At 72.0% G+C, this 218106-nt stretch carries 237 protein-coding genes, 3 tRNA genes and 1 riboswitch (2 of these 241 running past the window's edge); of the genes, 115 read left to right on the forward strand and 125 right to left on the reverse strand.

The window, feature by feature from the left end:
- The 9 genes from AC1RSJ_RS03535 to AC1RSJ_RS03575 all read left to right on the forward strand — a co-directional run.
- Nucleotides 1-3367: the 3' portion of a S8 family serine peptidase gene (locus AC1RSJ_RS03535; protein WP_493116956.1), read on the forward strand. It extends 308 nt beyond the left edge of the window; only the last 3367 of its 3675 coding nucleotides appear in the window; its start codon lies off the left edge, out of view; its stop codon occupies nucleotides 3365-3367.
- Between the two features lie 166 nt (nucleotides 3368-3533).
- A complete protein-coding gene (locus tag AC1RSJ_RS03540) occupies nucleotides 3534-4697 on the forward strand; it encodes an ROK family transcriptional regulator (protein WP_493116957.1) in 1164 nt (387 codons plus the stop codon).
- 66 nt (nucleotides 4698-4763) lie between these two features.
- Entirely contained in the window at nucleotides 4764-6044 is a 1281-nt protein-coding gene (locus AC1RSJ_RS03545) for an extracellular solute-binding protein (RefSeq protein WP_493116958.1), read from the forward strand.
- Nucleotides 6045-6314: 270 nt separating this feature from the next.
- Nucleotides 6315-7163 carry a carbohydrate ABC transporter permease gene (locus tag AC1RSJ_RS03550; protein ID WP_493116959.1) on the forward strand — a complete coding sequence of 283 codons (849 nt, stop codon included), beginning with the start codon at nucleotides 6315-6317 and terminating at the stop codon, nucleotides 7161-7163.
- The gene (locus AC1RSJ_RS03555; protein WP_493116960.1) at nucleotides 7160-8083 is read left to right on the forward strand and encodes a carbohydrate ABC transporter permease; all 924 of its coding nucleotides are present in this window, start codon (nucleotides 7160-7162) and stop codon (nucleotides 8081-8083) included. The genes AC1RSJ_RS03550 and AC1RSJ_RS03555 overlap by 4 nt, the downstream gene beginning before the upstream one ends.
- Nucleotides 8080-9522 carry a glycoside hydrolase family 3 N-terminal domain-containing protein gene (locus AC1RSJ_RS03560; protein WP_493116961.1) on the forward strand — a complete coding sequence of 481 codons (1443 nt, stop codon included), beginning with the start codon at nucleotides 8080-8082 and terminating at the stop codon, nucleotides 9520-9522. Before AC1RSJ_RS03555 ends, AC1RSJ_RS03560 begins: the two co-directional genes overlap by 4 nt.
- Nucleotides 9519-10424 (forward strand): ROK family protein, encoded by a 906-nt coding sequence (locus AC1RSJ_RS03565; protein WP_493116962.1) that lies wholly within the window; start codon nucleotides 9519-9521, stop codon nucleotides 10422-10424. Before AC1RSJ_RS03560 ends, AC1RSJ_RS03565 begins: the two co-directional genes overlap by 4 nt.
- Nucleotides 10409-11179: a glucosamine-6-phosphate deaminase gene (locus AC1RSJ_RS03570; protein WP_493116963.1), complete on the forward strand. Its 771-nt coding sequence runs from the start codon at nucleotides 10409-10411 to the stop codon at nucleotides 11177-11179. The genes AC1RSJ_RS03565 and AC1RSJ_RS03570 overlap by 16 nt, the downstream gene beginning before the upstream one ends.
- Before the next feature lie 3 nt (nucleotides 11180-11182).
- A complete protein-coding gene (locus AC1RSJ_RS03575; RefSeq protein WP_493116964.1) occupies nucleotides 11183-12043 on the forward strand; it encodes an N-acetylmuramic acid 6-phosphate etherase in 861 nt (286 codons plus the stop codon).
- 34 nt (nucleotides 12044-12077) lie between these two features.
- Here AC1RSJ_RS03575 and nagA read toward each other — a convergent pair whose 3' ends face one another.
- Nucleotides 12078-13214 carry an N-acetylglucosamine-6-phosphate deacetylase gene (gene nagA / locus AC1RSJ_RS03580; RefSeq protein WP_493116965.1) on the reverse strand — a complete coding sequence of 379 codons (1137 nt, stop codon included), beginning with the start codon at nucleotides 13212-13214 and terminating at the stop codon, nucleotides 12078-12080.
- 92 nt (nucleotides 13215-13306) lie between these two features.
- Here nagA and AC1RSJ_RS03585 point away from each other — a divergent pair, with 92 nt between their 5' ends.
- From AC1RSJ_RS03585 to AC1RSJ_RS03600, 4 genes are all read left to right on the forward strand, one after another.
- On the forward strand, nucleotides 13307-14554 hold the full coding sequence (locus AC1RSJ_RS03585) for an ROK family transcriptional regulator (protein ID WP_493116966.1): 1248 nt from the start codon (nucleotides 13307-13309) through the stop codon (nucleotides 14552-14554).
- A gap of 186 nt (nucleotides 14555-14740) precedes the next feature.
- Nucleotides 14741-17740: an alpha-mannosidase gene (locus AC1RSJ_RS03590; RefSeq protein ID WP_493116967.1), complete on the forward strand. Its 3000-nt coding sequence runs from the start codon at nucleotides 14741-14743 to the stop codon at nucleotides 17738-17740.
- 105 nt (nucleotides 17741-17845) lie between these two features.
- Nucleotides 17846-19720, forward strand: coding sequence for a glycoside hydrolase family 2 protein (locus AC1RSJ_RS03595; RefSeq protein WP_493116968.1), 1875 nt, complete (start codon nucleotides 17846-17848; stop codon nucleotides 19718-19720).
- Between the two features lie 16 nt (nucleotides 19721-19736).
- Entirely contained in the window at nucleotides 19737-20357 is a 621-nt protein-coding gene (locus AC1RSJ_RS03600; RefSeq protein WP_493116969.1) for a GDSL-type esterase/lipase family protein, read from the forward strand.
- Here AC1RSJ_RS03600 and purU read toward each other — a convergent pair.
- On the reverse strand, nucleotides 20354-21208 hold the full coding sequence (gene purU, locus AC1RSJ_RS03605; RefSeq protein WP_493116970.1) for a formyltetrahydrofolate deformylase: 855 nt from the start codon (nucleotides 21206-21208) through the stop codon (nucleotides 20354-20356). The two genes, AC1RSJ_RS03600 and purU, sit on opposite strands and share 4 nt — an antisense overlap.
- Nucleotides 21209-21243: 35 nt before the next feature.
- Nucleotides 21244-22602, reverse strand: a complete 1359-nt coding sequence (locus AC1RSJ_RS03610; protein ID WP_493116971.1) for a glycoside hydrolase family 125 protein — start codon at nucleotides 22600-22602, stop codon at nucleotides 21244-21246.
- A 165-nt stretch (nucleotides 22603-22767) separates the two neighbouring features.
- Between AC1RSJ_RS03610 and AC1RSJ_RS03615 the strand changes: the two genes are divergently transcribed.
- From AC1RSJ_RS03615 to AC1RSJ_RS03640, 6 genes are all read left to right on the forward strand, one after another.
- Nucleotides 22768-23733 (forward strand): carbohydrate ABC transporter permease, encoded by a 966-nt coding sequence (locus AC1RSJ_RS03615; protein WP_493116972.1) that lies wholly within the window; start codon nucleotides 22768-22770, stop codon nucleotides 23731-23733.
- The gene (locus tag AC1RSJ_RS03620) at nucleotides 23717-24679 is read left to right on the forward strand and encodes a carbohydrate ABC transporter permease (protein ID WP_493116973.1); all 963 of its coding nucleotides are present in this window, start codon (nucleotides 23717-23719) and stop codon (nucleotides 24677-24679) included. Before AC1RSJ_RS03615 ends, AC1RSJ_RS03620 begins: the two co-directional genes overlap by 17 nt.
- A gap of 74 nt (nucleotides 24680-24753) precedes the next feature.
- On the forward strand, nucleotides 24754-26028 hold the full coding sequence (locus AC1RSJ_RS03625) for an extracellular solute-binding protein (protein ID WP_493116974.1): 1275 nt from the start codon (nucleotides 24754-24756) through the stop codon (nucleotides 26026-26028).
- Nucleotides 26029-26242: 214 nt separating this feature from the next.
- Nucleotides 26243-27235 carry a LacI family DNA-binding transcriptional regulator gene (locus AC1RSJ_RS03630; protein WP_493116975.1) on the forward strand — a complete coding sequence of 331 codons (993 nt, stop codon included), beginning with the start codon at nucleotides 26243-26245 and terminating at the stop codon, nucleotides 27233-27235.
- A gap of 123 nt (nucleotides 27236-27358) precedes the next feature.
- Nucleotides 27359-28819, forward strand: a complete 1461-nt coding sequence (locus tag AC1RSJ_RS03635) for a purine-cytosine permease family protein (RefSeq protein ID WP_493116976.1) — start codon at nucleotides 27359-27361, stop codon at nucleotides 28817-28819.
- Nucleotides 28819-29370 (forward strand): cysteine hydrolase family protein, encoded by a 552-nt coding sequence (locus tag AC1RSJ_RS03640; protein WP_493116977.1) that lies wholly within the window; start codon nucleotides 28819-28821, stop codon nucleotides 29368-29370. Before AC1RSJ_RS03635 ends, AC1RSJ_RS03640 begins: the two co-directional genes overlap by 1 nt.
- 120 nt (nucleotides 29371-29490) lie before the next feature.
- Here AC1RSJ_RS03640 and AC1RSJ_RS03645 read toward each other — a convergent pair whose 3' ends face one another.
- Nucleotides 29491-29955 (reverse strand): hypothetical protein, encoded by a 465-nt coding sequence (locus tag AC1RSJ_RS03645; protein ID WP_493116978.1) that lies wholly within the window; start codon nucleotides 29953-29955, stop codon nucleotides 29491-29493.
- A 120-nt stretch (nucleotides 29956-30075) separates the two neighbouring features.
- On the opposite strand from AC1RSJ_RS03645, the gene AC1RSJ_RS03650 reads away from it, so the two are divergent.
- A complete protein-coding gene (locus AC1RSJ_RS03650; RefSeq protein ID WP_493116979.1) occupies nucleotides 30076-31059 on the forward strand; it encodes a hypothetical protein in 984 nt (327 codons plus the stop codon).
- Here the strand turns inward: AC1RSJ_RS03650 and AC1RSJ_RS03655 are convergent.
- Nucleotides 30981-31862 (reverse strand): DeoR/GlpR family DNA-binding transcription regulator, encoded by an 882-nt coding sequence (locus tag AC1RSJ_RS03655; RefSeq protein WP_493116980.1) that lies wholly within the window; start codon nucleotides 31860-31862, stop codon nucleotides 30981-30983. The genes AC1RSJ_RS03650 and AC1RSJ_RS03655 overlap by 79 nt on opposite strands.
- 148 nt (nucleotides 31863-32010) lie before the next feature.
- Here AC1RSJ_RS03655 and melA point away from each other — a divergent pair, with 148 nt between their 5' ends.
- Both melA and AC1RSJ_RS03665 read left to right on the forward strand, forming a co-directional pair.
- Nucleotides 32011-33327 (forward strand): alpha-galactosidase, encoded by a 1317-nt coding sequence (melA, locus tag AC1RSJ_RS03660; protein ID WP_493116981.1) that lies wholly within the window; start codon nucleotides 32011-32013, stop codon nucleotides 33325-33327.
- The gene (locus tag AC1RSJ_RS03665; protein WP_493116982.1) at nucleotides 33324-34169 is read left to right on the forward strand and encodes a class II fructose-bisphosphate aldolase; all 846 of its coding nucleotides are present in this window, start codon (nucleotides 33324-33326) and stop codon (nucleotides 34167-34169) included. Before melA ends, AC1RSJ_RS03665 begins: the two co-directional genes overlap by 4 nt.
- A 32-nt stretch (nucleotides 34170-34201) precedes the next feature.
- Here the strand turns inward: AC1RSJ_RS03665 and AC1RSJ_RS03670 are convergent, their stop codons facing one another.
- Together AC1RSJ_RS03670 and AC1RSJ_RS03675 are read right to left on the reverse strand one after the other, a co-directional pair.
- Complete coding sequence (locus AC1RSJ_RS03670; RefSeq protein WP_493116983.1) at nucleotides 34202-35128, reverse strand: 5'-3' exonuclease; 927 nt, start codon at nucleotides 35126-35128, stop codon at nucleotides 34202-34204.
- A gap of 40 nt (nucleotides 35129-35168) precedes the next feature.
- On the reverse strand, nucleotides 35169-36305 hold the full coding sequence (locus tag AC1RSJ_RS03675; protein WP_493116984.1) for an amidohydrolase family protein: 1137 nt from the start codon (nucleotides 36303-36305) through the stop codon (nucleotides 35169-35171).
- Between the two features lie 161 nt (nucleotides 36306-36466).
- On the opposite strand from AC1RSJ_RS03675, the gene AC1RSJ_RS03680 reads away from it, so the two are divergent.
- The 9 genes from AC1RSJ_RS03680 (at nucleotide 36467) to AC1RSJ_RS03720 (ending at nucleotide 46647) form a co-directional block, all read left to right on the forward strand.
- Nucleotides 36467-37777, forward strand: a complete 1311-nt coding sequence (locus AC1RSJ_RS03680; RefSeq protein WP_493116985.1) for an ABC transporter substrate-binding protein — start codon at nucleotides 36467-36469, stop codon at nucleotides 37775-37777.
- A gap of 44 nt (nucleotides 37778-37821) precedes the next feature.
- Complete coding sequence (locus AC1RSJ_RS03685) at nucleotides 37822-38730, forward strand: carbohydrate ABC transporter permease (protein ID WP_493116986.1); 909 nt, start codon at nucleotides 37822-37824, stop codon at nucleotides 38728-38730.
- The gene (locus AC1RSJ_RS03690) at nucleotides 38723-39595 is read left to right on the forward strand and encodes a carbohydrate ABC transporter permease (protein ID WP_493116987.1); all 873 of its coding nucleotides are present in this window, start codon (nucleotides 38723-38725) and stop codon (nucleotides 39593-39595) included. Before AC1RSJ_RS03685 ends, AC1RSJ_RS03690 begins: the two co-directional genes overlap by 8 nt.
- Before the next feature lie 139 nt (nucleotides 39596-39734).
- Nucleotides 39735-40613 (forward strand): SIS domain-containing protein, encoded by an 879-nt coding sequence (locus AC1RSJ_RS03695; RefSeq protein WP_493116988.1) that lies wholly within the window; start codon nucleotides 39735-39737, stop codon nucleotides 40611-40613.
- A gap of 109 nt (nucleotides 40614-40722) precedes the next feature.
- Entirely contained in the window at nucleotides 40723-42048 is a 1326-nt protein-coding gene (locus AC1RSJ_RS03700) for an ABC transporter substrate-binding protein (protein ID WP_493116989.1), read from the forward strand.
- A 4-nt stretch (nucleotides 42049-42052) separates the two neighbouring features.
- A complete protein-coding gene (locus AC1RSJ_RS03705) occupies nucleotides 42053-43015 on the forward strand; it encodes a carbohydrate ABC transporter permease (RefSeq protein WP_493116990.1) in 963 nt (320 codons plus the stop codon).
- A gap of 29 nt (nucleotides 43016-43044) precedes the next feature.
- Nucleotides 43045-43953 (forward strand): carbohydrate ABC transporter permease, encoded by a 909-nt coding sequence (locus AC1RSJ_RS03710; RefSeq protein WP_493116991.1) that lies wholly within the window; start codon nucleotides 43045-43047, stop codon nucleotides 43951-43953.
- A gap of 10 nt (nucleotides 43954-43963) precedes the next feature.
- On the forward strand, nucleotides 43964-44890 hold the full coding sequence (locus AC1RSJ_RS03715) for a 1-phosphofructokinase family hexose kinase (protein WP_493116992.1): 927 nt from the start codon (nucleotides 43964-43966) through the stop codon (nucleotides 44888-44890).
- Nucleotides 44887-46647 (forward strand): hypothetical protein, encoded by a 1761-nt coding sequence (locus AC1RSJ_RS03720; RefSeq protein WP_493116993.1) that lies wholly within the window; start codon nucleotides 44887-44889, stop codon nucleotides 46645-46647. Before AC1RSJ_RS03715 ends, AC1RSJ_RS03720 begins: the two co-directional genes overlap by 4 nt.
- A gap of 100 nt (nucleotides 46648-46747) precedes the next feature.
- Here the strand turns inward: AC1RSJ_RS03720 and AC1RSJ_RS03725 are convergent, their stop codons facing one another.
- Nucleotides 46748-48319 carry a helix-turn-helix domain-containing protein gene (locus AC1RSJ_RS03725; RefSeq protein ID WP_493116994.1) on the reverse strand — a complete coding sequence of 524 codons (1572 nt, stop codon included), beginning with the start codon at nucleotides 48317-48319 and terminating at the stop codon, nucleotides 46748-46750.
- Nucleotides 48320-48488: 169 nt separating this feature from the next.
- Nucleotides 48489-48573: riboswitch (ZMP/ZTP riboswitch) on the forward strand.
- A gap of 30 nt (nucleotides 48574-48603) precedes the next feature.
- Here AC1RSJ_RS03725 and glyA point away from each other — a divergent pair.
- The 3 genes from glyA to AC1RSJ_RS03740 all read left to right on the forward strand — a co-directional run bounded on the left by glyA (nucleotide 48604) and on the right by AC1RSJ_RS03740 (nucleotide 53556).
- Nucleotides 48604-49914 (forward strand): serine hydroxymethyltransferase, encoded by a 1311-nt coding sequence (gene glyA, locus AC1RSJ_RS03730; RefSeq protein WP_493116995.1) that lies wholly within the window; start codon nucleotides 48604-48606, stop codon nucleotides 49912-49914.
- A gap of 11 nt (nucleotides 49915-49925) precedes the next feature.
- Nucleotides 49926-50813 carry a bifunctional methylenetetrahydrofolate dehydrogenase/methenyltetrahydrofolate cyclohydrolase gene (locus AC1RSJ_RS03735; RefSeq protein WP_493116996.1) on the forward strand — a complete coding sequence of 296 codons (888 nt, stop codon included), beginning with the start codon at nucleotides 49926-49928 and terminating at the stop codon, nucleotides 50811-50813.
- A 121-nt stretch (nucleotides 50814-50934) separates the two neighbouring features.
- Complete coding sequence (locus AC1RSJ_RS03740; protein ID WP_493116997.1) at nucleotides 50935-53556, forward strand: alpha-L-rhamnosidase; 2622 nt, start codon at nucleotides 50935-50937, stop codon at nucleotides 53554-53556.
- A gap of 45 nt (nucleotides 53557-53601) precedes the next feature.
- On the opposite strand, the gene AC1RSJ_RS03745 is transcribed toward AC1RSJ_RS03740, so the two are convergent.
- From AC1RSJ_RS03745 to galT, 5 genes are read right to left on the reverse strand one after another with little or no spacing between them, the layout of a single operon-like run.
- Nucleotides 53602-54471, reverse strand: coding sequence for a 5-oxoprolinase subunit C family protein (locus AC1RSJ_RS03745; RefSeq protein WP_493116998.1), 870 nt, complete (start codon nucleotides 54469-54471; stop codon nucleotides 53602-53604).
- Nucleotides 54468-55097 carry a 5-oxoprolinase subunit B family protein gene (locus AC1RSJ_RS03750; RefSeq protein WP_493116999.1) on the reverse strand — a complete coding sequence of 210 codons (630 nt, stop codon included), beginning with the start codon at nucleotides 55095-55097 and terminating at the stop codon, nucleotides 54468-54470. Before AC1RSJ_RS03750 ends, AC1RSJ_RS03745 begins: the two co-directional genes overlap by 4 nt.
- Nucleotides 55098-55108: 11 nt before the next feature.
- A complete protein-coding gene (locus tag AC1RSJ_RS03755) occupies nucleotides 55109-55873 on the reverse strand; it encodes a LamB/YcsF family protein (protein WP_493117000.1) in 765 nt (254 codons plus the stop codon).
- Between the two features lie 13 nt (nucleotides 55874-55886).
- On the reverse strand, nucleotides 55887-57044 hold the full coding sequence (gene galK, locus AC1RSJ_RS03760) for a galactokinase (protein WP_493117001.1): 1158 nt from the start codon (nucleotides 57042-57044) through the stop codon (nucleotides 55887-55889).
- The gene (galT, locus tag AC1RSJ_RS03765; RefSeq protein ID WP_493117002.1) at nucleotides 57041-58159 is read right to left on the reverse strand and encodes a galactose-1-phosphate uridylyltransferase; all 1119 of its coding nucleotides are present in this window, start codon (nucleotides 58157-58159) and stop codon (nucleotides 57041-57043) included. Before galT ends, galK begins: the two co-directional genes overlap by 4 nt.
- 54 nt (nucleotides 58160-58213) lie before the next feature.
- On the opposite strand from galT, the gene AC1RSJ_RS03770 reads away from it, so the two are divergent.
- The 5 genes from AC1RSJ_RS03770 (at nucleotide 58214) to AC1RSJ_RS03790 (ending at nucleotide 62816) form a co-directional block, all read left to right on the forward strand.
- Nucleotides 58214-59149: an aldose 1-epimerase family protein gene (locus tag AC1RSJ_RS03770; protein WP_493117003.1), complete on the forward strand. Its 936-nt coding sequence runs from the start codon at nucleotides 58214-58216 to the stop codon at nucleotides 59147-59149.
- On the forward strand, nucleotides 59146-60063 hold the full coding sequence (locus AC1RSJ_RS03775; protein ID WP_493117004.1) for an aldose 1-epimerase family protein: 918 nt from the start codon (nucleotides 59146-59148) through the stop codon (nucleotides 60061-60063). Before AC1RSJ_RS03770 ends, AC1RSJ_RS03775 begins: the two co-directional genes overlap by 4 nt.
- The gene (locus AC1RSJ_RS03780; protein ID WP_493117005.1) at nucleotides 60063-61166 is read left to right on the forward strand and encodes a VIT1/CCC1 transporter family protein; all 1104 of its coding nucleotides are present in this window, start codon (nucleotides 60063-60065) and stop codon (nucleotides 61164-61166) included. Before AC1RSJ_RS03775 ends, AC1RSJ_RS03780 begins: the two co-directional genes overlap by 1 nt.
- Nucleotides 61167-61304: 138 nt before the next feature.
- Nucleotides 61305-61526 carry a hypothetical protein gene (locus tag AC1RSJ_RS03785; RefSeq protein WP_493117006.1) on the forward strand — a complete coding sequence of 74 codons (222 nt, stop codon included), beginning with the start codon at nucleotides 61305-61307 and terminating at the stop codon, nucleotides 61524-61526.
- A 48-nt stretch (nucleotides 61527-61574) separates the two neighbouring features.
- Nucleotides 61575-62816, forward strand: a complete 1242-nt coding sequence (locus AC1RSJ_RS03790) for a heparan-alpha-glucosaminide N-acetyltransferase domain-containing protein (protein WP_493117007.1) — start codon at nucleotides 61575-61577, stop codon at nucleotides 62814-62816.
- Here AC1RSJ_RS03790 and AC1RSJ_RS03795 read toward each other — a convergent pair.
- Complete coding sequence (locus tag AC1RSJ_RS03795; protein WP_493117008.1) at nucleotides 62798-63409, reverse strand: flavodoxin family protein; 612 nt, start codon at nucleotides 63407-63409, stop codon at nucleotides 62798-62800. The two genes, AC1RSJ_RS03790 and AC1RSJ_RS03795, sit on opposite strands and share 19 nt — an antisense overlap.
- A gap of 87 nt (nucleotides 63410-63496) precedes the next feature.
- On the opposite strand from AC1RSJ_RS03795, the gene AC1RSJ_RS03800 reads away from it, so the two are divergent.
- From AC1RSJ_RS03800 to AC1RSJ_RS03810, 3 genes are all read left to right on the forward strand, one after another.
- Nucleotides 63497-64342 (forward strand): amidohydrolase family protein, encoded by an 846-nt coding sequence (locus tag AC1RSJ_RS03800; RefSeq protein ID WP_493117009.1) that lies wholly within the window; start codon nucleotides 63497-63499, stop codon nucleotides 64340-64342.
- Nucleotides 64343-64412: 70 nt separating this feature from the next.
- Nucleotides 64413-65171, forward strand: a complete 759-nt coding sequence (locus AC1RSJ_RS03805; protein WP_493117010.1) for an SDR family NAD(P)-dependent oxidoreductase — start codon at nucleotides 64413-64415, stop codon at nucleotides 65169-65171.
- Nucleotides 65171-65884, forward strand: a complete 714-nt coding sequence (locus AC1RSJ_RS03810; protein ID WP_493117011.1) for a FadR/GntR family transcriptional regulator — start codon at nucleotides 65171-65173, stop codon at nucleotides 65882-65884. Before AC1RSJ_RS03805 ends, AC1RSJ_RS03810 begins: the two co-directional genes overlap by 1 nt.
- Nucleotides 65885-65935: 51 nt before the next feature.
- On the opposite strand, the gene AC1RSJ_RS03815 is transcribed toward AC1RSJ_RS03810, so the two are convergent.
- Genes AC1RSJ_RS03815 through AC1RSJ_RS03830 form a run of 4 tightly spaced genes read right to left on the reverse strand, consistent with a single transcriptional unit; the run spans nucleotide 65936 to nucleotide 69814 of the window.
- Complete coding sequence (locus AC1RSJ_RS03815; protein ID WP_493117012.1) at nucleotides 65936-66901, reverse strand: aldo/keto reductase; 966 nt, start codon at nucleotides 66899-66901, stop codon at nucleotides 65936-65938.
- Nucleotides 66898-67212, reverse strand: a complete 315-nt coding sequence (locus tag AC1RSJ_RS03820) for an L-rhamnose mutarotase (RefSeq protein ID WP_493117013.1) — start codon at nucleotides 67210-67212, stop codon at nucleotides 66898-66900. Before AC1RSJ_RS03820 ends, AC1RSJ_RS03815 begins: the two co-directional genes overlap by 4 nt.
- Nucleotides 67209-68489: an alpha-L-fucosidase gene (locus tag AC1RSJ_RS03825; protein ID WP_493117014.1), complete on the reverse strand. Its 1281-nt coding sequence runs from the start codon at nucleotides 68487-68489 to the stop codon at nucleotides 67209-67211. Before AC1RSJ_RS03825 ends, AC1RSJ_RS03820 begins: the two co-directional genes overlap by 4 nt.
- Nucleotides 68486-69814, reverse strand: a complete 1329-nt coding sequence (locus AC1RSJ_RS03830) for an enolase C-terminal domain-like protein (RefSeq protein ID WP_493117015.1) — start codon at nucleotides 69812-69814, stop codon at nucleotides 68486-68488. Before AC1RSJ_RS03830 ends, AC1RSJ_RS03825 begins: the two co-directional genes overlap by 4 nt.
- 186 nt (nucleotides 69815-70000) lie before the next feature.
- On the opposite strand from AC1RSJ_RS03830, the gene AC1RSJ_RS03835 reads away from it, so the two are divergent.
- Nucleotides 70001-70486: a hypothetical protein gene (locus AC1RSJ_RS03835; protein ID WP_493117016.1), complete on the forward strand. Its 486-nt coding sequence runs from the start codon at nucleotides 70001-70003 to the stop codon at nucleotides 70484-70486.
- Between the two features lie 6 nt (nucleotides 70487-70492).
- Here AC1RSJ_RS03835 and AC1RSJ_RS03840 read toward each other — a convergent pair whose 3' ends face one another.
- From AC1RSJ_RS03840 to AC1RSJ_RS03855, 4 genes are all read right to left on the reverse strand, one after another.
- Nucleotides 70493-70648, reverse strand: a complete 156-nt coding sequence (locus AC1RSJ_RS03840; protein ID WP_493117017.1) for a hypothetical protein — start codon at nucleotides 70646-70648, stop codon at nucleotides 70493-70495.
- A gap of 98 nt (nucleotides 70649-70746) precedes the next feature.
- Nucleotides 70747-71031: a DUF8108 domain-containing protein gene (locus AC1RSJ_RS03845; RefSeq protein WP_493117018.1), complete on the reverse strand. Its 285-nt coding sequence runs from the start codon at nucleotides 71029-71031 to the stop codon at nucleotides 70747-70749.
- Between the two features lie 154 nt (nucleotides 71032-71185).
- A complete protein-coding gene (locus tag AC1RSJ_RS03850) occupies nucleotides 71186-71671 on the reverse strand; it encodes a hypothetical protein (RefSeq protein ID WP_493117019.1) in 486 nt (161 codons plus the stop codon).
- A gap of 45 nt (nucleotides 71672-71716) precedes the next feature.
- Nucleotides 71717-71789: transfer RNA gene (locus AC1RSJ_RS03855), tRNA-Lys, on the reverse strand.
- Nucleotides 71790-72044: 255 nt separating this feature from the next.
- Here AC1RSJ_RS03855 and AC1RSJ_RS03860 point away from each other — a divergent pair.
- Both AC1RSJ_RS03860 and AC1RSJ_RS03865 read left to right on the forward strand, forming a co-directional pair.
- Complete coding sequence (locus tag AC1RSJ_RS03860; protein ID WP_493117020.1) at nucleotides 72045-72671, forward strand: DNA-directed RNA polymerase subunit beta; 627 nt, start codon at nucleotides 72045-72047, stop codon at nucleotides 72669-72671.
- Nucleotides 72672-72922: 251 nt separating this feature from the next.
- On the forward strand, nucleotides 72923-74170 hold the full coding sequence (locus AC1RSJ_RS03865) for an aminotransferase class I/II-fold pyridoxal phosphate-dependent enzyme (protein WP_493117021.1): 1248 nt from the start codon (nucleotides 72923-72925) through the stop codon (nucleotides 74168-74170).
- 188 nt (nucleotides 74171-74358) lie between these two features.
- On the opposite strand, the gene pstB is transcribed toward AC1RSJ_RS03865, so the two are convergent.
- The 7 genes from pstB to AC1RSJ_RS03900 all read right to left on the reverse strand — a co-directional run bounded on the left by pstB (nucleotide 74359) and on the right by AC1RSJ_RS03900 (nucleotide 82593).
- Entirely contained in the window at nucleotides 74359-75138 is a 780-nt protein-coding gene (gene pstB / locus AC1RSJ_RS03870; protein WP_493117022.1) for a phosphate ABC transporter ATP-binding protein PstB, read from the reverse strand.
- 29 nt (nucleotides 75139-75167) lie between these two features.
- Complete coding sequence (gene pstA, locus AC1RSJ_RS03875; protein WP_493117023.1) at nucleotides 75168-76274, reverse strand: phosphate ABC transporter permease PstA; 1107 nt, start codon at nucleotides 76272-76274, stop codon at nucleotides 75168-75170.
- A complete protein-coding gene (pstC, locus tag AC1RSJ_RS03880) occupies nucleotides 76271-77335 on the reverse strand; it encodes a phosphate ABC transporter permease subunit PstC (RefSeq protein WP_493117024.1) in 1065 nt (354 codons plus the stop codon). Before pstC ends, pstA begins: the two co-directional genes overlap by 4 nt.
- Before the next feature lie 54 nt (nucleotides 77336-77389).
- A complete protein-coding gene (locus AC1RSJ_RS03885; protein WP_493117025.1) occupies nucleotides 77390-78520 on the reverse strand; it encodes a phosphate ABC transporter substrate-binding protein PstS in 1131 nt (376 codons plus the stop codon).
- A gap of 161 nt (nucleotides 78521-78681) precedes the next feature.
- On the reverse strand, nucleotides 78682-79632 hold the full coding sequence (locus tag AC1RSJ_RS03890) for an NUDIX hydrolase (protein WP_493117026.1): 951 nt from the start codon (nucleotides 79630-79632) through the stop codon (nucleotides 78682-78684).
- Nucleotides 79629-81803: an RNA degradosome polyphosphate kinase gene (locus tag AC1RSJ_RS03895; RefSeq protein ID WP_493117027.1), complete on the reverse strand. Its 2175-nt coding sequence runs from the start codon at nucleotides 81801-81803 to the stop codon at nucleotides 79629-79631. The genes AC1RSJ_RS03890 and AC1RSJ_RS03895 overlap by 4 nt, the downstream gene beginning before the upstream one ends.
- A gap of 103 nt (nucleotides 81804-81906) precedes the next feature.
- On the reverse strand, nucleotides 81907-82593 hold the full coding sequence (locus tag AC1RSJ_RS03900; protein ID WP_493117028.1) for a response regulator transcription factor: 687 nt from the start codon (nucleotides 82591-82593) through the stop codon (nucleotides 81907-81909).
- A 49-nt stretch (nucleotides 82594-82642) separates the two neighbouring features.
- On the opposite strand from AC1RSJ_RS03900, the gene AC1RSJ_RS03905 reads away from it, so the two are divergent.
- The 4 genes from AC1RSJ_RS03905 to AC1RSJ_RS03920 all read left to right on the forward strand — a co-directional run bounded on the left by AC1RSJ_RS03905 (nucleotide 82643) and on the right by AC1RSJ_RS03920 (nucleotide 85897).
- Complete coding sequence (locus AC1RSJ_RS03905; protein ID WP_493117029.1) at nucleotides 82643-82951, forward strand: hypothetical protein; 309 nt, start codon at nucleotides 82643-82645, stop codon at nucleotides 82949-82951.
- Between the two features lie 129 nt (nucleotides 82952-83080).
- Nucleotides 83081-83698 carry a nitrobindin family protein gene (locus tag AC1RSJ_RS03910; RefSeq protein WP_493117030.1) on the forward strand — a complete coding sequence of 206 codons (618 nt, stop codon included), beginning with the start codon at nucleotides 83081-83083 and terminating at the stop codon, nucleotides 83696-83698.
- Entirely contained in the window at nucleotides 83685-84785 is a 1101-nt protein-coding gene (gene ygfZ, locus AC1RSJ_RS03915) for a CAF17-like 4Fe-4S cluster assembly/insertion protein YgfZ (RefSeq protein ID WP_493117031.1), read from the forward strand. Before AC1RSJ_RS03910 ends, ygfZ begins: the two co-directional genes overlap by 14 nt.
- Nucleotides 84786-84796: 11 nt before the next feature.
- Nucleotides 84797-85897 (forward strand): FUSC family protein, encoded by a 1101-nt coding sequence (locus AC1RSJ_RS03920; RefSeq protein WP_493117032.1) that lies wholly within the window; start codon nucleotides 84797-84799, stop codon nucleotides 85895-85897.
- A gap of 17 nt (nucleotides 85898-85914) precedes the next feature.
- On the opposite strand, the gene AC1RSJ_RS03925 is transcribed toward AC1RSJ_RS03920, so the two are convergent.
- Nucleotides 85915-86733 carry a DNA/RNA non-specific endonuclease gene (locus AC1RSJ_RS03925; RefSeq protein WP_493117033.1) on the reverse strand — a complete coding sequence of 273 codons (819 nt, stop codon included), beginning with the start codon at nucleotides 86731-86733 and terminating at the stop codon, nucleotides 85915-85917.
- A gap of 13 nt (nucleotides 86734-86746) precedes the next feature.
- Nucleotides 86747-87535, reverse strand: coding sequence for a class I SAM-dependent methyltransferase (locus AC1RSJ_RS03930; protein WP_493117034.1), 789 nt, complete (start codon nucleotides 87533-87535; stop codon nucleotides 86747-86749).
- 53 nt (nucleotides 87536-87588) lie between these two features.
- On the opposite strand from AC1RSJ_RS03930, the gene AC1RSJ_RS03935 reads away from it, so the two are divergent.
- Together AC1RSJ_RS03935 and AC1RSJ_RS03940 are read left to right on the forward strand one after the other, a co-directional pair.
- Entirely contained in the window at nucleotides 87589-88332 is a 744-nt protein-coding gene (locus tag AC1RSJ_RS03935) for a phosphoglyceromutase (RefSeq protein WP_493117035.1), read from the forward strand.
- 11 nt (nucleotides 88333-88343) lie between these two features.
- Nucleotides 88344-88826, forward strand: a complete 483-nt coding sequence (locus AC1RSJ_RS03940; RefSeq protein WP_493117036.1) for a 2'-5' RNA ligase family protein — start codon at nucleotides 88344-88346, stop codon at nucleotides 88824-88826.
- Between the two features lie 48 nt (nucleotides 88827-88874).
- Here the strand turns inward: AC1RSJ_RS03940 and phoU are convergent, their stop codons facing one another.
- Complete coding sequence (phoU, locus tag AC1RSJ_RS03945; protein ID WP_493117037.1) at nucleotides 88875-89528, reverse strand: phosphate signaling complex protein PhoU; 654 nt, start codon at nucleotides 89526-89528, stop codon at nucleotides 88875-88877.
- Between the two features lie 172 nt (nucleotides 89529-89700).
- On the opposite strand from phoU, the gene AC1RSJ_RS03950 reads away from it, so the two are divergent.
- Nucleotides 89701-90858, forward strand: coding sequence for a sensor histidine kinase (locus AC1RSJ_RS03950; RefSeq protein ID WP_493117038.1), 1158 nt, complete (start codon nucleotides 89701-89703; stop codon nucleotides 90856-90858).
- Nucleotides 90855-91535 (forward strand): response regulator, encoded by a 681-nt coding sequence (locus AC1RSJ_RS03955; protein WP_493117039.1) that lies wholly within the window; start codon nucleotides 90855-90857, stop codon nucleotides 91533-91535. Before AC1RSJ_RS03950 ends, AC1RSJ_RS03955 begins: the two co-directional genes overlap by 4 nt.
- A 127-nt stretch (nucleotides 91536-91662) precedes the next feature.
- Here the strand turns inward: AC1RSJ_RS03955 and AC1RSJ_RS03960 are convergent, their stop codons facing one another.
- Nucleotides 91663-92229: a hypothetical protein gene (locus tag AC1RSJ_RS03960; RefSeq protein WP_493117040.1), complete on the reverse strand. Its 567-nt coding sequence runs from the start codon at nucleotides 92227-92229 to the stop codon at nucleotides 91663-91665.
- A gap of 129 nt (nucleotides 92230-92358) precedes the next feature.
- On the opposite strand from AC1RSJ_RS03960, the gene AC1RSJ_RS03965 reads away from it, so the two are divergent.
- From AC1RSJ_RS03965 to AC1RSJ_RS03985, 5 genes are all read left to right on the forward strand, one after another.
- Nucleotides 92359-92841, forward strand: a complete 483-nt coding sequence (locus AC1RSJ_RS03965; RefSeq protein WP_493117041.1) for a CarD family transcriptional regulator — start codon at nucleotides 92359-92361, stop codon at nucleotides 92839-92841.
- A complete protein-coding gene (ispD, locus tag AC1RSJ_RS03970; protein ID WP_493117217.1) occupies nucleotides 92838-93992 on the forward strand; it encodes a 2-C-methyl-D-erythritol 4-phosphate cytidylyltransferase in 1155 nt (384 codons plus the stop codon). The genes AC1RSJ_RS03965 and ispD overlap by 4 nt, the downstream gene beginning before the upstream one ends.
- A gap of 30 nt (nucleotides 93993-94022) precedes the next feature.
- Nucleotides 94023-95441 carry a cysteine--tRNA ligase gene (cysS, locus tag AC1RSJ_RS03975; RefSeq protein ID WP_493117042.1) on the forward strand — a complete coding sequence of 473 codons (1419 nt, stop codon included), beginning with the start codon at nucleotides 94023-94025 and terminating at the stop codon, nucleotides 95439-95441.
- Nucleotides 95438-96436: a 23S rRNA (guanosine(2251)-2'-O)-methyltransferase RlmB gene (gene rlmB, locus AC1RSJ_RS03980; protein ID WP_493117043.1), complete on the forward strand. Its 999-nt coding sequence runs from the start codon at nucleotides 95438-95440 to the stop codon at nucleotides 96434-96436. Before cysS ends, rlmB begins: the two co-directional genes overlap by 4 nt.
- 151 nt (nucleotides 96437-96587) lie before the next feature.
- Nucleotides 96588-100100 (forward strand): TM0106 family RecB-like putative nuclease, encoded by a 3513-nt coding sequence (locus tag AC1RSJ_RS03985; RefSeq protein ID WP_493117044.1) that lies wholly within the window; start codon nucleotides 96588-96590, stop codon nucleotides 100098-100100.
- Nucleotides 100101-100106: 6 nt separating this feature from the next.
- Here AC1RSJ_RS03985 and AC1RSJ_RS03990 read toward each other — a convergent pair whose 3' ends face one another.
- The 3 genes from AC1RSJ_RS03990 to AC1RSJ_RS04000 all read right to left on the reverse strand — a co-directional run bounded on the left by AC1RSJ_RS03990 (nucleotide 100107) and on the right by AC1RSJ_RS04000 (nucleotide 104052).
- A complete protein-coding gene (locus AC1RSJ_RS03990; RefSeq protein WP_493117045.1) occupies nucleotides 100107-101360 on the reverse strand; it encodes a nuclease-related domain-containing protein in 1254 nt (417 codons plus the stop codon).
- Nucleotides 101361-101433: 73 nt separating this feature from the next.
- Complete coding sequence (locus tag AC1RSJ_RS03995; RefSeq protein WP_493117046.1) at nucleotides 101434-102744, reverse strand: DUF4032 domain-containing protein; 1311 nt, start codon at nucleotides 102742-102744, stop codon at nucleotides 101434-101436.
- Between the two features lie 198 nt (nucleotides 102745-102942).
- A complete protein-coding gene (locus AC1RSJ_RS04000; RefSeq protein WP_493117047.1) occupies nucleotides 102943-104052 on the reverse strand; it encodes an ABC transporter ATP-binding protein in 1110 nt (369 codons plus the stop codon).
- Nucleotides 104053-104314: 262 nt separating this feature from the next.
- Between AC1RSJ_RS04000 and AC1RSJ_RS04005 the strand changes: the two genes are divergently transcribed.
- Nucleotides 104315-105244: a DsbA family protein gene (locus AC1RSJ_RS04005; RefSeq protein WP_493117048.1), complete on the forward strand. Its 930-nt coding sequence runs from the start codon at nucleotides 104315-104317 to the stop codon at nucleotides 105242-105244.
- Between the two features lie 15 nt (nucleotides 105245-105259).
- Here AC1RSJ_RS04005 and AC1RSJ_RS04010 read toward each other — a convergent pair whose 3' ends face one another.
- Nucleotides 105260-105781 (reverse strand): GNAT family N-acetyltransferase, encoded by a 522-nt coding sequence (locus tag AC1RSJ_RS04010; RefSeq protein WP_493117049.1) that lies wholly within the window; start codon nucleotides 105779-105781, stop codon nucleotides 105260-105262.
- 84 nt (nucleotides 105782-105865) lie between these two features.
- Between AC1RSJ_RS04010 and AC1RSJ_RS04015 the strand changes: the two genes are divergently transcribed.
- Nucleotides 105866-105938: transfer RNA gene (locus tag AC1RSJ_RS04015), tRNA-Thr, on the forward strand.
- 73 nt (nucleotides 105939-106011) lie between these two features.
- Here AC1RSJ_RS04015 and AC1RSJ_RS04020 read toward each other — a convergent pair.
- Nucleotides 106012-106251, reverse strand: coding sequence for a DUF3263 domain-containing protein (locus tag AC1RSJ_RS04020; RefSeq protein ID WP_493117050.1), 240 nt, complete (start codon nucleotides 106249-106251; stop codon nucleotides 106012-106014).
- 89 nt (nucleotides 106252-106340) lie between these two features.
- Between AC1RSJ_RS04020 and AC1RSJ_RS04025 the strand changes: the two genes are divergently transcribed.
- Complete coding sequence (locus tag AC1RSJ_RS04025; protein WP_493117051.1) at nucleotides 106341-106847, forward strand: SHOCT domain-containing protein; 507 nt, start codon at nucleotides 106341-106343, stop codon at nucleotides 106845-106847.
- 1391 nt (nucleotides 106848-108238) lie between these two features.
- Here the strand turns inward: AC1RSJ_RS04025 and AC1RSJ_RS04030 are convergent.
- Nucleotides 108239-108442, reverse strand: coding sequence for a three-helix bundle dimerization domain-containing protein (locus AC1RSJ_RS04030; protein ID WP_493117052.1), 204 nt, complete (start codon nucleotides 108440-108442; stop codon nucleotides 108239-108241).
- Nucleotides 108443-108618: 176 nt separating this feature from the next.
- Here AC1RSJ_RS04030 and AC1RSJ_RS04035 point away from each other — a divergent pair, with 176 nt between their 5' ends.
- From AC1RSJ_RS04035 to AC1RSJ_RS04050, 4 genes are read left to right on the forward strand one after another with little or no spacing between them, the layout of a single operon-like run.
- Nucleotides 108619-108855, forward strand: a complete 237-nt coding sequence (locus tag AC1RSJ_RS04035) for a hypothetical protein (RefSeq protein ID WP_493117053.1) — start codon at nucleotides 108619-108621, stop codon at nucleotides 108853-108855.
- A 2-nt stretch (nucleotides 108856-108857) separates the two neighbouring features.
- Nucleotides 108858-109160 (forward strand): hypothetical protein, encoded by a 303-nt coding sequence (locus AC1RSJ_RS04040; RefSeq protein WP_493117054.1) that lies wholly within the window; start codon nucleotides 108858-108860, stop codon nucleotides 109158-109160.
- 19 nt (nucleotides 109161-109179) lie between these two features.
- Nucleotides 109180-109578, forward strand: coding sequence for a DUF7718 family protein (locus AC1RSJ_RS04045; RefSeq protein WP_493117055.1), 399 nt, complete (start codon nucleotides 109180-109182; stop codon nucleotides 109576-109578).
- A 44-nt stretch (nucleotides 109579-109622) separates the two neighbouring features.
- Nucleotides 109623-109988, forward strand: coding sequence for a hypothetical protein (locus AC1RSJ_RS04050; RefSeq protein ID WP_493117056.1), 366 nt, complete (start codon nucleotides 109623-109625; stop codon nucleotides 109986-109988).
- Between the two features lie 195 nt (nucleotides 109989-110183).
- Here the strand turns inward: AC1RSJ_RS04050 and AC1RSJ_RS04055 are convergent, their stop codons facing one another.
- The gene (locus AC1RSJ_RS04055) at nucleotides 110184-110549 is read right to left on the reverse strand and encodes a hypothetical protein (RefSeq protein ID WP_493117057.1); all 366 of its coding nucleotides are present in this window, start codon (nucleotides 110547-110549) and stop codon (nucleotides 110184-110186) included.
- Nucleotides 110550-110776: 227 nt separating this feature from the next.
- Between AC1RSJ_RS04055 and AC1RSJ_RS04060 the strand changes: the two genes are divergently transcribed.
- On the forward strand, nucleotides 110777-111490 hold the full coding sequence (locus AC1RSJ_RS04060) for a hypothetical protein (RefSeq protein WP_493117058.1): 714 nt from the start codon (nucleotides 110777-110779) through the stop codon (nucleotides 111488-111490).
- A gap of 294 nt (nucleotides 111491-111784) precedes the next feature.
- On the opposite strand, the gene AC1RSJ_RS04065 is transcribed toward AC1RSJ_RS04060, so the two are convergent.
- The 7 genes from AC1RSJ_RS04065 to AC1RSJ_RS04095 all read right to left on the reverse strand — a co-directional run bounded on the left by AC1RSJ_RS04065 (nucleotide 111785) and on the right by AC1RSJ_RS04095 (nucleotide 116104).
- A complete protein-coding gene (locus AC1RSJ_RS04065; protein ID WP_493117059.1) occupies nucleotides 111785-112063 on the reverse strand; it encodes a hypothetical protein in 279 nt (92 codons plus the stop codon).
- 4 nt (nucleotides 112064-112067) lie between these two features.
- A complete protein-coding gene (locus AC1RSJ_RS04070) occupies nucleotides 112068-113522 on the reverse strand; it encodes a hypothetical protein (RefSeq protein WP_493117060.1) in 1455 nt (484 codons plus the stop codon).
- 29 nt (nucleotides 113523-113551) lie between these two features.
- The gene (locus AC1RSJ_RS04075; RefSeq protein WP_493117061.1) at nucleotides 113552-113938 is read right to left on the reverse strand and encodes a hypothetical protein; all 387 of its coding nucleotides are present in this window, start codon (nucleotides 113936-113938) and stop codon (nucleotides 113552-113554) included.
- A 91-nt stretch (nucleotides 113939-114029) separates the two neighbouring features.
- Nucleotides 114030-114449, reverse strand: coding sequence for a hypothetical protein (locus AC1RSJ_RS04080; protein WP_493117062.1), 420 nt, complete (start codon nucleotides 114447-114449; stop codon nucleotides 114030-114032).
- Nucleotides 114450-114514: 65 nt separating this feature from the next.
- The gene (locus tag AC1RSJ_RS04085) at nucleotides 114515-115162 is read right to left on the reverse strand and encodes a GIY-YIG nuclease family protein (RefSeq protein WP_493117063.1); all 648 of its coding nucleotides are present in this window, start codon (nucleotides 115160-115162) and stop codon (nucleotides 114515-114517) included.
- Nucleotides 115163-115172: 10 nt separating this feature from the next.
- Nucleotides 115173-115769: a hypothetical protein gene (locus AC1RSJ_RS04090; protein WP_493117064.1), complete on the reverse strand. Its 597-nt coding sequence runs from the start codon at nucleotides 115767-115769 to the stop codon at nucleotides 115173-115175.
- 35 nt (nucleotides 115770-115804) lie between these two features.
- Nucleotides 115805-116104: a hypothetical protein gene (locus tag AC1RSJ_RS04095; protein WP_493117065.1), complete on the reverse strand. Its 300-nt coding sequence runs from the start codon at nucleotides 116102-116104 to the stop codon at nucleotides 115805-115807.
- A gap of 56 nt (nucleotides 116105-116160) precedes the next feature.
- On the opposite strand from AC1RSJ_RS04095, the gene AC1RSJ_RS04100 reads away from it, so the two are divergent.
- Together AC1RSJ_RS04100 and AC1RSJ_RS04105 are read left to right on the forward strand one after the other, a co-directional pair.
- Nucleotides 116161-116346 (forward strand): hypothetical protein, encoded by a 186-nt coding sequence (locus AC1RSJ_RS04100; protein ID WP_493117066.1) that lies wholly within the window; start codon nucleotides 116161-116163, stop codon nucleotides 116344-116346.
- Nucleotides 116347-116356: 10 nt separating this feature from the next.
- Nucleotides 116357-116833, forward strand: a complete 477-nt coding sequence (locus AC1RSJ_RS04105; RefSeq protein WP_493117067.1) for a hypothetical protein — start codon at nucleotides 116357-116359, stop codon at nucleotides 116831-116833.
- Here the strand turns inward: AC1RSJ_RS04105 and AC1RSJ_RS04110 are convergent.
- From AC1RSJ_RS04110 to AC1RSJ_RS04230, 25 genes are all read right to left on the reverse strand, one after another.
- The gene (locus tag AC1RSJ_RS04110) at nucleotides 116830-117540 is read right to left on the reverse strand and encodes a hypothetical protein (RefSeq protein ID WP_493117068.1); all 711 of its coding nucleotides are present in this window, start codon (nucleotides 117538-117540) and stop codon (nucleotides 116830-116832) included. The genes AC1RSJ_RS04105 and AC1RSJ_RS04110 overlap by 4 nt on opposite strands.
- Entirely contained in the window at nucleotides 117540-118721 is a 1182-nt protein-coding gene (locus AC1RSJ_RS04115; protein ID WP_493117069.1) for a hypothetical protein, read from the reverse strand. The genes AC1RSJ_RS04110 and AC1RSJ_RS04115 overlap by 1 nt, the downstream gene beginning before the upstream one ends.
- Nucleotides 118721-119641: a M15 family metallopeptidase domain-containing protein gene (locus tag AC1RSJ_RS04120; protein ID WP_493117070.1), complete on the reverse strand. Its 921-nt coding sequence runs from the start codon at nucleotides 119639-119641 to the stop codon at nucleotides 118721-118723. The genes AC1RSJ_RS04115 and AC1RSJ_RS04120 overlap by 1 nt, the downstream gene beginning before the upstream one ends.
- Nucleotides 119641-120675 carry a hypothetical protein gene (locus AC1RSJ_RS04125; protein WP_493117071.1) on the reverse strand — a complete coding sequence of 345 codons (1035 nt, stop codon included), beginning with the start codon at nucleotides 120673-120675 and terminating at the stop codon, nucleotides 119641-119643. Before AC1RSJ_RS04125 ends, AC1RSJ_RS04120 begins: the two co-directional genes overlap by 1 nt.
- Before the next feature lie 8 nt (nucleotides 120676-120683).
- A complete protein-coding gene (locus tag AC1RSJ_RS04130; protein ID WP_493117072.1) occupies nucleotides 120684-121538 on the reverse strand; it encodes a phage tail family protein in 855 nt (284 codons plus the stop codon).
- Nucleotide 121539: 1 nt separating this feature from the next.
- Entirely contained in the window at nucleotides 121540-124050 is a 2511-nt protein-coding gene (locus AC1RSJ_RS04135; protein ID WP_493117073.1) for a phage tail protein, read from the reverse strand.
- 9 nt (nucleotides 124051-124059) lie between these two features.
- Entirely contained in the window at nucleotides 124060-124383 is a 324-nt protein-coding gene (locus AC1RSJ_RS04140) for a hypothetical protein (protein ID WP_493117074.1), read from the reverse strand.
- Between the two features lie 50 nt (nucleotides 124384-124433).
- The gene (locus tag AC1RSJ_RS04145; protein ID WP_493117075.1) at nucleotides 124434-124844 is read right to left on the reverse strand and encodes a hypothetical protein; all 411 of its coding nucleotides are present in this window, start codon (nucleotides 124842-124844) and stop codon (nucleotides 124434-124436) included.
- A gap of 95 nt (nucleotides 124845-124939) precedes the next feature.
- The gene (locus AC1RSJ_RS04150; protein ID WP_493117076.1) at nucleotides 124940-125782 is read right to left on the reverse strand and encodes an IPT/TIG domain-containing protein; all 843 of its coding nucleotides are present in this window, start codon (nucleotides 125780-125782) and stop codon (nucleotides 124940-124942) included.
- A gap of 53 nt (nucleotides 125783-125835) precedes the next feature.
- Nucleotides 125836-126270 carry a hypothetical protein gene (locus tag AC1RSJ_RS04155; RefSeq protein ID WP_493117077.1) on the reverse strand — a complete coding sequence of 145 codons (435 nt, stop codon included), beginning with the start codon at nucleotides 126268-126270 and terminating at the stop codon, nucleotides 125836-125838.
- The gene (locus tag AC1RSJ_RS04160; protein WP_493117078.1) at nucleotides 126267-126593 is read right to left on the reverse strand and encodes a hypothetical protein; all 327 of its coding nucleotides are present in this window, start codon (nucleotides 126591-126593) and stop codon (nucleotides 126267-126269) included. The genes AC1RSJ_RS04155 and AC1RSJ_RS04160 overlap by 4 nt, the downstream gene beginning before the upstream one ends.
- 5 nt (nucleotides 126594-126598) lie before the next feature.
- Nucleotides 126599-126916: a hypothetical protein gene (locus tag AC1RSJ_RS04165; protein WP_493117079.1), complete on the reverse strand. Its 318-nt coding sequence runs from the start codon at nucleotides 126914-126916 to the stop codon at nucleotides 126599-126601.
- Nucleotides 126913-127320: a hypothetical protein gene (locus AC1RSJ_RS04170; protein ID WP_493117080.1), complete on the reverse strand. Its 408-nt coding sequence runs from the start codon at nucleotides 127318-127320 to the stop codon at nucleotides 126913-126915. The genes AC1RSJ_RS04165 and AC1RSJ_RS04170 overlap by 4 nt, the downstream gene beginning before the upstream one ends.
- 8 nt (nucleotides 127321-127328) lie before the next feature.
- Nucleotides 127329-127697 carry an SAP domain-containing protein gene (locus tag AC1RSJ_RS04175; protein ID WP_493117081.1) on the reverse strand — a complete coding sequence of 123 codons (369 nt, stop codon included), beginning with the start codon at nucleotides 127695-127697 and terminating at the stop codon, nucleotides 127329-127331.
- Complete coding sequence (locus tag AC1RSJ_RS04180) at nucleotides 127697-128728, reverse strand: major capsid protein (protein WP_493117082.1); 1032 nt, start codon at nucleotides 128726-128728, stop codon at nucleotides 127697-127699. Before AC1RSJ_RS04180 ends, AC1RSJ_RS04175 begins: the two co-directional genes overlap by 1 nt.
- Nucleotides 128729-128741: 13 nt before the next feature.
- On the reverse strand, nucleotides 128742-129170 hold the full coding sequence (locus AC1RSJ_RS04185) for a hypothetical protein (RefSeq protein ID WP_493117083.1): 429 nt from the start codon (nucleotides 129168-129170) through the stop codon (nucleotides 128742-128744).
- Nucleotides 129171-129203: 33 nt separating this feature from the next.
- Complete coding sequence (locus AC1RSJ_RS04190; RefSeq protein WP_493117084.1) at nucleotides 129204-129902, reverse strand: hypothetical protein; 699 nt, start codon at nucleotides 129900-129902, stop codon at nucleotides 129204-129206.
- 64 nt (nucleotides 129903-129966) lie between these two features.
- Nucleotides 129967-131004, reverse strand: a complete 1038-nt coding sequence (locus AC1RSJ_RS04195; protein ID WP_493117085.1) for a hypothetical protein — start codon at nucleotides 131002-131004, stop codon at nucleotides 129967-129969.
- Nucleotides 131005-131014: 10 nt separating this feature from the next.
- The gene (locus AC1RSJ_RS04200; protein WP_493117086.1) at nucleotides 131015-132415 is read right to left on the reverse strand and encodes a hypothetical protein; all 1401 of its coding nucleotides are present in this window, start codon (nucleotides 132413-132415) and stop codon (nucleotides 131015-131017) included.
- 6 nt (nucleotides 132416-132421) lie between these two features.
- Nucleotides 132422-134137: a terminase large subunit domain-containing protein gene (locus tag AC1RSJ_RS04205; protein WP_493117087.1), complete on the reverse strand. Its 1716-nt coding sequence runs from the start codon at nucleotides 134135-134137 to the stop codon at nucleotides 132422-132424.
- Nucleotides 134137-134589, reverse strand: a complete 453-nt coding sequence (locus AC1RSJ_RS04210; RefSeq protein ID WP_493117088.1) for a phage terminase small subunit — start codon at nucleotides 134587-134589, stop codon at nucleotides 134137-134139. The genes AC1RSJ_RS04205 and AC1RSJ_RS04210 overlap by 1 nt, the downstream gene beginning before the upstream one ends.
- Before the next feature lie 65 nt (nucleotides 134590-134654).
- Nucleotides 134655-134831: a hypothetical protein gene (locus tag AC1RSJ_RS04215; RefSeq protein WP_493117089.1), complete on the reverse strand. Its 177-nt coding sequence runs from the start codon at nucleotides 134829-134831 to the stop codon at nucleotides 134655-134657.
- 115 nt (nucleotides 134832-134946) lie between these two features.
- Nucleotides 134947-135357, reverse strand: a complete 411-nt coding sequence (locus AC1RSJ_RS04220; protein ID WP_493117090.1) for a hypothetical protein — start codon at nucleotides 135355-135357, stop codon at nucleotides 134947-134949.
- Nucleotides 135358-135744: 387 nt separating this feature from the next.
- Nucleotides 135745-136050 (reverse strand): hypothetical protein, encoded by a 306-nt coding sequence (locus AC1RSJ_RS04225; RefSeq protein WP_493117091.1) that lies wholly within the window; start codon nucleotides 136048-136050, stop codon nucleotides 135745-135747.
- A gap of 79 nt (nucleotides 136051-136129) precedes the next feature.
- Entirely contained in the window at nucleotides 136130-136387 is a 258-nt protein-coding gene (locus AC1RSJ_RS04230; RefSeq protein ID WP_493117092.1) for a hypothetical protein, read from the reverse strand.
- A 134-nt stretch (nucleotides 136388-136521) separates the two neighbouring features.
- On the opposite strand from AC1RSJ_RS04230, the gene AC1RSJ_RS04235 reads away from it, so the two are divergent.
- The 3 genes from AC1RSJ_RS04235 (at nucleotide 136522) to AC1RSJ_RS04245 (ending at nucleotide 138422) form a co-directional block, all read left to right on the forward strand.
- Nucleotides 136522-136818 (forward strand): hypothetical protein, encoded by a 297-nt coding sequence (locus AC1RSJ_RS04235; RefSeq protein ID WP_493117093.1) that lies wholly within the window; start codon nucleotides 136522-136524, stop codon nucleotides 136816-136818.
- 240 nt (nucleotides 136819-137058) lie between these two features.
- On the forward strand, nucleotides 137059-137934 hold the full coding sequence (locus AC1RSJ_RS04240) for a hypothetical protein (protein WP_493117094.1): 876 nt from the start codon (nucleotides 137059-137061) through the stop codon (nucleotides 137932-137934).
- Nucleotides 137935-137987: 53 nt separating this feature from the next.
- Nucleotides 137988-138422 (forward strand): hypothetical protein, encoded by a 435-nt coding sequence (locus tag AC1RSJ_RS04245; RefSeq protein WP_493117095.1) that lies wholly within the window; start codon nucleotides 137988-137990, stop codon nucleotides 138420-138422.
- A gap of 62 nt (nucleotides 138423-138484) precedes the next feature.
- Here AC1RSJ_RS04245 and AC1RSJ_RS04250 read toward each other — a convergent pair whose 3' ends face one another.
- The 7 genes from AC1RSJ_RS04250 to AC1RSJ_RS04280 all read right to left on the reverse strand — a co-directional run bounded on the left by AC1RSJ_RS04250 (nucleotide 138485) and on the right by AC1RSJ_RS04280 (nucleotide 142757).
- Nucleotides 138485-138922, reverse strand: a complete 438-nt coding sequence (locus tag AC1RSJ_RS04250) for a DUF4190 domain-containing protein (protein ID WP_493117096.1) — start codon at nucleotides 138920-138922, stop codon at nucleotides 138485-138487.
- Between the two features lie 256 nt (nucleotides 138923-139178).
- Nucleotides 139179-139568 (reverse strand): hypothetical protein, encoded by a 390-nt coding sequence (locus AC1RSJ_RS04255; RefSeq protein ID WP_493117097.1) that lies wholly within the window; start codon nucleotides 139566-139568, stop codon nucleotides 139179-139181.
- Nucleotides 139569-139592: 24 nt separating this feature from the next.
- Entirely contained in the window at nucleotides 139593-140336 is a 744-nt protein-coding gene (locus tag AC1RSJ_RS04260; RefSeq protein WP_493117098.1) for a hypothetical protein, read from the reverse strand.
- Nucleotides 140337-140349: 13 nt separating this feature from the next.
- The gene (locus tag AC1RSJ_RS04265) at nucleotides 140350-141600 is read right to left on the reverse strand and encodes an AAA family ATPase (RefSeq protein WP_493117099.1); all 1251 of its coding nucleotides are present in this window, start codon (nucleotides 141598-141600) and stop codon (nucleotides 140350-140352) included.
- A gap of 58 nt (nucleotides 141601-141658) precedes the next feature.
- Nucleotides 141659-141841: a hypothetical protein gene (locus tag AC1RSJ_RS04270; protein WP_493117100.1), complete on the reverse strand. Its 183-nt coding sequence runs from the start codon at nucleotides 141839-141841 to the stop codon at nucleotides 141659-141661.
- The gene (locus AC1RSJ_RS04275) at nucleotides 141838-142539 is read right to left on the reverse strand and encodes a hypothetical protein (protein WP_493117101.1); all 702 of its coding nucleotides are present in this window, start codon (nucleotides 142537-142539) and stop codon (nucleotides 141838-141840) included. Before AC1RSJ_RS04275 ends, AC1RSJ_RS04270 begins: the two co-directional genes overlap by 4 nt.
- Nucleotides 142536-142757: a hypothetical protein gene (locus AC1RSJ_RS04280; protein ID WP_493117102.1), complete on the reverse strand. Its 222-nt coding sequence runs from the start codon at nucleotides 142755-142757 to the stop codon at nucleotides 142536-142538. The genes AC1RSJ_RS04275 and AC1RSJ_RS04280 overlap by 4 nt, the downstream gene beginning before the upstream one ends.
- 24 nt (nucleotides 142758-142781) lie before the next feature.
- On the opposite strand from AC1RSJ_RS04280, the gene AC1RSJ_RS04285 reads away from it, so the two are divergent.
- Nucleotides 142782-143267: a hypothetical protein gene (locus AC1RSJ_RS04285; RefSeq protein WP_493117103.1), complete on the forward strand. Its 486-nt coding sequence runs from the start codon at nucleotides 142782-142784 to the stop codon at nucleotides 143265-143267.
- Here the strand turns inward: AC1RSJ_RS04285 and AC1RSJ_RS04290 are convergent.
- Nucleotides 143212-143577: an HNH endonuclease gene (locus AC1RSJ_RS04290; RefSeq protein ID WP_493117104.1), complete on the reverse strand. Its 366-nt coding sequence runs from the start codon at nucleotides 143575-143577 to the stop codon at nucleotides 143212-143214. The two genes, AC1RSJ_RS04285 and AC1RSJ_RS04290, sit on opposite strands and share 56 nt — an antisense overlap.
- A 47-nt stretch (nucleotides 143578-143624) precedes the next feature.
- On the opposite strand from AC1RSJ_RS04290, the gene AC1RSJ_RS04295 reads away from it, so the two are divergent.
- A complete protein-coding gene (locus AC1RSJ_RS04295; protein WP_493117105.1) occupies nucleotides 143625-143873 on the forward strand; it encodes a hypothetical protein in 249 nt (82 codons plus the stop codon).
- Nucleotides 143874-143941: 68 nt separating this feature from the next.
- Here AC1RSJ_RS04295 and AC1RSJ_RS04300 read toward each other — a convergent pair whose 3' ends face one another.
- The 14 genes from AC1RSJ_RS04300 to AC1RSJ_RS04365 form a co-directional block, all read right to left on the reverse strand.
- Nucleotides 143942-144127, reverse strand: a complete 186-nt coding sequence (locus tag AC1RSJ_RS04300) for a hypothetical protein (RefSeq protein WP_493117106.1) — start codon at nucleotides 144125-144127, stop codon at nucleotides 143942-143944.
- The gene (locus tag AC1RSJ_RS04305; RefSeq protein WP_493117107.1) at nucleotides 144124-144762 is read right to left on the reverse strand and encodes a hypothetical protein; all 639 of its coding nucleotides are present in this window, start codon (nucleotides 144760-144762) and stop codon (nucleotides 144124-144126) included. Before AC1RSJ_RS04305 ends, AC1RSJ_RS04300 begins: the two co-directional genes overlap by 4 nt.
- Nucleotides 144759-145283: a hypothetical protein gene (locus tag AC1RSJ_RS04310; RefSeq protein ID WP_493117108.1), complete on the reverse strand. Its 525-nt coding sequence runs from the start codon at nucleotides 145281-145283 to the stop codon at nucleotides 144759-144761. The genes AC1RSJ_RS04305 and AC1RSJ_RS04310 overlap by 4 nt, the downstream gene beginning before the upstream one ends.
- On the reverse strand, nucleotides 145283-146104 hold the full coding sequence (gene bet / locus AC1RSJ_RS04315; protein WP_493117109.1) for a phage recombination protein Bet: 822 nt from the start codon (nucleotides 146102-146104) through the stop codon (nucleotides 145283-145285). The genes AC1RSJ_RS04310 and bet overlap by 1 nt, the downstream gene beginning before the upstream one ends.
- On the reverse strand, nucleotides 146104-146895 hold the full coding sequence (locus AC1RSJ_RS04320; RefSeq protein WP_493117110.1) for a hypothetical protein: 792 nt from the start codon (nucleotides 146893-146895) through the stop codon (nucleotides 146104-146106). Before AC1RSJ_RS04320 ends, bet begins: the two co-directional genes overlap by 1 nt.
- A gap of 35 nt (nucleotides 146896-146930) precedes the next feature.
- On the reverse strand, nucleotides 146931-147254 hold the full coding sequence (locus AC1RSJ_RS04325; RefSeq protein WP_493117111.1) for a hypothetical protein: 324 nt from the start codon (nucleotides 147252-147254) through the stop codon (nucleotides 146931-146933).
- Nucleotides 147254-147565: a hypothetical protein gene (locus AC1RSJ_RS04330; protein WP_493117112.1), complete on the reverse strand. Its 312-nt coding sequence runs from the start codon at nucleotides 147563-147565 to the stop codon at nucleotides 147254-147256. Before AC1RSJ_RS04330 ends, AC1RSJ_RS04325 begins: the two co-directional genes overlap by 1 nt.
- An 18-nt stretch (nucleotides 147566-147583) precedes the next feature.
- Nucleotides 147584-148009, reverse strand: a complete 426-nt coding sequence (locus AC1RSJ_RS04335; protein ID WP_493117113.1) for a RusA family crossover junction endodeoxyribonuclease — start codon at nucleotides 148007-148009, stop codon at nucleotides 147584-147586.
- Nucleotides 147987-148151, reverse strand: coding sequence for a hypothetical protein (locus AC1RSJ_RS04340; protein ID WP_493117114.1), 165 nt, complete (start codon nucleotides 148149-148151; stop codon nucleotides 147987-147989). Before AC1RSJ_RS04340 ends, AC1RSJ_RS04335 begins: the two co-directional genes overlap by 23 nt.
- A complete protein-coding gene (locus AC1RSJ_RS04345; RefSeq protein WP_493117115.1) occupies nucleotides 148148-148291 on the reverse strand; it encodes a hypothetical protein in 144 nt (47 codons plus the stop codon). Before AC1RSJ_RS04345 ends, AC1RSJ_RS04340 begins: the two co-directional genes overlap by 4 nt.
- Nucleotides 148288-148494 carry a hypothetical protein gene (locus AC1RSJ_RS04350; protein ID WP_493117116.1) on the reverse strand — a complete coding sequence of 69 codons (207 nt, stop codon included), beginning with the start codon at nucleotides 148492-148494 and terminating at the stop codon, nucleotides 148288-148290. Before AC1RSJ_RS04350 ends, AC1RSJ_RS04345 begins: the two co-directional genes overlap by 4 nt.
- Entirely contained in the window at nucleotides 148491-148943 is a 453-nt protein-coding gene (locus AC1RSJ_RS04355; protein ID WP_493117117.1) for a hypothetical protein, read from the reverse strand. The genes AC1RSJ_RS04350 and AC1RSJ_RS04355 overlap by 4 nt, the downstream gene beginning before the upstream one ends.
- 151 nt (nucleotides 148944-149094) lie before the next feature.
- The gene (locus tag AC1RSJ_RS04360) at nucleotides 149095-149298 is read right to left on the reverse strand and encodes a hypothetical protein (RefSeq protein WP_493117118.1); all 204 of its coding nucleotides are present in this window, start codon (nucleotides 149296-149298) and stop codon (nucleotides 149095-149097) included.
- A gap of 8 nt (nucleotides 149299-149306) precedes the next feature.
- Nucleotides 149307-149588, reverse strand: a complete 282-nt coding sequence (locus AC1RSJ_RS04365; protein ID WP_493117119.1) for a helix-turn-helix transcriptional regulator — start codon at nucleotides 149586-149588, stop codon at nucleotides 149307-149309.
- Between the two features lie 146 nt (nucleotides 149589-149734).
- Here AC1RSJ_RS04365 and AC1RSJ_RS04370 point away from each other — a divergent pair, with 146 nt between their 5' ends.
- The 5 genes from AC1RSJ_RS04370 to AC1RSJ_RS04390 all read left to right on the forward strand — a co-directional run bounded on the left by AC1RSJ_RS04370 (nucleotide 149735) and on the right by AC1RSJ_RS04390 (nucleotide 153847).
- Nucleotides 149735-150331, forward strand: coding sequence for a helix-turn-helix domain-containing protein (locus tag AC1RSJ_RS04370; RefSeq protein ID WP_493117120.1), 597 nt, complete (start codon nucleotides 149735-149737; stop codon nucleotides 150329-150331).
- Nucleotides 150328-150780 carry an ImmA/IrrE family metallo-endopeptidase gene (locus AC1RSJ_RS04375; RefSeq protein ID WP_493117121.1) on the forward strand — a complete coding sequence of 151 codons (453 nt, stop codon included), beginning with the start codon at nucleotides 150328-150330 and terminating at the stop codon, nucleotides 150778-150780. Before AC1RSJ_RS04370 ends, AC1RSJ_RS04375 begins: the two co-directional genes overlap by 4 nt.
- Nucleotides 150767-151924: a tyrosine-type recombinase/integrase gene (locus AC1RSJ_RS04380; protein WP_493117122.1), complete on the forward strand. Its 1158-nt coding sequence runs from the start codon at nucleotides 150767-150769 to the stop codon at nucleotides 151922-151924. The genes AC1RSJ_RS04375 and AC1RSJ_RS04380 overlap by 14 nt, the downstream gene beginning before the upstream one ends.
- Nucleotides 151925-152065: 141 nt before the next feature.
- A complete protein-coding gene (locus AC1RSJ_RS04385; RefSeq protein ID WP_493117123.1) occupies nucleotides 152066-152833 on the forward strand; it encodes a DUF2510 domain-containing protein in 768 nt (255 codons plus the stop codon).
- 39 nt (nucleotides 152834-152872) lie between these two features.
- Nucleotides 152873-153847: a DMT family transporter gene (locus tag AC1RSJ_RS04390; protein ID WP_493117124.1), complete on the forward strand. Its 975-nt coding sequence runs from the start codon at nucleotides 152873-152875 to the stop codon at nucleotides 153845-153847.
- A gap of 9 nt (nucleotides 153848-153856) precedes the next feature.
- Here AC1RSJ_RS04390 and AC1RSJ_RS04395 read toward each other — a convergent pair whose 3' ends face one another.
- Together AC1RSJ_RS04395 and msrB are read right to left on the reverse strand one after the other, a co-directional pair.
- A complete protein-coding gene (locus AC1RSJ_RS04395; protein ID WP_493117125.1) occupies nucleotides 153857-154384 on the reverse strand; it encodes a nitroreductase family protein in 528 nt (175 codons plus the stop codon).
- A 26-nt stretch (nucleotides 154385-154410) separates the two neighbouring features.
- Nucleotides 154411-154809, reverse strand: coding sequence for a peptide-methionine (R)-S-oxide reductase MsrB (gene msrB / locus AC1RSJ_RS04400; RefSeq protein WP_493117126.1), 399 nt, complete (start codon nucleotides 154807-154809; stop codon nucleotides 154411-154413).
- A gap of 82 nt (nucleotides 154810-154891) precedes the next feature.
- On the opposite strand from msrB, the gene AC1RSJ_RS04405 reads away from it, so the two are divergent.
- From AC1RSJ_RS04405 to groL, 5 genes are all read left to right on the forward strand, one after another.
- A complete protein-coding gene (locus tag AC1RSJ_RS04405) occupies nucleotides 154892-155974 on the forward strand; it encodes a DUF2332 family protein (RefSeq protein ID WP_493117127.1) in 1083 nt (360 codons plus the stop codon).
- 9 nt (nucleotides 155975-155983) lie between these two features.
- Nucleotides 155984-156307, forward strand: a complete 324-nt coding sequence (locus AC1RSJ_RS04410) for a DUF3263 domain-containing protein (RefSeq protein ID WP_493117128.1) — start codon at nucleotides 155984-155986, stop codon at nucleotides 156305-156307.
- 72 nt (nucleotides 156308-156379) lie between these two features.
- On the forward strand, nucleotides 156380-156934 hold the full coding sequence (locus AC1RSJ_RS04415; protein WP_493117129.1) for a LytR C-terminal domain-containing protein: 555 nt from the start codon (nucleotides 156380-156382) through the stop codon (nucleotides 156932-156934).
- Between the two features lie 211 nt (nucleotides 156935-157145).
- Nucleotides 157146-157349, forward strand: coding sequence for a cold-shock protein (locus AC1RSJ_RS04420; RefSeq protein ID WP_171703748.1), 204 nt, complete (start codon nucleotides 157146-157148; stop codon nucleotides 157347-157349).
- A gap of 186 nt (nucleotides 157350-157535) precedes the next feature.
- Entirely contained in the window at nucleotides 157536-159155 is a 1620-nt protein-coding gene (gene groL / locus AC1RSJ_RS04425; protein WP_493117130.1) for a chaperonin GroEL, read from the forward strand.
- A gap of 120 nt (nucleotides 159156-159275) precedes the next feature.
- On the opposite strand, the gene AC1RSJ_RS04430 is transcribed toward groL, so the two are convergent.
- The 8 genes from AC1RSJ_RS04430 to AC1RSJ_RS04465 form a co-directional block, all read right to left on the reverse strand.
- The gene (locus AC1RSJ_RS04430; RefSeq protein WP_493117131.1) at nucleotides 159276-160352 is read right to left on the reverse strand and encodes a phosphotransferase; all 1077 of its coding nucleotides are present in this window, start codon (nucleotides 160350-160352) and stop codon (nucleotides 159276-159278) included.
- A gap of 182 nt (nucleotides 160353-160534) precedes the next feature.
- Nucleotides 160535-160825 carry a WXG100 family type VII secretion target gene (locus AC1RSJ_RS04435; protein WP_493117132.1) on the reverse strand — a complete coding sequence of 97 codons (291 nt, stop codon included), beginning with the start codon at nucleotides 160823-160825 and terminating at the stop codon, nucleotides 160535-160537.
- 10 nt (nucleotides 160826-160835) lie between these two features.
- Nucleotides 160836-162599, reverse strand: coding sequence for a sensor histidine kinase (locus tag AC1RSJ_RS04440; RefSeq protein ID WP_493117133.1), 1764 nt, complete (start codon nucleotides 162597-162599; stop codon nucleotides 160836-160838).
- A 54-nt stretch (nucleotides 162600-162653) separates the two neighbouring features.
- Nucleotides 162654-163346, reverse strand: coding sequence for a response regulator transcription factor (locus tag AC1RSJ_RS04445; RefSeq protein WP_493117134.1), 693 nt, complete (start codon nucleotides 163344-163346; stop codon nucleotides 162654-162656).
- Nucleotides 163347-163416: 70 nt separating this feature from the next.
- A complete protein-coding gene (locus AC1RSJ_RS04450; RefSeq protein ID WP_493117135.1) occupies nucleotides 163417-164559 on the reverse strand; it encodes a serine hydrolase domain-containing protein in 1143 nt (380 codons plus the stop codon).
- Nucleotides 164560-164680: 121 nt separating this feature from the next.
- Complete coding sequence (locus tag AC1RSJ_RS04455) at nucleotides 164681-166324, reverse strand: DNA repair helicase XPB (protein ID WP_493117136.1); 1644 nt, start codon at nucleotides 166322-166324, stop codon at nucleotides 164681-164683.
- A gap of 57 nt (nucleotides 166325-166381) precedes the next feature.
- On the reverse strand, nucleotides 166382-168277 hold the full coding sequence (locus AC1RSJ_RS04460) for a helicase-associated domain-containing protein (RefSeq protein WP_493117137.1): 1896 nt from the start codon (nucleotides 168275-168277) through the stop codon (nucleotides 166382-166384).
- On the reverse strand, nucleotides 168264-168527 hold the full coding sequence (locus tag AC1RSJ_RS04465) for a hypothetical protein (RefSeq protein ID WP_493117138.1): 264 nt from the start codon (nucleotides 168525-168527) through the stop codon (nucleotides 168264-168266). The genes AC1RSJ_RS04460 and AC1RSJ_RS04465 overlap by 14 nt, the downstream gene beginning before the upstream one ends.
- Nucleotides 168528-168589: 62 nt before the next feature.
- On the opposite strand from AC1RSJ_RS04465, the gene AC1RSJ_RS04470 reads away from it, so the two are divergent.
- Nucleotides 168590-168973, forward strand: coding sequence for a cold-shock protein (locus AC1RSJ_RS04470; RefSeq protein WP_493117139.1), 384 nt, complete (start codon nucleotides 168590-168592; stop codon nucleotides 168971-168973).
- Nucleotides 168970-169632 carry a DUF3027 domain-containing protein gene (locus AC1RSJ_RS04475; RefSeq protein ID WP_493117140.1) on the forward strand — a complete coding sequence of 221 codons (663 nt, stop codon included), beginning with the start codon at nucleotides 168970-168972 and terminating at the stop codon, nucleotides 169630-169632. Before AC1RSJ_RS04470 ends, AC1RSJ_RS04475 begins: the two co-directional genes overlap by 4 nt.
- Nucleotides 169633-169646: 14 nt before the next feature.
- On the opposite strand, the gene AC1RSJ_RS04480 is transcribed toward AC1RSJ_RS04475, so the two are convergent.
- Together AC1RSJ_RS04480 and serC are read right to left on the reverse strand one after the other, a co-directional pair.
- On the reverse strand, nucleotides 169647-169889 hold the full coding sequence (locus tag AC1RSJ_RS04480) for a DUF2530 domain-containing protein (protein WP_493117141.1): 243 nt from the start codon (nucleotides 169887-169889) through the stop codon (nucleotides 169647-169649).
- Nucleotides 169890-169912: 23 nt separating this feature from the next.
- Entirely contained in the window at nucleotides 169913-171025 is a 1113-nt protein-coding gene (serC, locus tag AC1RSJ_RS04485; protein WP_493117142.1) for a phosphoserine transaminase, read from the reverse strand.
- 114 nt (nucleotides 171026-171139) lie between these two features.
- Between serC and AC1RSJ_RS04490 the strand changes: the two genes are divergently transcribed.
- From AC1RSJ_RS04490 to AC1RSJ_RS04500, 3 genes are all read left to right on the forward strand, one after another.
- On the forward strand, nucleotides 171140-171832 hold the full coding sequence (locus tag AC1RSJ_RS04490; RefSeq protein WP_493117143.1) for an iron-dependent transcriptional repressor DtxR: 693 nt from the start codon (nucleotides 171140-171142) through the stop codon (nucleotides 171830-171832).
- A gap of 333 nt (nucleotides 171833-172165) precedes the next feature.
- Nucleotides 172166-172663, forward strand: coding sequence for an HNH endonuclease (locus AC1RSJ_RS04495; RefSeq protein ID WP_493117144.1), 498 nt, complete (start codon nucleotides 172166-172168; stop codon nucleotides 172661-172663).
- A gap of 454 nt (nucleotides 172664-173117) precedes the next feature.
- A complete protein-coding gene (locus tag AC1RSJ_RS04500; protein ID WP_493117145.1) occupies nucleotides 173118-174092 on the forward strand; it encodes a CHAP domain-containing protein in 975 nt (324 codons plus the stop codon).
- 3 nt (nucleotides 174093-174095) lie between these two features.
- Here AC1RSJ_RS04500 and AC1RSJ_RS04505 read toward each other — a convergent pair whose 3' ends face one another.
- Nucleotides 174096-174626: a hypothetical protein gene (locus AC1RSJ_RS04505; protein ID WP_493117146.1), complete on the reverse strand. Its 531-nt coding sequence runs from the start codon at nucleotides 174624-174626 to the stop codon at nucleotides 174096-174098.
- Nucleotides 174627-174711: 85 nt separating this feature from the next.
- On the opposite strand from AC1RSJ_RS04505, the gene AC1RSJ_RS04510 reads away from it, so the two are divergent.
- Both AC1RSJ_RS04510 and AC1RSJ_RS04515 read left to right on the forward strand, forming a co-directional pair.
- A complete protein-coding gene (locus tag AC1RSJ_RS04510) occupies nucleotides 174712-175323 on the forward strand; it encodes a GNAT family N-acetyltransferase (protein WP_493117147.1) in 612 nt (203 codons plus the stop codon).
- A gap of 4 nt (nucleotides 175324-175327) precedes the next feature.
- Nucleotides 175328-176638, forward strand: a complete 1311-nt coding sequence (locus tag AC1RSJ_RS04515; RefSeq protein ID WP_493117148.1) for an AAA family ATPase — start codon at nucleotides 175328-175330, stop codon at nucleotides 176636-176638.
- Here AC1RSJ_RS04515 and AC1RSJ_RS04520 read toward each other — a convergent pair.
- Nucleotides 176628-177650 carry an NADPH:quinone reductase gene (locus tag AC1RSJ_RS04520; protein WP_493117149.1) on the reverse strand — a complete coding sequence of 341 codons (1023 nt, stop codon included), beginning with the start codon at nucleotides 177648-177650 and terminating at the stop codon, nucleotides 176628-176630. The two genes, AC1RSJ_RS04515 and AC1RSJ_RS04520, sit on opposite strands and share 11 nt — an antisense overlap.
- Nucleotides 177651-177841: 191 nt before the next feature.
- On the opposite strand from AC1RSJ_RS04520, the gene AC1RSJ_RS04525 reads away from it, so the two are divergent.
- Nucleotides 177842-177913 (forward strand) — tRNA-Arg (locus AC1RSJ_RS04525).
- 44 nt (nucleotides 177914-177957) lie between these two features.
- Here AC1RSJ_RS04525 and AC1RSJ_RS04530 read toward each other — a convergent pair.
- The gene (locus AC1RSJ_RS04530) at nucleotides 177958-178284 is read right to left on the reverse strand and encodes a HepT-like ribonuclease domain-containing protein (RefSeq protein WP_493117150.1); all 327 of its coding nucleotides are present in this window, start codon (nucleotides 178282-178284) and stop codon (nucleotides 177958-177960) included.
- On the reverse strand, nucleotides 178281-178766 hold the full coding sequence (locus AC1RSJ_RS04535; protein WP_493117151.1) for a nucleotidyltransferase domain-containing protein: 486 nt from the start codon (nucleotides 178764-178766) through the stop codon (nucleotides 178281-178283). Before AC1RSJ_RS04535 ends, AC1RSJ_RS04530 begins: the two co-directional genes overlap by 4 nt.
- A gap of 421 nt (nucleotides 178767-179187) precedes the next feature.
- Between AC1RSJ_RS04535 and AC1RSJ_RS04540 the strand changes: the two genes are divergently transcribed.
- From AC1RSJ_RS04540 to AC1RSJ_RS04560, 5 genes are all read left to right on the forward strand, one after another.
- Entirely contained in the window at nucleotides 179188-179532 is a 345-nt protein-coding gene (locus AC1RSJ_RS04540) for a hypothetical protein (protein ID WP_493117152.1), read from the forward strand.
- Nucleotides 179529-180266: a hypothetical protein gene (locus AC1RSJ_RS04545; protein WP_493117153.1), complete on the forward strand. Its 738-nt coding sequence runs from the start codon at nucleotides 179529-179531 to the stop codon at nucleotides 180264-180266. Before AC1RSJ_RS04540 ends, AC1RSJ_RS04545 begins: the two co-directional genes overlap by 4 nt.
- Nucleotides 180267-180535: 269 nt before the next feature.
- Nucleotides 180536-181396, forward strand: a complete 861-nt coding sequence (locus AC1RSJ_RS04550; RefSeq protein ID WP_493117154.1) for a TetR/AcrR family transcriptional regulator — start codon at nucleotides 180536-180538, stop codon at nucleotides 181394-181396.
- A complete protein-coding gene (locus AC1RSJ_RS04555; protein WP_493117155.1) occupies nucleotides 181393-181995 on the forward strand; it encodes a hypothetical protein in 603 nt (200 codons plus the stop codon). Before AC1RSJ_RS04550 ends, AC1RSJ_RS04555 begins: the two co-directional genes overlap by 4 nt.
- Nucleotides 181992-182537, forward strand: coding sequence for a hypothetical protein (locus AC1RSJ_RS04560; protein ID WP_493117156.1), 546 nt, complete (start codon nucleotides 181992-181994; stop codon nucleotides 182535-182537). The genes AC1RSJ_RS04555 and AC1RSJ_RS04560 overlap by 4 nt, the downstream gene beginning before the upstream one ends.
- Before the next feature lie 25 nt (nucleotides 182538-182562).
- On the opposite strand, the gene AC1RSJ_RS04565 is transcribed toward AC1RSJ_RS04560, so the two are convergent.
- On the reverse strand, nucleotides 182563-184251 hold the full coding sequence (locus AC1RSJ_RS04565) for an ABC1 kinase family protein (RefSeq protein ID WP_493117218.1): 1689 nt from the start codon (nucleotides 184249-184251) through the stop codon (nucleotides 182563-182565).
- Nucleotides 184252-184341: 90 nt separating this feature from the next.
- Entirely contained in the window at nucleotides 184342-184896 is a 555-nt protein-coding gene (locus tag AC1RSJ_RS04570) for a PadR family transcriptional regulator (protein WP_493117157.1), read from the reverse strand.
- A 202-nt stretch (nucleotides 184897-185098) separates the two neighbouring features.
- On the opposite strand from AC1RSJ_RS04570, the gene AC1RSJ_RS04575 reads away from it, so the two are divergent.
- The 4 genes from AC1RSJ_RS04575 (at nucleotide 185099) to AC1RSJ_RS04590 (ending at nucleotide 192839) form a co-directional block, all read left to right on the forward strand.
- Nucleotides 185099-185770, forward strand: coding sequence for a VOC family protein (locus tag AC1RSJ_RS04575; RefSeq protein WP_493117158.1), 672 nt, complete (start codon nucleotides 185099-185101; stop codon nucleotides 185768-185770).
- Between the two features lie 147 nt (nucleotides 185771-185917).
- A complete protein-coding gene (locus tag AC1RSJ_RS04580) occupies nucleotides 185918-190939 on the forward strand; it encodes a beta strand repeat-containing protein (protein WP_493117159.1) in 5022 nt (1673 codons plus the stop codon).
- A 108-nt stretch (nucleotides 190940-191047) separates the two neighbouring features.
- Nucleotides 191048-192280, forward strand: a complete 1233-nt coding sequence (locus AC1RSJ_RS04585; protein WP_493117160.1) for an MFS transporter — start codon at nucleotides 191048-191050, stop codon at nucleotides 192278-192280.
- Between the two features lie 52 nt (nucleotides 192281-192332).
- On the forward strand, nucleotides 192333-192839 hold the full coding sequence (locus tag AC1RSJ_RS04590) for a VOC family protein (RefSeq protein WP_493117161.1): 507 nt from the start codon (nucleotides 192333-192335) through the stop codon (nucleotides 192837-192839).
- 18 nt (nucleotides 192840-192857) lie between these two features.
- On the opposite strand, the gene AC1RSJ_RS04595 is transcribed toward AC1RSJ_RS04590, so the two are convergent.
- Nucleotides 192858-193214 carry a VOC family protein gene (locus tag AC1RSJ_RS04595; RefSeq protein WP_493117162.1) on the reverse strand — a complete coding sequence of 119 codons (357 nt, stop codon included), beginning with the start codon at nucleotides 193212-193214 and terminating at the stop codon, nucleotides 192858-192860.
- A 41-nt stretch (nucleotides 193215-193255) separates the two neighbouring features.
- Nucleotides 193256-193987: a hypothetical protein gene (locus tag AC1RSJ_RS04600; RefSeq protein ID WP_493117163.1), complete on the reverse strand. Its 732-nt coding sequence runs from the start codon at nucleotides 193985-193987 to the stop codon at nucleotides 193256-193258.
- Nucleotides 193988-194118: 131 nt separating this feature from the next.
- On the opposite strand from AC1RSJ_RS04600, the gene AC1RSJ_RS04605 reads away from it, so the two are divergent.
- The 4 genes from AC1RSJ_RS04605 to AC1RSJ_RS04620 all read left to right on the forward strand — a co-directional run bounded on the left by AC1RSJ_RS04605 (nucleotide 194119) and on the right by AC1RSJ_RS04620 (nucleotide 196645).
- Nucleotides 194119-194448, forward strand: coding sequence for a DUF2255 family protein (locus tag AC1RSJ_RS04605; protein ID WP_493117164.1), 330 nt, complete (start codon nucleotides 194119-194121; stop codon nucleotides 194446-194448).
- Nucleotides 194449-194512: 64 nt separating this feature from the next.
- Nucleotides 194513-195415, forward strand: a complete 903-nt coding sequence (locus AC1RSJ_RS04610) for an aminoglycoside phosphotransferase family protein (RefSeq protein ID WP_493117165.1) — start codon at nucleotides 194513-194515, stop codon at nucleotides 195413-195415.
- Between the two features lie 172 nt (nucleotides 195416-195587).
- The gene (locus tag AC1RSJ_RS04615; RefSeq protein ID WP_493117166.1) at nucleotides 195588-195989 is read left to right on the forward strand and encodes a VOC family protein; all 402 of its coding nucleotides are present in this window, start codon (nucleotides 195588-195590) and stop codon (nucleotides 195987-195989) included.
- A gap of 89 nt (nucleotides 195990-196078) precedes the next feature.
- Nucleotides 196079-196645 carry a hypothetical protein gene (locus tag AC1RSJ_RS04620; protein WP_493117167.1) on the forward strand — a complete coding sequence of 189 codons (567 nt, stop codon included), beginning with the start codon at nucleotides 196079-196081 and terminating at the stop codon, nucleotides 196643-196645.
- Between the two features lie 83 nt (nucleotides 196646-196728).
- Here the strand turns inward: AC1RSJ_RS04620 and AC1RSJ_RS04625 are convergent, their stop codons facing one another.
- Nucleotides 196729-197427 (reverse strand): GOLPH3/VPS74 family protein, encoded by a 699-nt coding sequence (locus tag AC1RSJ_RS04625; RefSeq protein WP_493117168.1) that lies wholly within the window; start codon nucleotides 197425-197427, stop codon nucleotides 196729-196731.
- A gap of 247 nt (nucleotides 197428-197674) precedes the next feature.
- Here AC1RSJ_RS04625 and AC1RSJ_RS04630 point away from each other — a divergent pair, with 247 nt between their 5' ends.
- Nucleotides 197675-198400, forward strand: coding sequence for an SDR family NAD(P)-dependent oxidoreductase (locus AC1RSJ_RS04630; protein WP_493117169.1), 726 nt, complete (start codon nucleotides 197675-197677; stop codon nucleotides 198398-198400).
- Between the two features lie 169 nt (nucleotides 198401-198569).
- Nucleotides 198570-199808 carry an MFS transporter gene (locus AC1RSJ_RS04635; RefSeq protein WP_493117170.1) on the forward strand — a complete coding sequence of 413 codons (1239 nt, stop codon included), beginning with the start codon at nucleotides 198570-198572 and terminating at the stop codon, nucleotides 199806-199808.
- Between the two features lie 133 nt (nucleotides 199809-199941).
- On the opposite strand, the gene AC1RSJ_RS04640 is transcribed toward AC1RSJ_RS04635, so the two are convergent.
- Entirely contained in the window at nucleotides 199942-200823 is an 882-nt protein-coding gene (locus AC1RSJ_RS04640) for a helix-turn-helix domain-containing protein (protein ID WP_493117171.1), read from the reverse strand.
- 84 nt (nucleotides 200824-200907) lie between these two features.
- Here AC1RSJ_RS04640 and AC1RSJ_RS04645 point away from each other — a divergent pair, with 84 nt between their 5' ends.
- The 4 genes from AC1RSJ_RS04645 to AC1RSJ_RS04660 all read left to right on the forward strand — a co-directional run bounded on the left by AC1RSJ_RS04645 (nucleotide 200908) and on the right by AC1RSJ_RS04660 (nucleotide 206316).
- Nucleotides 200908-201228, forward strand: a complete 321-nt coding sequence (locus tag AC1RSJ_RS04645) for a nucleotide pyrophosphohydrolase (RefSeq protein ID WP_493117172.1) — start codon at nucleotides 200908-200910, stop codon at nucleotides 201226-201228.
- Nucleotides 201215-202984 (forward strand): DNA/RNA helicase domain-containing protein, encoded by a 1770-nt coding sequence (locus tag AC1RSJ_RS04650; protein WP_493117173.1) that lies wholly within the window; start codon nucleotides 201215-201217, stop codon nucleotides 202982-202984. Before AC1RSJ_RS04645 ends, AC1RSJ_RS04650 begins: the two co-directional genes overlap by 14 nt.
- Before the next feature lie 78 nt (nucleotides 202985-203062).
- The gene (locus AC1RSJ_RS04655; protein WP_493117174.1) at nucleotides 203063-203272 is read left to right on the forward strand and encodes a hypothetical protein; all 210 of its coding nucleotides are present in this window, start codon (nucleotides 203063-203065) and stop codon (nucleotides 203270-203272) included.
- Nucleotides 203273-203358: 86 nt separating this feature from the next.
- The gene (locus AC1RSJ_RS04660; protein ID WP_493117175.1) at nucleotides 203359-206316 is read left to right on the forward strand and encodes a helix-turn-helix transcriptional regulator; all 2958 of its coding nucleotides are present in this window, start codon (nucleotides 203359-203361) and stop codon (nucleotides 206314-206316) included.
- Nucleotides 206317-206357: 41 nt separating this feature from the next.
- On the opposite strand, the gene AC1RSJ_RS04665 is transcribed toward AC1RSJ_RS04660, so the two are convergent.
- Nucleotides 206358-206852, reverse strand: a complete 495-nt coding sequence (locus AC1RSJ_RS04665; protein ID WP_493117176.1) for a winged helix-turn-helix transcriptional regulator — start codon at nucleotides 206850-206852, stop codon at nucleotides 206358-206360.
- 128 nt (nucleotides 206853-206980) lie between these two features.
- On the opposite strand from AC1RSJ_RS04665, the gene AC1RSJ_RS04670 reads away from it, so the two are divergent.
- The 3 genes from AC1RSJ_RS04670 to AC1RSJ_RS04680 all read left to right on the forward strand — a co-directional run bounded on the left by AC1RSJ_RS04670 (nucleotide 206981) and on the right by AC1RSJ_RS04680 (nucleotide 209735).
- Nucleotides 206981-207346 carry a DoxX family protein gene (locus AC1RSJ_RS04670; protein ID WP_493117177.1) on the forward strand — a complete coding sequence of 122 codons (366 nt, stop codon included), beginning with the start codon at nucleotides 206981-206983 and terminating at the stop codon, nucleotides 207344-207346.
- 197 nt (nucleotides 207347-207543) lie between these two features.
- Nucleotides 207544-209292 carry a hypothetical protein gene (locus AC1RSJ_RS04675; RefSeq protein ID WP_493117178.1) on the forward strand — a complete coding sequence of 583 codons (1749 nt, stop codon included), beginning with the start codon at nucleotides 207544-207546 and terminating at the stop codon, nucleotides 209290-209292.
- A 110-nt stretch (nucleotides 209293-209402) separates the two neighbouring features.
- Complete coding sequence (locus tag AC1RSJ_RS04680; RefSeq protein ID WP_493117179.1) at nucleotides 209403-209735, forward strand: hypothetical protein; 333 nt, start codon at nucleotides 209403-209405, stop codon at nucleotides 209733-209735.
- A gap of 2 nt (nucleotides 209736-209737) precedes the next feature.
- Here the strand turns inward: AC1RSJ_RS04680 and AC1RSJ_RS04685 are convergent, their stop codons facing one another.
- Nucleotides 209738-210547 carry a hypothetical protein gene (locus AC1RSJ_RS04685; protein WP_493117180.1) on the reverse strand — a complete coding sequence of 270 codons (810 nt, stop codon included), beginning with the start codon at nucleotides 210545-210547 and terminating at the stop codon, nucleotides 209738-209740.
- A 110-nt stretch (nucleotides 210548-210657) separates the two neighbouring features.
- Nucleotides 210658-211449 (reverse strand): siderophore-interacting protein, encoded by a 792-nt coding sequence (locus AC1RSJ_RS04690; RefSeq protein ID WP_493117181.1) that lies wholly within the window; start codon nucleotides 211447-211449, stop codon nucleotides 210658-210660.
- A 198-nt stretch (nucleotides 211450-211647) separates the two neighbouring features.
- Between AC1RSJ_RS04690 and AC1RSJ_RS04695 the strand changes: the two genes are divergently transcribed.
- Nucleotides 211648-212439 (forward strand): DUF427 domain-containing protein, encoded by a 792-nt coding sequence (locus AC1RSJ_RS04695; RefSeq protein WP_493117182.1) that lies wholly within the window; start codon nucleotides 211648-211650, stop codon nucleotides 212437-212439.
- Between the two features lie 218 nt (nucleotides 212440-212657).
- On the opposite strand, the gene AC1RSJ_RS04700 is transcribed toward AC1RSJ_RS04695, so the two are convergent.
- A complete protein-coding gene (locus AC1RSJ_RS04700) occupies nucleotides 212658-213695 on the reverse strand; it encodes a glycoside hydrolase family 43 protein (RefSeq protein WP_493117183.1) in 1038 nt (345 codons plus the stop codon).
- Nucleotides 213696-213866: 171 nt separating this feature from the next.
- Here AC1RSJ_RS04700 and AC1RSJ_RS04705 point away from each other — a divergent pair, with 171 nt between their 5' ends.
- Nucleotides 213867-214355: a hypothetical protein gene (locus AC1RSJ_RS04705; protein WP_493117184.1), complete on the forward strand. Its 489-nt coding sequence runs from the start codon at nucleotides 213867-213869 to the stop codon at nucleotides 214353-214355.
- A gap of 166 nt (nucleotides 214356-214521) precedes the next feature.
- Here AC1RSJ_RS04705 and AC1RSJ_RS04710 read toward each other — a convergent pair whose 3' ends face one another.
- From AC1RSJ_RS04710 to AC1RSJ_RS04730, 5 genes are all read right to left on the reverse strand, one after another.
- The gene (locus AC1RSJ_RS04710) at nucleotides 214522-215187 is read right to left on the reverse strand and encodes an SDR family NAD(P)-dependent oxidoreductase (protein ID WP_493117185.1); all 666 of its coding nucleotides are present in this window, start codon (nucleotides 215185-215187) and stop codon (nucleotides 214522-214524) included.
- Between the two features lie 120 nt (nucleotides 215188-215307).
- Complete coding sequence (locus tag AC1RSJ_RS04715) at nucleotides 215308-215682, reverse strand: DUF5655 domain-containing protein (protein ID WP_493117186.1); 375 nt, start codon at nucleotides 215680-215682, stop codon at nucleotides 215308-215310.
- A 46-nt stretch (nucleotides 215683-215728) separates the two neighbouring features.
- Nucleotides 215729-216862: a 23S rRNA (uracil(747)-C(5))-methyltransferase RlmC gene (gene rlmC, locus AC1RSJ_RS04720; protein WP_493117187.1), complete on the reverse strand. Its 1134-nt coding sequence runs from the start codon at nucleotides 216860-216862 to the stop codon at nucleotides 215729-215731.
- A 44-nt stretch (nucleotides 216863-216906) separates the two neighbouring features.
- Nucleotides 216907-217629, reverse strand: a complete 723-nt coding sequence (locus AC1RSJ_RS04725) for a hypothetical protein (RefSeq protein ID WP_493117188.1) — start codon at nucleotides 217627-217629, stop codon at nucleotides 216907-216909.
- On the reverse strand, nucleotides 217626-218106 hold the 3' portion of the coding sequence (locus AC1RSJ_RS04730) for a DUF6114 domain-containing protein (protein WP_493117189.1). The gene runs 164 nt beyond the window's last position; the window shows 481 of its 645 coding nt (coding positions 165-645); its start codon lies beyond the right edge, outside the window; it ends in the stop codon at nucleotides 217626-217628. The genes AC1RSJ_RS04725 and AC1RSJ_RS04730 overlap by 4 nt, the downstream gene beginning before the upstream one ends.

The following is a 218106-nucleotide window of genomic DNA, read 5'->3' on the forward strand; positions in this document are numbered from 1 at the left end:
GCGCGCCGCGTCCGTCGGCAGCTACTCGACCTATCTCGAGCAGCAGCAGGACGCCGTCGCCGCCTCCGTCGGCGCCACCGCGGACTACAACTACACGCTCGCGGTCAACGCCTTCTCCGCGGATCTGACCGCGACCCAGGCGCAGAAGCTCAGCTCCGACAAGCGCGTCGTCGCGCTCGAGCCGGACGCGATCTCCCACCTCACCGCCGAGTCGTCCACCGACTTCCTCAAGCTGTCCGGTCCGGGCGGCGTCTGGGAGAAGGTCGGCGGCACGTCGAAGGCGGGCAAGGGCGTCGTCGTCGGCGTCGTCGACTCCGGCATCGCGCCGGAGAACCCGTCGTTTGCGGGCTCCCCGCTGAAGAAGACGGCCGGTGCCGACCCCTACACCTCGGGCGGGCAGACCTTCTTCCAGAAGGGTGACGGCCAGCTGTTCCAGGGCCTCTGCCAGGCCGGCGCCACCGCCGCGGACCAGTTCACCGGCAGCGAGTGCAACAGCAAGCTGATCAGCGCGCGCTACTACCTCGACGGCTTCGGCGCCGACCGCATCGGCACCCCGGCGACCGGCGAGTACGTCTCCCCGCGCGACGGCGACGGCCACGGCTCGCACACGGCGTCGACCGCCGCAGGCAACGCCGACGTGCCGGCCACCGTCGAGGGCATCGCCTTCGATCCCATCACCGGCGTCGCCCCGGCCGCGAAGATCGCGGCCTACAAGGTCTGCTGGTCGGGCCCGGACAACACGACGACGGATGACGACGGCTGCGCGAATTCCGACCTCATCGCCGCGATCGACCAGGCGGTGCGCGACGGCGTCGACGTGATCAACTTCTCGATCGGCAGCGCCTCGGGCGCCTCCAGCTCCGTGTCGGCTGTCGACTACGCCTTCCTCGGTGCTGCCGAGTCCGGCATCTTCGTGGCGGCCAGCGCCGGCAACTCCGGCCCGGCAGCCTCGACGGTCGATCACGCCGCACCGTGGGAGACCACGGTCGCCGCATCGACCATCCCGGACTACGAGGCCACGGTGAGCTTCCCCGGCAGCGACCTCGCGCCGATCGTCGGCGCGGGCATCTCCGTGCGCGACGAGGTGGAGGGCGCGACCGTCTGGGCCGGTGACATCGGCATCGCCGGCGGCACGTCGCCGAACCTGTGCTTCGCCGACAGCCTCGACCCGGCCAAGGCGGCCGGGAAGATCGTGGTCTGCGAGCGCGGCTCGAACGACCGCGTCGCGAAGTCGGCCGAGGTGCTCCGCGCGGGCGGCATCGGCATGATCCTCGTGAACGTGCCGGGAGGTGCGAACGACGTGGACAACGACTTCCACAGCGTGCCCTCGATCCACATCTCCAACGAGCACCACGACGCGGTCAAGGCGGAGGCGCAGGCGGGAGCGGAGGCGAAACTCACGCCGGACAACACGACGGCCGACCAGACTCCGGTGCCGCAGCTGGCCGACTTCAGCTCGCGCGGCCCGCTGCACGTCGCCGACGCGGACATCATCAAGCCGGACATCACGGCGCCGGGCGTCTCGATCCTCGCGGACGGCGCCAACGCCGCCGGCGCGACCCCGACGTTCCAGTTCCTGTCCGGCACGTCGATGGCGTCGCCGCACATCGCCGGCCTCGCCGCGCTGTACCTCGGCGAGCACCCGACGACCACCCCGGCGGAGATCAAGTCGGCGCTCATGACGACCGCCTACGACACGGTCACCGCGGACGGCACCGCCTCGAAGGACGTCTTCGGGCAGGGCGCCGGCCAGGTCGACCCGTCGCGGATGTTCGAGCCGGGTCTGGTGTACCTCAGCGGCTCGGCCGAGTGGGAGGCGTACATCGTCGGGCAGGGCTTCGACCTCGGCGACCCGTCGATCGTCGGCATCCCGGCCAACGCGGTGAACCTGCCCTCCATCGCGGTGGGCAAGCTGACCGGCAGCGCGACCGTGACCCGCACGGTGACGGCCCGCACGGCCGGAACCTACGCCGCCTCGGTCGAGGGCGTCGCGGGGGTGAAGACCACGGTGACCCCGTCGTCGCTCACCCTGGCGGCGGGCGAGTCGGCCGCGTTCACGGTGACGTTCACGCGCACCACGGCCGCGCTCGACGAGTTCAGCACCGGCTACCTCACCTGGACCGGACCCGGCGGGCTCGCCGTGCGCAGCCCCCTCGCGGTCAAGCCGCTCACGGTCGAGGCCCCCGAGTCCGTCGACGGCACCGGCACCACCGGCTCCGTCTCGGTCGACATCACGCCCGGCATCACCGGCACGCTCGCGCTGGCCAGCCCCGGTCTGAGCAAGGCCGCCCGCCAGCCGGACCCGGCGGGCGGCGAGCACTCCGGTGCGCAGCCGACCGGCGGCTTCGTCGACTACACGGTGGAGGTGCCCGAGGGCACGGCGCTCGCGCGCTTCGACCTCGACTCGCTGGCCGACACCCCGGACTACGACCTCGATCTCGTCGTCTACCAGCTGAACGCGGCCGGCGTGCCGATCGCGATCGCGGGCCAGTCGGCGACCGAGTCGGCGGACGAGCGGGTCGACCTGCCGGATCCGGAGCCGGGCACCTACCTCGCCGAGGTCAGCGTGTTCTCCGCCCCGGCCGGGTCGAACGCGGAGTGGGACTTCTGGACGACGAACGTGCTGTCCGGCGGCGCCCCGCTGACGCTCGACCCGGCGCAGCTGCCGGTGACGGCGGGCACGCCGACGTCGTACACCGCATCGTGGGCCGGCCTCGACCCCGAGAGCCGCTACCTCGGCTACGTCGAGTACGGCGACAGCGACGTGCGCACGTTCGTCGGCGTCGCGACCGGCGAGGCGCCGGATCCGGGCACCCCGGTGAACACGGCGCTGCCGGAGATCACCGGATCGCCGCGCGTCGGCGAGAAGCTGCACGCGACTCCGGGCACCTGGGAGGGCGAGGGCCTGACCTACGCCTACCAGTGGCAGCGCGACGGCGCGGATCTCGCCGGCGCGACGAAGGCCGCGTACACGGTGAAGAAGAAGGACGCCGGGCACGAGCTCGCGGTGGTCGTGACCGCCACGAGCGCGACCGGCGCCTCCGCCTCCGCGACGTCCGAGGCGGTGACGGTGCTGAAGTCGTCGTCGACGTCGCTGAAGCTGTCGCGCCAGCTGGTCTTCGGCCAGAAGGTGACCGCCACGGTCGCGGTGAAGTCCGGCGGCGAGCCGGTCGGCGCCGGCTCGGTGCAGATCACCGTCGACGGCCGGCCGCTGGGCACCCCGGTGGCCGTCGGGCCGTCGGGCACCGCGAAGATCCAGCTGGCCGGGCTGCGCAGCGGCGCCCACACCGTCAAGGCCGTGTACAGCGGCACCGACGGCATCGCCGGCTCGACCAGCGACGGCGCCTGGGTGATCGTGTTCTGGTAGCGGTCCGCTCGCACGGCCGGGCCGTCGTCTCCCTCGGGAGGCGGCGGCCCGCCGCGTTCGGGCGTGCAACGTCCGGCGGTTTCGCGCGTGTTTCGGGCCGTTTCGGGCGGGGAAACTCTCGCCGCGGGGATAGACAGGTGTTTGTTCGTACGCTTTACTAACAAACATGTCGACGGCAGGGACGCGAGGCACGGGGCGCGGCTCCGCGCTGTCCGCCTTCCGCAGGCCGGGCGCCAAGGCGCTGCCGGGCGAGGCCCGCCGCCACAACCGGGCGCTCGTGCTGCAGACCCTCTACCGCGGCGGTCCGCTGAGCCGCGCGGACCTCGCGCGGGAGACCGGGCTCACACGCGTCACCATCTCCGACCTCGTCGCCGAGCTGCTCGGCGAGGGGCTCGTCGCCGAGCTCGGGCAGCGCGAGGGATCACGTCCCGGCAAGCCCGCCACGCTCGTCGACATCGCCCGCACGGCGCACCAGATCGTCGGCGTCGACCTCAGCGACTCGGACGTGCTGCGCGGCGCCGTGCTCGACCTCGACGGCGACGTGCTCGAGCGGGCCGAGACCGCGGTCGACGGCGCGACCGGGGAGGACGCGGTCGCCCTCGCTCTCGCGCTCGTCACCGGGCTCGTCGCCCGCACCACGGCGCCCGTGCTCGGCGTCGGCGTCGGCAGCCCCGGCATCGTCGACCTCGACGGGGTCGTGCTCAGCGCGCCGAACCTCGGCTGGACCGACCTCCCGCTCCGCGCCCGGCTCGCGGAGGCGACCGGGCTCGACGTGATCGTCGCGAACGACGCGAACGCGGCCGCGCTCGCCGAGCACAGCTTCGGTGGAGCGCCGGCCGACACGCTCGTCATCCGCATCGGCCGCGGCGTCGGCGCCGGCCTGCTCGTCGCGGGCGTGCCGCTGTTCGGCGCGCGCTTCGCCGCGGGCGAGATCGGGCACGTCGTCGTCGGGACCGACGGCGGCGACCTCTGCGCCTGCGGCAAGCACGGCTGTCTCGAGACCTGGCTCGCCGTGCCGCGCCTCACCGCGGCACTCGACGCCGCTGACGTGGACGCGGCCCGCGAGGCCGTGCTACGGGAGGCCGGCAGCCGGCTCGGCATCGCGCTCGCCCCGGTGGTCGGCGTGCTCGACCTCAGCGAGATCGTGCTCAGCGGTCCCGACGACCTGCTCGACGGCCCCCTCAGCGAGGCCACCCGAGAGACCCTCCGCAGCCGGACGATGGCCGAGTTCCACGACCACGTCGAGCTGCGCGGAACCCGCCTGGGACAGGACATCGTGCTTCGCGGCGCCGCCGCGATGGTGCTGTCCGGGCGACTCGGGGTGTCGTGACACCCCGACGCACCATCCGCCGTCGGCCGACCGGCCGCCGGCACCTCCCCTAGGAAAGGAACCCCCATGAGGCGAAAGGGCATCGCGGCCGTCGCAGCAGTCACCGCGGCCGCAGCGCTGGTGCTGACCGGCTGCTCCACCGGCGGCTCCGGCTCGTCGTCGAGCGACGAGAAGGCCACCATCCGCGTGTGGCTCAACGGCACCGACACCCCGGACGAGGCGCGCCAGTACCTCGTCAAGACCTTCGAGAAGCAGCACCCGGGCTCCACGCTGAAGATCGAGGAGCAGTCCTGGACCGGCATCGTCGACAAGCTGACGACCGCGCTCTCGGGATCCGACAGCCCCGACGTCGTGGAGGTCGGCAACACCCAGGCCCCCGCGTTCACCACCGTCGGCGCGTTCATGGACCTCACCGACAAGAAGGCGGAGCTCGGCGGCAAGGACCTCCTCCCCGGCTTCGTCGACGTCGGCACCGCGGACGGCAAGTTCTTCGCCGCGCCGTACTACGCCGGCTCGCGCCTGGTCTTCTACCGCAAGAGCATGTTCACGGCCGCCGGCCTCGACGTGCCGAAGACCTTCGACGAGTACGTGCAGGACGGCATCACGATCGCGAAGGCCAACCCGGGCGTCTCCGGCATCTACATGCCGGGCAAGGACCAGTACAACGTCATGCCGTACATCTGGGAGGCCGGCGGCGAGATCGCGGTCGAGAAGGGCGGCAAGTGGGAGGCGCAGCTCTCCTCCGACGAGTCGGTGAAGGGCCTCACCACCTTCCAGGAGGTGGCGCAGCAGGCGTCGACCGCCCCGAAGGACGGCGACGGCACCAACCCGCAGGTCCCGTTCTGCGCGAACCAGGTCGCGATGCTCTCGGCGCCGAGCTGGGTGCGCGGATCGATCCTCGCGCCGGCCGACTCCGACACCCCCGGCTGCCCCGACCTCGAGTCCGACCTCGGCGTCTTCGCCCTGCCGGGCGCCAAGGCCGGCACCACCGCCCAGGTGTTCGCGGGCGGCTCCAACATCGCCGTCTCGAACAAGTCGGCGCACAAGGAGCTCGCGTACGACGCGCTGAAGATCATGCTGAGCAAGGACTACCAGTCCATCCTCGGCAAGAACGGCCTCGTGCCGGCGCTCACCTCGCTGTCGGACACCCTCGGCTCGGACGACGCCGCCAAGGCGACCGCGGAGGCCGCCGCCAACACCAAGCTCACCCCGGCCTCGCCGAAGTGGGCCGACGTGGAGGCCTCGTCCACCCTGCTCGACCTGTTCTCGTCGATCGCCCAGGGCGGCGACGTGAAGGAGCTGACGGCCGCGGCCGACAAGAAGATCGACGGCATCCTCAACGGCTGATCCGGATCTGAGAACGACGCCAGCCGGGCCGCCCGCGAGGGTGCCTCGAGATCGATACGGGATCTCGAGTCGTGGTCCGTGCAGACCCGGCCCGGCCGGCGTCGCGCCGTCGCCCTAGGAAGCCGACGGCATCGCACATCCTAGAAGGGTTCCCCCACCATGTCCGCCGTCTCCACCCCCCTGACGCCGTCAGCCGGAGGGCGCACGCCGTCAGCCGGAGGACGCCTCCCGGGCTCCGGCCGCCGCCGGCGCGGCAGCGTCACCCCGCTGATGCTGCTCATCCCCGCGACCGCGGTCCTCGCGGTCATCACCGGCTGGCCGCTCGTCCAGCTCGTCGTGACCTCGTTCCAGAGCTACGGGCGTGCGCAGGTCTTCGGCCAGCCCCCCGAGTTCGTCGGGCTCGCCAACTACGGCCGGGTGCTCACCGATCCGCAGTTCTGGGCGGTGCTCGGCCGCAGCCTGCTCTTCTGCGTGGTGGCCGTCGTGCTCACGGTCGTCGGCGCCACCCTCATCGCGCTGCTCATGCGGCAGCTCAACCGCTTCTTCCGCACGCTCGTCGCCGTCGGGCTGCTGCTCGCCTGGGCCATGCCGCCGCTCAGCGCGACCATCGTCTGGGGCTGGCTGTTCGACACGCAGTACGGCGTCATCAACTACCTGCTCGGCATGCAGGGGCACTCCTGGCTGACCGATCCGGTGAGCTTCTTCGGGGTGCTGACGATCATCGTCGTGTGGGGCGCCATCCCGTTCGTCGCGTTCGCCGTCTACGCGGGCATCGGGCAGGTGCCCGAGGAGGTCATGGAGGCCTCGCAGCTCGACGGCGCCGGCGCGGCCCGCCGCTTCTTCCTCATCGTGGTGCCGTACCTGCGCAGCGTGTTCGTGGTCGTGATCATCCTCTCGGTGATCTGGGACATCCGCGTGTTCACGCAGGTGAAGGCGCTGCAGGACATCGGCGGCTCGATCAACGAGACCGCGACGCTCGGCGTGTACATCTACCAGGTCGCCCTCGGCAACGCGCACTACGACATCGGCGGCGCGATCGCCGTGATCATGGTGCTGCTGCTCCTCGCGGTGTCGTTCGTCTACATCCGCCAGCTGCTCAAGGAGGAGGAGAGCGCATGACCTCCGTCGTCGCCCCGCCGTCCGCCGCCACGCCGGCGGGCGCCACCGCCGGTCCCGCCGAGCTCGGTGCCGTCCGCCGCCGCCCCCGGCGGCCCTCGAAGGTCGTCTACAGCGTCATCGCCGTGATCGTCTTCCTGGTCTCGGTGTTCCCCGTCTACTGGATGGTGAACACGTCGTTCCTGCCGAACAACCTGACCCGCACACCCGTGCCGCACTTCTGGCCGGACGCGTTCACGCTGCGCAACTACGAGTCGATCTTCAACGGGTCGACCAGGACGCCGTTCCTCCCGGCCCTCGGCAACTCGCTCGTCGTGACGCTGCTCGTGATCGTCGTCGCGCTCGTGTTCGGGTTCCTGGCCGCGCTGGCGGTGACGCGCTTCCGGTTCCGCGGCCGCTACGGCTTCATCATCGCCGTGCTCGTCGTGCAGATGGTGCCGGGCGAGGCGATGATCATCTCGCTGTACCGCCTGCTCGAGGGCTGGTCGCTGCTGAACAACGTCTTCGGGCTCGTCATCGTCTACACGGCGACGGCGCTGCCGTTCACCATCTGGACCCTCCGCGGCTTCGTCAACGGCGTGCCCGTGGAGCTCGAGGAGGCGGCGATGATCGACGGCTGCTCGCGGCTCGGCGCGTTCTGGCGGGTGACGTTCCCGCTGCTCGCGCCGGGGCTCGTGGCGACCGGCGTCTTCGCGTTCATCACCGCGTGGAACGAGTTCGTGTTCGCGCTCGTGTCGATGTCGGACTCGCTGAGCTACACGCTGCCCGTCTGGCTGCGCACGTTCCTGCAGGCCAACACCACGACGAACTGGTCGGGCGTGATGGCCGGCTCGACGCTCATCGCGATCCCGGTCGTCGTGTTCTTCATGATCGTGCAGGGCCGGATGGCCGGCGGCCTGACCGCCGGCGCGGTGAAGGGATGACCGGCGCGCGCCCGGCGCTCGCGGTGCTGATGCCGGGCTTCTCCGGCACGGAGCTGCCGGACTGGCTCGCGGCTGCGCTGCGCGACGGGCTCGGCGGCGTGTGCCTGTTCGGCGAGAACATCGTCGACCCGGCCCAGACCCGCGCGCTCACCGACGCGATCCGCGCCGCGAACCCGCGCGCGATCATCGCGATCGACGAGGAGGGCGGCGACGTCACGCGACTCCACGCCGCGACCGGGTCGCCGTACCCGGGCAACGCCATCCTGGGCCGGCTCGACGACCTCGCGCTGACCGCCGCCGTCGGCGCCGCGGTCGCGCGCCGCCTCGCCGCCGTCGGCGTGAACCTCAACCTCGCGCCCGACGTCGACGTCAACTCCAACCCCGACAACCCGGTGATCGGCGTGCGCAGCTTCGGCGCGGATCCGCAGCTGGTGTCGCGGCACGCCACCGCGTGGATCCGCTCGCACGAGGCCGTGGGCGTCGCGACCAGCGCGAAGCACTTCCCGGGCCACGGCGACACCGCACAGGACTCGCACCTCGCGCTGCCGCGGGTCGACGGCCCGCTCGACGTGGTCGAGACCCGCGAGCTGCCGCCGTTCGCCGCAGCCGTCCAGGCCGGCGCCCGCACGGTGATGTCGTCGCACATCGTCGTGCCCGCCCTCGACGAGGAGCCCGCCACCTTCTCGTCCCGCATTCTCGACGGCACCCTGCGAGGCCGCCTGGGCTTCGCAGGGGCCGTCGTCTCCGACGCGCTCGACATGACGGGCGCGAGCGGCTCGCTCGGCATCCCGGGCGCCGCCGTGAGGGCGATCGCCGGCGGCTGCGACCTGCTCTGCATCGGCACCCGCACCACCGCGGACCAGGTGGTGCAGATCGCGGCGGCGCTCGACTCGGCGGTCGCGCGCGGCGAGCTCGCCGCCTCGAGGCTGGCGGATGCCGCCCGCCGCGTCGCCGACCTCGCCGACGGACTCGCCACCACGGTGCCCGTCGGCGAGGCGGCCGGCGTGGCCGACGCGCTCGAGGGCGAGCAGCCCCCGGTCGCCGCCGAGCGGATCGCGTCCGCGTTCGAGGAGCGCGCGGACGCCCCGCCGGTGCCGCCGGGCGCCCTGATCGTGCAGCTCGAGACCGCGCCGAACATCGCGGTCGGCCGGGCCCCGTGGGGGCCCGCCGCGGCCGGCGGCGAGGTCGTGCACCTGCACGATGGCGAGCCGCTGCCCGGTGACGGGCCCTGGATCCTCGTCGGCTCCGGCATCCACCGCCACGAGTGGGTGCGCACCGTCGTCGACGTCGCCCGACGGCTCCGGCCCGACAACTACGTCGTCGACACCGGGTGGCCGTCAGCCGATCGCGCCTACGCTGATCTCGCCACGTTCGGCGCCTCCCGCGTCGCGGGCCGTGCGCTCCTCGACAGGCTGGGAGCGGGGAGCCGCGTGCGGTGAGGATCGGGATCGACATCGGCGGCACCAAGGCGGAGGCCGTCGCCCTGGACGACGAGGGCGCCGTCGTCGCGACGGCCCGCCGTCCGAGCGGCTTCGGCGTCGAGGAGGTGCTCGACAACGCCGCGCGGGTGCTCGGCGACCTCGGGCTCCCCGATGGCGCGCCCACGACGATCGGCGTCGGCATCCCCGGCGCCGTGGACAGCGCGCGCGGCCGGGTCGAGCACGCGGTGAACCTCGGGCTCGTCGGACTCGACCTCGGCGCCGAGCTCGCCGCCCGCACGGGCGTGCCGGTGCGGATCGAGAACGACGTCAATGCGGCGGCGCTCGGCGCGTTCGCGCGCGAGGGCGGCGGGCCGACCGACTCGCTCGGCTATCTCAACCTCGGCACCGGGCTCGCGGCGGGCATCGTGCTCGACGGCCGGCTCTGGCGCGGGGCGCGCGGCGTCGCCGGCGAGATCGGGCACCTGCCGGTCGACCCGGACGGCGAGCTGTGCCCGTGCGGCCAGCGCGGCTGCCTCGAGACCATCGCGGCGGGCCACAGCGTCGCCCGCGCCTGGCCGCACGGCGAGCATCCGGCGCGCGCCCTGTTCGACGCCGCGGCCGCCGGCGACCCCGCGGCGATCGCCGTGCAGGCGCGCTTCGCCCGCGCCGTCGCGGACGCCGTCCGCGCGCTCGTGCTGTCCGTCGACGTCGACCGGGTCGTCATCGGCGGGGGCATCAGCCGGCTCGGTGAGGAGCTGCTCGTGCCGGTGCGCGCCGCGCTCGTCGCGCAGGCGGAGGGGTCCGCGTTCCTCGCGGCCCAGGAGCTGCCCGGCCGGGTGTCGGTCGTGGCGGGAGACGTGCCGGTGGCCGCCGTGGGCGCGGCGCTGGCGGGAGAGGAGGCAGCATGGCCGAGGTCGTGATCGTGCGGGACGAGCAGGAGGCCGGCGCGCTCGCCGCCGACCGCATCGCCCGCCTGGTGGCCGGACGTCCGGACGCCGTGCTCGGGCTCGCGACGGGATCCACGCCGCTGAGCACCTGGACCGCGCTCGCCGCACTCGGGCTCGACCTGGGCCGCGTCCGGGGCTTCGCGCTCGACGAGTACATCGGGCTGCCGGCCGGGCATCCGGAGTCCTATCGCGCCGTCATCACCCGCGAGGTCGTCGAGCCGCTCGGACTCGACCCCGAGCTCGTGCACGTGCCGGGCGACGACGGCGGACCCGTCGAGGGCGCGGGGGAGCGCTACGAGGACGCGATCGCCGCGGCCGGCGGCGTCGACCTGCAGATCCTCGGCATCGGCCGCACCGGCCACATCGGCTTCAACGAGCCGGGCTCGTCGCTGACCTCGCGCACGCGGGTGAAGACGCTGACCGAGCAGACCCGCGCCGACAACGCGCGCTTCTTCGACTCGCCGGACCAGGTGCCCCGGCACTGCCTCACGCAGGGCCTCGGCACCATCCTCGACGCCCGCCAGCTCGTGCTGCTCGCGTTCGGCGCCGGCAAGGCCGAAGCTGTGGCCGCCGCCGTCGAGGGGCCGCTCACCGCGTCGCTGCCGGGGTCCGCGATCCAGCTGCATCCCCGGGTGCTCGTGATCGTCGACGAGGCGGCCGCCGCCGGGCTCGAGTACGCGGAGTACTACCGCTTCGCCTGGGACAACCGGCTCGACTGGGAGCGCTGAGCGATGGCCGGGTCGTCGGACGCGGGTGCTGCCGGCGCCGCCGGACTCCCGCCGACCGAGCGGCGCAACCCGGCGTCGGAGGGCCTCTCCGAGCTGCCCGCGCTGCGCATCCTCGAGCTGATGAACGACGAGGACGCGCGGGCGATCGCCGCGGTGCGCCCGGCGCTGCCCGCGCTCGCCGCGCTCGCCGAGGACGCCGCCGAGCGGATCGGCCGCGGCGGCGCCGTGCACTACTTCGGCGCCGGCACCTCCGGCCGGCTCGGGGTGCTCGACGCCGCGGAGCTGCGCCCGACCTTCTCGCTCGAGGCCGGCATCGTGACCGGCCACCTGGCCGGCGGTCCGACCGCGATGACGGAGGCCGTGGAGGGCGGCGAGGACTCGGATGCGGATGGCGAGCGGGAGGCGTCCGAGCTCGGACCGGACGACCTCGCGATCGGGATCGCCGCCTCCGGCACGACGCCGTATGTGGCCGGCGCCCTCCGCGGGGCCCGCGCCGCCGGGGCGGCGACGGCGCTCGTCTGCAACAACCCGGGCACGCCGCTCGCCTCGCTCGCGGACCACCTGATCGTGCTCGACACCGGGCCCGAGGTGCTCACCGGCTCGACGAGGCTCAAGGCGGGCACCGCGCAGAAGGTCGCGCTGAACGGGTTCTCGACGACGCTGATGGTGCTGCTCGGGCGGACCTGGTCGAACCTCATGGTGACGATGAGCGCGACGAACGCGAAGCTGCGGCTCCGCGCGGTGCGGATCCTCGTCGAGGCCTCCGGATGCTCGGAGGACGAGGCCCGTGCGGCGCTCGAGGCGACCGGCGGGGACCTCCGCGCCGCGCTCGACCGGCTGCTCGAGCGCCGCGCCGACGGCTAGCGGCGCTCCTCGGCCATCGGACGGCGGACCGGCCTCAGTCGAGCGGGATGCCGTCCGCCCAGACCCGCTGCACGGTCCACGCGTCGTCCAGCACGACGACATCGGCCGCGTACCCCTCGGCGAGCAGCCCGAGCCGGTCGTCCTCGCCGAGCACCCCCGCCGGCACGAGCGTGAGCGCCGCGACCGCATCGACCGGGTCGACGCCGACGCGCTCGATCGCGATCCGCAGCGCGGCATCCTGGGTCAGCGTCGAGCCCGCGATCGTCTGGGTGCCGGAGAGCAGGGCGACGCCGTCGCGCACGGTCACGTTGAGCGAGCCGAGGGCGTAGTCGCCGTCGTCGCTGCCCGCCGCGGCCATGGCGTCGGTGATCAGCGCGACGCGGCCGGGGGCGGCGGCGAGCAGCATCCCGGCGACGTCCGGATGCACGTGGATGCCGTCGAGCACGAGCTCGAGCGTCACGCGCTCGTCGGCGACCGCCGCCACGACCGGGCCGGGCGCGCGGTGGTGGATGCCGTTCATCGCGTTGAACGCGTGGGTCAGCACGGCGGCGCCGGCGTCGAACGCCGCGCGGGCGGTGTCGGCATCCGCCTCGGTGTGCCCGACGGCGACGACGGTGTGCTCGGCGAGGGTGCGGACCGCGTCGATCCCGCCGGGCAGCTCGGGCGCGATCGTGATCTGGCGCAGCGACCCGCCGGCCGCCTCGAGCAGGGTGTCGATGACCGCGGTCGTTGGTGCGAGCAGGAACTCCGGCGCGTGCGCGCCCGGCTTGCCGGGGGAGAGGAACGGCCCCTCCAGGTGCGAGCCGAGCACGAGCGGGTCGTGCGCGGCGAGCTCGCGGATGCCGCGGAGCGACTCCGCCAGGCGCTCCACCGGGTTGGCGACCAGGCTGACCACCGAGCGCGTCGTGCCGTGCCGCCGGTGCGCGGCGACCGCATGCGCGATCTCCTCCGGCCCGCCCTCGGCCGCGTGCCCGCCGCCGCCGTGGCCGTGCAGGTCGACGAAGCCGGGGGTGATCACCGCGCCGCCGAGATCGATCCGCTCGTCGGCGTCCGGGGCGGTCGCGAGACCGGCCCCGGCGGCGACGATCACCGCGCCGTCGAAGAGGATCCAGGCGTCGTCGAGCTCGCCGCGGGCGTCTATGCGCCGAGCGGAATGCAGCAGCGTGGTCATGACGTCCAGCGTAGGACCGGCGGTCCGCTCGGGGCGGGAGGGCATACTGGGGGCGCCGGATGCCCGTCCGGGCGGACCCGGAAGGAGTCGGCATGCGCCGAGGAGCGAACCTCCCCGCCATCGGCGGCTTCAACCAGGCCGTGGTGCTCGACCGGATCCGCCGCGCGCCGGAGGGCCTGAGCCGCGTCGAGCTCGCCGAGACGACCGGGCTCTCGGCGCAGACGGTCACCAACGTGACCCGGCGGCTGCTCGGCCGCGGGCTCATCCGCGAGGTCGGCAAGCAGAGCAGCGGCCCCGGCAAGCCGCGCACCATCCTCGGGCTCGAGCCGACCGGCGGCTACGCCATCGGCGTGCACCTCGACCCGAGCACCATCACGCACGTCATCGTCGACCTCGAGGGCCGGGTGGTCGCGCACGCGCGCTCCCGCACGCCGCGAGCCCGTCGTCCCGCTGCCGTGCTCGACGCGATGGCCCGCTCGATCGAGTCGCTGCTGGCCTCGTCGGGGGTGGAGCGGGGCTCCGTGCTCGGCGTCGGGATCGCGGCCCCGGGTCCGATCGACCGCGAGGCGGGCGTCGTGCGGCATCCGCCCCTGCTCGGCGGGTGGAAGAACGTGGCGCTGCGCGCCGAGCTCGGCGCCCGGCTCGCGCTGCCGGTGGCGCTCGAGAAGGACACCGTCGCGGCGGCGATCGGCGAGAGCTGGGCGGCGTCGGAGGAGGAGCGCGAGGACTTCGCGTTCGTCTACTTCGGCACCGGCATCGGGCTCGGCATCGTGCTCGACGGCGACCCCGCCCACGGCGCCACCGGCAACGCGGGCGACATCGGCCACCTGATGGTGCGCGCGGACGGCGAGCTCTGCAGCTGCGGACGGCAGGGCTGCCTCGGACAGAACACCAGCCCGGCCACGCTCGTGCGGTGGGCGTCGGAGCGCGGGATCCTGGAGGACGCCGCGGGCGTCGGCGTCGACCCGCTCGACACCGCGCCGATCGACGAGGCGTTCAGCCGGCTCGCCGCGATGGCCCGGGAGGGGCATGCCGGCGCGGTCGAGCTGCTGAGCCGCGCGCTCGGCGACCTCGCCGAGGGCATCATCCAGATCGGGAACCTGCTCGATGTCGAGCGCGTCGTCGGCGGGGGGCCGTACTGGGAGCGGCTCATCGCCCCCGGACTCGAGGTGCTCCAGGCGGCGGTCGATGCGTCCCCGCGGCTCGTCGCGCCGCATCCGATCCGCGTGGTGACGACCCGGCTCGGCGGCGACGTCGCGGCGGTGGGCGGCGCCTCCCTCGTGCTCGACTCGGTGTTCTCGGCGAGCCCGTCGGCGCTGCTCCTCTCCGCCGCGGGCTGAGTGCGCCGGGCGCCCCGGCACGACTGCCGCGTCATCTCCGGATCGCCGCGTGAGATCCGGCTCGAGTTGAGAGATCGCGCGGCGATCATCCACAGGGGGCCTGGTTGACGCGGGTTTGTCAATACGATGGAATAACGGTGCGGCGACGGCGCCCGTCGTCCGCCTGCGACCGGGAGGACCCCGACCATGCACGACGACACCCGACTCATCGAGCAGCGCGTCCACCGCGCGCACCTGCAGCGCATCCAGCCGGCGAAGTACTCGCGCTCGGTGCCCGTCGCCGTCACCGCGTGGGAGGCGCCGGGGGAGCCCGTGCCGTTCGCCGAGGCCGTCGACCAGGACTACGCGCCGCTCGCGCCGGGCGGCGCCTGGGGCAGGCCGTGGGGCACGACCTGGCTGCGGATCGAGGGCGCCGTGCCCGCCGACTGGCCCGCGGACGGCCTGCCGGAGCTCGTCGTCGAGCTCGGCTTCGGCGGCGGCCCCGGGTTCACCTGCGAGGGCCTGTTCTTCACGGCGGAGGGCCGGGTGCTCAAGGGCCTCGAGCCGCGCAACACCCACCTGCCGCTGACCACCGCGCCGGGCGAGCCGTTCACGATCTACCTCGAGGCCGCGTCGAACCCCGACATCGGCGGCGACTGGACGTTCCAGCCGACGCCGTTCGGCGACGTCGAGACCGCCCCGGCCGCGCCGATCTACCGGTTCGCCGGCGCCGCGATCGGACTGCTCGATCCGGAGGCCGTCGCGCTCGAGTCGGACGTCGCCGTGCTCCGCGGGCTCGCGGAGGCGCTGCCGGCCGACTCGGCGCGCCGCCACGGCATCCTCCGTGCGCTCGACCGGGCGATCGACGTGCTCGACCCGGACGACGTCGCCGGCACGGCCGCCGCGGTCCGCGGCGAGCTGGCCGACACCCTGGCCTCCCGCACGGCCGGCACCGCGCACCGGCTGCTCGCGGTCGGCCACGCCCACATCGACTCCGCCTGGCTCTGGCCGGTGCGCGAGACGCAGCGCAAGGTGGCGCGCACGTTCTCGAACGTGCTCGACCTGATGGACGCGCATCCGGACTTCGTGTTCGCCGCCTCCAGCGCCCAGCAGTACCAGTGGATGCGCGACCGCTACCCGGACGTCTGGGAGCGGATGAAGCAGCGCATCGCCGAGGGCCGGTTCGTGCCGGTCGGCGGCATGTGGGTGGAGTCGGACACGAACATGCCGGGCGGCGAGGCGATGGCCCGCCAGTTCGTCGCCGGCAAGGGCTTCTTCCTCCGCGAGCTCGGCGTCGAGACCGACGAGGTCTGGCTGCCGGACTCGTTCGGCTACTCCGCCGGCCTGCCGCAGATCGTCGCCGCGTCGAACAGCCACAGCTTCCTGACGCAGAAGATCTCGTGGAATGACACGAACCGGATGCCGCACCACAGCTTCCTCTGGGAGGGCATCGACGGCACCCGCGTCTTCACGCACTTCCCGCCGTCGGACACCTACAACTCGGACGTGTCCGCGTCGGACCTCGCCCGCTCCGAGCGGCAGCACGCCGAGAAGGGCGTCAGCGACCTCGCGATCCTGCTGTACGGCTACGGGGACGGCGGCGGCGGGCCCACGCGCGAGATGCTCGACACCGCGCGCCGCAAGGCCGACCTCGACGGCTCGCCCCGCGTGGAGCTCGGCCGTCCGGACGCGTTCTTCGCCCGGGCGAAGGAGGAGCTGCCGCAGCCCGGCGTCTGGGACGGCGAGCTCTACCTCGAGCTGCACCGCGGCACGCTGACGTCGCAGTCGCGTACGAAGGAGGGCAACCGCCGCAGCGAGCACCTGCTCCGCGAGGCCGAGCTCTGGGCCGCGACCGCCGCCGTCCGCACCGGTGCGCCGTACCCGGCCGAGGAGCTGCGGCGCGCGTGGGAGACCGTGCTGCTGCAGCAGTTCCACGACATCCTGCCTGGCTCGTCGATCGCCTGGGTGCACCGCGAGGCGGAGCGGAACTACGCCGCCGTGGCCGAGTCGCTCGAGGGGCTCATCGCCGACGCGCTGGTGGCGCTCGGGTCGGGCGAGGACGGGGCCGAGGTCGCGTTCAACGCCGGTCCGTTCCCGGTGGCAAGCGTGCCGGCGCTCGGCGCCGGTTCCGCGGTCGCGACCGCGTCGTCCGCCCGCGCCGACGGCGACGGCGCCGTGCTCGAGAGCGCGGAGGCGGTCGCCCGGATCGACGCCGACGGGCACCTCGTCTCGTTCGTCGACGCGGCGTCCGGCCGCGAGACCGTGCCGCCGGGCACGGTCGGCAACGAGCTGCAGCTCTACCGCGACACCCCGAACCGCTGGGACGCCTGGGACGTCGACCGCGCCTACCAGCGGATGCCGCTCGACGCCCTGCGCACCGGCTCGGTCGCCGTCGAGGGCGACGCCGTCGTCGTGAGGAAGTCGATCGCCACGGCGGGCCGCGACAGCGCGACCTCGACGATCGTGCAGCGGCTCACCCTCCACGGCGGCGCGCTCGACATCGAGACCCGCATCGACTGGCACGAGACGCAGAAGCTGCTCAAGCTCGCGTTCCCCGTCGACGTGCACGCGTCGACCGCCGCGAGCGAGGTGCAGTTCGGCCACGTGAGCCGCCCCACCCACGTGAACACGAGCTGGGACGTCGCGCGCTTCGAGACCCAGGCGCACCGCTGGGTGCAGGTGCAGGAGCCCGGCTTCGGCGCCGCCGTCGCGAACGACCGCGTCTACGGCCACGACGTCACCCGGCACGCCCGCGAGGGCGGTGGCACCTACTCGCTGATCCGCGAGTCGCTGCTGCGCGCGCCGCTGTTCCCCGACCCGCACGCCGATCAGGGCGAGCACGTGTTCCGGCACTCCCTCGTCGCCGGCGACGTGCTCGCCGCGGCCGGCGCGGGCTACCGCGTCAACCTGCCGCTGCGGCGGGTCGCGGGAGCGGCCGTCGAGCCGCTCGTCGCCGTCGCGGAGCCCGCGATCGTGATCGAGGCCGTGAAGCTGGCGGAGGACGGCTCCGGCGACGTGATCGTGCGCCTGTACGAGGCGCGGGGCGCCCGCGCCCACGGCCGGCTCGAGGCCGGCTTCGCGAGCAGCGGCGCCGCCCGAACCGACCTGCTCGAGCGCCCGCTCGAGACCCAGCAGGCCGACGCGCTCGACCTCGACCTGCGCCCGTTCGAGCTCGTGACCGTGCGGCTGGCCCGCGCTGATGGCTGAGCCGGCCGGATGGCTGAGCCGCCCCGGATGGCTGAGCCGCCCCGGATGGCTGAGCCGCCCCGGATGGCTGAGCCTGTCGAAGCCCCAGACCCGCAAGGAGACCCGATGACCTGGGAGCCGATCAGCTTCCCCGCGCCTGCCGGCGGCACCGAGGGCGTGCCGCGCCCGGAGTACCCGCGCCCGCAGCTCGTGCGCGACGGCTGGCTCACGCTCAACGGCGAGTGGGGGTTCGAGATCGACCGCGCCGACTCCGGCGTCGAGCGCGACCTCGTCGAGCACGAGCTGTCCGGCCGCATCACCGTGCCGTTCGCGCCGGAGAGCGAGGCGTCCGGGGTCGGCGACGTCGACTTCCTCGAGGCCGTCTGGTACCGACGCGACGTCGTCATCCCGGACGACTGGAACGGCCCCGACCGGTCCGGCCGCCGCCTGATCCTCCACTTCGGCGCCGTCGACCACGACGCGACCGTCTGGGTGGAGGGCGTGGAGGTCGCGCGTCATCGCGGCGGCTTCACCTCGTTCTCCGCGGACATCACGGAGGCCGTCGGCGCCGCCTCGTCGGCGACCATCGTGGTGCGCGCCCGCGACCCGCACGACCGCGCGCAGGCCCGCGGCAAGCAGTCCTGGCAGTACGCGAACCACAGCGTGCACTACACGCGCACCACCGGCATCTGGCAGTCCGTCTGGCTCGAGACGGTGCCGGCGTGGCACGTCGCCGAGCTCGTCGTGCGGCCGGAGCTCGCCGCGCGCCGGCTCGCGGTCACCGTCTCGCCGCGCGGCTCGCGCAGCGCCGCGGGCGGGTCCGCCATCCGCGTCGTGCTGTCGGATGCCGACGGCGTCGTCGCCGAGGCGACCGCCGATCCGCGCCTCGACCTCGCGCCGCAGCTGCTGCTCGACGTGCCGGAGGCGCGCCTGCGCCCCTGGTCGATCGCCGACCCGCACCTCTACGCGCTCCGCGTCGAGCTGCTCGGCGACGACGGCGGGGTGATCGACGCCGTCGACAGCTACGCCGGCCTCCGCTCGGTCGCGATCGACGGCCGAAGCGTGCTCATCAACGGCGAGCGGGTGTTCCAGCGGCTGGTGCTCGACCAGGGCTACTGGCCGGAGACGCTGATGACGGCGCCGAGCGATGCGGCGCTGATCCGCGACATCGAGCTCTCGCAGGCGGCGGGCTTCACGGGCGCCCGGCTGCACCAGAAGGTGTTCGAGGAGCGCTTCCACTTCCATGCCGACCGGCTCGGCTACCTCACCTGGGGTGAGTTCGGCGACTGGGGCGCGGGGCTGTCCGGCGAGGACGGCCTGCCGCCGACCTTCGCGGCGCAGTGGACGGAGGCCGTGCGACGGGACCGCAACCACCCCTCGATCATCGGCTGGTGCCCGATGAACGAGACGTTCCAGCGCCGGGTCGACCGGATCATCTCCTACGACGACGTGATGACGGCGCTCTGGGAGATCACGAAGGCCGCCGACCCGACTCGGCCGGTGCTCGACGTCTCCGGCCACGCCCACCGGGTGCGCGCCTCCGACGTGTGGGACTCGCACGACTACGAGCAGGACCCGGTCGCGTTCGCCGCCACCCACGACCCGCTCGCGAGCGGCGGCGCCCCGTTCGACAACAACACCGACGGCGTCTCGTGGTCGGTGCCGTACTCGGGGCAGCCGTACTGGGTGTCGGAGTTCGGCGGCATCTGGTGGAACCCCGAGATGGCGGCGGCGATCGGCACCGACCGCGACACGTCCTGGGGCTACGGCGACCGGGTGCGCGACGAGGTCGGCTTCCAGGAGCGCTTCACCGGGCTGACCGGCGTGCTGCTCGGCAACCGGGAGATGTTCGGCTACTGCTACACCCAGCTCACCGACACGTTCCAGGAGCAGAACGGCATCTACCGCTTCGACCGCTCGGAGAAGCTCGACGTGGCGCAGGTGCGCGCCGCCCAGCAGCGGATCGCGGCGTACGAGTCCGACGGGCCGGCCGCGCCGTGAGCGCGGCGGGGAGCTGATGGCCGACCGGTTCGCGGCCGCGTTCGCCGAGCGCGCCGCCCGGGCCCGCGAGGCGGAGGGGATGCTCGACCTCCTGCTGCTCGGCAGCTCGATCGTCGAGCACTGGGCGACGTCGGAGCAGGACCTCGAGCCGCTGCGCACGCTGAACCTCGGCGTCGGCGGCACGCGCATCCGCGACCAGGAGCGGCACCTCGCCGAGCAGCTGCCGTCCGTGCCGCCGCTCGCCGTGCTGCTCTACTGCGGCTCGAACGACATCAGCGGACGCCGCCTCCACACGCGCCGCGGCGCCGCCGTCGCGCGGGATGTGCTCCGCACGCTCGACGAGCTCCGCGCCCGGCTGCCGGAGGCGCGGCTGCACTACGTCGGGATCGTCGACGCGCCCGCGAAGGCGCGTGTGCGTGACGAGCTGCTCACGGCGAACCGACTCATCGAGCAGGGCATCGCGGAGCGGGATCGCGTCGACTTCATCGACCCGAACCCGATCGTCGCGCTCGCGGTGCGGCAGGGCGCGGTGAGCGGGCTGCCGGTGTTCCTCGACGACGGCATCCACTTCACGGCGGGCGGCTACGTGCCGTTCGCCCGCGCCGTGTGCGAGGGGCTCGGGCTCGGTCCGCGCTAGCGGAAGATGATCGTGCGGGCGCCGTCGAGCAGCACGCGATCCTCGCTGAACCACTTCACCGCCTGGGTGAGCGTGCGGCTCTCCTCGTCCTGGCCGATCGAGCGCAGCTCCTCCCACGACCGCGAGTGGTCCACGCGCACGACGTTCTGCTCCACGATCGGGCCCTCGTCGAGGTCGCTCGTGACGAAGTGCGCCGTCGCGCCGATGAGCTTCACCCCCCGCGCGTGCGCCTGCTTGTAGGGGTTCGCGCCCTTGAAGCCGGGCAGGAACGAGTGATGGATGTTGATCGCCCGGCCGGCGAGCGCGGCGCAGAGCTCCGCGCTGAGGATCTGCATGTAGCGGGCGAGCACCACGAGCTCGATGTCGTGCTCGGCCACGACCTCGAGCACCCGGGCCTCGAACGCCGCCTTCGTGTCCGGGTCGACGACGGCGCGGTGCTCGAACGGCACGCCGTAGAACTCGGCGAGACCGGCGAGGTCCGGATGGTTGCCGAGCACGAGCGGGATGTCGACCTCGAGCTGGCCGGCGCGCTGCCGGAAGAGCAGGTCGTTGAGGCAGTGGCCGGCCTTCGAGACGAGCACGAGCGTGCGCAGCGGGCGGCCGACGACGTCGAGCTGCCACTCCATCCCGTAGCGCTCGGTCACCGGGGCGAGAGCGGCCTCGAACGTCGCGCGGTCCGCATCCGACTCCACCTGCAGGCGCATGAAGAAGCGGTCGGTGTCGGGGGAGGAGAACTGCTGCGACTCGGTGATGTTGCCGCGGGCCTCGACGACGGCGCCGCTGATCGCGTGGACGATGCCGGGGCGGTCCTCGCAGGCGAGGGTGAGGATCCAGTGCGTCGCGTCGGCCACGGCACCAGCGTGCCACAGCGGACGCGCACGCCCGGTCAGCCCGGCTGGGCCGCCAGCGCGCGCGGGTTGCGCGGGAAGAGCTCGGCGACGCGCACGTCGGCGAACGACAGCGCGAGCTCCGCGTACATCGAGTTCGCCCAGCCGAACCACGGCCGCGTGTACACGGACGGGTCGTCGACGTGGAAGCTCTCGTGCATGAGCCCGGTGCCCGCGGTCGTGGCCGCGAGCAGGTCGATCGCCTCCACCGCCTCCTGCTGCGTGCCGGTGAGGCCGGCCGTCGCGATGGCGAGCGGCCAGACGTGCCGGGTCGGGGTGTGGTCGGAGCCGATGCCGGCGGCCGCGCTGCCGGAGAAGTACGCCGGGTTGACCTCGGAGAGCAGCATCGCGCGGGTGCGCCGGTAGAGCGGGTCCTCCGGCGCCGACCAGCCGGCGAGCGGCAGGCTGAGCAGGCTCGGCAGGTTGGCGTCGTCGCCGACGAGGGCCCGGCCGAGCCCGTCGACCTCGTAGGCGAGCACGCGCTCGCCGCCGGCGTCGACCACCGCGTGCGCGAGGATGCCGGCGTCGATCTCGTCGGCGAGCGCCCGGGCGGAGGCGGCCAGCGCCGCGTCGCCGAGCACGGCGTCCGCTAGCTCGGCGAGCCCGTGGAGGCTCCCGGACGCGAGGGCGTTCGAGGGCACCAGGTAGCCGTGCTCGCAGCGGTCGTCGCTCGGCCGGTAGCCCGACCAGGTCATCCCGGTGGGGCCGACCGCGGCGCCGCGGCCGCCGTCGGGCAGGGTGTCGTGCGCGAAGGCGCCGTGCGGCCGCACGAACGTGTAGTCGGACCCGGCGTGCGACTGCTCGCGCCGCCAGACCTCGAGGATGCGCACCGCCGCGGCCCGGAAGCCGTCGTCGAGGTGGTCGGTGCGCCCGGTGGCGCGCCAGAGCGCGGAGGCGAGCTGCAGCGGGGCGCACAGCGAGTCGACCTCGTACTTGCGCTCCCAGAGCCACGGACCCGGCGTCGGCAGGTCGTCGGGCTCGCCGTGCGCGCCGGTCGGGCCGTCGTTGAACGCGTTCGCGTACGGGTCGAGCAGCACGTAGCGCACCTGCCGGCGCAGCACGCCGGCGATCGCGTCGCCGACGATCGGATCGCTCGCGGCCGCGAGGTAGGGGCGCACCTGCGCGGTGCTGTCGCGCAGCCACATCGCGGGGATGTCACCGGTCGCGACGAACACCTCGGGCCGGTCCGGATCGGCCGCCGCCGCCCGCGACATCGCGGTCGTCCACGTGTTCGTCAGGCAGGCCCGCACGATCGAGCCGGCCGGCGAGGTGCGGCCGAGCGCCGTCTCGGCGCGATCCGCGAGGTCGGCGAGGGAGTCCGGCAGCGGCGCGGGGCCGGTCTGGGGAAACGATTCCATCACGGGTCTTGACTCCTTCGTCAGCGTGATCCACTATGAGTCCGCAATCGGTGGAAACGTTATCTCGCGGTCAGCGGGGAAACGTTATCACCCCGAGAGCATCGCGACGAAGCGAGTGCCGACCCCCGGCAGCAGCGCCGTCGCCTCCAACGGAGGAGGGAACGAGTGACGCAGCTCGCTGAGCGCCCGGGACGCATCGCCCCGGTCGGGAACCGGAGCGGAGGTGTGCGCCGCCGCTTCCGGCTCGGCCGCGACTGGCGGCCGGCCCTGATCTTCCTGCTGCCGGCCCTGATCGGCTTCTCGGTCTTCGTGATCTTCCCGATCATCCGGGCCGCCTACCTGGCGCTGACCGACTTCAACGGCCTCACCGACCCGACCTTCATCGGGTTCGACAACTTCACGCGGATGTTCACGGCCGACCCGACGTTCCTCGCGTCGCTCGCGGCGACCGGCTACCTCGTGCTGCTGTACGTGCCGCTCTCGCTCATCATCGGCCTCGGGCTCGCGCTGTTCTGCAACGCGCGGTTCCGCGGCGTCACCGCGGTGCGCACGCTCCTCTACCTGCCGGTGGTGCTGCCTGCGGTCGCCACGATCACGCTGTGGAAGTTCGTCTTCGACCCGCAGGTCGGACTCGCCAACTCGTTCCTCGGCGCCTTCGGCATCCCGCCGCTGAGCTGGCTCAGCGATTCGGCGACGGCGATGCCGTCGATCGTGCTGACGATGCTCTGGGGCGTCGGCGGCACCATGATCATCTTCCTCGCCGCGCTCCAGGCCGTGCCGACGGAGCTCTACGAGGCGGCGAAGGTCGACGGCGCCGGCCCGATCACGATCTTCCTGCGCATCACGCTGCCCGGCATCAGCCCGATCATCCTGCTGCAGGTCGTGATGCAGCTGACCGCCGCGATGCAGACCTTCGCGCAGCCGAAGATCCTCACGAACGGCGGGCCGGGCTTCAGCACGACCACGCTCATGCTCTCCATCTACACCCACGGCTTCCCGGCGCTGGGCCGCATCCCCGAGCTCGGGTACGCGACCGCGCAGGTGTGGGTGCTCTTCCTCATCATCATCGTCATCGTCGCGCTGTCGGCGCGCTTCACGAGCTTCTGGACCTACAGTGACAACGATTCCTGACGCCGCGACCGCGACGACGGCGGGCGCCGCCCTCGTCGACGCGGCCCCCTCTGCGCGCCGCCGTCCCCGCCCCTCGAAGTCCTTCGGACCCGCGACGCCGCGCCGCGCCCGCGCCGCGCGGATGGTGCCCTGGTACGCGTTCGCGCTGCTCATCGTCTCCGTCATGATCATGCCGCTGCTGTGGATGATCACCATCGCGCTGAAGAGCCGCTCGGCGGTGTTCCAGGTGCCGCCCACGATCCTGCCGACCGAGTGGCACTTCGAGAACTTCATCACGGGACCGGCGACCATCCACTTCCCGCTGCTGCTGGGGAACTCGCTCATCGTCACCGCGCTGTCGGTGATCGGCGGCGTGACGACCTCGATGATGGCCGGCTACGCGCTCTCCCGGCTCCGCTTCAGCGGCCGCCGGGTGCTGTTCTACCTCTTCGTCGGCAGCATGCTGCTGCCGGGCGTCGTCGGCATCATCCCGCTGTTCCAGCTCTTCAAGGACATCGGCTGGTACGACACCTGGCTGCCGCTCATCGTGCCCGCGTTCCTCGGCGGCAACCCGCTCTTCATCTTCCTGGCGCGGCAGTACTTCCTCGCGATCCCGTACTCGATCGACGAGGCGGCGAAGGTCGACGGCGCCAACCACTTCCGGATCTTCACGCAGATCATGATCCCGATGACGCGCCCGGTGTGGATCACGATGGCGATCCTCGCCTTCCAGGGCTCGTGGAACGACTACCTGAACCCGCTGATCTACCTGAACTCGCCGGAGAACTGGACCCTCGCAGTCGGGATGTCGTCGTTCATCTCGGCCTTCGCGGGCCAGACCCTCAACTGGTCGGCCTACATGGCCACCAACCTGCTCTACATGCTGCCGCCGCTCCTCATCTTCTTCTTCGCGCAGCGGTACTTCGTCCAGGGCCTCAGCTCGCTCGGCAACACCTCGCAGCGCTGACGCCCCGGCCCGTCCACCCGTCCATCCCTCACTGCACCACCTGTCACATCCCGAACCGATCGAAGGAGATCACCATGAAGATCCGTGCGAGAGCGATCGCCGCAGCGGCAGCCGCCGCAGCGGTGCTCCTCGCCACCGTCGGCTGCTCTGGCGGCGGCGGCAGCACCGACGGCAAGACCACCGTCACGTTCATGACGTGGGAGTCGGCCGACACCAACAAGCTGATCGACGCGGCCGTCAAGAAGTTCGACGACCCGGACATCACGATCAAGCGGATCGACTCGCCGAGCGGCAACTACAGCGACAAGCTGTCGTCGCTGACGCAGGCGAAGAAGCTGCCCGACATCTTCTGGTGCGGCAACGACACCGAGCAGCAGTACACGCAGCTCGGCATCCTCACCGACTGGACGAAGAAGCTCACGGGCGACTTCTCCGCCGACAGCTTCGGCGGCCTCGAGAAGTGGACCTCCGACAAGGGCATCGGCGGCGTCCCCGCGCTCCGCAACATCTACGGCATCTGGTACAACGAGGACGCGTTCACCGCGAACGGCCTCGACATCCCGAAGGCCGGCTGGACCTGGGACGAGATGTTCGCCGCCGCCGACAAGCTCAAGGGCTGGAACGGCGCCAAGTACGGCCTCAACGCGAGCGGGCTGACCGCCACCGACGGTCCGTTCACGATGGGCGCGTACGCCGTGTCGGCGGGCGGCAAGCCGTTCACCGACGACGTCAACAACCCGACCACGGTCACCGTCGACGACAAGTACACGGAGGGCGTGCAGAAGACGATCGACGCGATCAAGAGCGGTGCGATCGCGCCGACGTCGTACGACGGCACGAACGACACCTCGCTGTTCGAGTCCGGCAAGCTGCCGATGATGTGGGGCGGCCAGTGGCTCGCGCCGACGTTCATCGCCGACAAGCCGGCGATCAAGTGGGGCTGGGCTCCGCTGCCGGTCGTCGACAAGCCGGTGACCATCTACGACGCGATCGGCATGTGCACGCCGAAGACGACGGCCAACGCCGACGCCACGTTCAAGGTCGTGAAGTTCCTCGACTCCACGATGTGGCAGGACGTCATCGCCAAGACGCCGGTCGCGCCGCCCGCCTACGAGCCCGCGCAGGACGCGTACTTCAGCGCCCTCTCCGACGCCGGAGCGACGTCCGTCACCGACACGGCGAAGTACAACCTCTCCGCCGACACGGTCGGCAACCGGTTCACGACCACCTGGGCCTCCCAGGCGTCGGACCTGACCATCGCGGAGTACCAGCCGATCCTCGACGGGAAGAAGCCCATCTCCGGTCTGAAGGACTACGCAGCCAAGGTGAAGGCCCTGATCAAGGGCTGAGCGCAGGCGGGCGGGGAGCAGGTCTCCCCGCCCGCCTCGTCACCGGCCGGCGTGCGCACCGCACAGGAGGAGGGCCGTGATAATGGGACGGATCACCGACATCCCGCGGACGCCGCCTCCCGGCCCGACGCCGCGGCCGACCGCATCCGAGGCTCCGCTGTCCGCATCAGATCCGCTGTCCGAGACGGTCGCCGTCCCGCGGCGCCGGCCGACGATGCGCGACGTCGCCGATGAGGCCGGCGTGGGCCTCGCGACGGTCTCGCGGGTCGTCAACGGCGTCGGCAGCGTCAACGAGGTCACCGCGGAGCGCGTGCGCGGCGTCATCGACCGGCTCGGCTTCCAGCGCGACGAGATCGCGCGCTCGCTGCGGCCGGGCCAGAACTCGCTCACCATCGGGCTCAAGCTCGGCGACCTGACGAACCCGTTCTGGTCGCATCTCGCGAAGGGCGCCGTCGCGGAGGCCCGCCGTGCGGGCTACGCGGTGCTGGTCGGCACCTCGGACGAGGACCCGGTCGTGGAGCGCCGCTCCATCGACGACCTGCTCGCGCGCCGGGTGGCCGGGCTCGTGCTCTCGCCGGACGCCCGCGACCACAGCTACCTCATCGACACCGCGGGCCGCCCGCGCGTGCCGCTCGTGTTCGTCGACCGCCCCGCGAAGGGCGCTCAGGCCGACAGCGTCCTCTTCGACAACGAGGGCGGCGGACGGATGGCGACCGAGCACCTCATCGCGCACGGCCACCGCCGCATCGCCGTCGTCGTCGCACCGTCGTACTACACGACCGGCCGACGCCTCGCCGGACACCGGGCGGCGCTCGAGGCAGCCGGCATCCCGTTCGATCCCGCGCTCGTCGCGAAGCTCGGCATCGGGTCGGTCGGCGAGGCCGTCGAGGCCACGCGCCGCGTGCTCGACCTGCCGGATCCGCCGACGGCGATCTTCTCCACCACGAACTTCCTCACCGAGGGCGTGCTCACCGCGCTCGGCTCGCGGCACTCCGAGATCGCACTCATCGGCTTCGACGACTTCCACCTCGCCGCGCTGCTGCCGACGCCGGTGACCGTCATCGCCACCGACACCGAGGGGCTCGGCCGCACCTCGGCCGAGATGCTCATCTCGCGCGTCGCCGGGTCGACCGCGCAGCGCCGTCGGCTCGTGCTGCCCGTGACGCTCGTCGCGCGCGGCAGCGGCGAGATCCCGCCGCGGCGCTAGGCGGGCTCCGGCAGGTCGCGGGCGCGTCGCGGCCTCGGGCAGGTCGCGGGCTCCGGCGCCCGGGGCGTGCGCGCCGCTAGAGTTCCGGCATCCCCGCCGCCCTTCCCCCGCACCGGAGGCACGATGTCCGACACCGCACCCGCCGCGACCGACCCCGGCACCCGCTCCGGCGTGGAGCTGACCGGGCTCGAGACCATCGCCGAGAGCGAGCGGAAGGGCCGCCCCGCGGGGCTGTTCTGGCCGTGGTTCGCGGCGAACGTGTCCGTGCTCGCGCTGAGCTACGGCGCGTTCGTGCTCGGCTTCGGCATCTCGTTCTGGCAGGCCACGATCGTGGTCGTCATCGGGGTCGTCGTGTCGTTCCTGTTCTGCGGGTTCATCTCCCTGGCCGGCAAGCGCGGCTCGGCGCCGACGATGGTGCTGAGCCGGGCGGCATTCGGCGTGCTCGGCAACCGCCTCGTCTCCGTGATCTCGTGGCTGCTCACCCTCGGCTGGGAGACCGTGCTCTGCATCACCAGCGTGCTCGCGATCTCGACGGTGGTCGGCGAGCTCGGAGGGCCGAAGGACTCCGCGGTCGTGAAGCTGATCTCCCTGCTGGTCGTCGCCGCGGTCATCGTGGTCGCCGGGGTGTACGGCTTCTCGCTGATCATGCGGCTGCAGGTCGTCATCACCATCGTCACCGGCATCGTCACGGTGATCTTCGTCGCGCTCGCGCTGCCCTCCGTCGACTGGACCGCCGTCGCGGCGAAGCCGGCCGGCGAGATCGGACCCGTGATCGGCGCGCTCGTGCTCGTGATGACCGGGTTCGGGCTCGGCTGGGTCAACGCCGCGGCCGACTACTCCCGCTACCTGCCGCGCTCAGCCCGCGCCGGCGGCGTGATCGGCTGGACGACATTCGGCGGCGCCGTCGCCCCGGTCGTCCTCGTCGTCTTCGGACTCCTCGTCGCCGGCTCGTCGGACGACCTCAGCTCGAAGATCTCCTCCGACCCGATCGGCGCCCTGACCACGATCCTGCCGACGTGGTTCCTCGTGCCGTTCGCGATCGTCGCGATCCTGGGGCTCATCGGCGGCGCGATCCTCGACATCTACTCGTCCGGACTCGCGCTGCTCAGCGCCGGCCTCCGCCTGCCGCGCCCGGTCGCGGCCGGCATCGACGGCGTGCTCATGGTGATCGGGGCGCTCGCCGTCGTCTTCCTCGCCGACGACTTCGTGGGCCCGTTCCAGGGCTTCCTCATCACGCTCGGCGTGCCGATCGCCGCCTGGGCGGGCGTGTTCCTGGCGGACATGGCGCTGCGCCGCCGCGACTACGCCGACGCCGAGCTGTACGACGCCGGGGGCCGCTACGGCGCCGTCAACCCAGTGGCCGTCGGCCTCGTGATCGTGGGCACGGCGATCGGCTGGGGCTTCGTCGTGGCCACGGCCGACGTGCCGTGGCTCACCTGGCAGGGCTACCTGCTCGGCGCCGTGGGCGGGAAGGACGGTCCCTGGGCGTACGCGAACCTCGGCGTGCTGTTCGCGATCGTGATCGGCTTCGCCGGCACGCTGCTGCTCGGCCGCGCGCGCGTCCGCCGGCAGGAGGGGCGCTGATGGCCGCCCGCGACGAGCCCTGGCTCGTGGGGATCGACCTGCAAGAGGTGTTCGGCGATCCGGGGAGCCCGTGGGCGTCCGCCCGGTTCGAGGACGCGGCGACCGGGGTCGAGCGGCTGCTGCCGGCGTTCGACGGGCGCGCGCTGCTGACCCGCTTCGTCGCGCCGCACGCGCCGCTCGGAGCGTGGCTCGAGTACTACCGGCAGTGGCCGTTCGCGCTGACGCCGGAGGATCATCCGCAGTACCGGCTGGTGGAGCGCTTCCGCGGCACCGGGCTGCCGGTCGAGACGCGGACGACCTTCGGCAAGTGGGACGAGGCGCTGGCCGCCGCGATCGGCGGCAGCCGCGAGCTCGTGCTCGCCGGGGTCTCGACGGACTGCTGCGTCATCTCGACGGCGCTCGCCGCGGCCGACGCCGGCGTGCGGGTGCGCGTCGTGACGGACGCCTGCGCCGGGGCGACGCCGGAGGACCACCGGCGCGCGCTCGACGCGATGGCGCTGTATGCCCCGCTGATCGAGCTGACGACGGTCGACGAGGTGCTGGCCGGCTGACCCCGGTCCCATTCGCCCCAATGCTGCGCATCGGTGCGAATGCTTCAGAACGTCCCGCGGCATTCGTGACATTCGCACGCATTCGCCGAGTGCTCGAGCCTGCGGGGAGATGTCAGCGGCTCAGCCGCGGGACGGGGTCGGCGTGCCGTCGTCCGGGCCCTCGCCCGCCACGTACCAGCCGACCCAGCCGTCGTCGGTCTTCACGATCTGGTAGTCGCCGCAGTCCGAGATCTCGTCGCTCGTGCGGGCGGCCTTCGGGATCCAGTCCCGCGAGGTGAACGGCACCGAGCGGCGGTCGGCCGCGGCGCACGTGCCGGGCAGCGCGGCATCCGTCGTGATGCGCACCACCATCGCGGAGGCGTCGTCGGTGCCGACCGCTCTCACCTGGGTCGCGTCGTCGGGGATCCAGGTCGGGAAGTCGCCCGCCGGCCACGCCTTCTCCGCTGCGGCGGTGGTCGTCCAGCTGTCCTCGAAGCGGTGCATGACGGCGTCGGACACGGAGGCGCAGCCGTTGAGCGTCGCGGTGACGGCGAGCACGAGGCCGCCGACCGCGACGGGGGCGAGGAGACGAGGGAGGGTGGGCATGCCTCCATGTCACCGGATGCGCGCCGCCGGGTCGTCGGCGCCGGGTCGCGTCCCGGTCCGCCTGCGGGATGAAGGTGGGGCACCCGGCATCCGCCGCTGGACTGAGGCGAGGATGGTCCGATGGACGTCGAGGTCGACCGGGGTGGCTACGAGAGTGCGGTCACCCCGTGGGAGCGGCCGGACTGGCGGGACGCGGCCGTCGGCTGGCTGACGGGCCGGCTCGCCGAGGCGGGGCTCCCGTCGCCCGCCCGCGCCCGAGTGCGCCTGCGTCCCTGGTCGATCGTGGCGCGGCTGGACCTGCCGGGCGGTGAGCGGCTCTGGTTCAAGGCCTCGCCGCCGGCCGCCCGATTCGAGGCGGGGCTGGTCGATGCACTCGCCGGATGGACGCCCGACCGGGTGATGACGCCGGTGGCCGTCGAGACCGGCCGCGGCTGGATGCTGCTGCCGGACGGCGGCGAGCTGCTGCGGAAACGGCGTCCGGATCCGGCGATGTGGGAGCGGATGCTCGCCGGCTATGCGGAGCTGCAGCGCGATCTCGCCGACCGGGTCGCGGAGCTGCTCGCGCTCGGGGTGCCGGATTCGCGCACGTCGTCGCTGCCGACCGTGTTCGATCGCATCGTCGCGCGCCTCCCGCCGTCGACGCCTGACGAGTTGCGCGGTCGTCTCATCCGAGTCGCCCCGCGCGTCGCGGACGCGGCGTCGGCCCTCGCCGGTCTCGGCCTCCCGGACTCGCTCGATCACGCGGACCTGCACGACGGCCAGGTGCTGGTGGGGGAGCACGACGGGCTCACCGTCTTCGACTGGGGCGACGCGGCGGTATCCCATCCCCTCGCGAGCCTCCGGGTGCCGCTCGAGCGGGCCGCCGTCCTGTTCGGCGCGGATGCCGTGCCCCGCCTGCGCGACGCATACCTCGAGCCCTGGACGGCCGACGCGCCTCGAGCCGATCTGCTCGAGGGCGCGAGGCTCGCCTGGCGGCTCGCGGTCATCGCGCGCGCCGGGTCGTGGGGCCGGCTGTTCCCCGGCGCTTACGCCGACGCGGGCTGGGAGGCCGAACGAGTCGGCTGGCTGCTCCGGTTCGACGAGCCGCCGCCACCCGGTGTCTGAGCGAGCGGCACGATCCGCACCTCGAGGCCGGCGGCGCGGAGCTCGGCGACGGCCTCCGGATCGGCGCTGTCGTCGGTCACGAGCAGGTCCACCTGATCGAGTCCCGCGACCGGCGCCAGCACGGCGCGGCCGACCTTGCTGCCGTCGGCGACGACGATCACGCGCTGGGCGTGCTCGACCATCGCCGTATTGGTGCGCGCCTCGGTCTCGTCGTGCGTGGTGACGCCGCCCGCGGCGCTGATGCCGTCGGTGCCGAGCACGGCCATGCCGAGATTGATCGCCTTGAACGTGTTCTCCGCCAGCACGCCGACGAGCTCGAGCGACTCGTGCCGCAGCGAGCCGCCCGTCATGATCACCTTGAGCTGCGGATGGCTGGTCACGAGCTGCGCGATGGTGAGGGAGTTGGTGACGATCGTCAGCTCGCCGTGGCCGGCGAGCGCGCGGGCGACGGAGGCGGTGGTCGTGCCGCCGCTCAGCGCGATCGCGTAGCGGTGCCGCGGGATCATCTGGGCGACGACCGCGGCGATCGCGCGCTTCGCCTCCTGGTTGCGGGTGTCGCGGAGGCTCACGGGCAGCTCGCTGCGGGAGTCGACGGCCCGGGCGCCGCCGTGGGTGCGCAGCAGCAGGCGCTGGTCGGCGAGGTCGGCGAGGTCGCGCCGCGCGGTGGCGGCGGAGACCCGGAGCCGGTCGGCCAGGTCGTCGAGCTCGATGCTCTCCTGCTCGGCGAGCAGCTCGAGGATGGCGAGCATGCGACGGGAGCGCTTGCCGGACGCGGCCGGGCGCTCCGGGGTCGAGATCGTCATCCGCTCCGCCTTCCGCTGGTGCGCCGTCGCTTCCGCGGCTGCGGGCGCTGGCGGCACCGCTCGCGAAGTGTGCAGTCATTATGCGCACATGGCTCGCGATACGCGCAGAATGTTGCGCGAAACGATCAGTCGCGTCGATCATCGGGGCATGACCCGCATCGTCTTCGTCGGTGCCGGCAGCGTCGTCTTCACCCGCCAGCTGGTCGCGGACCTGCTCGCCTACGACGACCTGCCGCGCCTCACCCTCGTGCTCCACGACATCGATCCGGACCGCCTGGCGGTCGCCGTCGGCACGGCCCACCAGGTCTCGGAGCGGTTCGGCCGACCGGTCGACATCGTCGCCGCGGCGGACCGGCGGGAGGCGCTCGCCGGCGCGGACTTCGTCGTGAACATGATCCAGGTGGGCGGCATCGACGCCACCCGCATCGACCTCGAGCTGCCCGCCTCCTTCGGGCTGCGCCAGACGATCGGCGACACCACGGGTGTCGGCGGCGTGTTCCGCGCCCTGCGCACGTTCCCCGTCCTGTCCGGCATCGCACGCGACATGCTCGAGCTCTGCCCCGACGCGTGGTTCCTCAACTACACGAACCCGATGGCGATGAACATCTGGTGGCTCTCGGTCGTCGCCCCGCAGCTCAAGGCCGTCGGGCTGTGCCACAGCGTCTACTGGACGGTGAACGACCTCTGCGAGCTGGTCGGCGTGCCGCTCGAGGGCACCACGTTCCGCGCCGCCGGCGTCAACCACCAGGCCTGGCTGACCGAGTGGTCGCGCGACGGCGAGTCGCTGTACCCGCGGCTCCGCGAGGCGATCGCGGCGGATCCGGAGCTGGAGCGCCGCGTGCGCGTCGAGATCTTCCGCCGCATCGGCTTCTACCCGACGGAGACGAGCGAGCACTCGTCGGAGTACCTGTCGTGGTTCCTCCGCTCGGACGAGCAGATCGAGCGCTTCCGGCTCCGGCCGCTGGAGTACCTCGGCATCTCCGAGGACAACGTCGCCGAGTACCACGCCGCCCAGGAGGCGCTCGCCTCCGGTGCCCCGCTCGAGCTCGAGACGGGTGCCGCGGAGTACGCGCCGCAGATCATCCACTCGATGCTCACCGGCACCGAGCGCGAGATCCACGCGAACGTCGTCAACCGCGGGCTCATCGACAACCTGCCGCAGGGCGCGGTCGTCGAGGTGCCCGCCCGGGTGGACGCCTCGGGGGTCACGCCGCTCGCGGTCGGCTCGATCCCGCCGCAGGGCGCCGCGCTGAACCGCGACTACCTCTCGGTCGCGGAGCTCGCGATCGAGGCGGCGCGCACCGGCTCCACCGATCTCGTGCGCCAGGCTGTGCTCGCGGACCCGAACGCGTCGTCGTCGCTGACGCCGGAGCGGATCTGGCAGCTCGTCGACGCCATGCTCGAGGCGCACCGCGCCGTGCTGCCGACGTCGCTCGGCGGCGACGTGGAGCTGGTGCTGCCGTGACGCTCGCACGCTCGGGCGACCTCGTCGCCGCCGCGGCGGCACGCGGCGGAGCGGTCGCGGCCGTGAACGCGATCACGCTCGAGCACGCGGAGGCGATCGTCGGCGCGGCGGCGTCCACCGGCGTCGGCGTGATCGTGCAGCTCTCCGAGAACGCGACGGGCTTCCACGGCGGCGACCCGCGGCCGCTCCTGGTCGCGGTGCGCGCGCTCGCGGAGTCGGCGGATGCCCTGGTCGCCCTGCATCTCGACCACGTGCAGGATGCCGCGCTGCTCGACCGCGCGCTCGCGATCGCCGACGGGGTCGGGCTGTCGTCAGTCATGGTGGATGCCGCCCGGCTCGACTACGACGCGAACGTGGCAGAGACGGCCGCGTTCACGACGCGCGCGCACGCGGCCGGCGTCTGGGTCGAGGCGGAGCTCGGGGAGGTCGGGGGGAAGGACGGCGCGCACGCGCCGGGCGTCCGCACCGACCCGGCGGAGGCCGTGGCCTTCGTCGCCGCGACCGGCGTCGACGCGCTGGCCGTGGCGGTCGGCAGCTCGCACGCGATGACCTCGCGGACCGCGGACCTCGACCTCGAGCTCGTCGCCCGGCTGGCGGCGGCCGTGCCGGTGCCGCTCGTGCTGCACGGGTCGTCCGGCGTGCCCGACGAGGCCCTCGTCGCGGCGGCGCGGGCGGGCATCCGCAAGATCAACGTCGGCACCGCGCTCAACGTGGCGGGCACGGCGGCGCTGCGCGCCGCCCTGGACGAGCGTCCCGACGCGGTCGACCCGCGCGCGGCGCTCGCGGCGTCGCGGGCGGCGATGCAGGCCGAGGTGGAGGGGCTGCTCCGGCTGCTGCCCTGAGCGCCGGCCGCCGGAGCGCGCGCGGGGCGCCCTCAGCCGGCGAAGGCCGCCCGCACCCGCTCGGCCGAGCTTCCCAGGCCCCACCGCTCGGCGAGCTCCTCGAGCCGGTCGGCGCGCTCGCCCTCGACCGGACGGACGCGGTCGTCGCCGGTGCCGGGCAGCTCCGCGTCGGCGAGCACGCGCACGACCCGCGGCGCGACGTCGAGGTAGTCGGATGCGGCGGCGAGGTTCGCGCGGACCCGCGCGCCGAGCGCGGCCTCCGGATCGGCGGCCGCGGCGCGGATCGCGTCCAGGTCGCCGTGCTCGGCGAGCAGGCTCGCGGCCGTCTTCTCGCCGATGCCGGCGACGCCCGGCAGCCCGTCGCTGGTGTCGCCGCGGAGGGTCGCGAAGTCCGCGTACTGCTCGGGTCCGACGCCGTACCTGGCCCGCACGGTCTCGCCGGTGATGACCTCGAGGTTGCGCATCCCCTTGATCGTCGAGAGCACGCGCACACCGCGCGCGTCGTCGATGAGCTGGAACAGGTCGCGGTCGCCGGTGACGATGTCGACGGGCGCGTCGGCGCGGGCGGTCAGCGTGCCGATCACGTCGTCTGCCTCGCAGCCGTCCGCGCCGATCACCGGCACGCCGAGCACCGCGAGCAGCTCGGCGATCACCGGCACCTGCGGGGAGAGCAGGTCGGGCACCTCCTCGACGGACTCGCCCGGCGCCGGCTCGGCCGCCACGCGGTGGGCCTTGTACGACGGGATCAGCTCGACGCGCCAGGCCGGGCGCCAGTCGTCGTCCCAGGCGGCGACGAGCCGCTCCGGCCGGAACTCCGAGACGAGCCGCGCGACGATGTCGAGCAGGCCACGGACGGCGTTGACCGGCTCGCCGGCGGGGGAGCGGACCGTGTCCGGCACCCCGTAGAACGCGCGGAAGTAGAGCGAGGCGGTGTCGAGCAGCATGATCCGGCCGGTCATGCGCTCATCCTGCCGCACCGGGTCGCGGGCGGCGGACCGGCTAGTCGAGCCCGAGCACCCGCAATGCGTTGCCCCGGTAGACCCGCTCGAGCACCTCGGCCGGCAGACCCAGCCCCGAGACGGTCCAGCGGCCCTGCGGCGGGATCGGCTCGCCAGGCGCGTACTCGAACGCCTCGTCGAAGGATTCGAGGAACCGGTAGTGCAGGCGGTACTGCACGAGCGTCGCGGGGAAGATGTCGGTGCCGAAGTGCACCCGGTCCGGATGCCGGTCCAGCAGCGCGCGGAGGCGACGAGGCTGACGGCCGAGCTCCGCCATCCGTCCCGCGATGTCGACCGTGTAGTTCGGCGTGGCCTCGAGCATCCGCTCGACGCGGTCGAGGTCCTCGGCGGCGCAGCCGAAGTGCGCGCCGATGAACGAGGTGCCGGGGCACGCGGCGACGAGGGCGGCGTGCGCGTCGAGCAGCCGCTCGAACGTCGGGTGCACGTCGCGGTCGCCGAACCACCACTCCTTCATGATCAGCAGCTCGTCGAGCCGCTCGTTGCGCTCGTCGAGCGGCGCGAAGAAGGCCATCGGATCGGCCGTGTGGATGAGCACCGGCAGCCCGAGCCCGCCCGCGTGCCGCAGCACCGCGATCACGCGCGGGTCGTCGGGCAGCACGAGTGCACCGGACGCGTCGCGGAACGTGAGCCCGAGGCTCTTCCACACCTTGATCCCGCGTGCGCCGCGCGCGGCGCAGTCGTCGAGGGCGGCGATCAGCGCGACGACGACCGGATCGCCGAGCACGGCCGGGTCGTCGGCGGCGGCGCCCGGACGGGCGGGCGCCGACTCGGACAGCGACGCCCAGTCGAGCTGGCAGAACGTGAGGAACCGGCCCGGGAACGCGCGGTCGTAGCGCGCCACGTTCTCGCTGAGCTCCTCGCCCCACATGCCGTCGAGGTTCACGACCGTCTCGACCCCGGCCTCGTCGAGCAGTGCGACGAGCGCCGCCGCGTCGTCGATCATCCAGGAGCCGTCGCCGGTGAGCCAGCGGCCGAGGTGGTTGTGGATGTCGATGGCGGGGAACGCGGGCCGCTCGACCGCGGTGACGGGCGGCCGCAGCTGCTGCTCGGGCGTCCACTCGACGACCCGGAGCTCGCGGAGCTCCTCCCAGCTGCGGCTCGATCCGGTCGCGTCCATGCGTGCATCCCACCACGCGAGCGCGCGGCCCGACCACAGAAGAGCGCGGATCGGTCACTCGTTCTGCGCGTTTCGCGCGATTTATTGTCCATTCGCCCGGTCGGCGGAAGCATCGTCGCCATTCATCCCCGCTCCACCGAGGCCGAAAGGGCGCCACCCTCATGCGCATCCCACTCCGCTCCGGTCGCCGAGGACGCACCGCGCTCGCCGCGGCCATCGTCGCCGGTGTCCTGTCCCTCGTCGCCGGATGCTCGTCGGGCGGCGGGACGACCTCGTCGGCCGACTACGAGCCGCCGGCGAAGGACCTGAAGGCCACGATCACGTACGCGTTCTGGGACGCGTCGCAGCAGAAGGCGATCGAGGCGAACATCGCCGGGTTCAACAAGGAGTACCCGGACATCGACGTCAAGCTGAACGTGACGCCGTGGGAGACGTACTGGACGAAGATCCAGACCCAGGCGTCGAGCGACACGCTGCCGGATCTGTTCTGGCTCAACGGCCCGAACTTCCAGCTCTACGCCTCCAACGGCAAGGTCGCGCCGATCACCAGCGAGGTGAAGGGCGGCTACATCGACACGAAGGACTACCCGTCGGCCCTCGTCGACCTCTATCAGCTCGACGGCGTGCAGTACGGCGTGCCCAAGGACTTCGACACCATCGGCCTCTGGTACAACACGGCGCTGCTCGAGCAGGCCGGTGTCGCCGCGCCGACCGCCGACTGGACCTGGGCGGACCTCAAGCAGGCCGCCGGCACCGTGTCGCAGAAGCTCGAGGGCGAGGGCGTCTACGGCGTCGCGGCCGGCATGGACGGACAGACGACGTACTACAACACGATCTTCCAGGCCGGCGGGTCGGTGGTCGACGGCGCGAAGTCGGGCTACGCCAGCGCGGCGGATCAGCAGGGCATCCAGTTCTGGACGGATCTGATCGCCAGCGGCGCCTCCCCGAGCGTCCAGCAGCTCACCGACACCCCGGCCGATCAGTGGTTCACGTCGGGCAAGGTCGCGATGTACTACGGCGGCAGCTGGTTCCGGGCCGCGATCGGCGAGTCCGACGTCAAGGACGTGGTCAAGGTCGCACCGCTGCCGCGCGGCGAGAAGCAGGCGACCGTCATCCACGGCGTCAGCAACGTCGTCGCGGCGAACAGCAAGAACATGCAGGCCGCCCGCGCGCTGCAGGTCTACCTCGCGAGCAAGGCGGCGCAGGAGCAGCAGGGCGACATGGGCGCTGTGATCCCGGCGTTCACCGGCACGCAGAGCGCCTTCGTCGACTCCCTCCCCGGTGCCGATCTGCAGGTGTTCCTCGACGCCGTCGACTACGCGGTGCCGCTGCCCGTGTCCAAGAACAGCGCGGCGTGGAACGCACTCGAGACGAAGCTGCTGCCCGACGCGTTCTCCGGCGACAAGCCGGTCGCCGAGGTGACGAAGGATCTGGCGAGTCAGATGACGGCGCTGCTCGAGAAGGAGCAGTGACCTCCTCCTCGGTCGGGGCGCGCCCCGCGGCCGGTCCTCGGATCGTGAGGACCGGCCGCGGGCGCGCGGCGGCATCGGCGCGACGACGGGACGGCGCATGGCCCTGGCTGTTCGTGACGCCGCTCATGCTCGGCATCGCGGTCTTCTACCTCTGGCCGATCGTGCAGACCCTGTACTACTCCTTCACCGAGTGGGGAGTCTTCGGCGGGACCACGTGGGTGGGGCTCGCGAACTGGGCGCGGATCGTCACCGACCCGGACCTGCCGTCCGCGATCGTCAACACGCTCGTCTACACCGCGATCGTGCTCCTCGGCGTGCCGTTGGCGGTCGGGCTGGCGAGCCTGCTGAACCGGCCGGGCCTGCGCTTCGCGGCCCTCTACCGCGTGCTGTTCTTCCTGCCCTACGTGGCGATGCCCACGGCGGTGTCGATGGTGTGGCGCATCATCTTCAGCGGCGACTACGGCGTCGTGAACTGGCTGCTCGGACTCGTCGGAATCGACGGGCCCTACTGGATCAGCACGCCCGGCTGGGCGATCACCGCGGTCGGCATCGTCGGGCTCTGGTCGTCGCTCGGGTTCTCGATGATCGTGCTGTCGGCCGGGCTGAAGTCGATCCCCGCCGACCTCTACGAGGCGGCGCAGCTCGACGGCGCCGGCCGCTGGCGGCAGTTCCGCTCGGTGACCGTGCCGCTGCTCGCGCCGAGCATCCTGTTCGTGACCGTCATCACCGTCATCACGAGCTTCCAGCTCTTCGATCTGCTCTACGCGATCATGGGCGCGAGCAACCCGGCGCTGCCGAAGACCATGACGCTCGTGTACTGGTTCTACCAGGCCGGATTCGTCGACAACGAGAAGGGCTACGCGGCCGCGATCGCGATGCTGGTGTTCGTGATCATCGGAGCGATCACCCTGCTGCAGTTCCGACTCCAGCGGAGGTGGGCGTCCGGTGAGTGAGCTCGCGGCGGTGCCCGCCCCGCCCTCCGCACGCCGCCGACGGGGCCGGCGGACGGGTTCGAACGCGCTCGCGCACGTCGTGCTCGGCGTCGGCGGGTTCGTCATGGCGTTCCCGTTCCTGTGGCAGCTGATCATGTCGCTCTCCACCCGCGGCGAAGTGCAGAGCGTCGTGCCGCACTTCTGGCCGAGCGTGCCGCAGTGGCAGAACTACGCGGCGGTGTTCGAGCGGCTGCCGTTCTTCTCGCAGCTGGCGACATCGGTCGAGATCACGGTCATCCGCACCCTCGCGCAGATCGTGCTCTGCACGCTCGCGGGCTACGCATTCGCCAGGATGCGGTTCCGCGGTCGTGGTGTGCTGCTCGCGCTGACCCTGTCGATCCTCATGGTGCCCTCGCAGGCCTACCTGATCTCGCAGTACCAGATCGTGCAGGGCCTCGGCCTGCTCAACACGATCGCGGGGATCGTCGCGCCGGGGCTGTTCAGCGCCTTCGGCACGTTCCTCATGCGCACCGCGTTCCTCGACCTGCCGGTCGAGCTCGAGGAGGCTGCGCGCCTCGACGGCGCGTCTCCGCCGCGCATCTTCTGGACCGTCATGCTGCCGCTCGCACGGCCGAGCATCGTCGTGCTCGCCATCACCGCGTCGCTGTGGTCGTGGAACGAGCTGCTCTGGCCGCTCGTCGTCTCGACGTTCCAGGACCAGATGCCGCTCTCGGCGGGTCTGGCGACGCTCGTCTCCGACAAGAACAACACCGACTACCCCGTCATCATGGCCGCGAGCATGCTCGCCATGGCGCCGGTGCTCGTCCTGTTCATCGTGCTCCAGCGCCGGGTGATCGACGGCCTGGCGTTCTCGGGTCTGAAGTAGCAGCGCGCCGCTCGACGGCGCGAACGCGCATTCGGAATGCGCGTTTCGCGCATCGGAATGACCGAACGATCAGTCCTGGGGCACACTGACCCCACCACGGCCGCCGGAGGGCGCCTCGCACCACGAAATCGGAGACCCGATGAGCATCACCGCCGACGAGATCGCCAGCCAGCCCGCCACCTGGACGACCGCGCTCGACCTGGTCGACCGCACCCGCGACCTCCTGGCCGCGCCGGGCGAGCGGATCCTGGTGCTCGGCTGCGGCACCTCGGCGTTCGTCGCGGAGTCGTTCGCTCACCTCCGCGAGGCGGCCGGCCTCGGCCCCACCGACGCCGGCTACGCCTCCGAGCCCCGCGCCTGGCGCGACTGGGACCGCGTGGTGGTGCTCACCCGATCGGGCACCACCACCGAGGTCCTGGATGCGCTCGCCGCGCTGCCGGCGGGCGTGCGCACGGTCGCCGTCACCGGCGTCGCCGACTCGCCGGTGGCGTCGCTCGTCGACGACCTGCTCGTGCTCGACTTCGCCGACGAGCAGTCCGTGGTGCAGACCCGGTTCCCCACCACGTTCCTCGTGCTGCTCCGCGCCGCGTTCGGCGAGGACGTCGCCCCGGTGATCGCGAGCGCCGAGGCGGCGCTCGCCGTGCCGCTCGACATCGACGTCAGCACGCTCGACCACTTCGTCTACCTCGGCACCGGCTGGACCTACGGACTCGCGCAGGAGGCCGCGCTGAAGATCCGCGAGGCGGCGCAGGCCTGGTCGGAGTCGTATCCGCTGCTCGACTACCGGCACGGACCGCTCGCCGTCGCCCACGAGGGCTCGCTGGTCTGGATGCTCGGCTCGGCCGACGCCGGCCTCGTCGCCGACATCGAGCGCACCGGCGCCCGCGTCGTGCCGGGCACGCTTGACCCGCTCGTCGAGCTCGTGCAGGCGCAGCGCCTCGCGGTCGCCGTCGCCGAGCTCCGCGGGCTCGACCCGGACCACCCGCGCCACCTGACGCGCTCGATCATCCTCGGCTGACCCGACCGCCCCACCCGCACGACCCGCACGACCCGCACGACCCGCACGACCCGCACGACCCACAGCGCTCCACCGCCCTGCACCGCCGCACCGACCAAGGAGAGTCCGCATGAGCCCCACCCCCTCTTCCCCGATCCGCCGGCTCGCGGCGGTCGCCGTGGCCGTCGGACTCGCCGCGGCCGGGCTCACCGGCTGCGCCGGCTCGAGCAGCGGCACGACGACGCTCGACAAGAAGGCCGACGTCAAGATCACCTGGTGGACCGGGCAGGCCGACACGGCCGAGAAGATCCTCGAGGGCCTCGCGAAGGACTTCGAGAAGGAGCACCCGAACGTCACGATCGACGTGCAGTCGGGTGCGTCGTCGACCGACGGGCTGCTGCAGAAGCTCTCGGCCGGGTTCGCCTCGAACACGTACCCCGACGTCTCCTACGCCTTCGGGTCCTGGGCGAGCCAGCTCGAGGCCTCGGGCCGCACGCAGGACATCTCGGAGCAGGTGGCCGAGCCCGACGTGAAGTGGGACGAGTTCTCCGGAGCCGCCCGCCAGACCGCGCAGCCGACCGGCGAGAAGACGATCGGCTTCCCCGCGGTCGTCGACGACATCGCGCTCTTCTACAACAAGACCGTCTTCGACGACGCGGGCGTCGACTACCCGACCGAGGACTGGACCTGGGACGACTTCCGCGCCGCCGCCAAGAAGCTGACGAACACCGCGAACGGCACCTACGGCTACGGCTACTCCGTCTCGGGATCCGAGGAGACCACCTGGCAGTTCTGGCCGCACCTGTGGCAGAACGGCGGGTCGATCCTCAACGACGATCAGACGAAGGCGGAGTTCGCCTCCGACGCCGGCGTGAAGTCGCTCACGTTCCTGCGCGACATGGCCGTGACCGACAAGAGCGTGTACCTCGACCAGACGGACGTGAAGTTCGACAAGCTCTTCATCTCGAACCGGATCGGCATGATGACCTCCGGGCCCTGGCAGCTCACGCCGCTCAAGGAGGGCAAGACCGACTACGGCGTCACGCTGCTGCCGAGCACCGACGGCAGCCACCAGACCGTGTCGGGCCCCGACCTCTGGACCCTCTTCGACCACAAGGACGCGAACCGCTCCTACTGGTCGTACGAGTTCACCAAGTGGCTGACCTCCGCCGAGATCGACCTGAAGTGGAACGTCAAGTTCGGCAACCTGCCGCTGCGCAGCTCCGAGGTCGACAGCGACTTCTTCAAGCAGCAGGACCAGGAGTTCCCGGGTCTGGCGCTGCTGGCCGACAACGTGTCGAACGCCACGACCGCCCGGCCGACCGTGAAGGGCTACGCGGGGCTGTCGACCGCGATCGGGAAGGCCATCTCGCAGGTGCTGCAGGGCAAGGGCACGCCGAAGGAGGCGCTCGAGACGGCGCAGCAGCAGGCCGACCAGGCGCTGGCGAAGAAGTAGCCCGATGACCACGATCTCCGCTCCGGTCGGGTCGGCCGGCGCCGCCCCGACCGGGCCGGCGCCGGGCGGCTCCCGCCGGCGGGCGCGGCTGCGGCGCGAGCTCCGCGACGGGCTCTCGGGGTGGCTGTTCGTGCTCCCCGGCACCGTCGTGGTGCTCGGCCTGTCGATCTTCCCGGCGATCTGGTCGTTCATCCTGTCGCTGCAGAGCTGGGACGGCTTCACCGATCCCGTGTTCGTCGGCGGCGCGAACTTCACCGGCCTGGTGACCGACTCCGAGTTCCACGACGCGATCGCCCACACCGGCCTGTACACAGCGCTGTTCGTGCCGGCGTCGGTGCTGGCGGGGCTGTTCCTCGCCGTCGCGCTGAACCGCCGCATCCGGCTGATCGGCTTCTACCGCACCGCGATCTTCGTCCCGTTCGTCGCGTCGGCGGCGGCCACCGGCATCCTCTCGACCTACCTGTTCGATCCGCAGTACGGGCTCATCAACAACGTGCTCCGCACCGTGCACCTGCCGACGCCGGGATGGCTGCAGGACGAGAACCAGGCGATGATCGTGATCGCGATCATGTCGCTGTGGGGCTCGGCGGCCTTCACGACGGTCATCTACCTCGCCGGCCTGCAGGACGTGCCGGGGGAGCTGCTCGAGGCGGCCCGCCTCGACGGGGCGAACCGCTGGCAGACGTTCTGGCGGATCGTCTGGCCGCACCTGACGCCGATCACCATCTTCACCGTCGTGTGGCAGACCATCCAGGCGGTCCAGCTGTTCGACCTCGTCTTCGTGACGACCCGCGGCGGCCCGCTCGACTCCACGACGACGATCGTGTTCTTCCTGTACCAGAAGGCCTTCCACGAGGCGGACTTCGGCTACGGCTCCGCGGCGGCCTGGGTGCTGTTCGCGATCACCCTGCTCATCACGATCGGCGTCGTCATCTACTCGCGGCGCCGCGGCATGGAGGCCTTCTAGTGAGCGGGGCGAGCGTGAGCGGGGCGAGCATGACGGCGACGAGCACGGCCGAGGCCGCGTCCCGGGCCAGGACGACGCGGTCGCGCACGGCGACGGTCGCGTCCGGCCGCGCCCCGCAGCGGCGCCGGATCCGGATCAGCGGATGGCATCTCGTGCTGATGCCCGTCGCGATCCTGTTCCTCATCCCGTTCCTGCAGATGTTCCTGGCGGCGCTGTCGCCCGCGGCGGACCTGGTGAGGTTCCCGCCGCCGTTCGTGCCGTCGCGGCTCGAGTTCAACGGGTTCGTCGAGCTGTTCACGAAGTCCGACGTGCTGCGCTGGCTGCTCAACACCGTGATCGTGTCCGCCTCCGGCATCGCGTCGCACCTCGTGCTCTGCTCACTCGCGGGCTACGGCTTCGCGCGGCTCCGCTTCCGCGGCCGCACGGCGGGCATCTTCCTCATCCTCGCGACGATCATGGTGCCGACGCAGCTGCTCATGGTGCCGACCTACATCCTGTTCTCGCGCTTCGGCCTCACGAACACGCTCGGCGCGGCGATCGTGCCGTGGCTCGCCACCGCGTTCGGCATCTTCCTCATGCGGCAGTTCTTCCTCTCGCTGCCCGCGGAGCTCGAGGAGGCCGGGATGATCGACGGGGCGAACCGCTGGCAGGTGTTCTTCCGGATCGTGCTCCCGCTCGCGAAGCCGGCGCTCGCCACGCTCGCCATCTTCACCCTGCTCGGCTCGTGGAACGACCTGGTCTGGCCGCTCATCGCGATCAACGAGCAGAGCGCGTACACGCTGCAGCTCGGGCTGGCGAACTTCCAGGGCACACGGCAGACGGAGTGGCAGCTGCTCATGGCGGGGAACGTCGTCGCCACCCTGCCGCTGATCCTGTTCTTCCTGTTCGCGCAGAAGCAGTTCGTGCAGACGATGACCTTCTCCGGCCTGCGCGGGTGAGGATGGACCGGTGATCCTCGTCCTCGCGCCGAGCCCGGCGCTCGACGTCACCTACCTGCTCGACGAGGTGCGGGTCGGCGCCATCCACCGGCCCCGCGACGTGATCCGGTCGGCCGGCGGCAAGGGGCTCAACGTGGCCCGCGCCGCCGTGCAGCTCGGTGGCACGGTCCGGGTGGTCGCCGTGCTGGGCGGCCCGATGGGCGACCTCGTGGCGGACCTCGCCCGCCAGTCCGGCATCCGCGTCACGACCGTGCCTGCCGACAGCCCCACCCGGGAGTGCGTGTCCGCGATCCCGGAGCACGGCGACCCGACCGAGTTCTACGAGCCGGCAATGCCGCTCGGGCCGGGCGCCTGGGACGCGCTCGTCGGCGCCGCGTCGGCTCGCCCCGCGGACTGGATCGCCGTGAGCGGCCGGATGCCGCCGGGTTCCGGCTCGCGCATGGCCGAGCTGCTCGCCGAGCGCCGTCGCGCGGGCGCGCGCATCGCGGTCGACTCGAGCGGACCGGACCTCGACGAGCTGCTCGACCGGGTCGCCCCCGACCTGCTGAAGATCAACCGGTCCGAGGCGGCCGAGCTCGTGCGCACCGACCCGGGCGCCGACCTCCCGGCGCTGGCGGCGGCGGTGCGGCGCCGCACCGGCGGCGCGGTCGTCATCACCGACGGCGCGGCCGGTGCGGTCGCGATCGACGAGGACGGCGCCTGGTCGGCCGCACCCGACCCCGAGCCCGGGCGGTACGCGATCGGCAGCGGCGACAGCTTCCTCGCCGGGCTCCTCGTCGGCTTCGAGCGCGGCGAGGGGATGGCGGACGCGCTGCTGCTCGCCTCCGCGGCCGGGAGCGCGAACACCCGGATGCCCGGAGCCGGGCGCTTCGACGGCGGCGAGGTCGCGAAGGCCGCGGCGCGCATCCGCGTCGTCCCCGCCCGGGTCCTCGCGTGAGGGCGCGGCTCCCGCGCGTCGTCGGCGCGCTCGCGGCGCTCGCCGCGGCCGCGCTGGCGGCCGGCTGCACCACGCCCGCACCGCATCCGTCGCCGTCCGCGAGCCGCACGAGCGGGCCGGGAGCCTCGGGCGCGCTGGTCGACCCCGGTCCGGGCGGCGTGGTCGTGAAGGTCGGCGACGACTGGACACTGCCCGACTGGGTGCGGCCGGCCGCGAACTCCGGGTTCTTCTCCGAGTCGGCGGACGCCGCGACGCACGTCGACGTGCGCAGCGTCGACGTGACCTGGCGGCAGCTGCAGCCCTCGGAGGGCGCCGCGATCGACCGGACCACGACGGGCGAGGCCGAGGGGATGCACCTCGACGGGCTCGCCGACCAGCTCGCCGAGTCGCCGGAGGGCACGCAGGGCGACTACTGGATGCGCGTGTTCGCGAGTGCGAAGCAGTGGGCGCCCGCCTGGGTGCAGACCGCCTGCGGGGTGAGCACCTACGGGCCCGACTACGACGGGCAGCGCCACCTGCCGATCTGGGACGAGTGCGTCTGGTCGAAGCTGCTCGACACCTACCGGCGGCTGTTCGTCGACGACGGGCTGGCGGCCGATCCGCACCTCCGCTTCGTCTACGTGCCGGGCGCCTTCACCTGGGCCGAGTTCGACTACGACGTGATCGGCCAGGCGGTCGACACCGGCGACCTGGACTGGGCGCAGTACTCGTCCTGGTACGCGCACGCCTGGACCGACCTGGCCGGGCTGTTCGGCCCGTACGCGTCGAAGCTCGTCTTCACCGGCGAGGACTACCCGTTCGGCCCGTTCGGGGCGAAGGAGGACCCGCTCGCGGCGAAGGCCGTCGACGCAGGGCTCGGCATCCGCACCGGCATCACCGAGCTCGCGAACTTCCACCTCTCCGAGGCGCCGTCCTACGGATCGCACGTGCAGCCGGACGGGCACCTCGTCGTCGACGAGCGCCTCCCGATCCACGACGGCACCCGCGTCGTCGCGACCGAGAACGAGTGCTACACCGCGTGCGGCTACGACACCGACGACCCGTACTACGCGGTGCGGCAGTCGAACCTCAAGGCGCTGCAGCTGCGGATGAACTGGATGTACGTGGTGCCGACCGACTCCTACCTCGGGCCGTACGCCGGGCACTGGGACTGGGTGCGGCTGTCGCTGGGCCAGACGGCCGGCACCTCCGCCGACGCCTGGGCGGATCTGCGCGACGCGGAGGACACCTACTGGTCGGACGCGAACGGCGGCGACCGGACGCCCTTCGCCGCGGCGTCGGACTGGGGCGACCGCCCCTACGTGCGCAACCTCGAGCGCTGGCTCGTGCAGGTCGACGAGCCCGGATCGGTGGCGCACCGGAGTAAGGACGACGTGCACCGGGACGTGCTCGAGCAGGACGACGGCACGGCCTACGAGGGGCTGACGACGGATGCCGCGGGCGGCGACACCGGGCTCGCGTTCGACGTCGACCCGCGGTTCGCGGCGGCGGCCGGCACCGGCCGGGTGCTGCTCAAGGTGACGTACACCGACCGCGGCTCGGGCTCGTTCTCGGTGTCGACCGCGGCGGGTGACTCGGCGCCGGTCGAGCGGACGGGCGACGGGGTCGAGAAGACCGCGACGATCTCGCTGCCGGACGGCGCGCTCGCCGGGGCGTCATCCGCCGCCGGTCCGCGCCTGCGCATCGCGCTCGCCGACGGCGCGGACGACCTGACGGTGCGCTTCGTGCGGCTGGTGCGGGTGACCTCGGATCCCTGAGCCTGTCGAAGGGGAGCCCCGCTCCGATGGCTGAGGATGCGCTCTACGCCCCTCGTCCTTCGGGGCTACTCAGCCATCGGATCTCGTGCGGCCGAGGCGATCAGTCCCGGAAGGTCTCGATCGACGCGCCGAGCGACACCAGGCGCGCCTGCAGGTCCTCGTACCCCCGGGCGATGATGTCGACGTTGCGCAGCACGCTCTCGCCCTTCGCCGCGAGCATCGCGAGCAGGATGACGACCGCGGGCCGCAGCGCCGGCGGGCAGCTGACCTCGGCGCCCGACAGGTGCGCCGGGCCGGCGACGTCGAGGCGGTGCGGGTCGCGCAGCGTGAGGTCGACCCCGAGCCGGGTCAGGTCGAGCAGGTGGATGGCCCGGCCCTCGTAGACCCAGTCGTGCACGAGCGTCGTGCCCTCCGCCATCGCGGCGATGATGACGAAGAACGGCAGGTTGTCGATGTTGAGGCCCGGGAACGGCATCGCGTGGATCTTGTCGATCGGCGCGCGCAGCTCCGACGGGTGCACCGTGATGTCGACGAGCCGGGTGCGGCCGTTCGCCGCCGGGTACTCGGCGCTGACGTCGAAGCGGAGGCCCATCTCCGCCAGCGTCGCGAGCTCGATCTCGAGGAACTCGATCGGCGCGCGCGTGACCGTGAGGGTCGATCCGGTGACGATGCCGGCCGTGAGGAGGGTCATCGCCTCCACCGGGTCCTCGCTCGGCCAGTAGTCGACCTCGGCCTCGAGGTGCGGACGGCCGGCGATGCGGAGCGTGGTGGTGCCGATGCCCGAGATCTCGACGCCGAGCTGCTCGAGGAAGAAGCAGAGGTCCTGCACCATGTAGTTCGGGCTGGCGTTGCGGATCACGGTCTCGCCCGAGTTCGCCGCGGCGGCGAGGATCGCGTTCTCCGTGACCGTGTCGCCGCGCTCGGTGAGCACGATGGTGCGGGTGCCGCGGCCGGCGCGGTCGACGCGCACGTCGTACCAGCCGCTGGTGGCCTCCACGTCCACGCCGAACGGCCGCAGGGCGATGAGGTGCGGCTCGACCGTGCGGGTGCCGAGGTCGCAGCCGCCGGCGTAGGGCAGGCGGAACTCGTCGAAGCGGCCGCTGAGCGGGCCGAGGAACATGAGCACGCTGCGGGTGCGGCGGGCGGCGTCGGCGTCGATCGCGTCGAGGCGCAGGCGCTCCGGTGCGACGATCTCGAGCACCTCGCCGTCCTCGCTCCAGGTGACGGAGGCGCCGAGGCTGCGCAGCACGTCGATGATCCGGTCGACCTCGACGATGCGGGCGACGTGGTGCAGCCGGGTCACGCCGCGGTTGAGCAGCGACGCGCAGAGCAGCGCGACGGCGCCGTTCTTGCTCGAGTTGACGGTGATCGACCCGGAGAGCGTCGCGCCGCCGCGCACCCGGAGGTGCGAGCGCTTCGGGGTGCCGCCGATGGAGACGATCTCCTGGTCGAGGGCGGCGCTGATGCGGGTCAGCAGCTCGAGGGTGAGGTTCTGGCCGCCCTGCTCGATCCGGTTGATCGCGCTCTGGCTGGTGCCCACGCGCTCGGCGAGCTGCGACTGCGTGAGGCCGCGGCCCTGGCGGGCGCCCCGGATGAGGGCGCCGACCTCGCGGAGGGGTGCGGCGGAGGGGATGGAGCCCGTCGCGGTGGTGAGGGTGGTGGTGTCGGTCACCGAGGGAGCGTATCTCGCCCATGAGATATCCGTCGGTTCCGCGGCGGCCCGATTCGGCGGATTGACAGGATCTGCTCTCAGATATGAGTTCTACCGGCCGTCGAAGCGGCGGCGAGCGCGATCGTCTGCGACACCCCCGGCTCCCGTCGGCGACCTCGCTCCGCTAGGATCGACGCGTCGCGACTGGCGTTCGGATGGGTCACCATCGGGGAGCGACTCCTACTCGGAAGCGGCCGTACGCCTGGGCCGCGACACAGACCGCTGTGCCTGAAGAAGGAGTCCCTGTGACCGACGTGCTCGATGCCCCCCAGTCCCGTTTCACTGCACCCCTGGCCGTGGTCGACCCGGAGGTCGCCGCCGCCCTCGAGCAGGAGCTCGGCCGCCAGCGCGGCACCCTCGAGATGATCGCGAGCGAGAACTTCGTGCCGCGCGCGGTGCTCGAGGCACAGGGCTCCGTGCTCACGAACAAGTACGCCGAGGGCTACCCGGGCCGCCGCTACTACGGCGGCTGCGAGTTCGTCGACATCGTCGAGACGCTCGCCATCGAGCGGGCCAAGAGCCTCTTCGGCGCCGGCTTCGCGAACGTGCAGCCGCACTCGGGCGCGTCGGCGAACGCCGCCGTGCTCAGCGCGATCGCGCAGCCCGGCGACCGCATCCTCGGCCTCGAGCTGGCCCACGGCGGTCACCTCACCCACGGCATGAAGCTGAACTTCTCCGGCAAGCTCTACGAGGCGCACGCCTACGGCGTCGACCCGGAGACGTTCCTCGTGGACATGGACGTCGTGCGCGAGAAGGCGCTCGAGGTCAAGCCCCAGGTCATCATCGCCGGCTGGTCCGCGTACCCCCGCCAGCTCGACTTCGCCGCCTTCCGGGCGATCGCCGACGAGGTCGGCGCGAAGCTCTGGGTCGACATGGCCCACTTCGCCGGGCTCGTGGCCGCCGGCCTCCACCCCTCGCCGGTGCCGCACGCGCACGTCACCAGCTCGACGGTGCACAAGACGATCGGCGGCCCGCGCTCCGGCTTCATCCTCAGCGACGACGCCGACATCGCGAAGAAGCTCAACTCGAACGTGTTCCCCGGCCAGCAGGGCGGGCCGCTCATGCACGTCATCGCCGCGAAGGCGACCGCGTTCAAGCTCGCCGCCGAGCCGGAGTTCCGCGACCGCCAGGAGCGCACCATCCGCGGCGCGCAGCTGCTCGCGCAGGCGCTGACGAGCGACGCGGCCAAGGCCGGCGGCGTCGACGTGCTCACCGGCGGCACCGACGTGCACCTCGTGCTCGCCGACCTCCGCCACTCGCCGCTCGACGGCAAGCAGGCTGAGGACCTCCTCCACGAGGTCGGCATCACCGTCAACCGCAACGCCGTGCCGTTCGACCCGCGCCCGCCGATGGTCACCTCGGGCGTGCGGATCGGCACCCCGGCCCTCGCCACCCGCGGCTTCGGCGACGCCGAGTTCGCGGAGGTCGCCGACATCATCGCGACCACCCTCACCCCGTCCGAGCCCGACGTGCCGGCCCTGCGGCAGCGCGTGACGGCCCTCGCGGACCGGTTCCCGCTGTACCCGGGCCTCGAGTCGCCCACCACCTGGCGCTGAGGGGAGAAGGGATGACCGCCATCCGACTGGACGGCACGGCCACGGCCGCTGCCATCAAGGGCGAGCTCGCCGTGCGCGTGGCCGCCCTCCGCGAGCGGGGCATCGTGCCCGGGCTCGGCACGCTGCTCGTCGGCGACGACCCGGGCTCGCACAGCTACGTCGGCGGCAAGCACCGCGACTCGGCGGAGGTCGGGATCGAGTCGATCCGCGTCGACCTGCCGGCCGACGCCACCGAGGCCGAGGTGCACGCCGAGATCGCGCGGCTCAACGCCGATCCGGCCGTCACGGGCTACCTCGTGCAGCTGCCGCTGCCCGCCGGCATGGACGAGCACGCCGCGATCGTCGCCGTCGACCCGTCGAAGGACGTCGACGGACTGCACCCGCAGAACCTCGGCGAGCTCGTGCTCGGGGTCGAGGGCGAGCTCGCGACCCCGCTGCCGTGCACTCCGGCCGGCATCGTCGAGCTGCTGCGCCGGCACGACGTGCCGATCGCCGGGCGGCACGTGGTCGTGATCGGCCGCGGGCTCACCGTCGGCCGTCCGCTCGGCCTGCTGCTCACGCGGAAGGGCGTCGACGCGACCGTCACGCTGACCCACTCCCGCACCCCCGACCTCGCGGCCGAGGTGCGCCGGGCGGACATCGTGGTCGCGGCCGTCGGACGGCCCCACCTCGTAAAGCCGGACTGGATCAAGCCGGGCGCCGCGGTGCTCGACGTCGGGGTCACCCGCGTCGGGACGACCGAGTCGGGCCGCGCGAAGCTCGCGGGCGACATCGATCCGGCCGTCGCCGAGGTCGCGGGCTGGCTGTCGCCGAACCCCGGCGGCGTGGGCCCGATGACCCGCGCGATGCTGCTGTCCAACGTGGTGCTCGCGGCCGAGCGGCAGTACCTGTCGGCGTAGCGCTGCCACGACCCGGCGGCTGAGGACGCGCGCCAGCGGTGTCAGCGCGCGCGTTGCGTCGTAGCAATCCGCTCTGTAACGTTTCAACGGACCGACACGACGACGTGCCCCGGAGGACACCGTGCCCACCGCACCGCTCACCCCGACCGCCCCCGCCGCCGAGCACCGGCTCCGCCCGCTCGGCATCGGGACCGCCTCGCCGCGGCTCTCCTGGACCGTGCCCGAGGCGCCGCCGGGCTGGTCGCCGACCGCCGCCGAGGTCGAGCGCACCGCGGCGGACGGCGCCGTGCAGATCGCCAGGATCGAGCCCGCCGCCGGGGTGCTCGAGGACTGGCCCTTCGCTCCGCTCGCCTCCCGCGAGTCGAGCACCGTGCGCGTCCGCGTCGTCGGCGCCGACGGCGTCCCGGGCGCATGGAGCGAGCCGACCGCGATCGAGGCCGGCCTGCTCGAGCGGGCCGACTGGTCCGCCGGCTTCATCGCCGCACCGTGGGCGGAGGACACCCGCGTCGATCAGCCGCCCGCGCTGCTGCGTCGCGTGGTCCGGCTCCGCGGTCCCGTCGCCGCCGCGCGGATCCACAGCGCGAGCCTCGGCCTCCACGAGCTCGACATCGACGGGGTCAAGGTCGGCGACGCCCTGCTCGCGCCCGGCTGGACCTCGTACGCGTCGCGCATCCGCTACGTCACCGCGGATGTCACGGCGCAGCTCCGCGCCGCGGGCACCGGTGCCGACGGATCCGCCGCCATCGCGCTCGGCGCCTGGCTCGGCGACGGCTGGTACCGCACGCGCCTCGGCTGGGACCGCCGCGCCCGCAACATCTGGGGCGACACCCTCGCGCTGCTCGCGCAGCTCGAGATCCGCTACGAGGACGGCTCCTCCGAGACGATCGGCACCGACGCGGACTGGACCGCGGTGCGCGGCCCGATCCTGTCGTCGAGCATCTACGACGGCGAGCGCTTCGACGCGGCCGGCCTGCCGGAGGGCTGGGCCGACCCGGCCGCCGAACTCGCGGGCGCCGAGCCGGTCCGCGAGCTCCCGTGGCCGGACGTCGAGCTCGTCGCCTACGAGGGCGAGCCGGTGCGGGTGACCGAGGAGGTCGCCCCGATCTCGCAGGTCGACGACGACGGCATCACGCTCGACTTCGGCCAGAACCTGGTCGGGCGCCTGCGGCTGCGCGACCCGCAGCGCCACGGGCAGCTCGAGATCCGGCACGCGGAGGTGCTCGAGCACGGCCGCCTCGCGCTGCGTCCGCTGCGCACGGCCGAGCAGCTCGACGAGTACTCGCCGCTGCCGCACGCCGACGGGCGTCCGGAGCGCACGGGGGAGACCTGGGCCCCGCGCTTCACGTTCCACGGGTTCCGCTACGCCGAGGTGCGCGGCTGGCGCGGCCCGGTCGAGGACGGCGACATCGTGGCCGAGGTCGCGCACTCCGACATGCGGCGCATCGGCTGGTTCCGCTGCTCCGACCCGCGGCTCGAGCGCCTCCACGAGAACATCGTGTGGAGCATGCGCGGCAACTTCGTCGACGTGCCGACCGACTGCCCGCAGCGCGACGAGCGCCTCGGCTGGACCGGCGACCTGCAGGCCTTCGGCCCGACCGGCGCGTTCGTCTACGACTGCTCGGCGTTCCTGCGCTCCTGGCTGCAGGACATCGCGATCGAGCAGCGGCCGAGCGGATCCATCCCGCACTTCGTGCCCGACGTGCGCGGACTCGACGGCGACACCGGCTTCACGGCGGTGTGGGGCGACGTGATCTCGCTCACGCCGTGGGACCTCTACGAGGCCTATGCCGATCGCGGCATGCTGGCGGAGCAGTACCCGGCCGCCAAGCGCTGGGTCGACGGCATCCGCCGGGTCGCGACCGACGGGCTGCTGCACGAGGCGGACTTCCAGTTCGGCGACTGGCTCGACCCGACGGCGCCGCCGGACAACTCGCTCGCGGCGAAGGCGGACACCCGCATCGTCGCCACCGCGTACTACTTCAAGAGCGCCAAGGCAGTCGCGGACGCGGCCGCCGTGCTCGGGCGGGACGACGAGGCGCGCGAGTACGCGGAGCTCGCGGAGCGCATCCGGGTCGCCTTCCTCGCCGCGTACACGGACGAGCCGGGCCATCTCATCGACGACGCGCAGACCTCGTACGCGCTCGCGATCGTGTTCGGCATCCTCCAGGGCGACGACCTGACGGCCGCCGGCGATCGGCTGTCGGCGCTCGTGCGGGAACGCGGCCACCTCATCGGCACCGGGTTCGCCGGCACGCCCGTGATCTGCGACGCGCTCGCCGTCACCGGCCACCTCGACGACGCCTACGCGATGCTCACCGCGACCGAGTGCCCGTCGTGGCTGTACCCGGTCGAGCAGGGCGCCACGACGATCTGGGAGCGCTGGGACAGCCTCAAGCCCGACGGCAAGATCAACACGATGGGCATGACGTCGTTCAACCACTACGCGCTCGGCGCGGTCGGGTCGTTCCTGCACCGCACCGTGGCCGGCATCGCGCCGGCCGAGGCGGGCTACGAGCGGATCCTGTTCCGGCCGCGCCCGGGCGGAGGCCTCACCTCCGCCGGCGCGGACCTCGACACCCCGCGCGGCAGGGCCTCGATCGACTGGGAGCTGGCGGACGGCGAGCTGCGCGTGCGCGGCCGCGTGCCGGTCGGCGCCACGGCGGTGCTCGACCTCGCGGAGCTCGGCGGTCCGGTGCGCGAGCTCGGGCACGGGGGGTTCGACGAGGTCGTCGCGGTCGGCTGACGCCGCGGCGATACCCGCCGGCTGAGGAGGGCGCTCCGGCGCCCGTCAGCCGGCCGGCTGAGCGGCGTGGTGGAACACGAGCTCCTGCCCCGGACGCAGCTGCGCGAGCCGGTCGAGGTCCTCGTCCACCACGACGGCGACGACCGGGTAGCCGCCGGTCACCGGGGCGTCGGGCCCGAGGATCGTGACGGCGCCGTCCGGCGACACCTGCAGCGCGCCCGGCACCATGCCCTCGCTCGGCAGCTCGCCCTCGACCGCGCGCTCGAGCGGCGGCCCGTCGAGCCGGATCCCGGTCCGGTCCGATCGCGGCGACGCCGTCCAGCGTCCGGATGCGAGCAGCGCATCCGTCCCGGCCGCGAACCAGTCCCGGCGCGGTCCGGGGCGCAGTCCGATCCGCACCCGTCCGTCCGCCGGCGGATCGACCGGCACGAGGTCGACCGCGGGCACCGGGTCCGCCGGGGGCGCGCCGATCGCGAGCACGTCGCCATCGCGCAGCGGCTCCGGGCCGAGCGCGGCGAGCGTGTCGCGCGAGCGGGACCCCAGCACGGGCGGCGCCCCGGCCCCGCCGCGCACGGCGACGTACCAGCGGATGCCGTGGTCGGCCGGCCCGAGCTCCAGCACCGACCCGGCTTCGAGTCCGAGCGCCGTGTGCGGGTCGGCGGGACGCCCGTCGACCCGCAGCGGCCCGGTCGCGCCGGTCACGGCGACCCAGGCGTCCGCCGTGGTGCGCAGCTCGATGCCGCCCAGCAGCGCCTCGAGTCCGGCCGCCTCGACGGGGTTGCCGACCAGCCGGTTCGCGAGCGCGAGGGCGCCGCGGTCGAAGGCTCCGGCGGCGCCGACGCCGAGCCGGGCGAGTCCGGGCCGCCCGAGGTCCTGCACCATGGTCAGCGGGCCCGCCCGCAGCACCTCGATCACGGGACCGCCTCGAAGCGCACGCCGACGCCGGGCGCGAGCAGCGCGGGCGGGTCGCGGTCGACGTCCCAGAGCACGGCGTCGGTCGTGCCGAGCAGCTGCCAGCCGCCCGGCGACTCGCGCGGGTAGACGCCGGTGAAGCCGCCCGCGAGTCCGACGGAGCCCGCGGGCACCCGGGCACGGGACGTCGCCCGGCGCGGGGTCTCGTGCGTCCAGTCGGGCGACGCGAGATAGGCGAACCCGGGCGCGAAGCCGATGAACGCGCTCGTCCACCGGGCCGCGGTATGCGCGGCGACGAGCGCGTCGGGCGTGAGACCCAGCGCCGATGCCGCGGCGGCGAGATCCGGTCCGCCGTAGCGGACGGGGATGACGACCTCGGCCGGCGCAACGGCCGACCCGATGTCGTCCGGCGTCCCGTGTGCCGTGAGTGCCGTCCGCATCCACGCCTCGGCGGCTCGCAGCCCGAGCTCACTCGGGTCGACGCGCACCAGCACGGTCCGCGCGGCCGGCACGAGGTCGACGAGCCCTGACGGCGGCGCGGCGGACAGTGCCGCGTACCCGCGCATCGCCTCGCGGAGGTCGTGGAACTCGGCGAGCAGCGCCCGGTCGCCGACCGGCAGGATCCTCACCCCCGGCCGCCTCAGCCGGACGGCGCGGCGAAGGCCGCGATCCCGACCCCGGCACGCTCCAGCGCCGCGCGGGTCGCGGTCGCGAGCTCGACAGCCCCCGGGGTGTCGCCGTGCACGCAGAGCGAGGCGACCCGCAGCGCGATGGTGTCGCCCTCGAGCGTGTCGACCAGCCCGTCGACCGCCATCCGCACCGCGCGCTCGGCGACCTCGTCCGGGTCGTCGAGCACCGAGCCCGGGATGCTCCGCGGCGCGAGCGTGCCGTCGGCGAGGTAGGCGCGGTCGGCGAAGCCCTCCGCGACGAAGCCGACGCCGTGCTCGGCGGCCATCCGCTCGAGCGCCGATCCCGGCAGTCCGAGCAGCGGGAGCCCGGCCGACGCGGCGGCGCGGGCCACGGCCTCCGCCTGCGCCGCGTCGACGGCGATGCGGTTGTACAGCGCGCCGTGCGGCTTGATGTAGCGCACCTCGGCACCGAGCGACGCGGCGATGCCCCGCAGCGCGGACACCTGGTACAGCACCTCGGCGTGCAGCTCGTGCGGATCGGCGTCCATGGCCCGGCGGCCGAACCCGGCGAGATCGCGATACGACGGATGCGCGCCGATCGCGACGCCGTGCTCGAGTGCGCGACCCGACGTCGCGAGCATGATCGCGGGGTCGCCGGCGTGGAACCCGCAGGCGATGTTCGCGCTCGAGACGACCGCGAGCATCGCCGCGTCGTCGCCGAGCCGCCAGGCGCCGAACCCCTCGCCGAGGTCCGAGTTGAGGTCGACGGTGGTCACGGGCGCGTTCCGGTCAGTCCCGCGCGGCCCCGTCGGACGGGCGCACCTCGAACACCGTCGGAGCGCTGTAGCCGTGCTCGGCGAAGGCGCCGTCGACGGCGACCTGCACGAGCGAGATGCCGTCGCGGGGCACGAGGGCGATCGCCGAGCCGCCGAAGCCGCCGCCGGTCATCCGCGCGCCGATCGCGCCGTTCGACTGGGCCGTCTCGACGGCGAGGTCGAGCTCGGGCACCGAGATCTCGAAGTCGTCGCGCATCGAGCGGTGCGACGCGTCGAGCAGCTCGCCGATCGCGCGCGGGCCCTGCTCGCGGAGCGTGCGGACGGTGTCGAGCACGCGCTGGTTCTCGGTGACGACGTGGCGCACGCGGCGGAAGGTCTCGTCGTCGAGCAGCTCCTGGGCGCGGGGGAGGTCCTCGACCCCGATCTCGCGCAGCGACTCGACGCCGAGCACCTCGGCGCCCTTCTCGCAGGAGGCGCGGCGCTCGCGGTAGCCGCCGTTCGCGTGCTGGTGCTCGACGTGGGTGTCGATCACGAGGATGGTCAGCCCCTCGGCCTCGAGCCCGAGCGAGATGACCTCGGCGTCGAGCGAGCGGCAGTCGAGGAACACCGCCGAGTCGCGCTTGCCGAGCAGCGACGCGGACTGGTCCATGATCCCGGTGGGGGCGCCGACGGCGTCGTTCTCGGCCTTCTGGCCGACCCGGGCGAGCGTCTCCGGCGTCAGCCCGAGCTGCCAGATGTCGTTGAGCGCGACGCCGACCGACGACTCGATCGCGGCGGACGAGGAGAGCCCCGCGCCGACCGGCACGTCCGACTCGAGGAAGATGTCGACGCCCGGCACGGCGGCCAGGTCGGCGCCGAACTCGCCGAGCGCCCAGGCGACGCCGAGCGGGTAGGCGGCCCAGCCGGAGAGCGCATCCGGGGCGAGCTCGTCGATCCCGATCTCCGCCACCTCGTCGCTGAACGCGGAGGCGACCCGGATGCGGCGGTCGTCCCGCAGCCCGACGGCCGCGATCGTGCGGCGGTCGATGGCGAACGGGAACACGAAGCCCTCGTTGTAGTCGGTGTGCTCGCCGATCAGGTTCACTCGCCCCGGCGCCGACCACAGGCCGTCCGGCTCGTGCCCGGTCAGGGCGGCGAAGCCGTCCCGCACCTCGTCGCGGATGTCGCTCATGCTCGTTCGATCCCCTTCCGGATCGTCTCGGCCGCCGTCTCCGGCGGCACGTCCCCGATCCAGGCGCCCATAGCGGCCTCGGATCCGGCCAGGTACTTGAGGCGGTCCGCCGCGCGCCGCGGCGAGGTCAGCTGCAGCTGCAGCCGGACCGCATCCCGTCCCGCGTTCACCGGCGCCTGGTGCCAGGCGGCGATGTACGGGGTCGGGGTCTCGTAGATCGCGTCGACGCCGCGCAGCAGGCGGCGGTACAGCTCCGCGAGCTCGTCGCGCTCGGCGTCCGAGGTCTCGGCGAAGTCGGCCACGTGCCGGTGCGGCATCATGTGCACCTCGATCGGCCAGCGCGCCGCGAACGGCACGAACGCGGTCCAGTGCTCGCCGGCCAGCAGCACGCGCTCGCCGGCGCGCTCGAAGTCGAGGATGTCCTGGAACAGCGTCGGCCCGTACGCGTCGATCGAGCGCAGCAGCGACTGCGTGCGCGGCGTCACGTAGGGGTACGAGTAGATCTGGCCGTGCGGGTGATGCAGCGTGACGCCGATCGCCTCACCGCGGTTCTCGAACGGGAACACCTGCTGGATGCCGGGCAGCGCCGACAGCGCAGCGGTGCGGTCCGCCCACGCCTCGATCACGGTGCGCGCGCGGGCCACGCTCTGCGTGCCGAACGAGCCCTCGTGCTCGGGGCTGAAGCACACCACCTCGCAGCGGCCGACGGAGGTGCGGGTGCGGCCGAGGCCGATCTCGGCGAGGTCGGCGAGATCGACGGGGGCGTCGACGTCCGGGGTGTCCGCGAGCGCGGGGCCGAACGACGGCGACTTGTTCTCGAACACGACGACGTCGTAGAGGTCCGGCACCTCGGACGGGTTGTCCGGCGTCTGCGGCGACAGCGGGTCGAGGTTGGCCGGCGGCAGGAACGCCCGGTTCTGCCTGGCCGCGGCGATCGACACCCAGTCGCCGGTGAGCGGGTCGAGGCGCATGGTCGCCGTGGCCGGGCGGGGGTCGAGCGCGCGCTCGTCCACCCGGCGCTCAGGACCGAGCGTCGTGTCGGGGTCGTCGAAGTAGATGAGCTCCCGGCCGTCGGCCATGGTGGTGCTGCGCTTGACGACTCCGGCAGAGGGCATGGCGTCCACGATATCGGCCGACGGACGCCGTCTGCCGCGCCCTAGGCTGGGAGCGTGACGGAGCAGCGGGGAGCGGCGTTCAGCGGTGAGCGATTCGTCCTCGAGCGCGGCCGGGTGCGCGCCGAGATCGGCGCCGTCGCCGCCGTGCTGTGCGAGCTCCGGGTCGACGGCGAGCGGCTCACCGAGACGGTGCCGTTGCGCTCGCTGCCGCCGCAGGGCGCCGGGATGGTGCTCGCGCCGTGGCCGAACCGCGTGCGCGCAGCACGCTGGTCGCACGGCGGCCGCGAGCTCCTGCTCGACGTGACCGAGCCCGCCACCGGCAACGCGACCCACGGGCTCCTGCGCAACACCGCCTACCGCCTCGTGGAGCGCACGGACGACGAGGTCGTGCTCGGGGCGCTCATCCCGCCCCAGCACGGCTGGCCCTGGCCGATCGCCACCCGCGTGCGCTACCGGCTGCTCGACGACGGCCTCCAGGTCGTCCACGAGGCCGAGAACCTCTCGGCCGAGGCGGCGCCGTGGGCGGTGGGCGCGCATCCGTACCTCCGCGTCGGCGAGACGCCGGTCGGCGAGCTCGAGCTCATGGTCACGGCGCGCACGCGCCTGACGCTCGACGACGTGATGATCCCGATCGGCAGCGAGCCGCTCGACGGCTCGGACCGCGACCTCCGCGCGCCGCGCCGCGTCGCCGATCTCGACCTCAACGACCCGGTCGGCGACCTCACCCGCGGGCCCGACGGCGTCGTCGCCTGGCTCGAGGACCCGGACGGCACCCGCACCGTGCTCCGGGTCGACGAGGCGTTCCGCTGGCTCCAGCTCTACACGCCGCGCGACCACCCGCGCCCCGAGGGCGCCGGCCTCGCCGTCGCCGTCGAGCCCATGACCGCGCCGCCGGATGCGCTGAACTCCGGCACCGACCTGATCGAGCTCGCGCCGGGCGAGCACTGGTCGGCCTCTTGGAGTCTCCGGCGTGAACGAGGAGCGGCATGAGCGGCGAGATCGGCGAGCGGATCGCCATCCGATCGGGTGGATCGGAGCTGGAGGTCGGCACGGTCGCCGCGGTGATCGCCTCGCTGCGCGTCGACGGCGTGCAGCTCACCGAGCCGATCGCCGAGGGCGACGTGCCGGCGATGTGCAACGGCGTGCACCTGTCGCCGTGGCCGAACCGGGTGCGCGACGCGGTCTGGACGCACGAGGGCGTGCGCCAGGTGCTCGACATCACCGAGCCGGAGCGCCACACCGCCCTGCACGGGCTGCTCCAGTTCACCGACTTCGAGGTGCGGGAGCGCGCGGACGACCGGGTCCTGCTCGGCGCGCTCATCCCGCCGCAGCACGGCTGGCCGTTCCTGCTCGACGTCGCCGTCGAGTACCGGGCGGTGCCGGACGGCGTGCTGGTCACCCACTCGGCGACGAACCTCGGCGACGGCCCCGCGCCGTACGCGACCGGCTCGCACCCGTACCTCCGCATCGGCGACGAGGTGGAGCGGCTCCGCATCGTCGTCAACGCCGACCGCTACATCTCGGTGGACGAGCGGCTGAACCCGATCGAGACGCTGCCCGTCGAGGGCACGCGGTTCGACCTGCGCCACGGGCCGGTCTTCGCCGGCCTCGATCTCGACACCGCCTACGCGGATGTCGTCACCGTCGACGGCGCCAGCGCCTGGCTGATCGCCCCCGACGGCGCGAAGCTCGAGCTGCTGCAGGACGCCGACTGGGGCTGGAGCCAGGTCTTCACGACCCGCATCTTCCCCCAGGGCGGCGGCCGGCGCGCCGCGGTCGCCGTCGAGCCGATGACCGCGCCGCCGGATGCCCTGAACAGCGGCGAGGGCATCATCACGATCCAGCCGGGCGAGACCTGGTCGGGATCGTGGGGCCTGCGCTACACCGCGGCGCCCGCCTCCTGATGAGCGCGTCGCCGTCCGCCCCGACGCCGACGTCCGCTCCGGCGCCCACGCCGGCGCAGCTGCGCCGCTGGCGCCAGTACCTCGCCGACGAGCGCACGGAGGCCGCGCTGTACGCCGAGCTGGCACGCCGCAAGACGGGGGAGGAGGCGGAGATCCTCCGCGCGCTCTCGGAGGCCGAGGCCCGCCACGAGCAGCACTGGCTCGACCTGCTCGGCGACCGGGTCGGCACGCCGCGGCGCGGCAGCCTCCGCACCCGGATGCTCGTGCGCCTCGCGCGCAGCTTCGGCTCCGTCTTCGTGCTCGCTCTCGCGCAGCGAGCGGAGGCGCGCTCGCCGTACGACGCGGATGCCGACGCCACGTCCACGATGGCCGCCGACGAGCGCATCCACGGCGAGGTGCTCCGCGGGCTCGCCGCCCGCGGCCGCGAGCAGCTCTCCGGCACGTTCCGCGCCGCCGTCTTCGGCGCGAACGACGGACTGGTGTCGAACCTCGCGCTCGTGCTCGGCGTCGGCGCGACCGGCGTCGACGCGAAGGCCGTGCTGTTCACCGGCATCGCGGGCCTGCTGGCCGGCGCGCTCTCGATGGGTGCGGGCGAGTTCGTGTCGGTGCGGTCGCAGCGCGAGCTGCTCGCCGCCTCCAGCCCCGATCCCGAGTCGCAGCGCGCGCTGCCGCACCTCGACGTCGACGCGAACGAGCTCGCCCTGGTCTACCGGGCGCGCGGCATGGACCAGTCCGAGGCCGAGCGGCACGCCGCCGAGGTGCTGTCGACGCTGCACCTCGACGCGCCGGCCGCCGAGGAGTCCGGCGTCGATCCGCACGAGGCGCTCGGCTCGCCGTGGGGCGCCGCGCTGTCGAGCTTCTGCTTCTTCGCGACCGGCGCGCTCATCCCGGTGCTGCCGTACCTGCTCGGCGGCTCCGGCCTCGCGGCGGTCATCGTGTCGGCGGCGCTCGTCGGCGTCGCACTGCTCGGCACGGGCGCGGTGGTCGGGCTGCTCTCCGGCGCCTCGCCGCTGAAGCGCGCGCTGCGGCAGCTGGCGATCGGCTACGGCGCGGCCGCCGTCACCTACCTGCTCGGGCTGGCGTTCGGCGCCGCCGGCATCTGACCCCCCGTTCGATCCGCACCGCTCCGGGCTGTCACTGGGAGTCGCCCCGACACGCGCACGAGGATCTTGCCGATGTCGGATGCGCGGCGCATGCTCTTCTCGGCCCGCTGGGAACGCGGGCCGGAAAGCCGTACCGCCATGACTCTGACAACGTCGTCAGGACCCGCCTCCGCCTCGAACACCACCGCCTGGACCCGCGTCGACACCGGCCTCTGGGTGGCCCTCCGAGCCGGTCAGCATCTCGGCCGCGTGGACGCCACCGGCGCCGCGCGCTACGACGCGTACTCCGGATCCGGCTCGCCGCTGGGCTCGCATCCGACGCTCCGGGCGGCCCAGTCCGCCGTCGAGCGCCAGGACTGACCGGAGCGCCGCGGGCGCGCTGCCAGGCCGCCGCGCCAGGCTGACCGCGTGACCGCCGCGCTGCCCGCTCCGCCGCCGATCGCGTCCGCCTTCCCGGGCCGCGTCGTGGCCATCGACCTCGCGCGCGTCGTCGCGATCGCGGGGATGATGGGCGCCCACCTCGCGCTCGGGTACGGCCTCGACGCGGTCGACGCGGTCGTCAACGGCTTCCCGTCCACCCTGTTCGCCGTGCTCGGCGGCGTCAGCGCCGTGCTCGCGACCCGCGGGCTCATCGCGGCGGGGCGTCCGGTCGCGGCCGCGGCCTCCGTCGTGCTCCGCGGCGTCGTCGTCGCGCTGACCGGCCTGCTGCTCGAGCTCACGCCGACCTTCGTGGCCGTCGTGCTCGTGTACTTCGGGGTCGGCCTGGCCATCACCGGGCTGCTGCTGCGGGTGCCGACGCCGGTGCTGCTCGGCCTCGTGCTGGCGCTCGCGATCGGCGGACCGCAGCTGAACCTGCTGGTCCGGGACGCCGCCGACCTCGACGCGCTCGGCGAGCTCGCGCTCGGCTCGCCGTCGGGCTTCGCGCTGTCGGTGCTGATCACCGGCACCTATCCGGTCGTCACGTGGCTCGCGTACCTGCTGTCGGGGGTGCTCATCGGGCGCCTCCTCGGTGCCGCGACGAGCCGCGCCCGGGCCGCCGGGGTGCTCGGCGCGACCGGCGGTGCGCTGCTCGCCGCCGGCATCCTCGCCGACCTCGCCAGCCGCCCCGCCGTCATCGAGGCGCTGCGGTCGGAGGGCCTGTCGCGGTCGGACGCCGAGCTGCTCGCCACGTCCGACGGCTTCGGCGCCCCGGTCGACGGCGGCTGGATCGCCGTGCTCAACGCGGCGCCGCACACCGGCGGCACGGCCGACATCGTGCGCACGCTCGGCGCCGCGATGCTGCTCGTCGCCGTGCTGGTCGCCGTCACGGCGCGGGCCGACCGCCGCATCCCGGTGCTGCTCCGCCCGGTGCAGCGCGCCGGCGCGGCGCCGCTCACGATCTACACGGCGCACGTGCTCGCGACGGCGGCGATCACGCTCGCGATCACGGGCGACGCCGGGTTCGTCGACATCCCCTGGTGGATGCTCGGCCCGGGCGCGTGGGCGCTCCACGTGGCCGGCGCCCTGCTGATCGGGGTGGTGCTCGCCGCGATCGGCCGGCGCGGACCCCTGGAGGCGCTCGTCGGCCTGGCGGCGTCGGTGCCGGCGCGGATCGGCCGGCGCGCGCAGCGGACGGACGCGGTGCCCGCGACTCAGGACGGGACGGGGTAGTTCCGCGCCGAGAGCAGGCCGGCCAGGTGCGCGGCGTTCGCCGCGGCCGTGGAGATCGTCGCCGCTGTCGTCTCCGGCGTCTCCGGCAGGTCGCGGTAGTCGCGTGAGCCCATGGCCTCGTCGTTCCAGTACGCGACGGCCTGCGCGGGCACGGTGTAGCCGACGTCGGAGAGCGCCTGGTAGGCCTCGGCCGAGATGAGGTGCGCGCCGTCCTCGTTGCCGACGACGCCGAGGATCGCGACCTTGCCGAACAGGATCGGGCGGCCGTCGGCATCCGTCTCCGCGAGCTCCGCGTCGAGCCGCTCGAGCACGCGGGCGGCGACGCTCGACGGGTGGCCCATCCAGGTGGGCGTGGCGAGCACGAGGATGTCGGCGGCGATGATGCGCTCCCGGATCGCCGGCCAGGCGTCGCCGTCGCCCATGTCCTTCTCGACTCCGGGGCGCACATCGTGGTCCACCACGCGGACGCTCTCGCCGGTGACCCCGTGCTCGGCCAGCGCGTCGAGCAGCTGCCGGGCGATGAGCTCGCTCGACGACGGCGCGGGGGAGGGCTTCAGGGTGCAGACGAGGGCGAGGGCGGTGAGATCGGCCATATCGACATCGTCCGCGGGTCGCCGGCGCGCGTCCGGAGCGCGGAGCGGACCCCCAGGCGACGCCCATCCGCGCGGTAGCGTCGGCGCGTGATCGTCGACGCGCACCAGCACCTCTGGGACCCTGCCGAGCGCGACTACCCGTGGATGGACGACCGCGTCGCCCCGATCCGCCGGCGGTTCGACCGCGACGACCTGGCGGCGCTCGCCGCGGCGTCGGGCGTGACCGCGACGATCGCGGTGCAGGCCGTGCACGACGAGGAGGAGACCCGGGCCCTGCTGCGGTCGGGCGGGCCCGTGGCCGGGGTGGTCGGCTGGGTCGACCTGACGGCCGACGACGTGCCCGACCGGCTCGCCGGCCTCATCGCCGAGCCCTCGCCGAGCCCGCTCGTCGGCATCCGGCACCAGGCCCACGACGAGCCGGAGGCCGACTGGCTCATCCGGTCCGACGTCGTCCGCGGTGTCGCCGCCGTCGCGGGCGCGGGGCTGCCGTTCGACCTGCTCGTGCGCCGCCGCGAGCACGCCGCCGCGCTCGCGCTCGTCGACGCGCTGCCGGACGCCCGGTTCGTGCTCGACCACGCGGGCAAGCCGGCGATCGCCGACGACGCCGATCCGGGCGTCGCCGCGGAGTGGCGCGAGCGGATGACGCAGCTCGCGGCCCGCCCGAACGTCGTCGTGAAGGTGTCCGGACTGCTGACGGAGGCGGGTGCGGACTGGCGGGAGCGGCCGGTCGCGCGGTACCTGCGCGAGGCGGTCGAGCTGTTCGGCCCGGCGCGCGCGATGTGGGGGTCCGACTGGCCGGTCTCCACGCTCGCGGCGCCCTACGACGAGGTGCTCGCGGTCGCTCGGGACGCGCTGGAGGATCTCGCGTCGGGGGAGCGGGACGCCGTGCTCTCGGGCACGGCGCTCGCCGTCTACTCGCGCGCCCGCGACTGAGCTCGGCGCTCGCGTCCTCGGCGCGGCGCCGCCCGAGACATATGATGTCTGGCATGACCGGATGCCGAGCATGACCGGAACGCACGACGGGCTCCGCGCGATCGTCACGGGCGGCGCGTCCGGCATCGGCGCGGCCATCGCGATCGCCCTGCAGGCGCGCGGCGCGCGGGTCGCGGTGCTCGACCTCCGCACCGACGGGGCACCGGGGGGCACGGTCCCGCTCGTCTGCGACGTCGCCGACGACGACTCGGTGCGCGGGGCGGTCGCGGCGGCGATCGCGGAGCTCGGCGGCCTCGACATCCTCGTCAACAACGCTGGCATCGGCGCGCAGGGCACGGTCGAGGACAACGACGACGACGAATGGCGGCGCGTCTACGAGGTGAACGTGCTCGGCGCCGTGCGGCTGTCGCGCGCCGCGCTGCCGCACCTGCGGGCGTCGACCGCCGCAGCGATCGTGAACACCTGCTCGATCGCGGCGACGGCCGGGCTGCCGCAGCGTGCGCTCTACAGTGCGACGAAGGGCGCCATCGCAGCCCTGACCCGGGCGATGGCGGCCGACCACCTGCGCGAGGGCATCCGCGTGAACGCCGTCAACCCGGGCACCGCCGACACCCCGTGGGTCGGACGTCTGCTCGCCGCGGCACCGGATCCGGCCGCCGAGCGCGCGGCCCTCGAGGCGCGGCAGCCGCACGGCCGGCTCGTCGCGCCGGAGGAGATCGCGGAGGCCGTCGCGTACCTGACCAGCCCCGGCGCCCGCTCGACGACGGGCGTCGACCTGGCCGTCGACGGCGGGATGCAGGCGCTCCGGCTGCGGCCCGCGGGCAGCTGATGGCGTCGCTGACGGACGACGCGATCGCCCGCATCCAGCAGATGATCGTCTCCGGCGAAGTGGTGCCAGGGCAGCGGCTGCCGCCGGAGAAGGAGCTCAGCGAGCAGCTCGGCCTGTCGCGCAGCAGCCTCCGCGAGGCCGTGAAGGCCCTCGAGCTCATCCGCGTGCTCGACGTGCGCCGCGGCGACGGCACCTACGTCACGAGCCTCGAGCCTGGCGTGCTGCTCGAGGCCGTGTCGTTCGTCGTCGACATGCACCGCGACGGCTCGCTCGTCGACCTCCTCGAGGTGCGTCGCATCCTCGAGCCCGCAGCGGCCGGGCTCGCGGCCGCCCGGGCCTCCGACGAGCAGCTCGACGCGCTCGTGCCGCTGCTCGCGCGGGCCGACGAGGACACGGCCGTCGAGGACCTCGTCGCGCTCGACCTCGAGTTCCACGCCACGATCGCCCGCCTCGCCGGCAACGAGTACCTCTCCGGCCTCCTCGACGCGCTGTCGAGCCGGACCGTGCGCGTGAGGGTATGGCGCGGACTGACCCAGGCGGGGGCGGTGCGGAGCACGCTCGACGAGCACGCCGCGATCGTCGCCGCGATGCGCCGTCGCGACCCGCGACTCGTGGAGGCGCTCGTCACCGCGCACGTGGAGGGCGTCGAGCGCTGGCTCCGCAGCACGGTGGTCGAGTCCGCGGGAGGGCGTTCCGGCGACTCGCCGTCCTGACGGCCTCCGGCACCGGCGTCTCGCCCAAAGGCCCTCCCGGGGACAGCGGAGTCAGAGCAGGCCGGACGCCGCCAGGTCCTCCCAGAGCGCGTCCGGGATGCGCGCCGCGGCGCGCGCGGCGTTCTCGCGGACCTGACCGGCCTCCAGCGCGCCGACGGCGATGGTGCGCACCGCCGCCGCGCGACGCGGGAACGCGAGCGCGGCCTCCGGCAGTGTGACGCCGTGCCGCGCGCAGACGGCGGCGAGCGCCTGAGCCCGGGCGACGAGGTCGTCGGGGGCCGGCGCGTAGTCGTAGGTGAGCGAGGCGTCCGGGGCCGGGGTGCTGAGCAGCCCCGAGTTGAGCACGCCGACGGCCACGACGGCGACGCCGCGCTCCGCGCACTCGGCCACGAGGTCGGCGGCGGGCTGCTCGAGCAGCGTGAACCGGCCGGCGACCATCAGCACGTCGACCTGCTCGCGCCGCACGGCGGCCGTCAGCGCGGCGACATCGGTGGACCCGACGCCGATCGCCGACACCACGCCCTCGTCGCGGAGGCGTGCCAGCGCGTCGAGACCGCTGTCGAGGGCCGGCTCGAGTCCGGGCACCTCGGGGTCGTGCAGGTACGCGACGTCGACCCGGTCGAGGCCGAGGCGGCGCAGCGAGTCGTCGAGCGAGCGGCGGACGCCGTCGGCGGAGGTGTCCCAGACCCGACGGCGGGTCGACGGCACCGCGAAGCCGGCGTCGAGGTCGTCGCCGCGGCCGTCCGGGTCGTCCACGAGCAGGCGTCCGACCTTCGTCGACACGGCGTACTCGTCGCGGGGCCGGTCGCGGAGGGCCGCACCGAGGCGCTCCTCCGAGAGCCCGAGGCCGTAGTGCGGAGCGGTGTCGAAGGCCCGGACGCCCACCTCCCAGGCGGCGTCGACGACGGCGCGCGCGGCGTCGTCCGGCACCACCCGGCTGAGGTTGCCGATGCCGGCCGCGCCGAGCTGGAACGGTCCGCGCGCGAACGGCCCCTCGAGCGCGGCGGCTGCGGTCATGCCAGGCTCCACACCCGGTGCAGGCCGTCGTCGCCGCCCGAGTAGTCGTCGGGCGCCTCGAGCAGCGGGTTGATCACGTCCTGCCACTCGGCGTTGACGGGATCGTCGACGAGCGCGCGGCGCATCGCCCGGTAGTCCTCCACCTCGATGAGGTGGAACAGGTCCTGCCCGTCGCGCCAGATCGTCCAGCCCGACACCCCCGCCGCGCGCAGCCGCGCGGCGAGCGCCGCCGGGATCTCCGCGTGGATGCGCTCGTAGTCCGCCTCGCGCCCGGCGCGCAGCCGCGTGCGCACCGCGATGCGCTCGGTCACGGCGTCGGCTTGAGGAACAGCTCGACGACCGGCACGGCGACGTCGGGACGGACGATCGGGAGGGTGAGCGTCAGCGTGCCGGCCGGCTGCCCGCCCGGCACGATCGTCGAGGCGGTCGCGTCCGGGTCGATCTCGCGGTAGCGGATCTCCGACGCGTCATCGAGCAGCTGGGCGTACTCGACGCGGCCGCCGAGCCCGGCCAGGTGCACGTGCTCGAACGGCCAGGTGAACAGGTGCAGGTAGAGCCGGTCGCCGCGCTGCGTGTAGCGGGCGTCGCGCGGCGCGGTGAACTCCGACGGGCCGGCGCCGTAGATCGCGCGGCCGTGGCGGTGCATCCACTCGCCGATCCCGTCGAGCGTGTCGCGCGAGACGCGGTCGAACTCGCCGCGGGCGGTGGGGCCGATGTTCAGCAGCATGTTGCCGTTGTTCGCGACCCCGTCGACGAGCATCCGCACCAGCAGGTCGACCGACTTCACGTCGTGGTTGTCGCGGTCGTAGCCCCACGAGCCGTTCAGCGTCTGGCACGCCTCCCAGGGCACCGGCACCCCGTCGACGGCCATCGGCCTGTCCGGCTGGTACTGCTCCGGCGTCACGAGGTCGCCCGGGATGGCGAGCCGGTCGTTGACGACGATCTCCGGCTGCAGGCGGCGGGTCAGCGCGAGCAGCTCCTCGCTGCCCCAGTCCTCCCGGCCCTTGCCGCCCCAGATGCCCGGCTCGGTCTCGTAGGAGAAGTCGTAGAAGAGGTAGTCGATGCGGCCGTAGCCGGTCAGCAGCTCCTCGATCTGGCCGTGGAGGTACTCGCGGTAGCGCGCCGGATCGCGCCCCTCGTCGAGCCGCGCGATCTCCTCCGCGCCGTCGTCGCGGCGCGGGTGGTGCCCGTCGATGCGGAAGTCGGGGTGATGCCAGTCGAGCAGCGAGTGGTAGAACCCGACCTTGAGGCCCTCGGCCCGCGCGGCGTCGACGAACTCGCGCACGAGGTCGCGGCCGGCCGGGGTGTGCATCGAGGTGTACTCGGTGAGCGCGCTGTCCCAGAGGCAGAAGCCGTCGTGGTGCTTGGTCGTCAGCACCATGTACTTCATGCCGGCCGCCTTCGCCCGCCTCGCCCAGTCGGCCGCGTCGTAGAGGTCCGGATCGAAGTGGTCGAAGTAGCGCTGGTACGCCTCGTCGGTGATGCGCTCGCGGTTCTTCACCCACTCGTGTCGCGCGGCGGAGGAGTAGATCCCCCAGTGGATGAACATGCCGAAGCGGTCGTGTGGGAACCAGGCGGGGATGCTCATCGGGCTGCTCCTTCTGCGGTCGGGTCGGCGTCGGCCCAGACCGGGCCGCCGGGGTACTCGTGGGCGTCGAGCGACGCGGGCAGCATCTCGGTGCCGCCGCCCGGTGCGGTCGGCGGCCGGTAGCGGCCGCCGCGGACGTCGACCGGGGTGGCGAAGTGCTCGTGGAGGTGGTCGACGTACTCGATCATCCGCTCGTCGAGGTCGCCGCTCAGGGCGACCGCGTCGAACATCGACAGGTGCTGCACCGCCTCGCAGAGCCCCACGCCGCCGGCGTGCGGGCAGACGCGCACGCCGTGCTTCGCGGCGAGCAGCAGGATGGCGAGGTTCTCGTTCACGCCGGCGACGCGGGTGGCGTCGATCTGCAGCACGGAGGCAGCGCGGGCCTGGATCAGCTGCTTTGCGATCACCCGGTTCGCCATGTGCTCGCCGGTCGCGACCGGGATCGGCGCGATCCGCCGGGCGATCTCGGCGTGGCCGAGCACGTCGTCGGGGCTGGTCGGCTCCTCCACCCAGGCGAGGTCGACGTCGCCGAGCGCGTGGATCCAGTCGACCGCGGCGTCCACGTCCCAGCGCTGGTTGGCGTCGACGGCGATCCGGATGTCCGGTCCGACCGTCTCGCGCGCCAGCCGCAGCCGGCGGATGTCGTCGTCGAGGTCCGCGCCGACCTTGAGCTTGATCTGGCCGAACCCGTCGGCGACCGCCTCCCGGCACAGCCGGGCGAGCTTCTCGTCGTCGTAGCCGAGCCAGCCGGGGGAGGTCGTGTAGGCCGGGTAGCCCTCAGCCAGCAGCCGAGCTCGGCGCTCGGCGCGCAGCGGCTCGGCCGCGCGGAGCAGCTCCAGCGCCTCGTCCGGGGTGATCGCATCGGTGAGGTAGCGGAAGTCGACCAGCGCGACGAGCTCCTCGGGGGTCATCCGGGCGAGCAGCTCCCAGAGCGGCAACCCGGCGCGCTTGGCCGCGAGATCCCAGAGCGCGTTGACGACCGCGCCGATCGCCATGTGCATCACGCCCTTCTCGGGCCCGAGCCAGCGCAGCGGCGAGTCGTGCACGAGCTCGCGCCAGGTGGCGCCGAGATCGCCGAGCAGCTGCTCGGCGTCGCGACCCACCAGGTGGTCGCGCAGCGCCTCGATCGCGGCGCTCTGCACATCGTTGCCGCGGCCGATCGTGAAGACGAAGCCGGCGCCGACGTGTCCGTCGCCGGCATCCGTCCGCAGCTCGACGTAGGCCGCCGAGTAGTCGGGGTCCGGGTTCATCGCGTCGGAGCCGTCGAGCTCGCGCGAGGTGGGGAAGCGGATGTCGCGGACCGTCATCTCCGTGATCGTGCTCACCGGTGCTCCTGTCCGCGGTCGACGTCGATCCGCTCCGTGCTGTCCATCCAAACATCAGACCTCTGGCCGGTCAAGGACGGATGCGCATCGCGCTCGAGCCTCGATGGGCCCGAGAAGTCACATGTCTGCTCGGGCGACGTCCGGAACGCCTGTCGCACCGCGCGGCCGCGGCGGTAGCGTCGCAGCGTGGAGCACGTGATCGCCTGGGCCGGCTTCGTCGGCGCGTGGCTGCTCGTCGCCGGACCGGTGTACCAGGCCGCGGTAGAGCTGCAGGAGGAGGAGGTCGACCGCGACGCGCTCGGCCGCTCGAGGGACGGCATCCCGGAGCCGGAGCCGATCTCGGGCTGGTGGTGGCTGCTGCCGCCCGTCGCGTTCGTGCTGCAGCGGCGGCGCTCCCAGCGCTACCGCGACGCCGTCATGGCGACGGTGCCGGCCGACGTCATCGCGCAGTTCGTGCACTTCACCGACAAGGCCGCCGGCTGGATGCTCGTCGGCGCCGGCGCGTTCTTCATCGCGGTGAAGGAGACGTGGGAGCTGCACGAGGTCGAGCACTGGCCGGTCGCCCTGTTCTGGGTGCTGCTGCCGGTGATGCTCGCCGCGGCGCTGGCGTACACGGTCAACCGGGTGCAGCGCAGCCGGGCCGTGCTCGCCGAGCGGCGCACGGCGGGGTGACGGCGGTCAGCTCGCGCTCTTGCGGCGGCGCAGGGCGCCGATGACGGCCGTGGCGAGGAACAGCACGATGCCGAGGATCGCGAGCCAGACGAGTCCCTTGATCACGAAACCGAGGATCGCGAAGATCACCCAGATGACGAGGAGCAGGATGAGGATGGGCATGCCTCGAACCTACGCCCGTCACGCGGGGCCGGTCGCCGCATCCGATCGCCGTTCAGCGGACATCGAGCGACGTCGGGGCTGAGCGGGGCGGTCAGCGGTCAGCGCTTCCCCGGCGTCTGCAGCACGCGGCCGTCCGCGTCGAGCCAGACCACGCAGCGCTCCTCCGGCGGTGCGAGCCCCCAGATGATGACGACGACCACCCACAGGCCGACCGTGACGATCGCGAGCAGCAGGTTGAGCCAGATCGGCAGGTAGGTCACCCGCGCGAGCACGACGCGGTCGTCGCGCCGCATCCGGATGCGCCAGCCGGCCAGCGCCAGCTTCTCCACCTCGTCGTCGAGCCGCCTGCGTCGATCCCCCAGGGAGTCCCCGATCTCGGTCATCGGGCCAGGCTAGAGGGCTCCGGCCTCCCCGCGGAAGCGAGCGTCCGGCCGGCGCGAGGCCGACCGGACGTCGGGCCGCCGGTTCGAGCCGGCCGACCGCCATGCCCTGCCGTTCAGGCGCGGACGCGCCTCGGAACGAACGGCAGGTACGTCATCACGTCGACGGGGCGTCCGTCCCCGTCATCCCCCCTGAAGGTCGGCTGGTGGCGAACGAGACCGACGCGGCGAGGGTCACGATCGCCGCTGCCCGAGCGAGCTGCTCCTCCGACGAGCGGGCTGCCGCGGCGGCGTTGTCGGCGCGGAGCGCGAGGATCATGTCGGACATGTCGGCGATCTGGTCGGCGATCAGCTGCGCGAGCCCGGCGTTGAGCTCGGCGATGCTCGTGTCGGAGATCTGGAGTCGGCGATCTGCGATCGTCAGCTCGATCCTCGGGTAGCCGGCCGCGATGAGCGCGTCGCGGAGCACGCCGCCCGTGATCATCGCGATCTCGTCGCGGGACGGCCGGCGGGTGAAGACGGCCTCGACGGTGTACCGGGCGGGTGCCCCCGGCGAGCCGAGTGCGATCGGGAGGCTGTTCGCAAGCACGTTGCGGAGCCCGAGACGGGTGTCGTCGCTGACGACGGGAGCAAGGAGCGTCATCTCCGGACCGTAGCCCCGGGGGATGTGCACCCTCACAGGGAGGAGTGGGCCCGGTGGGGCTCGAACCCACGACCCGGAGATTAAAAGTCACCTGCTCTGCCAGCTGAGCTACGGGCCCTCGGTCCCAGGGTAGCCAGCGCGGGACCGTCGACCGGCGCCCGACCGTGATCCGATCGTCGCTCATTATCCGACATCTGCTGGACCCATTCACCCCCCGACCGGGGCATACTCGGTTCGGGATCGGCCCGGTGCTCGTCACCGGGTCGTCGCGGAGGGCCGGTCGACGGTGCCCGGCCCTCCACCCCCGCGCTTCCCGGGCGGCCGACGTGCTGCTGCCGACGGGCGCGGCCCGGGCGCGCGTAGCCTGGAGCGGATGGCCGACTTCCACAAGCCCGCGCGCATGCCGAACGAGAACTTCGAGTTCTACGAGGGCGGCGAGGATCCCGCGACCACGTTGCGCCGTGCGCACGAGTCGGCCGCCGCACTGCTGCGTCGCGCACGCGAGACGGACGACACCGGCGTGGTCGATCGGCTCCTCACCCACACCGACGAGCACGGGCTCGACCTCGTCGCCCAGCTCTGGGCCGCGGTCGGAGCCGCGACGCTGCCCGGCGCGCTCTGGCGCATCTACCTCGTGCGCGCCGCGATCCGGCAGGACCCGGACGGCGCCGGGCTCGCCTACCGCCGGGGCGAGGAGCGGCTCTCGACCATCGATCCGGTCGTCGCGGGCGCCGCGACGCCGACGGGACCGGAGGAGGTGCTCGCGCTGTCGGACGACATCCTCCGCGGGGTGTTCCGCGGCGACCTCGCCGCCGCGCTCGACCGCGCCGCCGCGTTCTGCCGCGTGAGCGCCGCGGGCTGGGTGTCGATCGCCGACGACCGGGAGCTCGCGGACCCGGATCACGCCGCGGCGCTGACCGCACGCGCGGCGCGCTTCGCGAGCATCGCGGACGACCTCACGGCCTGCGCGCGCCTGGAGCGGCGCGACTCGCTGACCTGATCATCGGGCCGGCGAGGGCCTCGGCATCCGAGCTCCTCGGCTTCTCAGAGGAGCGAGGCGCCGGGCCGCGGAACGCCTCTCGGCGCAAGGCCGCTCGAAGCGGCTGAATGTGGAGCCCGGGGTTACCGCGGCCCGGCGTCACCCAGTCTAACGAGGGCTCACGCCCGCGCATTCCACGAGGGCCTGTTCCGCGTGCGGCGAACGGGCGCCGGTCCGGGCGGGCCGCGTCGCAGCCGCCCTAGGCTGAGCGCGTGAGCGAGCCTGTCCCCGAAGCCCGGCGACGCGACCCCTGGCGGTGCGGACCCTGGCGGCGGGCGGCGCAGGCGGCCGGCCTCCTCGGCGCGGACGGCGCGGTGCAGGGCACGATCTTCGGCCGGATGTCGGCCCTCGCGCTCGAGCGCGGTGCGATCAACCTCGGCCAGGGCTTTCCCGACTACGACGGGCCCGCCGAGGTGCTGGCCGCGGCGCAGGAGGCGATCGCCGACGGCGCGAACCAGTACCCGCCGGCCCGCGGCATCCCCGCCCTGCGGCACGCGATCGCGGAGCACCAGCGCCGCTTCCGCTCGCTCGAGTGGGATCCGGACGGCGAGGTGCTCGTCACCGCGGGAGCGACGGAGGCGATCGCGGCCTCGCTGCTGGCGCTCGTCGCCGAGGGCGACGAGGTCGTCGTCGTGGAGCCCTACTACGACTCGTACGCCGCGCTCGTCGGTCTGGCGGGCGGGCGGCTCGTGCCGGTGCCCGCCCGCGCCCCCGCCTTCCTGCCCGACCCGCAGGAGCTCGCCGCGGCGATCGGGCCCCGCACAGCGGCGATCCTGCTCAACTCGCCCCACAATCCGACCGGCGCCGTGCTGCCGGAGGCGACCGTGCAGGCCGTCGTCGACGCCGCGGCCGAGCACGACGCCGTGATCATCAGCGACGAGGTCTACGAGCACCTCCATTTCCCGGATGCCGCCGGACCGGGCCGGCATCGCACCATCGCGTCCTACCCCGGCGCGCGGGAGCGCAGCATCACGATCTCCAGCGCCGCGAAGACCTTCAGCGTCACCGGCTGGAAGATCGGCTGGATCACCGCCTCGGCCTCGCTGCTCGAGGCCGTGCTCGCGGTGAAGCAGTTCCTGACCTACGTCAACGGCGCGCCGTTCCAGCCCGCCGTCGCCGCCGGGCTCGCGCTGCCCGACGCGTACTTCACGGAGGCCGCGGCCGCGCTCGACCGGCGCCGGGCCCGGCTGACGACCGCGCTCGAGACCGGGGGGTTCACGGTCAACCGGCCCGCTGGCGGCTACTTCCTCGTCGCGGACGGCTCCGCCCTCGGCCTCGACGACGGCGTGCGCGCGGCGGAGGTCGTGCTCGACCGCGCCGGGGTGGTCGGCATCCCGGTCAGCGCCTTCGTGTCGCCCGCCTCCGCGGAGCTCTTCCGCCCGTACCTCCGCTTCGCGTACTGCAAGCGCGACGCGGTGATCGACGACGCCGCCGGCCGTCTGGCGTCCCTCCGGCTCTGAACGCCCCGCATCGGGCGCCGCGCGCGTACGCCCGTGTCGGGCGCCGCGCGCGTACGCCCGTGTCGACTGCGCACCATCGACGGTGCGCAGTCGGCACACGCGTACGCGGAGCGACTTGGGCCGCCCCCGGACACGACGGAGGGGATGCCGCGGTGCGGCATCCCCTCCGGTCGAGTGTCGTGCGCGGCTTATCCGAACTTGCCGGAGACGTAGTCCTCGGTGGCCTTCACCGACGGGTTCGAGAAGATCGTCATGGTGTCGTCGTACTCGATGAGCTTGCCCGGCTTGCCGGTGCCCGCGATGTTGAAGAACGCGGTCTTGTCGGAGACGCGCGAGGCCTGCTGCATGTTGTGGGTCACGATCACGATCGTGTAGTCGTTCTTGAGCTCCTCGATGAGGTCCTCGATCGCGAGCGTCGAGATCGGGTCGAGGGCCGAGCACGGCTCGTCCATGAGGATGACGTCCGGCTTGACCGCGATCGCGCGGGCGATGCAGAGACGCTGCTGCTGGCCGCCGGAGAGGCCCGCGCCCGGCTTCTCGAGGCGGTCCTTCACCTCGTTCCAGAGGTTGGCGCCGACGAGCGAGCTCTCGACGAGCTCGTCGCCCTCCGACTTGCTCATGCGGCGGTTGTTGAGCTTCACGCCGGCGAGCACGTTGTCGCGGATCGACATCGTCGGGAAGGGGTTCGGCCGCTGGAAGACCATGCCGACCTGACGGCGCACGAGCACCGGGTCGACGCCCGCGCCGTAGAGGTCGTTGCCGTCGACCATGACCTCGCCCTTGACGTGGGCGCCGGGGATGACCTCGTGCATGCGGTTCAGCGTGCGCAGGAACGTCGACTTGCCGCAGCCGGAGGGGCCGATGAAGGCGGTGACGGTGCGCGGCTCGATGCGCATGCTGACGCCCTCCACCGCGAGGAAATCGCTGTAGTAGACGTTGAGATCGTTGACTTCGATGCGCTTGGACACGCGTGACCTTCCGGGTGGGGGCTTCGGGTCTACCGTCCGGCCTTCGGAGCGAAGAGCACGGCGACGATACGGGCGATGAGGTTGAACACGACGACGAGGAGCACGAGCAGGAGCGCGGCGCCCCACGCGGAGGCGTTCGAGGCGGCGATGTCCTGGCCGGGGAACTTGTAGCCCGTGTAGGCGAGCACCGGCAGGGTCTGCATCGGTCCGCTGAACGGGTTGGCGTTGAAGTTGTCGGTGAAGCTCGCGGCGATGAAGATCGGCGCGGTCTCGCCGACGACGCGGGCGATGGCGAGCACCACGCCGGTCACGATGCCGGAGGCCGCGGTGCGCAGCACCACCTTCATGATCGTGAGCGAGCGGTTCACGCCGAGCGCGAAGGCCGCCTCGCGGAGGTCCATCGGCACGAGCCGCAGCATCTCCTCCGTCGAGCGGACGACGATCGGGATCATGAGCACGCAGAGCGCGATGGCGGCCGAGAAGCCGGAGAACGCCTTCGGGCCGACGATGAGCGTGAACAGCGAGAACGCGAACAGACCGGCGACGATCGACGGGATGCCGGTCATGACGTCGACGAGGAAGGTGACGGCGCGGCGCAGCGGGTTCGAGGGCTGCGCGTACTCGACCAGGTAGATCGCCGTGAGGATGCCGATCGGGACGGAGATGAGCGACGCGATGCCGGTGATCTCGAGCGTGCCGACGACGGCCTGGAGGGCGCCGGGGGTGGTGGTGACCTTGAGGGTCACCGGGTCGAACTTGGCGCCGCCGGTCTGGCTGATGAACGTCCAGTTCAGCTGGCCGATGCCCTGCGCGACGACCGTGTAGAGCGTCGAGATGAGCGGCGCGAGCGCGAGCAGGAAGGCGACGGCGACCAGGCCGCGGACGACGCGGTCGGTCGCCTTGCGGCGGTTCTCGACGATCGACGACGCGACGCCGACGGCGACGAGGTAGACGATCGCGGTGAGCACGAGCCAGCCGGTGAGATCGAAGCCGATGAGCGCGAGCAGCCCGGCGACGACCGCCGCGGAGGCGAGCAGCAGCCAGAGCTCGATGAGCCGCGGCAGCTGGCCGGAGCGGAGCGAGTTCTCGATCGGGCCGCGCGGCGGGCGCGCCTGGTCGATGGCCGAGGTGGTCATGCGGTGGCTGCCTTCGCCTTCGGGGTGCGGGACTTGCGGCGGGCGTTCGGGCCGGTGCGGGCGACGATCGCGCGGGCGATGAAGTTCACCGCGAACGAGACCACGAACAGCATGAGGCCGGTGCCGATCAGGGCGGAGCGCTGCAGGTCGGTGGCGATCGGGAAGTTCAGCGCGATGTTCGCCGCGATGGTCTGCGAGTTCTCGCCCTCGGTGAGCAGCTTCGTCGAGAAGAGGATCGACGGCGAGATGATCAGCGCGATCGCCATCGTCTCGCCGAGCGCGCGGCCGAGGCCGAGCAGGGTGGCGCTGACCATGCCGGAGCGGGCGTAGGGGAAGACGGCCAGCTTGACCATCTCCCAGCGGGTCGCGCCGAGCGCGAGCGCGGCCTCCTCGTGGAGGCGCGGGGTCTGCAGGAAGATCTCGCGGGTGATCGAGGTGACGATCGGCAGGATCATCACCGCGAGCACGACGCCGCCCGCCAGCACGGTGGAGCCGGTGCTCGACACCGTGCCGCTGAACAGGGGGATGAATCCGAGGTACTCGTTGAGCCAGCGCTCGAGCGGCAGCAGGAAGGGGCGGATGACGATGATGCCCCAGAGGCCGAAGACGATGGAGGGCACCGCGGCGAGCAGATCGACGAGGTAGCCCAGCGCGCTGGAGAGCCGGCGCGGCGCGTAGTGCGAGATGAAGAGCGCGATGCCGATGGCGACCGGGGTGCCGAGGATCAGCGCGATGATCGCGGACCAGATGGTGCCCCAGAGGAGCGGGCCGACGTACGCCCAGAAGCTGCCGAAGCCGCCGGTCGGGCCGTCGGTGATCTCCGGGTTGGAGGACCAGTCCGCGGCGATGCCGGGTGCGGCCTTGAGCAGCAGGAACAGGGCGACCCCGGCGAGGATCACCATGATGAGGATGGCCGAGCCGGTGCTCAGGCCGAGGAAGACCTTGTCTCCGGTGCGCCCTGCGGCGCGGCCGGTGAGGGTCCGGCCCCCCTGGCGGGGGGCCGGACCGGTGCCTCCGGACCCGGTCGCGGGCTCGTTCTCGACGGCGGTGCTGTCGGTCACGGTCTGTCTCCTGGTCTCGGGTCCGGGGGCGGTGGTGCGGTGTCTCGCGACGGGCTACTTGATCGTCTTGAGGGTCTTGGTGATCTCGTCGGTGATCGAGGTCGGCAGCGCGGCGGAGCCGGCGTTCGCCTCAGCGACCTTCTGGCCGGTCTCCGAGGCGATGAAGCCCAGGTAGCCCTTGACCAGGTCGGCCTGGGCCGAGTCCTTGAAGGTCTTGCAGGTGATCGCGTAGGAGACCAGCGGGATCGGGTAGGACGAGCCGTCGAGCAGCTTCGAGTAGTCGAAGGTCTGCGAGAGGTCGCCGTCGACGCCGTTCGAGGTGGTCGAGGCGCCGTTCTCGAGCGCGGAGGCCGCGGCCTTGGCGCTAAACTTGACGAACTTGCCGCCGTCGACGCCGATCTGGACCGTGTTCAGGTCGCCGATGGCCGAGTGGTCGGCGTAGCCGATGGTGCCGGCACCCGCCTGCACCGCGTTCACGACGCCGGAGCCGCCCTGCTGCTTCGAGACGCTGCCCGCGACCGGCCAGGCGTTCGACGCCGGGTACGGCCAGTCGGCGCTCTGCGTGCCGGCCAGGTAGTTGCTGAAGTTCTGGGTCGTGCCGGAGCCGTCGGAGCGCGCCACCGTGGTGATGGCGAGGTCCGGGAGGGCCTTGCCGTTGTCCTTGGTGATGGCCGCGTCGGACCAGTTCGTGATCTGCAGGTTGAAGATCTTCGCGATCGTCGCGCCCGAGAGCTTGAGGTCCTTCACGCCGTCGACGTTGAAGATGATGGCGACGCCGTCGAGGTAGATCGGCAGGTTCACGGCGCCGTCGGCGCCGCAGACCGCGTCAGCGGCCGCAGCGGTGGTCTGCTCCGGCTTGAGGGGCGAGTCGGAGCCCGCGAAGTCGTACGAGCCGGCGAGCCAGTTCGTGACGCCGCCGCCGGAGCCCTGCGACTTGTCGTAGTTGACGGTCAGGCCGGTCGCCTGGGCGGTGATCGCCGCGGTCCACGCTGCCTCGGCGTTTCCCTGAGCGGACGACCCGCCGGCGGTGATGGTGCCGGAGAGCTTCGAGTAGTCGACCGCCTCGGCCGACTTGGAGGGGGATGCCGAGTCGCCGGAGCCGGCGTCGGAGGAGGCACAGCCGGCGAGTGCGACCATCCCGATCAGAGCGATCGCGGCGATGCCGCCAGAGCGCGTGAGCTTCACTGTATTCCCTTCGGAATGCGGGTTGAGGACTGGGCACAGGGCCCGCCAGCACCGTAGGAACGCAACGTGGACACATTCGACCCGCATGGTGAACGGGAGGTTAACGAGCGTCCAACGCGGGGAACTCCCTGATCAGGAGCGGGTTAGAAGCCGACCGCAGGTCAGCGGATCGGCCCGTGGACCTCGACGGCCACGATCCCCGATCCCGGGGCGTCGACCGCGACGTGCACGACCGCGTACTCCGCGGTGCCGAGCATCGAGGCCTGCGAGAGCGGTGCGAGATCGCGCGTGCCGGTCTGCCGGCCCACGGAGGCGAGGATGCGGGGCAGCACCGGTCCGTGGCTGCAGAGCACGGCGGAGACCCCGCGGCGCAGCCGCTTGGCGACCACGGCGTCGACGTCGTCCTCGCCGCGCTCGAAGGCGTCCTGGCTGATCGCGTCCGACTCCTTCGCCGGCACGCCGGTGCGCTGGGCGGTCGGCGCGATCGTGGCGATGCAGCGCACCGCCGTCGAGGTGATGAGCTTCACCGGGCCGAACGCCGCGATGCCGGGGGCGATGCTCGCCGCCTGGTCGCGCCCGCGCTCGAGCAGCGGACGGGAGGCGTCGGTGCCGCCCCAGTCGCCGGCCGACACCGCCTTGCCGTGGCGGAGCGCGACGAGGGCGAACGTGCGGGCCCGTCCGGTCTCGAGCAGCTCCGAGAACCGGTCGAGCACGTCGACGTCGTGCTCGTACGACAGCGACCGGCGCGCGGCCGGCAGCGTCGTCCACTCCAGCGACTCGATCTCGTCGTTCGCCGCGAACGTCGAGTTCGCGATCGCGTGCTCGGCGACCTCCGCTGCCCAGTAGTAGACGACCTTCGGCCGGCCGTTCGGCAGGTCGTACTCGACCACGCCGAGGGGTGCGCCGAGGTGCACGGCGAGGCCGGTCTCCTCGGCGATCTCGCGCACCGCGGTCTGCGGGAGCGTCTCGCCCGGGTCGACCTTGCCCTTCGGCAGCGACACGTCGCGGTGGCGCGGGCGCCGCACCAGCAGGATGTGCGCGACGCCGTCCACGATCCGCCAGCAGACCGCGCCGGCGGCCAGCACCGCGCCGTCGGCGACGACCGGGCTCACCGCAGGATTCCGGCGCGTTTGCGCGCGGCGATCGACGCCATCAGGTCGGACTGCACGTCACGCAGCGGGGAGCCGTCCTCGGCGCGGCTGTGCCGCTCCCAGGCGCCGTCGGCGCCGAGCCACCAGGACGCGGTCGTCTCGGCCAGCTCGGCGTCGAAGATCGCGTCGAGCTCGTCGATCTGCCCGCGGTCGGCGATGCGCACGAGCGCCTCGATGCGGCGGTCGAGGTTGCGGTGCATCATGTCGGCGCTGCCGATGAAGGTCTGCCGCTCGCCGTCGTTGACGAAGCTGAAGATGCGGGAGTGCTCGAGGTAGCGGCCGAGCACCGAGCGCACCGTGATGTTCTCGCTGAGCTCGGGCACGCCGGGCTTGAGCGAGCAGATGCCGCGCACCACGATGTCGACCGGCACGCCGGCCAGGCTCGCCTTGTAGAGCGCGTCGATGATCTGCTCGTCGACCATCGAGTTGACCTTGATGCGGATGCCGCTCGGCTTCCCGGCCGCGGCGTTCGCCGCCTCCTGGTCGATCCGCTTGAGCAGGCCCTTGCGCAGGTGGAGCGGCGCGACGAGGAGCCGCTTGAACTTCTTCTCGATCGCGTAGCCGGAGAGCTCGTTGAAGAGGCGGGTGAGGTCCTTGCCGACCTCGTCGTCCGCCGTCAGGAGGCCGAGGTCCTCGTAGATCCGGCTCGTCTTCGGGTTGTAGTTGCCCGTGCCCACGTGGCTGTAGTGGCGCAGCCCGCCGCGCTCCTGGCGCACCACGAGCGCGAGCTTGCAGTGCGTCTTGAGCCCGACGAGCCCGTAGACGACGTGCACACCGGCGCGCTCGAGCTTGCGCGCCCAGGAGATGTTCGCCTCCTCGTCGAAGCGCGCCTTGATCTCGACGAGCGCGAGCACGGCCTTGCCGGACTGCGCGGCGTCGATGAGCGCCTCGACGATCGGGCTGTCGCCCGAGGTGCGGTACAGCGTCTGCTTGATGGCGAGCACGTTCGGGTCGGCGGCGGCCTGCTCGAGGAACGCCTGCACGCTGGTCGAGAACGACTCGTAGGGGTGGTGCACGAGGATGTCGCCGCGACGCATCGACTTGAAGATGTCCGGCGTGTCGGTGGGGTCGCTCGGCAGCAGCGCCGCGCTCGTCACCGGCACCTGCTTCGGGTACTTCAGCGACGGCTCGTCGACCCGCGACAGCTCGAACAGCCCGACGAGGTCGAGCGGCGCGGGCAGGCGGTAGACCTCCTGCTCGGTGATGTCGAGCTCCTGCATGAGCAGCCCGAGCGTCACGTCGTCCATGTCGTCGCTGATCTCGAGGCGGATGGGGGAGCCGAACCGGCGGCGGAGCAGCTCCTTCTCCAGCGCCTGGATGATCGACTCGGTCTCGTCCTCCTCGATCTGCACGTCCTCGTTGCGCGTGACGCGGAACTCGTGGTGCTCGAGCACCTGCATTCCCGGGAACAGCTCCTCCAGGTGGTTGGAGATGAGGTCCTCGAGCGGGATGAAGCGGAGGCGGCCGGAGCCGTCGTCGGGCAGGATCACGAAGCGCGGCAGGTTCGAGGGCACCTTGAGGCGCGCGAACTCGATGCGGGCCGTCTTCGGGTTGCGCACCCGGATCGACAGGTTGAGCGAGAGCCCCGAGATGTACGGGAACGGGTGCGCGGGGTCGACGGCGAGCGGCATGAGCACCGGGAAGATCTGGCCGCTGAAGAGCTCGTGCACGCGCTCGCGGTCCTGCTCGTCGAGGTCGCTCCACACCTCGATGTGGATGCCGGCGGCGTCGAGCGCGGGCTTCACCGACTCCGAGAACGTGCGCGCGTGCCGCAGCTGCAGCTCGTGCGCACGGTCGCTGATGTCCTGCAGCACGTCGGACGGCGAGCGGCCGACGTTGGTCGGCACGGCCAGTCCCGTCGCGATGCGGCGCTTGAGGCCGGCCACGCGCACCATGAAGAACTCGTCGAGGTTCGAGGCGAAGATCGCGAGGAAGTTCGCGCGCTCGAGCAGCGGCACGCTCTCGTCCTCGGCGAGCTCGAGCACGCGCTGGTTGAACGCCAGCCAGCTCAGCTCCCGGTCGATGAACCGGTCCGGAGGCAGCGTGCCGTCATCCTCGATGGGCGGCTCGGCCTCGTAGTCGTCGAGGAGGTCCGAGGCGATCGCCGCATCGCCGAGGGGGCTGTCCGTCATGCCACCATCCTGCCACCGGGGAAGGGAACGGCAGGGAAACGGAGAGGGTGCGCGGGCGGCTCCGAGGCGCCGGCCCGACCGCGCCGCACCCGGTTCGCGGGGCTCAGTTCGCCGGGACCCGCTCGGCGTCGTCCTCGTAGACGTTGAAGCGGTAGCCGACGTTGCGCACGGTGCCGATGAGCGAGTCGAGCTCGCCGAGCTTCGCGCGCAGGCGCCGCACGTGCACGTCGACGGTGCGGGTTCCGCCGAAGTAGTCGTAACCCCACACCTCGCTCAGCAGCTGCTCGCGGGTGAAGACGCGCGACGGGTGCGTCGCGAAGAAGCGGAGCAGCTCGAACTCCTTGAAGGTGAGGTCGAGCGGGCGCCCGTGCACCTTCGCCGAGTAGGAGGCCTCGTCGATGACGACCCCGGAGGCCGAGATCTTCTTCGACGCGGTGTTCTCCTGCGCGAGCCGGCCGACCACGAGGCGGATGCGCGCGTCGAGCTCGGCGGGTCCCGCTGAGTCGAGGATCACGTCGTCGGCGCCCCAGTCCGCGCTGACGGCCGTGAGCCCGCCCTCCGTGAGCACGAGCAGGAGCGGCACGTTGACGCCGGTGGTGCGGAGCACCTTGCACAGCGACTTGGCCCCGGCGAGATCCTGGCGGGCGTCGATGACGATGAGGTCGCAGCTCGGCGCGGTGACGAGCGCGGCGGGCTCGGCGGGGATGGCGCGGGCCCGGTGGCTGAGCAGTCCGAGCGCAGGCAGCACCTCGCTGTCGACCGATGAGGTCAGAATCACCAGCTGGGCCACGGGTCCTCCAGACGCGGCGTCCAGTCTATTGCCCCGTACGATGGCCCTCGTGTCGCAGCAGCCGGAGACCCCGCGGGCGTCGGGGCCGTCGATCCCGAGCATGATCCCGGTCTGGGTGCTCGCGGCGCTCGGCGCGGTGCTGGTCGGCGTGCTCGCCGGCGAGGCCTACCTGACGTGGCTCCCGGTGGTCGCGGCGCTGTGCTTCCTGGTCTCGTTCGCGATCCAGCTCGCGCTCCGCCGCACCGAGGGACTGGTCAAGCGGCTCGGCGGCAGCATGGTCGGCGCCTTCGCCGTGCTCGTCGTCGCCACGCTCGTGCTGGTGATCGCGGAACCGGCCGGCGTGCACTTCCTCGCCTAGACTCGACGCATGGACCTCACGTTCGCGCTGGAGCTGTTCTACATCGGACTGCTCGGCCTGGCGACGCTCGGCATCGGCTTCACCGCCGTGACCGTGCTGTACAACCTCTTCCGGGGCCAGCGCTAGTCCGTGTTCGATCTCGACGCTGGCATCCCCGCCGAGCTGGTGCCCCTGTCGTGGCTGCTCGGGGTCTGGGAGGGCACGGGCGTCGTCGCGTACAAGATCGGCGACGAGACGCGCGAGCACCAGTTCGGGCAGCGGGTCGCCTTCACGCACGACGGCCTCCCGGTGCTGAACTACACCTGCTACACCTGGCTGCTCGATGACGCCCCCGAGGGCGAGACCGGCGCGCGGCCGCTATTCACCGAGACCGGGTTCTGGCGGCTGTCGCGTCCGCTCGGCCCGGCCGACAACGGCCCCGCGATGCTGCCGGGGCGCGGCGACCGGCCGTTCGCGACGGCCGAGGCCGTGGAGACGCTGCGCGCCGACCACGGCGGCTTCGACATCGAGGTATCGCTCGTGCACCCCGGCGGCGTGAGCGAGCTCTACCTCGGCGTGGTCGACGGCCCGCGGATCGACCTGGCGACCGATGCCGTCATGCGAACCTCGACGGCGAAGGAGTACGCCGCCGCGACCCGCGTCTACGGTCTGGTCGACGACCACCTGCTCTGGGCGTGGGACATCGCGGCCCTCGGCCAGGACCTGCGCACGCACTCCTCAGGACGGCTCGCCCGTGTCGACCACTGAGCCCGCTGAGACCGCGGCGCCGCCGGCCGCCGATCCGTTCGCCGCGCTGCCGGGTGCCGTCGGCACGCCCCCCGAGCACTACGGCGAGCCGGTGCGCGAGCAGCGCGCGCTCGCCGAGGGCCGTGCGATCGTCGACCTCGCCGACCGCGGCGTCATCGCCCTGACCGGCGAGGACCGGCTCACCTGGCTCGACTCGATCACCTCGCAGGCGATCGCCGCGCTCGCCGCGGGGGAGAGCGCCGAGACGCTGCTGCTCGATCCGAGCGGCCGCGTGCAGCACGCCATCCGCGTCGTCGACGACGGCGAGACGGCCTGGCTGCTCGTCGACGCCGGCCGCGCCGACGATCTCGCCGCCTTCCTGCTGCGGATGCGGTTCCTGCGCCGCGTGGACATCGTCGTGCGCGAGGACCTCGCCACGATCGGCACGCTGGGCGCGCCGCCGGTGCTCGACGGCGTCGAGCTCGTCACCTGGCACGACCCGTGGCGCGAGGTGGTGGCGGGCGGGGTGCAGTACGCGCCCGTCGCCGAGCATCCGTCGGCCGACTGGACCTGGAGCGAGACGCTGGTGCCGCGCGACCGCCTCGGCGAGCTCGCCGACGGCGACCGCCCGGCAGCCGGCACCCTCGCGGCCGAGGCCCTGCGGATCGCGGCCTGGCGTCCGCGCGAGGCCACCGAGGTCGACGCGACCACGATCCCGCACGAGCTCGACTGGCTCCGCAGCGCGGTGCATCTGACCAAGGGCTGCTACCGCGGCCAGGAGACCGTCGCGAAGGTGCACAACCTCGGGCACCCGCCGCGCCGTCTCGTGCTGCTGCACCTCGACGGCTCGGAGGGCGCGTCCGTCGCGGCCGGCGACCCCGTCGAGCTCGGCGACGCCGTGGTCGGGCGCGTCACCGCCGCCGCCCGCCACCACGAGCTCGGCCCGGTCGCGCTCGCCGTGCTCAAGCGGAACGCGGACGCGGTCGCCGACCTCGTGGTCGTCGCCGCGGACGGCACGCGGGTCGCCGCGGCCCAGCAGATCGTCGTGCCGCCGAGCGCGGGATCGGCCGTCGAGGTGCCGCGCCTGCCCCGGCTCGCCCGGCGCTGAGGCGCCCCGCGATGGCGCCCGGACGCGACGAGCTCGCCCGGCTCGAGCGCCGTCTCCGCCTCCGCCTCGACCTCCGCGCCGCCTGGCGCCGCGTCGGCGACTCGGCGCCCGCGATCGTGCAGATCGTGGTGGCGGTCGCCGGGTCGTACGCGATCGCGCACTGGGTGCTGGGGCATCCGACGCCGCTGCTGTCGGTGACGGTCACGATCTCCGCGCTCGGGTTCGCGCGCGACGCCCGGCCGCGCAAGCTCGTCGAGACGATCGTCGGCATGTTCGTCGGCATCCTGCTCGCCGACGGCATCGTGCTGCTCGTCGGCACCGGGCTGTGGCAGCTCGTCGTGGTGCTGCTGGCGACGCTGATCGTCGCGCGCGCGCTGTCGACCAATCCGGCGTTCGCGGTGGCGGCCGGCGTGCAGTCGGCGCTGGTCGTGCTGCTGCCGGCGCCCGTCGGCGGTCCGTTCTCGCGCACGCTCGACGCGGCGATCGCGAGCATCATCGCCCTGCTCGTGACCGCGCTCGTGCCCCGCGACCCGCGTCGCGAGGCGAAGCGCGACGGGCGCGCGCTCTACTCCGTGCTGCACGAGTCGGCCGGCGGCATCGCGGACGCGCTCGCCGGCGCCGATCCCGCCGCGGCCGAGCTGGCGCTGACCCGGCTCCGCCGCACCCAGGGGCTCGTCGACCGCTGGACCTCGACGCTCGACTCCGCGGTCGCCGTCGCGCGGATCGCGCCGCTGCTGCGACGGCACCTCCCGGAGCTGCAGGTGGAGGAGCGGCTGCTGCGGGCCGCCGACCTCGGCGCCCGCCACCTGCGGGTGATCGCGCGGCGCTCGGAGTCCGCAGTGCGTGACGGTGCGCCCCGACCGGGGCTGGCCGCGCTGCTGGGCGAGGTCGCGACGGCGATCGGGCTGCTCGGCGCGGAGCTCGACGATCGCGAGCTGGCCGGCGCCGCGCGCAGCCTGCTCGCGGACCTCGCCGTGCGGCTCGCACCGGGGCCGGATGACGGGGCGCAGGACACGACGCTCGTGCTGCTGCTGCGTCCGCTCGTCGTCGACCTGCTCATCGCGACGGGCGCCCCGGCGGACCAGGCGAGGGCGCTGCTGCCGCCCGTCTAGCGCCGGATCCGCGCGGTCTAGAGCGCCGCGTCCTCCACGCGCTCCAGCTCCCGCCACCCGCCGTCGGGCAGCGCCGTCTCGCCGCGGTAGCGGTCCGCCGCGACGACGGCGTCGAGGTGGAGCGCGGTGAGCGACGCGATGTCGCGGATCGGCACCTGGAACGTGCGGAAGCGCCCGAGCTCCGGCTCCGCCGTGGCGGACTCCGCCGCGCCGTCGTCGAAGCGCGCGACGAGCCCGGTCTGGTCGAGCACGTACCCGGTCGCCCGGAGCTCCGGGTGCTCGGGGTCGTCGTGGCGCCAGGCGGCGATCTTCCAGAAGCGCTTCGGGATGAGCGTGCCCCGGTACGACGTGTCCGTCGACGCGAAGACGGGGCCGGTGAGCACGCTGAGCCGCGAGGCCGTCGTGCGCGCCGCGCCGAGCACGAAGTCCTCGAGCCCGGCCCAGAGCGTCGGCTTCTGGTTGAACACCGAGGCCTGCGGCGCCGCGTTCGTGTACGCGAAGGTCTCGACGTTCGCCCGCGCGGCGGTCTCGGCGGAGCCCCACACCGGGTCGCGGCGGCGCACCAGGTGCCCGCGGTCGAGGTCGTTGCGCGCGTAGACCTCGGGCCCGGTCTGGTCCTTCACCGGCACCCGGTCGTCGAGGTGCCAGTCGTCGCCGCGCTCGAGGTCGAGCAGCGCCGCGCCGTCGATGTTGACGGCGGTGAAGGCGGCGAGCTTCCGCTGCCGGTCGAAGCCCACCGAGAAGTGCGTTGACGGGAGCGCGTCGAGCTCGCGGCCCTCGGCCGGAAGCGGCAGCGGGACGGCGATGTCGAGGAAGTCGGGGTCGTAGCCGGTCACGACCCCCAGTGGATCACAGCGGTGCGACAGCGGACCAGGGCACGGTGAGCTCTCCCAGCCGGACGCGGGCGCGGCCGCCGAGCACGCTCGTGCCTCCCTCGCGGAGCGACTCCGCCACCGCGATCCAGCGCTGGGTCGGACCGTACACGGCGAGCGGCGCGTGCCGGGCCCAGAGCGCGTCGAGCTCGGCCAGCAGGGCGTGGATGCGCTCGCCCGGCACGTTCCGGTGGATGAGCGCCTTGGGCAGGCGCTCCGCCACGATCGACGGGGCCTCGAGGCCGGTGAGCCGCAGCGAGATCGTGAATGTGCGCGGACCGTCCGCGTCGAGCCCAACCCAGCTCGCGACCCGGCCGAGCTCGCTGCAGGTGCCCTCCACCAGCAGGCCGCCGGGCGCGAGCCGGGCGCGCATCCGCGCCCAGGCGTCCGCGACCTCCGTCTCGTCGTACTGGCGCAGCACGTTGAGCGCGCGGATCACGGCCGGCCGCCGGCCGCCCGGCACCGGCACCTCGAAGCCGCCGAGCCCGAACGAGAGCCCGGGCCGCTCGGACAGCCGCGCCACCCGCACGCGCTCCGGGTCGATCTCCAGCCCCAGCACCTCGACGTCGCCGCGCACCCGCCGGAGCCGCTCGAGCAGCTCGACCGGCGTGGTCGCGCTCGCGCCGTAGCCGAGGTCGACGACGAGCGGATCCGGAGCGCCGCGCAGGGCGGGGGAGGCGGCGATCCAGCGGTCGATCCGCCGCAGCCGGTTGGTGCCGGTGGTGCCGCGCGTGATGCGTCCCTGGGGGGAGTCCGCGCGTGCCATGCTCCGATTCTGCCGGGGTCTCGGCGACATCCCGCGACGCTAGGCTGACGACCATGTCGACCCTGATCCTGCTCCGCCACGGCAACTCCACCTGGAACCAGAAGAACCTCTTCACCGGCTGGGTGGACGTGAGGCTCAGCGAGCAGGGCGTGCAGGAGGCGACCCGCGCCGGCGAGCTGCTGGCGGAGTCGGGTCTCGAGCCGGAGATCCTCTACACGAGCGTGCTCACCCGCGCGATCCAGACCGCGAACATCGCGCTCGAGACGGCCGACCGGCTGTGGATCCCGGTGAAGCGCAGCTGGCGCCTCAACGAGCGCCACTACGGCGCGCTCCAGGGCCTCGACAAGGCGGAGACGCTCGAGAAGTACGGGCCGGAGCAGTTCCAGGTCTGGCGCCGCAGCTTCGACACCCCGCCGCCCGTGCTGGCGGACGACGCCGAGTGGTCGCAGGTCGGCGACGAGCGCTACACCGACCTCCCCGACGCGGACCTGCCCCGCACCGAGAGCCTGAAGCTCGTGATCGACCGGATGCTCCCGTACTGGGAGTCGGACATCAAGCCGGACCTCGCCGCCGGGCGGACCGTGCTCGTCACGGCCCACGGCAACAGCCTCCGCGCGCTCGTGAAGCACCTCGACGGCATCGGCGACGCCGAGATCTCGGAGTTGAACATCCCGACCGGCATCCCGCTCGTCTACGACCTCGACGACGACTTCTCGCCGACCGCCCCCGGCCGCTACCTCGACCCGGAGGCCGCGGCCGCCGGCGCCGCCGCCGTCGCGAACCAGGGCAAGAAGTAGGGCGCGACCCCGTGGCCGGCGTCGGGCGCTTCGCGATCTGCTCCTTCGTCGAGCAGCAGGAGGACGGCGCCGCGTTCGCCGCCGGGGCGCTGCCGCTCCATGTGACGGTCGTCGGGCGCTTCTCCGTCGCCGCCGATCCGGAGGCCGTGCTCGGCGTGCTCCTTGACGTCGCGGAGGACCTGCCGTGCCCGCTCCGGCTCGGATCGGACGGCCTCGACGGCTCGCCCGACGTGCCGGTGCTGGTCATCGAGGACGCGGCCGCCGCGCACGCGCTGCACGACCGGCTGCTGACCGAGCTGCGTCAGCTCGGCGCGGTCGTCGACACGCCCCGTGCCGCCGGTCCCGACTGGGTGCCGATCGGCGACGGGGAGGCGCGCGGCGACGAGCTCGCCCGCGTCGCCCCGGACGGCGCGCTGACGCTGCGCACGCTGTCGCTGGTCGAGCTGGAGCCGCACGGCGACGGCGCGAGCCGCCGCGTGGTCGCGACCGTCTGACTGCTCGGCTCGGGGGAGCCGGAACTCGGGCTCAGGGCGCCGAGTGCGTCAGGCCTCGGTCTGCACCCAGCTGCCGGTGCCCAGGTAGAGCACCTTCTTCGCGATCGAGACGGCGTGGTCGCCGAAGCGCTCGTGGTAGCGCGAGGCGAGGGTGGCGTCCACCGTCTCCGCGGCGCCGCCGGCCCAGGTCTCGCCGAGCACCTTCTCGAACACGCTGAGGTGCAGCTCGTCGATCTTGTCGTCCTCGTTGCGGATCTGCTCGGCCAGCGCGTCGTCCTCGGTGCGCAGCAGCTCGGTGAGCTTGCGCGCGACCTCGACGTCGAGGCGGCCCATCTCCTTGAACGTCGGGCGCAGCGTCTTCGGCACGACCTTCTCGGGGAAGCGGTAGCGCGCGAGCTGCGCGATGTGGCCGGCGATGTCGCCCATCCGCTCGAGCGACGCGCTGATCCGCAGCGCGCTGACGACGATGCGGAGGTCGCGGGCGACCGGGTTCTGGCGGGCCAGGATCTGGATGGCGAGCTCGTCGAGCTCTGCGGCGAGCGTGTCGATCTCGGTGTCCGACTCGATGACGCTCTCCGCGAGGGCGACGTCCGACTCGTTGAAGGCGGTGGTGGCCTTCTCGATCGACTCGGCGACGAGACCGGAGATCTCGACGAGGCGGTCCTGCACCTCGCGCAGCTCCTGCTGGAAGACCTCGCGCATGGCATCCTCTCGATCGCGTGGCACGGCGGACGTGCCCGTTCGGCCGTCCCCACCGACCGTGACGCCCTCGGGTGAACGGATGATGACGACGGTCTGAACATCGTCCGACCCGGGCAGCATCTGCCGGGATTCGGTCCGGAGCGTCTCCGGGCGTCCCCCTAATGTTAGGGCTATGGACACGCCGTGGCTCGTGCCCGTCGCCGTGCTGTTCGGGCTGACGGTCGGCATCGGGGTCACCGCCGCCGTGGTGGTGGCGCACCGGCAGGGTCAGAAGGCCGTCGCCGTGATCACCCCGCGGGTGCCGGAGGGCGTCGAGGCGCTCATCGACGCGCTCGAGACCGTCGGCGTCGTGGTGGACCCGTCGAACAACGTCCTGGTCGCCTCGCAGCGGGCCATCGCCTCCGGGCTGATCTGGAACGGCACCCTCGTGCATCCCGAGCTCGTCGAGCTCGTCGACCAGGTGCGCCGCGACGGCGACACGGTCGACAAGGAGCTCACGCTGACCCGCGGCCGCGTCGGCGAGCAGACCCTCTACCTCATGGTGCGGATCGCCCGCCTCGGCTCGCGCTACATCCTGCTCATCGCCGAGGACCGCACGGAGGCCCGCCGGCTCGACGAGGTGCGCCGCGACTTCGTGGCGAACGTGAGCCACGAGCTGAAGACCCCCATCGCCTCCGTCAGCCTGCTCGCGGAGGCCCTGCGCGCCGCAGCGGAGGAGCCGGACGAGGTGCGCCGGTTCGCCCGCCGGCTCACGACCGAGAGCGAGCGGCTGGGTCGGATCACGATGGAGCTCATCGAGCTGAGCCGGCTGCAGTCCGCGGACGCGCTCGAGCGCGCGGAGCGCGTCGACGTCGACCGCATCGTGCAGCAGGCCATCGACCACAACCGCGTGCCCGCGGAGTCGAAGGCCATCCAGCTCGTGACGGGCAAGCGGGTGAAGGCGTCGATCATCGGCGACCCGCAGCTGCTCGTCACGGCGCTCAACAACCTCATCGCGAACGCCATCGCCTACTCCCCGGAGCACTCCCGCGTCGGCGTCGGCGTCGCGAGCAGGGACGGCGTCGTGGAGATCGCCGTCGCCGACCAGGGCGTCGGCATCCCGGAGCACGACCGCGACCGGGTGTTCGAGCGGTTCTACCGCGTCGACACGGCGCGCGCCCGCCAGACCGGCGGCACGGGCCTCGGTCTCAGCATCGTCAAGCACGTCGTCCAGAACCACGGGGGCGACGTGCGAGTCTGGTCGCTCCCCGGCAAGGGGTCGACCTTCACCATCCGCCTGCCGGAGGCGACCGCCGCGGCGGTCGCGAGCCTAGGAGCACCACGCGAATGACCCGCATCCTGATCGTCGACGACGAGGAGTCGCTCACCGAGCCGCTGGAGTACCTCCTGCGGCGCGAGGGCTACGAGACCGAGGTCGCCTCGGACGGACGGGCGGCCATCGCCCAGTTCGACCGCGCCGGCGCCGACCTCGTGCTGCTCGACCTCATGCTGCCCGGGCTCCCGGGCACCGAGGTCTGCCGCGAGCTCCGCCAGCGCTCGAGCGTGCCCATCATCATGCTCACCGCGAAGGACACCGAGGTGGACATCGTGGTGGGGCTCGAGCTCGGCGCCGACGACTACGTCACCAAGCCGTACTCGACCCGCGAGCTGCTCGCCCGGGTGCGCGCCGTGCTGCGTCGCCGCACCGACGTGCTCGACGAGGACGACTCGGTGCTGGAGTCCGGACCCGTGCGGATGGACGTCGAGCGGCACACGGTGTCGGTGTCCGGCGCCGAGGTCGCGATGCCGCTGAAGGAGTTCGAGCTGCTCGAGCTGCTGCTCCGCAACGCCGGCCGCGTGCTCACCCGCGGCCAGCTGATCGACCGGGTCTGGGGCGCCGACTACTTCGGCGACACGAAGACCCTCGACGTGCACGTGAAGCGCATCCGCTCGAAGATCGAGGCGGACCCCTCGAACCCGCAGCTGCTCGTCACCGTGCGCGGCCTCGGCTACCGCTTCGAGGCCTAGCCCGGGACGACGAGGCCCCGGCAGCCGACGGCTGCCGGGGCCTCGTCACGTCCGGATGGCTGAGCGCCTCGGATGGCTGAGCGCCCCGGATGGCTGAGCCTGTCGAAGCCCCGGCGCGCCGCGAGCCTCAGCCGTTCGAGGTCGGCGCGTCCGTCGGGCTCGGCGTGCCGGTCGCGCCCGGCGTCGCCGACGGGGTGGGCGTCGGGGTCGGCTTGGGCGTCGCCGTCGGGCCGAGGTCCGCGTACTGCGCCCAGGTGGTGTCGAGCACCGGCACCTTGAGCTGGTGGCCCTCGGAGCCGCCGTACTGGAAGTAGATCGGGGCGAGCGAGCCCGGCTCGTCGGTGAACGACGAGAGCTGCAGGTGCGCGTCGCGGTCCTTGCCGAAGCCCACGTCGGTGCTGCCCGGCTTCACCTCGAGCGTCTCGGTGGCGCCGCGGTACTGGATGCGCAGGTCGACCGTGTCCTCGCTGGAGTTCACGGCGGTGAAGACCAGGCTGGCGTCGCCGCTGGTCGACTCCGTGTCGCCGGCGATGGCGAGCACGTTGAGCAGCTTGACGTCGCCGACCGTGGCGCTGACGCCGTCGGAGGCGTCGTACTGCTTCTCCGTGGCCTGCGGGGTCACGAAGCCGCACCCGGCGACACCGGTGGTGAGCAGGGCGGCGAGGGCGATGGACGCCGCGATACGAGCTCTCACGAGACCCTCCGTACGATGCGAGGCAACGCCTCCGAGCATAGTGCCGGGCGGCGGACCCTTCCGGTTAGGCCAGCCTAACTGAACGCCCGCTGTGTTAGAATCGCAGGTCTGCGGAAGGAACCGAATCCAATGCTCTTCGAGGTCGGCGAGACCGTCGTTTACCCCCATCACGGCGCTGCAACCATCACCGAGGTCACGAAGCGGATCGTCAAAGGCGAGGAGAAGCTCTACCTCACCCTCAACGTCACGCAGGGCGATCTGACCATCAAGGTGCCCGCCGAGAACGTCGACCTGGTCGGTGTCCGCGATGTCATCGGCAAGGAGGGCCTCGACCGCGTGTTCGAGGTGCTGCGCGCCCCGTTCACCGAGGAGCCCACGAACTGGAGCCGCCGCTACAAGGCGAACCTCGAGAAGCTGGCCTCCGGCGACGTGATCAAGGTCTCCGAGGTCGTGCGCGACCTCTGGCGCCGCGACCAGGACCGCGGCCTCTCGGCCGGTGAGAAGCGGATGCTCGCGAAGGCGCGGCAGATCCTCGTCTCCGAGCTCGCGCTCGCCGAGAAGACCGACGAGGAGAAGGCCGCCACCGTGCTCGACGAGGTGCTCGCCTCCTGAGCGGGCCCGCGCTCGGCGTCGTCATCGTGGCGGCGGGCAGCGGAACACGCCTCGGTGCCGGCGGGCCGAAGGCGCTCGTGCGCCTCGGCGGCCGGAGCATCCTCGAGCACGCCCTCCGCGGCGTGACGTCGTCATCGGAGCCCGCGCACATCGTCATCGTCGGCCCGGCCGACCGCCTGGATGACGTGCGTGCGGCCGCGGCGGCCGTCGGCGTGCCCGAGGCGCACGTCGTCGCGGGCGGCGCCACCCGCCAGGCCTCCGTGGCCGCGGGCCTCGCCGCGCTCGGCGACGGCGTCGACACCGTGCTCGTCCACGACGCGGCGCGCGCACTCGCACCCGGCGCGCTGTTCGACCGTGTCGCGGCGCGCGTGCGAGGCAGCGGCGCCGGCGTCATCCCGGCCCTGCCGGTCACGGACACCATCAAGTCCGTCGCGCCGGACGGCGCCGTGCTCGGCACCGTCGACCGCGACACCCTCGGCGCCGTGCAGACGCCGCAGGGCTTCCCGCTCGCCGCCCTGCGCGCCGCCTACGCGGAGGCGGCGGACGAGCACACCGACGACGCCGCGCTGTTCGCCGCCGCGGGGCATCCGGTCGTCGTCGTCGCCGGCGAGGCGGACGCGTTCAAGATCACGACCCCGTGGGATCTGCGCCGCGCGGAGGGTCTGCTGGCGCCCGCCGCCACGACGACGCTGCGCACCGGGATCGGCGTGGACGTGCACGCCTACGATGCCGCCGCGCCGCTCCGCCTCGGCGGCCTGGACTGGCCGGGGGAGGCGGGGCTCGCCGGGCACAGCGACGGCGACGCGCTGCTCCACGCGATCTGCGACGCCCTGCTCTCCGCGGGCGGACTCGGCGACCTCGGCTCCCGGTTCGGCTCGGCCGAGCCCGAGTACGCCGGGGCGGACAGCGCGGTGTTCCTCGCCGAGACGCTCCGCCTCCTCAGCGAGGCCGGCCTCGCGCCGGTCAGCGTCGCCGTGCAGCTCATCGGCCGGAGCCCCCGGATCGGCCCGCGCCGCGAGGAGCTGCAGGCGCGGCTGACCGGGCTGGTCGGGGTGCCGGTCTCGGTCGCGGCGACCACCACCGACGGACTCGGGTTCCCCGGCCGCGGCGAGGGTCTCGCGGCGATCGCGACCGCGCTCGTCTCCGCGTAGCGCGCCCGGACCCGCCGGTAGACTCCCCGGGTGACCGTCCGCCTCTACGACAGCCGTCAGCAGGCCGTCGTCGACCTCGCGACCCGGGAGCCGGGACGGGTGGGCATGTACGTCTGCGGGCCGACCGTGCAGTCGGAGCCCCACGTGGGGCACCTGCGCAGCGCGCTCGTCTACGACCTCTGGCGCCGCTGGCTCGAGCACCGCGGCCTCCGCGTGACCTTCGTGCGCAACGTCACCGACATCGACGACAAGGTGCTCGCCAACGCGACCGACGCCGAGCCGTGGTGGGCGGTCGCCTACCGGGTGGAGCTCGCCTTCACTCGCGCGTATTCCGCGATCGGCATCCTGCCCCCGACCTACGAGCCGCGGGCGACGGCGAGCATCCCCGGCATGCAGGAGCTCATCGCACGGCTGATCGAGCGGGGCCACGCCTACGCGGCGGACGACGCCTCCGGCGACGTGTACTTCGACGTGCGCACCTGGCCCGAGTACGGCGCGCTCACGCGCCAGCGGCTCGACGACATGGCGGACTCCGCCGACGCCGAGACCCGCGGCAAGCGCGACCCGCACGACTTCGCCCTCTGGAAGGGCGCCAAGCGCGATGAGCCGGCTTCGGCCGTCTGGGACTCCCCGTGGGGTCCCGGCCGCCCCGGCTGGCACATCGAGTGCTCCGCGATGTCGCGGCGCTACCTCGGGCCGGAGTTCGACATCCACGGCGGCGGCCTCGACCTCCGCTTCCCGCACCACGAGAACGAGCTGGCCCAGTCCACCGCGGCGGGTGATGCCTTCGCCCGCTACTGGGTGCACAACGGCCTCGTCGACGTCGCCGGGCAGAAGATGTCGAAGTCGCTCGGCAACTTCGTGCTCGCGGACGACCTCCTCGCCGACGGCCGCCCGCTCGCCATCCGCTACTGGCTGGCCGGCGCGCACTACCGCTCCACCATCGACTACCAGCCGGCCTCGCTCGACGAGGCGGAGGCGGCGCTCGAGCGGATCGAGGGCTTCCTCGTCCGCGCCGACCGCCGGCTCGAGGGCACGCGCTGGGAGCGGCCGGCCGATGCCGGCGCCGACCTGCCGGAGGCGTTCGGGCGCGCGCTCGACGACGACCTCGGCGTGCCGGAGGCGCTCGCCGTGCTGCACGAGGCCGTGCGGGCCGGCAACACCGCGCTCGACGACGGCGATCTCGAGGAGGTCGCGGCGCGGGCCGCGGCCGTGCACGCCATGACGGGGGTGCTCGGGATCGACCCGACCGCCCCCGAGTGGTCCGAGCAGGGCGAGGGCGCGGCCGAGACCGCGCTCGGCGCACTGCTGGACCGCATGCTCGCCGACCGCGCGACCGCGCGGGCGAGCAGGGACTTCGCGGTCGCCGACCGCATCCGCGACGAGCTGACCGCCGCGGGGATCACGATCGAGGACGCGCCCGACGGGGCGCACTGGAGCATCGCATGAGCAAGCCGGGACGACCGGGAGCCCGCAAGGGCACCGGCAAGAAGGGCGCCACCGTCGGGACCGGCGGCCACGGCCGCAAGGCGCTCGAGGGCAAGGGCCCCACGCCGAAGGCCGAGGACCGCAGCTGGCACGTCGCCGGCAAGCGCAAGGCCGCGAAGGACCGGCTCGACGCCGCGCGCTCGCGGCACGGCGGCGGCGACCAGCAGCAGCAGCGGCGCACGCCGCGGCCGCGCAAGAACGACGACAGCGAGCTGGTCACCGGCCGCAACTCGGTCGTCGAGGCGCTGCGCGCGCGCATCCCCGCGACCACGCTCTACCTCGCCAGCCGCATCGAGATGGACGACCGGGTCAAGGAGTCGATCGCGCTCGCCAACAAGCGGAACGTGCCGATCGTCGAGGTCATGCGGCCCGAGCTCGACCGCCTCAGCGGCCCCGACGCCGTGCACCAGGGCGTCGCCCTCAAGGTGCCGGCGTACGAGTACGCCCACCCGCTCGACCTCATCGAGCGCGTGCCGGACGGCGTGCCGCCGCTCATCGTCGCGCTCGACGGCGTCACCGATCCGCGCAACCTCGGGGCGATCATCCGCAGCGTCGCCGCGTTCGGCGGCCACGGCGTGATCGTGCCGCAGCGCCGCAGCGTCGGGATGACGGCCAGCGCCTGGAAGACCTCCGCCGGCGCCGCTGCGCGCGTGCCGGTCGCGATGGCGTCGAACCTGACGCGCGCGATCCAGGAGTACAAGCAGGCCGGGCTGTTCGTGGTCGGCCTCGACGGCGGCGGCACGGTGTCGCTGCCCGGGCTCGACCTCGCGACCGAGCCGCTGCTCATCGTGGTCGGCAGCGAGGGCGAGGGGCTGTCGCGCCTCGTCACCGAGGCCTGCGACGCGGTGGTGTCGATCCCGATCGAGTCGTCGACCGAGTCGCTCAACGCGGGCATCGCCGTGTCGGTGTCGCTGTACGAGGTGGCGCGGCTGCGCCAGGAGGCCCGCGGGGCCTGAGCCCGGGCCGTCGGAGCGTCGCTCGGGTGGCTGAGCTCGTCGAAGCCCCGCGTCGACTCCTCCACAGGAGCCCCGCGCGGCGGCGACTGAACACCTCGGAGCGCGCTGTCGCCCGTGCCGCCTAGCCTGACAGCGACCCGGAAGGCCCTGCATGTACCTGCTCCCCGATCGCGCGCTCGTCACCAGCGCGAGCGACCTCAAGCTCGCGTCCGAGTGCGAGTTCGCGTTCCTCCGCACGCTCGACTTCCGGCTGGGGCGCCTGGAGTCCATCCCGCAGTCCGTCGATCCGATGCTCGAGCGGGCGGCTCGGCTCGGCGACCGGCACGAGGAGCGGGTGGCCGACGCCTACCGGATCGAGCATCCCGGCGGCGTCATCGAGATCGCGAAGCCCGACGGCCGCGACCGCGACGCGCTGCGGGCCGCGACCGCGGCGACCGCCGAGGCCCTGCGGGCGCCCGGCACGGTCGTCGTCTACCAGGGCGTCTTCTTCGACGAGACCGACGAGCGGTTCCCGTTCGTCGGCTACGCGGACTTCCTCGTGCGGCGGCCGGACGGCCGGGTGCGCGTGCAGGACTCCAAGCTCGCCCGCTCCGCCAAGGTGACGGCGCTGCTGCAGCTCGCGGCCTACCACGAGCAGCTCGGCCGGCTCGGGTTCGAGGTCGACGACGTCGTGGAGCTGCTGCTCGGCGACGGCACGTCGAGCGAGCACGCCATCGGCGACGTGCTGCCGGTGTTCGAGGCGCGGCGCGCGAGGTTCCGCGGCATCGTGGCTCAGCACCTCGCCGACGAGGGCGCGGTGCGGTGGGGCGATCAGCGCTTCACGGCCGAGGGACGCTGCGAGCACTGCGAGGAGCAGGTGGTCGCGCACCGCGACCTCTTCCTCGTCGCCGGGATGCGGGGCGCGCAGCGCGCGAAGCTCCGCGACGCCGGCATCCGCTCGCTCGACGACCTCGCAGCGGCGTCGACGCGTCCCGAGGGCTGCGCCCTGCCGGAGACGACGTTCGCCACGCTGCACGCCCAGGCGGCGCTGCAGGCCGCGGCGCCGGTGGCCGACGACCCGCACGCCGCGCCGCCGTTCGAGCTGTTCGGCGCCCGCACCATCGCCGACCTGCCCGCCCCGGACGCCGGCGACCTGTTCTTCGACTTCGAGGGCGATCCGCTCTACCGCGAGCCGGGCGCCACCGCGCGCGAGTCCCTCTGGGGCATCGACTACCTCTTCGGCTGGGTCGACGACGACGAGGTCTATGGCGCGCTGTGGGCGCACGACCTCGCCGAGGAGCGGCGGGCGCTGCTCGACTTCCTGGAGTTCGTGCGCGTGCGCCGCGCGATCCACCCGGGCATGCACATCTACCACTACGCGCCCTACGAGCGCACCCACCTCGCCTCGATCGCGGCCCGCAACGGCGTCGGCGAGCAGGCGGTCGACCAGCTGCTCCGCGACGGCGTGCTCGTCGACCTCTACCCGGCGGTGAAGCGGTCCCTGCGCATCGGCGGGCGCTCGTACTCGATCAAGAAGCTCGAGCCGCTGTACATGGGCGGCGAGCACCGCGAGCAGGAGACCACCAACGGCGCGGATTCGATCGTGCAGTACCAGCTCAGCCGCGAGCTGGCCGCGGACGGCGACGCCGACGGCGCGCAGCGCATCCTCGACGACATCGCCGACTACAACCGGTACGACTGCGTGTCCACCCGGCGGCTGCGCGACTGGCTGCTCGCTCGCGCGGCAGAGCAGGGCGTCGTGCCCGGCGTCGTCCCCCCGATCGAGCTCGCGCAGCCGGCGCTCGAGCCCGACCCGGTGACCGACGACCTGCTGCGACTGGCCGAGACCGCCACGCGCGACGACGATCCGGATGCCGCCGACGTCTACCGGCTCGCGTCGGCCGCGATCGACTACCACCGCCGCGAGGCGAAGAGCTTCTGGTGGGAGCACTTCTCCCGCCTCGTCGAGCCGCGGGACACCTGGCAGGACACCCGCGGCGTCTTCGCCGTCGACCGCGGCGAGGTCGTGCAGCCGTGGCACGGCGAGGGATCGCCGCGCCGCCGGGTCCGCCTGCACGGCGTCTGGGCGCCGGGCACCGGGGTCGTGAAGGGCGATGTGCAGGCGCTGTACGAGGCCTCGGACCCGCCGGCGCCGTACACGCGCCCGGGCCGCCTCCCCGGCTACCGGCTCGACGCGCGCGCGGCGATCGTGCCGCCCGAGGACGACGCGGCCGAGAGCTCCGTCGTGATCGAGGAGCGCTGCCCGGAGGACGTCGAGCCGTGGGAGGTCATGCCGACCGCGCTGACGCCGGCCGCGCCGCCGCGCGCCGACAACCTGCAGTCACGGATCGCCGACTGGGGCCGCACGGTGGTGGCGCACGCGCCGGGCTGGCCGGCCGACGCCGCGACGGACGTGCTGCGGGGCATCCCGCCGCGGGTGCGCGACGGGCTCGAGCCGATGGACGGGCCGGACGACGGCATCCGCGCGGTGGTCGCCAGCCTCCTCCGCCTCGACGACTCCTACCTCGCCGTGCAGGGCCCTCCCGGCACCGGCAAGACGCACCTCGCCGCGGGCGTCATCGCCGAGCTCGTGCGCGAGCACCGCTGGCGGGTCGGCGTCGTCGCCCAGTCGCACAAGGTCGTGGAGCACGTGCTCGCGGGCGCGGTGCGGGCGGGCTGCCCTGCGCCGCTCGTCGCGAAGGCGCCGTCGAGCGACGGCGGGCCCGGCGCGTACGCGGCCGAGCCGTTCACGGAGCTCGCGGGCCGGAACCCGCAGGCCGCCTTCGCGGCCGAGCACGCCGAGACGGGCTACGTGATCGGCGGCACGGCGTGGGACCTGACCAACCCGAACCGGTTCCAGCCCGGTCAGCTCGACCTGCTCGTCATCGACGAGGCCGGCCAGTTCTCGCTCGCCCAGACGATCGCCGTCGCATCGAGCGCGCATCGCCTGCTGCTGCTCGGCGATCCGCAGCAGCTGCCGCAGGTGAGCCAGGGCACCCACCCGGCACCGATCGACGCCTCGGCGCTCGGCACGGTGAGCGCCGGGCACGACGTGCTGCCGGCCGCGCTCGGCTACTTCCTCGCCGAGAGCCGGCGCATGGACGCCGCGGTGACCTTCCCGGTGTCGCGGCTCGCGTACGACGGCCGTCTCCGCTCGCACCCGGTCACCCGCGACCGCCGGCTCGACGGCGTCGACGCCGGCTTCGCGCCCGCGCCGGTCGTCCACGCCGACAACGCGACGTCCTCCATCGAGGAGGCCGCGGTCGTGGTGGAGCTGGTCCGACGCCACCTCGGGCTGCTGTGGACCGACCCCGGCGCCCAGCGCATCGACGATCCGCTCGGCCAGGCGGACGTCATCGTCGTCACGCCCTACAACGCGCAGGTGGAGCAGATCCGTCTCGCGCTCGACGCGGTCGGCCTCCACGAGGTGCGGGTCGGCACAGTCGACAAGTACCAGGGCCAGGAGGCCGTCGTCTCGATCGTGTCGCTCGCCGCCTCGAGCCCCGACGACGTGCCGCGCGGCCTGCCGTTCCTGCTCTCGCGCAACCGCCTCAACGTCGCGATCTCGCGCGCCCAATGGGCCGCCTACCTCGTCTACTCGCCGAGGCTGGCCGACCACCTCCCGTTCCACGCCGAGGGCGTGGCGGAGCTGAGCCGCTTCCTGGAGCTCGTGGGGGAGGGCTGACCCGGGTCAGCCGAGATAGGAGCGCACGGCCAGCGTCCAGACGACCAGGCCGAGAACGGACAGCACGGTGAACAGGACGTGGAGTGCGATCGGCGCCGCATCCGGTCTGCCGCGTCCCGCGAGGCGGACGGCGCGCGCGATCAGGTAGGTCAGCGGCGTCAGCATCACCAGGGCGATCGACGCCGTGCCGAGATCCACTCCGCGGCGGCGCAGCTCGCGGACGTCGAGCATGGCGAGGAGCAGCGGCAGCCCGAACACGATGCCGGCGAGAGCCGCGAAGCCGCCGACGGCGAGCCAGCCGAAAGCGCCGAGCGACGCGCTGAGCACGGCGAGCGCGACGACCGTGAGGACGGGCCAGAGGCCGGCCAGCGCCACCGCGCCCTGCGTGGACTGCGGATGAGCACCCGCAGCGGGCCGGGTGCGAGCCGAGTTGCCGGATGGCCGCCGCGGCGAACGCTCAGCGACGGGCGTGCGCCGACGAGGCGGCCGACCGGATCCGGATGCCGACGTCCGGACGCCGCGGTCGAGGGCCACCCGGCGGATGCGCTCCTCGATCTGCCCGCCCAGCTCGGCATGCAGCGCGGCGAACTCCGCCGTCATCGCCCTCCCGTCCTGTGTCGGGCGCGGCGAGGTGTGCCAGGTGCCGGGTCGGATCGCCGCATCCCGGATCCGCTCGATCTGCTGGTCGCTGAGCTCCCGGCGCCCGGTCAATGCGGGGACGAGCTCGAGGTCCGAGACGACCCGGATCGGCACATCGAACTCGCCACCCCCGGCGTGAGCTCCGCGGTCCATCCGGCCCGGGTCGACGAAGCAGAGCACGCCGGTCATGGGGACGGTCATGCCTGCAGCGGCGGAGAGCCGCTCTTCGGCGAATCGCACCGTCTCGACGAGCCCCTTCACGTACCCGGGCTGGCTGTGCCCGGCGACGTAGACCCCATAGCCCTTGGACCAGATCCGCGCGTTCGGGTGGTACTTGGTGTTGATCAGCACGACACCGCTGGGCCCGATCACGATGTGATCGATGTCGGAGCTGCGCGATCGGACCGGGACCGAATGGAGCACGGTGTACTCGGGACCGAGGTCCCGGAGGACGCGCCCCACCTCGAGCTCGCCGAGCGCGCCCTGGTACCAGCTGGTCGCCGCGTCGTCGATGACCACCCGTCCGGTTTCCGAGTCGAGCCGGATCCGCCCGGCGTCCCACTCGGACATGAGCTTCTCGATGAGCGAGTGGCCAGGTGCGCGTTGCCGAAGATCGCTCATCCCTCGAGCCTCGCCCGATCGCACTCGCAGCGGGAGCCCCGAGTCCGGGGGACGCGGGAGGGCTGACCCGGGTTCAGACCCGGGTGCGCCAGTCCTCCGCGTCGTCATCGGCGTCGTCGGCCGCGGCGCCGTCCACCACCGGGATGGGCGCGGTGATCGCACCCGTCGGCGGACCGACCACGGTGACCTCGTCGCGGCGGTGGCGGAGGATCGTGTCGATGTAGTCCGTCAGGGCCTCGGCGAGCGGCACGTTCGAGCCGCGCTGCTGCGACAGGTACCAGCGGTGCTCGAGCAGCTGGTGGAAGACCTCGGCCGGCTCCAGCTTGCCGCGCAGTTCGCGGGGGATCGCGCGCACCACCGGCTCGAAGACGCGCACCAGCCACTCGTGGGCGACCATCTCCTCGTCCTGCTCCTTGCGATCGCCGACGGCGCGGTAGGCGTCGAGGTCGTTGAGGAGGCGCCGCGCCTGGTTCTCGCCGGCGTCGAGGCCGGTGAGGCGCAGCAGTCGGCGGGAGTGGTGGCCGGCATCCACGACCTTGGGCTGGATGCGCACCTCGGCGCCGTCGCCCTGGGTGCGGATGCTGAGCTCCTCGATGTCGAACCCGAGGTGGTTGAGGCGCTCGACGCGCTCGCTGATGCGCCAGCGCTCCGAGCGGGGGAACGACTCGGCCGCCGTGAGCTCCACCCAGAGGCTGCGGTACGCCGCGACGATGCCGTCGGCGAGGTCGACCGGGTCGAGGTTCTCGTCGAGGCGGTTGCCGGACTGGAGGTCGAGCAGCTCGCCCGCGATGTTGACCCGGGCGATCTCGAGGTCGTTCTCGCGCTGGCCGTTGGAGAGGCCGCCGTCGTAGAGCTTGCCGGTCTCGGCATCCACCAGGTACGCGGCGAAGGCGCCCGCGTCGCGTCGGAACAGCGTGTTCGAGAGCGACACGTCGCCCCAGAAGAAGCCCGCGATGTGGAGGCGCGCGAGCAGCACCGCGAGGGCGTCGACGAGGCGGGTCGCGGTCTCCGTGCGCAGGGACTGCGAGAACAGCGCCCGGTAGGGGAGCGAGAAGCGGAGGTGGCGGGTGACGAGCGCCGGCGCGAGCGGGTTGCCGGCGGCATCCTCGCGATCCGTGATCACCGCGACCGGCTCGACGCACGGGATCTCCATGCGCTCGAGCGTGCGGAGCATGTCGTACTCGCGTCGCGCGAGCTCGATCGTGGTCTCCTTGACGGCGATCACGTAGCCGCCGAGGTGCACGAAGCGCACGAGGTGGCGGGAGATGCCCTTCGGCAGGGCCGCGATGGTCTCCTCGGGCCAGGCCTCCAGCGGGAGGTGCCACGGCAGGTCGAGCAGATCCGGATCGGAGACGGCGGACGTGATGGAGAGCGACGCCGGCATGGCGACAAGACTACGGCCGCAGGCGCCGGACGGGGTATCCGGATGCCGCGGCCGCCCCGTCGACCGGCTGCGCCTCGACGCGGTGCGGTCCGCCCCCGGATCGCGGGGCCCCCGGGAACGGCGAAGCGGCCGCCGCGAGAGAACTCGCGACGGCCGCTCCGGAGCCGGATGCCCGGCTCGTGGTTCAGACGGTGTCGATCAGACCGCGGCGGTCGACGGGGCCACGGCGGCACCGAGGCGCTCGCCGGACTCGGCGTCGAACGTGTGCACGTGCTGCGGAACCGGGGTGACGAAGATCTTGTCACCGGCGTTCGGGTGCGCGCGGCCGTCGACGCGGGCGACGATGTCGACGCGCTTGCCGTTGACGTCGGCGTGACCGTAGAGGTAGCCGTCGGCGCCGAGCTCCTCGACGACGTCCACCTCGACCGGGAGGCCGGAGCCCGAGGTCGCGATGGTCAGGTCCTCGGGGCGGACACCCACGGTGACCTGCTTGCCGGACGCCGAGCCGAGCGCATCGCGCGGGACCGCGGCGACGCCGGAGCCGAACTGCACGCCGCCGTCGACGACGTCGGCGAGGAACAGGTTCATCGCCGGCGAGCCGATGAAGCCGGCCACGAAGACGTTCTTCGGCTGCTCGTACAGGTCGCGCGGGGTACCGACCTGCTGCAGCACGCCGTCCTTGAGCACCGCGATGCGGTCGCCCATGGTGAGCGCCTCGGTCTGGTCGTGGGTGACGTAGACCGTGGTGACGCCGAGGCGGCGCTGCAGCGAGGCGATCTGCGTGCGGGTCTGCACGCGGAGCTTCGCGTCGAGGTTCGACAGCGGCTCGTCCATGAGGAACACCTGCGGCTGGCGGACGATCGCGCGGCCCATCGCGACGCGCTGACGCTGACCACCGGAGAGCGCCTTCGGCTTGCGGCTGAGGTAGGGCTCCAGGTCGAGCAGCTTCGCCGCCTCGAGCACGCGCTGGGCGCGCTCCTCCTTGCCGACGCCTGCGATCTTGAGCGCGAAGCCCATGTTCTCGGCGACGGTCATGTGCGGGTACAGCGCGTAGTTCTGGAACACCATCGCGATGTCGCGGTCCTTCGGCGGCACGTCGGTGACGTCGCGGTCGCCGATGAGGATGCGGCCGTCGTTGACCTCCTCGAGGCCGGCCAGCATGCGCAGCGTCGTGGACTTGCCGCAGCCGGAGGGGCCGACGAGGACGAGGAACTCGCCGTCGGCGACGTCGATCGAGATCTGGTCGACGGCGGGCTTCGTGGAGCCCGGGTACAGGCGCGTGGCCTTGTCGAACGTGACAGATGCCATGGGGGTGTCTCTCCTTCACCGGCAGGTACGTGCCGGACGATCCGTTGTGAATGGATGACCATCGACGCGAACGACGGCGGTCACGTGCCCCCCAACATAGGCCCATGCGTTCGCATCCGCCAGCCCGAGCGCGCTAGCATCGTGCCCCGCCGGGGCTGTTCCCAGTCGCGGCGCCTACTCTGCGACGGTGCCGGCATCCCCGGCATCCCATCAGCTCCGGCACCCGGACGCCTCCGCGTCCGTCCGCCGCCTCCGAGGACAGATGACCGACCCGATCGACGATGCCGAGCCCACCGCCCGGCAGAGCGCCAGACAGCGGGCCGACGCACTCCGCACCGCCCAGCGCAAGCGCGACCGCCGCGGATGGTGGCTCCTGCGCGGCGGCATCGCCGGCGGCATCGTCGTCGTGATCGTCGTCGTGGCTGTCGCCCTCGTGACGTTCAACCGGCCGTCCGCCCGCGGTCCCGCCAACATGCTCAGCGACGGCATCGTCATCGGCACCGACATGAAGGCGGAGCGGACGCCCGGTCTCGCGCCCGGCGACGACCCGGTGCCGACCGGATCCGGCAATGCCGACCTGGTGCACATCCGGCTCTACGTCGACTACTTCCAGCCCGCATCGAAGGCGTTCACCGTCGCGAACGGCACGCAGCTGCGCGACTGGGTCGACTCGGGCGCCGCGACCGTGGAGATCCATCCCATCGCGCTCGGCGGCAGCGGACCGGACGGAGCGCAGTACTCACTGCGCGCTGCCAACGCCGCCGCCTGCGTCGCGCAGTACTCGCCCGACCAGTTCCTCGTCTTCCATCAGGCGCTGCTGCGGGCGCAGCCGAGCCAGCAGTCCACCGGGCTCGACTCGGCCGCGATCCTGAAGGTAGCGAGCGGCGCGAAGGTCCGCGACCTGGCGGATGTCGGGGACTGCGTCCGCTCGATGCGCTTCGAGCGCTGGGTGCAGGCGGCGTCGCAGCGGGCGTCGGACGGCCCGATCGTCGGCTCGGACGTCAAGACGGTGTCGGCGACCCCGACCGTGATCTTCGGCAAGAAGAAGTGGGACTCGAGCGACCCGTCCGACTCGGCCAGCCTGGCGGAGGCGTTCGTCGCGTCGCTCGGCGCCTCGTTCACCGACCCGAGCTCGAGCCCCGACCCGAGCGGCTCCGCGAGCGCGACTCCGACGGCGCCGGCCGCCGGCTGACCCGCACGAGCGGTCTCAGTCGAGTCGCATCGACATGAAGACCGCCGTCTCGGCGTCCGGCGGATTCCCGTACAGCGAGCGATCGAGACCCACGATCTCGAACCCGAGCCGCTCGTAGGCCGCGATCGCGGGCACGTTCGAGTCCTGCGTCTCCAGCCAGAGCTGCCGGGACCCCGCAGCTCTGGCACCGGCGGCGACGACGCTCATCAGGTTCCGCGCGATCCCCGCCCGTCGAACGGAGCGGTCGACGTACAGGTGCCAGAGCACCGCCCGGCGGTTCCACGTCTCGAAACCGACCGCGGCGAAGCCGACGATGCGTCCATCGATCTCGGCCACATGGCCCTCGCTCCACAGCGGCGCCGGATCATCCAGGGCCTCGGCGAGCTCGTGCGACTTCGTCCGCGGAGTCGAGGGCACGGCGGACCACGCGATCGAGTCGCGACCGAGCTCGAGCACGGCGACCGAGTCGACCGTCTGCGACGCGTCGATCGCGCTCGCAGCCTGCCGGTCGGCCGGCCGATAGGGGCGGATCTCCATGCGTCATTCTCGCGCGCTCGCGTCGCGCGCGATGGAAACCCGGCGCCGCGCTCTAGGCTGGGAACCCCGGAATCCCGGGCAGACGCCTCCTTAGCTCAGCTGGTAGAGCACCGCTCTTGTAAAGCGAAGGTCGTCGGTTCGAATCCGACAGGAGGCTCCCCGCAATAGCAGGCGAGAAGGCACCTCCGGTGTCGGCCGCAGCTGGCTGCGTGGGGCAGACGTGGGGCAGATCAGCCCCACACACGCCCCGCACGGTGCGCTGAATTCGCTTCGCGGATGCGCTGCAGACGGTGCACGAGCTCCGGCCGCTCCCGCTCCGCCTCCGGGCTATCGATCACCTCATGCAGCCGCTGGAAGTACCTCGCCGGCCCATGACCGAATCGGGCGCGGATCTCAGCGACCTTCGCGCCCGTCATCTTCGGCTGCTGCTCCTCGAAGTCGAGCAGCGCGCGATCATCGGGTCCGAGCATTCCCATACCCTCAGGGACCCGAGCGGCCCTCCGGTATGACACGTTCGCGGGGTACCCCGACCGGTCCACTCCCGCTTACGCTGACGCCCATGGCTCGACGACCCGTCATCCAGGCGCGCACCGGATGCCGCGACTGCGCGATGTGCACGGGCCACGCCTTCACCGGCGCCGGCCGGAACCTGCAGCGCGCCGGCGCGAACGTCGCGACTCTCGGCGTGGCCGCGCTTGTCCGCCGCACCTGCAAGGCGTGTGGTCACCCGATGTCCGAGCACGAAGCGGCAATGCGCGCCGCCGCCGCGCGCGAAGCACTCCCGCCCGGCACGGTCCAGAGCTTCGACGACATCTACGCTGCGCGGCCGCCCGCGCAGCAGTGGCCCGCCGGCTGGTACCCGGGCCCTGACGGCCGCCAGCAGTGGTGGGACGGGTTGCAGTGGAGCGGGCACTACCAAGAGCAGCTGCCGCCCCCTCCCGCGCAGCCAGACGTCATTGCGACTGCGCCGCAGTCCGAGCTCGAGCGGCTCGCCGACATGCACCAGCGCGGCGTGCTCACCGACGCCGAGTTCTCCGCCGCGAAGGCGAAGCTGCTCGGCCTGTGAACGACGACCTCGACGACGTCGCCGCGCCGAACTGCCCCGGCTGCCTTGAGCGGAGCTCCACCAGCGTGGCGTTCTCGACAACGACGAGTTCAAGGCCTCTAAGCCGAGGCTGCTCGGAATTTAGGATTCGTCCTCGTGGGCGTGAATCCGACGACTGAAGAGTTCACGATCAGACACATCAGCCATCTGGTCAACGTGAGAGGCCAGAAACCACTCAGCTTCGCTCTGGAGCGGTCGCTGCACGTCTGACCACCCGCATGAGCAGCGAGGCGTGTAGTAGTCCCGCTGCCCTTCCATGCCCCAGTCCACTCGTCCGGCATGATCCGGCGCAAGCAGGTGGCGACCCGCATCATGCCCCGCATACGCGGACCGCGGACCGTAGGGTCCGTGCCAGCCGCACGCACACTCGGCTCGGTAGTCGCCCGATGTCGGGCTCCGAACGACGGAGACAGAGTGCATAGTCGTGGGAGCGTCGCTCATGATCGGCAGGCTACTGAAGGGAGAGGGCGTGGACGATCTCGATGGCTTGGCGGCGCCGAACTGCCCGCAATGTCTCGAGCCGATGGAGGCCGTAGTCGGGGCGTGGTGGTGCCGCGCCTGCGAGATCGCCGTCCGGGATGGCAGCTGAAGGGCCCGGAGTGATGCACGGGCCCCTCAGGGCTCCGTACCGGATCAGGGTGGGCAGAGCCTGGCGGCAACCAACCGCGCTGCGGTCAACATATGCCCCATCGACCTCGCGCGATCGAACCTGAATATCCGCCCAATGCCGCATCGACAGATCTGGCATGCCGCATCGAGCAGTCAGTACCCTGACCGCGTCGGCGACTGTGGTTCGGGCCACGGTCGGATCCGACTTCATCCGGAGCCGGGCCATTCGGGTTGGCGGGGCTCCGTGGGAGCGCCCGCAGCGGCCCGTGGGACGGCCGCACTGCGGGCGCTCTTCCCACTCCGCAGACGAGAGGCGCCCGGCCTCTATTCGGGTGAGGCCGGGCGCTCTGCCGTCTGAATGTCGGCTGCCGGTTCGGGGGACGGCGCAACACGACGGTGGCAGTCGGGGGAACCGCCTCGGCGAGATTAGAGCACGCCGATTCGCCTCGAAAAGTAGACAGTTCTGTTCGCTCAGAACCGGTGCAGCATGCGCGTGCGAGCCGGGCAGGCGACCCTGCTCCGAGGCAACAGTCGAGAGGGAATGCATGTCGGAAGGCGCCGACGATCCCGACGGGTCACGATTCGGCAACCACCCCCGCATCGCCGTCGACCTCCCGCCTAGCCTTGCCACGTGCTGATCACGCCGCGATGCCCTGGATGCGAGGACGACCTCACTCCTATCGTCGAAGCGTGGTGGTGCGACCTGTGCGGCTGGATGCAGACCGACCAGATTGATCGATCGGTCAGCGCGCGGCGCGCCTGAGTGCCTTCTTCACCTCGCGTTCGGCGAGGACCGCCACGTAGTCGTGCACTGGGAGCGAGGCGAGACGGTACACCTCGGCCGTCACCAGCTCATTGACACGGTCCGGCGCCGCATCAGGGAACCGCTTCCTTAGAGACTCGGACACCTGCTCCACGACCGCTTTCGGGTCGAACTCAGTAGCCATGACACGACACGCTAGACGGCGACCGTGAACGCTTTGTGAGCCGCCAATCGCCACCCCGAGGCGCCTGCTCATCGAGCAGTGCGGGTGGCTCGGCCGTCCGGATGCGCTGTCGGCGGTAGGCGGCTACTCTGCACTCATCGCCGGGCCGGCGGCTCCGTCTAGCTGAGGAGCACCCCATGTCTCGCTTCCGTCGCGACCGCCCGAACATCACCCCGAACAGCACCGCCCCCGCCGAGCACGAACGCACCCACCTCGCCGCCGGACTCTACCCGGCGTGGGAGCGCGTCTGGCGCGACGGGAAGGACATCACCGACCTCGGCATCCCGCCGGCGGAGTGGCCGTGGCCGCAGCGGAAGCACTACGAGCTCGGGTGGCGGCCGATCATCGCCCTTGATGGCACCCGCATGCCCTGACGTTGGGGACGAACAAGAGGTACGCCGAGCACTTCGACCGGCTCGCCGACCAGCGCATCATCGAACGGATCACCGGCAACGACCCGCAGACCCTCACCACCGAGGAGCTCGAGCGGGACACCGAAGTGATCGTCACCCCAGAGCGCGCGATCCGCGTCCGCGCGTGGGTGCACTACGGCGTCTCCGCCCTCTCCGTCGAAGCGGAAGCGGTCGCGTGGACGTCGCGCGCGGTTGTGATCCGTTGGCGTACACCTGCCGGCGCAGTGCACCGGGCGTGGGTATGGAAATCAGCGGTCCGTCGTTGACCGCTAGCATGTGGAGATTATGTCGAGTCGTCGTCCGCCACGAGAGGACGAGACGCCTCCTGACCCGACCTGGACCCCGCCGCCAAAGTCAGAGTGCGACGAAAGAGAGATCCTGGTGCCTCTCGATGCTGACGGTGTCAACCGCATAACCATGCGCTTGCGCGAGTGGAATATGCAGCTGGTGGACTACGCCGTGATCTACACCCGACGAGGATCGGACGGATCCTGGAGCGAAGTCTGCTGCGTCGACTGCAAGCACGGCACCGTCCACATGCACGTCGGGGTGCCCCACACGGACGAGAACACGACATCTCTGAGGCCTATTCACTCTCAGGAAGACGTGCAACAATCGTTTACATCTTCCTACGACCTCGTGTATGGCTCGTATCTTGAATCTACGAAGGGGCCGGATCTCTGATGTCCCGGTTTGCTGGAGTTGATCGCGACGAAGTAGTGCGACGCGTGATGACGGCGATCGCCGTCGGGCCGCAGGTCGTTGAGCTGCCCTACGTCGCGGAGGACGGGTCCTGCCCCCTGGTGATCACCACGCCTAGCGAATACCTGAGCGAAGTGATCAAGCGCGTTGAGGCTGTGGGCGGTTCGGCGAACATCGCTTACGCGGAGGCGAAGCGGTTCACGATCTTCACGATCGAAGGATCGAAAGTCCCGCCGGGATCCGGTGAGGCCGGCACCGATGTCTTTGCGCAGGACATGTCGATGGGCATGTTCCGCCTCCGCACGCGCAACAATCTCGGGCCGTTCCGGTTGGGCGCGAAGACGACAATGAGTGTCGATCGAGCGCAGTCGTTCGACTACGCGGCTAGGTAACGCGCCGCCGACGACGGGCGAGTTGCTCATGCGATCCGCAACCGTCGCCGTGTCGTCACCCTTTGGCGTGCGAATAGCATCCGCTCGCCGTCAGGTCATCGCGATCCGCCCCGCCTGAGTCCGGGCACGACTAGAACGCCCCGGCGCTCGACCCTCGTGAGGAGGAATCGAGCGTCGGGGCGCCTGCGGTTCTTCTTAGTTCGAGCCGAAGGTGACGCTGCCGGCGCCGGCGTTGCTCTTGCCGTACGTGAAGGTGAGCTGGCCGGAGTAGGTCGGGAAGGAGCAGCTCTTCTGGGCCTTGAGCTTCATGGTCCCGTGGCAGAGGACGGTCCCGGAGGTGCCCTTCACGATGGAGTACCCACCGACGTACGTGGTGCCGCCGGGGAAGTTCGTGACGAAGGAGGCGAAGTCCGACGCGTTGGCGGTGATCGTGACCGAGCACAGTTCGTCCGAGGCGGAACAGCTCTTGCTGAGGGTCTGAGCGGAGGCCGGGAGCGCCGACAGCAGCGTCGCGCCGACGGCCATCGCGAGCGCTGCGGTGGTGATGAACGTCTTCTTCATGGGGTGCTCCCTCGTCTCGGGGCGATGCCTGTCATCACCCTCGGCGGCAGAGTATGAGCATCCGTCACGCTGGTTCAAGGAAACAAAGTGGAACAGTCTGTTCACCCATCGAGCGTAAGGACCGGCGGCCTGCCGGACAGATGCGCGCGCGATGCCAGATCATGCGCCGCGGGGGTAGATGGAGATCCCGGATCCGACGCGAACTGAGGATGCGTAGCTTCCTTCGCATGAAGACACGAAGGCTCCCCCTCCTCACCTCAGCTCTCGCCGTCGCGACCCTCGCTCTGCTCGGTGTCGCGCCGACCGCCGCGCAGGCTGCGACCGTCCCCCTCAGCTCGAGCGACGAAGCTCACTTCCGTGCGACCTGGACTCAGTACGGCGTCGAGTCGGGGGTCCAGGAGCAGCTGCTCAACTCCTACAAGGCCGGCGGTGTGTGGGCGTCGCTGACTGGCGCGCAGCCGGTCTCGAAGGAGACCCGCAAGCACGGCGGTTCGTTCGACGTCGTCTCCACCTACGCCGATGGCTCGATCTCGGTGCTGACCCAGGACACCATGCCGCCGTCGGGAGGGAAGCCGGGCACGGTGACCCCGCAGGCCGACATCTACGGATGCAAGCTGGTCTCGCAGGCCCCGTACATCAACAACTACTCGTGCAACGTGCACACCAACGTGGTTCTCGCCGACTTCGCCTACACCGTGCTGTTCAGCACGATCCTGAACGGATACGACCGCATCACCGGCAAGAGCGGGCTCACGTGGAACTGCTACGGCGGCTCGTGCACGGGCGCCTACACCAAGATCTTGAAGGCGAACGAGACCGCGAGCTCCGCGGCCTCCGCGCAGGGCGGTCTCGATTACACCTGCGCCGGCGGCGCCTGCAGCAGGAACTACTTCCTCGTGTTCCAGCTGCGTAACGACCACTACTCCGCGTACAACAATTGAGCTCATGAGCTCAAACCCCGTCCTCGGCTTCTGGCCCGACTTCTTCTGGATCGTGAGCTCGGCTGTAATAGCCGCGGTCGTGATCACTGCAGTCGTGCTCCTAGTGCGATACCTGAGGCGCCAACGCCCTACGCAGCCGCGACGCTGAGTACGGCGAGACCGGCGCCGCAGTCTGGCCGGCGGTCCCGAACAGCCGAACGACGACGCCGGCTAACGGCAGATACACGAAAGCGCCCCGGCGCCCGACCCTCGCGAGGAGGATCGAGCGCCGGGGCGCATGTGTGTGGCGGTGGATCAGGTCAGGTAGACGTACCCGGCGGCGACCGAGGCGGACTCCGGGGCGTCCTTCACCCGCAGGCGGACCTTTGCCGGCGAGACGTCGACGAGGTAGCCGTTGACGTCGTCGGCGTACTCCGGGCCCCGCAAGAGCACCCGGTACTTGGCAGTCCCGTCCGCCTCGGCCGCGACCCAAGGCTTGCCGGTGCCGACCTGCACGAGCACGGTCCCACCGTCGGGGACGCCCGTCACGTCCGGGATGTGCCCGTACTGCTGGTCGTCGCGAGGAAGGTCCATCGCCTCACCCTTCGATTCGTCCCGCTTGCAGCGGGTGGCCGGTGATCTCGCCCGCGTCGAGCTCGTGCCCGACGATCGGCCTCGCACTGAGCGGATGCCCGACGATCTCGCCGGCCGTGATCGTGATGTCTCGCCAGTCGTGCTGGCTCTGGACGGTCGGCGAACCGAACGCTCGCGACAGGATCGAGACGAGCCCCGCGACGAGCCGGAGCGCGGTCAGCGTCGCTGCGGCGTCCGACACGACGCCTGCGGTGCCAGAGACGGCGCGGGTCACGGTCGGGGAGCCCGCAGCGCCCGATACGACAGCCGCGGCCCCCGAAGCCGTCACCAATGCTGTGGGCGATCCTGACGCCCGGCTAGACGCAGCCGCGATACCGGACGCTGCGCCGATGATGGTCGGCGTGCCGGACGCACCGCTCACGACAGTCGCCGTGCCCGAGATGCTCCCAGACCCCGCCTGGATCACGGTCGGCGAACCGGATGCTCCGGACGAGACCGGCGCCGTCCCAGACGCAGCACGTAGCGCCGTCGCTGACCCGCTCGCGCCAGACTGCGCAGCTGCGGTCCCCGACGCCCCGAGCAGCGCGCTCGGCGTCGCAGACGCGCCGCTCGCGGCCACTGCGCTGCCCGACACGGCTTGCACCGAGGTCGGCGACGCAGACGCCCCAGTGACCGCCGCGGCCGTCCCGCTCGAGGCGCGAACGACGGACGGCGCCGCCCCGGCGCCGGACAGGACCGCCGCGGCGCCAGCGGCCGTCAGCAACGCCGTGGGAGCGCCGGACGCCGTCGAAACAGCAGCCGCCGATCCAGCGATCGGATAAAGGGTACCGCCCGTCGACGCGGGTCGGAGTGCGATCATGCTGCCGGCGTACGGGAGGCTATTCGACCCGTTGCCGTGCGGGATGCTGAACGTCCCCGTCGCGCCGGCGGGGCTCTGCAGCTTCTCGCCCGTCCAGAGCACCGGGGCGTCGTAGGTCTCGGTGACGCCACCGGGAGGGGTGATCGCGTTCCCGTCCCACGACGCGCGGACCATAGACAGCAGCGCGCCGTCGGTCACGGTGGTGATCGACGGGATCACGACCGCCGTGGTGCCGGAGCCCTCGTTCTTCTGCAGGCTGCTGCCCGTGACGTCGATTGGGGTCGTCAGGTCGACGCCGGTGCGCGCGGTGGCGCGCGCCTGTGTCGTCGCGGCCGCGTGCGTCCACGTCCACGACGTCGCACCGTCGAACGCCTTCACATAGGTGCGGGTGTTCACGACGTACGGGTCCGGCGCCGTCATCGTGGTCTGGTTCACCAGCGCCCACCCGGCCGGCGCCGTCGGGCTGATCGAGGTCGACGCTCCGAGGAGGAGCACGACCTCGATCAGGTCACCGGTCGTCGCGCCGGCGGGCGCCGTGACCGTCGTGTTCGTGCGAGACGCGGAGGAGACCGTCGACGAGGACCGGGTTCCGATCGCCATGCCGCGCCTCCCTCAGTCGTCCGTCCTGATCAGTCGAGCGTGACCTTGAGCTGCCCGACGTCGAACTTCAGCTGGTCGCCGACCGCGACCGACTTCGTGATCACGGTGCCGCCGGTGTCCGTGATCGTCGTCCAATCAATCCGCTGCGTCCCCGCCGTCGCCGCGTTGAACACCGCGAAGTGGGAGATCGCGCCGGCGCCCGTCGCCGCCGCGGTGGTGAGCACGTTCGCGTTCGCCTTGACCGACGGCTGAGCAGCAGTCGCAGCCGCCCACCCCGTCGCGCCGATCGCCGTGCGCGCGAGCCCCGAGAACTCCGACGTGCCGTTGATGGAGTAGGCGATGTAGTCGCCCGCCCCGGTGAGGGGGAAGCGCTGGTCGAGGGTCGCCTGCGCCTCCGTCTGGGTCATGCCAGCCATCGCCGGCTCCTTCCGTTCAGGGGTGGATAAGGTCGTGCAGGAGAACGCCGGCGATTACCGCGGGAGTCGCGATGACGGCCGGCGAGGGCAGTCAGGCCGGATGGCCGGCCTGCAGGTCCGCCTCGCGCTCCGTGAGCGTGCGGTCGTCGTCGGTGCGGATAATCACGCCGAGCTGCGTCGTGAGGATGTTCAGCACTCCGACGGCGATGATCGGGATCTGCGTCACCGGGTTGAAGTCCGGCACGACGAACTGGATCGCGAACGTGACTAGCGCAGCGGCGATCGCGACGCCGGTCTTCGCGCGCCCCTGCCATGTGCCGGGCAGCAGCCGCACCCAGAAGGTGCCGACCGCGCCGATGATCAGCACGGCGTACGAGAGCGACGCGATCCACACGGAGAGGGTGGGCGCGTCGGGCGCGCTGAGCGCTGCGAGCAGCGCGGCGAGTCCACCGGCGCCGATCGTGAGGACGCCGAAGATGGCGGTGGCGTACTTCTGGAACACGGTGTTCATGGGGTCTCCTCGTCGGACATGACGAAGGGCCCCGGCATCGCCGAGGCCCTTCGTTCCTACTTCTGCTATTCGGTGAACGCGATGATCTCGCGGACTTCTTCGACGTTCGTGTCGAACCACTCGGTCCCCACTGCGCCGCGCACGCGCCGACCGCGCAGCTCGAGCACACCGTGGATGGTTCGCTCCAGCAACGCTGGCTGATCTGTCTCGTGGACCAGCGCGACGACCGGCGCCTCGGGGATGGCCGTTCCGACCTGATCGCGTATGCGCGCCTCGGCGCCCACCGTGCTCATCCCGACTTTATGCGGCCACTTCGTGCGCCCTTGAGCACTTGCCAGCAGCTCGTACGCGGGGAGGTAGTACGCGTAGACGGCGGGACGCGCTGTGGCGCCGTCGTCGTCGAAGCCATCCTCGTCAACCTCAGGCGAGTCGATCTGATCATCGACAGGGTCACCGAGGATCCGCCAGTAGCCGTACGCGCCCGTCATCTCGGCCAGTCCGCGAGTGGCTGCGGTGTTCAGCGCCTTCTTCGCCAGAGAGATCAGGTTGCCGTTGGCGGGCGCGCCTCCGAGATCGAGATGTCGCGCGACGACCAGCTCAATCAGGTCGTTTCGCCTCATCGTGCGCCCCCCGAAGAGGTCCAGCGTCAACTCCATAAAGACGTTGGGAGTGAGCGGCAGGCCAACGTACGCATACGAGCCGGTGTCAGACACGGATCTCCTGTCAGCCCCCGAGAAGCGAAACGCGGCACGGTCCGTCCGCGGTCTGGGTAGCGCCGTCAGAGTACGTGATCAGCCACGTTCCATCCGTCTGGCAGAGCATCGACGAAACCGACCGTCCGTCGGGGCCGGCGGATCCCTGCGGGCCCGCTGGCCCAGGCACCGTGGAGTCGGCTCCGGTCGCGCCGGTAGCCCCGGGGGATCCAGCGGCCCCGGCGTCACCCGCGGCCCCCGGCGGGCCCGCGCAGTTCGACCGCGCCGAGCAGTACTGCTGGATCGCGGCGAGGATCTCGCTCGTCGTCGGCGGCCGGCCCGCAGCGCCGGTCGCGCCGGGCGTGCCCTGGATGATCTGCTGCAGCACCTGTGGCGACGGCGCTGACGTGACGCAGTTCGCGGCCTGGCAGTCGGCGGCCAGCGCCGCGTACTTGTCGAGCAGGTCAGCGAGCTGGTCCTGCTGGCGCTCGTTGAGCTTCTGCCGCTCGCCCAGCGTCGTGCGCAGGTCATCGGCGCGCTTCTGCTGCGAGGACGCGTACTGCCCGAACCCGACGTAGCCAGTCGTGATCCCGGCGACTCCGGCGAGGATCACGAGCACGAACAGCACGTTCACGAGCGCGGGGCGCTTCCGCGTGTGCTTCATCATGAGTGCACCACCTGAGCCAGATAGCCGAGCGCGAACGAAAGAACTGGCCCGACAACCGCGAGCGCGATCGTCAGCCGCTGCTGGCGGCGAAGCTTGTCGCCCTCGACCGCCTGCGCCTCGAGGTCACGGATGCGCGCCTCGGAACGACCATGCCGCTCGGCGTTCCCCGCCTTGTCCGCGTTGTAGAGGTCCATCGGCACGACCCGATCGCCGACCTTCTCCACCGACCGCTGCAGATCGTCGAGCCGGCGCATCAGCTCCCAGCCGGTGGGTTCCGGTCCCGTCTCGCCAGCCATCAGACCCCCGCCTGTCGTTGCACCGCTCGAGAGTGTGCAGGATTTACACTTTCGGGATGGACCCGATGGACATGCTCCGCATCACCGCTGAGCTCGACGCCCGCCGCCCCGAGTTCATCCGTGACGCGCGACGTGCTGGCAAGACCTGGGAGCAGATCGCGAACGCATCGGGGCTATCCCGCCGCACCGTTATCAACCTGTCCCGTGAAACGGGGGTGCAGAATGCGCACGATACGGAGTAGCATCCCCAGCATGAGCAAGCTGCAGACCCTCGCCGTCGCGATCGGACTCGTCGTCTGCATCGCAGTCGGCGGTGCCGCGGCGTACGCGTTCAGCAGCGCCGGCACGAAGCCGGCCGCCGTCGCGGAGCCGAGCGAGGCGCCGGCGATCGACACCGCCGGGCACGGAGCCGAGGAGGCCGAAGCCGCAAAGCAGGCGACCGCCGACCGTGAGGCCGCAGCCGCTGCCGAGGCCGCTCGTGTAGCAGCGGAACAGGCAGCCGCGGCCGAGGCGCGGCGTCAGGCGGAGCTCGCGGCCCAGCAGGCTCCGAAGCGCCCGTTGGGTGCGACCGGGTCGTCGTCTCCGGCGGGACCCGTTCGCTGCCCCGCCGGCTCTCAGGCGAACTCGTCCGATGGCGTCAACGACACCTCGTGCTTCCCGACGGTCTGCTTCACGATTACGGTCCCGAACCCGGATCATCCGGAGTGTGACCGCGCGTTCAAGCCCTAGGCGGCGCTTGTAATCGACTTCCGGAGTTCGGCGATCTGTCTCTGGGTGTCGGCGTCCAGCACGAGCGGCACGATCGCGCCGAACAGGTCGTAGTTGACCGTCTTCGGCGTTCCGCCGTCCTTTTCGAACACCACGAAGCACGACATGTTGTGCGCGATCAGGTCCTCGGCCATCAGACCCACATCCCACGGGACCGGATACTCCGGGTCGTAGAACTCGTTCTCCGGGTCGTGACGGATCGCCAGCTGGTTCCGGTACTGGAACAGCCACCCAGACACCGCGCGCGCGTCCGCAGCGGTGAACGGCAGCGCCCGCAGATTCGCCTTCGACTCCCGCGTGGACGGAGCGAACCCGTAGCGGCCGCTGTTGTGCTGCCAGACCGTCTGCCGACCACCAGGGAGCGTCGACACGTCCAGCGAGTAGGCGCCCACCGATGTGAGCCCTGCAACCGCGCTCAGGGTGCCGTTGACGGTCTCGTTGCCGTCGATCTGCGTAGATCCGGTCGCGTGCATCGACACGGTTGTGAATCCGCCGGCGAGCGCGTTCAGGATGGCTGACTGGATGTTGGCGATCGCCGTCTGCACCTGCTGCACGAGCGACCCGACCTGCGTGCCCGTCGGCCGCTCGAGCTCGAGCAGCCGCCGCTTGATCTCGTCGATCGCGAGCTGCAGGTCGTCAAGGGGGAACTGCTCCGAGCCGAAGCCCATCAGAACTCCTCCACCGTGACGTCGACCCAGCGGCCCTGGTCGGACGCGAGTGCCGTGATGATGCCGTTGATCGTGCCGTCCTCGAAGAACGGGTCGTTGCGGACCTCGAGCTCGACCTGGTAGCCGAGTCCGTACGAACCGACCAGCGGGGCGACGTCCTTGCGGACCTTGAACCGCACCGGCGCGCTCGTGTGCCCCGACACCAGCAGGTTGCCGAGGGCGATGTCGCCGAGCGTCGACTGCTCGCTGGCGGTCGAGTGCGACGAGTCGAGGCCCTCCCGGTACGGGAAGCCGAGGTCGAGGAGCATCTGCGACGAGCGACGCGCGACGACGACGGAGTCCGCGCCGCGGCCTCCGGTCGCGTACTCCGTCGACCGGCGGCGGCCCTGGTAGCCGCCGGTGAGGCCCTTCACGACCTCGTTCTCGGTGCCGCGCTGGTCGCCGTCGAGGGTCCACTTCACCGAGTTCTCGATGCCGAGGATCGGTGAGTCCTCGGTGCCGACCCGCACCAGCCACTCGATGCCCTGGCGGTCCGTGCGGAACCGCGGCACGAACTGGATGTCGGGGCCCCACTCGAGCTGCGTGATGTCGGTGAGCGCCTCCGAGAGCGGCTTGAACGCGGTCGCGTCCCAGGACTTGGTGCGCGTGCCGGCCACGTCGGGCTGGAACACCAGCGGGAGGGACGAGTTCACCTGCGCGCGGGCCTGCTGCAGGAGCCGCTTCACCATCGTCGAGCCGTCGACGCCGGAGATCGTCGTCCCGATCGCCGGGTTCGAGATCGTCTTCGTCGCGTCCGAGGGATCCGGCACCAGCCACTTCGTGACGTCGAAGGTGCGCGCGGCCGCGGGGAGCACGAACCGCTCCTTCCAGAACGACCAGAGCCCCGACGCGGGGACCTTCAGCGTCAGGTCGTCCCAGCTGTACGTCGGGCCCGGATCGGGCGGGATGGGGCCGGCCGCCGGGAACCACTCGGGCCCGTCGTCCTCGATGATCGCGAGGAACGCCTTCCCGCCCGCCGTGGCGTTCCGAAGCCCGAGCTCGGCGACGTCCGGGTCCGACAGGATCGCGGTCGCCTCGAGCGTCTCCGCCGCGTTCCGGGACTGCTGCCACCGGTACTTCGTGAACGGCAGGTCGACGATGTTCTTCCCCGTGAGGAGGTCGCCGACGATCACCCGGGGCATCAGGCCTCCTTGATGATCTCGGCGCGCACCGCCTTCGCGACCTCGGCGGCCGTCGGAACCAGCGCACGGATCCGGTCGAGCTCGGCGGCCAGCGCGGTCGTCAGCTGGTTCGGGGTGACCCCCCCGGCGGTCGGCGCGGGGAGCGCGCCGATCTGGTCCCTGATCGCCTTGAAGTCGTCCTTCAGCACCGCGTCGACGTCGGCCGCCGTGATCGACGTCGTGCCGCCGCCCGTCGGCGCGACGGCGCCCCACGCCTTGCCGCGGTTCACCGCCTCGTTGACGAGGGTCACGATCTGGTCGGAGGTCATCGACACCTCGCGGATCGGCCACGCCGCCCAGTTCGTCTGGAACGAGAAGTCCCCGACGGACGTCCAGAGCATGCCCCAGCCGTCTCCGACGGTGAACAGGGTGCCGTCGGAGTTCTTGAAGTTGATGCCGGCCATGCTGATGCTCTCCTCGCGGACGGGTGTCGCGCCGGTGCCTGCCGGCGTCGTGCCGGCGCGGGTGTCCTTCGCGGGGTAGTACTGCAGGTGCGCGCGGTCGCCCGCGATGACGCCGAGCGCCCACCCGTAGCGGTAGGCGTTCGCGGCGAGCCACCGGCCGGCCACGGTCCCTCTGTCGCCGGCGCCGACGAGATCCAGCGCTGTGCCGGTCTCGTGCGTGCCGTACGGGTGATCGAGGACCATCACGCCCTCGGCGACGTTGTAGGCCGTCGGTCGAAGGTGCATGGCATGCTGCAGGGCGGCGTCGCGGTAGGCACCCCAGCGGTAGCCGACGAGCTGCGCACCCTGGTTCTGCGCGGCGTAGTCGACGTTCATCCGCCGGAACGACGCGCCAGCATCGGCCCGCAGCTGCAGCCCCCAGAGGGCCTGCGCGGTGACGAGCTCGGCGGCGGTGAGCGCCCCGGCGGGACTCCCCATCAGCCGAGCTTCGTGATGTGGATGCTCGTCGGCATGATCCGCGCCGCGCCAGACGTCTGGTAGACGACGAACTTCACGTCCGCGGCCGCCGCGAGGTACACCGTCACGGCGGGCAGCGACATCCGGTCCTCGCCGGCGCCGACCGGGCCGCGTGCGAGCGGGTTCCCCGCAGCGTCGTCGAGCTCGATGAAGGAGCGCCCCGTCGCGGCGGTCGAGATGTTCGTGAACGCGTCGATCAGGTACAGGCCAGGCTGCAGCGTCAGGCCACCGGCGATCGCCGTCGCGAAGCTCGAGTCGGAGGTCGCGGCCGTCACCGGCGTGAGCGTCCCAACCGACGTCGACGTCCCGCCGGCGTTGTTCACCGTGGGGGATGCCGTCCACTCCGCGTGGCGGGTCAGCGGCCCCCAGGACGTCCCGTTCCACCGGAACTTCGCGCCGGTGTCGAGCTGCAGCGCCTCGGTCATCGGCGCGTACCCGAACAGCTGGTCCCGCTCGGTCGAGTTCCGGACCGGGATCGGCTCGCCCGTGAGCGCCGTGTACTGGAACGTCTGCGTGATGACGACGCCGCCAGCGTTCGTGGCGGTCACGTTCGCCGGCACGAGCACCGTCGCGAGCTCCACGGCGCCCGGGAACGCCGCGAGGCTCGGCTTCGTCGGCGTCGCACCGGGGGAGCCGGCCACGACACCGAGCACCGGCAGGTCGTTGGCGTCGCCGTACGGGGACGCCTGCTCGTTCTGCTTGAAGTAGATGACGTCGATGCGAGAGTTCGCCGTCGGCGCCGTCGCGATCGTCACCTGGGTCGTGCCGTCGTTCGACTGGAACAGCACGCCACCGCGGACGGACACGCCCTCGAACGCCGCGACGTCGACCTTCATGTCCGACCGCGCCGTGACGAGCGGGTTCGCGTGCCGGAAGAACACGCCCGCGCGCGGCGCACCTGCCGCCGTGCGGACGATCAGCCCGGCGAAGTCCAGGCGGCCGTCGGTCGTCGACGTGACGCCGGTCGGGCCGGGCCAGGCGGGACGCATCGTCATGTCGACTCCTACCAGTAGGCCGGCGCGAGCCAGCCGGTGAACAGCGGGGTGCCCGAGATCGGGCCGAGCGTGTTGACCTGCAACGTCACCGAGCCGCCCGGCGTCACGACCGGGAAGTCCGTGCGGGTGAGCGAGCCGGAGAGGTCGTTGCCGGGGTCGTCGAGGTAGACGCGACCGGTGCGGGACAGCAGCGTGACGGTCGAGCCGAGAGGGATCGCGCGCTCGAGGCGCGTCTCCCGGCCCGTACCGACCTCGCGGAGCGAGAAGCCGCCGTCCTGGCCGCCGGTGACCTGGATGCGCGGGTACGCGGCCGCCGTCCCCGGGTTCACCAGGGTGAGGCGGCCGGCGTTCCCGGCGGTGCCCCAGTCGGACGGCCAGACCGCCGGCCAGACGTATCCGCCGCTGGCAGTCGGCAGCCCGACCGGGCCCGACTGCACCTCGGGGCCGTACATCCGAGGATCCGGGGCGACCGTGTACACCTGGAAGGTCACGACGGTCTGGTTCCGGATGTCGTCGATGTCGATCCGCCGGAGGCTGACCTGGCGGGTGAACGCGCCGTCCTCGTCGGTGAGCGTCATCGGCATGAGCGCCCGGTACGCGCCCGCGAGGCCCTTCAGCTCCCGCTGCTTCGCGAGCGCGTCCGCGCGGCTCGTGCCGAGGTACATGCCCTCGAACGACGGCGCGACGGAACCACGGAAGTCGTCCGTGATCCCGAACGCGCCGTGCCCGCGCGGACGCTCCTCGATGTCGGACTTCGAGTCCGCGAGGGACTGCCAGTCCTTCAGCGCCCGGAAGTACCAGCGGCCGCCCGCCTCGCCGCGACGGGACGAGAAGACCCGGTTGCCGAGCAGCAGAGTCGCCACATCAGCCTCCCAGTCGCAGCTCTCGCGCCCACGCGCGCGCGGTCACCCGCGGGTCCTCGCCCACCGGCGGGTAGACGTTGAACGTCTGCTCGCCACCGGTCGACGCTGCGGCCTGGGCGAGCGCCCGCTCGGCGAGCGCGCTCGTGAGCGCGAGCGCCCGGTTCTGGACGCCGTAGTCGACGACCGTCTCAGCACGCCCCGCCTCAGCAAGCCGCACGAGCGTGCCGCCCTCAGACGGCAGCACCGTCGCGCCGAGCGCGAGCTTCGGCGCCGACACATGCCCGAGCTTCCCGATCTTGATGTCGATCGCGCCGCCCGTCGCGTCCTTCACGCTCTTCGCTACCGAGTTGATCTGGTCGATCGCCCCGTTGATGATGTCGATGACCGCGTTGATCACGCCGGCCACCGCCGACGCGACGCCGTTGAAGGCGCCGGTCGCGATGTCCTTCACCGCGCCGAACGTGTCGCCGACCGTCTTCAGCGCCCCGTCGAGGTCTCCGCTGAGCAGCTGGGTGATTGCCTTCACCGCACCGGCGAGGATCGTGCCGAGGATGTTCGCCGTCGCGCCGATCGCGGTCGCGAGGATGTTGATCACCGGCGTCAGCAGCTGCAGCGGCAGCGTGAGCGCCGGGAGCAGGATCTGCGCGAGCGTCGTGATGATCGGCGCCAGCAGATTCACGAGCGGCGCGATCAGCCCCAGGATTGGTGTGATCAGCTGCAGCACCGCGCCGATGAGCGTCGCGATCGGCGGCACCAGCGCAGTGATGATCGGCACGAGCGCCGTGATGATCGCCATCAGCGGCGGCAGCAGCGCGGTCACCAGTGGCAGAATCGCAGGCACGAGCGCCCCGAAGAGCGCCACGATCGGCGGCAGCACCGTCTGCGCCAGGGTCGCCAGCAGCGGTCCGAGCACGCTCACCGCCGAGATCAGCGCGTCGCCGAGGATGGGCAGCAGTGGCTCGATCGCGGTCAGCAGTCCGGTCACGACCGGCGCGAGCGCCTGGAACACAGCACCGAGCACCGGCCCGAGCGTCCCGGCCAGACGACCGGCGAAGCCGATCATCGACGAGAAGATCGACACCAGCGCCGGGAGCGCCGGCAGGATCGCCGTCAGCCCCGCCTGGATGCCGCCGAAGAACCCCGACAGCCCCTGAGCGAACACCGGCGACGACAGCGCGCTCGCGAGCACCGAGAAGAAGACGCCGAGCTGCGCCCCGGATCCGGCGATGATGCTCGACAGCGTCGGAGCGAGCGCCTGGAACATCGACCCGATCGGGCCGAGCGCGGCCGCGAGCCCCGCAGCGCCCTGCGCGGCGCCGGCGAAGAAGGTCCCGAGCGTGTCCTGGAACGCCGGCCCGTTCACCACCGCGGCGATCGTCGCGAGGGTCGTCGCGAGACCGTTGATCGCATCCCCGCCGCCGGCGTTGAACACCCCCGACAGGATCGACCCGATGCTCACCAGCGACGAGCTGAGCTCGGCGACGATCTGCAGAGCGTTCTGGATCCCGGCCGCGAGCGCACCGGACGCCTCCGCGCCAGTCAGCCACGCGGCGAAGTCGCCACCGATCTGCGAGACCCAGGCGCCGAACTGCGGCAGGAACGACGCACCGATCGACAGCAGCGTCACGAACGCCGACGTAAACGAGTTGATGCCCGGCAGCGCCGTCGTCACGCCGGCCGAGATGTCGGCGAAGATCGAGCCGAGCATCCCGCCGCCGAGCGCAGACTGCAGCGTCGACGCGATCCCGCCGAACGCCGACCCGAGCTCGCCCGCGAGACTCGCGAACCCCTCGCGGAGACCGGGCAGCAGCGAGCCGAGCAGCTCGCGGATCGGGGCGGCCGCGACCTCCCAGAAGTTCGTCGACACGACGCCGGCGAGCGCCTTGTAGCCCGAGAGAGTCCCGGCAAGGATCTTCGGCGCGTCCTTCAGCGCGAGCACGAGCGTCGTGACCGAGAGACCCGCAGCGACGAAGAAGCCGGGCAGGAGCGCGGCGAGCGGCGCCAGCTGCCCGAGCTGCACCACCACCGCGCCGAGTCCGGCGACCGCGTTGAGCGCGACGCCGGCGAGTCCGGCGATGCCGAGCGACAGCGCAGCGATCTTCGGGAGCGCTCGGTCGAGGTTCTGCAGCCGCTCGCCGAGGTTCTGCACGAAGTCGCCGGCGAGCCGAGCGCCCGAGAACGAGGCGAGGAGAGTGGCGACCTGGATCGCCGACGACTTCGTGATCTTCAGCGCCACCGGCAGGTCGCGCTTCCGGGTGAGCTCCTTCAGGTGCGCGATGAACCCGGCGGACTGCGCGCGCACGTTGAGGTCGACGCGCTTCTTGTTCAGGTCCTTGATCGCACGGTCGACCTGCTGCTTCAGCGGCCGGGTGTCGGCGGCGACCGCGATCGACGCGGACACGGTGCGCTCGACGCGGTCGAGGGACTTCTTCAGGTCCTGCCGGAACTTCGACGAGTCCGGCAGGACCCGGATGTTGACCCGGCCCGCCGACTTCCCACCCACAGAGGCCACGCGCACCTCCTAGGTCGAGATCCACCGCCGGAACGCGGGGAGGTTGAAGTCGGCGATCGTGAGCGCGTCCGCTGGCGCCTCGACCTGCGGACGCGGGTACAGGTCCTCCTCGCGCGCTGGCTTCCCGGCCAGACCGTGCAGGAGCATCAGGACCAGGTCGCGGAGGTCCGCGGCGAGGATCCGGTCATGGGTCCAGCCGAGGAACTTGATGCCGCCGGCGAGCTCGGCGGCGAAGTGGGAGTCGGGCTCGTAGTTGAGCTGCTCCACGAGCGCGAGAGCCTCGCGGGCGCGCTCGACGTCGACGGGCTCGGCGACGATGTCGCGCCAGCCCATGCCGAAGTACCGGCGGAAGTCGAACGTGAGCGCGCCCGCGTAGGCCTCGTTCAGCTCGAGGAGCTGCGCGATTCCCCCGAGGCCTCGCCGTACCTTCCGAGGATCGCGAGGAAGGCGGAGTTGTCGGCCTTCGCGGCCCACTCGCGGTAGGCGGCGGGGTCGTCAGCGATCGACTCGGCGAAGTCGTCGATGTCGGCGATCAGGTCGAGGACGACCCCGAGCTCCTGATCGGTCATCGACTCGACGTCGACGGTGATCGCCGCGTCGTCCGGGGTGCCTTTGATGCCGAGCGCGGTGCGTGCATCGAGCGCGAGCTTGGTGACGACGTTCCGCTGGCGGGGCCGCAGGTTGCGCTGCAGCTCCGGCATGTCGGCGAGGAGCTCGTCCTGGGTTGGCTCGGCGTCCTGCGCCGCGGGCGGCTGGTGGTCGGTCGGCGCCTTCGCGCCCTCCGGGATGTCCATGCTGGCCTACTTCCTGGTCTGCTGGCCGAGTACTGGTGTGGGCCCCTGCTCCCGCCGGCCAGCATGTCCAGGACGGGAGCAGGGGTGTCGGGGGATCAGGAGTGGGCGAAGGCGAGCGCCGTGGAGGTGCCCGCGGTGTTCGTCACCGTGATCGGCATCGAGCCGGCGGCGGCCGTCGGCACGGTGGCCGCGATCGTCCGGTCGTCGATCAGCGAGTAGTTGCCGGCGCCGGCGTTCGTCGAGCCGAACTTCACACCGGCGGCGCCGGTCACCCCGGTGAAGCCGCGGCCCTTGATGACGACCTGCGCGCCCGACGCGGCCGACGCCGGCGTCACGCTGAGCAGCTTCGGCACCGGCACCACGAAGGAGGACTTGAAGACCTCCATGATCCCGGGGACCCCCTGCGTGTTCGCGGGGATCTGCGCGGGGTCCGCGGCGAGGATCGACGCCGCGATCGGGAGCTCGAAGAACTTCGTCGCGTCGATCGACGGGGCGTCGCCGAGCTGCGTCGACGTCTCCGGCATGTAGAACCCGAGCGAGCCGGTGCCGTCCGTCATGAACAGGAACAGCGCCTTCTCGAGGCCCGGGTTCGACGACGGGACGACGTAGCTGCCGTTCGGGGCGAAGAAGCCGCCGAACGCGAGGTTCAGGTTGTCCTCGTCGACCTGCAGCGAGTTGAAGCCGAGGCCCCAGTTCGTCGACGCGTAGATCACGCCGACCGCGTCGGCGAGCCACGTGTCGAGGACGGTCTTGTCGCCGCCGTCGCGCGAGAACGCGGGCAGGTTGTCCTTCGACGTGTGGCCGATGTTCGTCCAGCTCGGCGGCTCGGTGCCGGTGAGGCTGAAGTCGGTCCAGTCCGCCGGCATCGCAGTGCCGGCATCCGCGACGAAGAGGGTCCCGTGGCCGGGCACGATCATCGCGCTCTTGTTCGCGCCCATGCGCGCTCCTCCATCTGTGGCTGCTGGCCCGCCCCTGATGGGCGCTGGAGGATCTACGAGGCTCGGAGCAGGACGCTCCAGGAGCCCGAGTACTGCACGACGTGACGGCCGCCGATGTCGGTCTGCGCCGTCCGCGTCGGAAGGTCGATGTCGGCCATCTCAGGGATCACGATCCGGTCGCCGTCGACGACCAGGGCGGTCGCCCACGGGTCGTCGTCCCACGTCCTGATCGCCGCGTACGCCGCTCGCGCGAACGCCTTGGCATGATCCATGCCGATGCCGTAGAAGTTCGCCGAGAGGGTGAATGACCACGCGCCGGGGCCGTTCGAGATCTCGCCGTCGCCGGTGAGGTCCCAGATCAGCTGCGGGAAGTCGCCCACGAGCTGCGATGTGTCGATGCCCGGGGCGATCACGACGTCGTAGTCGAGGGCGGCCGCGGCGATCGTCTGCGCGAGGAGTTCGGCGATGTACGCCTCGGCGTCGATCACGAGACGGTTCCGATCGCCTGCACGGCCTTCCGCATCGCGTGGCGGCCGCGGACGTACCCGAGGACGGGGCCGTCGGCGCTGTTCCGGATCACGTGGCCGAGCTCCTTCGGCGCGGCGAGCGGGTCGGTCGCCTCGACGAGCCGGTCGGTGACGCCGCGGCGGCCGCGGACCCGACGGACGTGGATCGATGAGGCGAAGGCCGCGTCGTTGCCGGCGAAGCCGCGAGCGAGCGCCGCGAGTCGCCCGGCGACCGCGTCCATCTCGGGCGACTCCCCGGCGATCTTCGCGGCGAGGATGCCCGCGTACACGTAGACGACGGCCACGACGATCACCTCTTCCGAATGACGATCTCCCAGTGCCGGGAGCGGACGCCCTTGTTCGCGTGCCGGGCCGGCTCGACCTGGTACCAGGAGCCGCCCTCGAAGGCGATCTCGGAGTGGATGTCGCCCGGCCACTGCAGGCCGTGGAACGCGACCTGGCGGGTGTCCTGGCCGCGCTCACCGAACTGCTCGAGCAGCTCGGTGCTGAGCGGGTAGACGTTGCAGCGCACCGGGACGGGCGCGCCGACGGCGCGGTACTCCGCCTGCCCGGCGGTCCCGCGGTACTGCTCGCGCTTCTGGACGAGCAGGGAGTCCTGGGGCCTCATCGGCCGCCCCAGGCGCGGTCGAGGCCGACGCCGATCGTGCCGGGCACGCCGGTCGGCTTCACCTGGATGCCGGCCAGGGTCTCGATGTCGTCGGCGGTGAAGTAGAGGTACCCGGATGCGACCTGCGTCCGGGTGGAGTAGCCGTAGCCGAGCTCGTTCTCGGACGCGAGGCCGTCGGGGTTGCGGATGACCCGCAGCACCGCCTCAGCGATCGTCGCCTTGTAGAGGTTCTCGGTGAGGGCACCGCTGGCGAGACGCGACTCGATCGCGCCTCGCCAGCGGGCCGTGGAGAAGTCGATGGCGTCCTGCAGCTTGGCCTGCACGTACCCCTCGTCGAACTCCTCGCGGAGCGCGCCGGAGTACCGGGCCTCGACGTCAGCGAGGTCGACAGCGGGGATCGCCATCTCTCACCTCACTCCTGGCCGGATCCGGCCTGGCTGCCGTCGCCCTCCGAGCCCTCACCGGACTCGCCGGGGTTCTCGGCGTCGAACTGCTCGAGGCGCTCGATCAGCGCCGTCTTGCTCCCGCTCGTCGGGAGCTCGCGCTCCTTCGCGAGATCGCGGAGCTCGTCGCCCGACAGCGCGGCGTACTTGCCGTCGCCCTCCGAGCCCTCACAGGACTCCTCCGGGTCGGCGAGCTGGGCCGGGACGAACAGCTTGGCGCGGCCGTCGATGACGTCCTTCGCCCACGACGGGACCGGCTTGCCGGCCTCGAGGAGCGTCGGGGTGCCGTCGCGATCGGCCCAGACGTCGACCGCCAGGACCTTCTTCGCGCCGGCCATCAGAGCACGTCCGCCGAGAAGGTGGCGTTCGCGTTCCGCTCGACGGGCAGGCCGATCGCCGAGGCGAGGACGTTGTGGCCCTCGGGGTCCTCGTCGTGGAACGCGGCCGCGAAGATGCCGGGCTTCTCGGCGTCGGCGATGCCGTACGTCGAGTTGATCGCCTCGGCCGGGATGCCGACCTCGGTGGTGCCGAGCCCGCCGCCGAGCCCGATCACCGAGGCGCCCGGGACCGGCAGGAAGACGAGCTTGTCCTGCGGGATGATCCGCGTCGCGACGCCGCCGACGTTCACCTGGTCGTCGTTCACCTCGAGCTGGCCGAGGCCGAACGAGTCGAACACCGACTGCACCTGCGCGATGCTGATGATCGACGAGACGTCGGTGCCGCGGCCCCAGTACGCCTTGATGATCGAGGTGTTCTTCTGCAGTGCCGACAGGATCGCGGTCGACATCTCCGCGTACGCCGGCGGAGCGCCGTTCGTCGCGACGTAGACCGCGCGCCACGTGAGCAGATCGGTCAGTGCGTCGGCCGAGACCGTCGACCAGGCCGTCCCCGCCGCGACCGAGTGGCCGGCTTTGCGGCCGAAGTCGATCGTGAAGTTCAGGCCGTTCTCCTGCAGCACGACCATGCCGGTGTCGACGGCCTGGCCCTGACCGAGCGCGAACCGCGCCGCGATCATGGCGCCGAGGCGCTGCGCGTAGTCCTCGAACTTCGCGCCGATCGCGTCGGTCTGCCCGAAGAGGCTGAGCTGGTCGAACTCGTTCACCCGCAGCTTGCGGCTGATCGGCGGCAGCTTGCCGCTGCGACCCTGCTGCCCCGGCACGGAGCCGTAGGGCGCCTCCGTGTCGAAGGTGCGGTACGTCGCGGCGTCGGTGAGCTGCAGCGAGTTGATGTCGAAGTCGTAGCTGAGGGTGAAGTTCTCCTGAACGGGGAACCACTTCGACAGCTTGAACTGGGACGCCAGCACGTCCGCGGCCGCGCGTGCGACACCGGTGAGCTGGGTGGCGGTGCGGAATGCACTCGAGTACGTCATGGTGCTTCTCCTCTCAGCTCTCGAAGACGAACTTGCCGCCGGTGGTGGCGGTCGTCACGTCGGACGCTCCGCCCGCACGCTGGGCCGCGATCGGCAGGAGCGGGGTGGTGATGATGGCGTGGCGGGTGACCGCCGCCGCGACCTTGGACGACGTCGTGCCGTTCTCGAGCAGCAGCTGCTGCTCGGTGAGCAGGAAGCTGTCGAGCGCGGACTGCCGACCGTCGGAGGCGGTGGTGTCGTACGGGCCGTAGAGCCCGGTGGCGGTGACCTTGGCGAGCGCGATGCCCGACTTCAGCACCTTGGTGTTGGCGTCGTAGTGCACGCCCGAGGTGAACTTCGAGATGTCCAGGGTGCGGACGAGTCCCGAGCTGATGCCGTGGTCGCTTCGCAGCCACTGCAGGTCGGTCCCGCCCACGTAGGACACCTGAGGGGTGAGATCCATGGGGATCCTCGCTTTCCGTGTCGGATGGGGGTGTTACTGCTTGCCGGCGGGCATCAGCCGCTCACGAGCCGCCTCACGGATCGCCGCGACGGAACCGTCGCTGCTGCCTCCGCCGGAGCCGCCTCCCGTGCGCCGGCGCTCGATCGCGGCCCGAACCGGGTCGATCTCCGCGCCGTTCTGCTGATGCCCGCCGGCCTCTGCGGGACCGAACGTCTCCGCGAAGTCGTTGAGCTTCTCCATGTCGATGTCGCCGGTGCTGCCGACGAACGTGGACACGTCGATGTGGGCGAACGCCTTGTCGACGTCCTCCTGGGTCTTGCCGGTCGCGGCGCGGAACTGGGCCTTCACCGCGTCCTTCAGGTAGCGCTGGGCGCCGAGGTTCTCGCCCTCCTGGCGGGCCTCTTCGCGCGCCTCCGCGAGCTGCCGCTCCTGGTCGGTCTGCGACGCCTGCTGGTGGGTGCGCCACTTCTCGGCGTCGTCGTGGTCGCTGCGCGCGGCGTCGCGCTCCTGCTCGGCGGCGCGGCGTGCGGCCTGCTGCGTCTTCGACTGATTCCGCCAGTACGCGGCCTGCTGCTCGGCGGTCATCTGCTCGACCGGGGTGTCCGCCGGGAAGCCGAGGTCCTCAGCGCCACCGCCCGCCCCGCCGCCGGCGCCGCCGCCGTTCTGGTCCTCGGGGAGCAGCGTCCGCAGCCGGCACGGGATGCGGCGGCCGAACGAGTCGAAGGTGTGCATGTCGATCCTCCAGATCGGTGGATGGCGCCAGACCGGCGCCGATGACCCGGCGTCCGCCGGATGGTCAGCTGGCGAGACGTCGCGCCGACGCCTCGTAGTCCTTCAGGAACCGGAGCGACCGGAACAGCGCGAGTCGCTGGTCCACGAGCTCACGCGGCCCGTCGGCGGGCAGCGACGCCGGATGCTCAGCGACGAACGCGTCGTAGGCCGACTGCACTGCGTCGAGCTCACGTGCTGCGGTCTCGTGGTTCCGGCGCGCACTCGCCGCGACGCTCTCCGGCGTGCGCGGGATGTAAGCGGGGCGGCCGGCCTCCTCCGCGGTGCGGAAGTGGTCGCCCTCCTTGACCAGCACCGGGCCGAGCTCGCCGTGCTCGTCGATCGAGATGCGGACGTCGCGGAGCGCCTCGGCCGAGTTCCCGCCGGCGGCCGCGTAGACCGTCTTCAGGTCGTCCTCGTTCAGACGGAACCCGGGGTCGTCTCGGCCGGTGATCGCCATGACGTCGCAGTTGCAGGAGTCGCCGTGGAGGGGCGAGAGCGCGGAGGTTCGATAGGTCCGGGTCGCGGCGACCGCGCAGAGTCCGCACGTGCCCGATCGGGACAGCTCGGGGTGGATGATGCGCCGGTACCCGCTGACGTTCGGGCGGGACGCGAGCACGTTGCGCGCCTCGTCGCGGGAGGCGAGCTTCACGTCTTCGCCGGCGATCGAGATGATCCGCTCGGTGAGCGCGTCGCGCTGTCGCTCGAGCGACTCCGCCTGCCGGCGCTGCCAGATCCACTGCCCCACCGGCCGCTGCCAGAGGTCGAGCGGGTCGACCGTGAGGCGCGCGGGGCCGCTGTCGGGGTCCGGGAGGTTCGACGTTGCGACACCGAGCTCGCGGAGGTGGGCGATCATGTAGGACCGCTCGAGGCGCCGGGCCCGATCGACGGCCGACTGTGTCAGCGTCGCCGACCGGGCCGCGAAGCCGACGACCAGGTCGTGGTCGTCGACCCGCTCGAACCCGGACCAGACCCCGAACAGCAGCTTCAGCAGCTGCTCGATGATCGAGTCGCGCTGCTTCACGTGCTGGTCCGACATCGCCGTGAGCTTCGACAGCGACGCCATGCGGGACCTCCTACGCGGCCGGCGCCGGCGTGTTGAACGCCTCGTCCGACAGGGACTGCTGCTCGAGCTCGATCTCGTCCGGGGTGAGTCCGAAGATCCGCTCCTGGATGAGCCGCTGCGACGCCCCGCCCTGCTTCGCAGACGCTGCGGCCGTCGCGCGCTCCTGCCAGGTCATGAAGTCCGTCGACGCCCAGATCGCGGTGATCGCCCCGGCGTCGGCCCGGACGTCGTCGGCCTGCGCGCGGAACGCGGTCGCAAGCGCGGCGGCGAGGGTCTCGTCGGCGCGGTCCTTCCAGTCGCCGACGGAGAAGAGCAGCCCCTCCTTGATGTTCGCGGCGCCTTCGGCCGACTGGTTCGCGGCGTCCGGGGCGAGCATGTAGAGCGGGGTCTTCGACACCGCGGCGAGCTGCTTGATGTCGTCGCGGGCTGCCTCGAGGATCGGCCGGATGTCGGTCGTGGCCGACTCCCAGATCTTCGCGCCGTCCGGCAGCACCCAGTTCGCTCCGGGCCCGGCCTTGAAGACGTCGTCGTAGTTGATCCGCTGGCCCTCCTGCGGATGGCCGACCGGGTAGAACTCCGGCAGGGTGCCCTCGATGACGCGCTGGTGGAACGCCTGCATCGCTGAGATCACGAGACGGTCACGGATCGTCGCGTTGACGCGGTCGAGGCCATCGAGGTGCTTCTCGAACATCCCCTGGCCCTTCGGGCCGTTGAGCGTGTGCACCGGCACCTGGTCCGTGTAGCCGAGCGGGATCGGGTCCGACGCCCACTCCCACCCGCGCCCCGGCACCCACAGCCCGCCCGTCGTCGGGATCGACGAGACCCTGCCGACCCGGTAGGCGTGGCGCATGTAGCCGGGCCGGAACAGGGTGATCACGTCGGCACCGGCTGCTGCGTCCCAGCCGACGACGATCGCGGCCTCGTTCAGCCACGGCATCGTCCGGTACGGGCGCGCGGCGACCGTCCACCCGTTCGCCGGGAGGATGTACGGCTGCGCATCCGGGCTCGGCTGCGTTGGGCCGGTGACGGTGAGGAACGCCTGCCCGTAGGTACCGGCGTCCTGGAAGAAGTCGCGGATCCCGACGCCGAGGTGCGATCGCTTCCAGTTCGCCATCGCCGCGGCGTCGCCGTTCGCGTCGCCGGGCGCCGCCGTGCGGAACCCGAGGGGCTTCATGCGGTCGGTGCGCGCGGACACGATCAGCTCCGCCATCGTGAGGCGGGTCGTGTGCAGGAACCGGCGGTACGCCTCTCGCACGCGGCCGTCCCACTCCTCGGGGAGCACGTTCGTGCCGTCGGAGTAGGACTGCAGCCGCGCGAGGCGGGGGAGCCCGGCGCCGAAGTCGACGCCGAGCTGCACCAGCCACCAGTCGTCGGTGCCAGGGACGCTCGTCTCCGTGAGGAGCATGGTCACCGCCAATCAGAACGAGAAGGGAACGAAGCCGGCCGCGCGGTCGCGGTCGGGCTTCTTCGAGACGAAGTCCGCTGCTGCCTCGAACGCGAGCGCCGCCGCCACGGCGGCGTCGATCTTCTTCGACGAGTTCTTCGTCTCCTTGCCGATCACTGTCCCGCCGCGGCGGTCCCAGCGGCGCGCGTTGAGGAAGTGCCGGCGCATGACCTTGCCGAGCGGGGAGACGTCGTCGTGCGACGTCGTCCCGGTGACGAGCGCGGTGTGGAGCCGCTCGAGCGCGTCGGCCATCTGCACGTCCCGCTTCGTCCACCAGGCGATCGGGTGCTTCGGGCCGGACTTCGTGACGAGCTGCGGCCCGTACTCGCGGCCCCACCGGTCGACGTAGTCCTGCCAGAGCGGCGGGTCCGCGTAGAAGCCGACGACCTTGAACTTCGCGAACGCGCGCGCCACGGCCGCGTCGACGGCATCGCGGTCGACTTCGTACCCCTCGGCCTCCGGCCCGTCCGGGGTCTCGGCGATCAGCAGCGGGAACAGGTACCGGTCCGAGATCCGGCACGCGACGAGCGCGGTCGCGTCGTTCGTCGACGACCCGTCGAAGCCGATTGTGATCTCGTCGCCGTCCCACGGCCGCACGAAGTCGTGCTCGATGCCGGTCTGCCGCTCGAGTCGACGCGCCGCCTGCCGGCCGCGCGCGTCGTACTCCTGCACCTGGATCCAGGACTTCGAGTCCGAGGTCTCCGAGTTCAGGAACAGCCGCCGCGTCCGCGACTCCGGCCGGCGCGGGTCGTACGCGCGCTCGATGAGCTGCTCGACTGGGTTCCAGCCGATCGCGTCGCCGTACGCGTCCGTGAACGCGGCCGCGAGCGCGTCCTCGTCGCGGAGGTCGACGACCTCGCCCCATCGGTGGTCGAGCAGCAGCCGCGGCCGCCGCGCGAGACCCTCATCGATGGCCTTCGCGTAGTCGTAGGTCTCCTCGGCGATCGACTCCTCGCCGGCGCCGTACATCGTCGTCGTCTCGAGCATCCACGGCTCCGCGGTCATGGCGCGCTTGCCGAGGTTGTCCTTCACGGTCCGGTACATCGTCCGCAGCTGCGGCGTCACGTACAGATGCGTCTCGTCGGCGACCACGAACGTCTCGAGGCCGCCGTCCTTCGACGCCGAGCCCGACGTCGACCGCTTGATCGTCCCGCCGCCCGGCATCACCACCTGCGACAGCCCCGCGACCACGCCCCACGCCTGCAGCGCGAACAGCGGCGCCTCCGACCACGTCAGGTTGAAGTGGATCGTCGCGTACGTGTTGCCGGTCTGCTCCTCCTCGGTCGCGAGGATCCGCACGAACGGCGACCGCACGACGCGGCCCATCGGCTCGCCGGCGGCGTAGGTGTACGTCCGCCCGAGGTACTCGTACGTCTCGCCACCCCGCGCCCAGCCCGCGAACCGCGACGGCCCGAACGCCTCGAACAGCGCGAGCTTCGCGGCGAGCCCGGACTTGTCCGAGCCCTTCGGCCGCGACAGGAACGCCGAGTCGTAAAGGCGTCGGCCGGTGACCTGCGCGAGCGCGTAGCAGTCGACGATGAAGCCGGTGTACTCGTCCCCGAAGCGCACGTGCTGCCCGACGACGTCGCCGGGGCCGTGCACGGTGAACGACTCGATCCACCAGGTGGCGAGCCATCCGAGGGAGATCTCGCGGTCGTGGCCGGGCGCCGTGATCACCCGGCGCGGCATCAGCTCGTCAGCCGGGAGCGGCGGTCATCGATCGACGTCACGTTCGCCGGCGCACCAGCCTGCGGGGCCGCGTCGTCCGACGGCAACGGCACGCCGACCTCGACGCGGAGCCGCGAGCGGTCCTCCGGTGTCGCGCCGAACTTCTGCACCCGCAGCCGCACCTCGGCCGCGAGCTCCCACTTCCCGTCCGTCCACATCGCGTGATGCATCAGCGCCGTGTCCAGCAGGAAGTCCCAGTCCGGATCCGTCGTCATCCGGATCGCCTGAGGCGACTCCCGCCAGTGCTGCCACCACGACTGCGTCTGCGGATGCCACTCGACCGGCTGACCCTTCCGAGTCAGCGCCGGCAGCTCCCAACCGCGGACCTTCCCGTCCTTCACGAGCTGCGTCGTCTCGTGGTCGTTGCGCGAGCGGGTGTGCGAGCTCGAGGGAGCAGGACCGCGACCAGGCATATGGACACCTCCGGAACGGATGCCCCGACCCGAACGGCCGGCGGCGTGGTGGAAGCGCGACGCCGCTAGAGGGTCGCGAAGTAGACGACGTTCGCCGCCAGAAGCACGAGCGCGACGCCAAGCAGGATCCCGAAGATCCGCGTGCGCACAGCACCAGCCCCGAGCTGCCGGCTGCTCGTCACGAGCAACGCCACGAGCACGGCAACGAGGCCGATCGGGATAGCCAGAGCTAGCCAGTGCATGGCGCGATCGTAACGACGGTCTCCGATCCGATCGACACCCCTGTGACCCCTGCGCACCGCGACCAGCAGAACGCGGAGCGGTCTTAGAGAGGTCCGGGGGAGGGGGCGGAGGCCCCTAGGGAGTCGTGAGCGCGATGAGCGCGATGACGATGGACGCGATGGAGGTGAGGAGTGAAGCTCCTGCGACCGTGATGCTCGCGATGGTCATGCGGCGGTTGAAGCGTTCGCTTGCTGCGGAGGTCCGGACGTTGACGGCAGTGAGTAGGGCGAGGCGCTTGGTGTGCTCGGCCATGGCTTCGGTGGCTGCCGCGGTGCGGTCGGGCCGGTCGTCGTACGGGATCTCGCCGATGTTGTAGGTCGGGATGGGTCGGACGATCACTGGGTCGTCGGCCATCGCCGTGAGCGCGCCGAGGAAGTCTGTCTGCTCCTTGAGGATGCCGGCGGCACCCAGGTCGCCGAAGAGCTTGCCGAGGTCGAGGCCCGGCTTCTCGTCAGGCTCGTCGTCGTCTCCGTGGACTTCGATCACCTGTCGAGTCTGGCATCGGGGACCGTCAGAACGGTGGCGGCACCGCGGGCCTGGGTCTCTCAGCGAGGAGACCCGGGTGTCGCGGCTTCGCCTGCTCAGCGGTGCGGCGCGCTCGGGCTGCGGCTGATGCGCGGCCGCCCTCTGCCCCGGTCTTCCTGGAGTGGTGCCAGCGGCAGAGGGCCCAGAGGTTGCTGTCGGCGTCGGTGCCGCCGTCGGCTGGGCGGATGCGGTGATCGACGCCGCCGTCGGCTGGTGCGAGGCAGCGTCTGCCGGTGTCCTGTCGGATCCACTGGCAGCGGCGGTGGTCGCGGCGCATGATGCGGGCGACCGTGGCCGACCAGTCAGGCGGGAGCGTCTGCCGGCGGGTGCTGCCCTTCCATCCGGGCATCAGATGAAGCGCTGGCGAGCCCAGTGGCCGAGGCCTGCGCTGATGGAGAGCATCTGGCCGTGGGGGCTGAAGACGAAGCGGCCGCCAGCGTTATGGCGTTCGAGGTCGACGTTCGTCCACTCGCAGACAGCGATCCAGCCCTGCATGAACGGCGGGTCGTCGGGGTCGTCCTCGCCCTCGATAGCGGTGAGCTCGCCGATCGCGGCGACGAGGCGCTCGCGGGCGGCGTCGTAGCGCGCCTTCTTCTGGTCGTCCCAGGTCATGTAGCCGCGGGTGGGCTGCTCCCAGTCGCTTCGGTCGTCCACGGGGTCTCCTCTTCTGGCTGAGGGTCGAGCTGCCACGGATAGAGCGGCGCGCCGAACGCGTCGTAGCCGATCGGGCGGATCATCCGGGGCCGAGCGGGTTCTTGCCCTTGCGCTCGCCGGGCCAGATCCCGAAGGTGTCGTGGAACCACTGCGCGACGGTGCGGTCGAGGATCGCCGGCGACAGGTACTTCCGGAGGTGGTTCTTCAGCGCCGTGTAGGGGTGCGGGGAGAGCGACCACTTCGCGAGGCCGGGGCCCTTGGTCCAATACCACTTCAGGTAGCCGCGCGTGCCGGGCTTCGGGTTCGCGACGACGTCGACGTGGAGCGGGTTGGCCATGGGGGACCTCCTCGCGCCGGTGGAACAGACCAACTCATAGACGGCAGAACGATCTGTCTGCTGTTCAGTGCTAGCCCTGACCTGGGCTGCCCTCGCCGCCGAAAGACTGAGGGGACTTCGGGAAAGGAGAGCCAATGGAGGCTCGGAAGAAGATCAGCAGGATCGCGTCGGCGGCGGGGGCCGTGGCGCTCCTCGCGGGAACGGTCGTGACGGTCCAGGTGGCGTCGGCACAGCCGGCGGAGGCGGCGTGCTCGCAGTACTCGTACTACAGCCAGCAGCCGGGACGACGGGTCCAGCTCACGAACTGCGGCGCGACGGACGCCAAGTTCTTCGTTCAGGAGTTCGGAGTCCAGCACTGGATCTCGCTCTACAAGCAGCAGTCCGTCTGGTCGGATGACCCGGCCGCCCGGGTTCTGAAGATCGGATCCTGATTCAGTAGCCGTCGGCGGGCGCGTCCCCGAGACGCGCCCGCCCGCGGCTTCCCCTCCGCGCACCGACGGCTCGCAGCACACGCGACGCCGGAGAACGAGAGAAGCCCCGGACCGGATGGTCTGGGGCTTCGTGTAGCGGTTGAGAGAGTTCTCCCGACTGAGGTCGACGGTAGCACTGACTCATCGGCGTGCTCGCGGATCGTCGCGCCTCGGGCGTGTCGGGGTGCGTACTGTGAGCGCGTGCATCCTGAAGTGCGGATCGTTGGGCTAGCCGGCGACCGGCCGCGGAACGTGACCCCTGGTGTCGAGATCACGACGTGGTCGTCGGTCAAGCTGGCACGCGCGATGAGCCACCTGAGCGACGTTCGTGATGTCGCGATGTCCTTCGATGCGACTGCAGCGGTCTGGCTCGACTTCGAGCCCGAAGGTGAGGGCGGAAGGTCATTCCTTGGGTCACTGCGGGTTCAGGCGACGCCTCCCATGGCTGAGCTCGCTGCCAAGCTCGGCGACGCCGTGCAGAACTTCCGCGCGAGCCTGGACGCGCTGGTCTGGGAGCTGTGTCACCTCGACGGGCAGGAGCCATCGAAGGCGGTTCGGAACCGCGTGCAGTTTCCGTGGGTCGAGAAGGAGTCTGGGTGGCGCGCTACCGAGACGGTCCTGGCCTCAATGCCAGCGGAGTTCCGGGAACGGCTCCGGAGTCTCCAACCGTTCGCCAGCGCCGACTACGGCGCGCTCGGCGTGCTGATAGGGCTGAGCAACCAGGACAAGCACCGGGGAGCTATCAGCGCTCGCGCAGCTGCTACACGCTTCGCCGCGCCCTATCGCGTGATCGAGGGCCCGCGCTCCGGCGACCCGGGTGAGTTCGCCGAGATGAAGCACGAATGGCTCACCGAGATGAATCTCAAAGACGGACCGATGGTGAGGATGACTTCCACCCACGGCCTGGAGTTGCTCGAGCCCTCAGTTCCGATCGAGGTCGACTACGCAGTAGCGCACCGAGACGAGGAAGCGCCTCTCGCGGACGTCCTGAACTTGTTCGCCGGCATACCGTTCGTCGTCGAGTTCATCTGTCGCGGCTACTGGCAGCACGACGAAGTGCCCTCGGTGCAGCGCTAACTTCGGTGCCGGCCCCGATTCTTGTTACTGCGCGTGCGGCTAGCGTCGGCACCATGCAGCTCTTTGGATTTCCGCCCGTAGAGCGCGGATGGGCGGTGCTCACTCACGCGGGTTTCGAGGTGACGTGGGAGACGGACGGTCCGCCACCGAATGCCAACTTCGAGAGCTTTCTGCTCAGCTTCTGGCTTCGCCGCGACGACGACTCGGCGCTGCAATTCGGTGTGAAGTTCATGAAGGATGCGGAGACGGTCGTGTTCGTCTTCGACCACCGCGCGGCGCAGCAGACCAACGCACCGCACGCCCACGGTCGCGTGGGTGTGAACGGTCGACAGATCGTCGCGTACTTCCCGGGCGAGTGGATACCGGACGAGTGGCTCGGCACCGAGCGTCGCGCCTGGGTCACCGTGAACCACGACGGGGTCGATGTCGGGAAGGACCTCACCGGCGGGTGGATCGACTTCCCAACCGACCGGCCGACGCGCGACTGATCGCGAACGCGGTGAGGCCGCCGCGGGTTCCATGCCGCGACATCCTCGTGCCGTGATCGTGGTCAGAGTTGCCCTGCGACTGCTGCCACGAGGAAGGCGATCAGCACGCCACCGAGGATCGTCCACACCCAGCCGACGATGGTCGCGGTGAATGCGAGTCCGTATCCGCGTTCACCGGTCTTGCCGATCTGGTAGATGGCGGTGTAGCCGAGGGCCATGCCGACGACCGAGCTGAAGAGCACGGCGATGATCGACGCGACGGCGAGCGGGTTCATCCTCCCGGACTGTTCGACTCCGGGTGCCTGGGCTGGTGCGGGCTTGTGGGTCGACTGGTAGAGCGCGATCGCGATGAACGGCACGGCAGCTAGGGCGTACAGGCTCTGCGTCGAGAGCCCCACCAGCACGGTGGTGATGACGGCGATGGAAGACATGACGATCGCCGACACGCGGCGGCTTCTGATCGCTATCACGAGCGTGACCACAGCGCCGGCGATGAGCACCAGAGCGAGCGGGATGAGGATCCAAGCGGGCATGCGCGTCCTGTCGAGTCGGTGTTAGCGGGTCGGGCGTCGGGGGCCAAAGTGAGTGCACATCAAAGCGTGTGGCGACAGCATAGGGCTCGCGCAGTCGGGTAAGGCCGCCGGCGGATTCCGCTCCGTCGACGGCCTCGCGATCCGTTGCCCCAGGCGGATCAGTCCTGCAGCCGACCGCGGTGAGTTCTAGGGGCGCGCGCTCCCACACAGCTAGCCGGAAGCCTCATTTCTCGGTCTGCTTCTGCCGGGTGAATGTGATCGCGAACCCTCGAAGCCAGATCGCGTTGAGTGCGTCCTCCAGGGCCAATCCGTCTGCGGCGCCGCCCAGGGCAGTGAGCACTTCCGTCTCCGAGACCATGTCGGTGATCTGGTCGATCAAGGCCTTCTGCTTCTCGACGGTGAGCAGGCTTGCGGAAGCCAGGACAAGGGCGTGACCGGCGACCTGCACGAGGCTGTCGCGGTCTAGTCCTTCCAGCTGCTGGCGGAGATCCCAACCCTGGGGATGGTTCATACCGGTGATGTGGGCCGTCAGCAGGTCCCGAACGAAGCCTCGCGTCGGCTCTTCTACGGGGTACTGGTCGATGATCTGGTCGGGATCGAAGGTGTCAGGCATGTCGGCCAGTCTTCTCGATGAAGGTCAGGTGCGGCGCACCAGCTCGGCGTGGTCCGGGTTCGTGGGGTCGTAGGGCTCCTCGCGGTGCTCGTCCTCGACCCACTCCGGTGGCGCGGTCGGGCCCATCGCGGTGCGGATGCCGTCGACGTCGATCGCGACGCCGACCTCCCGGCCGAGCTGGATCACCTCGATCCGTCCGATCCACCGGGCAACGCACTCCCGGTTCAGGCACTCGACGGCGAGCTCCCCGTCGGCGAGGTAGACGTGCAGTGCCTGCCGTTCGACGGTCATCTCGCCCTCGCCGGTGATCACCCGCGCGCACCCGCAGACCGGGCAGGCGACGGTGAGCTCGTTCTGCCACGGCGGCTCGAAGTGGTTCCGGATCCGCTGCACGATCTTCCGCAGGCGGGCGTCGGCGGCCTCGTGCTGCGCGAGCGTCGTCTCCGTGCGGGCGGCGGCCGCGGAGAACGCCGACCACCAGGCGAGGAGGTTCACCTCCGGATCCCGGTGCGCGCGCATGCCGGCGGACTCCGCCATGCCGGCGAGCTCGGCGGCGATGTCGTCCCACAGCTGCGTCGCCTCGACGTTCAGGTTCGGCTTAGCCTTCTCGGACCCGCCGGAGTGCGTCTTCATGACGTCGCCGCCGGCCTTCGCGTTCCGCAGCCACCGCAGCAGCGACGGCGCCCACCGGTCGGTGCGGCGGTCGTCGCCGTCGCGCTCCCAGACTCCGAGCGCGAGCTCCTCCACCAGTTCACTCAGATGCGCCACGAGCGCTCCTCCCTCATCGCAGTTCCGCCGTGGTGATCTCCCACGGCCACAAGCCCTCGGACCGGCGGATCAGCACCGGCCACTTCCTCTGGTCACGGTCCCCACGCCACCGGCGCAGCCCGAACCGGTTCTCCTGCGTCCCCGGCACTAGGCCGAGACCGAACTCCGGCCAGCCCATGAGGGCGGACGAGCCGCGGGGGCGGACGTCGCGCTGCCCGGCGCGGGTGGTGGCGTGGCCGGCGTGCGCCTCAATCACCAGGGCCATGCCGCGGTCGCGGAGCGTGTCGAGGGCGGCGAGCATCCGGCCGGCGTTTTCGTCCTCGTTCAGCGACAGCTTCGTGAGCTTGTACAGCGGTCCGATGAAGAGGATGTCGGGCTGGTAGGCGTCGACCCACCGGTGCGCCTCAGCGAGGTCCTGGTCCTTCAGCAGGTCGAACGACGAGACCGTGCGGAGGCGGATGTGCTGCGCCGGGTCGACCCGCCCGTGCATCGCGGCGTTCTTCACGAGGCCGCGGACGGAGCGGCGCCACTGCCGTTCGGAGTTCTCGGCGTCGATGACCATCACCCGCTGCGGGTCAAACAGCATCGACGTGACGAACGGGTGGATCCCGGCGGCCGACATCACGGCGAGCTGGCGGACCAGGGTGGACTTCCCGAGACCCTCGAAGCCGGTGAGCATGAGTCGGTCGCCGCGCTCGAGCAGGTCCGGGATGACCCAGTCGTAGGTGTCCTCCTCGAGCAGCACATCCTCCAGCAGGCGCGGCCCGGCGACGTGGGTGCGGCGAGCCTCCTGCACGGCGCGGATCCGGTCGATCGCGGACGCGGCGACCTGCGCCGGCGGCGTCGCGGATGCCGCAGCCTGCATGAGCCGCTGCGCCTCACCGCGGAGCAGCCGGCGTGTCGCGGCCTCGCGGACGCGGCGGGCGTATTGGTCCGCGTTCGCCGCCGTCGGCAGCGCAAGGATCCAGTCCTGCAGGTCCACGATCGTGACCCCGCGGACGTCCCACTCGGCGAGCAGGTCCGCGACGACCAGGACGTCGTACGGCTCCCGACGGGCGGCCTTCTGCACGACCCCCTCGAAGATGCTTCCGAGGCGGGGGTCGGAGAAGTCCTCCCCGGCGACCTCGTCGAGGCACCAGAGCAGCGCCTGCGGGGAGGTGATGATCGCGGCGATCACGGCACGCTCCATCGCGGTCACCTGCCCGGACGTGGGCTGGTGGTCGTCGAAGTCCTGCGGCGCCGGCGGCGTCAGCTGATCGGTCATCGCTTCGCCGCCGGGTCACTCAGGATCACCGCAAGCACCACCGCGCCGATCAGCCGCCTCATCGCTGCACCTGCGCGATCTCCGCAGCGGCCGCGTGCAGCCCGTGCGGGTACGCGACACCGTCGCGCCCGTTCCGGAGCACCTGCTCCACCAGCGCCTGCAGCGCCGGCCCGACCTGCAGCTCGCCGCCGTCCTCGAGCACCTGCAGCGCCCGCGCGCACGCCTCGTTCGTCGTACTCATCGGTACAGGTACGCCCTCTCCTCATCGATCGGCTGCTCCTTGGCCGGCTTCGGCCGCGCGCGCATCAGCCATGTCGTGAACGCCGCGTTCCAGTTCGCCGCATGCCGGTCATGCGTCTCCGCGTGCAGCCGGAACGACTCCGCCTCGACCGCGATATCGACCCCGCGGTCCTTCGCACGCTCGAAGTGCGCCGCCGTCGGAGACCACCCCTTCGGCAGGCGAACTTCCGGCTTCTTCGCGCGCGGCCGCTCTCTCTCTTCTTCTTCTCTCTGAGAAGAAGGAACATTGGGCGATTCCGCCCGCTCCTGTGGGCGATTTCGCCCACTCTCATTGGGCGATTTCGCCCAGTCGACCGGGCGGCCATCGACCACCGTCCGGTAGCTCTTCGTCCGGTCGTAGTTCCCGCCGAGGCGGTGCTCGGTCGAGTCGAGGAACCCGCCATCCAGGAGCGTCCGCAGTGCGCGCTTCACGGCATCCGGGGACAGGCCCGTCTCGTCCGCGAGTGAATCCCGCGACGCCGGCCACCATGCGGTGCCCTCGTCGTCGACGAACGGCGGCTGGTGCATCTGCAGTCGGTAGTCGATGCGCGTCCACACGAGCGCCTCGTTGGCGCCGCCGAGTCGCTTCACGAGCGCCGCGCGGACCATCATGAAGTCCTTCGACGTCGCCTCCGCGACCGGCACTCCCTCGCCGCTCATGCGGTCCTCCTCTCGTCGTCGTGCTCGCACGGCTTCACCAGCCAGCAGCGGTCGCAGATCTCGGCCTCCCGGTGAGGCCGGTCGGCGGTCAGCAGCGCAGTGTCCTCGCAGTCGACGTGCACGAGCTCGTCGTCGACGTAGATCACGAGGTCGCCGCGGTCGAACGTGTCGTGGCAGGACGCGCACCGGCCCGGGTAGCGAGCGCTGAACGCGCCCATCAGATCGCCCCTACGATCAGCGGCATGAGCACGCTGACGCATCTGAGCCACGACGCGGCACTTGCGCTCTCGACGCTTCTTACCGTCGTGTTCTTTGCGATGCTGGTCGACCTCGTTCGCGTGCGGGACGGCGCCCCCCAAACTTGGAGACGCAACGTGTTCACCTGGGCGTTCGCGCTGGTGATCGCGGTGCTTTTCACGTTCACGCAGATCCTGCTTCTGCGAGCGACCAATGACACCCTGCCGGCGTACGCGAACCCGGTCGCGTGGATCTTGTCGTTCGCCGTCTTCGGGCTGACCCTCACGTTCATCGTGACGAACGTGCGCGACTTGAGTCGATCCGGTTCGAAGCGGCGGCCCTCACGATGGTCGCGCAGTCCGCGCCAGAAGCCGGTGCGAACATGGTCTCGACGAAAGCGGCTCGTTCGTTCGTTGCGAAGCCCGAAGCCGCCCATCACGCGACCTCTCCGTAGACGGCGGCGCGCATCTGCCGAGCGACGAACGCGCTGATCGGAACCCTTCCGCCGTTCGGGAGAAGCTCGAACCAGCACCGCTCCCACTCGACCCACACCGGCACCAGCCCGGCGTCGGTCACCCACCGGGCGACCTTCCATCCGAACCGGAGCGCGACAGCCTGCAGCCCGTGCTCGAAGCCCTCGTTGCAAGTCAGGCACGCGGTCACTCCATCCGCGGCTGTCAGCGCCCGCGTCGAGCCGCCCATCCCGGACGCCTGCCGATGCTGGAACGTCAGCCGCGAGGTCGCGCCGCACCGGACGCACCGGTGCTGGTCGCGGAGGTAGACCCTGTTGCGCACCTCCACGGGCACTCTTTGCGCCGCGCTCACGGTCGCACCGCTACGGTGTGCGGATGGACGACGACGGCGACGGGCTCATCATCGAATCCGACGGAATCCCGTACCGAATCATCAGGGCCCGCGGGATACCCGCAACTTCCGCCGGCCAGACCTGGAACTTCGAATACCGGCCGGACGCTAGCGGCGGATGGGACCCAGCCGGCATTCTCACCCGCGACCTCGACGGAGCCTTCCAATGGGGTGACCAGCACTACCCGACGGCCCGCGCCGCGCTGCGGGCGAGGATCATCCTCGGCCCCTAGCCCGACCACGCTGCTCGGTCGCCTCGGGTCGCAAGCGCTGTAATCACGAATAGCGTGAGGGCCGCGCATCAGCCGGCCGCCTTCACGAGCACGTCGACCACAGCCGACGTCGTGCGGCCGTGCTCGTCGGACAGGTCCGCCATCTGGAACGCATCGTCCCGCCGGTCGTACGTGTCCCGGATCCGGTCGACGCACCACCGCTTCGGGTGCTCGCCGATCTGCACGATCTCGCCGCGCTTGAAGAACCCGCTCACAGCGCACCTGCCTCTCGGAGCTTGGTCTCGGCGAGTGAGACACGCTGGAACTCGGTGGCCGACCCGCCGGCGTCGGGATGCGTGTGGCGCTGAGCGACCCGGAGTACGCGCGAGATCGGCATGTCCGGCCCCGCGTATAGGCCGACCAGGTGGCGGAGGTAGTCGGCCGCGGCGGCCGCGGTCTGGAAGCCGGCCGGCGCTGCAGTCGCCTCGAGCGCGAGGAACCCGCGGTACTGCTCGCCCCGCTTCGTGACCCCGTACCGGTCGACCTTCCGCAGCGCCTCCAGCGCCAGCGCGATCGCCCGCAGATTGTCCTGCCACGTCGTGTACGTGTCGCACGGGTACGACAGGTGCCCGTGCCGCGAGTCGATCGAGAAGATCACCCCCGGGTGCTGCTGCCGCGCCGTCGCCCGCGGCCGCCCGTCGAGACGGAAGTCCGATGCCGCGATCGCGACCAACAGCTCCGCGGAGTCCTGCTGCGCGCGGGTGTCGACGAGATTCCAGATCTCCCGGTCGAGAGTCTTCAGCGTCGCGCCGAGCCCAGCCCGGAACGGCGCCAGCTGCCGCGACGGCGTCATCGCGCCCGGCCAGTCGCCGATCGGGCCGACCTTCATCCGGTCCGGCCACGCGCTCACGCGGCATCACCGCCCGACCGACGAGCCCGCGCCGCCGCGAGCACCGCCGCGCGCTGCGCACGACCCTCCGGCGACAGCGTCCGCTTCGCGCGGATCGCGCTGAACAGATGGAAATGCGACGCCGGGATCTCGAACGTGGCGTACTCGACCGCGCCCTCCACCTCGACCACGTAGCCCTGTACCGTCATGAGCTTCCGCAGACGGTCGAGGTGCACACGGTTCGACGTGAAGATGCGCACGACGTCGTCGTCCCGCATGAACGACACCGTCGTCTCCTGCTCGTCCTTCGGCAGCGACACCTTCCGCTCCGGCTGGTCGAGCTCGAACCGCGCGACCCGCGCGGCCTCGACGGCGGACAGCTCGGGCGCCGGGCGCCGGCGGTTCGGGTCGAGGTCGTCGGTCCAGGTGTTCCCGGCGAGGTCGCGGTGCAGGCCGGTGTGGCCGGCGGCGCGTCGGCAGCGCAGGTCGCGGCCGCCCGTGGCGGGTGTCTTCGACGTGCAGGGGTTCTTCGGCAGCGGCATTAGATCGTCTCCTCGTCGTCATCGGGGCCGCCGGCGAACGCCGCGGCCGCCTCGGCAGCGGCGCGCTCTGCCTCGGCGCGCCCCTGCTCGTCTTCGTCGGCCTCCGCGTCCTCCGCGAGCTCGTCGTCGGCGGGGAGGTCGCGTTGCGCCGACCGGCCGCCCGCCGCGAGCATCGGCTCCGAGCGCCGCGACCCGCGCGGGCCCTCCTCGGACGACGCGTCGAAGTCGAGCTCCTCCTCGATGTAGAGCCCGGACAGGTCCATGGGGAACGCGCGCCGCAGCGCGAGCGCCTCTGCGACCTTCCCGAGCATCAGGTCCGGCATCCGCTGCCACATCGGCGAGAGCTCCTCGCCGTTCCGCTGCCCGTTGACCCACCGCGGCACCATGACGCGGTAGGACGACCAGCGCGCGACCGCGTACAGCGGTTCGTCGAAGCCGCGGCGCCGGACGCCGACGCGCGCTGCGGCGGGCGGCTCGTCCGAGAGCCAGACATCGACCCAGGTCTGCCCGTCGGCGGTCCACTCGATCGGCGTCTGACCGGCGTACTGGCCGGACCGCTGCGCCACGATGCGGAACCCGTCGATCGAGACGGTGATCGTCCACTTCCCGCCCCGCTCGATCGCGTAGATCTGCTTCGCGATCGGGTCGAGGCCGGTCCGCTTGCAGTGCGCGATGAACGCGACAACGGTCGGGCGCGGCGCAGGCTCCGGCGCACGGTTGCCCTTCCGCAGCACCAGGCCGGCGGCGTCGAGGAGCGCCTTCTCGTCCTCGGTCCACTGCGACGCGTCGCCGGTGGTGGGGAGTGCGATCGTGCCCGCCATCACAGCCACGCATCCCCGGGTCGGAACATCTCGCCGAGGACCCACGAGTCCATGTCGGTCTCGCCGCGCTTCCCGTCCCGGCGCCGCGCGGTGCCGAGGACGTTGAGGAACGTGTCCCAGACCTCGTCGCCGTGCTCCATCTCGAACACGTGCACGCCGGAGTCCTCGATGTGGATCACCAGGTGGTCTGTGATGCCGAGGTCGGGGATCGACTGCTCGAAGCCTTGCTCGTCGATGTAGACGTCGCCGCGGGCGTACGCCTCGAGCTGCAGCGCCGTCTCGCCGTAGACGCCCTTCGACGTCTTCAGGTCCGCCATGAACGTGCGGCCGGGAAACAGCGGCGACCGGAACACCAGATCGAAGGTGCCGCCGAACAGGTGCTCGAAGTTGCAGATCGCGGCCTCGACCGCGAGCGGCTCGATCTGCCACCGGTTCAGCCAGTCGACGTAGTGGTCGACCTTCTTCGCGACCTCGTCCGGGATCCCCTCGACCTTCTCGCCGACGACGAGCTTCGCGCCCATCCCGTGCACGGCGGTGCCCTTGACCGCGGCGAGGTTCCGGTTCTGCTCGTGCGCCTTCGCGATCGACATGCGGCGCTCGTCCGCACCGAGGCGCGAGAGTTCTTCCCAGTGCGCGAGTGCGTAGTCGGCAGCCTGACCGGCCGCCCAGTTCACGAGCGCCTCTTTCGGCACGCCGAGGCCGATCGCGGTGGTGACGCCGAGGATCCGCTTGCCGTCGAGGAGGTAGCCGTGGTTCCGGCCGTAGTTCCGGCGACGGAACCGGGATCCCATCCCCTCGAGAGTCGGCGGAGTCGGCTTCGCGGGGCTCATCGCGTGGCCTCGTCGATCAGAGCGTCGAGCGCGGCGGCGATCAGCGCACCGGCCCGTACGAGATCCCGCTGGAGGTCTCCCGACGGCTTGAAGTCCTTCCGGGCCCAGGGCCAGCCCGGCGGGAGAGTGCGGCCGCCGGCCGCGATAGCCTCGGCAGGCGTGAAGCCCTGCTCCGCCGTCACGTGTGCGAAGGCCATGTAGCCGGTCGCCGCCGCGATCAGCTGGCGAGCGTGGCCGCGGTCGTGCTCAGCGGTGTAGCCCTCCTCGGTGACCTGCCGCGCCCGCTCCTGAGCGATCCGCTCCGCGCCGGTCGCGGCCATCACTCGCCGTCCTCGGGGATGTCGAGCTGCTCGGCGCCCTCACGGGCGTCGTTCGCCTTCTTCGCGATCGCGAGGACCTTCTGCAGGTCGCCGTCGATCACGATCGGCTCGATCGACAGCATCTGCACGACTGGGTACTGCTCCCCCTTCTTCTGCTTCTCGATCACGTCCTCGACCTCGAACACGACGACCGCGACCACGCGCTCGTCCGGGTTGTCGATCAGGAACTGCTCCATCCCGTAGATGCCGTTCCTGGCGGCCTTCGGGACGCCGCGCTTGAACGCGGCCGGCTTGATCTCGCTGTCGGACATGGGGGTCTCCTTCTCGGGTTACTTGCTGGGGGTGGGGGAGTACTCGCCGATCCGCACCCGGACACCCGGGACGTCGGCGTAGACCTTCGAGGCGTGGACGTCGACGACCTGCGCGTCGTCGCGCCACAGGCCGGAGTCCGTGATGCCGTCCATGACGGCGCGGAGCAGCTTGTCGATGTCGGGCTTCACCGACGGGTGCGGCCGCCGCACCGACTTCGGCCGGACGAACCGGAACTCGACATCGACCACGACCGGCCCCTCGACCCGCTCATCGACGAGACGGCCGAGCGCAGCCTCGGCGGCGACCTGCGCGCGCCAGGGCCGCAGCTCCTTCTGGTTCGAGTCGACGATGCGGACGCGACCGTTCCGCGGGAACCCGGACTTCGAGCCCTGCGCGACCGGAGCGCCGGCGACAGCGAACTCAGCGACGAGGATCGCGTCCATGACACTCCTCCCGCCGTGCGTAGAGGAGCGCGGCCGCCGCCAGCGCGGCGAGCGCCACGACCCCGCGGCCGTCGAGCGCGCCGGCGTCCGCGACCTGCCAGATCCCGAGCGCCGCGGCGACCGCCACGAGCAGCGCGATCACGACGCGACCTCCTGGGGCCAGGAGCAGTAGAAGCCGCCGTCCGGCTCGGCCTGGAGGAACAGCGCCTTGTGGTCGCCGTCGTGACCGACGGGCAGAGTGCAGACGCCGCCGTGCTCGCAGCGCTGGAGGCAGAGGATCACCAGGCACCGCCGATCCGACCGGCGACCATCACGGCGCCGCCGAGCAGCGTCGCGATCGTCACCAGCAGCGCGAGCGGCACGACGAGATGGGCGTCACGCCCGACCTCCGACGACTCCGCCTCAGCGAGCTCCATCTCGAGCAGCTCGTCGGCCACCACCGCCGCGTGATCGATCGCACGCACCGGCGCGCTCTCGCCGGTCACGGCGCGACCACCATCCCGGGACCGAACCGCTTCGCGTCCTCGACCATCTCGTCCCACTGCGGGAGCGAGACAGCCCCGGAGGCGATGAGGCGACCGCGCACCGCGCCGATCACGAACCACGGGTCCGCGTCGCGGGAGCCGAAGTCGGCCGGCTCCCGCCGGACGTCAGCCGCCGGGACGCGGTCGCGGACGACGTCGCGGAGCCAGCCCAGCCCCCAGTGCTCCCGGAGGCCGGTCTGCAGCGCCTCCACGTGCTGCGGGTAGATCACACGCAGCCGGGCAAGGTCCTCCTGGTTGCCGATCTGGATCGCAAGGAAGATCCGCTTCGTGAACCGGGTCGGCTCCGTGCCGTACGTGGTGTCGCCGAGCTGCCACAGCGCCTGCGCTGCGACCTCGGCCGAGACAGTCCGGCGCGACGCCGGCGTCTCGATGGGGGCGGATTCGGACATGGGTGTGCTCCTGTCAGGGGGTGTGGGGAATCGACCGGCCACCCCGCTTCGGGTGCGGGGTGGACGGTGGTCTCGGAGATGGCGGCCGACCCGGAACGGATCAGGTTCTCGGGGGGACGGGCCGGCCGCCGCGGCGCTGGGGGAGCGCCGGCTATGCGCGCCTTCGGATTGGCGTCACGTTCTTCGTCTGGTGCTCGCACGGCAGTCCGTCGAGCCAGGCCTCCGCGCAGTCCTCGCGGATCGACCAGCGGGCACCGCGCTTCGGCTGCGTGCCGTGGAGTTCCCCTGCCTCGAGCGCCCGGCGAATGGTGACCTCGTGGCGCGGAGACTCGGCAGCGAGCTGCTGCGGGGTCATGCGCCGCATCACGACGCCACCGCCTCGACCGGTGCCTGCTCGGGGGAGCGCAGGACGGTGAACAGCGCATCGAACGACACCGCTGGGAACGCGAGCGCCATCCGCGCGATGAACGCGTTCGACGGAGCGACTTCGCCGCGCTGCACGCGGTAGAGCGTCGCCGGGTCGACCCCGATCACGCGAGCCAGCTCGGCCTCGCTGGTGATGTCGTGCGCACGCCGCAGCTCGTTGAGCTTCTTCACGTTCAGCACGACCCGAGGGCCGCTTGCGTTGGGGGAGGCGCTGTGCATGGATGCACGATAGGCACCATGGTTGCGAGTGCGCAAGTGCTACCCGTTCATGCAATCTGCGTGTCGCGACGTGTCCCCCGGAATGGCGGGGCTGCGCGGCCGAAAATCCATTGCATGCGTGCATGCACTCGCGTAGCGTCAACGGCGTGAACCAGCGCTACACGTGGGCCGACTACCTCACCGCCCTGAACGCGACGCAGACCGACATCGCCGACCGGATCAAAGTGTCCGGCTCCACGGTCAGCCGATGGCTGAGCGGCAAGTCGCGTCCCGACGCCGAGCAGGTCATCGCGGTCGCGCGCAGCTACGGACAGACGCCGCTCGGCGCGCTCGTGGCCGCCGGCTACATCGAGGAGGAGGAGGCCGGCGGCAACGGCATCGAGCTTCCCCTGCCCCTCCACCTGCGCTTCTTCTCAGATCGCGAGCTCGCGGCCGAGATCCTGCGCCGGATCGAGACTGACGAGATCGGTGTGCACGGCGATCTGGACCGTCCCCTGGATCGCGACCACCCCTGGATGCAGGGCTACGAAGAGCGCCAGCTCGAGCGAGACAGGGGAGCAGACGAAGCCGAGCAGGCCGAGCTGGACCGCCAGCGCGACGAGGCTGAGTTCTACGCCCGCGCCGAGGCGGAGGAAGCGACGGATGTCGGCGGTACTACTCAAGATGCCGAGCAGAAGTCGACGTACGACCGCGCAGCTGGGAAGCGGGGCGACGTCCCCGACCCTGGAGACACCGAAGCATGAACCGCTACGACCCCTTCGCGCACGCCGCCCAGCTCGGCATCACCGTCGCGATCGGCCACTTCCGCGAGCTCGACGAGAACGACTGCGACGGTCTCTGGCTGCCGGACGCGCCAGAGGACGGCGCCATCCTGCTTCGCGAGACGCTCTCGCCGATCCAGGACCGCTGCATCCTCGCCCACGAGCTCGGCCACGCCGTCCACGGGCACCGCGCCACCACCCCGAAGAACGAGGTGCTCGCCGACCGGTACGCCGCCGAACTGCTCGTCGACCGCGGCGAGCTGATCGAACTCGCCGAGGAGCGACCCGGGAACTACGGCGCCTGGGCACTCGAGCTCGGCGTCACCGTCCAGATCCTGCGGATGTACCTCAACGTCCACCGCCTCGACCTCGCGCGCGCACGCCGCGACCCGTATCGCGTCGAGCCGATGGTGCTCCGTGCCCTGGGCTGAGCAGCTCCCGTCCGGGAAGTACCGCGCCCTCTATCGCGACCGGAGCGGGAAGCGCCGGTCCGCCGGCACCTTCACCCAGAAGCGCGCCGCCGAGAAGGCAGCCACGGTCGCAGAGGACGAGGCCCGCCGCCTCGGGTGGCGCGACCCGTCCGCCGGCGCCCGCACCTGGGGCGACTGGTGCGACGAGTGGCTGCAGACCCGACAGGTCGAGCCCGGCACAGCGCTCCGAGACCGATACCGCATCGACCGGCACCTGCGGCCGCGGTGGGCCGACGTCGCGCTCGTCGACATCACACGCCACGACGTCCGGTCATGGGTCGCCGGCATGGACGGCGCCCCGTCGTCGAAGCAGCGGAACGTCTACCTGCTCTCGGCGTCGCTGAACGCCGCGATCGACGCCGAGATCCTGACCCTCAACCCGGCCGCCCGCATCAAGGTCACCGCGGGGGAGACCGAGGCCATGCGGTTCCTCACCCGCGCCGAGTTCGCGCAGCTGCTCGAGCAGATGCCGACCCCGCGCGACGCAGCGATCGTCGCGTTCCTCGCCGGCACCGGAGCCCGGTGGGGGGAGGCGGCCGGCCTGCAGCCCTCCCGCCTCGACGTCCCGCGTGGAACGGTCCGGATCGCGGAGGTCTGGGACGACGCGATCGGTCGTGTGAAGCCGTACCCGAAGGGACGCCGCATCCGGTCCGTTCCGGTCCCGGACTGGGTGCTCGAGCTCGTCGCGCCGCACGCGTCCGGCCGGTTCGTGTTCTCCGATCGCGATCGCCCGACGTCTCTGTCGAACTGGCGATCGCGCGTCTGGGTGCCGGCGCTCCGTCGTGCCGAGATCGGGCACGTGCGGATCCATGACCTCCGCCACACGTACGCGTCGTGGCTGATCCAGGCCGGCGTCCCGCTCGCCGAGGTCGGCCGGATGCTCGGCCACGTGTCGCCGGCGACGACGCAGCGCTACGCGCACCTGGCCGACGTCGACCACTCCCGCATCGTCGCCGCGCTCGGCGATCCGCGTGGGGCAGACGTGGGGCAGCCGGTCGCTACCGGCGGCTACGCCACGCTCGCACCGGTCACGCCCGGCTCCCTGGAATCACAGGGATCCCGTCCGCCGCGGTCGCCGTCGCTACGCCGCGCTCGCTCCCGCTGAGCGCCCTTGTAAAGCGAAGGTCGTCGGTTCGAATCCGACAGGAGGCTCCGAGACCACGGCCCTCAGGCGCTCGTCGCGAGCGCGTCGGTCAGACGCGTTCGAGGGATACCACCTCCCGCCGAGGTCACCTACAGTCGCGACATGAGCACCACGGCACCGGGATGGTACGACGACGGCACCGGAACCGGAGTCCAGCGGTGGTGGGACGGCCACGGCTGGACCGAGTACACGCAGCAGGCGCCCGCGCCCGGATCGCCGGCACCCGAGCCGGTCGCCGCGGTACCGCCCACGGCGGCCCCCGCTCCCGCCGCCATCGCGGCGCCGATGCCGACCACGCCGAGCGCCTTCGTGCCCAATCCCGTCCCCGCACCGCAGAAGCCGCGCGACCCGAACACGATCTGGGAGGCCGTCGGTCAGCCGCTGAAGGGCTTCGGCGGCGGACGCTACCGCCTCACCAGGGAGTTCCTGTTCTTCGAGAAGGGGACGCTGACGACGAAGGCCCAGCAGATCCACGTCCACGAGATCCATGACGTCGACGCGAACCAGTCGCTGACGCAGAAGGCGCGCAACATCGGGACGATCACACTCCGCGCGATCCGCGCCGGTGGTGGTCAGGAGACGGTGCTGCTCGAGGACATCCCCGGCTTCCGCGAGGGCGTCGCCGAGATCAACCGGGTCGCGCACGATGCGCGCGAAGCGCTCCGGATCCGACAGCAGACCCAGCACATCAACTACTCGGGAGGGATCCCGGGCTTCCCGCCCGCCGCCCCGGTCGCGCCGGCGGCGGCCGTGGCGCCCGCCGCCCTCGATCTCAACGCGGAGCTCGCCAAGCTGGCCGCCTTCAAGGAGCAGGGCATCCTCGACGACGACGAGTTCCGGGCCGCGAAGGCGAAGCTCCTCGGGCTCTGACGCGATCCGTCATCCGCGCCGCGTCCTAGGCTGGACAGGATGACGACGAGCGGACGTGGCGTGAGGGCACTCGCGACCGGCGCCGCGGTCGTGATGGGCATGATGATCGCGGCGCAGAGCCGCATCAACGGGCAGCTCGGGCTCGAGCTCGGCGACGGGTTCGTGGCGGCACTCATCTCGTTCGGCGTCGGCCTGGTGCTGCTCACGGTAGGGATGCTCGCGGCGAAGTCCGGTCGTGCCGGCCTCGGCCGAGTGGTCGGCGCGCTGCGTGAGCGACGCATCCCCTGGTGGTACGTCGCCGGCGGCGCCGCGGGCGGCTTCCTCGTGCTGTGCCAGGGGCTCGTCGCGGCGACGCTCGGCGTCGCGCTCTTCACCGTCGCGACCGTGTGCGGTCAGACGGTCAGCGCGATGGTGATCGACCGCCGCGGCCTCGGAACCCTGCCGGCCACGCCGTTCACCGTGCCGCGCGTCGCCGGCGCGCTGCTCGCGCTCGTGGCTGTCGGCATCGCGGTCGGCTCGCGGATCAGCGGATCGGCGCCGGTCTGGATGCTGATCCTGCCCGTCATAGCCGGTGCGGGCATCGGCTGGCAGCAGGCGGTCAACGGACAGGTGCGCCGCGTCGCCGGCTCGGCGCTGACCTCGACGTTCATCAACTTCGTCATCGGCACGGCCGTGCTCATCGTCGCGGCGCTGATCCACGTGGGCATCGCGGGGCCGCCGAAGCCGCTGCCGACGTCGTGGTGGCTCTACCTCGGCGGCGCCGTCGGCGTCGTGTTCATCGCCGGCGCCGCGATCATCGTCCACATCACGGGCGTCCTGCTCATGGGCCTCGCCACGATCGCCGGGCAGCTCATCGCGTCCGTCGTGCTCGACGTGGTGGTGCCGGCGCCCGGGCACGAGGTCGTGCTCACCACGCTCGTCGGCACGGCGCTGACGCTCGTCGCGGTCGGCGTGACCGCCATCCCGGTGCGTCGGCGCCGCGCGGCGGTCGTCGAGGACGCGATCGACGGCTGAGCGGCCGCGCTACTTCAGCGTGCTGAAGTGCCCGCGGGCGTTGATCGCCTTGCGGCGGCCGTTCTTCGTGCGCGACTTGCCGCCGACGTAGAGCCACCCGAGCAGCTCCTCGCCCGGCTCGAGACCGTGCATCCGGCGCACCGGCTCGGTGCGGGTCTGCAGCCCGGTGCGCCACATGACGCCCCAGCCGGCCTCGTCGAGCAGGAGGCTCAGGGCGTGCGCGACGCCGGAGGCGACGGACTCCTGCTCCCAGTACGGCACCTTGTGGCTCGGCCGCGGCGAGACGACCACCGCGAGCAGCAGCGGGGCGCGCAGCGGCTTCGTCGACGCCTTCTCGAGAGCGCCGCCCTCGAGTCCCGCGCCCTCGGCCAAGGCACGACCCAGCGCGATCCGGGCCTTGCCCTTGATCGCGATCACGCGCCACGGGCGCAGCGACGAGTGGTCGGCGACGCCGCCGGCCACCTCGATCAGCCTGAGCAGCTCGGCGCGCTTCGGCATGTCGTCGGTGACCGACGACTGGGATCGGCGGCTGCGCATCGCCTCCGCGACGGGAGCGTCCGCACTCACTCGGCCTCGAAGCCCATGGCGAGGGAGTTCATGCAGTAGCGGAGCCCGGTCGGGGTGCCGAAGCCGTCGTCGAAGACGTGGCCGAGGTGCGAGCCGCACTTCGCGCAGCGCACCTCGGTGCGCACCGTGCCGAGCGAGCGGTCCTCGAGCAGCTCGACGGCCTCCGGGTTCACCGACTCGTAGAAGCTCGGCCAGCCGCAGCCGGAGTCGAACTTCGTGCCGCTCTTGAACAGCTCGTTGCCGCAGGCGGCGCAGGTGTAGAGGCCGGCCCGCGACTCATCGAGCAGCTCACCGGTCCAGGCGCGCTCGGTCGCGGCCTGACGGAGCACCGCGAACTTCTCCGGGTCCAGCTCGTCCTTCCACTCCGCGTCGCTCTTCTCGACCTCGTAGGCCATCTCGTCCTCCTCGTTGACGTCCACCCCATTCAACAGGGCCCGGCGCGGTCGTGTTCCCCACCCCGTCACGCAGAATCGGAATGTGACGAGGCCCGCCGACGATCCGACCGCCGACTGGTACCGGCGCGCGGCGCGCGAGCTCGCACCGCACAGCGCGCTCCATGCCGGGTGGGCGGAGCGGATCGCAGACGACGCCGACCTCCTCGACCGCATCGACGAGCTGCCGCGTCCGAGCCGCCAGCCGTCGCTCCTCTTCATCGCGTTCGAGCTCGCCGGGCTGCCGGTCGAGGCGGACTGGCCAGCGCTCCGCGGCGCGGTGCTGGATGGCTGGGCCGGCGTCGCAGCGGTGGCGCGCACCACGCGGACCCAGACGAACGAGGTCGGACGGTGCGCTCCGCTCCTGATCGCGCTGCAGCGCCTCCCGGGGCCGATCGCCCTGCTCGAGCTCGGCGCCTCGGCCGGGCTCTGCCTCGCGCTCGACCGCTGGTCGTACCGGTTCACTCGGGACGTCGAGGGCGCATCCGGCGACGTGGGCGCGCCCGGCGATGCGGGCGCGGCGCGAGCGCGGGAGGTGCCGTCCGAGGAGGTGCGCCTCGGCGACGGGGCGCCCACCCTCGACTGCGCAGTGTCCGGGCCCGGCGACCTGCCGCAGCGGATGCCCGACATCGTCTGGCGGCGGGGCATCGATCTCGCGCCGCTCGACCCGCGGAGCGCGGACCACCGGCGGCGGCTCGAGGCGATGGTGCCGTCCGACCGCCCGGACCGGCGGGCGCGGCTGCGCGCGGCGCTCGACGCGGTCCGGCACGACCCGCCCGTCGTGGTCGCCGGCGACGCGCTCGCCGAGCTCGACGCCGTCGCGGCGACCGCGCCGGCGGACGCGGTGCTCGTCGTCCTCTCGCTCGGCACGGCGGTCTACCTGCCGCCGGCCGATCGGGAGGGGCTGCTCGACCGGGTCCGCGCGCTCGGCGCCGGACGCGCCGCCGGCGTCCGCTCCGTGACGCTCGAGTCCGCCTCCGCGCTGCCGGAGGTCGCCGCGGCCGCTGCCGGGCTCGCGGCGCCGCATCCGTCGCCGTTCCTGCTCGCGGTGGACGGCGTCCCGATCGCCGCCTGCGCACCCCACGGAGACCGGGTGTCGTTCCTCGGGGAGCGGCCGCCGCCGACCTAGGCTCCGACCATGAGCACGCCGTCGCTGTCGCCGCGCCCCGCGGGCGCCGGACGCGACGTCGGCGCGCCCGGGGTCGCCCCGGTGCAGGAGCCGACGGAGCTGGAGCGCCGCGTGCTCGAGTTCGAGCGCGACTGGACCGGCACCGCGGGCGCCAAGGAGGCCGCGGTGCGCTCCCAGTTGGGCCTCACGGCCACCCGCTACTATCAGACGCTGCACGCGGTGATCGACAACCCGATCGCCCTCGCCGAGGATCCGCTCCTCGTCCGCCGCCTCCAGCGGCTTCGGACGGCGCGGAGCCGGGCACGCGCCGCGCGGACCTTCCGCACCGGCTGACCCGCGTGCGGTGCCGCCGCACGGCGTGCACCGGCCCCCTCGCACCGGAGAGACCAGGACCACGATCCGCGCATGAGCCACCGAGACCGCTTCGATGACATCCCCCGCGACCTGCACGTCGTCGGGGTGCACCGCGGCCCCCGTCGCCCCGGCCGCGGCTGGATCGTCTTCGCCTGGGCGGCGCTCGCCACCGGGCTGCTCGTCGTCGCCGGCCTCTTCACGCTGACGCGCATCGACCCCTCCTTCAGCCTCCCGCTCTTCCCGGCCTCGACGGCGGATGCGACCTCCGGCCCGTCCGCCTCCGCGGACACGGTGAAGGCCATCACCGACCCGTCTCAGATCCCCGCTGGCGTCGACGCCTCCATCACCGTGCTCAACGGCACGACGACCGAGGACGCGGACGAGCAGGTCGGCACGAAGCTCAAGGCCGAGGGCTGGACGGTCGCGGGCACGGCGAACGCCTCGAGCCGCGACATCGCCGACACGGTCGTCTACTACAGCTCCGCCGACGTCGAGGGCGTCGCGCGCGGACTCGTCGAGCAGCTCGGCACCGGCAGCGTCCAGTTCTCGGACGCGAATCCCGGCTCCCCGATCACCATCGTCATCGGGGCCGATTACACCGGCTGAAACCGCGCATCTCGGGGTTATCCCTGATGCGATCCGGGCCCGTTCCGCCCCGCAGTGTTACCGCCGTGTTTAATCCACGTGCCGATCGCCGGATTTCGCCATATTTCCCGTGATTCCGGGCTTATCGGCGTCGGCGCCAGGTGTTACTGTCTGGCCGTGGTCGTTCCCCTGTGGTACCGGCCTCGCACCGGAACACAGCAAGGAGCAGGGAATGGCCAACGGAACCGTTAAGTGGTTCAACGCCGAGAAGGGCTACGGATTCATCACCGTCGATGGCGGCGGACAGGATGTCTTCGTGCACTACTCGGCGATCGACATGGCGGGTTACAAGGTGCTCGAGGAAGGCCAGCAGGTCGTCTTCGAGGTGGGTACCGGATCGAAGGGTCCGCAGGCGGAGTCCGTCCGTCTGGCCTGAGCCTCACCGCGACGACATCGACGACGCCGGTCCGCAGCAGCGGGCCGGCGTCGTCGCGTGTCCGGCGCTGTCTGCGCGGCTTGCACTCGTCCTAGGCGAGTGCCAGAATGAACCCTGGCACTCGGTCTCATCGAGTGCTAACACATGCTTCGCAGCACCAGCGTCCGGGAGGGACGAAAAGAACTCATGGCAAAGATCATCGCTTTCGACGAGGAGGCCCGCCGCGGCCTCGAGCGCGGCCTGAACATCCTGGCCGACGCCGTCAAGGTCACGCTCGGACCCCGCGGTCGCAACGTCGTCCTGGAGAAGAAGTGGGGCGCCCCCACGATCACCAACGACGGCGTCTCCATCGCCAAGGAGATCGAGCTCGACGACCCGTACGAGAAGATCGGCGCCGAGCTGGTCAAGGAGGTCGCCAAGAAGACGGACGACGTCGCCGGTGACGGCACCACGACCTCCGTCGTGCTCGCCCAGGCGCTCGTGCGCGAGGGCCTCCGCAACGTCGCCGCCGGTGCCGACCCGATCAGCCTCAAGCGCGGCATCGAGAAGGCCAGCGCCGCGGTCGTCGAGGCGCTCGTCTCGTCCGCCAAGGAGATCGAGACCAAGGAGGAGATCGCCGCCACCGCGTCCATCTCCGCCGCGGACCCGGAGATCGGCGCGCTCATCGCCGAGGCCATCGACAAGGTCGGCAAGGAGGGCGTCGTCACCGTCGAGGAGTCGAACACCTTCGGCACGACGCTCGAGCTCACCGAGGGCATGCGCTTCGACAAGGGCTACCTGTCGCAGTACTTCGTCACGGACCCGGAGCGCCAGGAGGCGGTCTTCGAGGACCCGTACATCCTCATCGTCAACAGCAAGGTCTCGAACATCAAGGACCTGCTCCCGGTCGTCGACAAGGTGATCCAGGCGGGCAAGCAGCTGCTGATCATCGCCGAGGACGTCGACGGCGAGGCCCTGGCCACGCTCGTCGTGAACAAGATCCGCGGCATCTTCAAGTCGGTCGCCGTCAAGGCCCCCGGCTTCGGCGACCGCCGCAAGGCCCAGCTGCAGGACATCGCGATCCTCACCGGCGGCCAGGTCATCAGCGAGGAGGTCGGTCTCAAGCTCGAGAACGCCACCCTCGACCTGCTCGGCCAGGCCCGCAAGGTCATCGTCACCAAGGACGAGACCACCATCGTCGAGGGCGCCGGCTCGGCCGACGCCATCGCGGGCCGCGTGAAGCAGATCCGCGCCGAGATCGAGAACACCGACTCGGACTACGACCGCGAGAAGCTGCAGGAGCGCCTCGCCAAGCTCGCCGGCGGCGTCGCCGTCATCAAGGCGGGTGCGGCCACCGAGGTGGAGCTCAAGGAGCGCAAGCACCGCATCGAGGACGCCGTCCGCAACGCGAAGGCCGCCGTCGAGGAGGGCATCGTCGCCGGTGGTGGCGTGGCCCTCATCCAGGCCGGCAAGACCGCGTTCGAGACCCTCGAGCTCGTGGGCGACGAGGCGACGGGCGCGAACATCGTCCGCGTCGCCATCGACGCGCCGCTCAAGCAGATCGCCCTCAACGCGGGCCTCGAGCCCGGCGTCGTGGCCGACCGCGTGCGCAACCTGCCCGTCGGACACGGCCTCAACGCCGCGACCGGCGAGTACGTCGACATGCTGGCCGCCGGCATCAACGACCCGGTGAAGGTCACCCGCTCCGCGCTGCTCAACGCCGCGTCGATCGCGGGCCTGTTCCTCACCACCGAGGCCGTCGTCGCCGACAAGCCGGAGAAGGTGTCCGCCCCGGCGGGCGACCCGACCGGCGGCATGGACTTCTGATCCGGGCCTGACCTGACGGATCCCGTCGGATCCCGACCGCGAACGGGCGGTCCCTCCGCTTCCTCGGAAGCGCGCTTCCCCGGAAGCGTCGGAGGGGCCGCCCGTTCGGCGTTCCCGCGGTCAGCCGCCGGTGAGGATGGTGTCGAGTGCGGTGCGCGCCCAGGAGCCCGGCAGCGCGGGCGGCAGCTCCGGCAGGATGTCGCGGCTCGCTGCCACGGCCCAGTGCAGCTCGACGAGCGCGAGCACCTCGCCCGCGACCGCCAGCGGGTCGTCCGGCTCCCCGCGCGACGCCCTGTCTCGCGAGGTGCTGCCGCGCGAGGTGCTGCCGCGCGAGGTGCTGCCGCGCGCCGGGCTGTCGCGCGCCGGGCTGTCGCGTGCCGGGCCGGGCCGTGCGGCGCCAGCGGTCCGGCCGCCACGGCGGAGCAGCCCGGCCAGGTCCATCCCCGCAGGGCCGAGCACCGGCCGCTGCCAGTCGATGACCCGGACACCGCCCTCGGCGGGCAGCAGGACCTCATCGGGGGAGAGGTCGCCGTGCGCCAGGACGGGTGCGGCGTGGATCGCGCTCATCGTCGGCGCGGACCGGGCCCACGCGCGCAGCCCGTCGACCTCCTCGGCGCTGATGCCGCCGAACCTCCCGGACGCGATGAACTCGGCGAGCCCGCTCGCCACGTCGTCGATCACGGCGTCCCAGTGCGGTGCCGACAAGTCGAGGTAGACCGGGAGCGGATCTGCTCCACCAGCCGCGTGGGGCGGGTCGTCGGCGTCGGGCCGGTCGATGGGCTGGATCGCGGCGATGCCGTCCGCCGCAGCACGAGCCAGCTCGGCGAAGCGGGCCGGCTCGCGCACATCGGCGAGCGTCGGGGCGTCGAGCCAGTCCGTGGCGCTCCAGCGACAGGGACCGTCGGGGCCGAGCGCTGCGACGTCCCGTGGCGCCGCGCCGTCCACCACTGCCGATCCGAGGTCGAGTCCGGGCAGCAGCACCTCGCCCCGCGCTCGCCGGTAGAACTCGGGCTCGACGGTCGGCGCGAGCTGCGTCTTCACGGCGAGGCGTCGTCCGTCGGCGAGCACCACGTCCTCGGTGCGGGTCAGCGGCCACTCGTGCACCATGCGTCGCGATACGGGCGCGCTCCCGAGAGCTGCCTCGAGGTCGTCGTCGTCGGCGACGAGGAGCCCGGAGAAGAACGGGTGCGGCTGCACCTCGCCATCGTGACACGTGGTGCCGACGAGCGCTCCGGATGCCGTCGCCGCCGGCCGGCTCGTTCGACCGCGGTCGGCCGGAACACGGGGCACCCTGAGCCCCGCGTCCGACCGCGTCCACCGCATCCACCGGCGAGCCCGCTGGCCTGCAGGCGCTGCGCGCGTCGGTCCTGAAGCACACGTCAGTGCTGGAACAGCTGCGCGTTCGCGCGCTCCACCTCCGCGTACCGCTGGGCCGCGGCGCGCAGCGCGCGTCCGAGAGACTGCAGCCCCTCCTCGACCCGCCGCTGCGTGGCCTGCCAGTCGCCGACGGCGCCCTGGAAGCCCATCGCCGCCTCGCCGGACCAGGAGTGCTGCAGGGCGGTGAGGCGCGACTGCAGGGCCGCCACCTCGTGCTGGATGCGGCCCATGGCCGCCTCCACGTTCGCGGTGGCCTCGGCCACCTCATCGCTGTCCACCATGTATCTCGTCATGGCGGCGAGGCTACGGAGCGGGCGCGCCCTCCGGGGCCGGGTCGACGGCATCGGTGGACTCCGGCTCCTCCGGCTCGCTGGGGAGGAGCGGAAGGCTGACGCGGAACGCCGCGCCGCCGCCCGGGGTCTCGAGCACCTCGACGTGGCCGTGGTGGCTCTGCACGATGCCGGCGACGATCGCGAGCCCGAGGCCGCTGCCGCCGGTGTCGCGCGTGCGCGAGGAGTCGGCGCGGAAGAAGCGCTGGAAGATCTTCTCCCGCAGCTGCGGCGGGATGCCCTCGCCGTGGTCGACGACCGCGATCGAGCCGAAGCCCCCGGCGCGGTCGACGTCGACGACGAGCTCGATCGGGCTGTCCTCGGGCGTGTAGCGGATCGCATTGCCCATGAGGTTCGTCACGACCTGGCGCACGCGGTTCTCCTCCGCCAGCACGACCGGGCCGACGGCCGGCAGCGGACGGATGTCGGCGGGACGCGCGGCGGCCGCCTCCGCCGCGAGCGTCGCTGCGTCCCCGCCGCGGGCGTTCCGGCGGCCTCGGCGCAGGCGGGCGAGCGTCGCGCCGGCCAGCGCGATCCGCCCGGTGACGTTGGCGGGCTGCCCGCCGCGGAGCGCGGAGGCCTGCACCGCCGTGGCGCTGACGACCTTCTCGAGCTCGGCCAGCGTCGCGGTCTCGTCGAGGCCGTGCTCGGGCACGACGACGGTGATGCGCCGTCCCGGGTACGACGCGCTCGCGTCGAGGGCGGCATCCTGCGCGATCGGCAGCAGGTCGACGGGCGTCAGCTCCAAGGGCCGGGCCTCGTCGAGGCGGGCGAGCTCGAGCAGATCCTGCACGAGACCCGTCATCCGGATCGCCTCGCGCTCGATGCGGTCCATCGCCTGGGCGACGTCCTCCTGCTTCTGGATGGCGCCCATCCGGTACAGCTCGGCGTAGCCGCGGAGGGAGACGAGCGGCGTGCGCAGCTCGTGGCTCGCGTCGCCGACGAAGCGCCGCATCTGGTCGATCGTGCGCGCGCGGTCGGCGAACGCCGTGTCGATGCGCGCGAGCATCGTATTGAGCGAGCGGTTGAGCCGCCCCACCTCCGTGTTCGGGGTGGCGCCGCCGAGGCGCTGGCTGTAGTCGCCGGCGGCGAAGCGTGCGGCCGTGGCCTCCACATCGCGGAGCGGGCTGAAGGTGCTCGTCACGAGCAGCTGCGTCAGCGCGGCGCCGAGCACGATGACGGCGATCGCGAAGCCGAAGAAGATGACGGCGTACCGGCCGACGAGCGACTCGGTGTCCTTCGTGTCGATGCCGATGATCACCGTGTAGAGCGCGTCGCTCGACTGCGTCGGCTTCCAGAGCTGGCCCATCACGCGCCAGTGCCGCAGCCCGGACTTGTCGTCGATCGTGACGATCTTGCCGTTGTTCGCGGTCGCCCAGTCGAGGTCCAGCTCGGCGATGTCCGGTCCGACGGTGCCGGTCGGCAGGTTCGAGCACTGCTTGACGCCGTCGCTGCGGATCACCTCGAACAGCGTGCCGCCGATGTCGTACGACGTGGTCGAGCAGCTCAGCACGGCGGAGGCCGTGGCGGTCGGCGACTTCAGCTGGCTCGCCAGCGTGGCGACCTTCACGTCGTCCTGGCTGTCGAGGTAGCCGCGCAGCACGTTCGCCGTGCCGACGCCGGCGACCGCGAGGCCGAACGTCAGCAGCAGGACCGTGACGCCGGTGATCTTGGTGCGCAGCGAGATGCCGTTCCACCAGCGGTCGAACGAGGCGTGCAGACCGGGCCCCTTCGCCACGTCAGCGCCGTCCAGGGGAGCGGCGGAGCGCGACGGGGTGCACGGGCACCAAGGCTAGGCCTTGGAGGTCTTCAGCATGTACCCGAAGCCGCGCTTGGTCTGGATCATCGGCTCGGCCGAGTGCTGGTCGAGCTTGCGGCGCAGGTACGAGATGTAGCTCTCGACGATGCCGGCGTCGCCGTTGAAGTCGTACTCCCAGACGTGGTCGAGGATCTGCGCCTTCGACAGCACGCGGTTCGGGTTCAGCATGAGGTAGCGCAGCAGCTTGAACTCGGTGGGGGAGAGCTCCACCTGCACGTCGCCGACCGAGACCTCGTGGGTGTCCTGGTCCATCGACAGCTCGCCGGTGCGGATGATCGCGTCGTCGTCGTCCTGCATGGTGCGACGCAGGATCGCCTTGATGCGCGCGACGATCTCGTCGAGGCTGAACGGCTTGGTGACGTAGTCGTCGCCGCCGACGGTGAGGCCGGTGATCTTGTCCTCGGTGTCGTCTTTCGCCGTGAGGAAGAGGATCGGCGCGGTGTACCCGGACGCGCGGAGGCGCTTGGTGACGCCGAAGCCGTTCATGTCCGGCAGCATCACGTCGAGGATGATGAGATCCGGCTCCTCCTCGAGCACGGCCGAGATGGCCTGCGCGCCGTTCCCGACGGCGCGCACGGCGAATCCGGCGAAGCGGAGGCTCGTCGTGAGCAGGTCGCGGATGTTGGGCTCGTCATCGACGATGAGGATCTTCGGTCCGTCGGTCATGAGGTCAGTATCTGGCCGTTCGCTGACCCTTTCCTGGGAGCCGTGCGGATGGGCCGGGAACGACCGCCGATCAGGAGCGGAGTGCCGCCAGTGCGGGCCTCCAGAACCAGCCGTAGTCGTCCTCGGGGCCGCCGACGAAGCGCTGCGAGAGCGCGACGCCGACGATGCCGCGACCCGTGTCGACGGCCGCCGTCGTGCCCGAGCCGCCGGACCAGCCGTACGAGCCCGGCGTCGTGAAGGGGTCGTCCCCGGTGACGATGCCGACCTGCCACCCCCAGGATGCGACGTCGCCGCCGAACGGGATCATGCCGGCCCGCTGGCCGGCGTCGAGCTGGTCGGTCGTCATCGCGCGGTGCAGCTCCGGCGGCAGCAGCTCGCCGTCCGCGAGCGCGCCCCAGAAGCGGAGCTGGTCGTCGAGGCTCGACACGAGTCCGCCGGCGAGCCCGGGGAACGGCGGCGGGCTCGCGAACAGGTCGCCGTAGCCGTCCCACGGCTCGAGCCCGGACGGCGAGGGCCGGTACTGGCGGGGCAGCGTCTCGTCGGTCCAGAAGCCGGTCGCCGTCATCCCGAGCGGCTCCGTGATCTCCGCGCGCACGAGATCGGGGAGCGGGGTCCCGGCGACGCGCGCGAGCAGCACGGAGAGCACCTCGGTGCCGACGTGATAGCCCCAGGTGCTGCCGGGCTGGTGCTCGAGCGGCAGCGCGGCGAGCCGGGCGAGGAACTCGTCGGGCCCGATCGGCGGCGGCAGGGGCCCGGTCGCGAACGTCTGCAGCGCCTGCTGCACCGGGGTGTCGTCGAACCCCGATCCGCTGCCGAAGGTGAGGGTGAGCAGGTGGCGCAGGGTGACCGGGCGCTCGGCCGGCACGGTGTCGGCGAGGTCTCCGCCGGGCTCGCGCAGCACGCGGAGCGGTGCGAGCTCAGGCAGCCAGCGCGACACGGGCTCGTCTGGGTCGATGCGCCCCGCCGCGATCTGCCGTCCGGCGAGCACCCCGGCGACCGGCTTCGACAGCGACGCGATGCGGAACGGGGTGCTCGTCGTGATCGGACGCGGATCGTCGAAATCGAGCGACCCGAGCGCGATCGGATGCCACCGGCCGCCGACCCGGACCGCCGCGGCGACGCCGGGCGCCCATCCGCTGTCCACCGCCTCGCCCGCGACGCCCGCACGGAACGCCTCGTCGTCGAATCCGGTCGCCCTCGACACCGCCGTCATGCGGGCACGCTAGCCCGGCCCGACGCGATATGGACGGTTTCGACGCTTCCGGACAGGCAGGACCATCCGGAAGCGCCGAAACCGTCCGGGTTCGACGGACGCGGCGAGGTCGAGCCCGCCGCTAGGCCGCCGGGGCGAGGTCGTGCGCGTCGAGGATCGTGTAGCTGTAGCCCTGCTCGGCGAGGAAGCGCTGGCGGTTCTGGGCGAAGTCCTGATCCACCGTGTCGCGCGCGACGAGCGTGTAGAAGTTCGCGGGCAGCCCGCTCTCCTTCGGGCGGAGCAGGCGGCCGAGGCGCTGCGCCTCCTCCTGCCGGGAGCCGAACGCCCCGGAGACCTGGATGGCGACGGTCGCCTCCGGCAGGTCGACGGAGAAGTTCGCCACCTTCGACACGACCAGCACCGTCAGCCTGCCGTCGCGGAACTCCTGGAACAGCCGCTCGCGCTCGTCGACCGGCGTCGCGCCGGTCAGCTGCGGGGCGTCGAGCGCCTCCGCGAGCTCCTCGATCTGGTCGAGGTACTGGCCGATCACGAGGATCCGCTCGCCGGCGTGGCGGGCGACGAGGTCCTTGACGACGCGGAGTTTCGCCGGCGCGGTCGCGGCGAGGCGGTAGCGCTCGTCGTCGGCGGAGGCGGCGTACTCGAGCCGGTCCTCCTGCGGCAGGTCGATGCGCACCTCGTAGCAGGACGCCGGGGAGATGTAGCCCTGGGCCTCGATCTCCTTCCACGGCGCGTCGTAGCGCTTGGGGCCGATAAGCGAGAAGACGTCGGACTCGCGGCCGTCCTCGCGCACGAGCGTCGCCGTGAGGCCGAGCCGGCGGCGCGCCTGCAGCTCAGCGGTGAGCTTGAAGACCGGCGCGGGCAGCAGGTGCACCTCGTCGTAGACGACGAGCCCCCAGTCCTTCGCGTCGAGCAGCGCCAGGTGGGCGTACTCGCCCTTCCGGCGCGCGGTGAGGATCTGGTAGGTCGCGATCGTGACCGGCTTGATCTCCTTGACCTGACCGGAGTACTCGCCGATGTCGTCCTCGGTGAGGCTCGTGCGCTTGAGCAGCTCGGTGCGCCACTGGCGGGCGCTGACCGTGTTGGTCACGAGGATCAGCGTCGTCGTGGAGGCCCGGGCCATCGCGCCGGCGCCGACGAGCGTCTTGCCGGCGCCGCAGGGGAGCACCACGACGCCGGAGCCGCCGTCGAAGAACAGGTCGACGGCGTCGCGCTGGTACGGCCGCAGCGACCAGCCGTCCTCGGCGAGGTCGATCGCGTGCGGCGTGCCGGGCGTGTAGCCCGCGTGGTCCTCCGCCGGCCAGCCGAGCTTGAGCAGCTCCTGCTTGATCTGCCCGCGGGCCCACGGCTGCAGCGTCCACTCGGTCGAGGTGCGCCGCACGCCGAGCAGCGGGGCGATCTTGCCGCTGCGGGTGACCTCGGCCATGACGATGTGGTCGTCGGCGGTCATCACGAGGTCGCCGTCGTCGGAGCGGGTGATGACGAGCCGTCCGTAGCGCTCGACGGTCTCGCGGATGTCGACGGCGACGGTCTGCGGCACCGGGAACTTGCCGAACCGGTTCAGCGTGTCGAGCATCTGATCGGCGGTGTGGCCAGCGGCGCGGGCGTTCCAGAGGCCGAGCCGGGTGATCCGGTAGGTGTGGATGTGCTCGGGGGCGCGCTCCAGCTCCGCGAACACGGCGAGCTCGTGGCGGGCGTCCTCCGCCTGAGGATGCGCGACCTCCAGCAGCACGGTGCGGTCGCTCTGCACGATGAGGGGGCCGAGCATGTCCATAGCCGGAAAAGCCTAGCCCGCGTGCGTGGGGGAGCGCTGGGGCGCCACGGGTCAGGTGAGCGGCGTCACGGAGGTGATCGAGCTCAGCGGGAGCGTGCGCTCGAGGCCGGCCCGCGGATCCCGCGCTCGCAGGCGCCCGCCGGCGACCGACGCGGGCTCGAGCCGGAACTCCTGGTCGGAGCCGTCCGGCATCCGCACCGAGACGATCACGACCGCTTTGCCCTTCGCGGCGAGCTCGAGCTGCCGCGCGATCCAGCCCTCGCCGTCGACCCCGTCCGAGCCGGGCGCCGGGCGGTCGCGCAGCCGGGCGACGAGCTCCGCCGCCGGGTCGCGCGGCGGCGGGCTGACCGGTGCGACGGCGGCGCGGCGGCGCGGGCTCAGCAGCGTGCCGTCGGCGTCCTCCATCACGACCGGGTAGCGGGCGTCGGCGAGGCTCCAGAACAGCACGAGCGCCTCCACCCGGCTGGTCAGCCGGTTCGGGCCGGACCGCTCGAGGGCCAGCGCCGTGAGGGTGTGGTCGACCTGGAGCTGGTCGAGCAGCGCGGTGTCGTCGGCGCGGACGGACGACGCGGCGCCGTCCGCCGCCGGCACGAGCGCGCCGACCCGGAGGCTGCCGAACCGCGCGGCGGTGTCGCGGAGCAGGTACTCGAGCGGCTGCGGGATGCCGGTGAGCGAGATGCCCGCGAGGAACTCGCGCACGCTGTCGGCCGTCTCGCCCGCCGTGAGAGCGCGGGAGACGCTGGCCGCCGTGACCCGGTAGGTCGAGGCGAGCCCGCGGGCCTCCGCCTCCGCCATGCCGCGGAGCCGGCTGTCGAGCGCGGCGGCGAGCGGTCCGGGGGAGATGATCGTGAGGTCGTCCTGCAGGTACACGCGCTCCACCTCCGCGGGGAAGCGCGAGCGCATGGCCGCGGCGGCGGAGGCGAGGGAGGCGCTCGCCGCCTCCGCGTCGTCCCCGCCCTCGAGCAGCAGCCGGCCGGCGGTCGACGGGGTCTGCCGCGCGGTGATGCCGAGCAGCTCGGCGGCGGCCGCGGCGGGGCGCAGCCGCACGCTGACGATGTCGCCGCCCGCCGGGTAGAACCAGCGGAGGTAGTCGAGCAGACCGTCGTCCCAGACCGCGCCGGTGCGCTCGGCGAGGAGCGAGCGGATGTCGGGCGCCAGCCGATCGAGCCAGCCTGCCGCCAGCGCCTCCCAGCGCTCCGCCCCCGGCAGGTCGAGCCACGCGAGTCCGGCCTCGGTCGGCGCCAGCACGGCCGCGTCGTCCGCCACGAGCCGGGCCCGCTCGGCGATGTCGAGCAGCCGCGGCACGTCCTCGCCCTCGACCCCGGCCGCCGCGGCCAGGCGCCGGGTCTCCGGCAGCGCGATGCCGCCCTTCGCGAGCCGGCGCGCGGGCTCCCGGCGCAGCTCGAGCACCAGCTCGGTCACGCGCCCGGTGGTCGCGAACGCGCGCTCGCCGGCCAGGGTGTCGATGTCGCCGCGCTCGTCGTCGCTGACGGGCACGAGCGCGGGCGGGGCGGGCACCCAGATCAGATCGTCGATGCCCGGCAGCCCGAACGACGGCCAGGAGGCGAGCTGCTCGCCGACCGCGTCCCAGGGTGCGTACCGGCCCGACTCCTCGCCGAGCAGCGCCGCCTCGACGGCCTCCGCGGCCCGCAGCCGCACCTCGATGATCGAGGAGCCGGTGCGCTCGGCGAGCTCGGCGGCCGTCGGCGCCCCGCCGCGGGCGGAGAGGTCGGCCGCCGCGGCCAGCACTGCGAGGGTGGGGCGGTCCATCCGCTCGAGGGCCGACTGGATCGAGCCGCGGTCGAGCAGCGCCTCGGCGAGGTCGAACCAGTCGCGGAGGCCGGCGCTGCGCACGTCGCGGCGCCGCAGCAGCGCCGTCAGGGCGCCGTCGTCGAGCGCGCGCAGCCGAGCCGCGAGCGCCAGGGTCGAGCTGCTACCCGCGGGCATCCCGCGACTCGCGCGAGCGGCGCGTGCCGACGGCGACCATGAAGGCGATGATCAGCAGGATGCCGATCGGCATCCCGACGATCGGGAGCAGGGTGAGCACCGCGAACGCCTGCCCGCCGAGCTTCACGCCGACCGCGGCGAGCACGAGCACGACGATGAGCGCGATCACGCTGAGGCCGAGCACCGTCGCCGCGGCCGTCACGAGCACGCGTTCGATACGATGGGGACTCGCTGCGGTGTCGTTCGGCACCGCTCCAGGATAGGGCCGGACGCACTGGCCCGCCGCGCGCACGATCGGGAGAGGGTCGCACCATGCCCACCGGCAAGGTCAAGTTCTACGACGAGGGAAAGGGCTTCGGCTTCATCGCAGGCGATGACGGCCAGGAGGTCTTCCTGCATGCATCCGCCCTGCCCGAGGGCGTCACCACCGTCCGCGCCGGCGCCCGCCTCGAGTTCGGCATCGCCGACGGCCGCAAGGGCGCCCAGGCGCTCAGCGTCCGCGTGCTCGACAACCCCACCCCGCTCTCGAAGCTGAACCGGCGTTCGGGCGAGGACATGGCCGTGGTCATCGAGGACCTCGTGAAGCTGCTCGATGGCATCGGCGAGGGACTCCGCCGCGGCCGCTACCCCGACCGCGCCCACGGCTCGAAGATCGCCGCCGTGCTCCGCCGCGTCGCCGACGACCTCGACGCGTGAACGACACCATGGCCGACCGCCGGAGCGTCGCACGGGCCGCGCTGCTCGAGATCACGAGGTCCGCGGACGTCGGCGACCTCATCGACGAGACCGTCGGCGAGGACGGCGTCGCGACGCTGCGCTTCGCCGCGACGATGCTCGGCTATCCGGGCTGGGCGTGGACCGTCAGCGTCGCGCAGATCGGCGACGACGAGCCGACCGTGCTCGAGGCCGAGCTGCTGCCCGGCGACGGCGCCCTGCTCGCGCCCGACTGGGTGCCCTGGTCGGAGCGCCTCGAGGAGTGGACGGCTCAACAGTCCTCCGACGCCGCCGGCGAGGACTCGGATGATGACGACGACTCGGACGATGACGATGAGTCCGACGACGATGACTCGGACGACGATGACGACGACTCCGACGATGACGACGACTCGGACGAGGACGACGACGAGTCGGACGACGACGGCTTCGACGACGAGGACGACGACCTCGGCGAGGACCTCTACGACGGCCTCGACCCCGAGGCGGCGCACGCGGCCGGGACGTCGGAGTCCGCGGACCACTCGGATGAGGACGACGATTCCGACGAGGACGACGACTCGGATGACGATGACGACTCCGACGAGGACGACATCTACGGCGACGCCGGCGACGACGACGAGGGCCTCCGCGAGATCTGAGGAGACCCGTCAGGTCAGCTCTGCCGGTTCATCCGCCACGTCGTGTAGACGAGGCCCATGAGGCCGATCGCGATGCCGACGACCACGGTCCAGAGCCAGAAGCCGTTGCCGCCGTCGAGCAGCGGTCGCAGGAAGATCAGCAGCCCGACCAGCGTCAGCAGCCAGAGGATGAGCCCGACGAGCACGACCTTCCGGTCGTCGGTCTTCATGGGCTTCGGGTCGGGCTTGCGCTCCGAGTCCTTCAGCCAGATGCGCACGCGACGATCCTAGCCGCGGCCGCTCAGCCGAGACGCTCGAGCAGCCAGTCGATCGACGCGGTGAGCGCGCGCACGTCGTCCGGGTCGATCGCGGCGAAGGTGGCGACGCGCAGCTGGTTGCGGCCGAGCTTGCGGTACGGCTCCGTGTCGACGACGCCGTTCGCGCGCAGCTGCGCGGCGAGCTCCTTCGCGTCGATCGACTCGTCGAAGTCGATCGTGACGACGACCTGCGAGCGGTGCTCCACGACCTCCACGAAGGGCGACGCGACCGGCGACTCCTCCGCCCAGGTGTAGAGGTGGCCGCTCGACTCGCGGGTGCGGGCGTCGGCGAATGCGAGGCCGCCGCTGCCGTTCATCCAATCGAGCTGGCTCTCCATGAGCAGCAGCGTGCCGAGCGCCGGCGTGTTCAGCGTCTGATTCAGACGCGAGTTGTCGACCGCGTTCTTCAGGCTGAGGAACTCCGGGATCCAGCGGTCCGAGGCGGCGATCCGCTCGATCCGCTCGATCGCCGCGGGCGACATCGCGGCGAGCCAGAGGCCGCCGTCCGACGCGAAGTTCTTCTGCGGAGCGAAGTAGTAGACGTCGGTCTCGGCGAGGTCGACGGCGACGCCGCCCGCGGCGCTCGTCGCGTCGACGACCGTGAGGGCGCCGGCATCCCCGACGGCGCGGCGCACCGGCGCCATGACGCCGGTCGAGGTCTCGTTGTGCGGCCAGGCGTAGACGTCGGCGCCGGGCACGACCTCGAGCTCGCTGCGCGATCCGCCCGGTGCGGTGGCGACCCACGGCGCCTCGAGGAACGGCGCGGAGGCCGAGCCGACGAACTTCGCGCCGAACTCGCCGAAGCTGAGGTGCGCGCTGCGGCGCTCGATGAGGCCGAACGCGGCGGCATCCCAGAACGCGGTCGAGCCGCCGTTGCCGAGCACGATCTCGTAGCCGTCCGGCAGTGCGAACAGCTCGGCGAGGCCGGCGCGGACGCGGCCGACGAGCTCCTTCACCGGCGCCTGGCGGTGCGAGGTGCCGAGCAGGGCGGCGTTCGCGACGAGGTGGTCGAGCTGCTCCGGCCGCACCTTCGAGGGGCCGCAGCCGAACCTCCCGTCGGCGGGGAGCAGGTCGACGGGGATCTCGAGCGGCGCCATGGATCGATTCTGCCGCATCCGACCGCACCGGCCGCGCCGAGCCGGGAGGGGTGTCCGGCGGCGGTCGTCCGGCCCGGATAGGGTGATGAGAGGCGTTTTCACGGGAGGGCCGCGATGACGGATCTGGTCGACACCACGGAGATGTACCTCCGCACCATCCTCGATCTCGAGGAGGAGGGCATCGTGCCGCTGCGCGCCCGGATCTCGGAGCGGCTCGGCCATTCCGGCCCCACGGTGTCGCAGACGGTCGGCCGGATGGAGCGCGACGGCCTCGTGCGCGTCGAGGGCGATCGCCACCTCGAGCTCACCACCACCGGACGCACCCGCGCGCTGCACGTCATGCGCAAGCACCGCCTCGCCGAGCGCCTGCTCGCCGACGTGATCGGGCTCGACTGGGCCTACGTGCACGACGAGGCCTGCCGCTGGGAGCACGTGATGAGCGAGCAGGTGGAGCGCCGCCTGCTCGAGATCCTCGACCACCCGACCGAGTCGCCCTACGGCAACCCGATCCCCGCGCTCGACGAGCTCGGCGACCGGCCCGCCGGCCGCTTCCTCGACGGCGTCGTGAACATCGTCGACCGCGTTCGCGACGAGTCCGGCCCGGTGACCGGCGTCGTCCGTCGGCTCGGCGAGCCCGTGCAGTTCGAGCCGGATCTGCTGCAGCAGCTGCGCGGCGCCGGCGTCGTGCCGGGCGCGGAGGCCGTCATCGCCTCCGCCGGCTCGTACGTCAGCATCCAGGTCGAGGGTTTCGGCGACGGGCTGGAGCTGCCGAGCGAGGTCGCCCAGCACGTCTACGTCGGGGTCTGACGCTTCTCGAGATCGGCCGCGCGCGACGCGCCCGGGGTGTTCTCCCGCCGTTCCGGCGCTGTGCACCGGGCCTGGCGTATTCTGGAGCCCTGGGATTCTCGAGGATCGAGGTGAGCAGCATGCGTCAGCGGAACGACATCCACCCCATGGATGCGCGCGCCGTCTTCCGCATACGGCTCTCCAGTCGGCTGGTCGTGCACTGTCACGTCCGGGTCGTGTGAGGCGCTGTCGTTCGCGACGGCGCCTTTTCGCGTCTACTGGACTCCTCTCTCCTCCCGGATCCCGGGGAAGGACCGCCTGCAAGCCGTGCAGGACGATTCGAGAGGAACCCGCATGCGCACCCTGGTACTCAACGCCGGATACGAGCCGCTCGCCGTGGTGTCGTTCAAGCGAGCGCTCGTGCTCGTGATGAACGGCAAGGCCTCGATCCTGGCCCGCGACGACGACCACCCCGTGTTCGCGGCCGCCGGCTCGTGGGACCGGCCCTCCGTCATCCTCCTGCGCCGCTACGTGCGGCTCCCGAGCGGACGCAGCGTGCCGGTGTCGCGCCGGGGCGTGCTGCGGCGGGACAACCAGCGCTGCGGGTACTGCGGATCCTCCGCCTCGACGATCGATCACATCCTGCCGCGCTCGCGCGGCGGCGCCGACAGCTGGGAGAACCTCGTCGCGTGCTGCCTGCGCTGCAACAACGTGAAGGGCGACAAGACCCCGCAGGAGATGGGCTGGACGCTCCGCATGACGCCGCGCCCGCCGCACGGCACCGCCTGGCTGGTGCGCGGCGTGGAGCGGTCGCAGCCGCAGTGGGAGGAGTTCCTCGCCACGGCCGCGTGAGCGTTTCCGGAGCCGTCGCGGCCCGGTGCGCCGGCAGGGCATTCGGTGAGCATTTCCCTGCTCTCGGAACGGTTTCCGGTGCGCCCCGCACTGGGGACTGCCGGATCCGTTACCTCGACGTGACAATCGTCTCAGGCTCGCGTAACCTCGACCGGGTCGCCAACCCGGAGGACGAGATTTGACGCAACAGGAGAACCCGGATCCATTGGGCTCTCTCTTCGGTGAACTGACCACTCACAGCGCACCTGAGCACGAGATGAACCACCCGTCGCCGACCCGAGGCGACCGCGCGTCCAGCGCCCCCTCCGCCGACCGGCCCTTCCCGACCCGCCGCGAGCTCCGAGCTCAGCGCGAGGCCGAGGCCCGTGGCGAGATCGCGTCCCGTGAGCCGTCCCGTCCGGCAGCACCCGCTGCCGAGCCGGTCGCACCCGCGGTCCCGACTCCCGCCGCCCCGGTGACGGACGACTTCGACGCCCTGCTCCTGGGCACCGGCACTCCTGCGGCGCCGACCGCGGTCGAGGCGGCCACCGTGCTCGAGGCCGCGCCGGCGACCACCGAGATCGTGATCCCCGTCGTCGTGCCCGCCGCCTCCTTCGCCGCGCCGGTCGCCCCGCGCCGCAGCGTCACGCCCGAGGAACTCATCCGCGAGGACGCCAAGGTCGTCGAGCGCCGCCGCCGGTTGCGCGCCGGGCGTGTCACCGGACGTCCGGTCGCCGACCCCGCGAAGGTCCGAAGCATCCGCCAGCGGATCACCGCCACGGGCACCATGGTCATCGTCGGCGGCATCTTCGCCTCGCTCACCCTGCCGGCCTACGCCTTCCAGAACGGCACCGAGGTCTCCGCCGCCGCGAAGCAGTCGGCCTCGCAGACGCTGTCGGTCGCCGACGGCCAGGTCTCCGCCACCAGCCGCGACACGTTCAGCGTCACGAGCGCCGCCGACCTGACCACCCAGTACTCGAACGCGCTGCGCCAGCGGAACCTGCAGGCCTACCTCAGCTCGGGCGCCCGCCAGCTCGGCGACGACTACCCCTGGGCCGCGGAGCTGACCCGCAGCGAGGGCGGCGGACTGTCGCCGCTGCGCTACTACTACCGCGAGTGCGTCGACTTCGTCGCCTGGCGCCTCAACCGCGACGCCGGCTCGACGGCCGCCCCGTACAAGTGGGACTGGTCGACGCTGACGCCCGGCAACGGCAACGCGTCGGGCTGGAAGGCCGCGTGGGAGGACCACGGCTGGGCCACCGGCACGACGGCCCAGGTCGGCGCGGTCGCCTGGTTCGCCGGGCAGAACCACGTCTCCTACGTCAGCGGCGTCCTCGGCGACGGGTCCGTCGTGCTCGAGGAGTACAACTGGAACAACAACCACATCTACGACCAGCGCATCGTGAAGGCGTCGGACGTGTCGATGTTCCTCTACGCCCCGCCGAAGTAGCGCTCAGCCGGTGAGGCCGACCCGGTCGGGCACCGAGGTCGGCACGCCGCGCAGCCACGGCTCGTGCGCCGGCCACGGCCTGCCGGTCGGCAGCCGCCGAAGGAGTCCGCGCAGCGGCGCCTCCGCGTCGGGCCACGGGATCACCCGGGTCGGCGACGCGGACGACACCACCCCGAGCCACCAGTGCCGGAGCGTCGGCGGCAGCTTCTCCGGCTCGAGCACGACGTAGTAGTCGGGGATCGCGGTCGCACCGCGGTTCAGGGCCGCGATGAGCCGGTCGATCTCCAGCTGCAGCACCTCGAGCGTCGCGGCGTCGTCGTAGAACTCGGTCCAGGCGGCGGCGACGTGCGCGAGCGGGTCGTGGTCGTGCACGAGGTACGGCGTCGAGACGTTTCTTTCCCAGGCCTCCGCGTCGCCGTCCTCCCAGCCGTCGAGGGAGCGGGCGCGCACGTTGGCGAGTCCGGCGAGCGGGCGGAGCGCATCCGGCGCCGCATCGCCGATGACGACGAGGGTGGTGCTCGAGGGGTGGGCCATGTCCGATCGTACGTCCGGGTGCGCGCACGGCGCCGGAGGCGTGGTGCGCCTCGACGCGGCGCCGCGCATCGGGTAGGCAGGAGGGATGGCTGAGGATTGGACGCTCGACGAGGCGCTCGCGTACGGCGAGGGGCTGCTGCGCGGCGAGCTCGTGCGGCTCCGCGCGACCGAGCAGGACGACCACCAGCGGCTCGCGGACTGGTGGCGGGAGGGTGCGACCGGCATCCTCAGCACGCCCCGGTTCCTGCCGCGTCCGCTCGAGGGGATGGTCGAGCAGATCGACCGACTGAGCGGCAACGCCCGCGACAGCGCCTTCACCTCGTTCAGCGTCACCACGCACGAGGGCGAGCTGATCGGCCACACCTCGCTCATGAACCTCGCGCTGCCGATGCGGATCGCGGAGTTCGGCATCACGATGGCGCCCGGATGGACGAGCCGCGGCTTCGGCACGGACACCGCCCGCGTGATGGTGAACTACGCGTTCGCGGAGCTCGGCGCGAACAAGGTCGAGCTGCACACGCACGCGTTCAACGAGCGGGCGATCCGCTCGTACGAGAAGGTCGGGTTCCGGCTCGAGGGACGGCGCCGGCAGGCGATCCTCAAGGACGGCCGCTTCCACGACGAGGCGATCATGGGCGTGCTGGCCGAGGAGTGGGACACGGCGACCCGGCGGGTGCGCCGACCCGGCGATGAGTGAGCGGGTGCCGGGCCTCTCGGCGTCCGCCCCGGCCCGGCGCATCCTCGTGACGGGCATGTCGGGCGCCGGCAAGTCGACGCTGCTCCGCGAGCTGGCGCGCCGCGGCATCCGCACGCTCGACACCGACGACGACGGCTGGGTGCTCGCGGACGGCCGCTGGGACGAGCCGCGGATGCGCGCCCTGCTCGCCGCGGAGCCGTCGATCGTCGTGTCCGGCGCGGTGGAGAACCAGGGCGCGTTCTATCCTGACTTCGCCGAGATCCTGCTGCTGACCGCGCCGGTCCATGTGCTGCTGCGCCGGGTGGCCGAGCGCGCCGACAACCCGTACGGGCGGACGGCCGAGCAGCGGGCGGAGATCCGCCACTACGTGGAGACGGTCGAGCCGCTGCTGCGCGGGGGAGCGACGCGGATGCTCGACGGCGAGCGCCCGGTCGAGGTGCTCGCGGACGAGGTGGAGGTGATGCTCGCCGGCGGACCGGTGCCGGTGGGGCAGGAGCTCGACGGGATGCCGGTGCGGCTCCGCGCGCCGCACGACCTGTCGTTCACCGCGCGCTGGGGTCGGGTGTTCGCGGTGCTCGACCAGCAGGACTCCGGCAACCTGTGCCTCGGCGTCGACGGCCCGGACGGCCGGGTGTTCGTGAAGTACGCCGGGGCGCCGACGTGGCTCTACGACGGCGACGTGCCGGATGCGGTCGAGCGGCTGCGGGCGTCGGCGGAGGTGTACCGCGAGCTGGCGCATCCGTCGCTCGTGCGCCTGCGGTCGGTCGAGGAGGTCGGGGCGGGCGTCGCACTCGTCTTCGACTGGACGGACGCGGTCTCGATCGGGCGGCAGTACGAGCGCCGCGGCGAGGTGGCCGGGCTCTCGACCGCCCAGCGCGCCCGCGCCGTGCAGGACCTGCTCGACTTCCACGTCGCCGCCGCGGCCCGCGGCTGGGTCGCCGTCGACCTCTACGACGGCTCGCTGATGCTCGACGCGGTCACCGGCGCGCTGACGCTGTGCGATCTCGATGTCTACCGGCGCGGTCCGGTGGCGAACTGGATGGGGCGGATGTGGGGCTCCGACCGCTTCATGGCGCCGGAGGAATACGAGCTCGGCGCCGTGCTCGACGAGGTCACGACGGTGTTCACGATCGGCGGCCTGGCGCACACGCTGCTCGGCGAGGACCGATTCAAGGCCCGGGAGACCTGGACCGGGACGGACGCGCAATGGGAGGTCGCGACCCGCGCGCTGCGGCCGTCGCGCGCGGAGCGCTGGCCGACGCTGTCGGCGATGGCGGATGCCTGGCGCGCGGCGTCGGCTCCGGTCACTCCGTGACGTCGATGAGCACCTTGCCCACGACCCCGCCCTCGACCGCATCGTGCGCCGCTGCGGTGTCGGCCAGCCCGTAGCGCACCAGCGGGAGTCCGGCATCCGCCCCCACTGCGAGCGCGCCGGCCGAGGCGGCGGCGCTGACGTCCTCGACGCCGGCGCGCAGCGCCTCCTCGCCGACCGTGTAGAGCAGCACGTACTGCAGCCGGGCGTTGAGGCCCATGAAATCGCGCATCGGGATCGCGGCCTCGGGTCCGCTGTTCGCGTAGATCGCGATGGAGCCGCGCGGCGCGAGCACCTGCCCGAGCAGCCCGACGTTGCGGATGATGTCCACGTCGACGACGATCTCGACCCCGTCGGGCGCGACCGCCCGGATGGCGGCGGCCGGGTCGCCGGAGGTGTAGTCGATCGCGTGGTGCGCCCCGGCGGCGGTCGCCAACGCGGCCTTCTCGGGGTTGGAGATCGTCGTGACGACCGTCGCGCCGGCCCAGCGCGCGAGCTGGATGGCGGCGTGGCCGACGGCGCCGGCACCGCCCGTGACGAGCACGGTGCGGCCGGCGAGCGAGCCGGGGGAGAGGCGGGTCGGTCCGTCCTCGTGGACGGTCAGGGCCCGGTGGGCGGTCATGGCGGGGACGCCGAGGCTGGCGCCGACGTCGAACGAGACGTCGTCCGTCATCCGCACCGCCTTCCACGCCGCGACGACGGTCTGCTCCTGCGCGGTGCCGTCCGGCGACTGCGCCTGTGACAGGAAGAGCCACACCCGGTCGCCGACGGCGAGGGTCGTGACGCCGTCGCCGAGCGCCTCGACGATGCCGGCGCCGTCCTGGTTCGGCACGATCTCGGGGAACTCGAGCTCGGCCGAGGCCGTCTGCGCCGCCCGCCGCTTCCAGTCGGTCGGGTTCACGCCGGACACCGCGACGCGCACCCGCACCTCGCCGGGCCTGGGCTGCTTCACCTCGCGGTCGACGAGGCGGAGGACGGACGAGTCGCCGGCGGCGGAGTACACGATGCTGCGCATGCTCCGACGCTAGAGCGGACGGGTGACGCCCCGCTGGGTCCGGCGGCGCGGATGGCCGAGCCGCCCCGGATGGCTGAGCCGACCCGGATGGCTGAGCCGACCCGGATGGCTGAGCCTGTCGAAGCCCCGATCCCTGAGGAGGCCGGCCACGGCCGTCTCGAAGGGGCCCCGCAACTAGACTCGAGACGCCAGCCTCTGTAGCTCAATGGAAGAGCAGTTCCGTCCTAAGGAAACGGTTGGGGGTTCGAGTCCCTCCAGGGGCACTATCGCCTGCAGTCGAGCCTAGGAATCACCACCGTCGCGCGGGTCAGGTTCCGGGCAGCTCTGCCTCCAGAGCGCTTTGGATGCGCGGCACGTCGTGCTCGACGGTCGCGCGGATGATCGCGAGATCGACATAGGCGTACCCGTGGGCGATCCGATTCCGCGTCGCCCAGGCTGCGTTCCAGTCGTCGCCGAAGACGCGGAGGCGGAGCCCGTCGGAGGCGGACGCGATGCACTCGATCGCCGACGCGAGGCGGAGGCTCACGGCATCCGCGACGGTCTGGTCGTCGAGGTCCGCGCGCTCGAGGTGCGAGCGCAGCAGCCGAAGGTGATCGAGTGCGTCCCGTACGAGTTCGTCGTCGGTCCGGCTCACAGCGGCACCGCCTCAGCAAGGGCGCGTGCCGCGATCTTCTCCCGGAGACTGCTGCTCGGGACGACGTCGACAGGTGCACCGATCAGGCTCGCGACGTGCTCCTCCAGGCGGGCGAGCTCGAACAGACTCGGGGGTCTGTCGAAGTCGACGAGCAGGTCGAGATCGGAGTCTGCTCGATCCTCTCCGCGACTCACGCTGCCGAAGATGCGGACGTTCCGCCCGCCGGCGTCCTTGACTGCCGACAAGACGGAACTTCGGGCGGTCTCGACGGCCCGTGCGAGCGGTGTCCGACCGCTGAAGCGAAGGAGGCGGGAGACCTCGGGCTGGCTCCGTCCGATCGCCTCCGAGATCTGTCGCTGTGTGAGGCCCGCAGCGGCACCTTCGCGAGCTGATGCCACGAGGAGCGACTTCGCTCGCGCGCGAAGTGAATCCGCTTCCCGCGCTCGCTCGCGCAGTCTCGCGACAAGCTCGGCATCCTGCATATAGCAAATACTATCAACCGAATCGCCATAGCGAATAGCAATGGCAAGGGGACTGGAGCGACCCGCGGCAGGTCGTCTCGGGGAGTTCGCTCACCCGTTCGTCGGGCGCGAATAGGCAAACGCACGCTGACGGTGCTTCTCGCCCTGTCCTGCCGCCCGTGTCGGCCTTCGGCCGCACCCCAACCTCCCGCACTCTTCGTTCCTCATCGTGAGGGAGGTTGGGGTGTTCACACGGGCGGCGGGACAGGGCGAGTAGTGCATCAGAACGCCATCCACGAGGAGCGACTTTCGATTGCGACCATGACTCTCAACACAGAAACCGAGGCGATCGTCAGGGACGTCCGGTTGCGGCAACGGTTCCGTCCTGCATTGGCTGCTACGGGGCAACTAATGTCTGCCCCGGTCGCGGTAACCTCCGGGCATGGTCGCTGCGCCCACTGATGAGGAGATCATCCGTCAGTGCCTAATCGCCGTTAGCGACGGTCCTTTCTTCAGCGACGACGAGTTTCAAACCGTGTTCGGGCTCGATCGCGAGCAGGTCCTCCGGATCGCTGGGACGTGGCCGAATCACCCGCAACAGGATGACCAGCGGGTGGCAGTTCAGAACACGCTGAACAACCTCCTCGGCTACCCGATCGACCATCGTGCGCGATGGGGGGACTGGATCCCAGTGAGCCCACACGAGCTCGCGATCGTGCTTGATCGGTGGCTCAACCAGAACGACGAGCGCGCTGGCGGCGAGGGCTACTTCGGGCGGATGCGGTGACCGAGCGCAACAGGCGTTTGCCGCGAGAGGCAGACCCTCACACTGCCGCGAGTGAGTTGCTCGGCAACCGGTTCGCGCCGATCACGTCTCGCATCGGGTTCATCGAGGCTCCTCTGCAACGAGTCGCGGAGGCGCTCATCGACTGGCGGACGGATCTCTTCGGTGAGCCGCAGAGAACAGATCTACCTGCTGCTCCACTTGCGCTCGCTCTCCGACGGCTCGAGCCATTGCATTTCGACCATCACGTCCGAGAGCTACTCGTCGCGACCGGCCCTGGGTGGACCGCTTACTTCGACGGCAGTCGGCTCGGGACTGATCCCGCCGGCCCTTGCGCCATACTCTCGGAGCGGCTTGGAACCCGTGCGCTCGACGTCGACTCCTGCCCTCCCGAGTCCAGTGCAAGGTCGCCGTTCGGTTCCCGGCAGTGGGCTCTGACCGGACCCGCGGGCAACCATCGCGCCATATCGGTCACGCAAGACACCGGCAAGTGGTCATTCGAAGCGTGGGGCGATCCGCAGCCGTTCGAAGAGCTCGAACCGTACGGGGCGCGCCCTGTCACGGAACGCTTCACGCACGACATGCTCGACCGGTACTCGCGCGCAGTCGGGGTTCGCCCTTTCGACGACGACTTCTACCCGGGTCCGTCGGTGCTGATCCACAATCCCGCTGTGCACGACTGGGCGGGCGCAGGAGTATCCCTCGCCGAGGTGCGGCGCGAGCTGGATCTGGACTAACCCCGCTTTGCCCTCGCGCCCCACGACTACCTAGGCGGGCGCGTCTGCCCACATTTTGCCCACACTCGGACGAAATCAACGGTGTCCGCATGTGATCTCCGTGCGTCGAGAACGCTGAAATTCCGGGGATGTTGCTGGATCCAGCCCGCCGCCGCGGGCCACTATTGGAGTTCGAGTCCCAGGGGCACCGTCCCGGATGCAGGGAAGTCCCGACCGGCGGGTGTCTGCGCGGAGGCGATCGCCAGACGTCTCGCCGTCTGTCTCCCTCGATGCCGCTGCGCTCGCGACCGGCTTCCTCAGATTCACGTCACCACCTTCTCGCGGTCCGGTGGCGCCTGCCAGCGCTGCGGTCCGGTCGTCGCCGAAGACGCGCCGTCTCAGGGGCTCACGCGGAGTATGCATGCGCGCCTCTGGCGCGGTCGGCTATTGACATCGAAGCCGTCGCTGGGCAAAATCTGAACGTGTTCAGAAACGAGTCGGACAAAGGTCGTCGCACGCGCGCCGCCATCGCGGATGCGGCCATCCGCTCCTTCCGCGAGAAGGGCTACGAGGCGACGACGATCCGAGCTCTGGCCGACGAGCTCGGCATGTCCGTCGGCGCCACGAACTACCACTTCCGCAGCAAGAACGAGCTGGTGGAGGTGCTCTACGAGCGGGTGCAGGATGACCACCGCGACGCTGCACTTCCCCTCCTCGACGGCGTGGACGATCTGGTCGAGCGGCTGCGAATCGTGCTGAGTGCCGGATTGGACACCCTGGCGCCGTTCCACGAGTTCGCGCCCGGCTTCCTCGAGGCGGCCGTTTCGCCACGGTCGCCGATCAATCCGCTCGGCACCGAGGTGTCGCCTGCCCGCGATACGACGATCTCGCTGCTCCGCGAGGTGGTCGACGGAGCGAGCACGAAGCTGCCGAAGGAACTTCGCGAGCTCATGCCCGAGGTCCTGCTTATCGCCTGGCTGCTCGTCGCGATGTTCTGGGTCTACGACCGGTCCGATGATCAGGCGCGCACCCGCCGGCTGGTCGACGGCGGTGCGACTCTTTTCGGGCTCGCGCTCCCGCTGCTGCGCGTGCCGATGCTCCGCAAGCCGTTGCGGCAGTTCACCGAGCTCGTCGCAGAGGTCGTGCGATGAACGCCGCGGCTCGCGCCGACGCATTCGACCAGCTCATCCGGGCCGCAGCGCCGGACCTGCCGGATGCTGCAGAGTTGCGCGTTCGCCCGACGCCCGCGCTCGATCGATGGGGCGTCGCGATCGGCGGCACGGTGACCGTGGGCGTGTTCGTCGTCCTCTGGCCCTTCTCGACCCTGATCCGGTCCAGTCCCGACATGTTCATCGTCGTGCTGTTCCCGCTCTTCGGAACCCTGCCCGCCGCAGCCGTGGTCATCGCCGACACGCTGCTCGTCGGCGTTCCTCTCGTGCTCGTGACGCAGCGGCTGCTCCGCGACGTCGCGTCCCCGATCGCGCACGCCGCGGTGCATGCCGGCCTCGGCGCGATCGGAGCGATCGTGCCGTTGGCGATCTGGCTCGCGCTGGTCGTGAACGATGCTCTCGAACCGTGGATGGGCTTCGGCGTGCGCCCGGCCTTCGCGCTCCCGCTGATCGCCTGCGCCATGTTCAGCAGCCTCCTCGGCTGGTTGGCCGGATGGAGGGCGACGGTCGCGGCGCGGACGAGGACCACCGCCGACGGGATCCGCAAGCTGGGCTTCAGGGATGGCGACGGCTCGCGATGAGTGCGCCCCCAAGCCCACTGCCGGTCACCGGCGAGAACCTGCGGCGTGGTGCGGTCGCCTCCTGGGTGGCCTTCGTCGCGTTCTGGTTCGGTGGAATGCTCATCGGAGCGGCGGTAGGTGCATTGATCGACGCGGCGGATCGGACGACCGCGGCGAACAGCACGGGAACGCTGTGGGTGCTCGCCTATGGAACGCTGCCCGCCGTCCTGATCTCGGGCCTGCTGGTGCTCGTGCTCGGCGTTCCGCTCTCCGGTGTGCTCGGCCACCTGCTCCGCCACATCGGTCGCCCTGCGATCCACCTCGCAGTGCAGGCGCTCGCCGGCATCCTGGTCGCCGGCGTGCCGGTGGGACTCGGGGCGCTCGGGTTCGGAACCGGCGCCGGTCAGGTCTGGACGAGCCCGATCACGGTCATCGTGCTCGGCGCGGGCGGCGCGTCGTCGGCGATCGGATGGATGTGGGCGCGCCGGGCCTGGCGCCGTCGACCGGCGACCGCATCCGCCCCGGTGACGCGCGCGACGTATCCGGGAAGCCGGGTCTGGTGAGGCGCCGCCGAGTCGAGCGCCCGGCCTACCGCCGGCGCCAGCTCCCGAGCACGTGCAGCAGGGGCAGCGCGGATGCCCCCATCAGCACCCAGCCGAGCACCTCATCCGTCGGACGCAGCAGCACGCCCGCGACGAGCAGCCCGGCGAAGAGCACGGCCGAGACCAGGCGTCCGATCGACCGCTCCACCGAACGGAGGCGGCGGTCCAGCTCCGGCGTGCGGACGGCGACCTGGCCGCGATCGAGGCGCTCGGTGAGCTCCTCGACGCGGCGCGGCAGCCGGGCGAGGGTCGACGCGTAGGACAGCGCCTGCTGCGGGAGATCGCGGAGCGTCGACGTGCCCGACGCACTGAGCACGGTGCGGGCGAACGGGTCGACCGAATCCCACATGTTGAAGTCGCGATCGAGCGCGCTCGTCACGCCGGAGGTGAGCGAGATCGTGCGGATGAGCAGGAGGAAGCTCTCCGGGAGCTGGAACGGCATCGCCCGGATCGTCTCGCCGAACTGGCGCGCGAAGGCCTCGAGCTCGCGCTGGTCGATCTCGCGGAGCTCGGCGACGCCCATGCCGCCGAACCGATCGAACGTCGCGGTCATTGCGCGCTCGAGCTCGTCGGTGTCGGCTGAGCTGAGGAGCACGCCGAGCCGCTCCAGGGCCGTGATCAGCGCGCGGCCGTCTCGGGCGACGACGGCGAGGATGAAGTCGCGCAGCTGGGAGCGGAGGGTGTCGGAGATCTCACCCATCATCCCGAAGTCGACGTAGGTGAGGTGCCAGGCGGGGGCTTCGACTGGGGAGGCTTCGACAGGCTCAGCCGTCCGGTCAGGGGAGGCTTCGACAGGCTCAGCCATCCGGGTTGGCGTGACGAAGATGTTCCCCGGGTGCGGGTCGGCGTGGAAGAAGCCGTGCACGAAGATCTGCTGGAACGTCGACCTCGCGAGCTCCTGCGCCACCTCGACCGGGTCGATGCCGGCGGCGCGGAGAGCGGCGACATCCGAGATCTTGATGGCCGTGACATCCGAGAGGGTGAGCGCGCGGAGGGCGGTGCGGTCCCAGACGACGACGGGCCCGGCGATGCGGGCGTCGTCGGCGAAGTCCGACTCGAAGCGCTCCGCGTTGGCGGCCTCGTGGAGATAGTCGATCTCCTCGAGGCTCGTGGTCGCGAACTCCTCGACGAGGGCGGGCGCGTCGACGCGGCGAGACACGAGCTTCACCCGGGCCAGCCAGCGCGAGACGCGGCGCAGCGCCGCGAGGTCGACGTCGACGATCGCCTCGATGCCCGGGCGCTGCACCTTCACGACCACGCGGTCGAACCCGAGATCGGCGGCGAGCTCCGGTGAGAGCCGCGCCCGGTGCGCCTGCCCGAGCGAGGCGGCGGCGACCGGGATCGGGTCGAACGACGCGAACGCCCGCTCGAGCGGCATCCCGAGCTCCGCCTCCGTCTGCCGGCGGATGTCGTCGAAGCGCTCGGCCTGCACCTCGTCCTGCAGGCCCTCGAGCTCGCGCGTGATCTCGGGCGGGAGGATGTCGAGCCGCGACGACAGGAACTGGCCGACCTTGATCATGAGGCCGCCGAGGTCGGCCGCGAGCACCGCGAAGCGCCGGGCGAGCCGCTGCAGGCGCGGGATGCGCCCATGCGCGGCGAGTGTGCGCAGGCCGAAGCGCGGCAGCACGAGCTCGAACCACCACGCCTGCACGAGCGCGCGCGCCGCGAAGCGCATGATGCGCCGATACCGCGCCCGGAGCGCGGGGTCCGCGCGGGATGCCGAGGCGGCGACGTCGCGCTGGCGGTCATCCGCCGGCGGCACGCCTCAGTCCTCGGCGAGGATCGCGTAGAGCTTGCGGCGCGCCTCGTCGATGACGGCGACCGCGCGCTCGGACTGCTCCGGGGTGCCGCTCTGGGCGACCTGCGCCGCGGCCTGCGCGAGCTTCGCGCCCGCCTTCGGCAGGGCCAGGTTGCGCTCCACGTCCTCCCGCATGTCCTCGCGACGGCGACGCGGCTCCCAGGGCAGCGGGCCGCCGGCCGCCTCGGCGGCGGCCTCCCGCCCGGCGGCGGTCAGCGAGTGCACCTTCCGCTCGCCGACCTGCTCCGCCGTCACGAGGCCCTCGTCGGCGAGCAGCTGCAGCGTCGGGTAGATCGAGCCCGGGCTCGGCTTCCAGACGCCGCCGCTGCGGGTCTCGATCGCCTGGATCAGCTGGTAGCCGTGCATGGGCTCATCGAGGAGGGCGACGAGGATCGCGGTGCGGATGTCGCCGCGGCCCATCCGTCCGCCGGCGGGACGTCCGGCGTCGCGGGGGCCGAACGCGTCGCGGAGGCCGTCGACGGCCTCCCAGAGGTCGAACCCGGCCGAGGAGGAGGTGCGCATGGGGGGCCTTCCGTTGGGTGGAACGCGGAATCGCCGGCGGCTGTCAGCGATACCGGACGATACATCGGCGAGGTGGGGGACGGCTGGGCTCGTTCGGCGTCCGCCGCGACAGACGCCGTCCGTCGTCGGGGGCAACGGTTAGCGTGTGCGCGCGGGCATCGCGGCGCGCCGACCGCGGCCTCGAACCGCGCGGAGGAGCCTCATGGACGAGTCGACCAACAGCATCGAGCGGATCTCGCCGGCCGAGTTCCATCGAGGTCCGGGCGTCGAGGACTGGCGCGTCACCGCATCGGGACCGCAAGCCGTCTTCCGCGCGGACTCGCTGGAGGAGGCCGCGGCGCTGCTCCCGCCGATCGTCGAGGCCTCCCTGCGGTTCGGCATCCTGCCGGATGTGGACGTGCGTCCCGAGGGCGTCGTGGTGCGCGTGCAGGACCGCGACTTCGAGGGCATCCCGGCATCGGCTGTGGGGTTCGCCGCCGCCGTGTCGTCCGCGGCCGCCGAGTTCGGGCTGTCTGCCGACCCGTCCCTCGTCCAGTCGGTCGGCATCTACGTCGCCCAGCACTCGCGGGCGGACGCACGCCCGTTCTTCCGCGCAGCACTCGGGTACGACGACCTCGGCGACACGGATGCCGTCGATCCGCTGCGCCGCGGACCCCAGCTGGCGTTCAATCCGATCACGGGCGACGTGCCGCGACGCGGGCGAACGCACCTCGACGTGTCCGTGCCGACCGATCAGGCCGCGGCCCGGGTCGAGGCGGCGCTCGCCGCAGGCGGTCGGCTGGTCGACGACTCGCATGCGCCGGACTGGTGGACGCTCGCCTCACCTGACAACCACGGAGTCGACATCGCCGCGTGGCCGGACGCGGCCGGCTGAGACCCCAGTCCGGGGCGCACCGGCCCCGTCGCTAGCAGATCGTGCGCGAGGTGTGGCATCCTCGACAACGCCGGGGGGCACGTGATCGCCGCCTGGCATCACCGCGCGTCGTTCCCGCGATGCGCCATTCCCAGGGGTTCATCCAGCGTGTTCGCGTCGCTTCGTCGTCGGCGGTCGTCCTCGACCGCATCCGCCTCTCCCGTCGTCCGCCTCGTCGCGGGCGTCGGCGCCGCCGCCCTCGTGGGCGCCGCGGCCGTGGTCACCGGTCCCGTGGGAGCCGCGGTCGCCGCGCCGCTCGCGTGCGACCAGAACACCGTCTACACGATCAACAGCGGCAACGTCTACACCGCCAACGTGACGGCGCAGACCACGAGCCTGCTGACGAACGGACAGGGCGGCAACGCCATCGGCGCCACCGTCGGCGGCACCGCGCTGTACAGCGTGAACACCACCACCCTGTACAAGTACGACGCGATCGCGAGCACCTCGTCGCAGGTCGCGAACGCGACGAGCATCTCGAGCCCGGTGCGCGGTGCGATCGATCCCGCGTCGGGCATCTTCTACTACGCCGGCACCGCGTCCGGCGCGTCGCTGCCGATCTACGGCTACCGCACGACTCCCGGCGCCGGATCCGACATCGGCCAGGTCGCCTCGCTCACGGGAACCGGCGTCACGGGCAGCGGCGGCGACATCGCCTTCAGCCGGGACGGGACGATGTTCCTCCTCGCCGGGACGAACATCCTCCGGGCGAACGGCACCCTCCCGGCATCCACCGGGACCACCGCGATCTCGACCACGTCGATCCGCACGCTGTCGAGCTCCGGTGCCGGCATCGCGTTCGCCAAGGACGGCTACCTCATCGTCGCGTCCGGCTCGAACCTGCTGACGATCGACCCGTCCACCGGCCAGCAGGTGGGCACCACCTGGGCGCCGGGCATCGGCACGATGAGCGACCTCGCGTCGTGCACCTACGCCAACACGACGACCGCCACGTCGAGCATCCCGGTGCGCGCGGACCCCGCCGACCAGTTCACGCTCGCCGTGAGCTCCGGCGGCACCACCATCGCCGGACCCACCGCCAGCACCGGCACCGCCACGTCGGTCACCACCGGCCCCGTGCTCGTCGTCGGCGGACAGCCCTACACGGTCAGCCAGACGCCGTCGGCATCCGTCGACCCGGCCCGCTACCGCACCACCTGGGCCTGCACCCTGCCGAACGGCACGGTCGTGAACTCGGGCACCGGATCGACCGCCTCGTACACGCAGCCGACGTCGACCACCGACGCGAGCTCCGACGTCACGTGCTCGTTCACGAACGCGCTCATCGCCCACGCTGTCGACGACTCGGCGACGGCCGTCGCCGGCGCCCAGTCCACCTTCACCGGCCTGCTGGCGAACGATTCCGGCCAGGGCGCGCACATCACGTCGGTCGGATCGGCGACGACCGCGCAGGGCGGTTCGGTCGCGCTCAACGGTGCCGGCAACCCCGTGTACACCCCGGCCCCCGGCTACTCCGGACCCGACAGCTTCACCTACACGATCACCGACGACTTCGGGAACACCTCCACCGCGACGGTCGCCATCACGGTGGCCCCGAAGGCGAACGACGACACCCGCACGGCCCGCGCCACCGGATCCACGACGCTCACCGACCTGCGGACCAACGACTCCGGCACAGGACTGACCATCGTCTCGGCCCAGTCGCCCTCCGCGGGCGGCTCCGTCTCCGTCGTGGGCGGCAACGTCGTCTACACGCCGGCGGCCGGCTACGTCGGCACCGAGACCTTCACCTACACGGTCCGCGACACGGCCGGCGGCACCTCGACCGCGACGGTGACGATGACCGTGCCCGCGGCTCCGGCAGCGGCGAACGACTCGCGCACCGCGCCCTCCGGCTCGGCGACCACGTTCACCGACCTGAAGACCAACGACACCGGCACCGGCATCGCGATCACCGCCAGCAGCGCCGCGAGCACGCAGGGCGGCAGCACGACCGTGGTCGGCGGCGACGTGCGCTACACGCCCCCGACGAAGTTCTCCGGCACGGACACCTTCACCTACACGATCACCGACTCCGCCGGTGAGACCTCCACCGCGACCGTGACGGTGACCGTGACGCCGACGGCGGCGGCCGACACCGCGACGGTGCCGGCCGGCTCCGGCGCCACCCCGGTCACCGGGCTCCTCGACAACGACAGCGGCAGCGGCCTGTCCATCACCGGCGTGACCGCCGGCACCGGCGGCACCGTGACGCTCGTCGGCGGCGTGCCGCAGTTCACCCCGGCTGCCGGTTTCTCCGGCGCGGCGAGCTTCAGCTACACCGTCACCGACTCGAGCGGCCGCACGAGCACCGCGACGGTGACCGTGACGGTGCCGCCGGCCGCCGTCGATGACGCCCGGAACGCCCAGGCGGGCACTCCGATCGTCTACACCGACCTCCGCGCGAACGACGGCGGTGCCGGCCTGACCATCACGGGCAGCAGCGCGGCGAGCTCGCAGGGCGGATCGACCACGGTCGTCGGCGGGAACGTGCGCTACACGCCGCCGGTCGGGTTCTCGGGCACGGACACGTTCACGTACACCGTGACCGACTCGAACGGCACCGCGTCGTCGGCCACCGTGACCGTCACCGTGAGTCCGACGGCCTCCGGCGACTCGGCGACCGTGCCCGCGGGTGCCGGCGCCACGCCGATCCCCGGACTCCTGACGAACGACTCGGGCAGCGGACTGACGATCACGTCCGTCGCGCCGGTGACGGGCGGCACGGTCTCGCTGAGCGGCGGCATCCCGCAGTTCACGCCGACGCCGGGATTCTCCGGCCCGGCGAGCTTCACGTACACCGTGACGGACTCGCACGGTCGGACGTCGACGGCGACCGTGAACGTGACGGTCACGCCGACGGCGGCGGATGACACCCGGACGGCTCCCGCGGGCTCGCCCACCACGTTCGCCGACCTCACGTCGAACGACTCCGGGTCCGGCCTCGCGATCGTGTCGGCCGGTCCGGCCTCGCGCGGCGGCACGGTGTCGGTGAACGGCGCGGGTGCCGTGGTCTACACCCCGGCGTCCGGCTTCTCGGGCACCGAGACGTTCGAGTACACCGTGCGCGACTCCTCCGGCCGCGAGAGCACGGCGACGGTCACGGTCGACGTCGCGCCGGCCGCGGGCGCGGACCAGCGCAGCACCACCGCGAACACGCCGGTCGTGCTGACGGATCTGACGTCGAACGATGCCGGCGCCGGCCTCACGATCACCGCCGTCTCGGCGACGGGCTCGCAGGGCGGCACCGTCCAGCTCAACGGCGGCTCGCCGCGGTACACGCCGCCGACGGACTTCTCGGGCACGGAGACGTTCACCTACACGGTCACCGACTCCACCGGTGCGACCTCCACGGCCACGGTCACGATGACCGTCGTGCCGGCCGTCGGCGCCGACTCGGCCGACACGGTCGCGGGCGTCGGGATCGCCGTCCCGGTGCTCGACAACGACCGCGGCTCGGCCCTGACGATCGTCGCGATCGGCACGCCGACGCGCGGCGGCACGACGGCTCCCGGAGCGGGTGGTGCCATCGACTACACGCCGGCCGCCGGCTTCTCCGGCATCGACACGTTCACCTACACGGTGCGCGACGCCTCCGGCCAGGAGGTCACGCAGACCGTGACCGTGCGCGTCGCGCCGGATCCGGACGACGACGCGCTGAGCACCCCGGCGGGCGCGCAGCTCACGATCGACCCGGCCGACCTGACGGACAACGACACCGGCACCGGCCTCACGGTCACCGCCGTCAGCGGCGCGACGGGCGGCACGGTCGCCATCGACGGCGCCGGGAACGTCGTGTTCACGCCGACCCCGGGCTTCTCGGGCACCGCGCAGTTCACCTATACGGTGACCGACGCCGACGGACTGACGGCGACGGCCGTCGCCCGGATCGTGGTGGGCAACAGCGCCGCCGCTGACACCGGCACGGTCGCGGCGGGCAGCACGCTCACCACGACGGCCGCCACCGGCGTGCTGGCGAACGACTCGGGCACCGGCCAGACGGCGGCGCTCGACCAGTCGCCGGCCCACGGCACCGTGACGCTGAACCCCGACGGCTCGTACAGCTACACGCCCGCCGACGGCTTCTCGGGCACGGACACCTTCACCTACACGGCGACCGACTCGTCGGGCCAGGAGTCGACGGGCGTGGTCACCATCACGGTGACGCCGACCGCCGTCGCCGATCAGCTCGCCGTGGTCGCCGGCTCGGCGCTCTCGGTCGACGGACCGGGCGTGCTCGACAACGACCTGGGCTCGCAGCTCACGGTGATCGGGTTCTCCGCGGCAGCCCACGGCACCGTCGTGATCGGCGCTGACGGCGCCGTCGACTACACGCCGACAGCGGGCTTCTCGGGCACGGAGACCATCACCTACCGGGTGCGCGACGCGTCGGGCCAGGAGACGACGGCGACGCTGACGATCACGGTCGGCGTGCTCGCCGTGGACGACACGGCGGCGACCCAGGCCGGCAAGCCGGTCACGGTGCCGGCGGCATCCGGTCTGCTGGCGAACGACTCGGGGTCGGGGCTCACGGCCGCGCTCGCGACCGCGCCGCAGCACGGCACCGTCGTGGTGAACGCGGACGGCTCGTACACGTACACGCCGGCGGCGGGGTACTCGGGCACCGACACCTTCACCTACACGGTGACGGATCAGAACGGGCTCACGGCGACGGCCACGGCGACGGTCACCGTCCAGCCGCTGGCGAGCGCCGCCGGTGACACGGTCACGGCGACGCCGGGGCAGCCGATCACGCTCGACCCGCTGGCGAACGACACCCCGACCGGCGGAGCCCAGTGGATCCGCTCGTCGCTCCGGCTCATCGACCCGGCCACAGGCGTCGCCGGCACCACGGTCACCGTGCCCGGTCAGGGCACCTGGACGGTGCTGTCGGATGGCCGAGTGCGGTTCACGCCGGTGCCGGGCTTCTCCGGCGTCGCCGGCATCCAGTACCAGGCCGAGGACACGGCGGGGAACGTCACGCGAGCGGCGATCTCCGTGACGTATCCGGCCGGCCTCGCGGTCACCGGCGTGGAGGGCGTCGGCCTCGGGCTGACGGGCGCGCTGCTGGCCATCGCGGTCGGCGGCGGACTGGTGCTGCTCCGTCGACGCGGCCTCAGCCGAGGCTGATGCCCGCCTGATCCCGTCTCGTGAGGGCCCCGTCGCGCAGCTGCGCGGCGGGGCTCTCCCGTTCCCGACCGCTGGTCGGTCTGCGCGCCGCTCGCCGCTAGCCTGGACATGATGAACACGCCCGGCACCTCCGCGCCGGTTCCGCGGCTCGCGCTCGTCACCCTCACGATCATGCTGACGGCGATCGTGCTGCGATCCCCGATCGTGTCGGTCGCGCCGGTCACGACCGAGATCTCCGGCGATCTCGGCGTCGCGTCCGGAGTCATCGGGCTCTTCACCACCATCCCCGTGCTGTGCTTCGCGCTGCTCACGCCGATCGTCGTCGCGCTCGTGCAGCGGCTCGGAGCGGAGTTCGCGCTCGTGCTGTGCCTCGTCGGGGCGGCGGTCGGGTGCGCCATCCGCTCGAGCGACGGACTCGGCGGCGCGCTCGCCGGCACCGCCGTGCTCGGCGCGTTCATCACGATCGGCAACGTCGTCGTGCCGGTGCTCATCGCCCGCGACTACCCGCCCGCGCGCGGCCGCCTCATGACCGGCGTCTACACGGCCGCGATCAACGTCGGCACGATGACCGTCACCCTCACGACCGCACCGCTCGCCTCGGTGATCGGATGGCGCGCCGCCATCGCGCTGTGGGGGGTCGCCGGACTCGCGGCCGTCGCGGTCTGGATCGGGGCGCAGGGTCCGCGTCGCGCACTCGTGCCGACGCCGGTGCAGCACGCCGAGCCGGGGGAGGGCCACGAGTCGAACGTGCTGCGTCGTCCGCTGACCTGGTTCCTGGCGTCCGCGTTCGCGGGGCAGGCCTTCGCCTACTACGGCACCAGCGCGTGGCTGCCGACGCTGCTCCGCGACGCGCAGTACGACGCCTCGTCGGCCGGCGCGATCTCGTCGGTCTTCCAGGTGTTCGGCATCGCGGGCGCGCTCCTGCTGCCCCTCATCGCCGGCCGCCTCGGCATCACGGCCGGCATCGCCGCGGTCGCCGTGACCTGGCTCGCCGCGCCGTTCGGCTTCGTGCTCGCGCCGCAGCTGTGGTGGCTGTGGGGTCCGATCGCCGGCTTCGGCCAGGGCGGCGGTCTCACCATCATCTTCATCGCGATCGTCGCGGCGGGCGGCGGCTCTCGCGCTGTCACGGCGCGGTCCGGCACCGTGCAGGGCATCGGCTACGCGGTCGGCGCCCTCGGCGCGGTCGTCGTCGGCAGCCTCCACGACATCGCCGGGTCGTGGGCGCTCGCCTTCGCGCCGATCCTCGCGGGCATCGTGCTGTTCGGCGTCATGGGCACGCTCGCCGGGCGGCGGATGGCGCCCGGGCGATCGGCGCCGCCGGACAGCGCTCGCGGATCCTGACCCTCTTTTCGAGCGCCTCGAGCCTGTCGGACCCCGGTGGGACCCTCGAGGCATGGACGAGACGACACCGCACGTGCTGCGTCAGACCGACATCACCGGACGCGGCGCCAGCCTGAATCCGTTCCTGCTGCTCCCCGATGCGGCCGGGTTCATCGACTTCGCGACGGCCGTCTTCGGGGGCGAGGAGGTCGCGGACGCCCGCACGCCCACGCCGGACGGGCGGCTCATCCACGCCGAGGTGCGGCTCGGCGACGGGCTGATCATGCTGTCCGACCCGCAGGACGGCTGGGATCCGCATCCGGGCCTGCTGCAGGTCTGGGTCTCGGATGCCGCCGCCGTGCTCGCGGAGGCCGTCGCGCGCGGCGGGCGGATCGTCACGCCGCCGACGCCGTTCTACGGGTCGGTGACGCTCGCGCGCCTCGAGGATCCGTGGGGCAATCTGTGGTGGATCTACCAGCCCTCGCCCGGGCAGCCCGATCCGACGCCCGCGTGGGAGGGAGGGTCGGATGTCGTGTTCCGCACGCTCGATGAGCACCTGCGGGCCCGCGCCGGGAGCTGACGACACGAGAGGACGTGCTCACTCCGGCTGCCAGAGCTCCACGCGGTTCCCCTCCGGGTCGGTGACCCAGCCGAACCGGCCGATGCCGTCGAAGGCGGGTGTCTCCTCCGCGATCTCGGCGCCGGACGCCCGCACCTGGGCGAGCATCGTGTCGAGGTCGCGCACGCGGAAGTTCAGCATCACCTGCTGCTGGCGCGACCCGAAGTAGTCCGTGTCGCGCTCGAATCCCGCGACGACCGTCGGACCCGGCTGCGGCTGCTCCCAGGTGCCGTTCGCGTCGAGCTCGAGCCCGAGCACGTCGCGGTACCAGGCGGCCAGGGCGGTCGGGTCGGAGGCGCGGAGGAAGACCCCGCCGATGCCGAGCACGTGTTCCATGGGCTCAGCGTTGCACGGGTGGGCGAGCCGGCGTCGGTCGGTCAGCGCGTTCCCGGTCGCAGCCAGTCCGGCGGCTCGTCGCGCGTCCGTCGCGGTCGGTAGTCGGCCCACGCCTGCCGGTAGCCGCGGACGCCGAGCAGCATCGAGCCGACCGCCGCGGCGACCCCGACGACGATTGCGATCGGCACGACGGCGCCGAGCGGCGCGCCCGCAGCCCCGAGTGCGCCGCCCAGGATGAGTCCGATCAGGGCGGCGTTCACGAGCCCGATGAGGAAGGCGGAGCTGCCCAGCACCTGCGACGCATCGCCTCGCCGGCGCAGCAGCGAGTAGGTCTGCGCCATACCGCGCTGATCGTCGGCCACCGCCTCGAGGAAGTACTGCTCGACGGCCGGGTCGAGGTCGACGTAGCCCCCGCGCAGCCGGTTCATCGCGACGACGAAGCTCATGTCGTCGTCGGCGACGTTGAAGACCCGGAGCTGCGTCATGAGCCCGATGACCAGCAGGAAGCCGAGGATCGACAGCGCCGCCGGCGCGAACCAGCCGGCGAAATCCGTGGCCTGTCCGAGCAGCCCGATCGTGACGAGACCGGCCGACACGAGCGTCAGGAAGATCGTGATCCGCGTCAGCACCTCGCTCTGAGCAGTGCTGCGCGCCGCGAGAAGTCCCCAGTGCTCCGTCGCGAGGATCTGAGCGCGACGAGCCAGGGCGGCGTCGTCGAGCGGCGTCGCCGAAACCTGCGCGGGAACGCCGCCGCCTGGCGCGACCTCGGACACGGCGTCATCGTCCCACCCGGCGCGTTGCCGCACCAGGGGCGGATGATGATCGGATGGAGCGCCCTGCCACCGCATCCGACGCACCGTCAGAGAAGGGTCCACGTGCGGCGTGGTCTCCCGACCAGCTCGCGGTGCTGGATGGCGCGCACGAGATCGAGATCGCCATCGAGCGTGAGGGCGGCGGCGTCGGGCGATTCACGCCGATCTGGGTCGTGACGGTCGCCGAGCGGGTGCTCGTGCGCACCTGGTACCGCCGCGAGACCGGCTGGTACGGGGGAGTGCTCCGCTCCGGCCGGGCGCGGATCCGGGTCGGCGGCGTCGAGCACGCGGTCCGAACGGAGGCCGTCGACGATCCCGATGCTGGCACCGCGTACGTCGCGAAGTACGGCGCCGCGGGCGCGACGTCCATGATCACGCCGGAGGCCTCCGAGACGACGCTGCGGCTCACGCCACTGGGCTGAGTGCGGCCGGGCTGAGCGCGGGACTGCGGGCGCCCGATCTGCGGTCGCGGCTAGGGTCGAGGCGATGGCCGTGCCGATCCCGTTCCGTCTCGCCGAGCACGCGGACGACCCGGCGTGGGCCGGCTGGCTCGCCGCACTGCCCCGGCTCGTCGAGGACCTGCTCGGCGGATGGCGGCTCGCACCGGACGGGGATCCGCTCGCCGGCAGCTGCGCGCTCGTGCTGCCCGTGCGCACCTCCGCCGGCGACCGGGCCGCGCTGAAGGTGTCGTGGCCCCACTGGGAGGCGGAGACCGAGCACCTCGCGCTCCGGTACTGGGACGGGCGGGGCGCCGTCCGGCTGCTCCGCGCCGACCCCCGGCGGTTCGCGCTGCTGCTCGAGCGCGCGGACCCGACGCGCGCGCTGTCGGATGTGCCGGTCGACGACGCGCTCGAGATCATCGCAGGGCTGTATCCGCGCCTCCACGTCGCACCACCGCCGCAGCTGCGCACCCTGTCGTCGCTGGTCGGGGAGTGGGCGGACCGGCTGCCGCGCCTCGCGCACGACGCTCGAGTGCCGCGCCGGCTCGCCGAGCACGCGCTCGCCGTGGCGCGCGACCTCGCCGGCGATGCGGCCACCGACGGCACGCTCATCCACACGGATCTGCACTACGAGAACGTGCTCGGCTCGCTCCGCGACGACGAGCCGTGGCTCGTGATCGACCCGAAGCCGCTATCGGGCGACCCTGCCTACGAGATCGCGCCGCTGCTCTGGAACCGCTGGGACGAGCTGCCGCAGGACCGCATCAGAGACGGACTGCTCGGGCGGCTGTGGGTGATCGCGCAGGCGACCGGCTGGGACGAGGACCGCATCCGCGACTGGGCGCTCCTGCGCGAGGTCGCCGAGCTGCAGGAGGACGCGGAGGCGGGGACGCTGGCGACGGACCGGCTTGACCGAGGAATCCAGTTCGCGAAGGCGATGGAGAAGTAGGGCCGTTCGACCTCGGATTCCTGAGCTTGTCGAAGGGCCGCGCGCCGACCGCCGGCTGAGGAGGGCGCTCCGGCGCCCGTCTCGAAGCCTCCGTCCGAGCAGCACGCGCTGTCCGACCCCAGGCGTACCGTCCGAACGTCACCCCGACCGAGCCACCCCGAAGGAGCTCCCCATGCGCTACGCCGCGACTCGCATCATCACCGACGACGTCGAAGCCCTCACGCAGTTCTACGAACGAGTCACCGGCCTCACCGCGAACCGCATCCACCCGCTCTTCGTCGAGCTCCCGACCGAGTCGGGCACCCTCGCGATCTCGAGCAGCCAGACCATCGCGGCGATGGGCGAGGGCTCCGTCGAGCCGCGCGCGAACCGCACGGCGATCCTCGACTTCCTGGTCGACGACGTCGACGCGATCTACCCGACGCTGAAGGACGTCGTCGAGGTCTTCGTCAACGAGCCGACGGACATGCCGTGGGGCAACCGCTCGCTCCTGTTCCGCGACCCCGACGGCAACCTCGTCAACTTCTTCACCCCGCTGAGCGAGCAGGCGAGGGCGCGGCACGGGCTGGCTTGACGACTTCGGACGGCTGAGCCTGTCGAAGCCCTGCAATCCGGCCGTCGCTTCGCGCCCGCCGCGCGCGGACCGCCCGATAGCCTCTGCGGATGGCGGACCCCCGATCGACAACCGGCGGCTACCGCTTCAGCGCGCGGTTCATCCGGGTCGTCACCGCGGTGCTCATCGTGCTCATGGTCTCCGGGCTCGCCGCCGGGATCGCCATCGGCATCGCGAGCGATGGCGTCGAGGGGGATGCGGGCGACGCGATGTCGGCCATCGGCGCCGCCACCGCGATGGGCTCCATCGCGGTGCCGCTCATCATCGCCGGAGTGCTCGGCGGCGAGGCGATCCGCCGCGGCGGCGGGATCATCGGCCTCCTCCTCACGACCGGGATGCTCGCCGGCGGCTTCGGCTGGTCGGCAGGCGGGCGCGACCTGATCGCGAGCACGCTCGGCGAGGGGTGGATCCTGCCCATCGCGGTCTACGCCGCGATCGCGATCGCCGTCGGCGTGCTCGGCTTCTGGGCGATCGGCTGGATCGCGAAGGTGCCCGTGTGGATCGGCGGCGGCGGGCCGGGCGCCCCGCGCGTCGTGGTGCGCGGGACGAGCGACCGTCCGGACGACATCGTGCTGCCGAACAAGCTGGACGGCCGGAAGCGGAAGCGCCGCCGCTGAGCGGCGAGAGCGCGCATGGCGGCCAGGAGTGCTGAGCAGCGGCCGACGCCGACTCGAGCCAGCTGACGACCCCGCCCGAGACCTCAGCTCGATGCGATGATCGCCGCCGTACTCGCGGACACGGTGGCCGCGACCGTCGCCGCGGCCACCGATGCCGCGGCGCGCGTGACGGCCTCGTTCACCGCGGCCGGACCCCACTCGCCCTGCTCGAGCGCCTTCGCCCGCTTCGCGATCACCTTGCTGGTCGGCAGCTTCGGCCGCAGCGAGCGCAGCGCACCCGAGCCGGAGAGCAGCCCGATCAGCGCGGCCATCCGGGCATCGGGCTCTGCGCCGTCCTCGAGCACCGAGCGGATGCCCTCCCGCAGCTCCGCCTCGTGCGTCGCCTCGGCGGCCGGCCACTTCGTGGTGCGGAAGACGCCGAGCACCCGCCCCGACTCCCTGCGGATCAGGCCGCGCGTCTCGAGCCGGTCGAGCACCGGCTGGCGCAGGCGCCCGCCGAGCTTGAGCAGCAGCGGCTGCACGCGGCGCTCCTTCTCGGCGACGGTGTTCCAGGCATCCTGCAGCAGGTCGTCGCCGAGCGGACCGTCGCCCAGCGTCACCACGATCGGGCCGCTCAGCGGCCCAGGGCGCGTCTCGTCGATCCCGACGCGCTCGCGCAGCGCGAGCTCGGTGAGCACCGCCCCGCCGAGCACGTAGGGGAGCGTGCTGGCCGCCTGCACGGACGCGCCGTCGTCGTCCAGCAGAAGCAGCATCAGGTCGTCGACGAGGGTGAGCTCGGTCATGGGCTGGTCCCTTCTCCATGCGTGGTGCGGTGCTGCATCAAGAGCACCACGGCCGGGTCCGCGGCGCATCCCTCTCGTGGCGGAACGGGAGGATCCGCGGTCCTCCATCGGATGGCTGAGTCTGTCGAAGCCGCCCCGCGTCGACCCCGGAGGGCTGAGCCTGTCGAAGCCCGGCGCGCCCACTCGGCTCCTGAAACTCCTCCGAGATTCGAACCATCACCCGCGCCGTGAGGAGCAGACTCGCCCCGTGACCGACGCGACGCCAGCTACCCGTCCGACCGCCCTCATCATCGGCGCCTCCCGCGGCCTCGGCCACGCGATCGCCGCCGAGCTCGTCTCCCGCGGCTGGGACGTGATCGGCACCGTCAGGGATCCGAACGCGCAGACCCCGCTCGCCGAGCTCGCGGCTGAGCACCCGGACCACGTCCGCGTCGAGCGCCTCGACGTGACCGACACCGCCCAGCTGACACCGCTGCACGACGCGATCGCGGACGACCTGGCCGGTCGCCCGCTGGACTTCCTGTTCGTCAACGCCGGCACCACGAGCAGCGAGGACCTGCCCGTGGCGGAGGTCTCCACCGAGGACTTCGTGGACGTCATGGTCACGAACGCGCTGAGCCCCATGCGGGTGATCGCGTCACTCGCCGACCTCGTGCCGGCCGACGGGATGATCGGCGTGATGACGTCGGGTCAGGGCAGCATCACGAACAACACGAACGGCCTGCGGGACGTCTACCGGGGCAGCAAGGCGGCGCTGAACATGTACATGAAGGGACTGTCGGCGCGGGAGTCGGAGGTCGACCGGGCGCTGCTGCTGATGGCGCCGGGCTGGATCAAGACGAGCCTCGGCGGAGCCGATGCGCCGTACACGATGGAGCAGAACGTGCCGAAGATCGTGGACGTGATGGAGGCGAAGCGCGGCCGGGCGGGGTTGGAGTATCTCGACTTCACGGGTGCGACGGTGCCGTGGTGAGGGTTCAGCCCGACGGCTGAGGAGGCGCGCCAGCGCCGTCTCGAGCCCTCATGCGAGGAACTCCGGATGGCTGAGCCTGTCGAAGCCTCTCCGCACCTCCTGGACGATCGATCACCCACTCTGGACGCATGGTCAGGCACACCCTCCGTCGCTCCGCCAGGCTCGACACATGACCCTGGACACCCCCACCGCCTCGGTGCCGATCACGCCGGACCGCGCCGTCCGAGCGCAGGCGGCCGCAGCATCCGCGACCCCCACCCGCACCGCCTGGGCGGGTGTGCTCGTGATGATGGCGACGAGCTTCGCGCTGGTCGTGTCGGAGTTCCTGCCGCCGAGCCTGCTGCCCGCGATGGCGGCGTCGCTCGGGGTGACGGAGGGGCAGGCAGGGCAGACCGTGACGGTCACGGCACTCGCCGGGCTGGTGGCCGCGCCGGGGATGGCGCTGCTGTTCCCGCGACTCGACCGCCGGACGCTCCTCGTGGTTCTCGCACTCGCCGCCACGGTCTCGAACGTCGCCGTCGCGATCTCGGGCAACCTCGTGCTGCTGCTCGTCGCGCGACTGCTGCTCGGCGCGGCGATCGGCGGCTTCTGGGCGATGTCGCTCGCGGTCGCGGCGCGGCTCAGCGAGCCTCGGCGTTTCGGACGCGCGGTCATGCTCATCAACACGGGCACGACCATGGCGACGGTCGCGGGCGTGCCGCTCGGCATCTGGCTCGGCTCGATCGCGGACTGGCGCGTCGTGTTCGGCGCGATGGCGGTCGCGACCGCCCTGGTCGCGCTCGGACTCCGGCTCGTGCTGCCGGCCGTGCCCGCAGCGACCGGCGCCGGCCTCCGCGTGCTCGGTCAGACCCTCGCGACGCCCGGGATCGCGTGGGCGCTCGTCGGCCACGTGCTCACCGTGATGGCGCATTTCATCGCGTTCACCTACATCCGGGCGGCGCTCGCTCGGATCCCCGAGCTCGACGCCGGGGCGGTCGCACTGCTGCTCGCCGTGTTCGGCATCGGCGGCGTCGCGGGCAACTTCGGCATCGGCCTGCTCGTCGACCGGCACCTGCGCTGGCTGCGGTTCGCGGTGCCGCTGCTGATGTCCGCGGGAATCGGCATCCTGGCGCTCGCGCCGGCGTCGATCGCGGCGCTCATCGTGGTCGTGGCGGCGTGGGGCTTCGCGTTCGGCGCCTGGCTGCCCGTGATCACGACCTGGCTCGCCCGGGTCGTGCCGGACCGGATGGAGGCCGGCGGAGGACTGCTGGTGGCTGGTTTCCAGCTCGCGATCACGCTCGGTGCTGCCGCGGGCGGGGTGCTCGTGGACGGTGTCGGTGTGACACCGGCGCTGTTCGCGGCGAGTGCGGCGGCGCTGATCGGCGGGGTGCTGTTCGGGACGGCGCGGACGAAGGCGCCGACCGCCTGAGCGAGTCGCCCACTGCGGATGGCTGAGCCTGTCGAAGCCACGGCGGATGCCAACACCCGCTGGCTGAGGAGGGCCGCCAGGCCCACGCCGGCTTCGCGCGGCTTCGAAGCCTCGGTTCGTGTGACTCGAGCCGCTAGACGGCCGCGACGATCTGCGTGGCCCGGGCCCGCGCCCGCCAAACCACGGGCGGCACCCCCGCATCCCGCCGGAACGCCCGGCTGAACCCCTCATCCGACCCGTACCCGAGCCGCCGGGCGACATCCGCGACACTCAGCTCCGGACGCCACAGCAGCTCCCGGGCCGCCTCCATCCGAACCCCGGCGACGTAACTCGCCGGCGACTGCCCGACGACCTCCCGGAAGCGGACCGCGAACGCCGACCGCGACATCATGGCGACGCGGGCGAGCTCCTCGACCGACCAGGTCCGGTCCATCTCGGCGTGCAGCGCGTCGATGGCGAGGCGGATCTGCGGGTCGTCGTCCTCGCGCAGCCAGCGCGCCGGAGCGCATCCGTGCTCCGCCCACTGCTGGATGACGGCGGACACGATCGCGGTCGCGATGCGGCTGCACACGACCAGCGCGCCCCGCCGGGCGGTCCCCTCGGCGACCGGGCACGGCATCCCCTCGAGCAGCGCGATCATGTTGGGCTCGCGCGAGGCGAAGCCGTGCACGACGAGCGCTCCGGGAACCCCGTCGAGCACGCTCGGCCGATCGGACGACGGCGCGAGCGCCACGTCCACGATGACGGCGTCGCCGGCGGCGCGGAGGCCGCGTCGCTGCGCCCGGCTGAAGAACACGATGTCGCCGGGGGAGAGGACGGTGTCGTAGCTCCCGTCGACCAGCCGCACGGTCCCGGACGACACGTACACGAACCCGGCGTCGCCCTGGACTTCGGATGCCCGCTCGCCGTCCGCGAGCGAGGCGCGTCGAGCGCGCACCAGCGTCCATTCGAGTGCCGCGAGCGCCCGGTCGAGCGAGTCGGGCTGCCACGGGGCGCGGTCCGCTAGGAGGGTCATAGAAGAGGGGAGCGTCAAGCGTTGACGACCTATTCCGATGAGTGGTCGCTGACGATGCCTCGACCTCGCTGTTAGCGTGGCGGGATGACGGCCGAGTCGCTGAGGGACGAGCTCCGAGCGTTCGTGGCGGAACGCGATTGGTCGCAGTTCCATACGCCTGAGAACCTCGCGAAGAGCATCTCGATCGAGTCGGGCGAGCTGCTGGAGTGCTTCCAGTGGTCCGGCGAGGGCGAGCGGGAACGTGTGCTCGATGAGCTGGCCGACGTGCTGACGTATTCGTTGCTGCTCGCTGACAAGCTCGGGGTCGACGCCGAGCAGATCGTGCTCGACAAGCTCGCCAGAACCCGCGACAAGTATCCGGTCGACAAGGCCCGCGGCAGCAGCGCAAAGTATGACCGGCTCTGAGATCGAGCAGCTCGCGTTCGACGCGCGTGCGATCGATGACTGGGGGCGTCTCGATCCGCGGCACACCAACTGGCCAGTGGTCTACGTGCTCGATGGTGAGCACTCCGCCGACGCCACTCCTGGCGACGTCTACGTCGGCGAATCACGGAACACGGTTTCGCGCATGCGCCAGCACCTCGCCGCGCCCGAGAAACAGCACCTCGAGCGGATCCGCGTGATCATCGACCCGACCTACAACAAATCGGTCTGCCTCGATCTGGAGTCGTACCTCATCCGGATGCTGGCGGGCGACGGTGCGTTCGCGGTGCTCAACAGGAACGACGGCATCGTCGAGGCGGACTACTTCCAGCGAGAGGACTACCGGGAGCAATTCGCGGAGATCTTCGAGCGGCTGCGGGCTGAGGGGCTCTTCACCAGGTCCGAGGCCGAGATCGTCAACAGCGACCTGTTCAAGCTGTCGCCCTTCAAGGCGCTGAGCGAAGACCAAGCCGTCGCAGTCGAGGACATCGTCAGCGGACTCCTCGAGGACTTGACCGGCCCGGGCGAGCGCGTCTCGACGGTCATCCAGGGAGAGCCGGGAACCGGGAAAACGGTCGTCGCCGTGTTCCTGATCAAACTGCTCGTCGATATCGCATCCTCGACCGACGACGAGACGGTAGACGACGACTCCTGGTTCTCGGAGTTCTTTCTTCCCGAGAACCGTGCGCTGCTCGCAGGCAAGCGGATCGGGTTCGTCGTACCGCAGCAGTCGCTTCGGAAGTCGATCCAGAAGGTGTTCCGCAAGACGCCGGGGCTCAGCGCCGACATGGTGCTGAATCCGTTCCAGGTCGGACAGGACCCGACTGGATGGGATCTGCTCGTCGTCGATGAAGCGCACCGCCTGAACCGGCGGGCGAACCAGTCGTCCGGCGTCCGCAATCGGGACTTCGCCGAGATCACGACCGCGCTGTTCGGACACGACGATCTGCAGAAGACCCAGCTCGACTGGATCATCGCCAGGAGCCGTCACCGGATCCTCCTTCTCGATCGCGCGCAGACGGTGAAGCCGGCGGATCTGGCCCCGGAGGCGGTCGGCGCGGTGATCGCAACCGCCGAGACACGGCACCGCAGTTATCGCCTCATGTCGCAGATGAGGGTGAAGGCGGGCGATGACTACGTCGGGTACGTCAGAGGTCTGCTGGACCCCGACGCCGAGAGTGCTCCCGAGCCGAAGGCGTTCGAGGGATACGACCTCCGATTCTTCGACGACTTCTCCGCGATGCGCCAGGAGATCCGCGCGCGCGACGCGGAGGTCGGACTTTCGCGTCTCGTCGCCGGCTACGCGTGGCCGTGGGTGACGAAGGGGCGTTCCGATGGGCACGACATCCAGATCGGCACCGAGCGGATGCGATGGAACGGCACGGATGTCGACTGGATCGCGTCGCGAGGCTCGTTGGAAGAGGTCGGCTCGATCCACACCGTGCAGGGCTATGACCTCAACTACGCGGGCGTGATCGTCGGCCCCGACCTCCGATCCGATCGACATTCGGGCCGCATCCTCTTCGACCGCTCCTCGTACTTCGACAAGAAGGGGATGGAGAACAACGCGAAACTCGGCCTCGTCTATGGCGATGACGACGTGCTGAGATACGTGGCCAACATCTACGCGGTGTTGCTCACCCGCGGGATCCGTGGGACGTACGTGTACGTCTGCGACCCGGCGTTGCGCGAACACCTCCGCCCCTATCTGTCTGCGAGGACCCTCCGGTCGCTCTGAGGTAGTGCTCCTCGGTCCGCCGCAAGTTAGGACATCCGCCTGATCCACCCGCCCTACCTCAGAGCGGAACCTCGAGGCATGAGCATCGTGACCGAGTACACCTTCTCCCACCTCGCCGAGCAGCGTGAGCACGATCTGGCCGTCGCCGCCGAGCGCCGCCGAGTCGCGCTCGCTCGGGTCGCGGAGGCGCAGCCGGGTGCAGCGCGGACGACGCGCACCGGCATCCGCGCCCGCCTCGCGTCGGCACTGCACCTGCACCGCACGCCGCACGCGACGGCCCGCGGCTGAACGGCGTGCCGGCCGCACCTCGGTGGACCTCGCGACGGCTCGACCGCACCGGCCGCGTCGTCGTTGGTCCGTGGCACCATGACGAGGTGTCCAGGACCATCGCCAACCGCATGATCGGCCGCCAGGCCGAGCTGTCGCGGCTGCTCGCGCTCGCCGCGGAGGCGGAGGCCGGCGAGGTCCGCACCGTGCTGCTCGCCGGCGAGGCCGGCATCGGCAAGTCGCGGCTCGTTGAAGAGTTCCTGGCCGCGCAGGCCGCCCACGACACCCCGCCCGTCATCGCCCTCGCCCACTGCGTCGACTTCGCCGCCGCCGAGTCGCCGTTCGCACCCCTCCCCGAACTCCTCCGCGGGCTCGCCGACGCCGTCACCGAGGACGCGCTGCTCGCCGCCGCCGGACCGGGCGCCGCTACGATTCGCGGCTTCCTCGACGGGGGAGCGGACGCCGCCAACCGGGTCGGCGGCGTCAACGTCGTCGCGGATGCCGTCACCCGCACGCTCGAGGTGCTGGCCGCGGACCGCCCTGTCGTGCTCGTCATCGAGGACGTGCACTGGGCCGACCCGGGCACGCTCGACCTGCTCCGGTTCCTCGCTCGCGTGCTGCGCCGAGCCCGCATGCTGACACTGCTGACGTTCCGCGATGACGAGCTCGCCGGGCGTCCGCTGCGGTCCGCGCTGCCCGAACTCGAGCGCACGCGCGGCGTCGAGCGGATCACGCTCGCCCGGCTCGCGCCCGACGAGATCCGGGCGCAGGCCGCCGAGATCCTCGGGCGCGAGCCGCGCGCCGCCGCGCTCGCGGAGCTCGCCGACCGCAGCGAGGGCATCCCGTTCTACGTCGAGGAGCTGGTGCATGCCGAGAGCGGAATGAGCTCGGTGCCCGACTCGCTGCGCGACGTGCTGCTCGCACGCTACTCGCCGATGAGCGACGACGCGCGCCGGCTGGCCCGGGTGCTCGCGGTCGGCGGCACGCGCGTCGAGCACGAGGTCGCCGAGGCCGTGCTGCCGATGGACGACGGTGACTTCGACCGCGCGGTCCGCGAGGCGGTGGATGCCGGAGTGCTGCGCGTCGGCGGGCGCAGCTACGCCTTCCGCCACGCCCTCGTGCGCGATGCGATCTACGACGACGTGCTGCCTGGTGCGCTGCGTCGCGTCCACACGGCCTACGCGGACGCGCTCGAGGCGCTCCCGACGACCGCGGGCGCGCGAGCGGCCCGCGCGGTCCGGATCGCCGACCACCGACTCGCGGCCGGCGACACGGAGGCCGCGTTCGCCTCCGCCTTCGCGGCCATGCAGGCGAGTCGCGAGGCCGCCGCATACGTCAGCTCGGCGCGGATGGGGGAGCGCACCGTCGAGCTCTGGCCGCGGGTGGCCGATCCCGAGTCGATCGTCGGCGCGCCGCTGCCGCTGCTGCGCACCTGGGTGGGGTCGGCCTGGCGCAGCGCGGGCGAGAACGCTGCGGCGATGGCTTCCACCGGCGCCGCCCTCGACGAGCTCGCCGCCGACGAGCATCACCTCCGCGCGAAGGTGCTCCGCGTCCGCGCGACGGTCCTGACGAACGACCGGCGCGAGGGCGCCCTCCACGAGTACGAGCGCGCGCTCGCCGAGCTGCGGATGCTGCCGCCGGGCACCGACCGCCGACTCGAGTCCGCGCTGCTCGCGGGCATCGCGTCCGGTCGGATGGTCGCGGGCGAGAACACCGCTGCGATCGCACTGGCCGAGGAGACGCTCGCCGTCGCGCCGGACGACCACCAGCGCGTCCGCTCGATCGCGGCGACCGTGCTCGGCTCGACCCGCATCATCACCGGCGACATCGAGCAGGGCATGGCCGACTTCGATGAGGCCGCGCGCATCGCCGGCACCGAGCCGGACGGGATGCTGCGGCACTACACGAACTGGTCCGACGCGCTCCAGCTGCTCGGCCGCTTCGCCGAGGCCCGGGACTTCGCGGAGGCCGGACTCGCGGCCGCGCGGGAGGCGGGCGTCGAGCGCTCGAGCGGCGGCATCCTCGCGGTCAACCTCGTCGATCCGCTGTTCGCCCTCGGGGACTGGGACCGCGCCGAGGCGATCACCGCCGAAGCGCTCGAGCTCGACCCGCCGTCGCTGTTCCGGGCCTACCTCGAGCGCTGCCAGATCCGCTCGGCGTTCTGGCGCGGCGACCTCGACGCTGCTCACCGGCTGCGCGACACCGCCCGGCTGCCAGAGCGGACGAACCAGCAGGAGACCATGGCGCTCGCCGGCGAGTTCGGGCAGCTCGCGCTCGCCTCGGGCGACCTCGCCGGGGCGCGGGCGGCGCTGGAGCCGCTGCTGTCGAGCCCGCTCGACAAGATCGCCGGCTGGACCATGCAGGCGGATCTCGTCGCCGCGCAGCTGCTCGCGGCACTGCGCAGAGCCGGACCGAACCGCGCGGATGACGCTGACGAGGTCGCCGCACGGCTGCAGCGTCGACTCGATCGAGACGCCTACTGGCTGCGGTATCCGCTCTGGGGTGCGGTGATCGCCGCGACGCTCGGGGGAGCGGACGGCGCCGGGAGCGATCTGGAACTCTGGCGGACGGCAGCCGCAGCCGCATCGGCAGCGGATTCCGGCGCGCCGATCTGGCTCACGATCACCACCCGGCTCGGGCTCGGACGCGCGCTGCTGACGGCGGGCGAGCGCGCCGATGGCCGCGAGGTACTGACCGCTCTGCACGCCGACGCGTCCGAGCTCGGTGCGCTCGGGATCGCGGCGGAGGCGGCGCGGCTGCTCGCCGACGCCGGCCTGGCGGCGTCGTCAGGTCACGGTGAGGGCGGGCCGGCCGTCGGCGATCCGTCCGCCGCGGGCGCGACGTCGGACGTCCCGGCCCGCGCCGGCGCTGAGCCGCTGACCGATCGCGAGGGGCAGGTGCTCGGCCTCGTCGCCGAGGGCCTCAGCAACGGGCAGATCGCCGAAAGGCTGTTCATCAGCCGCAAGACGGTGAGCGTGCACGTGTCCGCGATCCTGCGGAAGCTCGGCGCGGCGAACCGCACCGAGGCGGCGCGGTACGCGCGGGTGGGCGAGCGTTCCGCGTGAACGCGAGCGGGATGGGGGCGAGAGCCGCGTCCGCGTCCTGATCAGCGAACCGCGCGCGCAGCATCCGCTGCGGCCGGGGCCTTCGCAGCATCCGAGACTCTCGCTGCGCCCGAGACCTTCGCGGCCCCCCGCGCACCGGGAGCGCCCGCGGTCTTCGCCGCACCGTTGGCCGCGTCGTACTCCGCCTGCTTCGCCTGGATCTCCGGCTCGTGCGCGACGGCCCAGTCCGCCAGGGCGACCGCGTGCGGCAGCAGCGAGTCCGCGAGCTCGGTAAGCTCGTACTCCACCCGCGGCGGCACCTCGGCGTAGACGGTCCGCAGCACGAGGCCGTCGCGCTCCAGGTTGCGCACCGTGAGCGTCAGCATCCGCTGCGAGATGCCGGGGATGCTGTTGCGCAGCTCGGTGAACCGCTGCGGTCCGGCAGCGAGCGCGGCCACCACGAGCAGCGTCCACTTGTCGGCGAGGTGGTCGAGCAGCGCCCGGATCGACCGGCCTACATCGCGGCGGATGCTGCACACGCGGGAGTACTCCGTCACGATCCGCTCCTCCGTCCGCTCGCCGGGCACACATCCGCGGGTCGGGAACACGTGTGTGCCTTTTGTACCGCCGCCAATAGTTCTCCATGATGGGTCCGGTTACGGAACAGAACTATAGAAGGAGAACCGTGCTCATCGCGTATTGGATCGTCGCCGGCCTGCTCGCCGTCGCCTACGTCTTCTCGGGCGGACGGAAGGTGGTGCAGTCGAAGGATGCGCTGCGCCCGATGATGGGCTGGGTCGACATCATGCCGCTCGGCCTGGTCAAGACGATCGGCGCGCTCGAGGTGCTCGGCGCCATCGGACTCGTGCTGCCGCCGCTCACCGGCATCGTGCCGCCGCTGGCCTTCGCCGCGGCGATCGGGCTCGTCCTCGTGCAGGTGGCGGCGTTCATCCTGCACGCGGTGCGGCGCGAGTTCACCCTGCTGCCGCTCAATCTCGTGCTGCTCGTCTGGGCCGCGGTCGTGGTCTGGCTCGCGACGATCTGGCTCTGAGTCTGGGGCGTTCGACCGCGCCCGCGGGCGGAGCGAGCCGTCCGGCGCTCCGGGCTACCGTCCCGCCGGCTCGGGGCGGACCCGGATCCCGCGCCGATCGCATCCGGAGGATCGTCTCGCCCGGGGAATCGCCGGTACTGCATCGCAGTACTCCGCGCCCACCGACGCGGAGCGGACCTCGTAGAAAGCGAGCCGCCATGCGACTCATCACCGCCCTCGCCTCCGATCGGCTCGTCGATCTCGACGCCATCGACCGGCTCACCTCGAAGCTCAGCGACGAGAACTACCAGGGTGTCTGGTCGGCCCAGAAGGACCCGCTGCTGGTCTTCGCCGACAGCAACCTCGACGGCACGGCCATCGGATTCTCGGGCGGCGCGATCGCCGGTGCACCCGAAGGGCATCCGGTGCAGCTCATCTTCTGGGGCGACTGGTGGAACACCGCCGGTGCCGCCTCCCGCGCCGAGATCGAGGCGGAGACGCAGCGGCTGCTGCTGACCCGCCAGTTCGCCGAGCTGTGGCAGTACGGCGTGCCGCACGCACCCGTCTGGCGCGGATCGATCACGGTGACCAGCCCCGAGGTGCCGACCTCGACGACCGCCAGCGACATCATGGCCGCCTGCAAGGACCTCGGCGACGACCTGCTGAACGACGACGTGTTCCCCGACCCCGACGACGGGCCGCGCATCCTCTTCCTCGTCATGATCCCCTTCTCGACCACCATCACCGGCACGGTGCTCGGCGCCCACAGCAGCGCCTACGACTTCGACTTCCCGTTCGAGCTCGACCGAGATCGGTACTGGATCGGCTGGACACGACTCAGCGAGGCGCCGGGCACGCGCCCGGACCAGACGATGCTGACGCTCGGCCACGAGATCATCGAGATGCTGACCGACCCGGAGTCCGACGGCTGGCACACCGGGGCGAACACGTCCAACGACGAGATCTCCGATGCCGGCGGTTCGCCGGCTGCGGGATCGCCTCCCGGGAAATGGACCTCCAACTTCACCTGGCAGAGCGCGTTCAACCGCGACGTCAAGGTGCAGTCCTACTGGTCGCAGCGGCACGGGCGCACGGTGATCCCGCTCACCGGACGGTACGGCGCCCAGCTGCGCGCGATCATCCACGAGCGCGACCGGCACGAGGAGCAGCGCGGCACGTTCCGCCCGGTGAAGTCCGGCAATCTCGGCGCGTGTCTCGACGACCGCGACTTCTGGTGGCGGGTGTACACGCTCGACGAGCACATCGCCGTCCGCGTCGCGACGGACGGCTACCACCGAGCCGACGTCTCGGCCTGGACCATCGCGGGGATGCCGGCCACCGGCCCGTCGGGCACGGTGCGGCTGACGGCGACCATCAGCACCCACACCGGTATGGATCCCGTCGAGCGGATCGAGACCTTCGACGTCGACTACACCGTGACGCCGATCGGCATCGATCTCGATCTCAGCCGAGCTCCCGGCGGCTTCGATCTCGACGTGTCGTGCACGGTCACCGACGGCGACATCACCGGCAACGTGCTCACCGAGCCGATCGCGACGCCGCACGTCATCGTCGGCGTCCGCGGCACCGCCCTCGTGCTTGAGCCCGCCTACGTCGAGCAGCTGACCGGATGCCTCAAGCAGCTGCTGAAGAAGTACACCGAGCTGAAGGTGCCGTTCCACCGCCCGCGTCCGGGCGACCCGCCGGTGTTCGACTGGGGCGTCATCCGCGAGCACCAGCCGAACTGGGCGTCGCAGGCCGAGGTCGACCGGGTGCAGGGGATCGCGTGGGGCATCACCGCGGCGTTCGCGCTCGAGAACCGGGAGGACGCGCACACCTACGCCCAGACCCTGCTGCAGAGCCTGCCGTCGATCGGCAGCCGGCTGTCGGCGCGCCAGGTGGAGGCGGCGTTCATCACGGCGCCGCCGCTCGGCGACACGGAGAACGGCCCCGCGTCGACCGCCTGATCCTCGGCGTGCCGGGGCCCGCGCGGCGACCGGCCTCCCAGGGCGCGCACGGATGCCCGATCCGCGCGTGCCCGGAGGCCGGCCGCCGCGTCGCCGCCTACCGTCGCAGGATGGCCATCCGGCACCGTCCCGTCTACGCCCTCCACCTGCTGTGGTCGATCCCGCTCGCGATCGGCCTGTCGATCGTGCCGTTCGCCTTCGGCTCGATCAGCATCTGCGGCGTGAGCGGATGCGGCGGCGGCGGCTTCGGCCCCGCGTACGGGCCGGACTCCGAGTGGATCATCCCGTTCGCCATCATCGGCGTGCTGTTCGCGCTCGCCATCGGCCTCGTGCCGTGGCAGAACGCGGCGGTGCGCTGGATCGTCGGGCTGCTGGTCGGCGGGGTGATCGCGGGCTGGCTGATCTGGTCGGGCTTCGAGTCGAAGTACCCGCTCGTCGGCTAGGTCTACGAGGCGTCGGCGTCCAGGTCGTCCGCAGTCTCGTCGTCGGCGTCCACGTCGTCGAGGTCTGAGTCGTCCGTCCCCGCTGCCGTCGTCGACAGATGCCGCTTGAGCCGCTTCGACATCGGCACGAAGGTCGCGAGGGTGAGACCGCCCGACAGCACCGCGCCCGCGATCGGGATCGCCTTGGCGACTCCCTTCGCGAAGACGTCCTTCGTCATCTTGACCCCGAGCTGCTTCGCGACGGCTTTGACGAGGGGGTAGATCGTCCCCTTCGTCAGCGCCTTCTTCGGCAGCTGCTTCACGACCTGCTCGCCGACCTTCGCGGCGACCTTCGCCAGACCCTTGTTGGCGGCCTCGACGCCGACCATCACGCCCACGAAGAGCGTCAGGACATTCTGGGTCCCGTCGTCCGGCTCCTCCCCGTCCTTTCCGAACAACGCCGGCCAGCTGTAGAGGTACGCGAGCTTCTGCGAGATGCGGAGCATGTGCGCGAGGTACTGCACCGCGTCGGCCGGGATCGTGCCGATCATCGCGAGCCCGCCGGGCAGTCCTGCTGCTGCGGAGATGCCGGTCACCTTCGTCGCCTCGTACGAGATGGAGGCGTTCGCGAGCTTGCTGATCACGTCGAGCGGAATGCCCGCGGCGGCCGGGGTCTCCTCGATCGCGCGACGGACCTGCGCATCGGTGCAGTGCCGCGACAGCGTCCGCTTCAGGTACGCGGCGCGGTCGATCCGGACGCCGGGAAGCCCCGATGCGACGACCAGCGCCTTGCCGAACGCGGTCCCCGACGAGCCGTTCTCGATCTCAGTCATGATGCCTTCACGCTACGCATCGCGGGTCGGCCACCACAGCCCCCGAGCGGGCCACGGCGGGGTGGACGTCACGCGTGGAGACGCCGCCGGCACCGGCCCCCCGGACCCCCTCAGTCCTCGGGGTCGTCCGGGTCGACCGGCGCGTGGTGGTCGAGACCCGCGACGCCGCGGCGCCAGTAGCCGCTCGCCTGCACCTGATCGCGGCTGAGGCCGAGCTCGCGGCGGAGGTAGCGGCGCAGCGGGATGAGCGCGCCGGCCTCACCGGCCAGGAACACGAACGTGGTCTCGTCGAACGGCGCGAGCGCGCGGAGCGCGGGCTCGAGGTCAACATCCGCGTCGATCCGCTGCAGGTGCGGCGGGGTCGTGCGGGCGGCGGCGACGGATCCGAGGTAGCCGCCCTCGGCCTCCGAGATGCGGAGCAGCGCGGTCGCCGGCACGTCCGGAGGCGTCTGGCTCAGCCAGCGCGAGGCGGCCGGCAGCGCCGTGGAGTCGGCGACGATCACGAGCCGGGTCACGCCCTCGGGGACGAGCCGCGAGCCGCGCGGACCTCCGACCGCGAGCCGGTCGCCCGGTGCCGCCGCACCCGCCCAGGCGGAGGCGGGCCCCTCGTCGCCGCCGTGGCCGGCACCGTGCAGCACGAAGTCGATGTCGAGCTCGGGTCCGCCGCTCGCGCCGGACGCACGGAAGGCGAGCGGCGTGTAGTCGCGGGTCACCGGCTCGAAGCCGTTCGCGGCCGGGAAGCCGAGACGGATGTGGTCGGCCGGTCCGTCCGCGGCGAAGCCGGCGAGATCCGGGCCGCCGAGCGTGATGCGGGTCATCGACGGGCTGAGCGGGGTGACGCGGAGCACCTCGAGGTCGCGGCGGACCAGCTCATGGCGGACGACGGGGCGGTTCAGGGGCATGGCACCAGTCTGGTCGGGGTGGCGGTGCGGGCGCTGGGATGCGCGTATCCGTCGGCTGAGGAGGGCGCCCCGCGCCCACGCCGGCTTCGACGGGCTCAGCCATCCGAGTGGCCGGCTCAGCCATCCGAGCGGCCGGCTCGGCCATCCGAAGCGCACACGTCCCTGGCGCGGGGCGTGCGCGGGGAGGATCATCCGGGCATGGCGACTGCGATGGACCGGTTCACGATGTCCCAGCTCCCCACCCTCCGCTGGGCCGCGGCGCGGCGACGGGTACGCGCGTCGATCGGCGGCGAGGTGGTCGTCGACTCGCGCGATGCCCGGATCGTCTGGGAGCCGTTCCGGGTCGTCGGGTCGTACGCGGTGCCGGTCCGCGACGTGCACGCCGCGCCCGTCGCTCCGGTGCGGGTGGAGCCGACGGTCGGGCATCCGCGGGTACTGACGCCCACCAATCCGTTCGGGGTGCACACGACGAGCGGCACCTCGTGGACGATCCCGGCCGACCGCGCGCTCGTCGGGGCCGCGTTCTCCCCGGACGATCCGGACCTCTCCGGCTACGTCGTGCTCGACTGGGCGGCCTTCGACGAGTGGCGCGAGGAGGAGGACGTCGTGCTCGCGCATCCGCACGATCCGTTCCAGCGGATCGACTGCCTCCGCTCGTCGAGCGAGGTCGTGGTCGAGGTCGGCGGGGTCGAGGTCGCGCGCTCGAGCCGGCCGGTGCTGCTACTCGAGACGCACCTGCCGCCCCGGTACTACCTGCCGCGCGAGGACGTGCGGATGGACCTGCTCACCCCGAGCGGGACGACGAGCGTGTGCGCTTACAAAGGGCGGGCGTCGTACTGGTCGACGGAGGCGGCGGCGAACGTCGCGTGGACCTATGCGGAGCCGTTGCACGACGGCGAGCCGGTGCGGGGGCTGGTGTGCTTCTGGGATGAGCGGGTCGAGGTGACCGTGGATGGGCGGTCGACTCGCGGGGCGAGTCCGTTCGGGTAGGTCTGGGCGCTGAACCCGCTAGCTGAGACGGCGCCAGAGCGCTTTCTTCAGCTAGCGAGTTCGGTGAGCGATCCTTCGACAGGCTCAGGGATCCGGGTGCGGCGCGGGGACCCTTCGACAGGCTCAGGGATCCGGGTGCGGCGCGGGGACCCTTCGACAGGCTCAGGGATCCGGGTGCGGCTCGGGGACCCTTCGACAGGCTCAGGCATCCGTGATGCTCAGCACCGGGTCTGGGCCGCCTCGTCGTAGGGGACCGCGCCGGCCGGGGTGCCGAAGTCGGGCGTGCCGTCCGCGGCCCAGCCGACCGGCTGGGCGTAGATCGACCGCGAGTCCCAGCCGCCCTCCGGCGTCGAGTTGGCGTGGAAGATGTTCCAGTTCTGGCCGTTCTTCCCGGGCACTGGCAGCGACTCGCCGCCCGGACCGTAGAGCCCGTTCGCCGAGCTGAACACCGGCCCGCGCTTCTCGTACGACCGGTAGTCGGTCAGGTCGCCGCCCTGGTAGACGAGCATCCCGAGGCTGTACGAGCCGTCCCAGCTGGCATCCGCGTTGTAGACGATCGAGAGCGTGCCGGCCGGGCTGATCCAGGCCTCCGGACCCTCCTCGATCGCGGCGGTGCCGGTCTCCCACGGCTGATCGGGGTTCGCGATGAGCCGGCGGTGGTCCTGATCGATGTGGAGCGGGTCGCTCATGTGCGCGATGTAGATCTGCTGCGGCGCGGCGCCGCCGTTGCCCTCCGGCGTGCCCGACCACGCCATCCACCAGCTGTCCTGGTACTGGAACACGGTCGGATCGATCGCCCACTGGTCCGTCGAGTCGGCGATCTTGCCGGCGAAGCTCCAGCCGACGCCGCGCGGGTCGCCGTCCGGCGCGGTGATCGCGAAGATGCGGTGGTTGTCGTTGCTGCCGTCGTCCGCGGCGAAGTAGACGACCCACTGTCCGTCGAGGAACTCGAGCTCCGGCGCCCAGATCTCCGAGCTGTGGTCGGTGCCGGCCTCCGGGCGCCAGACCGTCGTCGGCGTGGCGCTGCCGAGACCCGCGATGGTGGACGATCCGCGGATCTGGATGCCGCCATCTGCCGACTGGACGAGGTAGTAGGTGCCGTTCCGCTCCCACACCGAGGGGTCGGCGCCCGACATGATCGGGTTCTCGAGCGTGCAGGTCGCGGCCTGCGCGACCGACGCCGGGGCGCCGCAGGCGGTCAGCGCGATCGCGACCAGGCTCAGGACGGCGAGGCGGAGGATTCCGACGAGTCGCATGGTGATGGTCCACTCCTTCGTGGCTGCGTCCGCCGCGTGGTGCGGTCGGTGCTTCGACCGGCAGAGTGCGGAGGAACGCTTCCGTACACGTTTCCGAACCCGTCTACCGTGGCCTCGGCCGCGTCGACGGAACCCGCTTCACAGCGGACTCTGCGGTTCTAGGCTGACCCCGTGGAGGCCTACGCCGCGGAACACTGGCACGAGCTGTTCGTGATGATGGGCGGTGCCGCGGCCGCGCTCGCCGGGCTCATCTTCGTGGCGGTGTCGCTGAACCACGAGCAGATCCTGTCGCTGCCGAAGCTCCCGAGCCTCGCCGGCCGCACGCTCACGCTGCTCATCGGGCAGCTCGTGTTCTGCATCGCCGGACTCGCGCCGCAGCCCTCGCTCGCCCTCGGGATCGAGCTCATCGTGGTCGGCGCCGTGATGGTCGCGGTCGTGGTCGGCACGACGATCCGCACGTTCGAGCCCGACGAGCCGGCGCGCTGGCGGGTGAGCAACCTCGGCACGGCGCTCGCCGCATCCCTGCCGGGGCTCGTCGCCGGTGTCTCGCTGCTCGCCGGGGTCGGCGGTGGGCTGTTCTGGCTGCTGGCGGAGTTCGCGGTCGCGATCGTCGTCGCCGCGTACTACGCCTGGGTGCTGCTCATCGAGATCCGGCGCTGAGGCGGGATCGCGGGAGCGAGCGGCGACCGAGGCGGACACGACGCCGACGCGCAAGGCCCGCCGAGGGAAGCAATCCCTCGAGGAGCCCGGATCCGCGGCGCTGTGTCCGCATCTGCGCCCGCGCCGCGCGGAGGCCGGCGCCGGGCCCGCGCCGCGTCTGCGGACCTCAGCCGTCGAGGTCTGCCGCGAACGTGCGGAACTCGCCCCGCTCCGCGTGGATGCTCCAGATCCGCTCGGCGAGCGTCTCCGGCTCGTGCGAGGGCTCGCCGCCGCCGATGCCGCGCGGGATGACGAGCTGCGCCACGTGGATCTGCTCGTCCTTCAGCGCGTCGTGCAGCAGCTGGCCGTAGGCCGACTCGCCCGCGAACGCGATGGACGTGCCGGTCACTCGCGCGCCCGGCCGCACCGAGCTCGCGCCGTTGATGAAGAGGATCGTGCCGCGTCCGATCGAGCGCATGCCCGGGATCACCTGGTGCGCGGCGGTCACCGGCCCGTAGACCGAGAACTCGATCGGGCCGACGAGGTCGTCGGCGACGGTCTCGAGCACCGGCCGCATGAACTCCTTCGCCGGCAGCGGGCTGTACTGCAGCACCTCGATCTGGCCGAGCCGCTCGGCGGCGGCCTCGAGCGCGGTGCGGAGCGACACCTGGTCGCGCACGTCCGCGGCGAATCCCGCGGCCTCGAAGCCCTCGGACCGCAGCGTCGCGGCCAGGTCGTCGAGCCTGTGCTGGTTGCGGGAGATGAGTGCGATCGAGAAGCCCTCGCGGCCGAAGCGGCGTGCGACGGCGAGTCCGAGCTGAGGTCCGGCACCGATGATGGCGAGCGTGGTCATGCCTCCAGCGTGGCCGGGCCCGTGCCCAGCGCACCGGATGAGGAGGCGGCGCTCAGGGGACTCTGCGGAAGCGCCTCCGCGGGCTGGGATGCCCGCAACCGGGCGGCGAGGCGGTCCTTGTCATCCGCCCTTCGCGGCCCGCGCACCCGGCCCGACGGTGTCCGCCGCCTCCCGGATCAGGTCGCGGATGCGGTCGTCGAACGCGTCGAGCTCGCGCAGCGAGTACCGGTGCATGAACACGGTCTTCGTCGTGGCGAAGCTCGTGCGCGGCTTCGGATTCCGCACCTCGCGCGTCAGCTCGATGCCGAGCTCCAGGTAGTGGCTCTTGATGTAGGCGGAGGCGAAGGTCCGCGTCCGGGCGAACGCGATGTCCGCCGAGTGGACGCGCTCCTCGACGTCCGGCAGCGAGCGGCAGAAGTCGCGGAACGCGGTCAGCTTGGCGAGGTCCTCATCGTCGAGTCCGGCGGTGAGCTCGCTCCAGGTCGAGTCGGCCATGCCCCGAGCGTGCCGCACGCGCCCGACATCCGATCCCGGGGTTGACTCACCCGACCCGGTCGAGCTGCACGAGCACCTCGGAGTGATGCGTCTGCGGGAACATGTCGAAGACCCGGGCGCGGCGCACGCGGTACGAGGGCATCCGCTCGAGGTCCTTCGCGAGCGTCACCGCGTTGCAGCTCGAGTAGAGCACCGTCGGCACCCCCGAGCCCTCGAGCCAGCCGCTGAGGCGCTCGCCGATGCCGCGACGCGGCGGGTTCACGATGACCAGATCGGGGCGATCTGACGCGGCCGACCGCTCGGCGAACCCGGTGGCGTCGCCGACCTCGAACACGGCGTCCGGCAGCCCGGCCGCGTCCGCAGCCGCTCGCGCGCTGTCGATCGCCTCCGGACTCACCTCGACGCCGAGCACACGGCGTCCGGCGCCGGCGACCGACAGCGCGAAGCCGCCGACGCCGCAGTAGAGATCCCAGACGGATGCCGGTGCGACCTCCTCCGCCCATTCCCGCGCCTGCCCGTACAGCCGCTCGGCGATGCCGGTGTTCGTCTGCACGAAGCTGCCCGGACGCACGAGCAGCTCGACGGCGCCGACGCGCATCGGCAGGGCGACGGCGTCCGTCAGCACGATCTCCCGCTCGCCCTCGATCACCGCCTTGTGCTCGGGCTGGATGTTCAGCGACGCGACCCGCACCGCTGGCAGCTCCGCGAGCAGCGAGGGGAGGTGCTTGCGGATGCGGGTCTCGGCCTCCGTCGACCGCAGCACGAAGCGGAGCAGCAGCCCGCCGTCCGGCGACTGCACGAGCAGCACGTGCTTCAGCTCGCCGCGGCGGGCCGGCACGTCGTAGGGCTCGAGGCCGGCGCGGGTGATGAACGCGGCGATCGCGGGCAGCGCGTCGCGGATCACGTCGGGGTGCAGCCCGCAGTTGCGCAGGTCGACGCCGTGGCGTCCGGCATCGAGGATGCCGAGCGTCGGCGCCTCGATCGTGCCGGCGACGACCATCTTCGCCGTCGCGCGGAACCCGCTCTCGGCGCTCGCCGCGGGCTCGAGCCAGTCGGCCTCCGGATGCGCGGCGAGCAGCCGGCGCGCGGCGGCGTCCTTCATCGCGAGCTGCGCCGGGTACGGCACGCCCATGAGCTCGCACGAGCGGCACACGCCCGCGTCGAAGTAGGCGCACTGCATGGGTCCATTGTCGCCCGGGATGCGGCTCGGTCCCGGCTGCGCGCCTAGATGTCCTCGAGGTACTGGTGCACCGGCGTGAACGAGATGCGGTCGCCGGTGACGCCGACGAGCCCGAGGTTCACCCGGAGCAGCCGCGACGGCACCTCGGTGCCCGGCGGGGTGTTCTGGGCGCCGAGCGTGAAGCCGAGCCCGTCGACCGTCGATGCGGTCAGCGAGTCGAGGTACACCTTCACGTGGCCGTGCAGCTCCATCCGCCCGGCATCCGTCACGGCGGCGTCGTGCTTGCCGGGCTTGCGCACGTCGAGGCTGAAGTCGTCCATCGCCACGAAGTCGGCCTCGAGCTTGATGGCGGGCGCCCTTCGTCCGTCCGCCAGCGGGACGGTCACGAGCGTCACCGACGTGAGTCCGCTGAACTCGATCGACGAGCCTGCGAGCTGCGCTGCCGGCAGGGTCATGACCGGCGCGGCCGGGTCGTCGACCGCGGTCGGCGGTGCGGTCGGCACGGCGATCGGCGAGCCGCCGTCGCCCGGGAGCGCGGGGATGGGCAGCAGCCCGCCGCCCGGGATCGGCGACGACGGGCCGGTCGACGGCGCGCTCGGCGTCGGGGCCGGCGTCGATCCGCAGGACATGAGGATCGGGATGCAGAGCTCCGCCGGCTCGGACGCGCGGGCGCTCGCCGGCACGGGCGCGGCGCCGAGGCCGAGCGCCGCGGCGGCGACCACGAGCAGACCGGCGACGACCTCGGTGCGACGCGTGCGGAGGGTCACGAGCGGGCCGTCCGGCTGTCGGCGTCCGGCGATCCGCTCCGTGCCGCCACGAGCTCCGCGGCGTACTCGGCCGTGCTCACCGGAGCGACGTACTCGGGCAGCGACCGGCCCGCGGCCGCGCTCGCGCCCGCACTCCGGCCCGCGCTCCCACCCGAGCTCGCAGGGTCGGAGACGGAGGCGGCCGACCCGACGGCCGCCTCCGTCCCCGCGCCGGACGCGGTGGCACCCGACTGCCCCGCGCTCGGCCCCGTCGCTCGGGATGCCGCCCCCCGCGGCATCCAGGCGACGACGAGCACACCGCCCACAGCGCTGAGCAGCATGCCGAGCAGGAACCCGCCGAGGTTGACCCCGACGAGCGAGTAGAGCGAGAGCACCAGCAGGATCACGCCGTAGAAGATTCGGTGCTGGGGCATCAGGGTCGCGAGCAGGCCGAGCAGCACGATCGCGAACGGGATGACGGTGGCCTGCAGGCCCTCG

This window comes from Schumannella sp. GW821-FHT10F01 (assembly GCF_058809295.1).

Excerpts from the sequence above, each read along its gene's own strand:
- AC1RSJ_RS04065 (WP_493117059.1), bottom strand. The coding sequence starts at position 112,063 with ATGGACCTTCCTCGCGACGACCAGCAGTACGGGCACATCCCGGACGTG.
- AC1RSJ_RS03555 (WP_493116960.1), top strand. The coding sequence starts at position 7,160 with ATGACCTCCGTCGTCGCCCCGCCGTCCGCCGCCACGCCGGCGGGCGCC.
- AC1RSJ_RS03710 (WP_493116991.1), top strand. The coding sequence starts at position 43,045 with ATGACGGCGACGAGCACGGCCGAGGCCGCGTCCCGGGCCAGGACGACG.
- AC1RSJ_RS03815 (WP_493117012.1), bottom strand. The coding sequence starts at position 66,901 with ATGACCGCAGCCGCCGCGCTCGAGGGGCCGTTCGCGCGCGGACCGTTC.
- AC1RSJ_RS04265 (WP_493117099.1), bottom strand. The coding sequence starts at position 141,600 with ATGACCGATCAGCTGACGCCGCCGGCGCCGCAGGACTTCGACGACCAC.
- AC1RSJ_RS04535 (WP_493117151.1), bottom strand. The coding sequence starts at position 178,766 with ATGCAGGATGCCGAGCTTGTCGCGAGACTGCGCGAGCGAGCGCGGGAA.
- AC1RSJ_RS04675 (WP_493117178.1), top strand. The coding sequence starts at position 207,544 with ATGCGACTCATCACCGCCCTCGCCTCCGATCGGCTCGTCGATCTCGAC.
- AC1RSJ_RS03990 (WP_493117045.1), bottom strand. The coding sequence starts at position 101,360 with ATGAGCGATCTTCGGCAACGCGCACCTGGCCACTCGCTCATCGAGAAG.
- AC1RSJ_RS04390 (WP_493117124.1), top strand. The coding sequence starts at position 152,873 with ATGACGACGAGCGGACGTGGCGTGAGGGCACTCGCGACCGGCGCCGCG.
- AC1RSJ_RS03700 (WP_493116989.1), top strand. The coding sequence starts at position 40,723 with ATGAGCCCCACCCCCTCTTCCCCGATCCGCCGGCTCGCGGCGGTCGCC.
- phoU (WP_493117037.1), bottom strand. The coding sequence starts at position 89,528 with ATGCGCGAGGTCTTCCAGCAGGAGCTGCGCGAGGTGCAGGACCGCCTC.
- AC1RSJ_RS04170 (WP_493117080.1), bottom strand. The coding sequence starts at position 127,320 with ATGGCGATCCCCGCTGTCGACCTCGCTGACGTCGAGGCCCGGTACTCC.
- AC1RSJ_RS04445 (WP_493117134.1), bottom strand. The coding sequence starts at position 163,346 with ATGACCGACGGACCGAAGATCCTCATCGTCGATGACGAGCCCAACATC.
- AC1RSJ_RS04105 (WP_493117067.1), top strand. The coding sequence starts at position 116,357 with ATGAGCAAGCTGCAGACCCTCGCCGTCGCGATCGGACTCGTCGTCTGC.
- AC1RSJ_RS03640 (WP_493116977.1), top strand. The coding sequence starts at position 28,819 with ATGGCCGCCCGCGACGAGCCCTGGCTCGTGGGGATCGACCTGCAAGAG.
- AC1RSJ_RS03895 (WP_493117027.1), bottom strand. The coding sequence starts at position 81,803 with ATGACGGACAGCCCCCTCGGCGATGCGGCGATCGCCTCGGACCTCCTC.
- AC1RSJ_RS04495 (WP_493117144.1), top strand. The coding sequence starts at position 172,166 with ATGCGCACCCTGGTACTCAACGCCGGATACGAGCCGCTCGCCGTGGTG.
- galT (WP_493117002.1), bottom strand. The coding sequence starts at position 58,159 with ATGCCCTCTGCCGGAGTCGTCAAGCGCAGCACCACCATGGCCGACGGC.
- AC1RSJ_RS04005 (WP_493117048.1), top strand. The coding sequence starts at position 104,315 with ATGACCGACCCGATCGACGATGCCGAGCCCACCGCCCGGCAGAGCGCC.
- AC1RSJ_RS04055 (WP_493117057.1), bottom strand. The coding sequence starts at position 110,549 with ATGAAGAAGACGTTCATCACCACCGCAGCGCTCGCGATGGCCGTCGGC.
- AC1RSJ_RS04520 (WP_493117149.1), bottom strand. The coding sequence starts at position 177,650 with ATGCGCAGCATCGTGTACTCCGCCGCCGGCGACTCGTCCGTCCTCCGC.
- AC1RSJ_RS04680 (WP_493117179.1), top strand. The coding sequence starts at position 209,403 with ATGGCCATCCGGCACCGTCCCGTCTACGCCCTCCACCTGCTGTGGTCG.
- AC1RSJ_RS04460 (WP_493117137.1), bottom strand. The coding sequence starts at position 168,277 with ATGCCCGCGGGTAGCAGCTCGACCCTGGCGCTCGCGGCTCGGCTGCGC.
- AC1RSJ_RS03785 (WP_493117006.1), top strand. The coding sequence starts at position 61,305 with ATGACTCTGACAACGTCGTCAGGACCCGCCTCCGCCTCGAACACCACC.
- AC1RSJ_RS03950 (WP_493117038.1), top strand. The coding sequence starts at position 89,701 with ATGGACACGCCGTGGCTCGTGCCCGTCGCCGTGCTGTTCGGGCTGACG.
- AC1RSJ_RS03775 (WP_493117004.1), top strand. The coding sequence starts at position 59,146 with ATGAGCGGCGAGATCGGCGAGCGGATCGCCATCCGATCGGGTGGATCG.
- AC1RSJ_RS04575 (WP_493117158.1), top strand. The coding sequence starts at position 185,099 with ATGGACGAGTCGACCAACAGCATCGAGCGGATCTCGCCGGCCGAGTTC.
- AC1RSJ_RS03965 (WP_493117041.1), top strand. The coding sequence starts at position 92,359 with ATGCTCTTCGAGGTCGGCGAGACCGTCGTTTACCCCCATCACGGCGCT.
- AC1RSJ_RS04245 (WP_493117095.1), top strand. The coding sequence starts at position 137,988 with ATGCAGCTCTTTGGATTTCCGCCCGTAGAGCGCGGATGGGCGGTGCTC.
- AC1RSJ_RS04385 (WP_493117123.1), top strand. The coding sequence starts at position 152,066 with ATGAGCACCACGGCACCGGGATGGTACGACGACGGCACCGGAACCGGA.
- AC1RSJ_RS04555 (WP_493117155.1), top strand. The coding sequence starts at position 181,393 with ATGAACGCCGCGGCTCGCGCCGACGCATTCGACCAGCTCATCCGGGCC.
- AC1RSJ_RS03575 (WP_493116964.1), top strand. The coding sequence starts at position 11,183 with ATGGCCGGGTCGTCGGACGCGGGTGCTGCCGGCGCCGCCGGACTCCCG.
- AC1RSJ_RS04255 (WP_493117097.1), bottom strand. The coding sequence starts at position 139,568 with ATGCCTGACACCTTCGATCCCGACCAGATCATCGACCAGTACCCCGTA.
- AC1RSJ_RS03850 (WP_493117019.1), bottom strand. The coding sequence starts at position 71,671 with ATGACGCTCCTTGCTCCCGTCGTCAGCGACGACACCCGTCTCGGGCTC.
- AC1RSJ_RS03825 (WP_493117014.1), bottom strand. The coding sequence starts at position 68,489 with ATGAGCATCCCCGCCTGGTTCCCACACGACCGCTTCGGCATGTTCATC.
- AC1RSJ_RS04505 (WP_493117146.1), bottom strand. The coding sequence starts at position 174,626 with ATGGCCCACCCCTCGAGCACCACCCTCGTCGTCATCGGCGATGCGGCG.
- AC1RSJ_RS04320 (WP_493117110.1), bottom strand. The coding sequence starts at position 146,895 with ATGGGATCCCGGTTCCGTCGCCGGAACTACGGCCGGAACCACGGCTAC.
- AC1RSJ_RS04110 (WP_493117068.1), bottom strand. The coding sequence starts at position 117,540 with ATGGGCTTCGGCTCGGAGCAGTTCCCCCTTGACGACCTGCAGCTCGCG.
- AC1RSJ_RS03930 (WP_493117034.1), bottom strand. The coding sequence starts at position 87,535 with ATGGCACGCGCGGACTCCCCCCAGGGACGCATCACGCGCGGCACCACC.
- AC1RSJ_RS04510 (WP_493117147.1), top strand. The coding sequence starts at position 174,712 with ATGGCTGAGGATTGGACGCTCGACGAGGCGCTCGCGTACGGCGAGGGG.
- AC1RSJ_RS04715 (WP_493117186.1), bottom strand. The coding sequence starts at position 215,682 with ATGGCCGACTCGACCTGGAGCGAGCTCACCGCCGGACTCGACGATGAG.
- rlmC (WP_493117187.1), bottom strand. The coding sequence starts at position 216,862 with ATGCAGTGCGCCTACTTCGACGCGGGCGTGTGCCGCTCGTGCGAGCTC.
- AC1RSJ_RS04455 (WP_493117136.1), bottom strand. The coding sequence starts at position 166,324 with ATGCTCGGCCCCCTCATCGTGCAGAGCGACCGCACCGTGCTGCTGGAG.
- AC1RSJ_RS03545 (WP_493116958.1), top strand. The coding sequence starts at position 4,764 with ATGAGGCGAAAGGGCATCGCGGCCGTCGCAGCAGTCACCGCGGCCGCA.
- AC1RSJ_RS04115 (WP_493117069.1), bottom strand. The coding sequence starts at position 118,721 with ATGCCCCGGGTGATCGTCGGCGACCTCCTCACGGGGAAGAACATCGTC.
- AC1RSJ_RS03680 (WP_493116985.1), top strand. The coding sequence starts at position 36,467 with ATGCGCATCCCACTCCGCTCCGGTCGCCGAGGACGCACCGCGCTCGCC.
- AC1RSJ_RS04190 (WP_493117084.1), bottom strand. The coding sequence starts at position 129,902 with ATGCACACCTTCGACTCGTTCGGCCGCCGCATCCCGTGCCGGCTGCGG.
- groL (WP_493117130.1), top strand. The coding sequence starts at position 157,536 with ATGGCAAAGATCATCGCTTTCGACGAGGAGGCCCGCCGCGGCCTCGAG.
- AC1RSJ_RS04140 (WP_493117074.1), bottom strand. The coding sequence starts at position 124,383 with ATGGGCTGGCGCGACATCGTCGCCGAGCCCGTCGACGTCGAGCGCGCC.
- AC1RSJ_RS03695 (WP_493116988.1), top strand. The coding sequence starts at position 39,735 with ATGAGCATCACCGCCGACGAGATCGCCAGCCAGCCCGCCACCTGGACG.
- AC1RSJ_RS04695 (WP_493117182.1), top strand. The coding sequence starts at position 211,648 with ATGGCGACTGCGATGGACCGGTTCACGATGTCCCAGCTCCCCACCCTC.
- AC1RSJ_RS04270 (WP_493117100.1), bottom strand. The coding sequence starts at position 141,841 with ATGAGTACGACGAACGAGGCGTGCGCGCGGGCGCTGCAGGTGCTCGAG.
- AC1RSJ_RS04075 (WP_493117061.1), bottom strand. The coding sequence starts at position 113,938 with ATGGCTGGCATGACCCAGACGGAGGCGCAGGCGACCCTCGACCAGCGC.
- AC1RSJ_RS04000 (WP_493117047.1), bottom strand. The coding sequence starts at position 104,052 with ATGGCATCTGTCACGTTCGACAAGGCCACGCGCCTGTACCCGGGCTCC.
- AC1RSJ_RS03590 (WP_493116967.1), top strand. The coding sequence starts at position 14,741 with ATGCACGACGACACCCGACTCATCGAGCAGCGCGTCCACCGCGCGCAC.
- AC1RSJ_RS03805 (WP_493117010.1), top strand. The coding sequence starts at position 64,413 with ATGACCGGAACGCACGACGGGCTCCGCGCGATCGTCACGGGCGGCGCG.
- AC1RSJ_RS03560 (WP_493116961.1), top strand. The coding sequence starts at position 8,080 with ATGACCGGCGCGCGCCCGGCGCTCGCGGTGCTGATGCCGGGCTTCTCC.
- bet (WP_493117109.1), bottom strand. The coding sequence starts at position 146,104 with ATGGCGGGCACGATCGCACTCCCCACCACCGGCGACGCGTCGCAGTGG.
- AC1RSJ_RS04310 (WP_493117108.1), bottom strand. The coding sequence starts at position 145,283 with ATGCCGCTGCCGAAGAACCCCTGCACGTCGAAGACACCCGCCACGGGC.
- AC1RSJ_RS03595 (WP_493116968.1), top strand. The coding sequence starts at position 17,846 with ATGACCTGGGAGCCGATCAGCTTCCCCGCGCCTGCCGGCGGCACCGAG.
- AC1RSJ_RS04080 (WP_493117062.1), bottom strand. The coding sequence starts at position 114,449 with ATGAACACCGTGTTCCAGAAGTACGCCACCGCCATCTTCGGCGTCCTC.
- AC1RSJ_RS03670 (WP_493116983.1), bottom strand. The coding sequence starts at position 35,128 with ATGACCGGCCGGATCATGCTGCTCGACACCGCCTCGCTCTACTTCCGC.
- AC1RSJ_RS04185 (WP_493117083.1), bottom strand. The coding sequence starts at position 129,170 with ATGGATCTCACCCCTCAGGTGTCCTACGTGGGCGGGACCGACCTGCAG.
- AC1RSJ_RS04045 (WP_493117055.1), top strand. The coding sequence starts at position 109,180 with ATGTCGAGTCGTCGTCCGCCACGAGAGGACGAGACGCCTCCTGACCCG.
- AC1RSJ_RS04355 (WP_493117117.1), bottom strand. The coding sequence starts at position 148,943 with ATGTCCGAATCCGCCCCCATCGAGACGCCGGCGTCGCGCCGGACTGTC.
- AC1RSJ_RS03645 (WP_493116978.1), bottom strand. The coding sequence starts at position 29,955 with ATGCCCACCCTCCCTCGTCTCCTCGCCCCCGTCGCGGTCGGCGGCCTC.
- AC1RSJ_RS04365 (WP_493117119.1), bottom strand. The coding sequence starts at position 149,588 with ATGCACAGCGCCTCCCCCAACGCAAGCGGCCCTCGGGTCGTGCTGAAC.
- AC1RSJ_RS03625 (WP_493116974.1), top strand. The coding sequence starts at position 24,754 with ATGAAGATCCGTGCGAGAGCGATCGCCGCAGCGGCAGCCGCCGCAGCG.
- galK (WP_493117001.1), bottom strand. The coding sequence starts at position 57,044 with ATGAGCGACATCCGCGACGAGGTGCGGGACGGCTTCGCCGCCCTGACC.
- AC1RSJ_RS04230 (WP_493117092.1), bottom strand. The coding sequence starts at position 136,387 with ATGGCCAACCCGCTCCACGTCGACGTCGTCGCGAACCCGAAGCCCGGC.
- AC1RSJ_RS04615 (WP_493117166.1), top strand. The coding sequence starts at position 195,588 with ATGCGCTACGCCGCGACTCGCATCATCACCGACGACGTCGAAGCCCTC.
- AC1RSJ_RS03540 (WP_493116957.1), top strand. The coding sequence starts at position 3,534 with ATGTCGACGGCAGGGACGCGAGGCACGGGGCGCGGCTCCGCGCTGTCC.
- AC1RSJ_RS04280 (WP_493117102.1), bottom strand. The coding sequence starts at position 142,757 with ATGGGCGCGTTCAGCGCTCGCTACCCGGGCCGGTGCGCGTCCTGCCAC.
- AC1RSJ_RS04295 (WP_493117105.1), top strand. The coding sequence starts at position 143,625 with ATGGACGACGACGGCGACGGGCTCATCATCGAATCCGACGGAATCCCG.
- AC1RSJ_RS04690 (WP_493117181.1), bottom strand. The coding sequence starts at position 211,449 with ATGCCCCTGAACCGCCCCGTCGTCCGCCATGAGCTGGTCCGCCGCGAC.
- AC1RSJ_RS04175 (WP_493117081.1), bottom strand. The coding sequence starts at position 127,697 with ATGGCCGGCGCGAAGAAGGTCCTGGCGGTCGACGTCTGGGCCGATCGC.
- AC1RSJ_RS04125 (WP_493117071.1), bottom strand. The coding sequence starts at position 120,675 with ATGACGATGCGTCCCGCCTGGCCCGGCCCGACCGGCGTCACGTCGACG.
- AC1RSJ_RS04395 (WP_493117125.1), bottom strand. The coding sequence starts at position 154,384 with ATGCGCAGCCGCCGATCCCAGTCGTCGGTCACCGACGACATGCCGAAG.
- AC1RSJ_RS03600 (WP_493116969.1), top strand. The coding sequence starts at position 19,737 with ATGGCCGACCGGTTCGCGGCCGCGTTCGCCGAGCGCGCCGCCCGGGCC.
- AC1RSJ_RS04655 (WP_493117174.1), top strand. The coding sequence starts at position 203,063 with ATGAGCATCGTGACCGAGTACACCTTCTCCCACCTCGCCGAGCAGCGT.
- AC1RSJ_RS04490 (WP_493117143.1), top strand. The coding sequence starts at position 171,140 with ATGACGGATCTGGTCGACACCACGGAGATGTACCTCCGCACCATCCTC.
- AC1RSJ_RS04710 (WP_493117185.1), bottom strand. The coding sequence starts at position 215,187 with ATGACCACGCTCGCCATCATCGGTGCCGGACCTCAGCTCGGACTCGCC.
- AC1RSJ_RS04215 (WP_493117089.1), bottom strand. The coding sequence starts at position 134,831 with ATGCACTGGCTAGCTCTGGCTATCCCGATCGGCCTCGTTGCCGTGCTC.
- AC1RSJ_RS04195 (WP_493117085.1), bottom strand. The coding sequence starts at position 131,004 with ATGGCGTCGCTGTCGAAGCTCACGGCGATGTCGGACCAGCACGTGAAG.
- AC1RSJ_RS04120 (WP_493117070.1), bottom strand. The coding sequence starts at position 119,641 with ATGGGGAGTCCCGCCGGGGCGCTCACCGCCGCCGAGCTCGTCACCGCG.
- rlmB (WP_493117043.1), top strand. The coding sequence starts at position 95,438 with ATGAGCAAGCCGGGACGACCGGGAGCCCGCAAGGGCACCGGCAAGAAG.
- AC1RSJ_RS04285 (WP_493117103.1), top strand. The coding sequence starts at position 142,782 with ATGAGCACGCTGACGCATCTGAGCCACGACGCGGCACTTGCGCTCTCG.
- AC1RSJ_RS04010 (WP_493117049.1), bottom strand. The coding sequence starts at position 105,781 with ATGGAGATCCGCCCCTATCGGCCGGCCGACCGGCAGGCTGCGAGCGCG.
- AC1RSJ_RS04060 (WP_493117058.1), top strand. The coding sequence starts at position 110,777 with ATGAAGACACGAAGGCTCCCCCTCCTCACCTCAGCTCTCGCCGTCGCG.
- AC1RSJ_RS04415 (WP_493117129.1), top strand. The coding sequence starts at position 156,380 with ATGAGCCACCGAGACCGCTTCGATGACATCCCCCGCGACCTGCACGTC.
- AC1RSJ_RS04470 (WP_493117139.1), top strand. The coding sequence starts at position 168,590 with ATGCCCACCGGCAAGGTCAAGTTCTACGACGAGGGAAAGGGCTTCGGC.
- AC1RSJ_RS03955 (WP_493117039.1), top strand. The coding sequence starts at position 90,855 with ATGACCCGCATCCTGATCGTCGACGACGAGGAGTCGCTCACCGAGCCG.
- AC1RSJ_RS04150 (WP_493117076.1), bottom strand. The coding sequence starts at position 125,782 with ATGGGCGCGAACAAGAGCGCGATGATCGTGCCCGGCCACGGGACCCTC.
- AC1RSJ_RS04685 (WP_493117180.1), bottom strand. The coding sequence starts at position 210,547 with ATGACTGAGATCGAGAACGGCTCGTCGGGGACCGCGTTCGGCAAGGCG.
- AC1RSJ_RS04625 (WP_493117168.1), bottom strand. The coding sequence starts at position 197,427 with ATGACCGAGCTCACCCTCGTCGACGACCTGATGCTGCTTCTGCTGGAC.
- AC1RSJ_RS03780 (WP_493117005.1), top strand. The coding sequence starts at position 60,063 with ATGAGCGCGTCGCCGTCCGCCCCGACGCCGACGTCCGCTCCGGCGCCC.
- AC1RSJ_RS04420 (WP_171703748.1), top strand. The coding sequence starts at position 157,146 with ATGGCCAACGGAACCGTTAAGTGGTTCAACGCCGAGAAGGGCTACGGA.
- AC1RSJ_RS04620 (WP_493117167.1), top strand. The coding sequence starts at position 196,079 with ATGGCGGACCCCCGATCGACAACCGGCGGCTACCGCTTCAGCGCGCGG.
- AC1RSJ_RS04640 (WP_493117171.1), bottom strand. The coding sequence starts at position 200,823 with ATGACCCTCCTAGCGGACCGCGCCCCGTGGCAGCCCGACTCGCTCGAC.
- AC1RSJ_RS04205 (WP_493117087.1), bottom strand. The coding sequence starts at position 134,137 with ATGCCGCGCCGGGTGATCACGGCGCCCGGCCACGACCGCGAGATCTCC.
- AC1RSJ_RS04145 (WP_493117075.1), bottom strand. The coding sequence starts at position 124,844 with ATGGACATCCCGGAGGGCGCGAAGGCGCCGACCGACCACCAGCCGCCC.
- AC1RSJ_RS04100 (WP_493117066.1), top strand. The coding sequence starts at position 116,161 with ATGGACCCGATGGACATGCTCCGCATCACCGCTGAGCTCGACGCCCGC.
- nagA (WP_493116965.1), bottom strand. The coding sequence starts at position 13,214 with ATGACCACGCTGCTGCATTCCGCTCGGCGCATAGACGCCCGCGGCGAG.
- AC1RSJ_RS04275 (WP_493117101.1), bottom strand. The coding sequence starts at position 142,539 with ATGAGCGGCGAGGGAGTGCCGGTCGCGGAGGCGACGTCGAAGGACTTC.
- AC1RSJ_RS03810 (WP_493117011.1), top strand. The coding sequence starts at position 65,171 with ATGGCGTCGCTGACGGACGACGCGATCGCCCGCATCCAGCAGATGATC.
- AC1RSJ_RS04410 (WP_493117128.1), top strand. The coding sequence starts at position 155,984 with ATGAGCACGCCGTCGCTGTCGCCGCGCCCCGCGGGCGCCGGACGCGAC.
- AC1RSJ_RS03920 (WP_493117032.1), top strand. The coding sequence starts at position 84,797 with ATGGCGCCCGGACGCGACGAGCTCGCCCGGCTCGAGCGCCGTCTCCGC.
- AC1RSJ_RS04700 (WP_493117183.1), bottom strand. The coding sequence starts at position 213,695 with ATGCGACTCGTCGGAATCCTCCGCCTCGCCGTCCTGAGCCTGGTCGCG.
- msrB (WP_493117126.1), bottom strand. The coding sequence starts at position 154,809 with ATGGCCTACGAGGTCGAGAAGAGCGACGCGGAGTGGAAGGACGAGCTG.
- AC1RSJ_RS04375 (WP_493117121.1), top strand. The coding sequence starts at position 150,328 with ATGAACCGCTACGACCCCTTCGCGCACGCCGCCCAGCTCGGCATCACC.
- AC1RSJ_RS04035 (WP_493117053.1), top strand. The coding sequence starts at position 108,619 with ATGTCTCGCTTCCGTCGCGACCGCCCGAACATCACCCCGAACAGCACC.
- AC1RSJ_RS03840 (WP_493117017.1), bottom strand. The coding sequence starts at position 70,648 with ATGCCCATCCTCATCCTGCTCCTCGTCATCTGGGTGATCTTCGCGATC.
- AC1RSJ_RS04165 (WP_493117079.1), bottom strand. The coding sequence starts at position 126,916 with ATGAGGCCCCAGGACTCCCTGCTCGTCCAGAAGCGCGAGCAGTACCGC.
- AC1RSJ_RS03550 (WP_493116959.1), top strand. The coding sequence starts at position 6,315 with ATGCTGCTCATCCCCGCGACCGCGGTCCTCGCGGTCATCACCGGCTGG.
- AC1RSJ_RS04610 (WP_493117165.1), top strand. The coding sequence starts at position 194,513 with ATGGCCGTGCCGATCCCGTTCCGTCTCGCCGAGCACGCGGACGACCCG.
- AC1RSJ_RS03705 (WP_493116990.1), top strand. The coding sequence starts at position 42,053 with ATGACCACGATCTCCGCTCCGGTCGGGTCGGCCGGCGCCGCCCCGACC.
- AC1RSJ_RS03935 (WP_493117035.1), top strand. The coding sequence starts at position 87,589 with ATGTCGACCCTGATCCTGCTCCGCCACGGCAACTCCACCTGGAACCAG.
- AC1RSJ_RS03610 (WP_493116971.1), bottom strand. The coding sequence starts at position 22,602 with ATGGAATCGTTTCCCCAGACCGGCCCCGCGCCGCTGCCGGACTCCCTC.
- AC1RSJ_RS03655 (WP_493116980.1), bottom strand. The coding sequence starts at position 31,862 with ATGACGATCTCGACCCCGGAGCGCCCGGCCGCGTCCGGCAAGCGCTCC.
- AC1RSJ_RS03995 (WP_493117046.1), bottom strand. The coding sequence starts at position 102,744 with ATGCCGGCGTCGCTCTCCATCACGTCCGCCGTCTCCGATCCGGATCTG.
- AC1RSJ_RS03795 (WP_493117008.1), bottom strand. The coding sequence starts at position 63,409 with ATGGCCGATCTCACCGCCCTCGCCCTCGTCTGCACCCTGAAGCCCTCC.
- AC1RSJ_RS04645 (WP_493117172.1), top strand. The coding sequence starts at position 200,908 with ATGACGGCCGAGTCGCTGAGGGACGAGCTCCGAGCGTTCGTGGCGGAA.
- AC1RSJ_RS03635 (WP_493116976.1), top strand. The coding sequence starts at position 27,359 with ATGTCCGACACCGCACCCGCCGCGACCGACCCCGGCACCCGCTCCGGC.
- AC1RSJ_RS03845 (WP_493117018.1), bottom strand. The coding sequence starts at position 71,031 with ATGACCGAGATCGGGGACTCCCTGGGGGATCGACGCAGGCGGCTCGAC.
- AC1RSJ_RS03585 (WP_493116966.1), top strand. The coding sequence starts at position 13,307 with ATGCGCCGAGGAGCGAACCTCCCCGCCATCGGCGGCTTCAACCAGGCC.
- AC1RSJ_RS04030 (WP_493117052.1), bottom strand. The coding sequence starts at position 108,442 with ATGGCTACTGAGTTCGACCCGAAAGCGGTCGTGGAGCAGGTGTCCGAG.
- AC1RSJ_RS03735 (WP_493116996.1), top strand. The coding sequence starts at position 49,926 with ATGACCGCCATCCGACTGGACGGCACGGCCACGGCCGCTGCCATCAAG.
- AC1RSJ_RS04180 (WP_493117082.1), bottom strand. The coding sequence starts at position 128,728 with ATGACGTACTCGAGTGCATTCCGCACCGCCACCCAGCTCACCGGTGTC.
- AC1RSJ_RS03985 (WP_493117044.1), top strand. The coding sequence starts at position 96,588 with ATGTACCTGCTCCCCGATCGCGCGCTCGTCACCAGCGCGAGCGACCTC.
- AC1RSJ_RS04070 (WP_493117060.1), bottom strand. The coding sequence starts at position 113,522 with ATGGCGATCGGAACCCGGTCCTCGTCGACGGTCTCCTCCGCGTCTCGC.
- AC1RSJ_RS04210 (WP_493117088.1), bottom strand. The coding sequence starts at position 134,589 with ATGCCTGGTCGCGGTCCTGCTCCCTCGAGCTCGCACACCCGCTCGCGC.
- AC1RSJ_RS04560 (WP_493117156.1), top strand. The coding sequence starts at position 181,992 with ATGAGTGCGCCCCCAAGCCCACTGCCGGTCACCGGCGAGAACCTGCGG.
- AC1RSJ_RS04095 (WP_493117065.1), bottom strand. The coding sequence starts at position 116,104 with ATGGCTGGCGAGACGGGACCGGAACCCACCGGCTGGGAGCTGATGCGC.
- AC1RSJ_RS04020 (WP_493117050.1), bottom strand. The coding sequence starts at position 106,251 with ATGCTCGGACCCGATGATCGCGCGCTGCTCGACTTCGAGGAGCAGCAG.
- AC1RSJ_RS03570 (WP_493116963.1), top strand. The coding sequence starts at position 10,409 with ATGGCCGAGGTCGTGATCGTGCGGGACGAGCAGGAGGCCGGCGCGCTC.
- AC1RSJ_RS04360 (WP_493117118.1), bottom strand. The coding sequence starts at position 149,298 with ATGACCCCGCAGCAGCTCGCTGCCGAGTCTCCGCGCCACGAGGTCACC.
- AC1RSJ_RS03860 (WP_493117020.1), top strand. The coding sequence starts at position 72,045 with ATGGCCGACTTCCACAAGCCCGCGCGCATGCCGAACGAGAACTTCGAG.
- AC1RSJ_RS04325 (WP_493117111.1), bottom strand. The coding sequence starts at position 147,254 with ATGGCCGCGACCGGCGCGGAGCGGATCGCTCAGGAGCGGGCGCGGCAG.
- AC1RSJ_RS04235 (WP_493117093.1), top strand. The coding sequence starts at position 136,522 with ATGGAGGCTCGGAAGAAGATCAGCAGGATCGCGTCGGCGGCGGGGGCC.
- AC1RSJ_RS04450 (WP_493117135.1), bottom strand. The coding sequence starts at position 164,559 with ATGACGGCGGTGTCGAGGGCGACCGGATTCGACGACGAGGCGTTCCGT.
- serC (WP_493117142.1), bottom strand. The coding sequence starts at position 171,025 with ATGGCGCCGCTCGAGATCCCCGTCGACCTGCTCCCCGCCGACGGGAGG.
- pstA (WP_493117023.1), bottom strand. The coding sequence starts at position 76,274 with ATGACCACCTCGGCCATCGACCAGGCGCGCCCGCCGCGCGGCCCGATC.
- melA (WP_493116981.1), top strand. The coding sequence starts at position 32,011 with ATGACCCGCATCGTCTTCGTCGGTGCCGGCAGCGTCGTCTTCACCCGC.
- AC1RSJ_RS04540 (WP_493117152.1), top strand. The coding sequence starts at position 179,188 with ATGGTCGCTGCGCCCACTGATGAGGAGATCATCCGTCAGTGCCTAATC.
- AC1RSJ_RS04595 (WP_493117162.1), bottom strand. The coding sequence starts at position 193,214 with ATGGAACACGTGCTCGGCATCGGCGGGGTCTTCCTCCGCGCCTCCGAC.
- AC1RSJ_RS04565 (WP_493117218.1), bottom strand. The coding sequence starts at position 184,251 with ATGCGCTTCGCGGCGCGCGCGCTCGTGCAGGCGTGGTGGTTCGAGCTC.
- AC1RSJ_RS04570 (WP_493117157.1), bottom strand. The coding sequence starts at position 184,896 with ATGCGCACCTCCTCCTCGGCCGGGTTCGACCTCTGGGAGGCCGTCGAC.
- AC1RSJ_RS04635 (WP_493117170.1), top strand. The coding sequence starts at position 198,570 with ATGACCCTGGACACCCCCACCGCCTCGGTGCCGATCACGCCGGACCGC.
- AC1RSJ_RS04435 (WP_493117132.1), bottom strand. The coding sequence starts at position 160,825 with ATGACGAGATACATGGTGGACAGCGATGAGGTGGCCGAGGCCACCGCG.
- AC1RSJ_RS04335 (WP_493117113.1), bottom strand. The coding sequence starts at position 148,009 with ATGGACGCGATCCTCGTCGCTGAGTTCGCTGTCGCCGGCGCTCCGGTC.
- AC1RSJ_RS03675 (WP_493116984.1), bottom strand. The coding sequence starts at position 36,305 with ATGGACGCGACCGGATCGAGCCGCAGCTGGGAGGAGCTCCGCGAGCTC.
- AC1RSJ_RS04330 (WP_493117112.1), bottom strand. The coding sequence starts at position 147,565 with ATGTCCGACAGCGAGATCAAGCCGGCCGCGTTCAAGCGCGGCGTCCCG.
- AC1RSJ_RS04650 (WP_493117173.1), top strand. The coding sequence starts at position 201,215 with ATGACCGGCTCTGAGATCGAGCAGCTCGCGTTCGACGCGCGTGCGATC.
- AC1RSJ_RS03630 (WP_493116975.1), top strand. The coding sequence starts at position 26,243 with ATGCGCGACGTCGCCGATGAGGCCGGCGTGGGCCTCGCGACGGTCTCG.
- AC1RSJ_RS03650 (WP_493116979.1), top strand. The coding sequence starts at position 30,076 with ATGGACGTCGAGGTCGACCGGGGTGGCTACGAGAGTGCGGTCACCCCG.
- AC1RSJ_RS04025 (WP_493117051.1), top strand. The coding sequence starts at position 106,341 with ATGGCTCGACGACCCGTCATCCAGGCGCGCACCGGATGCCGCGACTGC.
- AC1RSJ_RS04590 (WP_493117161.1), top strand. The coding sequence starts at position 192,333 with ATGGACGAGACGACACCGCACGTGCTGCGTCAGACCGACATCACCGGA.
- AC1RSJ_RS04585 (WP_493117160.1), top strand. The coding sequence starts at position 191,048 with ATGATGAACACGCCCGGCACCTCCGCGCCGGTTCCGCGGCTCGCGCTC.
- AC1RSJ_RS04550 (WP_493117154.1), top strand. The coding sequence starts at position 180,536 with ATGCCGCTGCGCTCGCGACCGGCTTCCTCAGATTCACGTCACCACCTT.